Source organism: Ulvibacterium sp. (assembly GCF_965248315.1).
Classification (GTDB): domain Bacteria; phylum Bacteroidota; class Bacteroidia; order Flavobacteriales; family Flavobacteriaceae; genus Ulvibacterium.
In genome coordinates, this window is sequence record NZ_CBDFIX010000002.1 from 2615172 (window position 1) to 2845857 (window position 230686).

General features: G+C 41.0%; 171 protein-coding genes (2 of these 171 only partly in view). 56 read left to right on the forward strand and 115 right to left on the reverse strand.

The window, feature by feature from the left end; all coding sequences use genetic code 11:
- The 17 genes from ACP2AF_RS12990 to ACP2AF_RS13070 all read right to left on the reverse strand — a co-directional run.
- Positions 1-479, reverse strand: the 5' portion of a protein-coding gene (locus ACP2AF_RS12990) for an NAD-dependent epimerase/dehydratase family protein (protein WP_425236578.1). It extends 460 nt beyond the left edge of the window; only the first 479 of its 939 coding nucleotides appear in the window; the start codon lies at positions 477-479; its stop codon lies off the left edge, out of view.
- Between the two features lie 266 nt (positions 480-745).
- Positions 746-2695 carry a hypothetical protein gene (locus ACP2AF_RS12995; protein ID WP_425236579.1) on the reverse strand — a complete coding sequence of 650 codons (1950 nt, stop codon included), beginning with the start codon at positions 2693-2695 and terminating at the stop codon, positions 746-748.
- A 435-nt stretch (positions 2696-3130) separates the two neighbouring features.
- A complete protein-coding gene (locus ACP2AF_RS13000; RefSeq protein WP_425236580.1) occupies positions 3131-4189 on the reverse strand; it encodes an alpha/beta fold hydrolase in 1059 nt (352 codons plus the stop codon).
- A gap of 164 nt (positions 4190-4353) precedes the next feature.
- On the reverse strand, positions 4354-6609 hold the full coding sequence (locus ACP2AF_RS13005) for a DUF349 domain-containing protein (RefSeq protein ID WP_425236581.1): 2256 nt from the start codon (positions 6607-6609) through the stop codon (positions 4354-4356).
- Between the two features lie 247 nt (positions 6610-6856).
- The gene (locus ACP2AF_RS13010) at positions 6857-7609 is read right to left on the reverse strand and encodes a shikimate dehydrogenase family protein (RefSeq protein ID WP_425236582.1); all 753 of its coding nucleotides are present in this window, start codon (positions 7607-7609) and stop codon (positions 6857-6859) included.
- A complete protein-coding gene (locus tag ACP2AF_RS13015) occupies positions 7581-8600 on the reverse strand; it encodes a DUF368 domain-containing protein (protein WP_425236583.1) in 1020 nt (339 codons plus the stop codon). The genes ACP2AF_RS13010 and ACP2AF_RS13015 overlap by 29 nt, the downstream gene beginning before the upstream one ends.
- Positions 8601-8613: 13 nt before the next feature.
- The gene (locus tag ACP2AF_RS13020) at positions 8614-9528 is read right to left on the reverse strand and encodes a DUF368 domain-containing protein (RefSeq protein WP_425236584.1); all 915 of its coding nucleotides are present in this window, start codon (positions 9526-9528) and stop codon (positions 8614-8616) included.
- A gap of 28 nt (positions 9529-9556) precedes the next feature.
- Complete coding sequence (locus ACP2AF_RS13025) at positions 9557-10957, reverse strand: tetratricopeptide repeat protein (RefSeq protein WP_425236585.1); 1401 nt, start codon at positions 10955-10957, stop codon at positions 9557-9559.
- 97 nt (positions 10958-11054) lie between these two features.
- Complete coding sequence (locus ACP2AF_RS13030; protein ID WP_425236586.1) at positions 11055-12236, reverse strand: aspartate aminotransferase family protein; 1182 nt, start codon at positions 12234-12236, stop codon at positions 11055-11057.
- Positions 12237-12291: 55 nt separating this feature from the next.
- Positions 12292-13986 carry an OstA-like protein gene (locus ACP2AF_RS13035; protein WP_425238032.1) on the reverse strand — a complete coding sequence of 565 codons (1695 nt, stop codon included), beginning with the start codon at positions 13984-13986 and terminating at the stop codon, positions 12292-12294.
- A 190-nt stretch (positions 13987-14176) separates the two neighbouring features.
- Entirely contained in the window at positions 14177-15517 is a 1341-nt protein-coding gene (locus tag ACP2AF_RS13040) for a Gfo/Idh/MocA family protein (RefSeq protein ID WP_425236587.1), read from the reverse strand.
- A 27-nt stretch (positions 15518-15544) separates the two neighbouring features.
- Positions 15545-16216, reverse strand: coding sequence for a 3-keto-disaccharide hydrolase (locus ACP2AF_RS13045; RefSeq protein WP_425236588.1), 672 nt, complete (start codon positions 16214-16216; stop codon positions 15545-15547).
- Between the two features lie 29 nt (positions 16217-16245).
- Positions 16246-17517: an adenylosuccinate synthase gene (locus tag ACP2AF_RS13050; protein WP_425236589.1), complete on the reverse strand. Its 1272-nt coding sequence runs from the start codon at positions 17515-17517 to the stop codon at positions 16246-16248.
- Between the two features lie 12 nt (positions 17518-17529).
- The gene (locus tag ACP2AF_RS13055) at positions 17530-17985 is read right to left on the reverse strand and encodes a Fur family transcriptional regulator (RefSeq protein ID WP_120714144.1); all 456 of its coding nucleotides are present in this window, start codon (positions 17983-17985) and stop codon (positions 17530-17532) included.
- 44 nt (positions 17986-18029) lie between these two features.
- On the reverse strand, positions 18030-20234 hold the full coding sequence (locus tag ACP2AF_RS13060) for a RelA/SpoT family protein (protein ID WP_425236590.1): 2205 nt from the start codon (positions 20232-20234) through the stop codon (positions 18030-18032).
- Between the two features lie 44 nt (positions 20235-20278).
- Positions 20279-21505, reverse strand: coding sequence for a M48 family metallopeptidase (locus ACP2AF_RS13065; RefSeq protein ID WP_425236591.1), 1227 nt, complete (start codon positions 21503-21505; stop codon positions 20279-20281).
- A 61-nt stretch (positions 21506-21566) separates the two neighbouring features.
- Positions 21567-22376, reverse strand: a complete 810-nt coding sequence (locus ACP2AF_RS13070) for a TrmH family RNA methyltransferase (RefSeq protein WP_425236592.1) — start codon at positions 22374-22376, stop codon at positions 21567-21569.
- Between the two features lie 233 nt (positions 22377-22609).
- Between ACP2AF_RS13070 and ACP2AF_RS13075 the strand changes: the two genes are divergently transcribed.
- The 10 genes from ACP2AF_RS13075 (at position 22610) to ACP2AF_RS13120 (ending at position 31161) form a co-directional block, all read left to right on the forward strand.
- Entirely contained in the window at positions 22610-23074 is a 465-nt protein-coding gene (locus ACP2AF_RS13075) for a (2Fe-2S)-binding protein (RefSeq protein ID WP_425236593.1), read from the forward strand.
- 17 nt (positions 23075-23091) lie between these two features.
- Entirely contained in the window at positions 23092-25263 is a 2172-nt protein-coding gene (locus ACP2AF_RS13080) for a molybdopterin cofactor-binding domain-containing protein (protein ID WP_425236594.1), read from the forward strand.
- A 6-nt stretch (positions 25264-25269) separates the two neighbouring features.
- The gene (locus tag ACP2AF_RS13085) at positions 25270-25512 is read left to right on the forward strand and encodes a MoaD/ThiS family protein (RefSeq protein WP_425236595.1); all 243 of its coding nucleotides are present in this window, start codon (positions 25270-25272) and stop codon (positions 25510-25512) included.
- On the forward strand, positions 25512-25931 hold the full coding sequence (locus ACP2AF_RS13090; protein ID WP_425236596.1) for a molybdenum cofactor biosynthesis protein MoaE: 420 nt from the start codon (positions 25512-25514) through the stop codon (positions 25929-25931). Before ACP2AF_RS13085 ends, ACP2AF_RS13090 begins: the two co-directional genes overlap by 1 nt.
- 176 nt (positions 25932-26107) lie before the next feature.
- Positions 26108-27091 (forward strand): GTP 3',8-cyclase MoaA, encoded by a 984-nt coding sequence (gene moaA, locus ACP2AF_RS13095; protein WP_425236597.1) that lies wholly within the window; start codon positions 26108-26110, stop codon positions 27089-27091.
- The gene (moaC, locus tag ACP2AF_RS13100) at positions 27091-27564 is read left to right on the forward strand and encodes a cyclic pyranopterin monophosphate synthase MoaC (protein WP_425236598.1); all 474 of its coding nucleotides are present in this window, start codon (positions 27091-27093) and stop codon (positions 27562-27564) included. The genes moaA and moaC overlap by 1 nt, the downstream gene beginning before the upstream one ends.
- Positions 27548-28144: an NTP transferase domain-containing protein gene (locus ACP2AF_RS13105; RefSeq protein WP_425236599.1), complete on the forward strand. Its 597-nt coding sequence runs from the start codon at positions 27548-27550 to the stop codon at positions 28142-28144. Before moaC ends, ACP2AF_RS13105 begins: the two co-directional genes overlap by 17 nt.
- Complete coding sequence (locus ACP2AF_RS13110; protein WP_425236600.1) at positions 28141-29217, forward strand: ThiF family adenylyltransferase; 1077 nt, start codon at positions 28141-28143, stop codon at positions 29215-29217. The genes ACP2AF_RS13105 and ACP2AF_RS13110 overlap by 4 nt, the downstream gene beginning before the upstream one ends.
- Entirely contained in the window at positions 29201-29977 is a 777-nt protein-coding gene (locus tag ACP2AF_RS13115) for a sulfite exporter TauE/SafE family protein (protein WP_425236601.1), read from the forward strand. Before ACP2AF_RS13110 ends, ACP2AF_RS13115 begins: the two co-directional genes overlap by 17 nt.
- A complete protein-coding gene (locus ACP2AF_RS13120; RefSeq protein WP_425236602.1) occupies positions 29974-31161 on the forward strand; it encodes a molybdopterin molybdotransferase MoeA in 1188 nt (395 codons plus the stop codon). Before ACP2AF_RS13115 ends, ACP2AF_RS13120 begins: the two co-directional genes overlap by 4 nt.
- A 42-nt stretch (positions 31162-31203) precedes the next feature.
- On the opposite strand, the gene ACP2AF_RS13125 is transcribed toward ACP2AF_RS13120, so the two are convergent.
- Positions 31204-32418, reverse strand: a complete 1215-nt coding sequence (locus ACP2AF_RS13125; RefSeq protein ID WP_425236603.1) for a hypothetical protein — start codon at positions 32416-32418, stop codon at positions 31204-31206.
- Positions 32419-32782: 364 nt separating this feature from the next.
- Between ACP2AF_RS13125 and ACP2AF_RS13130 the strand changes: the two genes are divergently transcribed.
- Positions 32783-33316 (forward strand): hypothetical protein, encoded by a 534-nt coding sequence (locus ACP2AF_RS13130; protein WP_425236604.1) that lies wholly within the window; start codon positions 32783-32785, stop codon positions 33314-33316.
- Between the two features lie 175 nt (positions 33317-33491).
- On the opposite strand, the gene ACP2AF_RS13135 is transcribed toward ACP2AF_RS13130, so the two are convergent.
- From ACP2AF_RS13135 to ACP2AF_RS13275, 29 genes are all read right to left on the reverse strand, one after another.
- Entirely contained in the window at positions 33492-33797 is a 306-nt protein-coding gene (locus ACP2AF_RS13135) for a type II toxin-antitoxin system RelE/ParE family toxin (protein ID WP_425236605.1), read from the reverse strand.
- Positions 33782-34018, reverse strand: a complete 237-nt coding sequence (locus ACP2AF_RS13140; protein ID WP_425236606.1) for a hypothetical protein — start codon at positions 34016-34018, stop codon at positions 33782-33784. Before ACP2AF_RS13140 ends, ACP2AF_RS13135 begins: the two co-directional genes overlap by 16 nt.
- 58 nt (positions 34019-34076) lie before the next feature.
- Positions 34077-34232: a hypothetical protein gene (locus tag ACP2AF_RS13145; RefSeq protein ID WP_425236607.1), complete on the reverse strand. Its 156-nt coding sequence runs from the start codon at positions 34230-34232 to the stop codon at positions 34077-34079.
- 257 nt (positions 34233-34489) lie between these two features.
- Positions 34490-35041 carry a hypothetical protein gene (locus ACP2AF_RS13150; protein ID WP_425236608.1) on the reverse strand — a complete coding sequence of 184 codons (552 nt, stop codon included), beginning with the start codon at positions 35039-35041 and terminating at the stop codon, positions 34490-34492.
- Between the two features lie 372 nt (positions 35042-35413).
- Positions 35414-35926 (reverse strand): hypothetical protein, encoded by a 513-nt coding sequence (locus tag ACP2AF_RS13155; protein WP_425236609.1) that lies wholly within the window; start codon positions 35924-35926, stop codon positions 35414-35416.
- A gap of 9 nt (positions 35927-35935) precedes the next feature.
- Positions 35936-37381 carry a 3-coathanger stack domain-containing protein gene (locus ACP2AF_RS13160; RefSeq protein ID WP_425236610.1) on the reverse strand — a complete coding sequence of 482 codons (1446 nt, stop codon included), beginning with the start codon at positions 37379-37381 and terminating at the stop codon, positions 35936-35938.
- A gap of 331 nt (positions 37382-37712) precedes the next feature.
- Positions 37713-37961 carry a hypothetical protein gene (locus tag ACP2AF_RS13165; RefSeq protein ID WP_120714160.1) on the reverse strand — a complete coding sequence of 83 codons (249 nt, stop codon included), beginning with the start codon at positions 37959-37961 and terminating at the stop codon, positions 37713-37715.
- A gap of 2 nt (positions 37962-37963) precedes the next feature.
- Complete coding sequence (locus tag ACP2AF_RS13170) at positions 37964-48583, reverse strand: 3-coathanger stack domain-containing protein (RefSeq protein WP_425236611.1); 10620 nt, start codon at positions 48581-48583, stop codon at positions 37964-37966.
- A 28-nt stretch (positions 48584-48611) separates the two neighbouring features.
- Positions 48612-49346: a hypothetical protein gene (locus ACP2AF_RS13175; protein WP_425236612.1), complete on the reverse strand. Its 735-nt coding sequence runs from the start codon at positions 49344-49346 to the stop codon at positions 48612-48614.
- On the reverse strand, positions 49346-59245 hold the full coding sequence (locus ACP2AF_RS13180) for an immunoglobulin domain-containing protein (RefSeq protein WP_425236613.1): 9900 nt from the start codon (positions 59243-59245) through the stop codon (positions 49346-49348). Before ACP2AF_RS13180 ends, ACP2AF_RS13175 begins: the two co-directional genes overlap by 1 nt.
- A 119-nt stretch (positions 59246-59364) precedes the next feature.
- Positions 59365-65874: a thrombospondin type 3 repeat-containing protein gene (locus ACP2AF_RS13185; RefSeq protein ID WP_425236614.1), complete on the reverse strand. Its 6510-nt coding sequence runs from the start codon at positions 65872-65874 to the stop codon at positions 59365-59367.
- 12 nt (positions 65875-65886) lie between these two features.
- On the reverse strand, positions 65887-66480 hold the full coding sequence (locus tag ACP2AF_RS13190) for a hypothetical protein (protein ID WP_425236615.1): 594 nt from the start codon (positions 66478-66480) through the stop codon (positions 65887-65889).
- 35 nt (positions 66481-66515) lie between these two features.
- Complete coding sequence (locus tag ACP2AF_RS13195) at positions 66516-67460, reverse strand: hypothetical protein (RefSeq protein WP_425236616.1); 945 nt, start codon at positions 67458-67460, stop codon at positions 66516-66518.
- Positions 67461-67880: 420 nt separating this feature from the next.
- Positions 67881-68417, reverse strand: a complete 537-nt coding sequence (locus ACP2AF_RS13200) for an OmpH family outer membrane protein (protein ID WP_425236617.1) — start codon at positions 68415-68417, stop codon at positions 67881-67883.
- Positions 68418-68476: 59 nt separating this feature from the next.
- Complete coding sequence (locus ACP2AF_RS13205; protein ID WP_425236618.1) at positions 68477-68953, reverse strand: hypothetical protein; 477 nt, start codon at positions 68951-68953, stop codon at positions 68477-68479.
- Positions 68954-69913, reverse strand: a complete 960-nt coding sequence (locus ACP2AF_RS13210; RefSeq protein ID WP_425236619.1) for a hypothetical protein — start codon at positions 69911-69913, stop codon at positions 68954-68956. It lies immediately after the preceding gene.
- The gene (locus tag ACP2AF_RS13215; RefSeq protein WP_425236620.1) at positions 69897-70424 is read right to left on the reverse strand and encodes a hypothetical protein; all 528 of its coding nucleotides are present in this window, start codon (positions 70422-70424) and stop codon (positions 69897-69899) included. The genes ACP2AF_RS13210 and ACP2AF_RS13215 overlap by 17 nt, the downstream gene beginning before the upstream one ends.
- On the reverse strand, positions 70417-71520 hold the full coding sequence (locus tag ACP2AF_RS13220; RefSeq protein WP_425236621.1) for a PilN domain-containing protein: 1104 nt from the start codon (positions 71518-71520) through the stop codon (positions 70417-70419). The genes ACP2AF_RS13215 and ACP2AF_RS13220 overlap by 8 nt, the downstream gene beginning before the upstream one ends.
- 92 nt (positions 71521-71612) lie before the next feature.
- Positions 71613-73538, reverse strand: a complete 1926-nt coding sequence (locus ACP2AF_RS13225) for a type II secretion system protein GspD (RefSeq protein ID WP_425236622.1) — start codon at positions 73536-73538, stop codon at positions 71613-71615.
- Positions 73538-74956 carry a GspE/PulE family protein gene (locus ACP2AF_RS13230; protein WP_425236623.1) on the reverse strand — a complete coding sequence of 473 codons (1419 nt, stop codon included), beginning with the start codon at positions 74954-74956 and terminating at the stop codon, positions 73538-73540. The genes ACP2AF_RS13225 and ACP2AF_RS13230 overlap by 1 nt, the downstream gene beginning before the upstream one ends.
- Before the next feature lie 11 nt (positions 74957-74967).
- Positions 74968-75453: a hypothetical protein gene (locus ACP2AF_RS13235; protein ID WP_425236624.1), complete on the reverse strand. Its 486-nt coding sequence runs from the start codon at positions 75451-75453 to the stop codon at positions 74968-74970.
- Positions 75454-75457: 4 nt separating this feature from the next.
- Positions 75458-75898, reverse strand: a complete 441-nt coding sequence (locus ACP2AF_RS13240) for a type IV pilin protein (protein ID WP_425236625.1) — start codon at positions 75896-75898, stop codon at positions 75458-75460.
- Between the two features lie 44 nt (positions 75899-75942).
- Entirely contained in the window at positions 75943-77082 is a 1140-nt protein-coding gene (locus tag ACP2AF_RS13245) for a type II secretion system F family protein (RefSeq protein WP_425236626.1), read from the reverse strand.
- Positions 77072-77551: a PulJ/GspJ family protein gene (locus ACP2AF_RS13250; protein ID WP_425236627.1), complete on the reverse strand. Its 480-nt coding sequence runs from the start codon at positions 77549-77551 to the stop codon at positions 77072-77074. Before ACP2AF_RS13250 ends, ACP2AF_RS13245 begins: the two co-directional genes overlap by 11 nt.
- A complete protein-coding gene (locus ACP2AF_RS13255; RefSeq protein WP_425236628.1) occupies positions 77535-77906 on the reverse strand; it encodes a hypothetical protein in 372 nt (123 codons plus the stop codon). Before ACP2AF_RS13255 ends, ACP2AF_RS13250 begins: the two co-directional genes overlap by 17 nt.
- Complete coding sequence (locus tag ACP2AF_RS13260; RefSeq protein WP_425236629.1) at positions 77884-79059, reverse strand: hypothetical protein; 1176 nt, start codon at positions 79057-79059, stop codon at positions 77884-77886. The genes ACP2AF_RS13255 and ACP2AF_RS13260 overlap by 23 nt, the downstream gene beginning before the upstream one ends.
- 67 nt (positions 79060-79126) lie before the next feature.
- On the reverse strand, positions 79127-79816 hold the full coding sequence (locus ACP2AF_RS13265) for a toxin-antitoxin system YwqK family antitoxin (protein ID WP_425236630.1): 690 nt from the start codon (positions 79814-79816) through the stop codon (positions 79127-79129).
- Between the two features lie 301 nt (positions 79817-80117).
- A complete protein-coding gene (locus ACP2AF_RS13270; RefSeq protein ID WP_425236631.1) occupies positions 80118-80348 on the reverse strand; it encodes a PH domain-containing protein in 231 nt (76 codons plus the stop codon).
- Positions 80349-80467: 119 nt separating this feature from the next.
- A complete protein-coding gene (locus tag ACP2AF_RS13275; RefSeq protein WP_425236632.1) occupies positions 80468-81541 on the reverse strand; it encodes a DUF3810 domain-containing protein in 1074 nt (357 codons plus the stop codon).
- Between the two features lie 63 nt (positions 81542-81604).
- Between ACP2AF_RS13275 and ACP2AF_RS13280 the strand changes: the two genes are divergently transcribed.
- Positions 81605-83077, forward strand: a complete 1473-nt coding sequence (locus tag ACP2AF_RS13280) for an aminoacyl-histidine dipeptidase (protein ID WP_425236633.1) — start codon at positions 81605-81607, stop codon at positions 83075-83077.
- A gap of 102 nt (positions 83078-83179) precedes the next feature.
- Entirely contained in the window at positions 83180-83650 is a 471-nt protein-coding gene (locus tag ACP2AF_RS13285) for a CBS domain-containing protein (protein WP_425236634.1), read from the forward strand.
- Between the two features lie 70 nt (positions 83651-83720).
- Here ACP2AF_RS13285 and ACP2AF_RS13290 read toward each other — a convergent pair whose 3' ends face one another.
- From ACP2AF_RS13290 to ACP2AF_RS13300, 3 genes are all read right to left on the reverse strand, one after another.
- On the reverse strand, positions 83721-84833 hold the full coding sequence (locus tag ACP2AF_RS13290) for a peptidylprolyl isomerase (protein ID WP_425236635.1): 1113 nt from the start codon (positions 84831-84833) through the stop codon (positions 83721-83723).
- A gap of 243 nt (positions 84834-85076) precedes the next feature.
- On the reverse strand, positions 85077-85625 hold the full coding sequence (gene gldI / locus ACP2AF_RS13295; protein WP_425236636.1) for a gliding motility-associated peptidyl-prolyl isomerase GldI: 549 nt from the start codon (positions 85623-85625) through the stop codon (positions 85077-85079).
- Entirely contained in the window at positions 85622-86638 is a 1017-nt protein-coding gene (locus ACP2AF_RS13300) for a DHH family phosphoesterase (RefSeq protein ID WP_425236637.1), read from the reverse strand. Before ACP2AF_RS13300 ends, gldI begins: the two co-directional genes overlap by 4 nt.
- Positions 86639-86745: 107 nt before the next feature.
- Between ACP2AF_RS13300 and ACP2AF_RS13305 the strand changes: the two genes are divergently transcribed.
- Positions 86746-87165: a nucleoside-diphosphate kinase gene (locus ACP2AF_RS13305; protein ID WP_425236638.1), complete on the forward strand. Its 420-nt coding sequence runs from the start codon at positions 86746-86748 to the stop codon at positions 87163-87165.
- 42 nt (positions 87166-87207) lie between these two features.
- Here ACP2AF_RS13305 and ACP2AF_RS13310 read toward each other — a convergent pair whose 3' ends face one another.
- The 3 genes from ACP2AF_RS13310 to recF are packed head-to-tail and all read right to left on the reverse strand — an operon-like array spanning position 87208 to position 89004.
- Complete coding sequence (locus tag ACP2AF_RS13310; RefSeq protein ID WP_425236639.1) at positions 87208-87504, reverse strand: DUF721 domain-containing protein; 297 nt, start codon at positions 87502-87504, stop codon at positions 87208-87210.
- Positions 87504-87923 carry a hypothetical protein gene (locus tag ACP2AF_RS13315; protein ID WP_425236640.1) on the reverse strand — a complete coding sequence of 140 codons (420 nt, stop codon included), beginning with the start codon at positions 87921-87923 and terminating at the stop codon, positions 87504-87506. The genes ACP2AF_RS13310 and ACP2AF_RS13315 overlap by 1 nt, the downstream gene beginning before the upstream one ends.
- The gene (recF, locus tag ACP2AF_RS13320) at positions 87910-89004 is read right to left on the reverse strand and encodes a DNA replication/repair protein RecF (protein ID WP_425236641.1); all 1095 of its coding nucleotides are present in this window, start codon (positions 89002-89004) and stop codon (positions 87910-87912) included. Before recF ends, ACP2AF_RS13315 begins: the two co-directional genes overlap by 14 nt.
- Positions 89005-89132: 128 nt before the next feature.
- Between recF and ACP2AF_RS13325 the strand changes: the two genes are divergently transcribed.
- The 7 genes from ACP2AF_RS13325 to ACP2AF_RS13355 all read left to right on the forward strand — a co-directional run bounded on the left by ACP2AF_RS13325 (position 89133) and on the right by ACP2AF_RS13355 (position 95334).
- On the forward strand, positions 89133-89900 hold the full coding sequence (locus ACP2AF_RS13325; RefSeq protein ID WP_425236642.1) for a tetratricopeptide repeat protein: 768 nt from the start codon (positions 89133-89135) through the stop codon (positions 89898-89900).
- Positions 89900-90385: a 6,7-dimethyl-8-ribityllumazine synthase gene (gene ribH, locus ACP2AF_RS13330; RefSeq protein WP_425236643.1), complete on the forward strand. Its 486-nt coding sequence runs from the start codon at positions 89900-89902 to the stop codon at positions 90383-90385. The genes ACP2AF_RS13325 and ribH overlap by 1 nt, the downstream gene beginning before the upstream one ends.
- 132 nt (positions 90386-90517) lie before the next feature.
- Positions 90518-90817, forward strand: coding sequence for a riboflavin synthase subunit beta (locus ACP2AF_RS13335; RefSeq protein WP_425236644.1), 300 nt, complete (start codon positions 90518-90520; stop codon positions 90815-90817).
- Positions 90817-92676 (forward strand): DNA mismatch repair endonuclease MutL, encoded by a 1860-nt coding sequence (gene mutL, locus ACP2AF_RS13340; RefSeq protein WP_425236645.1) that lies wholly within the window; start codon positions 90817-90819, stop codon positions 92674-92676. The genes ACP2AF_RS13335 and mutL overlap by 1 nt, the downstream gene beginning before the upstream one ends.
- Positions 92677-93420 carry a rhomboid family intramembrane serine protease gene (locus ACP2AF_RS13345; protein ID WP_425236646.1) on the forward strand — a complete coding sequence of 248 codons (744 nt, stop codon included), beginning with the start codon at positions 92677-92679 and terminating at the stop codon, positions 93418-93420. It begins immediately after the preceding gene.
- A gap of 2 nt (positions 93421-93422) precedes the next feature.
- Positions 93423-94298 carry a rhomboid family intramembrane serine protease gene (locus tag ACP2AF_RS13350; protein ID WP_425236647.1) on the forward strand — a complete coding sequence of 292 codons (876 nt, stop codon included), beginning with the start codon at positions 93423-93425 and terminating at the stop codon, positions 94296-94298.
- Position 94299: 1 nt separating this feature from the next.
- Entirely contained in the window at positions 94300-95334 is a 1035-nt protein-coding gene (locus ACP2AF_RS13355) for an endonuclease/exonuclease/phosphatase family protein (RefSeq protein ID WP_425236648.1), read from the forward strand.
- Here the strand turns inward: ACP2AF_RS13355 and ACP2AF_RS13360 are convergent.
- The 11 genes from ACP2AF_RS13360 to udk all read right to left on the reverse strand — a co-directional run bounded on the left by ACP2AF_RS13360 (position 95308) and on the right by udk (position 105800).
- Positions 95308-95685 carry a DUF6122 family protein gene (locus ACP2AF_RS13360; RefSeq protein ID WP_425236649.1) on the reverse strand — a complete coding sequence of 126 codons (378 nt, stop codon included), beginning with the start codon at positions 95683-95685 and terminating at the stop codon, positions 95308-95310. The genes ACP2AF_RS13355 and ACP2AF_RS13360 overlap by 27 nt on opposite strands.
- Positions 95624-96274 carry a WbqC family protein gene (locus tag ACP2AF_RS13365; RefSeq protein ID WP_425236650.1) on the reverse strand — a complete coding sequence of 217 codons (651 nt, stop codon included), beginning with the start codon at positions 96272-96274 and terminating at the stop codon, positions 95624-95626. The genes ACP2AF_RS13360 and ACP2AF_RS13365 overlap by 62 nt, the downstream gene beginning before the upstream one ends.
- A gap of 61 nt (positions 96275-96335) precedes the next feature.
- Positions 96336-98033, reverse strand: a complete 1698-nt coding sequence (gene lepB / locus ACP2AF_RS13370) for a signal peptidase I (protein WP_425236651.1) — start codon at positions 98031-98033, stop codon at positions 96336-96338.
- A gap of 110 nt (positions 98034-98143) precedes the next feature.
- The gene (gene dapB / locus ACP2AF_RS13375) at positions 98144-98845 is read right to left on the reverse strand and encodes a 4-hydroxy-tetrahydrodipicolinate reductase (protein ID WP_425236652.1); all 702 of its coding nucleotides are present in this window, start codon (positions 98843-98845) and stop codon (positions 98144-98146) included.
- A gap of 3 nt (positions 98846-98848) precedes the next feature.
- Positions 98849-99505, reverse strand: coding sequence for a DUF5683 domain-containing protein (locus ACP2AF_RS13380; RefSeq protein WP_425236653.1), 657 nt, complete (start codon positions 99503-99505; stop codon positions 98849-98851).
- Positions 99495-100400, reverse strand: a complete 906-nt coding sequence (locus ACP2AF_RS13385) for a ParB/RepB/Spo0J family partition protein (RefSeq protein ID WP_425236654.1) — start codon at positions 100398-100400, stop codon at positions 99495-99497. The genes ACP2AF_RS13380 and ACP2AF_RS13385 overlap by 11 nt, the downstream gene beginning before the upstream one ends.
- Positions 100400-101173 (reverse strand): ParA family protein, encoded by a 774-nt coding sequence (locus ACP2AF_RS13390; RefSeq protein WP_425236655.1) that lies wholly within the window; start codon positions 101171-101173, stop codon positions 100400-100402. The genes ACP2AF_RS13385 and ACP2AF_RS13390 overlap by 1 nt, the downstream gene beginning before the upstream one ends.
- A gap of 160 nt (positions 101174-101333) precedes the next feature.
- Positions 101334-103484, reverse strand: a complete 2151-nt coding sequence (gene scpA / locus ACP2AF_RS13395; protein WP_425236656.1) for a methylmalonyl-CoA mutase — start codon at positions 103482-103484, stop codon at positions 101334-101336.
- Complete coding sequence (locus tag ACP2AF_RS13400) at positions 103477-104862, reverse strand: methylmalonyl-CoA mutase subunit beta (protein WP_425236657.1); 1386 nt, start codon at positions 104860-104862, stop codon at positions 103477-103479. The genes scpA and ACP2AF_RS13400 overlap by 8 nt, the downstream gene beginning before the upstream one ends.
- Positions 104855-105187 (reverse strand): FtsB family cell division protein, encoded by a 333-nt coding sequence (locus ACP2AF_RS13405; protein WP_425236658.1) that lies wholly within the window; start codon positions 105185-105187, stop codon positions 104855-104857. Before ACP2AF_RS13405 ends, ACP2AF_RS13400 begins: the two co-directional genes overlap by 8 nt.
- 4 nt (positions 105188-105191) lie before the next feature.
- On the reverse strand, positions 105192-105800 hold the full coding sequence (gene udk, locus ACP2AF_RS13410) for a uridine kinase (RefSeq protein ID WP_425236659.1): 609 nt from the start codon (positions 105798-105800) through the stop codon (positions 105192-105194).
- Between the two features lie 293 nt (positions 105801-106093).
- On the opposite strand from udk, the gene ACP2AF_RS13415 reads away from it, so the two are divergent.
- The 4 genes from ACP2AF_RS13415 to ACP2AF_RS13430 all read left to right on the forward strand — a co-directional run bounded on the left by ACP2AF_RS13415 (position 106094) and on the right by ACP2AF_RS13430 (position 110912).
- Positions 106094-106579: an acetyl-CoA carboxylase biotin carboxyl carrier protein subunit gene (locus ACP2AF_RS13415; protein ID WP_425236660.1), complete on the forward strand. Its 486-nt coding sequence runs from the start codon at positions 106094-106096 to the stop codon at positions 106577-106579.
- A 1-nt stretch (position 106580) separates the two neighbouring features.
- Entirely contained in the window at positions 106581-108023 is a 1443-nt protein-coding gene (gene accC, locus ACP2AF_RS13420) for an acetyl-CoA carboxylase biotin carboxylase subunit (protein ID WP_425236661.1), read from the forward strand.
- Positions 108024-108026: 3 nt separating this feature from the next.
- Positions 108027-109568 carry an acyl-CoA carboxylase subunit beta gene (locus ACP2AF_RS13425; RefSeq protein WP_425236662.1) on the forward strand — a complete coding sequence of 514 codons (1542 nt, stop codon included), beginning with the start codon at positions 108027-108029 and terminating at the stop codon, positions 109566-109568.
- A gap of 123 nt (positions 109569-109691) precedes the next feature.
- Positions 109692-110912 (forward strand): multidrug effflux MFS transporter, encoded by a 1221-nt coding sequence (locus tag ACP2AF_RS13430; protein WP_425236663.1) that lies wholly within the window; start codon positions 109692-109694, stop codon positions 110910-110912.
- Between the two features lie 103 nt (positions 110913-111015).
- Here ACP2AF_RS13430 and acs read toward each other — a convergent pair whose 3' ends face one another.
- The 9 genes from acs to nagB all read right to left on the reverse strand — a co-directional run bounded on the left by acs (position 111016) and on the right by nagB (position 123234).
- Positions 111016-112923 (reverse strand): acetate--CoA ligase, encoded by a 1908-nt coding sequence (acs, locus tag ACP2AF_RS13435; protein ID WP_425236664.1) that lies wholly within the window; start codon positions 112921-112923, stop codon positions 111016-111018.
- Between the two features lie 34 nt (positions 112924-112957).
- Positions 112958-114670, reverse strand: a complete 1713-nt coding sequence (locus ACP2AF_RS13440) for a sodium:solute symporter family protein (protein WP_425236665.1) — start codon at positions 114668-114670, stop codon at positions 112958-112960.
- A 27-nt stretch (positions 114671-114697) separates the two neighbouring features.
- The gene (locus tag ACP2AF_RS13445; protein ID WP_425236666.1) at positions 114698-114958 is read right to left on the reverse strand and encodes a DUF4212 domain-containing protein; all 261 of its coding nucleotides are present in this window, start codon (positions 114956-114958) and stop codon (positions 114698-114700) included.
- Positions 114959-115041: 83 nt separating this feature from the next.
- A complete protein-coding gene (locus ACP2AF_RS13450) occupies positions 115042-116124 on the reverse strand; it encodes an anhydro-N-acetylmuramic acid kinase (protein WP_425236667.1) in 1083 nt (360 codons plus the stop codon).
- Positions 116121-116789: a class I SAM-dependent methyltransferase gene (locus ACP2AF_RS13455; protein WP_425236668.1), complete on the reverse strand. Its 669-nt coding sequence runs from the start codon at positions 116787-116789 to the stop codon at positions 116121-116123. The genes ACP2AF_RS13450 and ACP2AF_RS13455 overlap by 4 nt, the downstream gene beginning before the upstream one ends.
- 9 nt (positions 116790-116798) lie before the next feature.
- Complete coding sequence (locus tag ACP2AF_RS13460) at positions 116799-118400, reverse strand: glycoside hydrolase family 3 protein (protein WP_425236669.1); 1602 nt, start codon at positions 118398-118400, stop codon at positions 116799-116801.
- Positions 118393-119664: an MFS transporter gene (locus ACP2AF_RS13465; protein ID WP_425236670.1), complete on the reverse strand. Its 1272-nt coding sequence runs from the start codon at positions 119662-119664 to the stop codon at positions 118393-118395. Before ACP2AF_RS13465 ends, ACP2AF_RS13460 begins: the two co-directional genes overlap by 8 nt.
- Positions 119648-121171 carry a glycoside hydrolase family 10 protein gene (locus ACP2AF_RS13470; RefSeq protein ID WP_425236671.1) on the reverse strand — a complete coding sequence of 508 codons (1524 nt, stop codon included), beginning with the start codon at positions 121169-121171 and terminating at the stop codon, positions 119648-119650. Before ACP2AF_RS13470 ends, ACP2AF_RS13465 begins: the two co-directional genes overlap by 17 nt.
- A 140-nt stretch (positions 121172-121311) precedes the next feature.
- Complete coding sequence (gene nagB / locus ACP2AF_RS13475) at positions 121312-123234, reverse strand: glucosamine-6-phosphate deaminase (RefSeq protein ID WP_425236672.1); 1923 nt, start codon at positions 123232-123234, stop codon at positions 121312-121314.
- A gap of 285 nt (positions 123235-123519) precedes the next feature.
- Between nagB and ACP2AF_RS13480 the strand changes: the two genes are divergently transcribed.
- Complete coding sequence (locus ACP2AF_RS13480) at positions 123520-124269, forward strand: DeoR/GlpR family DNA-binding transcription regulator (protein WP_425236673.1); 750 nt, start codon at positions 123520-123522, stop codon at positions 124267-124269.
- 3 nt (positions 124270-124272) lie between these two features.
- A complete protein-coding gene (murQ, locus tag ACP2AF_RS13485) occupies positions 124273-125082 on the forward strand; it encodes an N-acetylmuramic acid 6-phosphate etherase (RefSeq protein WP_425236674.1) in 810 nt (269 codons plus the stop codon).
- A 54-nt stretch (positions 125083-125136) separates the two neighbouring features.
- Here murQ and ACP2AF_RS13490 read toward each other — a convergent pair whose 3' ends face one another.
- Both ACP2AF_RS13490 and ACP2AF_RS13495 read right to left on the reverse strand, forming a co-directional pair.
- A complete protein-coding gene (locus tag ACP2AF_RS13490; protein WP_425236675.1) occupies positions 125137-125541 on the reverse strand; it encodes a c-type cytochrome in 405 nt (134 codons plus the stop codon).
- 59 nt (positions 125542-125600) lie between these two features.
- Complete coding sequence (locus ACP2AF_RS13495) at positions 125601-126725, reverse strand: PQQ-dependent sugar dehydrogenase (RefSeq protein ID WP_425236676.1); 1125 nt, start codon at positions 126723-126725, stop codon at positions 125601-125603.
- Positions 126726-126861: 136 nt separating this feature from the next.
- Between ACP2AF_RS13495 and ACP2AF_RS13500 the strand changes: the two genes are divergently transcribed.
- The 5 genes from ACP2AF_RS13500 to ACP2AF_RS13520 all read left to right on the forward strand — a co-directional run bounded on the left by ACP2AF_RS13500 (position 126862) and on the right by ACP2AF_RS13520 (position 142237).
- Positions 126862-135432, forward strand: a complete 8571-nt coding sequence (locus tag ACP2AF_RS13500; protein ID WP_425236677.1) for a T9SS type B sorting domain-containing protein — start codon at positions 126862-126864, stop codon at positions 135430-135432.
- A gap of 323 nt (positions 135433-135755) precedes the next feature.
- Complete coding sequence (locus ACP2AF_RS13505; RefSeq protein ID WP_425236678.1) at positions 135756-137915, forward strand: FG-GAP repeat domain-containing protein; 2160 nt, start codon at positions 135756-135758, stop codon at positions 137913-137915.
- A gap of 260 nt (positions 137916-138175) precedes the next feature.
- Positions 138176-138898, forward strand: coding sequence for a dienelactone hydrolase family protein (locus tag ACP2AF_RS13510; RefSeq protein ID WP_425236679.1), 723 nt, complete (start codon positions 138176-138178; stop codon positions 138896-138898).
- Between the two features lie 160 nt (positions 138899-139058).
- The gene (locus ACP2AF_RS13515) at positions 139059-140720 is read left to right on the forward strand and encodes a glycoside hydrolase family 9 protein (RefSeq protein ID WP_425236680.1); all 1662 of its coding nucleotides are present in this window, start codon (positions 139059-139061) and stop codon (positions 140718-140720) included.
- Between the two features lie 26 nt (positions 140721-140746).
- Complete coding sequence (locus ACP2AF_RS13520; RefSeq protein ID WP_425236681.1) at positions 140747-142237, forward strand: sulfatase family protein; 1491 nt, start codon at positions 140747-140749, stop codon at positions 142235-142237.
- A gap of 9 nt (positions 142238-142246) precedes the next feature.
- Here ACP2AF_RS13520 and ACP2AF_RS13525 read toward each other — a convergent pair whose 3' ends face one another.
- The 6 genes from ACP2AF_RS13525 to ACP2AF_RS13550 all read right to left on the reverse strand — a co-directional run bounded on the left by ACP2AF_RS13525 (position 142247) and on the right by ACP2AF_RS13550 (position 152333).
- Positions 142247-145828, reverse strand: a complete 3582-nt coding sequence (locus ACP2AF_RS13525; protein ID WP_425236682.1) for a VCBS repeat-containing protein — start codon at positions 145826-145828, stop codon at positions 142247-142249.
- Between the two features lie 170 nt (positions 145829-145998).
- Positions 145999-147291, reverse strand: coding sequence for an HlyD family secretion protein (locus ACP2AF_RS13530; RefSeq protein ID WP_425236683.1), 1293 nt, complete (start codon positions 147289-147291; stop codon positions 145999-146001).
- Entirely contained in the window at positions 147292-149502 is a 2211-nt protein-coding gene (locus ACP2AF_RS13535) for a peptidase domain-containing ABC transporter (protein WP_425236684.1), read from the reverse strand. It lies immediately after the preceding gene.
- A 37-nt stretch (positions 149503-149539) separates the two neighbouring features.
- Complete coding sequence (locus ACP2AF_RS13540; RefSeq protein WP_425236685.1) at positions 149540-150787, reverse strand: glycosyltransferase; 1248 nt, start codon at positions 150785-150787, stop codon at positions 149540-149542.
- A gap of 57 nt (positions 150788-150844) precedes the next feature.
- Entirely contained in the window at positions 150845-151024 is a 180-nt protein-coding gene (locus tag ACP2AF_RS13545; protein WP_425236686.1) for a hypothetical protein, read from the reverse strand.
- 1132 nt (positions 151025-152156) lie between these two features.
- Entirely contained in the window at positions 152157-152333 is a 177-nt protein-coding gene (locus ACP2AF_RS13550) for a hypothetical protein (protein WP_425236687.1), read from the reverse strand.
- A gap of 557 nt (positions 152334-152890) precedes the next feature.
- Here ACP2AF_RS13550 and ACP2AF_RS13555 point away from each other — a divergent pair.
- Entirely contained in the window at positions 152891-153193 is a 303-nt protein-coding gene (locus ACP2AF_RS13555) for a helix-turn-helix domain-containing protein (protein WP_425236688.1), read from the forward strand.
- Between the two features lie 121 nt (positions 153194-153314).
- Here the strand turns inward: ACP2AF_RS13555 and ACP2AF_RS13560 are convergent, their stop codons facing one another.
- The 5 genes from ACP2AF_RS13560 to ACP2AF_RS13580 form a co-directional block, all read right to left on the reverse strand.
- Positions 153315-155069 carry a RagB/SusD family nutrient uptake outer membrane protein gene (locus ACP2AF_RS13560; protein WP_425236689.1) on the reverse strand — a complete coding sequence of 585 codons (1755 nt, stop codon included), beginning with the start codon at positions 155067-155069 and terminating at the stop codon, positions 153315-153317.
- 64 nt (positions 155070-155133) lie between these two features.
- Positions 155134-158457, reverse strand: coding sequence for a SusC/RagA family TonB-linked outer membrane protein (locus tag ACP2AF_RS13565; protein ID WP_425236690.1), 3324 nt, complete (start codon positions 158455-158457; stop codon positions 155134-155136).
- Positions 158458-158933: 476 nt separating this feature from the next.
- On the reverse strand, positions 158934-160049 hold the full coding sequence (locus ACP2AF_RS13570) for a THUMP-like domain-containing protein (protein ID WP_425236691.1): 1116 nt from the start codon (positions 160047-160049) through the stop codon (positions 158934-158936).
- Positions 160050-160122: 73 nt separating this feature from the next.
- The gene (locus ACP2AF_RS13575; RefSeq protein ID WP_425236692.1) at positions 160123-161223 is read right to left on the reverse strand and encodes an AI-2E family transporter; all 1101 of its coding nucleotides are present in this window, start codon (positions 161221-161223) and stop codon (positions 160123-160125) included.
- An 81-nt stretch (positions 161224-161304) separates the two neighbouring features.
- Positions 161305-161955: a DUF4159 domain-containing protein gene (locus ACP2AF_RS13580; RefSeq protein ID WP_425236693.1), complete on the reverse strand. Its 651-nt coding sequence runs from the start codon at positions 161953-161955 to the stop codon at positions 161305-161307.
- A gap of 65 nt (positions 161956-162020) precedes the next feature.
- Between ACP2AF_RS13580 and ACP2AF_RS13585 the strand changes: the two genes are divergently transcribed.
- Positions 162021-162785, forward strand: a complete 765-nt coding sequence (locus tag ACP2AF_RS13585) for a DUF1223 domain-containing protein (protein ID WP_425236694.1) — start codon at positions 162021-162023, stop codon at positions 162783-162785.
- A gap of 67 nt (positions 162786-162852) precedes the next feature.
- Here ACP2AF_RS13585 and ACP2AF_RS13590 read toward each other — a convergent pair whose 3' ends face one another.
- Positions 162853-163560, reverse strand: a complete 708-nt coding sequence (locus tag ACP2AF_RS13590) for a 16S rRNA (uracil(1498)-N(3))-methyltransferase (RefSeq protein ID WP_425236695.1) — start codon at positions 163558-163560, stop codon at positions 162853-162855.
- A 104-nt stretch (positions 163561-163664) separates the two neighbouring features.
- Positions 163665-164687, reverse strand: a complete 1023-nt coding sequence (gene tsaD / locus ACP2AF_RS13595; protein ID WP_425236696.1) for a tRNA (adenosine(37)-N6)-threonylcarbamoyltransferase complex transferase subunit TsaD — start codon at positions 164685-164687, stop codon at positions 163665-163667.
- Between the two features lie 108 nt (positions 164688-164795).
- Between tsaD and ACP2AF_RS13600 the strand changes: the two genes are divergently transcribed.
- The 4 genes from ACP2AF_RS13600 to ACP2AF_RS13615 all read left to right on the forward strand — a co-directional run bounded on the left by ACP2AF_RS13600 (position 164796) and on the right by ACP2AF_RS13615 (position 172302).
- Entirely contained in the window at positions 164796-169202 is a 4407-nt protein-coding gene (locus ACP2AF_RS13600; RefSeq protein ID WP_425236697.1) for a translocation/assembly module TamB domain-containing protein, read from the forward strand.
- 156 nt (positions 169203-169358) lie between these two features.
- On the forward strand, positions 169359-170345 hold the full coding sequence (gene pfkA / locus ACP2AF_RS13605; RefSeq protein ID WP_425236698.1) for a 6-phosphofructokinase: 987 nt from the start codon (positions 169359-169361) through the stop codon (positions 170343-170345).
- Between the two features lie 23 nt (positions 170346-170368).
- The gene (gene gap / locus ACP2AF_RS13610) at positions 170369-171370 is read left to right on the forward strand and encodes a type I glyceraldehyde-3-phosphate dehydrogenase (RefSeq protein ID WP_425236699.1); all 1002 of its coding nucleotides are present in this window, start codon (positions 170369-170371) and stop codon (positions 171368-171370) included.
- 80 nt (positions 171371-171450) lie between these two features.
- On the forward strand, positions 171451-172302 hold the full coding sequence (locus ACP2AF_RS13615) for an N-acetylglucosamine kinase (protein ID WP_120714387.1): 852 nt from the start codon (positions 171451-171453) through the stop codon (positions 172300-172302).
- On the opposite strand, the gene ACP2AF_RS13620 is transcribed toward ACP2AF_RS13615, so the two are convergent.
- Together ACP2AF_RS13620 and ACP2AF_RS13625 are read right to left on the reverse strand one after the other, a co-directional pair.
- Positions 172295-172675, reverse strand: coding sequence for a RidA family protein (locus tag ACP2AF_RS13620; protein WP_425236700.1), 381 nt, complete (start codon positions 172673-172675; stop codon positions 172295-172297). The two genes, ACP2AF_RS13615 and ACP2AF_RS13620, sit on opposite strands and share 8 nt — an antisense overlap.
- Positions 172676-172712: 37 nt before the next feature.
- The gene (locus ACP2AF_RS13625) at positions 172713-175481 is read right to left on the reverse strand and encodes a putative LPS assembly protein LptD (RefSeq protein ID WP_425236701.1); all 2769 of its coding nucleotides are present in this window, start codon (positions 175479-175481) and stop codon (positions 172713-172715) included.
- 91 nt (positions 175482-175572) lie between these two features.
- On the opposite strand from ACP2AF_RS13625, the gene ACP2AF_RS13630 reads away from it, so the two are divergent.
- The 11 genes from ACP2AF_RS13630 (at position 175573) to ACP2AF_RS13680 (ending at position 188414) form a co-directional block, all read left to right on the forward strand.
- Positions 175573-176934 carry an N-acetylmuramoyl-L-alanine amidase family protein gene (locus tag ACP2AF_RS13630; RefSeq protein ID WP_425236702.1) on the forward strand — a complete coding sequence of 454 codons (1362 nt, stop codon included), beginning with the start codon at positions 175573-175575 and terminating at the stop codon, positions 176932-176934.
- A 54-nt stretch (positions 176935-176988) separates the two neighbouring features.
- Positions 176989-177957: an MlaD family protein gene (locus ACP2AF_RS13635; RefSeq protein ID WP_425236703.1), complete on the forward strand. Its 969-nt coding sequence runs from the start codon at positions 176989-176991 to the stop codon at positions 177955-177957.
- Positions 177958-179289 carry a 4Fe-4S dicluster domain-containing protein gene (locus ACP2AF_RS13640; protein WP_425236704.1) on the forward strand — a complete coding sequence of 444 codons (1332 nt, stop codon included), beginning with the start codon at positions 177958-177960 and terminating at the stop codon, positions 179287-179289. It abuts the gene before it with no gap.
- A 1-nt stretch (position 179290) separates the two neighbouring features.
- Positions 179291-180082: a (Fe-S)-binding protein gene (locus ACP2AF_RS13645; RefSeq protein ID WP_425236705.1), complete on the forward strand. Its 792-nt coding sequence runs from the start codon at positions 179291-179293 to the stop codon at positions 180080-180082.
- 73 nt (positions 180083-180155) lie between these two features.
- Positions 180156-180638, forward strand: a complete 483-nt coding sequence (locus ACP2AF_RS13650; RefSeq protein WP_425236706.1) for an ABC transporter ATPase — start codon at positions 180156-180158, stop codon at positions 180636-180638.
- Between the two features lie 110 nt (positions 180639-180748).
- Complete coding sequence (locus tag ACP2AF_RS13655) at positions 180749-183661, forward strand: glycoside hydrolase family 3 N-terminal domain-containing protein (RefSeq protein WP_425236707.1); 2913 nt, start codon at positions 180749-180751, stop codon at positions 183659-183661.
- Positions 183662-183777: 116 nt separating this feature from the next.
- The gene (gene bshA / locus ACP2AF_RS13660) at positions 183778-184923 is read left to right on the forward strand and encodes an N-acetyl-alpha-D-glucosaminyl L-malate synthase BshA (RefSeq protein ID WP_425236708.1); all 1146 of its coding nucleotides are present in this window, start codon (positions 183778-183780) and stop codon (positions 184921-184923) included.
- Between the two features lie 64 nt (positions 184924-184987).
- Entirely contained in the window at positions 184988-185386 is a 399-nt protein-coding gene (locus ACP2AF_RS13665) for a hypothetical protein (protein WP_425236709.1), read from the forward strand.
- A 113-nt stretch (positions 185387-185499) separates the two neighbouring features.
- Positions 185500-186681: an OmpA family protein gene (locus tag ACP2AF_RS13670; RefSeq protein ID WP_425236710.1), complete on the forward strand. Its 1182-nt coding sequence runs from the start codon at positions 185500-185502 to the stop codon at positions 186679-186681.
- A gap of 93 nt (positions 186682-186774) precedes the next feature.
- On the forward strand, positions 186775-187737 hold the full coding sequence (locus ACP2AF_RS13675) for an ATP-grasp domain-containing protein (RefSeq protein WP_425236711.1): 963 nt from the start codon (positions 186775-186777) through the stop codon (positions 187735-187737).
- The gene (locus tag ACP2AF_RS13680) at positions 187734-188414 is read left to right on the forward strand and encodes a metallophosphoesterase family protein (protein WP_425236712.1); all 681 of its coding nucleotides are present in this window, start codon (positions 187734-187736) and stop codon (positions 188412-188414) included. Before ACP2AF_RS13675 ends, ACP2AF_RS13680 begins: the two co-directional genes overlap by 4 nt.
- 60 nt (positions 188415-188474) lie before the next feature.
- Here ACP2AF_RS13680 and ACP2AF_RS13685 read toward each other — a convergent pair whose 3' ends face one another.
- The 17 genes from ACP2AF_RS13685 to ACP2AF_RS13765 all read right to left on the reverse strand — a co-directional run bounded on the left by ACP2AF_RS13685 (position 188475) and on the right by ACP2AF_RS13765 (position 211715).
- On the reverse strand, positions 188475-189134 hold the full coding sequence (locus ACP2AF_RS13685) for an acetyltransferase (RefSeq protein WP_425236713.1): 660 nt from the start codon (positions 189132-189134) through the stop codon (positions 188475-188477).
- 42 nt (positions 189135-189176) lie between these two features.
- Positions 189177-189392 carry an acyl carrier protein gene (locus ACP2AF_RS13690; RefSeq protein ID WP_425236714.1) on the reverse strand — a complete coding sequence of 72 codons (216 nt, stop codon included), beginning with the start codon at positions 189390-189392 and terminating at the stop codon, positions 189177-189179.
- Between the two features lie 3 nt (positions 189393-189395).
- Positions 189396-190466 (reverse strand): 3-oxoacyl-ACP synthase III family protein, encoded by a 1071-nt coding sequence (locus ACP2AF_RS13695; protein WP_425236715.1) that lies wholly within the window; start codon positions 190464-190466, stop codon positions 189396-189398.
- Between the two features lie 428 nt (positions 190467-190894).
- The gene (locus tag ACP2AF_RS13700; protein ID WP_425236716.1) at positions 190895-193378 is read right to left on the reverse strand and encodes an acyl-CoA reductase; all 2484 of its coding nucleotides are present in this window, start codon (positions 193376-193378) and stop codon (positions 190895-190897) included.
- The gene (locus ACP2AF_RS13705) at positions 193375-194511 is read right to left on the reverse strand and encodes an iron-containing alcohol dehydrogenase (RefSeq protein ID WP_425236717.1); all 1137 of its coding nucleotides are present in this window, start codon (positions 194509-194511) and stop codon (positions 193375-193377) included. The genes ACP2AF_RS13700 and ACP2AF_RS13705 overlap by 4 nt, the downstream gene beginning before the upstream one ends.
- Positions 194512-194514: 3 nt before the next feature.
- Entirely contained in the window at positions 194515-195966 is a 1452-nt protein-coding gene (locus ACP2AF_RS13710; RefSeq protein ID WP_425236718.1) for a class I adenylate-forming enzyme family protein, read from the reverse strand.
- Between the two features lie 11 nt (positions 195967-195977).
- Entirely contained in the window at positions 195978-196211 is a 234-nt protein-coding gene (locus tag ACP2AF_RS13715) for an acyl carrier protein (RefSeq protein WP_425236719.1), read from the reverse strand.
- Positions 196212-196639: 428 nt separating this feature from the next.
- Positions 196640-197851 carry a UDP-N-acetyl-D-mannosamine dehydrogenase gene (gene wecC / locus ACP2AF_RS13720; protein ID WP_425236720.1) on the reverse strand — a complete coding sequence of 404 codons (1212 nt, stop codon included), beginning with the start codon at positions 197849-197851 and terminating at the stop codon, positions 196640-196642.
- Positions 197851-198972, reverse strand: coding sequence for a non-hydrolyzing UDP-N-acetylglucosamine 2-epimerase (gene wecB / locus ACP2AF_RS13725; RefSeq protein ID WP_425236721.1), 1122 nt, complete (start codon positions 198970-198972; stop codon positions 197851-197853). The genes wecC and wecB overlap by 1 nt, the downstream gene beginning before the upstream one ends.
- Before the next feature lie 88 nt (positions 198973-199060).
- The gene (locus ACP2AF_RS13730; RefSeq protein ID WP_425236722.1) at positions 199061-200302 is read right to left on the reverse strand and encodes a glycosyltransferase family 4 protein; all 1242 of its coding nucleotides are present in this window, start codon (positions 200300-200302) and stop codon (positions 199061-199063) included.
- Complete coding sequence (locus ACP2AF_RS13735; protein ID WP_425236723.1) at positions 200299-201942, reverse strand: alginate lyase family protein; 1644 nt, start codon at positions 201940-201942, stop codon at positions 200299-200301. Before ACP2AF_RS13735 ends, ACP2AF_RS13730 begins: the two co-directional genes overlap by 4 nt.
- Before the next feature lie 280 nt (positions 201943-202222).
- A complete protein-coding gene (locus tag ACP2AF_RS13740; protein WP_425236724.1) occupies positions 202223-204343 on the reverse strand; it encodes a bi-domain-containing oxidoreductase in 2121 nt (706 codons plus the stop codon).
- 104 nt (positions 204344-204447) lie between these two features.
- Positions 204448-205572 carry a glycosyltransferase gene (locus tag ACP2AF_RS13745; RefSeq protein WP_425236725.1) on the reverse strand — a complete coding sequence of 375 codons (1125 nt, stop codon included), beginning with the start codon at positions 205570-205572 and terminating at the stop codon, positions 204448-204450.
- Between the two features lie 948 nt (positions 205573-206520).
- Entirely contained in the window at positions 206521-207798 is a 1278-nt protein-coding gene (locus ACP2AF_RS13750; RefSeq protein ID WP_425236726.1) for a nucleotide sugar dehydrogenase, read from the reverse strand.
- A gap of 46 nt (positions 207799-207844) precedes the next feature.
- A complete protein-coding gene (locus tag ACP2AF_RS13755; protein ID WP_425236727.1) occupies positions 207845-208843 on the reverse strand; it encodes an SDR family oxidoreductase in 999 nt (332 codons plus the stop codon).
- Positions 208844-209295: 452 nt separating this feature from the next.
- Positions 209296-210321, reverse strand: a complete 1026-nt coding sequence (locus ACP2AF_RS13760; protein WP_425236728.1) for an NAD-dependent epimerase — start codon at positions 210319-210321, stop codon at positions 209296-209298.
- Positions 210318-211715 (reverse strand): nucleotide sugar dehydrogenase, encoded by a 1398-nt coding sequence (locus tag ACP2AF_RS13765; RefSeq protein WP_425236729.1) that lies wholly within the window; start codon positions 211713-211715, stop codon positions 210318-210320. Before ACP2AF_RS13765 ends, ACP2AF_RS13760 begins: the two co-directional genes overlap by 4 nt.
- 259 nt (positions 211716-211974) lie before the next feature.
- On the opposite strand from ACP2AF_RS13765, the gene ACP2AF_RS13770 reads away from it, so the two are divergent.
- From ACP2AF_RS13770 to ACP2AF_RS13800, 7 genes are all read left to right on the forward strand, one after another.
- Positions 211975-213102, forward strand: a complete 1128-nt coding sequence (locus tag ACP2AF_RS13770; RefSeq protein ID WP_425236730.1) for a DegT/DnrJ/EryC1/StrS family aminotransferase — start codon at positions 211975-211977, stop codon at positions 213100-213102.
- Positions 213099-214043 carry a hypothetical protein gene (locus tag ACP2AF_RS13775; protein WP_425236731.1) on the forward strand — a complete coding sequence of 315 codons (945 nt, stop codon included), beginning with the start codon at positions 213099-213101 and terminating at the stop codon, positions 214041-214043. The genes ACP2AF_RS13770 and ACP2AF_RS13775 overlap by 4 nt, the downstream gene beginning before the upstream one ends.
- 55 nt (positions 214044-214098) lie before the next feature.
- The gene (locus ACP2AF_RS13780; RefSeq protein WP_425236732.1) at positions 214099-215037 is read left to right on the forward strand and encodes a UDP-N-acetylglucosamine 4,6-dehydratase family protein; all 939 of its coding nucleotides are present in this window, start codon (positions 214099-214101) and stop codon (positions 215035-215037) included.
- Positions 215038-215084: 47 nt separating this feature from the next.
- Positions 215085-215861 (forward strand): polysaccharide biosynthesis/export family protein, encoded by a 777-nt coding sequence (locus ACP2AF_RS13785; protein WP_425236733.1) that lies wholly within the window; start codon positions 215085-215087, stop codon positions 215859-215861.
- A 26-nt stretch (positions 215862-215887) separates the two neighbouring features.
- Complete coding sequence (locus ACP2AF_RS13790; RefSeq protein ID WP_425236734.1) at positions 215888-216802, forward strand: Wzz/FepE/Etk N-terminal domain-containing protein; 915 nt, start codon at positions 215888-215890, stop codon at positions 216800-216802.
- A 42-nt stretch (positions 216803-216844) separates the two neighbouring features.
- The gene (locus ACP2AF_RS13795; RefSeq protein ID WP_425236735.1) at positions 216845-218275 is read left to right on the forward strand and encodes a polysaccharide biosynthesis tyrosine autokinase; all 1431 of its coding nucleotides are present in this window, start codon (positions 216845-216847) and stop codon (positions 218273-218275) included.
- An 871-nt stretch (positions 218276-219146) separates the two neighbouring features.
- Complete coding sequence (locus ACP2AF_RS13800; RefSeq protein ID WP_425236736.1) at positions 219147-220733, forward strand: Ig-like domain-containing protein; 1587 nt, start codon at positions 219147-219149, stop codon at positions 220731-220733.
- Positions 220734-220756: 23 nt separating this feature from the next.
- Here the strand turns inward: ACP2AF_RS13800 and ACP2AF_RS13805 are convergent, their stop codons facing one another.
- The 8 genes from ACP2AF_RS13805 to ACP2AF_RS13840 all read right to left on the reverse strand — a co-directional run.
- Entirely contained in the window at positions 220757-221377 is a 621-nt protein-coding gene (locus tag ACP2AF_RS13805) for an acetyltransferase (RefSeq protein ID WP_425236737.1), read from the reverse strand.
- A complete protein-coding gene (locus tag ACP2AF_RS13810) occupies positions 221374-221985 on the reverse strand; it encodes a sugar transferase (protein WP_425236738.1) in 612 nt (203 codons plus the stop codon). Before ACP2AF_RS13810 ends, ACP2AF_RS13805 begins: the two co-directional genes overlap by 4 nt.
- Before the next feature lie 166 nt (positions 221986-222151).
- Positions 222152-223330 carry a hypothetical protein gene (locus ACP2AF_RS13815; RefSeq protein ID WP_425236739.1) on the reverse strand — a complete coding sequence of 393 codons (1179 nt, stop codon included), beginning with the start codon at positions 223328-223330 and terminating at the stop codon, positions 222152-222154.
- Positions 223293-224534, reverse strand: a complete 1242-nt coding sequence (locus ACP2AF_RS13820) for a hypothetical protein (protein ID WP_425236740.1) — start codon at positions 224532-224534, stop codon at positions 223293-223295. The genes ACP2AF_RS13815 and ACP2AF_RS13820 overlap by 38 nt, the downstream gene beginning before the upstream one ends.
- A 234-nt stretch (positions 224535-224768) precedes the next feature.
- Positions 224769-225875, reverse strand: a complete 1107-nt coding sequence (locus ACP2AF_RS13825) for a hypothetical protein (protein WP_425236741.1) — start codon at positions 225873-225875, stop codon at positions 224769-224771.
- A 59-nt stretch (positions 225876-225934) separates the two neighbouring features.
- Positions 225935-227647, reverse strand: coding sequence for an asparagine synthase-related protein (locus ACP2AF_RS13830; protein WP_425236742.1), 1713 nt, complete (start codon positions 227645-227647; stop codon positions 225935-225937).
- Between the two features lie 554 nt (positions 227648-228201).
- A complete protein-coding gene (locus tag ACP2AF_RS13835; protein ID WP_425236743.1) occupies positions 228202-229917 on the reverse strand; it encodes an asparagine synthase-related protein in 1716 nt (571 codons plus the stop codon).
- Between the two features lie 676 nt (positions 229918-230593).
- On the reverse strand, positions 230594-230686 hold the final stretch of the coding sequence (locus ACP2AF_RS13840; protein WP_425236744.1) for a class I SAM-dependent methyltransferase. It continues 594 nt past the right edge of the window; only the last 93 of its 687 coding nucleotides appear in the window; the start codon falls outside the window, past its right edge; it ends in the stop codon at positions 230594-230596.

The window sequence follows — 230686 nt, forward strand, 5'->3', positions numbered from 1 at the left end:
GCATAAGGATGACCTTCTTCACTCATAAACGGAGGATCTTCCTCAGAAATTTGGTCGCCTTCACTTTTGTGGGGAGGGAGGAGAGGAAAACTGGTATTGCATGCGGCAACCGAGGCTATAAAAACAACTTTTTCAAGTCCAGATGTTTTTTGAACCAGCTCCAAAAAGTTTTCAGTACCCTTGATGGTCGGATCAAATAATTCGGTTTTTGGGTCTTTTACGTCAAGTTGAAATGGAGTTCCACCATGTACTACGATAGAGCAACCTTCTAAAAAGTTTTCAAGCTGTGGTTTGTTTTTTACATCCAACTCAAAAATCACTAAATTTTCAGAGTTAGGCAATTGGTTTAAGTGATTATACTTGTCTTTTTTGGAAAGATCCGTGGTAGATACTTTTACTTTATAGCCTTCTTCCAAGAATTTCTTTACGTTGTAGCTTCCTATAAAACCGGAACCTCCAATAATACCTGCTATTTTCATAATGAAATGGTTTGGTAATGGTTAAAGGTCTATCCTAATTTAATTTAAGTATGACCTTGTTCGTAAAAATATCAGCTATGCTATCTCAATTATCGTATGGGTGATATAAGAGGGGAAGTGGAGGCACGGCCAATATTATGGAAATATAGCAAAATTATACCAATAGAACAATAAGCCATAACTTTTCAATTATGGCTTATCGCAATTTTTTCAAAGGTGAGAATGTTCAAAATGCTTAGGTCGTTTGTTGACAGTGAGTTGGGTCTTTAGCGAACTTGGTAGGAGGTCAATGCGGTACTTCCCGAGCGGTAATACACCTGACCTGTTATGTCATCTACGGCATAAATAGGCTCTCGATCCTTGCCCAGATTTATTTCGCCATCAATTTTGCCAGTCATTTTGCTTACTTTCAAAAGGACAATATTTTTTTCTCTTTTAGACATGATAAACATAAAATCCCGTCCTGTTTTGGTGGCCTTAAGCCTAGCGCTGGCCCTACTAAAAGCCGCTCCGGCATAACTGGAAGCCGCATCGCCCAATTGTCCGTAGGCATTGCCCATTTGGCTGACGATTTCTCCGGCCAATGCGTCTTCCCTACGTACCTCATCTTCCGCTGCAGCCATAGCACCTGAAACATAGTAAGAAACAGCACCGATATATGCTGCTCTGACGGACTCCGCGTATAACAGGGCACGTTTCCATCCAGGTTCCCTAGGTGCGGCATAATATTCCTGAAAGCTGAGGGTTCCATCAAAATTGAATTTGGCCACATTCTGATCGGAATGAATAAAAATACCATCTTCCATTATTTCAAGTTGCCTTGGGGATTCCTTGCCCTCAAATTTGAGTTCAGTTTGTGACAGATCTCGGATTTGTTCAGTAGATTTATCTACGACCTTTATCAAGCCCGATTTGTAGTCAAATACATAAATGGCACCATTGTGCTCGTCGGTTAGGCTAGGGCTGGTCTGTATACTTTTTTTCCATTTGAGTGTGCCCGTGTGTTGATCCAGGATATTCATCGAATTTGTGGTAATATATAGAATGGAATTGGTAAGTGGCACAATTCCGACCACGGTTCCGTCTACCTTTACAGGCTTCTCAAATGTTATGTTACCCGCAATCGGATCAAGAAAATTTAGAAAATCGTTATTGCTGGTCCGAGACACTAACAATATGCCGTCTCCGGAATCCAAGTAATCATAAACTCCTCCTTTAATGCCAATACCACGTCCTTTCTTTCCCCAAAGCCCTTCTTGAGTTTGGTAGTCGAATAGGTTAATTTTAGTGCGATTACCATTATCAGGTAGTACAAGTAGGCCTTGATCCAAGAAAGCAACTTGTCCCAGGGCTCCGTTTGTCTTTAAACCTTCTTCCCAAACCAGGCTTCCGTCCTTGATATTGTAAGCATTGTAGTGGTTTGTATAACTCACGGAATTGTTCCCTGAAGAGGTGGTCATTGCGGATTGCCGCTCTTGCTGTGATGCTAAATAGAAAACATCTCTGTCCTCGGGCTTATAGAAACGAAGTTCTATATCAGTATCTTTAGCCATGTTTTCGGCAGCGGTTTTTAACAAAGCTCCAAATGCTCCCATTTTATCTATCTGGGTGGCCTCTTTGGAATTTACTTCTTTCCATATAATGTCTCCCGTGCCAGCATTGAGTTTATAATTATGGAATAATGTTACGATAAGAAGTTCTTTGTTTCCAAGTTGGTTCGCCGCGATAATACGCCCAAATTTTTCATTCATGGACCAAGATAGGCTACCATCCGACATTTTAACGGAAACCATCAATGGTTCTCCATTTCGGTCGGTTCCGGCGACAAGAATAGCATCTGAATTATATAACAAAAAATAGTTTGCAATTTCCTGCAACCCTACACTTGCAGAATTAAAGACCTCATTTCCGGTGAACTGGTCTATCAGATAGAAAATGTTGTCAACGGTAACTGTAAAAAAAGGACTGTTGGGCAACTCTTCGTAGGAATTCCTGTTGAGATTGCCATGGGCACGACTGCTCCAAGAGATATCACCAGTTTCTGTATCCACACCGATGAGACCCTCTCGTGAGCTTACGATTAAGTTGCCCAATGCAGTAACTTCTTGCCATAAAATAGTGGTAGGTAGTTGTTTGTTCCATTTAATTTCCACTTGTGCAAAGTGCATCAGCGGACACAACATAAAGAATATCAAAAATGATTTAGAAAGGGTCATAGGAAGGTTTTTTATGTAGGTAGAACGCTGATTAGGCATTTTTAGTGTTGATGTATACAGAATTAGGAGTATACAAATCCTTTGTTTTCAGTAGTATAACTTAATAGGGAGAGATGCTCAAGATGATATTATTCAATCATTCAAACCATTTTACATCTCTCTTTTCATAGTATTACAGGACCTACACTACAACCTTGAAACCCTTTGAGCGGATTCATCAATGCAACCTTAGGATTCCACTAACCAAAAGTAATCGCCTACCCTTCTCAATCTCAAAGGGGTAACTTGAAAGAGGATACCCGTTATTTGGACTAAACCGTAGATTTGATAGCGGACATTTTAGAATTGCTTTCTTCTATCATGGTGGTAAAGTCGTTGCTATCGGTTATGTCCCTAATTGTAATTTACATAATGGGAACTGATATGGAAATGTATTCAGTTTTGGTCATTTAGTTTACCGGTTATACTCATTTTAACAACCTGGTATTGCTTTTCCACAACGGCTTGATTATGCCCATGTCCCGCATCAGGTATTACAAAGTAAGCCTTATCCGGAGCAACTATTTTGTCAAAATAAGGTTTATTGACTTCCATTGCAGTTAATATATCATTTTCGCCTTGAATAAGGTATACCGGTATTTTAAACTCTGTTCCACTCTTATTGAAATCAATATCAGACACCATAGATTCTATTCCCAGTATACCATGCCCAACAAAATGAACAAATGAATAATCATCTCCATCATATCTATGCGCACCATCTTTTTCATTGTCATATTCAGATGCTAGCTTAAACCACGTGGCTGGAGGAGGGGTAGAATTCTTCCGTTCATATTTTTTAACAATTCGTAACAGTTGGCCATAGTCTTTTGCGCTGGTATATGGAGGTTTTCCCAGGGATTCTAGTTTTTCTATTGATTCCAGGTCATTTGAATTTTTCACCATTTTGTACGTCGCTTGGTATGCATGGCCTATATTTTTGGAGAAGTTAACGAATTGGGCATGTCCCACATACGCATAAAAATGCTCTGGATTACTTAAGGCCATTTCGGTACCAAGAACAGAACCCCATGATGTGCCCACAAGTATAATTTTCTCCTGATTTAAATATTGGATCAAGTATTGGACAAGTTCAATGCCATCTTTGGTCATTTGTTTTACGGTCAATGGATTTTCTATAAAATACGCCTCATCAACTGTTGGTGGTACATTTCGTCCATATGTCCTTCCCGCACCCCTCTGATCCCAATTGACCAAGACAAAATCATTTTTCCATTCCCCATACATAGTGTCATCATACTGGCTCATGGTGCTGCCAGGCCCGCCATGGATAAAAAGGACCACAGGTTTAGATCGGTCTTTTCCCTGAATGGTAATCCACTGTTCTATTCCACCGATCGATATAAACTTTGATTCGTTTATGGGTGTGTTTTGGGCAATTGAAACGGTTGTGGATAGTAATAAAAACAGAATGATATAGGCCTCATTTTTCATTTGACAAAATAGGGTATAATTTAAGTATAGGACGGTTACTTACCTGAATTGTTACAAACGGTATAATACATGGGGTTATTTAAGGGTCAAAAAAAATACTGACAGGAGCTGAAGAAATTAATAAACTTGATTTTATTAAATTTAGTAAAACCCAATAAATAGCGCTATTCCTCTTCTGTAGAATTGCCCGGTTCATCAACACCTCGGTTCAGGTTATTTTCCATGATGTTCAGTTTTTTTAGCTTAGCTTTCCAAGTGGCCAAGGCCTCTTTCTGATGCTCCACTTTTTTAATGACTTCTTGAACAACCGGACTATCTCCCGATGCATTGGAAAAGAACAAAAGGTTATTTTCCAGTTGGCGTATCTCGTTTTTGCTATCGTCAATTTTTTTACGGATAAAGGAACGTTCATTGGAAATGGCGCGTCCATTGTCCCTATGGGCCAATTGCTGTATCTTGTTGCCATATTTCAGAAGCTCCGCTTCTTGGCGACTCACGTCCATTTTCCTTAGAATAGCGTCCAATATCTTATTAAATCGTTGGTTTATGTTCTTTTTATTGAAGGGTACCCGACCATAGGATTTCCATTCATTGATAAAGGACTTTAACGTACTAAGATTTTCTTCTCTATTCCCGGTAAGTTCAAAAGTTCTTAAGCGTTCGATACAGTCTTCTTTTTTGGACAAATTTTCAACTTCGTCCTTGTGAGCCTTGTTTTTTAAAGCGTGAAGGCGATCAAAATAATGGTTACAGGCATTTTTGAAGTCTTTCCAGATTTTATCGGAATACTTTCGGGGTACATGCCCAATTTTTTTCCATTCGCTCTGTATACGCTTCATTTCCTGAGTGGTGGTATTCCAATCCTCGCTGTCCTTTAAGGATAGAGCCAATTCCAGTAGTTTTCGTTTTTTTTCAAGATTTTCGTGCTGGTCTTTTTTAAGATTCTTATAGAAGGCATTTTTGTTTCTATTAAATTGCCGTACGGCATCCTTAAAGGAGGCCCAGGTTTCCTCATTTACCTGTTGTGGTACTTTGCCCGCCTTAAAAAAATCGTCCCGCAAACCCTCTATTTGCCGTATCTGCTGCTGTAGGCCTTTATGGTTATTGGCCACATCGGAGCTTATGGTCAATATGGAGGCGATAATCTCGTGTTTCTTCTCCAGGTTCTTTTCGTATTGTTTGTCCAGCTCCTTGTAGTGCTCCTGTCTTCTTTGGTGTAGTACTTTGGTGGCATTGCTGAATCGTTCCCAGATTTCTTCACGGCGCTCCCTTGCTACAGGACCAATATCTTCCTTCCATATTTTGTGGAGTGTTTGTAGCTCTTGGAATGCCTTGCCCAAATCTTTTTCCTGTGCCAGGGCCTCGGCACGTTCTGCAATTTTTTGCTTTTCCTCTAGATTATGCTTGAAGTCGAGGTCCCGTAATTCCCGATTCAGGTGCAGAAAATCATAAAAGATTTCCAAATGGTGGTGATAGGTGCGCCAGACATCGTTATAATGGGTACGGGGAATAGCTCCTGCATTGCGCCACTGTTCCTGGATAGTCTTAAAGGTCTTATACGTGGTGTTCATGTCCTCCTCCACATTCATGAGGCCCTTAAGTTCCTCTATTATGGCCAAGCGTGTTGCCAAGTTATCCTTTAAATTCTTTTCAAGGTTCTTGTAATAAAGATTTCTTTTCTCACGGTAATCCGCATAGACCTCATTGAACTGCCTTTTGGTTACCGAATTATATCTAAAATCTATTTCGTTTCCGCCATTGGCGATAAACTCTTCTTTTTTGTGCTCTAGAAATTCTTGAAATTTTAGATCAAACTCATATTTAATGCCATCAACATGTTTTTTTATGGCCTGTACCTTCTCATTACGAACCAATCTTTGTAGTTCGCCTACCAAGTTTTCCATGGACATGGAATGATAGTCCAATAGGGGAATATGATGACGATGATGATTGTCCTTGTCCTCTGCATCCTCCGCATTGGACTCTTCAATCTCTTCCAGGACATCTTCTTTCTTGGATTTCTTTGCCTCGAACGTTTCAGATGCCATAGCTTCCGAATTTGTATCTTCCTTGGATTCGGCCTCATTGATTTCATTGGCATTAGACTCCTCAATTTCTTTAGGAATATCTTCTGCCTTAGGTTTCTTTGCTTCGGACGGTTCGGATGCTATGGTTTCCGAATTTGTATCTTCCTTGGATTTTGCTTCGGTTGTTTCATCGGTATTGGACTCCTCAATTTCTTCAGGAATATCTTCACCGGACTTCTCGGATTCGGGTGTCTCCGACTTTACGATTTTCGCATTCGCTTCTTCTTCGGATTTGGTCTCAGTGCTTTTCTCCGGATCGGATGGTGTTCCGGTAGTTTCTGAGAAATCTTCCTCTACATTTTCCTGTAGTTCCTGGTCTTTCCCTTCCAACATGGTCATTAGTTTTGGGTTCTGCAAACAGTTGCTAAGGTTAAGATACTAACAACCTGTATAACCGCAAAAATTATAGAGGGTTTCTTTAGCGTGACGAACCCGGAAATCGGCTTAACCTTGGACACCATGTCGGTTATATAGTTTTTCCATTACATCTGTTTTCTCCAAAATCTTTATTATGAACCAACATATAACCTCAAGAAAACAAATTGGCTAAATGGGTAGGAATAGAAGAACGCCATTAAGACTAACTATTCCAAATTTCCCAGGCCTTTTCCGCCTGTAATTCCAACATACGAAGACCGTTGCATATGGTAGCACCACGTGATTCCCCTTCCAACAAAAAAGCGGTCTTGGACGGATTGTAGATAAGGTCGTACAACAAATGTTCTTTATTGAAAAAGGGGTAGGGTAGTGCTGGTTTTTGTGCTACATTAGGAAAAGTACCCAATGGGGTGCAGTTTATGATAATTTGATATTGTCGTAGAGTTTCTCCATTTACATCTGTATACCTGATTTGGTCGTGAGCAGGGTTTCGGGATACAAAGCGGTAGGTTATTCCCAATTCCCTTAATACAAAGGCAACCGCTTTGGAAGCTCCCCCTGTACCCAATATTAAGGCGTTGGTATGGTGTTTTGCCAAAAAGGGCTCCAAGGATTTTTGGAATCCGTATGCATCCGTATTGTACCCAATCAATTCTTCACCCCTCAGTTTAATGGTATTGACTGCACCAATCTGACCCGCTATATCATCCAATCCAGTTAAAAAGGGGAGCACCTCTTCCTTATAGGGAATGGTTACGTTCAAACCTTTTAGTCCTTTGGTATTGCGGACAAGTTCACGAAACTCATTAATATGTTGAAGGTCAAAATTTTCGTAGGAATGCTCGCTCAGTCCCATATCGGTGAACTTTTGGGTAAAATATCCCTTGGAGAATGAGTAGGAAATATTTTTTCCCACCAAACCAAATCTATTTTTCTTGTTTTCTATATTCCCCATACCATTCCAGTGCCAATAAAACAAAAATTCCGATGATCACAAAAAAAAGGGCCCACCAAGTTTCCGAATTTTTAAAATCCGGAAAATACCGCTCATAGTTCACAATAATCGCCTTTCCGTTTGAATCTAAAAACATTTCTCCCATGGCATCCGTCTTAAAGATGGTTCTCTTCCAAGGCCATACTACTCCAAGGGAACCTGTGATAAAACCGATAATGACCGCGGTGGTTATATGCTTGTAGTGTTTAAGTACATAACTAAGAATATGTGAGAGGGTTACTAAGCCCGCCGCAGAGCCTGTAGTAAAAACGGCCAAAATGGTAAGCGTATTTAGTCGCTCTTCGTTTTTCATGAAACTAAAGTCGCCCTTTAACACTTCGGCAAAGGTATCATATAGGGCATTTACAGAATCCACGAGCAACAGCACATAATTCCCTAATAATATGAGTATAAACGAACCAGATAGTCCGGGCAAGGTCATTCCGGAAACACTGATCATTCCGCAGAGAAAAATGAAAATTAAGTTGTCGTTTTCCCTGGCAGGGTTTAAAAAACTAATAGAAATGCCTACCAGGAGCCCCAATACACCGGCAGGGATGGTTCTTTTGTTCCAGTGTCCGAAATCTTTGGAAATATAGTAGATCGATCCCAAGATCATTCCAAAAAAAGCAGCCCAAACAAACAACTCCTTACGTTCCAAAAAATAATCCAGCAATTTGGAAACGCTAAAGTAGCTCACCAACATTCCAAATATGAGGAGGGATAAAAACTGCCCGTTTACATATTGATAAAAACTTTTAAATCTACCATTGAACAGGAGTTTAAAAGCCTTTCCGTTTATTTTTTGAAGTGAATAGATGAACTCTTCATAGAACCCCCCTACGAAGGCTACAATTCCCCCAGAAACACCGGGTACTTTGTTTGCAGCGCCCATAAAAAGCCCCTTTAGCACCAGAAATACCTTATCCATAAGTGTTCTAGGGTTGTACATAAGGAAGACGGCTTTATTTTTTCGAGGCTGTTTTTTCTAAGATAAAAATAAGTGAAAAACCAACGATGGCGGCTATTATGGCAGGGATAATTTGATTGTCCCCCTCAAACAGAAATGGAGAAATATTTTCATCAAGGGTTATGGTCTTACTACCTATCTGTTTTGTTTCCAGAACTTTTTTCCATGGCCATATTTTGTTTAAGGAGCCTAGGATAAAACCTGTTAAAATAGCCAAGGTAATGCTCCTGTAATGGTCGAACATCCATTTTAAAAGCCTGGCAAAGCTCAAAAGTCCGAAGATTACGCCCAAGGTAACGGTTATAAGAATCTTGAAGTTCTTATCGTCCACTGCATCCAAAACGGTTTTATAGGAGCCTAAAAGTACCAAAATAAAAGAACCCGAAATACCAGGCAAGATCATGGCACAAACCGCCAATGCTCCGGAAAAAAATAAATAGGGAAGGCTATCCGAGTTTTGCGAAGGCGGAAGAGTAGTTACAAAATAGGCTACAATAGCGCCAAATACCAATAATAAAATGGTAACCGGCCCCCATTTTTTTATAGCTTTTGCCACAAACACAACGCTGGCCAATACCAGTCCAAAGAAGAAGGACCATAAGGGAATAGGTTTGTTTTCCAATAGCCAAGTAATCAATTTGGAGAATGAAAAAATGCTTATCAACATTCCCACAAACAGCGCAATTAAAAAGTTACCGTTCAATTTTTGCCAAAAAGCCTTGAAACCTTCTTTTCGCCAAACACCGATCAGGCTAGGATGTACATTGTTAATGGAAGCGATAAGTTCTTCGTAAATGCCGGCAACAAAGGCTATGGTTCCTCCTGAAACTCCAGGAACAAGTTCGGCCACACCCATGGCCATTCCCTTTAACGCGATGATTAGATGTTGGAGGAGGTTTCTATTTTCCATAGGGATAAAAAAGGCAAAAATAGCTTTTTTATCTCGAAGCCTTTTTACAGTTGGAGATTATGGCATGTATCCATTCCAAATGCTGGAATTGTGCAAACTCCTTTTCGAACAGGTGTAATTTTTCAAAATCCGTATTTAATGCGTCCATTAGACATATACGGGCATTTACAGTGTCCTGGGCAGACAAGTACAACCCCACCATCTTGTATTGGATTTCTGCGCTCTCCGGATAAAACTCTTTGCCTTGTGCCAAAATTTGAATTCCGGCCGGGATGTCATCGTTTTTCAGCAATACATCCGCCCATTGCAACCAAGTCTCCAGCTCATAATTACCCAGCTCTACGGTTTGCTTAAAGGCGAAATCCGCTTGTTCATAGTTTTTAAGACAGGCATTGATTAGGGCACATTTTTTCCAATAGTGTGGGTTTTCCCCATCAATATTCAAGGCTTTGTTAATGTAGTATAAAGCCTTTTTGTAATTGTGTTGTTTTCTATAGAAATCTGTTATGGCCAACCAACCTTTATCCAATAACGGGTCTTCATGGACAGTCTGGTAATAATAATATTTTGCCATTTCGTCATTACCCAGTTTTTCATGACATTTGCCTATACGCAAATAAGCATGGGAGGTTGGATCTTCAATTTTTACGGTAATCTCGTAATTTTCAATGGCCTCTTTATACTTGCCCAATTTTTCCAATACCTTGCCCTTTTCAAAATAGGCGCCTATGAACGAATCGTCCGAAATTATGGCAAAATCGAATGCCGATAATGCTTCAGGGTACATTTCCTTGGTAAAATACTGTTTTCCCAGCTGATGCCAAGCCACTTCGCAATAGGGATTGCGTTCTAGATAATCATTAAGATAGTATATAGCACCATCGTAATCTTCCAAAAACTCAAAACAATAGATGACGTTGTACAGGGAGGAATAGTCTTGCTCATCAAAATTGACGCATTTCATAAAGCTTTTCTGTGCCAATTTAAAATCGTCCATAAAAAGATACTCCATGCCAAGGAGCGAATGGATATCGAAGCTGTTTTCGGCCAACTCCAAAGCTTTCTGAAGCAATAATACAGCTGCTTCGTGGTTGTCTTTTTTGGAATGGATATTGGCCCTTTGGATATAGATTTCCTCGTTGTGGGCATCCAAGAGCTGAAGTTCATCCAAAAGCTGTTCCGCCAATTCCAAATGATTTTCAAATACAAGAACCTCTACTTCCAGTAGTTTCAATTCAATGCTTCCCGGGTGCTGCCGCAGGCCTATTTTTATGGCCTTTTTGGCCAAGGCTATTTTGCCGTGGTTGAGATAGTGGTGTATGATTTCCTCAAAATCTTCCGCGTCAAAGAAGTAGATATCATCCGTTTTGAGCATGGACTCGAACTTGGCCACGGATTGGCCCGGTCTTTCGTTAGAATCTAACGCCATAGGAACGTTTTGGTTAAACTATGGAATTAAAAGTAATCTTTTGAAGATACTTTTCATTCTTCATTTGGGCTATATTATTAACAAATTAGTTAACAAATTATTGCTCGTATGCTGTCAAAACTTCGAGAATAACGGCACATCCTTTTTGTATTTCTTGCTCGGTTATGGTTAGGGGAGGCGAGATTCTGACTGCTTTAGGCTCGAACAAAAGCCAAAAAAGAATCAACCCTCGTTTGGCACATTCCAGCACAACATAATTGGCCAATTCCCCAGTTTCCATAATAAGGGCCAATAATAATCCTTTTCCTCTAATCTCTTGTATAAGATGATGTTTTAAGAGTTTCCTGAGCAATTTTTCTTTTACCAAAGTATCTAGCATAAACGTACTGTCGGTAATTTCCCGGAGTGTTGCCAAACAGGCCGAGGCAATTACAGCATTTCCACCAAAGGTGGTGATATGCCCTAATTTCGGATTGTTCTGTAATGTAGCCATCATTTCCCTTGACGCCGTAAAGCCGCCAACGGGTAATCCGGAGGCCATGGCCTTGCCCATTACTAAAATATCAGGGCTACAATTATAATGCTCAAAAGCGAACAATTTGCCTGTTCTTCCAAACCCAGGCTGTATCTCGTCCAATATAAATAAGCTACCTGTTTGATTACAACGCTCCCTTACTTTTTGCAGATAATCATCTTTGGGAACAATGAACCCTGCTCCACCCTGTATGGTCTCCAAAACCACCGCAGCGGTCTTTTCGGTAATTTTCTGTATATCGGTCAAGGAGTTGAAATGTATAAAACGAATATCGCTCAACAAGGGTCTAAAGGCACTTTTTCTATCCTCATAGCCCATAATACTTAAACTCCCCATGGTATTTCCATGATAGGCTCCATGAGCCGCTACAATTTGAGATCTCCCTGTAAAACGTCTTGCTAGCTTTAAGGCTCCTTCCATGGCTTCAGTTCCGGAATTTACCATATAGGTGGATTCTAATGGAGCTGGAAGTAACGAAGCGAGTAATTTGGTATAGGTCACTGCCGGTTTCTGGATATATTCTCCATAGACCATAACATGCATATATTTTTCTACCTGTTTCTGTATGGCATGAACTACTTTGGGATGACAATGCCCTAGTCCACAGGCGGATACCCCTGCCACGAAATCCAAATGGGCGTTGCCCTGGGAATCATAAATATAGCTTCCCTTGGCATATGATACCTCTAAACCTAAAGGGTTTGGGGTGGTCTGCGCTTGATATTTTAGAAAATCTTCTTTCATGCTTCGCCATAGAACCCGTCCGGTTTTCAAAACCTTCCAGGTCTCGTATGATGCGTTAATTTACCTTTACTTTTTGGACTTTTGGCCGGGGATTGGGTTCTGGGGCCTGATCATTTTGGCTGGGCGGAATCTCATTTACTGGATCTCCGGCATTATTGGTACGGTTTTCTTCCTCCGCATCAATATCGATCGGGTTGTTAACGCCTTGAATAGTTACCAGTTGAATATTGTTATCATCCTCGTCAAAGATATCGTCCTTGGTCATGATACGTTCATCACCGCGCCAAATAAATCCTTTTAGCTTTCTACTTTCCTTGGGCAGATCTTTTTCTGGAAAAATATCCCCATCCGGGTTCACAAAAAAAGTAAGATCTTCCACATCGTTGTTGACCATGGTCATCCGTATGGCGCTGCATATGGTCTTGTCGATTCCCAAGAGTTCATCATCATCATTGTACATATAGTAGATTACCTCAGTATTTTTAACTAAATCGATGATTTTGAGTTCATTGTCCTCAAACTGTCCGAATAGATCCTTTCCCTTGGCCTGATTGTAACCTTCCATACTAATGCTGTCCAAGGAAATGATAAAGGCATTGTTGATTACTTTTAGGGAATCCAATTTTTCGGTTTCCAAATCCGATATGAGATGGATGCTGTCCCCGGTCATCTGGTTTTCACCATTCCAGATTATGGGATCACGAATAAGCTGGGTAAGTCCCGTTCTTTCCTCGGTATGAATAGAATCACATTTTCCGCTCATATCGGTCTTATAGAATCTTGCATTTCGAAATGCCCTTGAAATACGATTTTCGGGTTTACCTGTAACCATTAAGGTATCACCATGAACATATAGGGAATCTTGTTCCAATAAAGAAATATACACCGCCCGCTTGGTAGCAAAAACCGAATCCTTGGCCTTGAATACCTCTGCATAATGCGCCCTAATGATACCATTGTTTACAGTGTCCGTTACTTTGATGTTGTTGGTGGCGGAAGCAAATTCCGTGGCTTTGTCAAAGAACACGCTATCTCCTTCAATGATACGATTGTTATAATCTATCCTAGTGTTCTTAATTCCGTAGCCGCTCTCGATCTTTGTATCATAGAACCCCCTTTCGCAATAGATTTTGTATTCTTCGCCCGTGATGGTAGAGGGTCCGTACATATAGGCATTTTTTGTGGTTTCGTAATAATCCAGCCGTTCAGAATCCATTATGTATTGGGGGTTCTTAATATGAACGCTATCCAGGAACTGGTATTTTTTTAGTTCCATAAAATAGCGACCTATTTCACTGGTCAAGGTGTTGGCCGAATCCACCACGGTACCAAAACTATCATAATAGGATTCCTGTTTTTCCCTATCAAAGTATAGGGTGTCCGTACGTAGGGTGGTTTGCTGATTTTCCTGTTTATTTTCCAGAACGACGTTGTCCCATGCCTTGGCCAATTTGTTCTCACCATCATAGTCTATTTTTCCGCTGGTCAATAATACCGAATCCCCCTGTTGTAAACGGATGTTGCCTATGGCTTTTAATCTGTTTTCTTTTTGATAGTGGATGGCAATATCACACCATAGGTCGGCACCTTCATGTTCAAACTGGACTTGCCTATTGTCCTTACTAAAAATAAAAGCACCAGGAAACTGTTCTTCATCCTTGGTGAAGTTAGCTCCATAAATGATGTTGATTTGCTTACTTTCAACTGAATCGCCTTGTTGCTCCTTTACCGCAGTTTGTGATAAGCCAATTGCAGTCCAAATACAGAATAGGCCGAAAAAAAAGTGTTCTTTCAATCGTCAGATTTTGCCCCAAAAATAGGACTTTTTCAATGAGGAGACCTAGGGATTAGGATAGATTTAATATGATTCGGTTTAAGCAATCAAGCATAGGTCCTACGATTAGAGTTGGACCTACAGTATATTATCTAAAAGGTAATACTTAAAAATCCCTATAAGCCGATTTCAAATATTTATTGGCTTTGTCTTTGGAAAATTTGGCCGTCTTAGCATCCCAATGCAAGGTTTTGTTTGGAAAACGTCCAGCGATTACCCCAAGAAGTATGGTTTCAGTCAATCGGGAGGCGTACGAAAATGGGGCACTACATGCTCCTGTTCCCAAACAGGCATCCACGAACTGGTGGTAGTGTTTTTTGCCTTCGGATTCGTAGTCCCTTACGGGAGCACCTAGATTAAAGGATTCAATGTCCATTTCTTTGTACTGGCCATCGACTATTAATTGGGGAAGCTTCTGAAAATGGGGAAGATACAATCTTCCTTTTTCTCCCATAAACATTGCCCCTTGATCGTGTAGTTGCTCACCATTGGGCAATTCTAGGTCTTTATGTTTTTCAGGCGCTCCGGGGCCATCATACCAAACCCATTTTAGCGTCTTGTCCGTATATTTTGTTCCTGGAAATTTGTAGGTGACCACATTATTCTGGGGGTAGGCAAACCCGTTGGGTTCCCTACATTCATTTTTTATGGTTTTGGGTACATCCAATTCCAAGGCATTGTACGGGGTATCAAAAATATGTACGCCCATATCCCCTAAGGTACCACACCCATAATCCATTAGTTTTCTCCAATTGACAGGATGGTAAAAGTCTTTCTTAAAGGATCTTTCCGCTGAGGTTCCCAACCATAGATTCCAATTCAAAGTTTCCGGAATTGGGTCTTCACCTTGGGGTGCAGATCCATCATATCCCCAGTTTTTAGGAGACCATGCTCGTACAGTATGCACTTTTCCAATGATTCCGGACTGAATTAACAAAGTTGCCAATTTGTAATCATAAAAAGAATGCACCTGAATGCCCATTTGGGTCACCAGATTCTTTTCTGCGGCCAACTTTTTCATGGCCCTGGCCTCGGACACATGGTGCGTTAAAGGTTTTTGGCAATAAACAGGCTTGTCCATACCCATAGCCAACATAGAGGCGGGCGCATGTGTATGGTCCGGAGTGGAAACGATTACGGCATCAATATCATTTGCCATTTCCCGGAGCATAAGCCTATAGTCAGCGTACGTCTTTGCATTGGGGTGCAGTTTAAGGGCAGCGGCCAATCGTGTAGAATCCACATCACATAAAGCGGTAACATCCACCAGTTTATGGGAAGATATGGCCTTGAGGTCTTCCATACCCATACCACCAACCCCAATGTGCGCGGTTCGTAAACGTCCATTGCTGCCAATTTTTCCAAGAAGGGAGGGAGCCAATGCCACACCCAAAATCCCTAAGCCGCTCTTCTTTACAAATTCCCTTCTATTTGTTTTATTGCCCATAATGCCTTAAAGTTTGGTTCTCTTCCTTTATTTTTTGGTTAGATCTTTGATACGAATATTCCGGAAACGGACAACATCACCATGTCCTAAAAAACCAATGTGTCCTTTGTTCCGTTCCAACCCTGGATGCTCTTTTTTGTCCATTGTGCCATTTTTGCTGGCTTCAAGAAAATCGGAATCGACAATAGTGGTTCCGTTCAAATTGATTTTTATAGAAGAACCCCGGACGATCACCTCCTGTTCGTTCCACTCGCCCACGGGCTTTAAAAAACCTTTTTTTGCTGGTATAATACCATATACCGATCCATGATATTGATAAGGCTGGAGTTCCGCATATTTTTCTGCCGTATTATCCAATATTTGCAGTTCCTTGCCCACATAGGCCGCATCCCCTTCCAATGGCGCATGGATACCCAATCCGTTATTTGCTCCCGGGGTCAATTGAAATTCAAACCGAAAGTTAAAATCACTATACTCGTCTGCGGTAAATAGGTTTCCGCCACTGCCTCCCCCGTTTGGATCTACTATGATCATACCGTCCTGGGCCCTATAGGATTCTTTGTTCCCGACCCAGCCATCTAGGTTTTTACCATTAAAAAGTTTAGTAAATCCGGCATCCATTGGTCTTTGGCCATTACCGGGAAGAAAAACAAAAATGCAGATTACCAAGGCAATTCCGGAAATATTGATTTTTTTCATAAAATGGGATTAAGCCTATTTATATTTATCTAGCGATGTATGGTTTGCGTCCTATCCGGCCCTACTGAAACAATTTTTATGGGTACTTGCAACTCTTCCTCCAAAAAGTAAATATACGTATGCAAGGTTTTGGGAAGTTGCTCGGCCTTTTCCATTTGGGTCAAATCCTTTTCCCAGCCTTCCATTTCAAAATAGATCGGTGTTACGTTTTCGCTTTCAATATTATAGGGTAAATGTTCAATTTCCTTGCCCTTGTAGTTGTAGGCCGTACAGACTTTTATCTTCTCAAAACCGCTTAGTACATCGGCCTTCATCATCATCAATTCGGTTACACCATTTATACGGACTGCATATTTAAGGGCTACAAGATCTAGCCAGCCACATCTTCTCGGTCTTCCCGTTGTAGCACCAAACTCATTGCCTACGCGTCCCATGGTCTCACCGTCCCCATCAAACAGTTCAGTAGGGAAGGGACCACTTCCTACCCTTGTGGTATACGCTTTAAAAATGCCCTTTACGTCGCCTATCTTATTTGGGGAAACACCCAATCCCGTACAGGCACCAGCCGCAGTAGTATTGGAAGAGGTGACATAGGGGTAGGTTCCAAAATCAATATCCAATAAGGATCCCTGGGCGCCCTCGGCCAATATTTTTTTTCCTTGGTTTTGTGCCTGGAAGAGATACTCCTCGCTATCTATAAACTGTAGTTGTTTTAATGTTTCAACGGCATCCAGGAATTCGGTTTCGAGTTCTTTCAGGTCATACTGGATGTCTACGTTGTAGAAATCGATCATGGCTTCGTGCTTATCGGCCAAGGCTCTGTATTTTTCTTTCCAGCCATCCAGTTCCAAATCTCCAATACGCATACCGTTACGCCCGGTTTTATCCATATAGGTAGGGCCAATTCCTTTTAATGTAGAACCGATTTTGGCCTTTCCCTTGGCGGCTTCGGAAGCGGCGTCCAAAAGTCTATGGGTGGGCAAAATGAGGTGCGCTTTTCGGGAAATCAAAAGTTTTGAATGGAAATCTATCTTAAATTTCCTAAGTGCGTCCAATTCCTTTTTGAAGATTATGGGGTCTATGACAACACCATTGCCAACGATATTAATGGCGTTTTTATGAAAAATTCCTGATGGAATGGTGTGAAGTACATGTTTTATCCCATCAAATTCCAGTGTATGCCCGGCGTTTGGCCCTCCTTGAAAGCGGGCTATGATATCATAATTTTTGGTCAGTACGTCTACAATTTTTCCTTTTCCTTCGTCACCCCACTGCAGGCCTAACAATAAATCTACCGCCATGTATACTTTTGGTTAGTTATTTGACTTTTCTTCTTGGTTTTTTGTGCCGTAAAAGTAAAGTGAATGCGTATTTATCTTGATATCGAAAACCTCTTCAATGGTTTTTTTAATAGATTGGATCCTGGGATCGCAGAATTCCATAACCTCACCTGTGTCCGTTAGGATAACATGATCATGTTGTCGATCAAAATAGGATTTTTCATATTGGGCCTGATTTTTTCCAAATTGATGTTTCCGCACCAATTTGCATTCTAATAGAAGTTCAATGGTATTGTACAAAGTGGCCCGGCTTACCCTATACTTTTTGTTCTTCATGTTGATGTAGAGGGATTCTATATCAAAATGATCATCGCTATCATAAATTTCTTGAAGTATGGCATATCTTTCCGGTGTCTTCCGATGTCCATTTTCCTCTAGAAAAGTGGTAAAAACGCTTTTTACTATTTCTTGGTTCTTATTGGCACTCATTCTATTTTTCCAACAATGCTAAACCACAAAGGTACGGTTAAAATTTAAATTCGGGATACTTTGTCAATGCCTTCTATACGCTTTAAATTGGCAATCAATTTTTTAAGGATACCATTGTTTTTTACCACTACGGTAATCCTTCCCGTAAATGTACCGCCTTCGGTACTAAAGTTAAGATTGCGCATATTTACATGCATATCATCGGAGATTACGTCCGTAATTTCGCTGACAAGCCCTAGGTTGTCGATCCCTGTAAGCTGAATTTCCGATTTGAACTCTTCTTGCGTGGAATCTATCCATTTGGCACTTATAATGCGATAGGCATAATTGGATTGAAGTGATATGGCATTGGGACAGTTTTTTTTATGAACTTTGATGCCTTCGTTAACACTGATAAAACCAAACACTTCGTCCCCGGGTATGGGATTACAGCATTTGGATAATTTGTAATCCAACTTCTCTTCGTCCTTGCCAAAAACGAGCATATCGTATTTGGAGGTTATCTCATCCTTGTCGATGTCTTCAGGTACAGAATGCCTGCGGATTTTATTTTTAAAGAAACTGATAAAAGCATTACTATAAGAAGAAGCAAACTCCTTGATCTTTTGGTTGTCAATGGCTCCGATGCCCACTCGATAAAACAAGTCCAAACTCGTTTTGAGCTTAAAATATATGACCATTTTGTTGACCACATCCTCGCTAAGGGTCACTTTTTGGGATTTCAGTTTTCTTCGCAAAATTTCCCTTCCTTCCTGGGCAACGGTTTTCTTTTCCTCCCGTAGGGATGATTTGATCTTGGCCCTTGCCCTCGCCGTAGTGGCATAGTCCAACCAATTCTGATTGGGTTTGGCTTGGTCCGAGGTAATTATCTCAACTTGATCCCCACTGTTTAAGGTTGTGTTTAGCGGAACCAATTTACCATTTACTTTGGCACCCCGGGTGCGCATCCCCACTTCGGTATGTATGTTAAAGGCAAAATCCAAAGGTGTGGCTCCTTTGGGAAGCGATTTAAGTTCTCCCTTTGGTGTAAACACGAAAATTTCCTTGGAGTAAAGATTCAATTTAAATTCCTCCACAAAATCTACGGCACTACCATTGGAATTTTCCAAAGCCTCCTGAAGACGGTTCAACCACACTTCTATGCCTTGTTCCTTTTGCTCCCCATGCTTATATTTAAAATGTGCGGCATATCCCTTTTCCGCAATTTCATGCATGCGTTCACTCCGTATCTGCACTTCTACCCAATTTCCTTTTGGCCCCATGACGGTTATATGAAGCGCCTCATAACCTGTAGATTTTGGTGAGGAGATCCAGTCGCGCAGTCTAACGGGATTGGGTGTAAAATGATCCGTTACAATAGAGTATATTTTCCAGGCCAGAAATTTTTCGTTCTGCTTATCGGATTTATAGATGATTCGGATGGCGAATTTGTCATAGATTTCGTCGAAGGAGACATTTTGCGTTTTCATCTTTTTCCGAATGGAAAAGATAGATTTCATCCTGCCTTTTATGTAATAGTTGAGGCCTTCCTTTTTAAGCGACTTGTCAATAATGCTCGAAAAGGAATCTATATAATCCTGTTGTTCAACCTTGGAATCCTCTATTTTCCCCAAAATATCTTGATAGACTTCCGGTTCGGTATATTTTAGGCTAAGGTCTTCCAGCTCGGTCTTAATGTTATAAAGTCCGATACGATGGGCCAAAGGTGCATAAATGTAAAGTGTCTCGGACGCCATTTTCACCTGCTTATGTTCCGGCATGGCGTCCAGGGTGAGCATATTGTGATATCGATCGGCAATTTTTATGATGATTACCCGTACATCATCATGTAGGGTCAATAGCATTTTTCTGAAGTTCTCCGCTTGTTGGGAGATGTTCATATCCTTTTTAAGGTGCGCTATTTTTGTGAGGCCGTCCACAATACGGGCAACGGTCTCCCCGAACATACGTTCTATGTCATCCAATGTATACTCGGTATCCTCAACAACGTCATGCAATAGGGCAGAGGCTATGGAAACCGCATCCAGACCTATTTCCGAGGCCACGATCTTCGCTACGGCAATGGGATGAAAGATATACGCTTCGCCAGATTTTCTTCGTTGATTTTTATGGGCGTCTACCGCTACCTCAAAAGCAGACCGTATCAGTTTCTTGTCATCACTGGACAAGGTCTGATAGCTTATGCGTAGCAACTCCTTGTATTGCTTGGCAATCTGTTTGTTCTCTTTTTCTATGGTAGCCTGAGTCATACTATATTAAAATTACCACAATCCTAACCAATACACAACAAAAACTATGCCTTTAAGTTGCGGATCCGGGCTATTAGAGGCGGATGGGAATAGTGGAAAAAAACATACGCAGGATGGGGTGTAAGGTTGCTGAGACTTTTCTTCGAAAGTTTTTTAAGGGAGCTGATCAACGGCATCGCCTCGAAAGTGTTTTTAGCATAATCATCCGCTTGAAACTCGAACTTTCGGGACAGATAGTTCATGACCAGACCGGTAATTTCAGAAATGGGGCTATACAGAATCCCAAAACCTATCAAGGCAGCATGAAAACTGGGTTTGGAAACGCCGATGGCCAGGGACATATTGGGATTATTAATAAAAAGCGAAAGGATGAACAAAGTAAGACCTGCCAAAAGTACCGAGGCGATAAGATTAAAGATAATATGCTTGCGTTTATAGTGTCCTACCTCATGGGCCAGGACCGCCACAATTTCATCTTCCTCCAGGTCATTGATCAAGGTATCGTATAGGGTGACCCTTTTTTCGTTTCCAAATCCCGAAAAATATGCATTGGCCTTTGTGGAACGCTTGGAACCATCGATCACAAAAATATTTTTAAGCTCAAAGCCTACTTTCTGTGCATAGGATTCTATCTTTTCCTTAAGGCTTCCCTGCGCCAAAAGCGTCTGTTTGTTAAACAAGGGAACAATCAATCTACTATAAAATAGGTTCATAAAAACTGTAAAAACCGCTATTACGATCCATGCATAAATCCAAAAATCCGTACCGGCCCATTGAAAGAACCAAATTACCACAGCTAGAATCCCCCCGCCTAAAAGGGCCAAGATTAACCACCCTTTTAGCTTATCCAGGACGAATGTTTTTTTGGTGGTCTTATTGAATCCAAATTTTTCCTCTATAACAAAAGTTTGGTAAAAGGAAAAAGGGGTAGTAATCAAATCACTGCCTATAAGAATTATACCAAAAAATAAAAGGGCCTGGAATATGCTATTATCGGTCAAGGACCGCGCAATGTAATCTATCCATTCAAATCCCCCGAACAGTAAAAAGCCCAATGTGAGTACAAGGGAAAAAGTGGAAGTCAGCAATCCAAAGGAATAATTGGTCTTTTTATAATCTTGGGATTTTTGATATTCTTCCGCATCAAACAGATTATCCAGTTCTTTTGGAACCGGATCGCCATATTTTTTGGCATTTAGATAATCCAAAATCGTCTCAACGAAATATTGAACAATTAAAATGCCAATGATAATGTAGAAAAGTATGTTCATATTGGTTTGGTATTGTTTTTACTTGGGCTTTATTTCTTATTGAGGATACAAAACGCAAACCTCATAGACCTCTTTGCCTCAAACCTTCAAAGATAAGTATTGCTGCGGACACCGAAACATTAAGGGAATCGATTTGCCCGGCCATGGGGATGATAATATTTTGATGGGAGTGCTCCAACCATTTCTCGGAAAGTCCCGTAGCCTCGGTTCCTACAACAAGTGCCGAGGGTCTGTTGAAATCTATATGGGTGTATATTTTGGAGGCGGTAAGGGCCGCGCAAAGGATGGATATATTCTTTTCCCTTAAGAAAGCAATGGTATCCGATGTACTGGCCATGGCAATTTGGTTGGTAAAAATAGACCCAACGCTAGAACGGATGATATTGGGATTGTAGAGATCGGTCTTTGGATCGGCTATAATCAAGGCATCCAAGTTGGCCGCATCCGCGGTACGCAACATAGCACCAATATTGCCCGGTTTCTCTGGAGCTTCAGCTACTAGGATAAATGGGTTTTCGGTATGGATCGCAAGATCCTCCAGCCTATGGGATTTAGCTTTGGCCATGGCTAAAATACCTTCTGTGGTCTCTCTATAGGCCAACTTTTTATAGATTTCATTGGAAACGTGGATCAATTCCGGTCGAGGTCTTAGATCCTCCAAGGATTTCAAGAAGTCTCTATCGTCACATACCTCGGGATAGATCAACAAGGTCTCCAGTTCAAATTTTCCTTTAATGGCGAGTTGCACTTCTTGCCGGCCCTCCAGTACAAAAAGTCCGGTTCTCTTTCGTTCACGGGATTTATCCTTAAGGGCTAAAACCTTTTTTACAAGTGGGTTCTGAAGACTATGTATTTGTTTAAACTGGTCCATCGGTATAAATGTAATGCAATCCGGGTTACCAATTCATAGGCTAATTGTAAATGTCATTTTTCAGGCCCTAAAAGGGAGCGAAAAGAGCGGGACCTTTAACATAAAAAAAGGTTAAAAATCCCGGTGGTAAAATTCACCTCGCCATATTTTGTTTAATTTAGGCGTAAAGGTAATCTTAGGGATTCCTCCTCATTCCTGATGCCATAACGGATTTTCAACCCAATACGAACAACATGCCAACGTACACCCTAAAAATTAACGGTGAAGACAGGTCCGTGGATGTTTCCTCGGATACTCCATTATTATGGGCCTTACGAGATCATTTGGATCTTGTGGGCGCCAAATATGGTTGTGGAATAGGCCAATGTGGTGCCTGTAATGTCCATGTGGACGGAAACGCTATTCAGAGCTGCCTCATACCGGTAGCACAAATGGAAGGAAAGGAAATTACTACCATTGAGGGCCTTTCAGAAAATGGGACCCATCCCGTACAAGAAGCCTGGAAAGAAGTAGATGTGCCCCAGTGCGGTTATTGCCAAGCCGGGCAAATAATGACGGCTTCCTCTTTTTTGGACAAGAATCCAAATCCTACCGAGGAAGAAATAAAAAGTGCTATGCACGGTAATATTTGTCGTTGCGCGGCTTACAATCGCATACAAAAGGCGGTTGCCCTTGCCGCCGAAAAAATGGGCGAGTAACCTTAAATTAGAACAACATGTCAACCACAATATCCAATTCATTTAGCAGAAGGGCCTTTTTACGCACCTCTTCCTTGGCCGGGGGAGGAATGCTTATAGGGTTCAATCTCTTTACCGCTTGCAAGAACGAAGTAAAAATGCCTGTAGACATTGCAAGCCTCAATTTCAACGATTTTAACGCCTTTATCAAAATTGCGGATAATGGAATGGTCACGATTTACTCGCCTAATCCGGAAATTGGACAAGGGGTGAAGACCTCCATGCCCATGATTATTGCCGAAGAACTCGATGTCCCTTGGGACGAGGTTCATGTAGAACAGGGCATATTGAATACGAAAGATTATACACGCCAAGTGGCTGGTGGAAGCCAGTCCATTCGTCATGGATGGGACGCCCTACGGCAAACAGGTGCTACTGCCAAGCAAATGCTAATCAATGCCGCTGCTGCAAAATGGGGTGTGGATGCCTCGGAATGTTCCGCTAGCGGTGGAGTGATTACCAATGGCAAAGGGGAGACCCTTGGCTATGGAGATGTAGTGAAGGAAGCCGCAATGCTAGATGTCCCGGAAGAAGTTGAACTCAAAGACCCTAAAGATTATACAATTATAGGTACGGATGCCCGCAATGTGGATATTGATAAGATAGTGACGGGAAAACCGTTATTTGGGCTGGATTATAAAACCGAAGGCATGGTAATTGCCTCCGTCTTGCGACCTCCGGCTTTTGGGAAAAAACTGGAATCTTTCGATGATAGTTCGGCCAAAAAAATGGAAGGCGTAATCGACGTAATACGTTTTGGAGATTTTAAGGGTGGAGGCGATAAAGTAGCCGTTCTGGCGAATACTACTTGGCAAGCTATGAAGGCGAAGGAAGTTTTAAGCGCTGAATGGAGTAATGGTACCCCGATGGAAAGTACATCCAATCACGATAAATTATTGACCGACTTACTGGATGGTAGCTCGTTTAATACACTCCGAAAAGACGGGGATGTGGAAAAAGCCTTTAGGGACGCAGATCAAGTTGTTGAGCGTACGTATGAGTCACCCTTCTTGCCCCATAATTGTATGGAGCCCATGAATTTTTATGCCAATGTCTCTACTAACAAGATTCATTTAGTAGGTCCGATACAGACTCCTGAGCGAACAGCAGCACGTGTGGCGGAGCTTCTAGAAAGAAATAGTGAGGAGGTTCATTTGGAAATGAGCCGTATGGGCGGTGGTTTCGGAAGAAGATTATACGGGGATTTTGTGTTAGAGGCTGCTGAAATATCCCATTTGGCCAAAAAACCGGTTAAAGTAGTGTATTCCAGAGAGGATGATATGTCTGCAGGAATTTATCGTCCGGCCATAAAGTATCGCATAAAGGCCGCCTTAAAGGACGGTAAAATTACGGGCTATCACTTAAAGGAAGCATCTGTCAATAGTAATATGTACGGTCTAATCCCGAACTTTTTCCCGGCAGGGGCCTTGGAAAACTATCAGGTGGATGTGGCAAAATACGATAGCAACATAACCACTGGTGCTTGGCGTGCACCTTACACCAATTTCCTTTCCTTTGCCGAACAGAGTTTTTTTGACGAGATTGCCGAAACATTGGAAATAGATCCGGTACAAATGCGTTTGGATATGCTACAAAAGGTGAAGGGTACAACGGATGAGCGCATCCAATATTCTGCAGAGCGTATGGAGGATGTTATTAACTTGGCCGTAGAGAAATCCGGATATCGTAACCCCAAGGATGGGGTTTATCAGGGCTTTTGTGCATATTATTGCCACAATACCCATGTAGCCGAGGTTGCGGACGTAGTAATCGAAAATAATGAGCCGGTAGTTAAGAAAGTGACCGCTGCCGTAGATTGTGGTATAGTGGTCAACCCGCTAGGCGCACTGAACCAAATTGAAGGTGGTGTCGTTGATGGAGTAGGGCATTCCATGTATGGTAATTTTACGTTTAAGGACGGTGCTCCGGAGATGAATAACTATGATAGGTATCGCCTCATTCGTATGAAAGAAGCTCCAAAGGTGGAGACACATTTTGTAAAAAACACCTTGAGCCCTACAGGGCTTGGGGAACCAACATTGCCCCCGGCCGGGGCTGCGGTTTCCATTGCTATGAAAAAGGCAACGGGCAACAGAATTTATAGGCAGCCTTTTGTGGACAATATGGTGGAAAAGGAAATTATAGGTTAATATTGGATGGAAGTATTGCTTTTTGGAATTGCCAAGGACATTGTGGGAAGTGCGCAAATGGATTTATCCGAATTAAAGCGGCCGCCGTCTTCGGTAGGTGAGCTCAAAGACTTTTTGTGTGGTTCTTTCCCTGAATTTGGTAAATTGTCCTCGTTAGCGGTAGCCGTAAATAGTGAATATGCCCAAGATGCGGTTGCTTTGGAAGCGGGTGATGAGATAGCCATAATTCCGCCGGTAAGCGGAGGTTGATGGAGAAACCGATTATTGAAATCGTAGATATAATAGATACCTCGCTGGTATATGGGGAACTTTCCCATGCCGGTAGCGGAGGTATCTGTGTTTTCGTAGGTTCTGTTCGGGAATTTACCAATAACGAGGAAGTGGTTTCTCTGGAATTCGAGACCTATGCAAAAATGGCGATCAAAGAAATGGAAAAAATCGCCATAGAGGCTTCCCGTAAATGGACACTTCATAAAGTAGTTGTACGGCACGCCATTGGCGTTAAGAATGTTAAGGAACCCGTAGTTGTGGTAGGAGCATCATCCGCCCATAGGGACGATTGTTTTGAAGCCTGTCGTTTTTTAATCGACACCTTAAAACAGAATGTACCAATTTGGAAGAAGGAGGTTTTTAAGAATAAATCGGTTTGGGTTTCCGCACATCCATAATAGGGGTTGTGACCAAACCCTAAAGCCGTATAGAAACTTATTAGTTTAGAGGTATTGGAAATCTAGTTTTGTGTGGATATTGAACTAAATTTTGAGCCATAAACCTTCAAAACTTTTAAACGGGTAAACATATCAATTTTTTATGGCTTAAATTTGGATTTGAACTTGAAAGGAAGATGCTCGTAGACAATCACAATAGAAGAATAAACTATTTGCGACTGGCGGTGACCGATCGATGCAATCTGCGCTGTAATTATTGCATGCCGTCAGAAGGCATCAACTTTGCAAAAAACGACAAACTTTTTACCCTGGATGAACTGGCACTTCTGGCTTCTATTTTGGTTTCGCAAGGTATCGATAAGATTCGCATTACCGGCGGGGAACCCTTTGTACGCAAAGACCTCATGGTGCTTTTACGCCACTTGGCGGCCTTAGAGGGATTGAATGAAATTTCGGTGACCACTAACGCTACGCTTATCGGACCTTATATAGAAGAACTCAAGCAATTGGGGATTACCAACATAAACGTGAGTTTGGATGCCATTAATAGAGATACCTTTGAGCGGATTACCCGTAGAAATCAATATGATGTGGTACATGATAATATGCTTAGGCTGATTACCGAAGGTTTTAATGTTCGTATCAATTTCATTGCGTTGGACGGTCAGAATACCCAGGATATTCTACCTATTTTGGAACTTACCAAACATTTTAATGTTGCTGTACGGTTTTTGGAAGAAATGCCATTTAATGGAGGGAGTCGCTCTTTTGACACCATTTCCTGGGATTACAAGCGTATTCTGGCCTATATCAAGGAGGCCCATCCAGAGTATTATCAATTGGAATCGCCAAGCACATCAACCTCAATTAACTATAAAATCCCGGGTTTTAAAGGAACTTTTGGGGTAATACCGTCATTTAGCCGTACGTTCTGTGGAACCTGTAATCGGCTTCGGATTTCGGCTATTGGTGATGTTATCACTTGCCTTTATGGTAAACCTAAAATGAACCTTAGGGATATTCTCCGTGGAGAGAATTCCGAAGAAAGGGTAAAGGAACATATCCGGTCCGCTATAGGGAGCCGGGCAAAAACCGGATTTGAAGCACAGCAGGAAAATAGGGGTGTCTTTAAAAGTTCAATGACTTCAATAGGTGGATAATGAAAGGGGAACTCTCACATGTGGACGATACCGGAAAGGCCAGGATGGTAGATGTATCCAACAAGGATACTTCAGTACGGTCAGCCACGGCTTCTGGAAAAGTAGAATTTCCCCCTGAGGTTTTTGAGATTTTATCAGGGAAGGATTTTTTAAGTAAGAAGGGTAGCATTATACAAACGGCGGTGATTGCAGGAATCCAGGCGGTAAAGAAGACCTGGGAGCTTATTCCGTTATGTCATCAGTTGAACCTTTCCAAGATAGACATTACCATTGTGCCTATTGAAAATACCCTGCAAATTCACTGTAAAGTGAAATGTACCGAACGTACGGGAGTGGAAATGGAGGCTTTAACCGGAGTTTCGGTTAGCGCATTGACCATTTATGATATGTGCAAGGCGTTGTCCCATGACATCAGAATTATGGATGTGCGATTGAATGAAAAAACAGGTGGGAAACATGATTTTAAAAGATAATCTCTATGGATTGGTCCTTTCCGGTGGCAAGAGTACACGGATGGGAAAAGACAAGGGGCAAATTACCTATCATGGAATGCCCCAACGTGAATACCTTTATCATTTATTGGATGGGGTCTGTGAGAGGACGTACATGAGTATCCGAAGGGAACAGGAAGGAGAAATTAAGGCGGAATTTAAAAGTATCCGAGATCAAGATAAATATAAAGGGCCTTTTAACGGTTTGTTATCGGCCCATAGCCAATTTCCTGACGTGGCCTGGCTCGTTTTGGCCTGTGATCTGCCCTTGATGGATGAACCGTCTTTACGACAATTAGTTTTGGCAAGAAATCCGAGCAAAATGGCAACGGCCTTTGCCCAAGAAGAAGACCCCTTGCCAGAACCACTATGTGCCATTTGGGAACCAGAGGCGCTTCGCTCTTCCATTACATACCTAGCACAAGGTAATGGAACCTGTCCCCGTAAATTTTTGATAAACAACGAAGTTAAGTTGGTATTTCCAACGAATCCCGATGTACTGCTCAATGCAAATTCCGAAGAGGAATATAAAGAGGCCCTTGGGAAATTGGAGACTATATGAACGGAGAACGCTACATAAGGCAGACCATTTTAAAGGATTTTGGTCCAAAGGCACAGGAACGCCTGTCCAAATCCAAGGTTCTTGTAATTGGAGCCGGAGGCCTGGGCATCCCGGTATTGACCTATCTTAACGCCATGGGTGTTGGTACTTTGGGTATTGTGGATGGTGATAGCGTTTCGGGTTCCAATCTACATCGGCAGGTGTTGTATGATGAAACGGATATTGGCCGATCCAAGGTTCAGATTGCTGTCCGAAAATTAAGAGCCCAAAATTCGAACACCCAATTGGTCTCCTTTGAACAGTTTTTAACTGTGGAAAATGCGCTGGGAATCATTACCGATTATGATCTTGTTGTGGATGCCTCGGATAATTTTCCCACCCGGTATTTGGTAAACGATGCCTGTGTTCTTTTGGGAAAGCCTTTTATTTATGGTGCCCTACATGGGTTTGAAGGTCAGGTGGGCGTTTTTAACTACAATAATGGACCTACCTATCGGTGTCTGTTTCCAAATATGCCCGGACCGGATGAGGTTCCGGATTGTAATGCAAATGGCGTTTTGGGGGTAATCCCCGGGATAGTTGGAAACCTTCAGGCCTTGGAGGCTGTAAAAGTATTGACCGGGGTAGGAGAGGTGCTATCCGGAAAATTATTATTATTCGATGGACTCTCTCAAAACTTTCAAAAAATTAAATTTTCGTTAGTTCCCGATAATCAGAAAATCAATGAACTAAAACCCACCTACGATTTTGAGTGTAGTGCTGAAATAAGATCCATTGAGACTCGGGAATTGGAACAACTGCTGGAAACGGATGCCGTTGTTCAGTTGATCGATGTACGTACGCCGAAGGAATTTCATGAATACCATTTGGAAAGTGCACATCATATTCCGTTATCCGAGTTGATCGAACGTAAATCGGAAATCGGTTTTGGGAGACCGGCCTACTTCATTTGTCAATCCGGTATACGAAGTCGGAAGGCCATTGAGAAACTTCAGGAATTGAATATAGAGGCGGAATTGATCAATGTAAAAGGTGGGATGAACAATCTAAGGGCGTATGTTGCTAAGTACTGAGAGCTTGGTGCTACTTTGCTTGGGTTTTTTTGTGATTGCCACTTTGTACTCCTCCGTTGGATTTGGAGGCGGGTCTAGCTATTTGGCATTATTGACCCTTTTTTTTGTTAGTTTCTTTGCTATCCGTTCCATAGCCCTTATCTGCAACTTGGTCGTAGTTTCAGGAAGTACGTATCTCTATTTTAAAAAAGGCCATATTCGTATAAGGAAGTTTATTCCATTTATCATCACCAGTATTCCCATGGCCTTTTTGGGGGCCTCCTTCCGGTTAAAGGAGCAGGTGTTTTTTATAATTTTAGGATGTTCGCTAATCATTTCCGCTATATTTTTGGCCTGGCAGACGTATACTATAATAAATGATACGGATAGAGTAAAAAACTATCCCGGTTATTTGGATTATAGTATTGGCGGTGCCATTGGGTTTTTATCAGGCCTAGTGGGTATTGGAGGAGGTATTTTCTTGGCGCCTGTACTCAATCACATGCGTTGGGACGCTCCTATAAAAATTGCGGCCTTGGCCAGTTTTTTCATTTTGGTGAATTCAATTTCTGGGATAGGTGGGCTTGCATTGGCCCACACTCTGGAACTTCCATGGAGGGAGACCTTAATTTTGGCCGGAAGCGTACTTTTAGGAGGACAACTGGGTATTCGAATAAGTTTAAAAAAAATGTCGCCCAACGGTATAAAGCGAGTTACCGCGATTTTAGTTTTTGTTGTTGGGATTCGGGTATTGTTAAAAAATGGGTTGGAACTGATATGATTTCATTTGACGAGGCTTTTAAAAAAGTAATGCAACATACCCAAGATTGGGGCGTACAGACTGTGGACTTACTCGAAAGTACTGGCCGTATTTTGGCCGAGCCTATTTTGGCTGATCGAGATTTTCCACCTTTTGACCGTTCGACCAAGGATGGAATAGCGATAAATTTCTCCGCTTTTGAAAATGGGAGGTCCACTTTTCAAATTGAAGGGGTATTGAGTGCGGGGATGCCGCAACAATCACTGAGTTCAGCAGATTATTGTTTTGAAATCATGACGGGGGCCGTTGTTCCGGAGAATACGGATACCGTTATCATGTACGAACAGGTAATCCTAGAAAATGGAAACGCTGCTATACAATCCATTCCCAAAAAAGGACAGAACATTCATAAAAAGGGTAGCGATGCCATTACTGGGACCGTATTATTACCGCCGGACCGTAGAATTACCCCAGCGGAAATCGGGGTTTTGGCAACGGTAGGAAAATCCCATGTATCCGTGAAAAAGCTGCCCAAGGTCTGTGTGATTTCTACGGGCAATGAATTGGTGGATGTTTCAGAAATCCCGCTTCCCCACCAGATTCGAAAATCGAATACCTTATCCTTGTATGCTGCTTTGTCCGGAGAAAATATAGTACCCGAGCTTTTACACTTAACGGATGACAAAGCGGTAATAGAAGAAAATATAGCTAGGGTATTGCAGGAAAATGATGTTATTCTATTGAGTGGTGGAGTCTCCAAAGGAAAGTTCGATTTTATCCCTGAGGTTATGGAATCCTTAGGTGTTGAAAAAGTCTTTCACAGGGTAGCACAAAGACCGGGCAAGCCATTTTGGTTTGGGACGCAAAAAGAATTCAACACGGTAGTATTTTCATTTCCTGGAAATCCGGTTTCTACCTTTGCCAATTACCATATCTATTTTGTGCCCTGGTTCTACCAATGTTTGGGGTTAGACTATCCAAAAAAAGAAGTGGTTTTAGACCAAGCTATTCACAATAATCTGCCATTGACCCGTTTTGTACAAGTCAAAACCTATTTTGAAGGAGGAAAGCTATTTGCCTCGCCTATAAAAGATGGGGGTTCCGGGGATTTGGCCAGCCTTTCCAAATCCGATGGATTTGTCTGCTTAAAACCTAGAGATCTAGAATACCAAAAAGGAGAATTGGTTCCTATATATGGTACATAATCTATACTGGTATTGGGTCTTGAATTTAAGAAATTTCTATTCTCAAAAATCCACCACGGTAAAAAACCAATCGCCCTCTATTGCCACACCGTTGTTATCGTAGATTTGAACTGTAAAGCCCCCGACTGTTTGCGAAATGACTTCAATAGAAGCGGCACCGGTGTTCAGCAAGCTTAGTTGTACCACATAGTCCTCGGAACTGGTATTGACTGTAAAAAAGATTCGATATTCACCAATACCCATAGCATTTGTTGTCAGCACATTAGCCCCATTGACAATAACACTTTCGTTCATTTTTCCGAGTGCATGAAATGGGCCGGTAGATACAATAGGCGAAACCCAATCCGTACCTGTATTTGTGGCGCTAAGGAGCTGGCCCGGAGTACCGCTGTCGCCATCTGAATCCAAAAGTTGGCCATCTATGCGCAGATCGCCGCCAATATGTAGTTTTGCCTGTGGTAAGGCCACGTTTACCCCTAGGTTTCCCGCTCCGGAAAACACCAAATTTTGATTGTTTAGGTCATAGGTACGGTTACCTCCGGTTTGGGTCAAATCGGTATTGGACAGGTTGTTAAAATCGGTCAGGGGTACGCTTAAAGTTCCTGCATCGTCCGTGATGTTGAGGTTGTCGCCATTGATCTCAAAAGTGGAGTTATCCCCGTTCGCCAAATTGCTAACATCTATGATTACCTGGTTCCCTATTCCCTCATTGATGATCAAATCGTTGCCTATGACGGTACCGTCAACAATTAATTCGTCGCTTGGGTCTCCGCCCCCCAAAATAGGGGCCAGGTCTATGGTATTGCCTCCCGTCAAAGGATTGGTCAGCATTAATTGCGTTCCCGATAATTCCAGATCCGTAAGTTCGTTTTGGGCATTGGTATCGCCGTCATCATAAAAGGCACCGCCGTTATCGGTAATGACATTTCCGAGGGCCGTACTTACGCCACCCGCCCCGCCCTGGGCACAAAGGTTGATCCATACCGTACCGTCATAGGCATGCACGCAACCTACCTCGGTATTATAGACCAAAGCCCCGGCCATAGGTGACAAACGGTTCATTTGTTGGGTAGTTACGCGGGTGATGACCAGTGCCAGTTCGTTGCTTTCCAGTTCCAAGAGCGAGCCGCTATCGATGTTTTGTGGATTGTCCCCTATTTTTATCTGTGAAAACAGTTCCGTACCTGACCAAAAGATCAGGCTTATTAAAAGGGGTAAAACCCTTAAAATAGGTATGTTGGAATGCCGGGGGGACATAGAGACAAAAATAGAATTATCTCTGTATAATCCTAGGGAATTTGCGGCGAAAATCAGTGGTATTTTGTAAAAACCGCTAGTCTTTTGTTCTTATTGAAACATTGTGCTGAAATCAGGGGCGAAAACACCCTTTTTTCCAAAATCTGGGAAGATTGTTACTTCTACTTGAATTGTTATTATCCCCGCCAATCGGCTACAGTACAAACTTTGATCATTGCGGCAATCCAAAAGGTGGTGGCTTTATAATCATGGCACTTTTCATGGTAGGCAGCCAAAACTAAAACGGTCATAGAGCATCAATACCTCTTTAGGATACTAAAACTTTTTCTTCTGCGTTAAGGAAGTAATAAAAGATTCCCCTCTTATGAACCTTCCAATTCCCCCGATCAGGCTTTTCTTGTCTATTTTTCTTATATGCAGTTTGTGTTCCTGTGGCACCTTGGTAAAGGCAAAAGTCAACAGATATGCCACTGTTGAAAAAGGGGCAATTCCCAAAGATTTTGGTAAGGACAGTACCACCCTACTTTGTGTTGTCCATAAAAATAGCTACAACAAATACCTGAAAAAGAATATTAAAAAATTCTACCAAGGCCCATATGCTTTGGTGGACATAAGCGAACTTGAATCCAGCAAATACCAGGATACCTTAAAATACCGTTATGTCCATGATTTTACGTACAAAAGCTATCGGTACTGGAGCAGCAACGAAACCATTTATGGCCCGGGAGGGGGCTATGGCACTGGCCATAAAAAATGTTTCTTTGTGTATGATCGAGTTGAAGATAAGGAATACCCTTTACAGGTAGCATCCAGCTATTGGAGTAAACTCCAAAAAGTGTACATTAAAAATTTAGAAGCGCAACGGGTTAAAAACCAAGGTAGAATGGTCATCAATTAAAGGTTTACGTCCACTTCTATGGCCTAACTATCCTAAAGAAAATAACTCTTGGGCTTGATACGGAAATTCGGCTTTATGGTAATCTAGTTTCCTGCAGTAAGGCGGAGGTTGCCGTTGGGCCCCATCGAGCGGTTTTAAATTCTATTTTTCGAACATTGCCCTTGTTTTGGGCAAACTATTTATATTCTAGAGGCTTTTTTCTAGCGTAACGTACTCGAATGATATATACAGCCTTATCTTCAATCAAATGGGATATCCTATAGGTATGCTTCTCATAGAACCTGATGTTTCCCTTATTGTCCTTTCTAAGCGGGTCTATCTTATACATTTCTGGATTTTTGGCCAATATCATGGCCGATTCGTAAACTTCCGCAATTACTCTAGTCGTAGTTTCGAGGGACTCCGATTGTTCCAACAACTCTAAAAAGACTTCTTTCAGTTCTGCATCGGCCCGATGTGTCCAAATTACTGCTTTCCCCATCGTTTAATGCGTTCCCCCATCTCCTCGTGGGTATAAAACTCCCCTCGAGCTATTTGGGAAATGGATTCATCGACTTCTTTATTGTATTGCTCGACATCGATACGTTCCGATGATACTTTTTTTCTATATTGCAACAGGTTTTTAAATGCCTCTATGAGTGTAGGATCCTTTACTTTTTTCAGTTCTTGTCGTATCCATTTGATGTCTGCCTTAATATCCATGACATTGGTTTTTGTATCTACAACAAAGATAATTTATATTTTATTGTAACTTTCTCAATTAAGGATAACAATCACTAAAGGTGCTCATGTTCCCGTTTACGGTATTGGCCACACTGATATACTCATAGGCCTCAAAGGCAACCTCCCTATCGATCAACATACTGCCGAAGTCCCAAAAATCCTGCAGGTTCCTATCGGGGTCCGCGGGCTCCACGGTGCCGTCGGAGCTGTTCTCGTATACGGCCAGGACGTTACCTTAGGCATCGCGTATGTAGAGGGTAGTGGTCTCCGTATCCACCTCGGTCTTGGCGATCCTGTTCCCCAGGCCGTCATATTGGAAGGTGATCACGCTGCCATCGTCCTTGGTCACCGAATATACCTTGCCGCCATTACATTAAAAAAGGTACGGCAAAAGCGGAGTGCTTGCTCTAGTTGGTTGATGTTTCGAGGGTCAGGTTTGCAACCGCATTTTCATTCAATAAATACCGTTGTACTGTCCGGCTTGTTATGAAATTCAACGAAATGGTAGGTCTCCTTAACCTCTTCGCTACCTTCTTCGGGCCAATGTGAACGCTTGGAACTTAGAATGACAAAGGTAGTGTCGTTTAGGACAAGACCTGATTTAACATATGTGTAGTTCTTACCACTGTGATACCATTTCTCAAACACGATGTTATTACCTTCTATTTGATAAACCCCCCAATTAAACTTAACGTTTGCATTCCGACTAATAAACTCTTTGGACAGAGTAGAGTCACGTATTTTATCCAATTGTTTTTTATCAAACGCTACCACACCGGTTGTAAAAAGTATACCGTTTCTGAACAGAAAAAAAAGATTATATATACAGTCTTGTTTTTTAGAATCACAACTTGGACGTATAAAGTAACCATCCAATCTCAGCTTTCTGGAGTCGTTTGGTACCCTATCCATAGTAAGTTTTTCATCTTTGCCTGTGACTAAAAAACAGGAAGAAAGCAATAACACAACGGCACAACCAATAAAACTTTTGATAACGTCCATGATTTAATCATTTAAGATTTCGAGGAATGGCTTGGGTTCTTTGTCAAGGACCTTAAAGCGGGGGCTTCCGATATTATCGTGGACGGTTTTGTTTTGTATGAAATCCCTTAGTCCCTCGGAATCTGAACCTACCTTGAACGGGCCAATCCCGAAATAACCGACTCCTAACCTGATGCTGTCCGGGTCGTTACCGGTACTCGGATTCAAGCTGTACGTTACAAATGAGCTTGCATCTGAGATGTAGAATGAATTTGCCACCCTTAAATCATTAACAAGATGCTGATTAATAAGAAGTTTAAGGCCTTCTTTAATAATAATATCCCTTCGCTTTGAAGTACAAAAAAGCCATTGTAAAAAGTAACTTTTAATTATTTATTTCGTGTAAGATCCATAACCTATATTTTTTTCTAACATCTTTACTGTTCCCGACCAAGTTAAAGGACCTATAAATATTGTTCTATTTAATTTTTCGTTTTTAATAGTCACCCTCCATAACGATATTTTTTCTATCGTTGTATCATATGCTAGGGTGGTCTCGCAGTTTGATTCTTCATTACACATGAAAAACTCATCTGTCAAAAAACAATTCCATCCTACACCTAACCTTCCCTGATAAAATTGACTAATTGCAACTTTTCGCGTTGATAGTAACCAAATAGAAAAACATAAAAACAAACATATATATTTCAATGATTTTCTTTTAATAAATAAAACAGCTGATAAAAATGTTAATAGTGCACCCAAACAATAAATCAAATTAATATTTGAAACATCAGTCATATATTCGGCACTTTCTGAAGTATAGAAAATTTTACCTAACCGACCATATCCTAAAAACGAAACAGAAACGAGAATAAACCAAATTACTATTAAAATTTTTTTCATTTTATTTTTTTATTCTTCTTTAGGAACTGATAAATTAACTCCCGCTGGCATAGAATTGTTTTTAACTCTATGAGGAGATGAAACTTCTTCGGAATCTATCAATAATGTTGCTGAATTTGAACCATCAAAGGCTAATACGTTATCATAGCCCATACTTACCATTGCATCCCTTATTTGATCTAAAGTATAACCATTGGAACCATCATGTTGGGAAACAATAGCCCAGGTTCCTTCTTTTGAATTATAACCTATAATAGATTTTCCTACTGTAGCTATATTTTGGCCTTCAAAACCACCACTGCTTTTTTGAAGTAAAAATTGTTTATTTTCTTCGCTGACTTTTCCTGTTTCTGCCAGACCTTTAGGTGCCCCCGCACCATAAATATTCTTTTCTCCGTATTTAAGACCATTAACAACTAAAGGTATTCCGCCTCCAACTGCAAATTTACTGTCTTTAGGAGGGTCACCTGCACCAAATGTCCAACCTAGGTCTTTAGTCGGGTCTCCTGCAAAATAAAATGTCCCACTTGAAGACCTCCCGGACAATTTATTTCCATCTTTAATATTGTAACCTTGACCTGGAAATAGCGTATTATCTCTAGGGAAAATAGAAGAATAATAATTAGCCTTACTTACCTTTCTGTCAAACAACTGAGTATTTATTGCAAAATCCTGAACTTTAGGAATATCCACTTTTTTCATAGCTTCAGTCAAACTTTCATCTGAGTTTCTTATAATAAAACTCCAATCTACATTCTTTAGTTTAATTAAATAGACACCATCGGTCATCTCTTTAATTTCTGCTTCTAATCCTTCTAACTCCATACCCGCAATTACAAAGTTTTCGGAAAAGGCATATGGGCTATTATAAGAAAATCTGCCAGCTAATGGATCTATTGCGAAAAACCTTCCCACCCTCGGGTCGTGCATCCTGAACCTGTAGTTTATAGAGTTCCCTTCCCCTTTGATCTCATCATCTTTTTCTTGACCTTGGAAACCGTAACGGTAGTCATCACTGTTCCCATGCCTTCCCGGTAAAAGAGAACCGAAGGGATAATAGTCATTATAAGCGACAACATCGGGGACAAAGCTACCACCGGTGTTGCTTACTTTTCTATCGGTAACAACGGAGAGTACGTTCCCCAGATGGTTGCTGAGTTCATAGCGTTTGTCGCCTACCTGGTTTTCAAAGAACGTCCTTTCCAAGATAGGCCCTTCCTTCAGGATTTCCAAATTTTTCCGTTCCATCCCCAGACGGGAACTGCCATAGATATGGTGCTCGGTCAGGAAGAGGCCCTCCCGGCCGCCGTTGCCCTCGCCCAGATCCCGGATCTCCGCCAAAAACTCCGAGCCGGGCTTGATATGGAAATTGGGTTTTAGGGTAATCTCGTTTCCTGCGGTAAGGCGGAGGTTGCCATTGGGCTCCACTACGTTCCCGTTTACGGTATTGGCCACACTGATATAGTCATAGGCCTCGAAGGCGATCTCCCGGTCGATCAGCATGGTACCGAAGTCCCAGAAGTCCTGTAGGTTCCTATCCGGGTCCACAGGCTCCACGATTCCGTCCGAGCTGTTCTCGTATACGGCCAGGACATTGCCCTGGGCATCGCGTACACAACATCAATAAAATTTTTAATGCACTTATACATGATACTAAGACCAAAAAAGAGTATGTGCCTTAAAAAAAGAGGGCGACCGATCGGCGGCCGTGGCTTTTCCCTTCATTTTTTCTTAATCTATGTCATGAATTGTACAACTTGCGTTAGCGAAGCAACTCTCCGCAAATCTATCGTACATCCTTGATACTAAGCCCGATTTTTTGACAGTAGCTTATCAATTCAGTTAAATCCGAACCAACTAGCTCGTCAAGTTCTTCATCTTTCTTAGTAATCAAACTCAGTTCATATGTAAAGCTCATCAACAATTCTGTTCCTGTAAATGAACTCTTTTTAATCTCAATCAACTCATTAGCCTTTTCCGAACTAACTGAATTAACCTTAATAATAATCTTATCTATTTTATCTAAATAATTCAAAGTCACTTCTTTTTTATAACATGAAAACTTTGTAATTCAACTGCTCCAGAAGGTGTGACAACTTCGATTCCACCTCCAGAATTTATAGCACTGCCAGGGGCTGCTGGTGCAGGTCTCGTAATAAAATTATTACCTTTATTCAAAGTTCCTATTTCTATGAAATCCGCATTTTCAATATTCTCAATTGGTATGCCATATTTCTTCGAAAATGCCTGTGGATTTTCCAATGGATTTTCTAATGCCCAAAATTGTGCCTCAGCAGCGTGACTTTTACCCAAGGTGCCTATTCTATAAAGACTTCCTCCATTTTCAACTATTACCCGAGCTTCTTGAGCCGATTTCGTTGAAGATTGAATAGCTGCACCATAGGGAGTATCAATGGAATTTACCTTTGTTAAATTCTTTAGCCGATTTACTTTTGCTACCTGAGCTGCACCATATGCCTCTAAAAGTGGTCCTCCAACTTCTAAGGCATCTTTAGAGATTCTATTAAATGCTGTAGAGTTATCCTCGGCATGCGTGTCTCTTCTATGAATTGCCCATAGTAATCCGAGCTTATGCAAAGGATCAAATCCTCTTTCTTCCATTTTTGCTGCCAGCCATGCCTCATCATCTGATTTTCTCTGCTTAATCGATTCAGGATCTACATAACTATAATTTGCTGCTGTTTTGAGACCACTTAAATGACCGTCATTATATGCTCTAGCCTGCGAGTATTTTTGTTTATTGATAAAGGTATTGTCCTTTACTTTATAATTGTAAACTTCAACAACAAAATCGCCTTCTCCATCATCAGATACTGCAGATATACTCCTCGAAACATACCAATCCCCATTCTGATGTTGATCCCAATAGTTTATAACTGTCTTAGCTTCTAATCCTTCTAGCTCGGCACCATCAATGACCCTATTTGAACTAAACACATATGGCGAGTTCCAGGCATATCTATCTTCTAACGGATCTCTTGCAAAGAACCTCCCGACCCTGGGGTCGTGCATCCTGTACTTATAGTTCAGGGAGTTTCCCTCCCCTTTAATTTCATTATCCATTTCTTGTCCCTGGAAGCCGTAGCGGTAGTCCCCGCTATTGCCGTGTCGGTTGGGCAGGAGTTGCCCGAAGGGAAAGTAATCGTTGTACGCCACCACGTCCTGTGAATAGCTACCCTCGGTACCCAGTTTCCTATCCGTAATGACCGAGAGTACGTTCCCCAGATGGTTGCTGAGTTCGTAGCGTTTGTCGCCTACCTTGTTTTCAAAGAACGTCCTTTCCAAGATAGGGCCTTCCTCCAGGATTTCCAAATTTTTCCGTTCCATCCCCAAACGGGAATTCCCATAGATATGGTGCTCGGTCAGGAAGAGGCCCTCCCGGCCGCCGTTGCCCTCGCCCAGGTCCCGGATCTCCGCCAAGAACTCCGAGCCGGGCTTGATATGGAAATTGGGTTGTATGGTTATCTCGTTTCCTGCGGTAAGGCGAAGGTTTCCGTTGCGTTCCACCACGTTCTCGTTTACGGTATTGGCCACGCTGATATAGTCGTAGGCCTCAAAGGCGATCTCCCGGTCGATCAGCATGGTACCGAAGTCCCAGAAGTCCTGTAGGTTCCTATCCGGGTCCACAGGCTCCACGGTGCCGTCCGAGCTGTTCTCGTATACGGCCAGGACATTGCCCTGGGCATCGCGTACGTAAAGGGTAGTGGTCTCCGTATCCACCTCGGTCTTGGCGATCCTGTTCCCCAGGCCGTCATATTGGAAGGTGATCACGCTCCCATCGTCCTTGGTTACGGAACGTACCTTGCCGTCAACCCGCCAGTCAATGGATAGGCCCTCGGCACGGTCCCGGATAAGCTGGCCTATGGCATCGTATTCATAGTTGCCCGCTGTCTGGACGCCCAGATCTCCAAGCCCTTGGTCTCCGATCGCATCGTTTACAAAGTCCAATCGGTTGGTCTGCTTGGCCTGCCCCGTTGCCGGATCCGTATCTACATACGTATACGCCAATTGGTCCATGGCCCCGCTAGGTGTACTACGGTCCAGGGTCTCTAGGTTCCCGTTTTTGTCATAGGCATAGCTGGCCGAGTAGGGGTCGGAAGGCCCCGCGGTCCTAAAGGCCTTGATGCGGTTCAACTGGTCGTAGCCGTATTTGTTCATCTGTACGGTAAGGGCATTTTCATCGGTATCCAGCAGACCGGTCACCATCTGCTTAATGTTCCCATTGTAGAGTTCCTCGCCCACGTTTACCCCTTCCTGTGTCTCCGTACCATTGTTGGCGGTACTAATTCCAAAGGTGTTGGTGCCCAGGGTACCGATCGGGGCATAGTCGCCGCTGTAATAACCCAAGGTATATCCCATAGCGTCCCGGGCCACCTGATCGCCGTCCCCGCCCATATCGTCGGCGGGGTCCAGATTCTCGGAGTTTACCCCCTTGAGCCAGCCCTGTAGGGTATAGGCATAGTCCATGCCCTGTACCTCCTTGTCCCCGAGAACGGTACGGGCCAAAGGCCCGTGCGCATAGTACGCATAGGTGGCGTCCTTCTCCCAAAGCATACCATCGCTACTGGTCTCTACCTGGGTAATCCGGTTGTCCGCATCATAGGTATAGCGGTGGGCGAACATATCCGTACGACCCTTTTGATAGGTCACCTGATTGACATTGCCACTGATCAGGTCATAGTCGTACTCCACATGTTTAAAGCCCGATGAGGGATCTTCGGGATTGATGATCATCAATTTGTTATGTTGTACCAGTTCCTTGACGTTCCCGTGGATGTCATAGTGGTAGAACAAGGCATTTTCATAACTGAGGTTGTTATCAAGGCCGTCCCATTCATCGTAATACCGGATGGCGGTGACCCGGTTTCGGGCATTACTGATGAATTCCGAGATATCGTCCACGGTATCGAACAATTGTACTTCATTGTTGGTGGCCGTGGTATAGTTGGTCCGGGTCACTTCGTAGCGCGTGTCGGCTATATTGGCGGGGTAAATATTGCCCTGCGGGTTATCCGGATCGGTAACGGGTACATAGGTCCCGTCTCCACTATATATAAGTTTCCCTGTGGTATCCTCGATGGTGATGGCCACATTAGGTGCTAGCTCCCCGGCCTCTATGATCCGGCCCAGGAAATCGTAGCTGGTATAGCTAAAACGACCTGTTCCGGCCTGTTTGGCATTCTGGGAAGCGATAATACGGCCCAGGCGATCGTAGGCAAAACGGGTGACGCCCCCATCCGGGGTCTCCTGCCAAACCAATTGGTTTAAGGAATTATAGCGGTATCGTGTAATCATATCATGGTCCGGTAACAGGCTTTCCCCTTCCCCCGACCCATTGGCCAGGCGATAGGCGTTGATGGCTTCGTTCTTGCCTTCCGCTTCCAGTTCCTGTTCGGTAAAGCGGTCCACCCCTTCCGGGGGAACCGTTTGTAACAGGTTCCCGGCCTGATCGTAATAGTAGAGTGTATATTGGTATTCCTTGTCCGCGTATTCCATGGTAAAGTTTTCCACGGGATCGGTCAGGGCGTGCTCCAAATAGGCATTTACAAATTCCTGGCGTTTGCGCTCCAGGATGGCCTCGTAAGTATCACTTTGATACGCTTGGGTTACGGCGGCCTTGAACTGCTCGCAATCGGTTTGTTCGGGTAGGTCAAAGATGAAATCGCTAAAGTCTGCGGGGAACGCCCTGGGTACGCAGATGCTTTCATTCCCGGGTTGGCTTAGATAATCGGACGTAAATTGGCCCCAGTCCATACGGTCAAATTCGTTGGCTGTATCCACATGTGCCTTATATAGCCCGATGATGGAGGCCATATCGGGATAGCCATAGTTGAACTCCGTAGCCCCAAAACGGGCAATGGACATGTACTCGATATCCTCGATACTGGTAATGCCAAAGGTGGTGAGGTAGTTTTGGTAGTCGGTCACCAAGTACTGGTAGGATTGGTTGCAAAAATCGGCCTCCGACACGATATACTGTTCATGTAGGCCCGTATCTAGTCCCGTCATGAGCCCGATTACGATTCCTTCATAGGTGCCGTACATGTCAGTACAGCTCAATGGTGCCGGTACCGGCGGGATACAAATGTCGGGGCCGCAGGTGGTCCGGGGTTCCTGGGGAATGGATTTGGAGGATAAGACAACATCTTTTGAATTGGATAAGCTAATCTTATTGCTTGAGGATAAGTCGGTAAAGAGTCTACACCAGTCATCGTAATACACTCCTAAACCACTTGCGCCACTGACACCAAATTGGAATATCCCTCCGAATTCTTCCAAAGTTTCATCTTGGTTTGTTTTGTATGTGATTGAGTATGTGTTCGCATCGAGAATATCAAAATCCACAATTTCCATGATATTCTCGACTGATACATTTTTAAAAGTTGTAAATAGTCCAACATATTGATGGGCCGGATTGGAGAGAAATATATCATTGGCATTTAAATTGGGCGCGTCCGTTAGGATTATGTTTATGGAATTCCTTCGACTTTCAAAATCCCATCTAGATAATGTAGTATTTTCTGGAACAACAATTGCATAGTTATAACTTGTCCCGGCCGAAAAATAATTATCCGTTGGATCCAAGCGGGCCGCTCTTTCACCCGCTTGAAAATCTTGTTTAAAGTTATTTAATAAGGCTGAATTAAAGGCATAAGCACTATCTTTACCAAAGCTTTGGTCTATTACATTGTTCAATATCGATCTTACCTGATTTTCATAGTACTCTTCAGCATCAATATTGGATGGACAGGCAATCATTTCTGAATTCTGTCCGTTATTTGGTAGTAATTCGCATAAGTCAATATCAAATCGTTGACTCCTATTTTGACCTGTAATTTTCTCGTTTCTATAGAAATCAAATAAGACATTCTTACCTACACGGGTATTACCGGTAGAATCTAGATATGAAACCGTACAATAAATGTAATTGTCGGCATCTATCGATTTTCTTTGCATTTTTATATCCAAGATTTCGTATACATCATTGAAATCCTCTTCAAAAGTGATTCGAACAAAACTACCCGACCTTAAGTTGCCTGACATTGCTTGGATAAACAAACGAGAATTACTAAAATCGTCCACATAATCGTCTGCCTCTCCAAAGGCTTGGAAAAATGAAACGAAAAAATCAGGTTCATACACTCCAGGATTCTGATTGTAAATAGGGGTCAATACGGTCTGAAATTTTTCATTAAGGTTAAATCCACCCGCAAATAATTTGTTTCTATAAATGTTTTCTGCTTCGGTCCGAGTGATTATTCCCCGCGTTTGAAACAGTCTTGCATTAAATGCCTCTTTTAAAGCATCTTCAAATTGATTTTCCTGTTCATTACTTTCAGGACAAACAGTAGAATCCTCATTGTCTACTATATTGGGATCCAGTTCCAACGTATATTCCGAGTAGTCTGAATATAAATCGCATCCAAAATTCAATTTAGATCGTTGAGCAAAGGACGATCCAATACCTAATCTAAGTTGATTAATCGAAATATCCTTTGACAACGTTTGGTTTTGATCATCTACATAAGTCAAGGTAAAGTAATCTTCAGCAATGATTGGTTGGCTCAGCTTGTGCTCCATACTTATTACATCCCTAATAGTCCTAAAATCAATATCACTTTGAAAAGCTCTTACGATTCTTATTCTATGGGTATCGGAAAACCGTATTTGAATGTTTTGCAAGTTAATTGCAACGCTTACTTGCGAGGTATTTGAAAAATCAACCGCCGTATTGCATAAGTCAGGAAATTGTGTGCAATAATAGTAGCTGTTAATTGTTAAAAACTCCTGGAGAAAATCATTAAAAGAAACAACGTCCTGTAATGAAACTTCTTGACCAAGATTTGTTCCCAAGATATCCTTTTGCGTAATGAGTTCGTTTAAGACATTAACAAAATTTACACTGAATTCAGGTGCGTGAACAAAATCGTCATCACAGATATCTTCCCCCACCAACTCATTAATATCCTCTCCAGGGCAGCATAAAAAGTTGATCAGGGGTCGGTCCGGATCGTCCAAGGCCTGGGTCAAGGTACCCTTTACTTGCATTTCCACCGTAGGGGTCTGGTAGGCCACACGGGCGACCTGCGATGTAATCTGTCCGGAGTTATTGTAGGTATAGGTCAACCCCAGACCCGTAAAGTTGGTGATGCCTGAGCTGGGGAGGTCGTCCTCCAGTTCCAGAACCGCCACATCAAGGCCGCCCACATTTAGATAATAGGTATTGATCGGTAGATCCGCGGTCCAGGTAGCCGTACCCGGGTCAAAGAACTGGGACAGATAGCTATCGCGGTATTCGGGAAGTCCGTTGAGTACTACTCCGGAACCGTTGATCGTTCCCTGGGCATACAATGCATTGAGCAAACGTACAAAGGCCTCGGAAAAGCGACGTTCCTTATTACATTCGCCCAGGGGCCCAATGGAACCGCCATCGCTCAAATATTGACCCACACTGTTGGCATCCGGGTAGACGGTACATTCCGCGATACGGGCACGGGTGGTCCCTGTAATGACCTCTTCTTTAAAGCCTGCTTCCTTAGTGGTATCGGGAATTCGTATGACCGCACTAAAGGTAAATTGTTCGTTGGGCCCGTCATAAGTGCCGACTAGCTGATTAACCTGGGTAATGGTAAAGGAAGGGGAGCCATAGCTGTTCCAACTATATCCGGGGGGAAGGGTAACCGTAATGGGGGTGGTTGCTTCCCCGATTTTCAGAGTAAGTACATTTCCGTTGATTCCATTGTCCCATTGCAATGGATCGAGAGACTCCAGGGGCAGGATGCCCCCAAGATCGGCGTATAGCTCCCTGGACAGGTAATTGGCATCAAAAACACCTTGACGAGGAATTCCCTGGCCCACAAAGTCGGCAAAGGCAAACTCCAGGAAGACCCGTAGGTCCCTGGCCAACGGACAGACCCCGGTCTGTATAAAATACTCATAGGCGGTATATTCGTTCAGTTCGGCTATGACGTCTTCGGCACTTTTTCCGGAATCGTATAAGGCATCCGAAGGCGGAAAGCGTTTTTCCTTGGTCAGGTATTCGTTGCGTTCGGTAAGTTCGCAGACCTTATTGGTAGCCCCTTGGATAGCGGTCTCTAAGTCCCTTTTTCCCGAAAAGTCATACTCCCCAATAACGGATAGCAGATCCACGGGCGGATTTTCCTCCCCAATACACCCGTTATAGGCATTCCGTGTCTTGGCGTAGACATTGGCCAATAGTTTTTGCACCGTCTGCTTAAGATTGATATAGTTGGTCTTTAAGGTAGCCCAGTAGGCCTCTTGTTGCGAAGCGGAAAGGCTCTCTACGCCGGTATCCGGGCAGTCGTCGGAAATACTGTTACAGGTTACAATGGCCGCCGCATATTCTTCCAGGGTTTTCCCTGTGGCGTTGTAGTTCTCCATCATGGCCGACATCAAAGCCTCCCTTTGGTTAAAGGCGGTCATGAACCTATTGTTTCCATTGGCTGCCAAAGGGTTAGGGGAGGGTAGGTTGCCTTTAAAGAAGGGATCGTTGGCGATGAGCCCGTTGGCTGAACGCAAGTTAGATGGAACTTGCCCATAGGTGTCCAGATTACGGAGGTGCTGGTCGTATCCATCCGGGTTCATTAGCCCGGCACTATTGTTAAAGGTCATGCCACAAATGGCCTCGGCATATTCCAGGTATCGGTATTCCGGATGGTATACGATCAGGGATTCGGCCCATTCCTCTTGCCAAATCCCGGATGCGACAAAATCAGCGGCATGGGCCAGGTATTGGGGTTCTATATAGTACTCCGCATTGTCCGGACTATCGGTAGCCTTGATCAGCACTTCATTGAGATTGGCCGTTGGGTCTATGGGTGGTTCGTAGGTGATGGTCGTTGTCCCATCCGTCTCGTCCACAGTTAATATTTCATTTACCCGGATGTAACTTATGGTGCCATCGGCATTGTAATAATGGCCTTCCGTATAGAGATCATTGCCTGTATCCCGCCCATCGTATAGGGGATGCCTGGGATTTCGCCAGGTGTTGTATTCGCCTCCTTCGGTGGTTTCGGCACCCGTAATACGATTAGTCTCCGTAAAGATGGAAAGGCTTCCCTGTGGGTCCAATACAATTCTTCCGTTACTCAAGGTCCTAGGGGATGCCCCGTATTGCCCGGTAGGTTTCATATCGTTGAGCAGGGCAGTACGACCTACCTGGCAACTAACGGAATTGGCGATGATCGTTTCATTGGACTGGCCGGCAAGATCGGTACCATCCGTACAGGGTGCATGGCAAGCGGCAATGAGTTCCGGCCATTGTAGGCGAAAGGCCCGTTCCAGTCTTAGGGTTTCCTCCTCAACTTCATCAGGGGTTAAAATGGCTTCCAGTTCGCTAAAATCGTACGCCGCTATCTGTATGGCGGCATAGATGGTTTCGTCGGAATTTCCGGAACCGTCACTGTATTGGGCACGTAATGCATTTTCACAGTCCGCGCAGGTGGTAAAGCATCCATCCTCCGCGATATTGGGAAAGGGAAGGGCCAGTTCGGAATCAATATAGCATTCTTTCGTCGGGTCTTGTAGGTCCAGAATGTACTGATCGGCATACTCCTGGAGCATATCAGGGTTTACGATCAGGTTTTTAACGATACTGAAACTCCCCCGTTCCAGGGACACCTCAAAATTGGCGGCATCGAAGGTATTACGATCTAGAATTCTGCTTTGACCGTCGGCGTCGATGATATCCAAAAAAAGATCGTAGGCGATGGCGTCGTCAAAACACTCATAGACAAAATCGGTCGTTTCCAGATTATAGGAAAAAATCCTGTTCTCATTAAAGGGAACCACTTTGGTACTCGTATATACCAGGGCGTCGTCAACGGCACCAAAGGTCTGTGTGGCGCTTCGTCGGTTGTTGTCGTTGGGCGTGTCCGGGTCGTTAGGTGCTACCTTACCCAATAAGTCGGTGGTTATGCGAAGGTGGTCCCCATTTTTTTCTTCGTCCAGGCCATCGAGGCCGGCAGGCGCATCGCCCAGCAAGGCCGTGGCTATGGTACGTCCCTGGGGATCTATATAGCTAACGCTACGCTGGCCGTTGGGATCAATGACCGTATTCTTTTTATAGTGCTGGTTATACCCTACGCTATAGCCGAACAAACGGTTGAGTTCTTTTTGTTCAGGCGTAGCATAATAATATTCCATCTGGTGTCCATTGCCCAATTGGTGGGTTACCCCAACACCACCTTTTCGGCGAATACGGCCCGTATTGTCCGGAGTATATTCAATTTGGGAAAAAGGGTGCTGTTCCGCATCCGGTATCCGTGCCTTAAACGGGTCGTCAACATCATTGTCCACGGAATAGTACCTACTGGCACCACTTTCCGTGGCCATGGCCTTTTCCAAGGCATAACTGTCCAATTGGTTTACGTCGTCCGGGTCAAAATCCTGATAGCTGTACGCCAGGCCGGCCGAATTTTGGGTAAAGGCACCGTTTTGGGGATCTATATAATCCCCTACAAAGTTGATTGCCGGTGCAAGTGCACGGTTTACGGGTACGGGCAATACCTCTATGGCCGGTCTTCCCTGGGCATCATAGATGACCTCCCCGACGATAATGTTTTCATCCGAATTGATTTTGGTCACGGTTTGGCGGTTTCTGAGGGTCCCATCAAAATAGCTCACTACCTCTTTCTTTTTGCCATCCTCGGCGTAGGAAGCCTGAAACTGCCAGTTTTTGTGTACCTGATGGTCTTCATCAATGATGTACACCCTGTTCCAGTCGCTTAAAAATTGGGCCTGATCGTCTTCGGCATCGCTCCAAGGTCCAAATTGGTACCTATCCGGGTAAGCCTCGTTTTTGCCTACCGCCCGCACCCGGTACACAAAGTAGCCCTTGGCATAGATCAGGGGTACGGTATAGGAAAGCCCGTTGGCCTGTACCCGAGTACTGTTCAATTCAAAATCCCGCTTGGTAAAGGGGATGGTATTTTGTGCCCGTATGGGGTCGTCATAGTTTTCAAGATTCCCATCGTATCCATCGATCCAGGTCCATTCCACATCATAGGAAATCGCTCCGTCCACGGCGGACCAATTAATTTCCAACTCTTTTCCCGAAGCATTGGGTGCGGCTACCCCAACGTTGGGCGGAAAGGAAGTGTCTAAGGTTTCGAACCGGTCCGAGGTAAATCCAATGTCCAAATACACATTGGGGGGGACCGTGGTGGTGGTGGATCCATTGGGTAATAAGGTATATGAGGTACCCACGATCTGTACTAGGGCCCCGAAGGACCCTGGTAATATATGCTTGTTGATATCCACCGAAGTATTGTCCGCTCCAGGGGTGGTATTGTTCTCAACGGTTAAGGTAACATCGGATGCAGCTTCGTCAAAGTTTCCCGAAGACGAGGCGGGAACAATGCTCAACTGCACTTCAAAGGAATACCGGTCGCTTACCGGAACGGTCTTGTCCAATCCAAGACTTACGTAGGCCATGGGGGAGTGGTTTACCCGTTCCGGGGAATCCAGGTTCGGGGTCACATATTGGAGCGTGGCATCGGTGGTGATCTGACTGGCATCAAAGCTGGCCTTTTCCTGGGCCAAGGCATGGGTAAGGCATAACAGCATGGCGCTTAGGCATCCCAGGGTCATTTTTTTGGTGGTTCTCGTAAACATTCGTCTTTACGTATTTACTTGGTTATGTTTATTGTATTGTTTGATCAATCAATCGATAGTTGGCATAGTCCCTCTGTAGCCGTAGCTTTTTAGGGTCGGATACCACTATAAAATCATTGAGCTTACGGGTTTCCACGGTTACGTTCTTATGGTGGACCAGATCGATGACCAGTCTTCCAAAATCCTGTTCCGTACCGCTACCGTTTTTGCTCTTAAAGGGGACCCTTTGAGAAAAAAAGAGTTCTTGCCGTGTAATATGGTAGTCCTCTTTGCTAATGTGCAACACCACTTTTCCATAGGGCATCGTACCGATGTTCTTCTGCTCCGCAATCATTTCGCATACCCATTCATTTCCCTGGTCCAATACCTGCGATTGTTGGTAATATTCTAGAAAAACCCCCAGATCAATAGGTGTTTTCGGGGTTTGTTCTGTATCCATCGGGGTGTAGGTAAGGGTCTTCCCTTCCTCATCGACAATTATCTTGACTTTTGGAAATTGATATACCTGGGTATTCAGTATGGTGTTTTTTATAAAATCCCCCTTTTTTTGCATGGTCCCTTGGTAACGTTCCGTAACATTTTCACCGTAGAACCCACGATACATCGTAAAGGTCATGTCTACCTTGAACTGGGGCTGTTCCGTATAGAATTTACCGGCCCTATCCAGAATATCCTTGATATCTTTTTCTTGGGCGCACACGGAGGTAGCTTTGAGAAACCCTAAAAGAAGCACGATGATGATATGGCTGTTTTGGATCGTCATTATTGGCTACTGCTTAATTTTGTATTTCCCGAACGTGTTTCCTGAATGGTATAGATTCCCCTTTCGGTCTCCTTCTTTACACGTACCAGGCCCCCTTCCGTATCGTACTCATAGAAAGTGGCATAGTTGTTTTCATCCAACTCGGCCTGAAGGCGTTGGGTCATGGGGTCATACACAAAGGATTTCATGTTTCCATTGACGGGCAGCATCCGTACATCATCGAAATAGGCGTTCACTCCATCCAGATTCGTTTTGAGGTTTATCCGCATATAGGCTGCATCCGCGGGTATGGGAAATACGCTGGAGATTCGTTGCCAACCATCGATGACGGCTCCTTTCGGGCTAAAGACGCGAGCATTTTCGGGCACGGGAATAGGGGCACCGGCCGTATCCTTGAAATCAAGTTCAATAAACGTATCCTCGTAGTTTATAGCTTCAAGGTCAGGGTTTTCCAGGTAATCGAAAATCTCCGTTGTCCCTTCTATGCCAGAACTGGGAGGGCCATCGGTATCGTAACCATTGTACTCCGATTTTAGATGGGAACCTTCGGTAGGGGTAAGTATAAAATCCGAATTTACCCGCAGTCTGTCCCCCGAAATAATGGAGACGCTGTTATGCCTTATTTCCAAGTTGTCATAATTTCGCAATGGGAAATGTCTACCTAGATTAAATTCCAGATTGATACCAATAAATTCGGGAAAGGCCAAAACAACTTCCGGAGTCCGATATTCCAATCTGTTGTCGCTTCCTGGATCTAGGGAAAAGGAATAACCGATGTTCTGTTCTAGGCCATCCACATTCTCTATTTCGAATTTAAAATCGTGGACAGTCACCTTGTTGCCAGAGAAATCCTTTAGATATGGGAGCACCGCACTCATGTCCAAATCCGGGAAGAGAGATTTTACAACGAATTGTTGGGGCACTTCTAGTTTATCCTGTACAATGGTCTTGGTAAGCGCGTTAAATAGATCCAACACGGCTTCCTTTGCGGCCTCGTCCTGATTAAAATCAATGGTTCCTGCGGATTGGGGCGTTAAGGCTTCTTCCCGGACCCAACCGCTGATTACATACTGTTGTCCAGGTTGTGGAATGAATTTGATACAACTTACCAATTCCGGTGCGATATTCTCATCTAAATTCACCGTTATGGCCAATACCTTAAGACCCGCACAAAGACCTTCCCCGATCCTGGCATAATAGATATTGCCGTCTTCCAGGTTGTTCGTATCAAAATACGCGGTTCCCCCAAAGGCCTCATTGTACCATTGGGTGTCACTATCCAAGCGATAGAAACTAGTGATATCTGCGACTGTGCTGTTGAGGGGGAACAATACATCCTGTTCGTAATTCCGAGCCTGCCCTTCTACATCAATGACCGAGACCCGAACTGGAAATCGATCTTCACCCGTAAGGGTCCCATTAGTCTGTACGGCATAATATACCGTGTCGTCCACCAATGCATCATCCGGGCCATATTCCGTGCCCCCCGTGCTTGCCGAGTACCAGGCAATGGTAAAACCCGGATTGGTCGGTTGCATGATCAGATCGCCGACTTTTGGGCTATTGGAACTACAGAATTCCTGGTACCCGTCACCATTCAGTTCGGGAATACCCAGGTTTATACTCACGGCCAGACGACAAGTGTTTCCATCCTGAGCGGCATAATATACTCCTTCATCCACAAGCACGGTGCTCAAAGGCAATTCCGTGGCATTGGAAAACGAATCGTGCCAGGTAATATTGGTACCTTCCACTACTACATTGGCAAGTGTTGGATTTTCGCCTAGATCGAACGACTGGTATTCAGGGCCTTGAGGAGCACCCAGATCAAAAATAACCTCCAGGGCCGTTCGGGTCCCGGAACCATCATCGGCCCAGAGCAATGAGGGCAATTGTAACAATTCATCGGCTTCAAAATATCGTGTTCCCACAACCGGATCGCTATACCAAGTAACATTTACTGCCTGTGGGGCCACTAAATCGGCAATTGTGGGCGAATTGGCGTCATCGGTATTGCAGAATACCTGTGTGGCAATATCGTAGCAGGTAGTGGTATAAGGATTGGTAGGTTTCCGATACACCCGGATACCATCGATCAATACATATACCGGATATGAATTCGATGCATCGGTAGTTGTCGATGCTGCCCTAAATTGTAAAATCTCCTGAACATTGGCCGCTACGAATTCCAAGCGCTCCCTTTGCCATCTTGTAGCACTGACCTTTGAAACCATACGAGTAGAATTTTTAACCTCAGAACCTATGGCCAACTCCCAATACCCATAGGCCTCATCTATCATACGTGTATCCAATAGACGCGTCGCATTGGCTTGGTAAAATTCTACGATATAGGTGGCACCTTGTGTTAGGCCCGTTACGCTTGTGGAGAAGGACTCCGTAGTACTGCCAGCACGTAAGGCGCCCACACAGGCACCACCATCGGGGGAATTATTAAAGTTGGTCTTTAAATAAGGATCACCGTTATTGGTAAAAGGAGGTGAGAAGGTATCCGGGGTACCCTCTTCGACCGTCCATCCAAAGGCATCCAGATTTCCGTTTCTGGACTGTGGATCGGCACTGGTAGCCGTTTCGAAACTTCCGTCCGCTAGACCATCCAATATATTTGTACATACGGTTTGAGGGTCACAAAGACTACCGTTCGACGTCACCTCTGCACTTTGCTCCAAACCGTCCGAGTCCAACCAAATGATCTGTACCGTATTGTCCCCGACCTCTGTATTTGTTGAAAACATCGTGATTCCCGGCAAAGCGACTACCGTTCCCGATTGCGAAGTGCCCAAAACTTGCCAATTTACCGATACATTTTCGGCATTCGAGTTTTGAATCCTCCACTCCCTATTAACACTGGGTTCCCCCGAACAGAGAGCCGTTAGCACCAAAGGCTGTAAGGGAGGAATTATGAGCTCCACCAGAGTGATTCTTCTTCGGGTAAGCTCCAATACAGGAATGACATTATTAGAAGCCACAAACCAGTAATCGCCACTATCCTGGAGAGGATCAAAATCGGGAATGGTGTAGCTACTTCCTGTAACATCCGGTATCACCTCCCCGTCCTTGTACCAGATATAGCTATTATTGGGGCTCGATAAATCTATCGTTTTCAAGGTTATTGAATCATTTTCCAGCACGGAAATAGTTTCCCTACGGTCTACATCGGCTTGCGGATTATAGGTGAAATTATTCCCCAAAGTACTGTATGCCGGATATTCATCCTCAAAATCACTGAATACAAAGGCGTTGTTTTCTAGGGCTATCTCGGCCCCTGGAACGGTCAGATCTGGGATTAAAACGGGGATATCTCCACTGAAGGCATTATCGTTTAGCCGTACACTTCTCAGAACCGGGAGGTTGGTTATGGTAGTGGGTATGGTTCCAGAAAAGTTGTTGTTGTTCAGCCAGAACTCCTCCAATACCGTTAGATTGCCCAGGTCGGGCGAAATACTTCCCGAGAGTTCATTGTTGGAAACCTGTATCCTTGTTAGGGTACCTATGGTCCAAAGACCGACAGGGATACTTTGTCTTAACTTATTATCATTAAGGTCCAAGGTCTGTAGTTGCTGGAGATTGCCAATGGATGACGGAATCGGGCCCGAAAATCTATTGAATCCCAGATTTAATGTTACCAATGCGGAAGCACTTCCTAAGGACTCGGGAATCTGACCAACCAGGATATTGTTGTTCAAGACCAACGATTGTAATACTGAAAGATCACCTATGGCGGCTGGGATTTCACCAATAACGTTGTTACTACTTAGATTTAAGTTGATCAAATGCATCAATTGCCCAATGGTCGTGGGAATTTCTCCGCGTAATCCATTATCGGGCAGATCAACACCTATAACATGGGCCTCGTCATCCGTGGTTATTCCAAACCAATCGCAGACCGGGGCATCGGTATTCCATCCTGTGTTGGTTGTCCAGTTGGTGCCGCCCATGGCCTCAAATAGGTCTATCAAGGCCTGTCTTTCCAAGTCGGAGACCCCGCAGGCATCATCGGCATTGTTTAGCTGTACTGTAATCATTTCCCTTTCCAAGGTGAGTCCGGTGACGATACTGTTGGTTACTGAAAAATGATATACCGCTTCATCATCGGCAGTAAGATCGGGCAAAACCAGCTCTTTGGAAGTAGCCTCCGGAATGATCAATCCATCCTTATACCATTGGTAGCTATTATTGGTGCTTGTTGGTACATCACTGGTCAGGGTTATGGAGGATCCCGGTTCTGAATTCAAGGTTTCCGACGTGTCGATCTTAGCTTGGGGTTGAAAGGAAAATCCGGTATCGAGTTGTGAGGTCAAAGCGGCAAAATCCGCTTCCATATCCTCAAAAAGATAGGCATTGTTCTCCAATGCCAAGGACTGCAGTTCGGTATTGGCCGTAAAAATAGTTGAGATATCCCCGCTCAGGGCGTTTTCTGAAACTATAACCGTTTCCAGGGAAGGCAAGGCTGAAAAAACATTGGGCAGGGCACCCTGCAATCCATTGTTGGGCAATATGATTTCCGTTACTGTATTATCGGTTACGGTAACACCGAACCAATCGCACACTAGCGAATTGGCATCATTGATTGCCCAAGGTTGTAGAGATTGTGTCGTATTGCTCCAGTTAGGTCCGTTCGTGGCCGTATACAGGGCAATCAATGCCTGACGCTCCGTGGGAGATACGTCGCAGGAGGCGATCACATTTAGGGTTATGGGATGACGTTCCAATTCCAAACCGGGAATGTCCGTGTTCGTTACGGTAAAATGATAGGTTCCGGCATCATCTTCCGCAGCATTTTCAATGAGAAGTTCATGTGTTATCGCATCATCAATAGGTACATCGTCCTTAAGCCATGTGAAGCTATTTTCCGGGACGGAGGACAATTCGGTGGTCAAGGTAATGTTATTGCCCAGGGTAACTGATTTTGAAACTATTTCGTCCGTCTTTGCCTGTGGTGTATAGGTATAGCCCAAATCAAGAAATTGGGAGTACCCATTGTGTTTTGTTTGAAAGTCCGAAAAGACATAATGGTTGTTTTCAAAATTAAACCGTTCCAAGGCACCGTTCAGGGTTGCGGTGATAAACATAGGGCCCTTCAGTTGATTATCGTTTATGATAACTTCCTGCAAGTTGCGCAGACCAACTATGCTCGAGGGCAATTCACCACTAAGGGTGTTGTGGCTCAAATTTAAACGTACCAAGCTGCCCATCAATTCTATTTCCCGGGGAACCTCACCGAACAGTCCATTGAAGGAAAGATTTAAATCGGTCAAGTTGGTTAAATTACAGAACGAAATGGGAATCTGGCTTTGCAGGTTATTATTGCTTAAATCCATTATAACCAGATTGGACAAGCTTCCTAAGGAGGTTGGGAGGAGTCCGGTAAGATTGTTATTGGGTAGTAATAGGTTTTCCAGTTCCAATATGGAGCCCAAGGAAGCCGGTATTTGGCCCAAAAGAGCATTATCACTTAGGTCCAATAGTTTCATGTTGGGCAGATTGCCCATAGTTTCGGGTAATGTCCCGTTTACACCATTGGCCTGTAACTGCAAGGCGATTACCGTACCATTTTCCACGGTGACCCCAAACCAATCACAAACGGGAATATTGCTATCCCAGGGCCGGTCGCCAGCCAAGGTATTGGTCCAGTTATCACCTTCGGTTGCGTTGTACAGGTCCAAGAGGGCCTGCTTTTCGGTTTCGGAGACCCCACAGGTATCGATTGGGGGGTCAATGGTCAGGGTAATATCGTTTCGCGTTAGGGTCAGGCCTGTGACAACGCTGTTGGTGGTTTCAAAATAATAGGTCCCCGCATCGTTCGGGGTAGCATTTTCAATTTCATAATCCTTTGCCATGGCTCCAGGAATGGCCACTCCATCCTTAAACCATTGGTAGCTGTTATTGGGGCTGGAAAGGGTTGAACCAGTCAATGTGATACTCTCGTTTTCGGGGACTGAAAGGGTTTCTTCGGAATCTACCTTGGCTTGGGGGGAATACAGGTATTCCCCAAAACTTAGATAATCATTGTGCGCTGTTTCAAAATGGGAAAAAATAAAGTTGTTTGAGGAAATGTTAAAAACAGATAGGCCCAATTGACTAAAGACAGATGGAATTTCTCCGGATAAATTATTGTTTTGAATTTGTAATCTATCCAAATTGGTAAGTGAGCTCAGTGATATTGGTAGATTTCCTGAAATTTGATTATCATTTAAATAAAGATTCAGCACTCCATTTAGCTGGCCTAATTCATCGGGAATAGCTCCTGAAAGTTGATTATTATTTAGGCTTAATCTCTGGAGGTTTGTCAACTGGCCCAATTCTGGTGGAATGTTTCCTGACAACTGATTCCCCGAGAGAAATAAGTTGACCAGATTATTAAGCTGCCCCAACTGAGCGGGAATATTCCCCGTAATCTGGTTGTTACCGAGATAGAGTAACCTTAGACTGGATAATTGTCCCAACGCCACGGGTATAGGTCCCGATAACTGATTAGAGGTGAGTCTTAATTCCCTAAGATTCTGAAGCAGTCCCAATTCAGTCGGGATATCTCCTGCAAGCTCATTTCTTTCAATTCCCAAGTACTCAAGATTTTGTAATTGGGAAAGACTTGTGGGTATGGTTCCCGTAAAATTGTTATTATTTAATGAAAGATGGGTTAGATTGGTCAAAGACCCCAGTTCTTGAGGTAGGGTGCCCAAGAGCTCGTTATTCCCTACATATATTCCCCTCAGGTTCACCAATTGCTCAATTTGTGTGGGAATTACACCGGTTAAATTATTATTGGACAGGCTTACTTGTGTCACCTGGCCATCTTGCACAGTCACCCCAAACCATTCACAAACGGGTATGTTAGTATCCCAAGGTTGGTCGCCCGCCAAGGTGTTGGTCCAGTTATCTCCGTTGGCGCTATTGTATAGGTCCAAGAGTGCCTGTTTTTCGATTTCAGACACACCGCAGGTATCGATGGGAGGGTCGATGGTCAGGGCAATATCGTTACGGGTCAGGGTCAGGCCCGTGACAACGCTGTTGGTCGCCTCAAAATAATAGGTGCCCGCATCGTCCGGGGTGGCATTTTCAATTTCGTAATCCTTTGCCGTGGCTCCGGGGATGGCCACTCCATCCTTAAACCATTGGTAGCTGTTGTTAGGGCTGGAAAGAGAGGTTGTGGTTAATGTAATGCTCTCGTTTTCGGGGACTGAAAGGGTTTCTTCAGAATCTACCTTGGCTTGGGGGGAGTATATGAATTCCCCTAAATTGGTTTCGTAGATTGGATAGCCGGATTCAAAATCTGAATATACAAACCTGTTGTCACCTATGTAAAATCTATCCAATTCCGTTAAAAGCGATATACTTGTAGGAACGGGCCCGGAAAGATCGTTGTTGGATAATAATAATTGGGAAATGCCTAAAATATTACCAATCTCACTTGGAATATTGCCTTCAAGTTGGTTGTTCTGTACATATAAACGAGTGAGATTACTTAACAATCCCAATTCGATGGGTATATTTCCGGATAGTTGATTGTTATATAAAAATAATGTGCCGAGATTGGCCAAATTACCAAGTTCGGTAGGTATGGTTCCGGACAGTTCATTATTTTCAAGATTTAATGAGGTGAGATTTGACAACTGCCCTAATTCCCTAGGAATACTACCGGTTAACCGGTTAGTGTATAACCAAAGTTGTGATAGGTTTTCCAATGCTCCTATTTCGGCCGGTATTTCACCATTTAGATTATTAGCATGTAGATGAAGGGCTTGTAGAAAGGTCAATATCCCTATGGATGATGGGATGTTCCCCGTTAAGTTGTTCGCATCCAAATCAATTCTAAATATCCGATTGTTTGAAACGGTCACTCCAAACCATTCGCAAACGGGGATATTGGTATCCCAAGGCCGGTTCCCTTCCAAGGTATTGGTCCAGTTATCACCGTCGGTGTTGTTGTACAGGTCCAAAAGGGCTTGTTTTTCGGTTTCGGATACACCACAGGGCGCCAGTTCCGAGGTAAGGGTCCAATTTCCCGAAGGCTCATTACATTGCTGTAGGGTTTCCGCTCCGGCATCCGCAAAACCATCATTATTATCGTCCTGGTACCAAACCGTATCCGGATTATATAGAGCACCATCAGCACCAGGATCATCATTGCAATCGTTTAAAGGCAATGCGGTATTTACGTATTCCGCTCCTGGGGAACCGCAATTGGAAATTGTTGAAATGGCGTACCCGTCCCCATCCGCATCCAGATACCAATCTTCCGGGGTGTCAATTTCCGCTACTACTGCAGTCCTACTACTGGCATTACATTGGGTATTGGTATTATAACTTTCTGCATAATAGGTGGTCGTGGTGGATATACTCGGTGTTGTATAGTCTATGCCGGTCGCCAAAAGGGTTCCTCCCGTTGCCGAAGTATACCATCTTACAGTATTACCGTTGGTACCTGGCGAGGCCGTTAGCGTAAGTGTACCGTCGCCACAACGGGCTGAACCAGAGCCTGAAGCGATGCCCACAGTTGGGGATATGGTAGCGGTAATCGCCCTACGGGTCGATGCACCGCATCCCGTACTGCTATTATAACTTTGCGCATAGTAGGTGGTCGTTGCCGAAAGGGTAGGGGTCGTAAAGTTGTTGCCTGTAGAGAGCAAGGTGCCTCCACTGGCCGCGGAGTACCATCTTATGGTATTGCCATTGGTGCCTGGTGAGGCCGTCAACGTGAACGTACCGTTACCGCAACGGGCGGAACCGGAGCCGGAAGCGGTACCCACAGTAGAGGAAATGGTGGCAGTGACTGCCCTACGGGTCGATGCACCGCATCCCGTACCACTATTGTAGCTTTGCGCGTAGTAGGTGGTCGTCGCCGAAAGGGTGGGGGTAGTATAACTATTACCTGTATGGAGCAGGGTACCTCCACTGGCGGCGGAGTACCATCGGACGGTATTTCCGTTGGAACCTGGCGAGGCCGTCAATGTAAGCCTCCCGTTGCCACAACGGTTTTTGTTGGATCCGGATGCCGTACCTGGCCTCGGATTTACGGTAATGGCAATTTTATTACTGAACAATTGTTGCGAACCACAAGAGATAACCCTTCGCCGATACCATCTGGTAGCGGTCAGGACCGGAGGGTTGTACGTGAGTCCCGTGGCTCCGGGTATATCGGAATAGGAACCATTTTGAGAGGTGGCAATCTGCCATTGATAGCTATAGCTTGTACCTCCACTGGCCGAGGCCGTACTTCCAATAGTGCTTGGGTTGCCACCGGAACAGATGGTCTGGGCCCCTGAAATAGAACCTGATTTAAATGAGGATATTGAAGATACGGTTCTTGAGGAAGAGGATGAACTCCATACTCCCGTGGCATTGTTTCGGGCACGGAGGTAATACCTACCTGGGGAGGTAACCAAATAATCCGAGTCTCGATTGTTTCTGCTGGTACCATTGGGATTGGTACCTTGCCAATACCATGATATGCCATTTGGAGCATTTGCCCGTAGGGTTACGGTGCCACAGTTGTTGGAACTGATCGTTGGTGTAGAAGGGGTTGGTGGCGGGGTAGGACCTTCCTGAGTTATCCTAAAACCACTTACCGTACCCCCATTTACCCGAATTTGAAAACTTGCGCTTCTGGAGACCGTAGTCCTTCCTACGGTAATCCTAAAGGATGTTGAGCTAGCTTTTGAGGTAGTTACCCAACTTTGTGCTGTAACTATACTAAGGCTACCACTACAATTTGAAGGTTTGTTGATGAATATCACCTGGGAACCTCCGTTTATGGGAAATGAAGTGTCCCCTGAAACGGTCAATCCAAAACATGTTGAGCCTTGTGCCCGTATAGAATCAACTTTGCCAAAGATTATTCCCAGGGCAAGTATTATAAAAAAGAAGTGCTTTTTTCTCATAGTATTCTCCGTTTAGGGAACGTGTTGTATTTTTGTCATGACCAGCGGAAATGGCCTGCCGTTCAATTTTTGAGCCGTATTTTGGACTACGCTCCCTGTTGAATATCCACCCATCTTCATTACTTCCTGGGCGTTTGGGGTACGTAATTGTTATAGTCCGTAAAAACGCCCTCGTTTTTGGTGTTTTGACACTTGTGCGAATCTACCTTTACATCGATATAGATATTTGGATAAGGCCCATTTCCAAGTGGGTTGCCCGTTACTCTGTTGATCAGTTTAAACTCGGCGGCGATCGTATAGGCGGACTGGCCGTTCTTTCTGGTCTTGTTTCTTCCGCCGACATCAAAGGCAACCAGTTTGGTGCCACTGGCATCCAGGGTAATCTCCCCGACATATTCACGGGGGGAGTTGATGTCCATGACGATTTCTCTATCGACCAGAACGGCCCAGTTAATACTTCTTTCCCCAGCTTGATAGTCCCTTTTGATTTCGATACGATAGGGGACGACTGCATGGGGTTTTCCACGCACTATGAAGCGCGATTGGACCCCCTGACAGTATTCCAATCGATTCCCGGGTTCATCGGCAGGTTGGTAGTCGAATCCCGTATGGTCGTTTTGGGTAATTACGGCATCGGTAAGAACCGGATAAAAATCATCGTCACAGGCATCGCCTACACCATCCCCGTCGTAGTCCAATTGGGGAAGTGGATTTGGAGTAAAGCGACAATTGTCAAAGGTGTCGTAAACCCCATCATTATCGGCGTCATTGTCCATTGGAGGTTCCCCAAGCAATTGTCGTTCCAGATATACCTCATCGCCCTTTCGTAGCACCAAGCTATTGCGTCCGGTATGGGAACGTGCGTCCGAAATGAACGCATTATCGCCTTGGTTGTCATCCAGGGTTTCCTGAAAATTGAAGTGGCCGTTCAGGGTATTTATCATATTGTAGTCATAATCCTCGAAGTTGTCCACACCCATATCCTGGTACTTGCTATTTGAGGCCACGGCGGTCGGTAAGGTATAGGCATAACCATATTGGGCAGAGGAATGCCTATTTAATGCATCGCGATTCTCCAACTCAACTCCAAAAGGACTATACTGCGTCACCTCACTGGCGAATGTCCATTTTTGTTCCTCTTCAATATGTTGTTCGGTTACCGTACGTTCCCAAGTATCCCCGTTTAAACTGTAAAAGGGTTCGAATTCTTTGAAATAGCCTTCCTTCCTGGTATTGATCTTGTCCGAAATAGCGTTGGAAGCTTCTGTACGCTCAGTTAAATAGGCAAAGGACCTTTTGGCCCTCCATTCTCCTTTTACATTGTACAAAAACGGGTTAAAGCCTAGGCTCTCCAGCGGAATAGCAGCTAATTCCTCGGATGATGTGACGCTTTTGGGCAATACACTAAAGGGTCCTTCGCATTGACAATTCCACAGATCATCGTACTCTACGGCACTGGCATTGACAATTCTTAGATTGTCATCCCCATTGGTCGTAGCTTGTAGAATTAGGGTGGTATTTAGAAAATCGGTATAGGAATCACCGTTCTTTATTGGATTTTTCATTAAAGTGACGGACGCCATATTGGCCATGTGTTGATTGCGATATCCTGAACGAACCACCTTAAATTCTACCGTTTCCGGAATGGTGAGATTATCTCTGGACGTACTTTCCCTATCCATAAGACGTACGTTGTTTCCACTAAACCCAATGACCCATAACCGCATTGGTTCGGATTCATCATTGCTGACCAAAAGCTCATCCCCAGGATGGAGATAGTCTTGCACGTTACCCCCAACAAGTGTAAAAGCCTCCCCGTTTTTTTGTAGGGTGCCGGTGAAACCGCTGTTTTTGGAAGCTTGTCCCATACCGGGATATGCCCAATAAGCAGGGAAGTTGAAATTGTAATAGGCATCATTAAATTCGTTAACGGTACGCGTCAACAGGACCTGTCCCGTTTCCGCGTCCCAGGCCTCGTTGATCGTGGAAACTTGGGAACCCAAGTCGGTCGCAATTTTTTTCCTTAACTGTGCCGTAGTGTGAATCACTTTAGTGGTTATGGCGGAATGGGCCACGTTTTCAATTTTTGAAAGTGACGGCGGGGCGGTAGGGACAACAACAGGGAAAGGCCCAATGAACAAGGTGACCACATTTAACTTTACCCCATTGGTTTCGGCCCTGGAGTAGCTTTCCCTAAAATCGGTGACCACATCGTAATCAACGCCGATATGTAGATTTGTTGTTACCTCACCTTTTCGATCAATTGTGGGCAATTTGTTATCCAAGCGGCTTTTGTTTTTCTCATCAACGCTGTATTCATATTCCAATGAGGAGATGAGTAGTTTTTCATTTTCGCTATCCGTTTCTGGCTCGTTTTTATCCGGTTCCCCAAAAACTTTTTGCATACGTACCTTCCCGTTCATATCATTGGTATGCACAACAAAGCCTTGGGATAGAGCATATTCACTTTTAATATTCACGGGAGCACCCAGCAGGCCCTTTACCAAATTCCTTAGAAATTCACCCTGATTGGTCGCATAGTTATTGGGGCTATCCAAGACCGTATGGTCCACCTGGGTAGGGAAATCCTTTGAGGTATAATGTTCGGTAACGACCTTGCCAGTAGCATGTCTATGGATATCCTCTTGATCACGTTCCAGATTCTGAACGGTTACACGGCTATAGGTAACCGTAGCGGATGGGAAAAATTGTTCGCCAAAAGGCTTTTCAATATAACTTACTTCCTTTGGTGCGACCAGACGATCCCCTTTATCAGTATTGTAAAAAGGTTCCACGAATGGATTTTCCTTGCTCATGTTGGGTTCATAGGTAGCCACCCCACTGGAAGAACCATCTTTAAGTGTGTATTCATAGGTTTGGCCGTACTCCTTATCATAGCGTTCATCCCCCTCGGGTGCACCCACCATACGATGCCATTGATCCTTCATCACCAATTTTCTCACTCGGCTTCCGCCGCCCATTTTGTATTCCTTAGGAGTGGATAAACGAATCCATGATTTTTCGGGAATGAATTTTTGCCCGTTCAGATAGTTCAACTGTCTAAGCTTGGCATTTGGCCCCTTGAAGATATCCGAGATGGCTCCAAAAGAACTTATGATCTCTTTCGCTATATCGGCAATGTTCTGGGTGCCCGCATCACGGTTAAGCCCGTATACGTAGCCGTTTAAATGTCTTCTTCCAAAATACCAACTGGCCAAGGATATTGGGTTTACCTTTGGTTTGGCCAAACCAAAGAGCACGCCCTCCATATCCCAAAACTTCATGGGGATGGCCGCATACACAGGTTGGTTATTCCCTCCGCCGAAAATGGTTATCTCCCTATCATTGCCACTCTCATCAATTTCAAAATAGCCGGTTACATAATCATAGTCCTTACTAGATGTGGAGATGGCACCCCTTTTGGTCATGTTCACCAAAAATCTAAAATAGATGGGCTTTTCCAATTGATTTTTTAAGTACTTCGCTTTAAACTCCTCCTGTGTAATCAGGGCTTGTTCATCGGGCAATTTTATGTAGAGGTACCTGGCTTCATCGGAAAAAGAACCATCGTCATTTCTTTGCAAGGATAGCCCAGTATATAATTTGTTATTTTGTTCCCCTTCTGGATCTGCTGATGAACTAGCCTTTCCCGCACCGACAACTTTGAACATTTGCATGGCATTGCGATTTTGAACGTACTGATAATCATCGGTTTCATAGGTCAATTCAATTTTACCCCCGGAAGGCAAATCGATCGAAGAAAGAGACCAGGCGGAGGCATACCTGTCTTGCTGTGCACGGTCTTCCTGTTGAACAAAGGGAAACTCGGGCGCCGTAATGGGATCCTGGGTTCCACAGCCTGCATCCGTATTGGGTTTGTAGTTTCCCCAAATATCATAGGACTTCAAATTGTATGGGGGATTAAACGTATCGTAGTTGAACGTATATGGGGTAAATTTTCCCATATCCGAACCCCTATAGGTAAAGTATGCTTTTTTCAAGGTCAATTTACCTAGGTTGTTAGAGGTATCGACTTCAAAATCCCTGTGATTGGGAATCCCGGGACAAAGGGAATAGTCGTATATAAAATGGGCAGTTTTGATTGGTGTAATGAATTTATCATTCCCTGGATCATCATCGAGTATTAGGGCAGCCTCCGCTTCTGGTTTCGAATAGAGCCGTATCCGTTCAATTTTGTATTGCTCCTGCCCTAATTGTCCATTCGAGGGTAGCCCTCCATCGCCATTTGCGGTACCTAACCCATCGTCGCGCGGGGTTAAATCAAAAAGAGCGACATGAGTCTTGGTGATGATTCTATCAATGTACTTGATTTCTTTTCTTCCGTAGATATAATTTGCCTTCTGATCGTTAGGATGGGTATTGAGACCGGCATCATACGCTGCCTCCATAGGTCTCTCACCATAGGGAATTCGCCAATTGTAAAGTAGCTCCTGCTGAGTCTCTTCCTCTCCATTCTCCTTTCTAAGTTTGTTGAAGAGTTCTGTCTGGGTGTTGTATTCAAACAAGGTATACGCTCCTAAATCGTCATCGGTCGGACCATTTCCGGTAATATCCTCGTAGTCCGATGAAAGCACAGACGAAAGGAGATACGTATGTGCATATTCAGGTGTCTTGATATTGCTGAAAAACTCATCTATGCCTGAGCGGTTTGATCTGGAATTTTCACCGGTATCATACCGAACAATTCCCGTAGCACAGTTTCCAAAATTTTTGGTGGCAAAAGTAACCTCCTGCTTTTCCAGGTTATAAGCGGTTTCCCCAAACACATACGTGGCCCCATCCCCTTTTAAAATCTGTATTTCCGCGGTATGGTGATCTTTGGCATTTTTATTTACCCGATTATGGCCTGGGTATAGGTTTCTTATTTCGGAGACCGTGAATTTTTGAACGTTCTGGTTGCGTACTTCCCTAAATTGTCTTTTAAACTTTTTTGAAATAGGAAGAAGTGCACTTTGATCGGGGTTGTCCGAGTCTACTTCAGTGGGATAAAAAGGCACCCCGTTATCTTGATATCTCTTTACTCGAAACTGATTTTCCGCCTGTTTGTCGAAACTCTTTTTTAGAAATTCGTTCAAGGCATTTTTAGGTCCGGGAATTTCCAGGGCTATCGGGCTGTAGCCCCCTAAGTCATTGAATAGTTGATAATCCCTATCCACCCGGGGTTCCCCAATATATTTAAAGTATACAGGTTCATAGTCCGGGCTTTCACCATTGGGTCCGGTACTGGTGTTTCGTATATCTTCTCTGGTTTGTTTAAAGTTGGCCAGTGCTGTCGTATTCCATATACCAGTTCTGCTATAGGTTGGGGCGGCGGTTAAATTTACACCGACGTGAACGGACGAAGTGGTCTCGACTTCTACCCCCAACTGGAAACTATCGCTCTCATCCTCGACCAATTCATCATTTATCTGTCCTACTTGACTTCGAAAAGGACGAAACATTCCTGCGATTCCTTGTCCATTGACGGAATATAAATCATACGTATAATTAGCCGTGGGCAATACTAATGTACTTTTACTGATTGCCGCATCTTTTTCACGGTTGTAATCCAGGATATCAGCGGCGGTCGCGTGGCCGGTGAATTCATAGCCATACGCTTTTTCGTTTCTTTCTGGATTCTTGATCTGTTGTACCGTACCCATTGCCGAAATCTCCGCTTCTGCGTCAAAACCCCAAACAGAGGGCCCAACAGAAAGGGATGCCGTACCACTAATAGTTCTCAGAGCTGTTCTTTTTCTTGGGGTTATCGTCGTATTTTCAAAGGACACCAAACCTGTTCCACCAAGGTCAAATCTTGAATTCACATCTTCTGAACCGGAATTACTACCTCCTCCGGCAACGGGACGTTCCCCAACCTTGAATTCTTTGGCAAGGGAGGCATTTAGACTAAAACTGGTCAAGCCGCGATTGGAATTATAGGAAATACCGGCATTTAAATTCCCGTCTATTCCTTTATAAATATTATCAAGTGTTTTGCTCCCACCGATACTAGGTGAAACGGATACGCCTTCCGTAGCGGAAGTTTGTACATTTATACCTACGGAGACATTATCCGAAAGACCAAAGGAAAGCCCCAAGGAGGGTGAAAAGGAAAGCCCCGTGTAGTTGTTATACTGAAGGTTGACCCCAATGGATGCAGGGATTAGGCTTTTGATATTATCCGGTGTTTCAAATCCAAATACCTGGGGATCAACGGCAGCTTCAACCCCTACGGTTACATTGTCCTTTAGATTCTCTTCGTATTTCATTTCGTCTCCCTTGAAATCGTCAGGGATACCCCGTACCTGTCGGTTTATCTGCCCTACGTTTAAATTCCAACCAAGCCCCACCCATGAGGCCTCTTGATCCATGGTAACACCGGAGTCATAGGCCAAATTCAAGGGATATCCGCCTACGTCCATAATAGGAATGTTATAATTGAAATTCCCTGAGGCCAGATTCACCATATCCGAGGTACCGATCGGGGTAAACGAATTGAACTCGGGTTGTGAAGGGCCACTCGTCAACGCCCATAGGTTTGATGCTTGGGTCATTTGAAGGATCAATTGTATGGCCAGATAACTGGCTATGCCCTTGGAAAACTTGCTGGTTCTAATTTTTTGTATCATTCTATAGCAGGGTTATAACTTCAATGGGGTTTCTTTAAACTTAAATTTTATGATTCCGTTCCCGAAAAGCCCGTCTTGATAGACCAGTTGCAATTGCTCGTTCTCAGGAATATTTCCAAAATGCAGTAGCAATCTTTTAAAGGGCGCTAGTTTAAAATTTCGCTCAAATGTGACCCCGGAACAATTGATCGAGTCTCCTGACCGGGTAACGGCCATGAAATCCTTTTCTATGGAAAAGGCCATATACTTTACCGCGGATTCATAATCCAAATTGGAATACTGGGATTTAAAAAGATCATCCTTTGATTCATGACGAAATTCCATTTCTATTACCCGTTGGGTTTTATGGGCCTGATACATGGAATCGATTCTGTAAGGATCCTCCGGGCCTTCATTTTTAACCATGTAATATTGAATAGGAACCAAAGTGGCCGTATAGGAGATATTGGAAAAACTCTGGGAAATGGACATGGATTTCCATCCGGCACGTTCCAAATTGAAGAATTTGTACGATTCATAGGTTTTGCCCAAGTCTGTATCTGTCTTACAACCATTGGAAATAAGCACTACTAGAATAATCAGAAGTATAGTCGGGGAACTCTTCATCAAAGTGTTTTTAACTTTATTTAGTATGTTAAAAACTATTCTTGGTATAGAATCGATTCCATCTTTTTCAACCGTTTATGGAGTTCCCGGTTCGTCTTTCCCTGCAATTCCAAAGTCTGGTTTAGCTCAATAACGTAGAGGGTGAGTTCTTCAATTTTCTCAAGAAGTTTCATTTCCATATTTCCCAGTTCCACGCCGTGCCTTTCCATATCTTCCGCCGAAGGTATATTGGGCAGGTGTCCATTTTCCCTAATGAAATTCTCGACTTCGCGTAGGGTGTTCAGTCTATATTCTTTATGAAAGACGTAGTCCGGTGCGGGAACGGAGAGATCTACTTTCACTTCTTCGGCATGTATTCTTCCTTTAATGGTAAGCGGAGCATCCGGAGTACTGGTCCCAACACCGACATTCCCAGAATTAAAGTGGATATCATTGCCGTTTACGATCCATGCGGTGGGTTGTGAAGTTGGCTCGACTCCGTTTTCAAATAACCTAATATTGCGATAGAAGCTTTGTTGCGTATCGGGATCGTTATCCTTATTCGCCACGAAAACCAAGTAGGTAAAATCACCGGTAAAAAAATCCCCGACTGGAATCCGAAAGGAAACCCAATCCGTACCCGTATAATTTTGAAAATCAGATAACCCCCAATTCTGGCTACCTGCTACTTGAAACATACGGGTCCGGTCAAAATTCCCTATAGCATTGTCATTGTCAAACAAAATACCGTGTATTTCGCCTAGTCCAACGATTCTAACATCAAATTCCAGAATGGTATTCTCGGTCACGCTGTAGTTTAGCTCCGTCTTTTTCCAGGCGTCCCCGTCGATCTTGATCGTGTTGCCATTATCCTGAATCTCAAAAGACCCGGCATCCTGTGCATGGGAAATAACCGTTACCGGTGTTCCATTGATCAACAAATCATCTTGTCCGAATGAAATGCCGGTGACAAGAAAAAATAATACAAGTAGTGTTCTCATAATTAGGTGTTCAGGTTATTTAGTTTATAGGTTTTCAAAGTATCGGTTGCACATCATTTTTTATGCTTTTTTTAGGTGTTTCCAAAAGGTCGTGTTCTTTTTTCGTTGTAAAATATAGTGGGCGGGTTCTTCCATTTTTTCAAGCAACCCTGCAACTTATTGAGATTATATTCCGAATTTTTTGGAATTACATCCAAGTCGACCGGAAAGTTGGTATTATTTAAAATTCTGGAAACTTCCCCTAAATTGGGGATGCTGTTCCGGGTATTTTCAATACAATAGGAGATTGTACGGAAAAGTACGTGTGAAGTCTGTATTTTTGGCATAGTCGGGGGAACTAAAAATTAAAAAATTAAGAGTATTACAATTATATGATGCGTATAAAAATTTGATTAAATTGTTATCATTGTTTTGTACGTCCTACTGCTCTCCTTCATAGCGGCTATTGGAATAGTTCAATACCTGATCCGTGATATCTTTTTCTTTTTGGGCATACATCACATTACCGTTACCCTGAGTACCCAATACTATTTTATAGTCATTTGCCGTGCTATATTCGTCTACATAGGTGTTTAAGCGGTTCCATACGGTCTGACTTATCTCATTGGAAAAGCGTTTGTTCATAGCATTCAATACTTGATCTTCGTTTCTCAATTGTGTGCCTAATGCTTCTAGTTTATCCGTTTGGTCGTTATCCCGGAAAATATCATAGATTATATATAGACTATCCAATTTTTTTTTCTGTTTCTTTATTTTATCGCCATTGATTTTGTTCAGGTCCTTTGTCATATTAAAACCGTTGAACAGTCTTATATTATCTATATATACTATTTCTCTTTTTTCGTGGGAAAACTTGACCCATATAAAGGCCACTAGAGCAAGAAGGATTACCGTATTGCAAATAGTAATACTAAAAATAAATCTATAGTTCACTACTATGGGGAGTTGGGGAAACATTCAAATATATCGGATATTTTTCTTTTATAAAAGAAAAATATCGATTATTTACTAATAGTTCAATTCTTCTTAAAATGTCGTTCTTCTTTTCCGTTCAAGATGATCATTACATCGTTGGCAATTTTCTTTATCCTAAGGCCGTTTACTTCCGTGTTTGTATTTACACGATACAATTTCCCGTCTATCCGTACCAACCCCAACCGGCTCTTGTTATTACTGGATTTTACAAATCCCAAATACTCTATTTTGGGCCATAGAACAGGTTTTGAAATCGTTCTGGGCCTTTTTTTCAGCTTTTTTTTTACAGGCGTTTTTGTTTTGGTAACTGTTTTTCCCAGAAAGGGATCCCGTTCGGGAAAACTTAGGGCTACCGTATCTTTTTTTCTAATTTTTGCAACTTGAAGTTTTGTGGGAACTTCCGCAATGAATGGAATTTCGGTCTTTGTAAAATATGGAGCGATAAACCTGTATAGTACAATACCCCAGATGCAGGAAACTGCAATAATCAATAGCGTGTTTAGTTTCTTTTTGTCCATCTAATTCACAATGAAGGAGCCTGTTGCACTATTTTCCCCAGTATTACCTGCGGCATCGGTGCCCCTAACTCTCCAGTAATAGGTGTCCGCAGAGGAAAAGGTACTTGAAAATTCCCCGTTGCCATTGGTGTCGGTCAACGAAATGGTACTAAAATTCTCATCTGATGAGATTTCTATGGTTCCCGTAATTGCGGATTGCACTTCTCCAGTGTCCATAAAACTCCAGGTAAAGCTCACTTCATCGGTAGTGGCGAACATTTGATCTGTGGTTGGCGTACTTAAGGTAGGGACCGGAGGGTCTTGGGTGTCCAGGAAAAAGGTTCTACGAAAAAAACGGGTCATACTACTACTATTCATGGCTTTTACCTGCCAAATGTATTCAGCATCCGCGGTGACTATCCCTTCTCCTATAGTGATGGAAGATTCGACCAGATTTGCATCTTTAAATACCGATGTTTCGCCCGATTCGTTTGCTTGAAGTATTTCAAATTCATAGGTGTCCGCGGTGCTGATGAGTTGCCACGAAAAGTTCATCGCCGCATTGTTCACATACCTATTATCTTCAGGGGACTCCAAAGTGATTATCTGATTGGTAAGATCCAAGGAAGCTACCACGGAAAAGGCCGATTCAAAGGTATAGGGTGTAAAGTAGGCAAAGTTTTCTCCGCGAACCCGCCACCTATACGTTCCCGGTTCTATTTGATAGTTGAACAATGTTCTATTGATCAAGGAATCCAGTATAATAAACTGGCCATTACCGGTCATAACCTGCAGGCGATAGTCATCGGCACCATCCAAAGCTCTCCACCGTAGTTGTACAACATTTCCCTCAATTGCTGCTCCATCCATCGGGGCAATAATGGAAATAATGTCGTCAGAAATGTCTTCTTCCAAAATATCGTCGCACTGAAAGCAAAATAAGGCAAGGACAAGGTAAAGCCCTTTATTTGATTTTTTCATAATTCTGAAATATTAGCTGTTCGAACAATTTTTTTCTTCCGCTCCTGGGTTCTTTTTCCACAAAGAACTTTAGGCTCACTACGCGGGAATAATCGAATTCCTTTTCGTATTGGTACGTGGCTTCCAATAAATCCTTGTATCCTCCAGAAAGGATCAACTGATTGGTATAGATGTTAAAATAATCGTTATTGGCTATGTGGATTTCCTCCAATTTTACCAGATCTGATTCATTTTCAATCCGATTGAACGTATTCAGGATTTCTTGTTGTACCACATCGGCGTTTGCCGCCTCTTTTCCGATGACCTGATCCAAATAGGCCACTTCGTTCTTTAAAGCGGCAATTTTTTGTCGGGAGTTGCTTACCTCGGCCAGTTTTAATCGGGAAGACTGCAGGTTGTCATAGGCGTCAATAGTCAATGAGAAGGATCTCTTGTAGCCGGTAATCGCCAAAACGATCAATAACACGATCAACACGAGAAACTTTTTCTTATACGTGATGTTTTCAAACATTGAACTTCAGTTTTAATCGTATTTCGAAACTACTGCTCGCACCCTCTTTCCGAAAATCTACAATCTCCAGGTTCTCGATCCAGTGATATTTTTTAATGGCCTTGATCCAGTCGGCAAAGGCATTATTGGAAGAGGTAACCCCCTTAATTTCTACCCGATCGTTGATGAAATTGATTCGTTGGCCGGGTTTAATTTTGGACTTAGGGGCAAAAATATCCAGTTCGTTCAGGTATATTTCTGGGGGGATATCTTTGGTGATTTCCGATAGATAAAAACTTAAGAAGTTACTATCGTTCAAACCCGATTCGTTTAACATTGCTTCTTTATTGTCCCTATCGTTTTCGAGCAATACCAATTTTTTGTAGGCAATGTTTTTTTCCTCAAGTTCCACTTGGAGGTTGATATAAGCTTGTTGGTAGTGGCCCAATAGTAGGTAACTAGCCAAAAGGACCAGCAGAAAACTGGGCAGAGCCACAACACCGAGGCCATTGAATGCTTTTCTAAACCTGAATTCCTCTGTATTGCCCTTAAGAAATCCCTTCTCAAATTCGATGTCCGAATGGGGAAAAAGATGGTTTAAAAGCGTGGCAAACGGAACAGTGTCCTTTGACCGAATTTTATCCCCATCAATTTCATAAAAGGTCTGATCATCGGTATTCCCATGTTTGGTAAAGCCACATATCCTATCATTTTGAAAATCGAGTATAAAATACCGGGTGCGCAAGGAATTCACAATAGGCAACAAAGGCTTCATTACGGAAACAACCAGGGGTCCTATACTGATATCCACAATAAAAACCCCTAGTTTCCTAAACGTTTCGATTTTATCATCGATTACCGATTTGCGCACTACGGAGACATAGATATGCATTGAATGACGCAGTTCATACCAATAAAAATCGTTATCACTGGCATTAAACAATAATTTGGAACGGTAATTCTCGGTATTCTCTACTTTTTTGGAAATAATTCCTTGTCCCGTAAAGGATAACAAAGTTGGCCTATTCCTAGGGACGTTTTCCAAAAGCTCATCAAAACTGGTATAGGTTTTCGTAGAATCAATGGATAAAGCGTTGCCCTTTCGCAATACTTCCATGACATTATATTGTGATCTATCTTCCTGGAGAAAGACTTCGATGCAAAGAAATCGGTTACCAGTGATTATCCTATGTAATATCTTTTCAACCATCAATACACTAAGGTTGGCTTAATGAATACATGTAGTTTTGATTTTTCCCTTGCTCTTCGTTTACTACTAAAAAACCATTTGATTACAGGGATTCTTGATAAGAACGGAGTTCCGGTTCCCGAGTTTTCTTTTTCCAGTTCATCCAGCCCCCCTAACAAGATCATTTCATTATTCTTGACCCGAATTAGGGACTCGAACTTTTGGGTAGATTTTCCGGGAGGAGCGTTTTCGCCGGCCCTCCCCAGAAAGGCACTTTTTTCCACGACAATGTTCAAGGTAATATGTTCGTCCTTGGAAACATAGGGTAGAATATCTACACTAAGGTTGGCCTCTGTAGGCTTCCATTGACCGGATTGCAGGATGTTATCGTTGATACCCGAATTGATCAATCGATTGGTCTGTTCAAAATAATAGTTGGTCTCTCCGATGGATACGTTGGCTTTATGACCGCTCAGCGTCGCAATCTTAGGAGTGGATTTAAGTTGAATGATCGAGTTGTTTTCCAGTGCACTAAGGTTGGCATAAAAGTTTTCAGCTACCTTCCCTATATTAATGATACCCAAACCGTTAAAGGCATCGATGAGCTTGTTAAGCGATGTAGAATTTACCGTTGCATCCACCGTTGGGAACAATACACCTTCGGTCTGCACAGTACTTCCCTCTTCATTCAAGATGCCTTGTATGCCCGTCTGAATATCATATCCTTTTTGATACTGTACGATGAGCACCTCTATTTGTACCAAGGGTACTACCTTATCCAATTGTCGAATTACCTGTTTCAGTTCCTCTAAAATAGGTTTTGACCCGGATACTAAAATTCCGTTGAGCTCTACAAACTCCTGCATCTCCACGTCTTGCACGTATGCTTTGGGCAGGGTATTCAAAACGGTTTCAATAGTCCGGTTCTCCAACTGTATCAGTTCCGTTTCCCTAAGCCCCTCTGTCGTTTGGAGCCCTATGAGGTACAGGTCCTTTAGTTTTTTGGAGGTATATCTTGATCCTTTAAAAACATGGTCCAATAGACTATCAAAATCGATACTGTCCGAATAAAAGGTGGTTATTACCTCGTCGGGTTTGTCATACAGAAAGTAATTAATGTTCAACAAATCCGAAGCCTTGGAGATAATTGTGGTAACATCTATTTCATAGGCCCTTATGGTTAAAAAGCCTTGCTCGTTCAAATCTATCTGTAGTTCACCGGCAGAAAAATTGGTGGCTTGGCCATTTCTGGTGGACCCTCTACGACTTGATGGGATTCTCTGCCCTGGATTGGCTGCAGCATTCACTTCCAAATCCTTGGATAAAAAATAAAAGCCATTATCATCTATGGAAGCAACCAATTGATTGGAGCGGGCAATCATCTCAATTACTTGGTCAAATGGTCTATTGATGATATAGGCCGATACTTTCATGGCTTTCACTTCCGGTGCCAAAACGATATTCTTATTGGAAAGTTCGGTAATCCGTTCCGCGACCAAAGGCAGGGAATCATTCTTTAGCTTTACCGATAAAAAATCATTGGCTTGATTGAAGGATATATCGATTGGCTTTTTTGGTTTTTCCTTGGGAACCTCTTTTGTCACTTCCCGCTTTTTGAACGTTATGATTTCATTCATGTATCCAACATCGAGATGGTGTTTTTTAGAGAGGAAAATATAAACGTCCTTTACCTTTACATCGAAGAAATTGCTCACGACCATTTCCGAAAGGCCTGGATCGGCACTTACGTTCAACCGATGTTCCTCTGCCAGGGAAGTGATAATTTCGAAAAGGGTCAGTCCCGAGACATCCAATTCCGTTAGTTCTTCTAGTCCCGGTCTTTCTTTGGCTATTTCATCGAATAACTCTTCCAATGTTTGGGTCTGGTCCTGGGGGAACGCTAAGCCCACAAACAACATACAGATTATGCCTATCTTTTTTTTCATTATTGGGCTTCAATTATAATGGAGTACACTTCCTCTATTGAGGTCGTTCCGTTTTCTACCAATTGCAGGGCCTTATCGGGCAGTCTTGAAATATTATTTTTGGATACGAAAGACTCCAGGGAAGAGGTGTTTTTCTTGATTTCCTGTGAAAGTGCCAAATCTACTGGGATTACCTCGTAAATGGCGGTGCGACCACTATATCCGGTATAGTAACACTTTTCGCAGCCCTTGGGGCTCCAATGTCTTGAAAGGTGTTTGAAAGCGTCGTTATCATATTCCTCCTCTATCGTTTCATGGGATATCTTGCAGGTGTTGCAAAGTTTGCGTACCAGACGCTGGGCCACGGATATCTTTAAGGTTTCTGCAATTAAAAATGAAGGAACCCCCATATCCACAAGCCTTGAGATGGTTCCCAAGGCAGAATTGGTATGGATAGTGGACAGTACCAAATGCCCTGTTAAACTGGCCCTTATTGCCATTTCTGCGGTAGTGCCGTCCCTAATTTCCCCAAGCATTATGATATCCGGATCTTGTCTTAGAAAAGTCCTAAGGGCACTGGTAAACGTTAAACCGATATCCTCCCGAAGTTGAACCTGATTGATACCCTTTAAGGTGTATTCGATGGGATCCTCAACGGTCACAATATTCGTTTTGATATCGTTCAATAGTTTTAGACTGGAATATAAGGTGGTTGTTTTACCGGAACCTGTGGGCCCACTGATCAAAATGATTCCCTTGGACGCTTTAAGTGCTTGTAGATATAATTTTTTCTCCATAGCGGTCATTCCAAGCTTATCGATACTCAGGTGGTCCGTGTCCCTTCCCAGAATACGCATTACGATTTTTTCGCCATGTAGTATGGGAAGAATGGATACTCGTATATCAAAATCATCATAGTTGATCCTACCGTCCTGCGGCAATCTTTTTTCCGTGATATCAAGATTTGATTTGATTTTTACCTTATTGACCAGTTCCAGGTAATTCTCCTTCTCTATCTTGTATTTTTCAATAAGCTTTCCGTCTATTCTGTATCGTATGCGGGCATCAGATTTAAAGACTTCAAAATGAATATCACTACTTCCTATGGCTTTTGCTTCAAAAATGAGGTCCTGTAAAAAGTCTTGGGAGGAAACCTTAAAATTTTGATCGGCTTCTGTATCGGCAGAGGAATCCCTTGCCCTTCTGTAGTATTGTGACAAGGCCTTGGTAATGGTTTCCGATGGTGTAGGATGGAGTTTTACCTTTTTACCGAGAATCAATTCCAATTCATCGGATAACGTATCGAATAACTTTGACCGGTCTACAAAAAAATCAATTGCGGATTCATCCATTTCTTTAGGGATAATCCCATAATTATGGGCAAGATCTGAATTGATCACTTGCTGTTCTTCAACGGTCAATGCTATTTCTGATGTCATCAGTGGGTTTGTCAAACAAGGTTGGTTTCAAAAAAATCGAGATCGGTGATATGGGCAATACACTTCAACAATACCATATATAAGGCCAGAAGCCCCGCCAAAGGCACCAGATTTGTTTTGGTAATTGCCCTGATTATGAAGAATGCGAACATTGAAAAGAGCATTCCCGTAATGAAAAACAGGATATAATTGGAAGTGGAAAAAAAGGGTATGACCGCAAAAAATAGAAGAAAATCCCCTTCTCCAATGGATATGAAGGGATTTACAAGTTTTTTTGCTTTGAACGAGAGGTATACATAGAGCCCCGAGCAGGTCAGTACCAGGAACAAAAAGGTATGCCATAGAATCCATACGGGATAGTTTTTTATGAAAAAGAGAACCATCCCTAATAGAGCTATCACCAATGGTAAGGCCACATGTATGGCCCTGTACCTCATGTCTTGAAAAAAAACAAGAAGTAACAGGACAAAAAGAACCATTTCTAGAAAAACCTCCATCCATTTAGTCTTTTACGGTTTCCCTCAATGACTTTTTGTTGTCAATTTCCCAGGTATTAAAACTGCCATCGTCATCGAAATCGGATAACGAGGTAGCCGTTGCCCTGAACGAATTTGTAGAGGCCTCAATAATCTCAATTTTGTAGACTGCTTGCCCTCCTTCGTTTATGGTAGGTGCGGGCTCGAAACCTATTTCCTCAAAATCGTCCGAATATCGAGAGTAGCGGTAAAAATGATTTTTTTGTAATCCATAAAGATGGTTGAGCATGCTTTGGGCCTCAATGGATTTGGCCTGTGAAATAACAGAGGTCTGACTCGGCAGTACCATCAGCAATAAAATTCCGATGATACATAATACAATCAAGATTTCTGTCATGGAATAAGCTTTGGCAAAATACCTGCCTTTCTTATTTATAGGTCGAAAATTTCTCATCTTTTGACTCATGATGATTTTTTTTGGTTTAATAACTATACTATTTCCTATGAGGTTTATCCTCCGTTGATAATTTTACTTAAATCGAACATGGGGGCGTACATAGCCACCATGATTACCCCAACGATTAGACCGATAAAAATGATGATTATGGGTTCCAATACCACTCCGATCATTTTGGTCCTATGCTCTACTTCCTCGTCATATTCGTTGGCCAACCTTGAAAACATGGTATCCAACTCGTTAATATTTTCGGCCACCTCTATCATAGAGATTAATTTGTACCCATAAATGGGATGTTTGGACATGGCCTGTGAAAAGGAAGACCCTTTGACAATGTCTTTTCTAATAGGCTCTATAGAGCTTTCGATTGGATAAAAACCTATGATTTTTTTTACCATATCCAGGGAATCGGTGAGCGGGGTTTTAGAGGTGAGCAATAAATCCAAAAATTGGCAGAATCTGGCCAGGAAAATTAGTTTTGCCAATTTCCCGAAGTAGGGTATTCTTAAAAGAATCTTGGATTTGTAGGAGCGAAACGTTTTATTTTTTCCATAAACTTTAAAAATGGCGACAAACAGCAAGACCATTCCAATGAACACCAAAAAGATGGTAGGGAATTTTTCGGATAGGGCGATGATATATTCAGTTAATTTGGGTAATTCGGCATCAAACTGATTAAAAACCGATTTAAACATGGGTACTACATAGGTAAGCATAAAATAGAGGACGCCCACCGTTAGTGTCAGTATAAAAACGGGATATGTAATGGCCGAAATAATTTGCTTACGAAGCTTTAATTGCCTATTAAAATATTTATGCAGTTCGATCAGGACCAAAGGAAGCTTTTTGGTCTCTTCGCCAATTTTTATACTGAAACATTCATAAGCGGAAAAATGTCCTGTATCCCGCAATGCTTCATGGAAACTTCGCCCGTTGATAATTTGGGCCTTGATTTCTAGAATCAATACTTTAATGGTTTTCTTTCTTTGCTGATTGGACAAAATATCTAATGCACTGCTAAAGTCCACCCCAGCATTAAGCAAGGTATAGAAGTCTTTGTACAATGCTTCCCGTTGCTTGGCCCCAATTTTTTTGGACCAACTAAATTCCTTGTTGAGAACGTCAAAGGAAAAAGTATTTGAAGGTTTTTCTACCTCTGCCTTGGCATTTATTTTGCTGATATCAATTCCCATAATCCGTCTTATATTCTAGTATGCTTGGATACCCTTTGGCGAACGTTAACTCTAGAGGCGTTTCAAAAAGTATAGTGGTGAGCCGCACTTTTTCTATTAATTTTTCTTGGGTCTCGCGATATGGTTTGGAAGAAACATCCAATTTTTTGATTTTTAGGCTGTCCCGATTACCATTCTGTATTCGATATAGATAGCCCTTTTCAACTTTATAAAAGATTTTGGTGTTATCATACATTATGGCTTCAAAAGACTTGGTGGAGCCGATGATTTTATCGGTCTGGAAAAAATCGGTTTTTAAGCGCAGGTAAAAACTGTTTAGTGCGTTTTCTTCCGCAACATCCATTCGATAGAAAGAAATCTGTTTGGAAAATGAGGAATAGACAAAATATACCATACCGATGATAATCGACATGATCACGATGTTCATCAATACCTCCAAGATGGTGAATGCGTTAAGGTTGGTTTTCATCCTCTTTTAATATTAAATAGTGATAAGTAATAGTGTCCGATTGCCCTTGTATGGCATAGCTTACCCTTTTTAAGGCCTCCCGGCTATTGTGGGCGGTTACGGATTTTCGTATGGTATAGGTTTGAAAATCATGGATTTCCGAATAAAAACTGGGGTCTAATTTCATTTCCGAAACCAATTGGTCTACTTGGAATTTAAGTCGATGATCATTTGTGGTCGGTCGGCCCTCTAAAACAGTGATATACAGCTGTAGTGCAACCAACAGGCAAGTGGTAATTATGGCAATGGCTATGACCGATTCAATCAATGAACTAGCCTTTAGGTACCCTTTCTTATAGCGTCTTAATGATTCCATAGGTATTTTTTTCCTGTTGTTTGAAAAGTGGTAGATGTATAAATCCCTTAGGCACATTTAGGGCATCGATCGAAACATTGAGCAAGACATCGTCATACGTGCCGCTTTTGGTTTCCAGTTGGAGTTTATGGGCATAAACGGTTCCCAATACATGGCCTTCCAACTGCAATTTACCATTACAGTAAAGTGTTCCCATGACCAACGCATTTTCGTGGACAATCATTTTATTTTTTTCCTTTTCATCGAATGTAGCGGCATGTATTGCAATTCCTCCGTAGACCCTGCTATCCTCTGACAAGGTGATTTTTTTTTCAGATAAGACATCGCCCGATGTTACGACTAGACTGGATGGATATGCCAATAGCACCTCCTCTTCTACAAAAATTTCGTTTGCCGCAAAGAACTGGGCACGACCCTCAAAACCGTTTCCTATAATTATTTTAGGAGCTTGAACGATAACATCTTCTATCTTCGTTGAACTACTTATGTACAGTGTATCGACAGATTTAATGACTATGTTTCCTTTGAACGACAAGCTGTTCAGTTGTTCGCCTTTTTCAAGTTCGATGATTAAAGGTCTTTTGCCAAAACCATTATAAACGAGGTGCCTTTTGTCAATTTTGGAAAGGCCTGTTCTTGTACCTGTCTTATCCATGCCTTCGGGAATTGGCATTGAGATTTCCGGGAGCAATTGGGAAGACCTCGCGATACTCCCTTTAAGAATGGGTTTGTTCAATTGGTTGTTCCCGAGGATATTTACGATTTTGTATCCCGTTGCCGGGATTTTCATATTTCCTTTAATAATAGTGGAGCCAGATACCTTTAGCGGTTTGTCCCAGTCGCATACCACAAGTGCCTGCATATCCTTGTCTCCCCGGGGTCCAACAAATGCGCTTTTTTGAATGGTATCTTTCTTGAAGAAAGCCTTTACCGTTAATTTGGTGTAGGAGCCCCATCTTTTTTTGGAAAATTCACAAATGAGGCCATTATCAAATAGATCTTGTTTTTCGGACTTAAAATCGACAAAGTTTTCGGAATCCGAAAGGTAGAAGTCAATACAGGACTCACAGAGATCGATAAGGTCGGATTGAACCGCCTGTCGTGCAGAAATCTCCAGATTACAATTAAAAATGAAGATGAGCGCAGCGCTCAAGACAGAAATTAGCAAGCACACGTATACCGCATATAATAAAGACCCAGCCTGTACCATTATCTATGAATTACAGTTGATCTTTTACCTTTCCTTGCTTTTGCGTTTTGTCCTTTTTACCCTTTAGGGCTTTCTTTTTTTTCGGTTTTGGGGGCTTGAATTTTTTCTGTGTCGGTTCTTGATGGTTTTGTAGGCTATCTTTTTCTTTTTTGCCGAATACGCCCCTAAAGAATCCCCCGACCTTTTTTAAAAGGGTCTTTTTTGGACTCTCTAGTTTTGTGCCCTTTTTATAGTGTAAGGTGTCCCGTGTTGGTACATTGATCCAAGTACCATGTTTCCTATCATTCTTATATTGACCTTGGATGGATACTTGGCCATTTTCTGAAAATTGCAGATAATCTCCTGAACGCAAACCATTCTTCCAATAAGCAATTTCATAAAGTTGCCCATTTTTAAACCATCTTTTCCAAACACTGTTTTTAAGCCCGTTTCTGAAGCTTCCTTTTTCTGCAAGATTATTGTTCTTATAGCTCTTGGTAAATTCGCCATGCAACAAATTTCCCGAACTGCCCCCTTGGGAAGAATGAATTTCACCGGACTTGTACCAATAGTAATGTCTTGAATTTTTAACATTGGTTTCCTTAGGGGAAACATAAAATGTGTAGCTGAATTCGCTGTCGGAGATTATTTTGCGCTGCGGGTTCTTATTCGGATATAGCAAAATAAACGACACAACAAGTGTGTGAAAATAAAATTTCATAAGAGTGGTTTCGAGGGATTGAATGCTAATGTAGCAAAAAATAAAAGTAATACCAGAATCTTTTTCGTCAATTCTATTTTTGGATGTCCAGTCTTCAGTTCGTTTTAAAGGTGGAAAAATTCAAATTTTAAACAGACTTATACAAAAAAGGGCAAAAGAGACCTTTAGATTTTCACTCTTGACTCAGATGTTAAGAAAATGTCAGGGCTTTTTGAATTCGATTTGGACATTTAATCGAATGAGATGGTCTACAAAATTCTGCTTCTCCATGGGTGAAACCAAAACCGACTTATTTTGACTATCAAAAAAGTTCAAGTCTGTCCAAGGAAGCGGCCGGAGCACTTACAGGATTATGGCTTTCAGATATTTTGTAAATGGTATCAATGGCGATAGTTTTGTTGAAAAAGAAACCACACCTGATTTTTAGGACTTTATGGTAAATAATGTAGTGTGTGGACTTAAAAGTGTATGCAACCAATGCCAGTATTAAAAAATGGATATCCAATCCTATCCATTCCTTAGCGTTAACCATTAATATAGAAGTCCCCAAAAGAACCGACAAAATGAAAACAATTAAACCAATGCCTATCTTTGATGGGTATTTACGCACATTTAAATTCTATTTTTCAACTTTTAAAAGTTGAACTGACCCTAGTTTTTCAAAGGGTTTTCCTTATGGTAATTTACCAGCAACGCCACCACGGCATTGTAACTTTTAATACCTTCTACTTGACTATTCGCCTTAAGAAAGGAATCAAAAATGGATTTAAAAATGGGTTCCAAGGGGTTCTCAAATTGTTGCCAGAATTCGGCCATTTCACGAAAATTTCCTTGAACACCGGGATGCAATTGCGTATAAAACTTTTCAAAAATGGCTTCGTCCCTTCTTTTGAGTTCGGATAGACAATACCCCAGTGCGTAGGCCGAAGCGGAATATTGAAAATAAAGGTCGTCGTTGGATGCCGTAACTAAGTATCCAATAAAGTTGGTGTCGTTCTCGGCAGAGTATCCAACCTGATGGCCAATTTCATGCCCGGCCACCACGGGAAACCTAAAATTAGGCAGTCTACCATTTACCTGACCTTCGTTCGTAAATGGATTTAGGTACCCCCCGTAACCCATATAGGTCAATCCCGTGCTGAACAAAGAGGTTTTGATACTAGGGCTGTTATAGGATAAAAAAGGTAAGGATTTTTCTAATTTTTGATACCCTGTAATAGTTTTTTCAAAAATCTCCTGCTTTGTATACGGAATCTCTACCCGCTGTGTGGAGTCCTTGGTGATGGTTAATTGTAGTGCATTGGTCTGGACGGTAAGCTCCTCTATTAGAGTAACAAGTTCTTTTTTGGTATGGGATTCCGGTAAGCCTAACTTCTCTACTATGGGTTGCCGGTAATAGTTGAATCCCCATAGTAGGTGAAACGTGAAATAGGCCGTGGAAAGTACCATGATCACATCCCGAAAAAAGGATTTTAGATTCTTCCTGATATGCTTTCGTTTGACGATAAGATAACGAACAGCAAAAAAAATCAATGAAAAATAGAGAAGATCTCCGACCGAGAAAGGAACCCAACCAAACATCCATCTAAAGAATTTGGAAATCCGGGGATAGAGGCCTTCGCTGTAATAGGTTTCTATGAACTCAGGATAAGCGCCTAATACCTTTACCATAATGATTTGGGGAATCAAAGCAATGGCAATACCATTTTTTAACCTATTCTTCATCACTCCAAAAGTAGCGAATTCCTTTTTCTATCCGTACTTTTGAGGGCTAAACAGTTTTACCCCATGAACGAAGCGATACAAGAATTGGAGCCTCTTTCCATTTGGAATAATTTTACCGATTTGAATGCAGTACCCCGACCTTCCAAAAAAGAGGATAGAGTCATACAATTTATGATGGATTTTGGAAATTCCCTGGGGCTGGAAACCTTTGCGGATAAGGTAGGCAATGTAATCATTCGGAAACCAGCTACAAAGGGAATGGAAAACCGAAAAACCGTGACCCTACAATCCCATTTGGATATGGTCCATCAAAAAAATGCTGACGTCGATTTTGATTTTGATAGCCAGGGCATTCAAATGTTTGTAGATAGGGATTGGGTCCGGGCAAAAGGTACTACCCTAGGCGCGGATAACGGTATTGGAGTAGCGACCATAATGGCTTTAATGGAAAGTACGGATATTCCCCATCCGCGCCTGGAAGCCCTTTTTACCATAGATGAGGAAACCGGGATGACAGGAGCTATGGCTTTGGAGGGCGATGTTCTCCAAGGAGAAATATTATTGAATTTGGATACGGAGGATGATGATGAAATTGATATTGGTTGTGCAGGAGGTATCGATGTAACGGCAACAAGGGAGTACAACGAAAAACCGATTCCAAGAGGGGTGGTAACCTACAGAATTGAGGTAAATGGCCTACTGGGCGGCCACAGTGGAATGGATATACATAAAGGTCTTGGAAATGCCAACAAGATTATGAATCGATTGCTTTACCATTGTTCGGAGCAATATCATATACGCATTTCGGAGATAGATGGTGGAGGGCTTCGGAATGCAATTCCAAGGGAAAGTTTTGCAAAAGTGGTCGTAGATAAGTCACAGGCCAAAGATTTGGAAATCACATTTAAGGAACTAAAACGGGATATTATACAGGAATTCCAAATTACGGAACCAAATTTACAAATAGAGCTAAAAGAACTAAAGACCTCTCCTAAAAAGGTCATGGGACTGGGGGCGCAAGAAAAGCTTTTGAAAGGCATGTATGCCGCCCATAACGGAGTTTATACCATGAACGCAACATTTGAGGGTTTAACGGAGACTTCTAACAATATTGCCAAGGTTGAAGTGAAAAAGGGACGTATTCTTATCGGGTGTCTTACCCGATCCTCGATAGATTCCTCCAAAATGGATTTGGCCCATATGTTGAAGGCCACTTTTGAACTTGCGGGATGTAAGGTCGATTTTAAAGGGAATTATCCGGGTTGGCAGCCCGATCCGAATTCCGAAATTTTAAAGGTATTGGTTAAAAACTACAAAAACCTCTTCAATGAAGAACCTAAGGTAGTGGCCTGCCATGCGGGATTGGAATGTGGTATCCTTGGGCAGAACTATCCAGAGATGGATATGATAAGCTATGGACCTACAATAAAGGGAGCACATTCACCGGATGAACGAGTAAGTGTTTCGTCCGTTGAAAAATTTTGGAATTTCACAAAGGAGATATTGAAGGATATTCCCCTAAAAAGCAACCGTTAACATTCTTTTTCCAAGAATCTAAGCTTAGGACTACATTTAACTATTTGTTGATTAATTCATTGAAATTCAGTAACTTTAGGTAAATCCAAAAAAACGAATATCATGGGAATCAAAAGCTTTCGAGGTGCTAGAAAACATCAGAAATTGGAAGAGAACGTTCCACTAAAGGTTAGTGATTACATGACAAGAAAGTTGATAACCTTTAGGCCGGAACAGTCGGTGGAGGAAGTCATAGATGCCCTGATAAAGAACCGAATATCTGGGGGTCCCGTTGTTAATGAAAAGGACGAACTAGTGGGCATTATCTCAGAGGGCGACTGTATAAAACACATAAGCGAAAGCCGGTATTACAATATGCCTTTGGAAAAGAACAGGGTAGAGCACAGTATGGTCAAGGGAGTGAAGACAATAGACGGGAACATGAATATTTTTGATGCTGCCCAGAAGTTCCTCAACGAGAAAAGGAGACGGTTTCCCATTGTCCAAGATGGTAAATTGGTAGGCCAGATTTCCCAAAAGGATATTTTGAAGGCTACCATAAGGTTGAAATCACAAAACTGGGGTAAGCAATAAGTCTTTTGAAGTTAGTTGAAAGTACCTGCGCATTGAGGCACTTTCAACTGTTTACTATTGCTATTTGAAATTATTGTACTATTCCCGTAATCTCCAGATCAAAAACCAAATCCGCGTTAGGAGGAATTACACCTCCAGCCCCAGCTGCTCCGTAACCTAAATGGGGAGGGATGAACACACGTATCTTATCCCCTACTTTCATAGTCATTAGGCCTTCTTTAAAACCTGGGATTAATCTTGCTTCGGGGCTATAATCCATGGGTATGGCCTCATATCCCCTACCTAGTTTTCTTTGTTGATCGAACTTATTGAACTTTATGGCAACGTCTTCATAATTGCTATCGAAAAGGTCGCCATTTTGCAAGTGGCCCGCATAGAAGACATTTACTTTTTGTCCTATCTTGGGTTTCTCGCCCTCACCTTCTTTTAGAATTATAACCTTAAGACCGGAAGGCAATTCCTTGGCTTGTTCCCTTTGTGTAGCCAATTCCGTTGCAAAATCGGTTTTCATCTTTTCAAATGCCGCAATTTTTGCTTCCTCCTCCTCAAAATAATCTGTCATTACTTGTACGGCATCAAAATCTTTGGCATCCCTACCGTTTCTGATAATCTCTATGGTTTTCATAACCACATCCTCAACGGGTTTGTCTTTTTGTGGGACCGTGGCGGTCTTAACATTGGCAATGGAATCCACTACGTCCATTCCTACGGCAACCTCACCGAAAACCGTATGCCTTCCGTCCAAAAAAGGAGTTTCCTTATGGGTGATGAAAAATTGGCTACCATTGGTTCCGGGCCCTGCATTGGCCATGGAAAGGATTCCGGCTTTATAATGACGTAAGGAATCGTGAATTTCATTCTTAAATTTGTATCCGGGACTACCACTACCTAGGCCTGTGGGATCTCCACCTTGAATCATAAAATCCTTAATGACCCTGTGAAAAATAACCCCATCATAATACTTTTTCCCTTTGAAAGAATCGTTTACAAAAGGACTGGTGCCTTCGGCCAAGGAGACAAAATTAGCAACGGTTACCGGCGTTTTCTCATATTCCAACTCCACTATGATATCGCCCTTGTTTGTTTTGATATCGGCAAAAAGACCATCGCCCAAATCGGCGTATTGACTTTTGCAACTTGCAAGAAGTAAGGCCAAGGTTATTAAAAAATTGACTTTTTTCATTTTTCAGATTTTGGTTATTTTCAGTAATCAGTAATCAGTAATCAGTAATCAGTAATCAGTAATCAGTAATCAGTAATCAGTAATCAGTAATCAGTAATCAGTAATCAGTAATCAGTAATCAGTAATCAGTAATCAGTAATCGGTTGACCGTTGTTAGTTGTCAGTGTTCGGTAATCGGCATTTGTAATTATATACTTAAAACTTCATACCTTATTTCGTATTTCTAATTTTTTGCTTCGTTTTTTATTCCAAGCTATCTTTCTGTCTCTCAATTTTTAGTATGGATAGGGTGGATTTTAAGGGCACATTGACCCCTATCTTATCATTGTCGCCGTGATAACCATAGGCCAAGGAAGAAGGATATAGAAATGTAGCCGTTTCTTTTTCCTTCAACAATTTTACACTGTTTCGGAGCCCAGGAAAAAGTCCCTGTTTGTCCACTTTATATTTTACCACACCAATTTCCTCTGCTGAATAAATGGTGTCATTGGTTAAACTTAGAACATTGTAGGTCATGGTGACCAGATCGTCCGGCTGCGGTTTATATTCGGAATTTTCATTTAATGCTTCATAAAAATACCAGGAACCACTGGCACTCTGATTATAATCATGAAAGCTGTCCTTGACGACAATGTTGGCGATTAACTTTTCTTCGGCCGCTAAAAGTTCCTTACTACGTTCAATGGACTCTTTAAAGAAACTGCCCGTTTTGGCTTGGACAGGTCTTCGGGGTTCGGGACCTCCACAACCCAGGATAACGGACGCTATTAATACAAACGACAAGTACTTCATGGATTAAGTTTGTTCTTGTAGTTTTTGAGCAGGGATTTGAAGCGGGAAACCGTATCCTGCATAGAAAGATCGCTTCTTCCTCCAGCCGCATTGTTGTGCCCTCCACCGCTAAAATGACTGCTGGCAAATTCGTTCACTAAAAAGTCACCCTCGGAACGAAATGAAATCTTGATGATACCTTCTTCCTTATTCTCAATGAAAATAACGGCGAATACAATTTCATCCAGTGTCAATCCGTAATTGACAAACCCTTCCGTATCCCCTTTTTTAAAGTTGTTACTATCCAATTCCTCTTGGCTCAATGTTATATATACGGTATTGAATTCCTCCAGGATGACCAAATTTTTAAGTGCGCAACCCAACAAATGAAGTCTACTCGGGGTATTTGTATTAAAAACTTCATTGTGTATATTACTATTCTCGGCACCCTTATCAATGAGGTTGGCAACAATTCTATGGGTCCGGCTTGTGGTAGGAGGGAATGCGAAAGACCCAGTGTCCGTCATGATGCCGGTATACAAACAGTTGGCGATTTCAGTTGTAATATCAGAGGTGTCCCCTAAAGACTCTATAAAGTTATACACCATCTCACAAGTAGAGCTCATGGAGACGTCGGAATACGTGATATTCGCATAATCCGATGGTTCTTGATGATGATCGATCATAATGAACTCTGCATTTGAGTTTTCCAAGGGCTCTTCCAATTGGCCTACTCTGCCCAAATGGTTAAAATCCAGGGTAAAGATTATGGAAGCTTCATTTAATTTCCTTTTGGCCTGGCGATTTTCTTTTTCGTAGTTAAGGATATATTCGTTTCCCGGCATCCATTTTAAAAATTTCGGATAATCGTTGGGAGAGATTACGGTGGCCTGTTGCCCTTTGTTTTGTAGATAATGCCATAGGGCCAAGGTAGATCCTATAGCATCGCCATCGGGGTTTTTGTGGGGAACGATAACGATTTTTTGAGGTACGGACAGCAATTTCTTGATGGCATTAATATCCTCTAAATTCATGCGCGCAAAGATACGATAATATTGATGAAACCCCACTTGTATGGTAATGAAAACCTAAAAAGTTGTAGGTTGGTGGGAAAAGCGTATTTTTGCGCAAAATTTTACAAATGATTTCGAATAGAACCTTTACAATGCTAAAACCGGATGCGGTGGAAAATGGCCATATCGGCGCAATACTTGAAAAGATTACCTCCGCTGGTTTTAAGATTGTGGCCATGAAATATACGCAAATGAGCAGACGGGACGCCCAAGAATTTTATGCCATTCATAAGGAACGGCCTTTTTTTGGGGAGCTGGTAAACTTCATGACCCGCGGTCCTATTGTTTCCGCCATATTGGAGAAGGAAAATGCGGTCGAGGATTTTAGGGCACTTATTGGGGCAACAAACCCGGCAGAGGCGGCAGAGGGCACTATTCGTAAATTATATGCTACGGACATTGCGGAGAATGCGGTGCACGGTTCGGATAGCGATGAAAATGCGGCAATAGAAAGTGCATTTCATTTTTCGGGAAGAGAGATATACTAATTTTAGGACCCTACTACTGGCCGAGCAATATAAATCGGGCTTCTACCTTAGTACTAATTTCTTTATAACTTCTTTTCCCAATTCTTCATTGAGCATTACTATAATCTTTGATTTTCCAAGACTCAATTCCTCTCGGAGTACAGAAGACGATAGCGATACGAAGAGTGTTTCGTTACGTAGTTCAATTGCGTTGGTATAATTGTTTACGCCTTTGCCCATTACACTTTTCCAAGCTTCTCTGGCACTTACCCGGTCCATCCCCTTTTCAAGACGGTTCTCCTTTATGAATTCCCTTAACGCCTCACCCATGGGAAGCCCCGTATTATTTCGTTTTGCCATTACTTTTTCACATTAATCGGATTAAACCGCTTATACGCATACGTTATGCCTGCTTCGTTGGATACCGAAAAGTTATCTCTCGAAACTTCAAGAATTGTCTCCTTCCATTCACTCAAATCATTTTTGTAATGAAGAATAAACTCTCCGTTTTGTTCTTTGATCAGAAAAAATTCGGCATCGTTGGAGGTATCAAAAGTACCGTCAAATTTGGGCTGTACCTTTTTGCGATAACCTTTTAAACTGTCAATTTTAATGAAATCGATACTGGTACTCACTTTATATTCCTTTGTGTTTCCATCGCTAAAGGAAACTTTCGCAATTTCCCAGTAACCATTTAGTTGGTTTAAATCTTCTTTGGACAACGTATCGGAACATCCAATTATCAGATAAACAAATGTCAGAATACTAACTACCCTCATCCTTCAATTTAAAGATTTTATACGTCTGGTGTATATTTTTAACAACTTCTTCGGTACGTTCGGCATGGGTATCACTAATGAATATCTGCCTAAAATTTTCATTGTCCACTAAGGCTACGATATGGGCTACCCGAGTTTCATCCAATTTGTCAAAAATATCGTCCAATAGCAAAATTGGTGTTGTTTTAGCTTGTTCTTTAATAAAATGAAATTGGGCGAACTTTAAAGCGATCAAAAATGACTTTTGCTGCCCCTGGCTCCCAAATTTCTTGACCGGGTATTCGGCAATCTTAAAACCGAGATCATCTTTATGGGCGCCTACGCTCGTGTATTGCAACATCCGGTCCCGCTCTAGATTGCGCTGCAGAAGTTCTAACAGGCTATTTCCATGTAATTTACTTTCATATATAAGGTTCACCATTTCCACTCCTCCAGAAATCTCTTTGTACTGCTCTTGGAATATGGGGATGAACGCCTCCATAAAGGCCTGCCTTTTTTCAAAAATCCCTGTCCCTAGGGCATGCAGTTGCTCATTATAAATTTGAAGTGTTCCGGGATCAAAGGTCTGATTCGCGGTAAAATATTTCAACAATGAATTGCGCTGCAAAAGAACCTTGTTGTATTTTAAGAGTTGATGTAGGTATTCCTTATCGGATTGGGAAATGACCCCGTCCATAAATTTTCTACGTGTGTCGCTGCCCTCAAGTATGAGGTCCCTATCCGCTGGAGATATTATCACCAAGGGCAATAAACCAATATGATCGGATAGGCGATCGTAAATTTTGCCGTTGCGCTTTATGATTTTTTTGGTCCCTTTCTTAAAACTACAGACAATTTTTTCCGCTCTTTGATTTTTCTCAAATTCACCATCAATCACAAAAAAATCCTCATTGTGCCTTATATTCTGCGTGGTTATGGGATTGAAATAGCTTTTCCCAAAAGAAAGATGGTAAATTGCATCCAGAATATTGGTCTTTCCAACTCCATTGCTACCAACAAAACAGTTGATTTTGGTATCGAACTCGAAATTCCTGGATTCAAAGTTTTTATAGTTTATAAGTGATAACTTTTTCAAAAACATAGGGAAAACTCGTGGATATTTTTGACCCCGAACATTAGGGAACCTGCAAAATATCGAAAATTAACGAATAAATACCCCCTAGGGTTTCAATAAAAACTTTATTTTTGCGCGACCAATTAAAATGAGGGATGGCTACATATAAAAGGCGGGGTTTCAAACCCAAAAACAAGGCGGAAGAGAAACAACTCGATACCCAGGAAAGTACTACGGCCGAGGTTTTTAGCACCTTGGATGAAGGTGCTTCCAGGACAGAGGCCTGGGTCTCCAAGAACCAGAATTATATTTTGGGCATTATTGGGGTTATCGCAGTAGGGGTTTTAGGCTATCTGGCTTATACCCAATTTGTACAAAAACCCAAGGAGGCCAGTGCCGCAAATGAAATGTATTATCCGCAGCAATACTTTGATCAAGCCCTAAGTAGCGAAACCGCAAAGGACTCCTTGTACAACTTGGCTTTGAACGGTGCAGAGGGGAAATATGGTTTTTTGGATATCGTAGATGAATATCCTGGCACCAAGGCGGCCAATTTAGCCAATTATTCGGCTGGGATGGCCTATTTGAACACTCAAAAATATCAAGAGGCTATTGATCATTTGGAAGAATTTAAGTCGGACGATGATATTTTGGGTGCCCTGGCCAAAGGAGGTCTTGGGGATGCGTTTATGCAATTGGGACAGCCTGCAGAAGCATTGGGATATTATGAAAAGGCACTGACCCATAGTATCAATGATTATACTACGCCAAAATTTTTGTTCAAGTCCGGTGTTACCGCCATGGAGCTGGATCAGAATGAAAAAGCGCTCCAGTATTTTGAGCGTATAAAAAACGAATTTCCAGATTCCGATGAGGCAAAATCCATAGATGCATTTATTGGAATGGCCAAAAGTGGAAAGTAATGGCCACGGCAAATAAGAACTTATCCGTTTATAAAAAGGAAACCATCCCAAATGCCAAGAACCTCAGGTTTGGCATAGTTGTTTCCGAATGGAATTCCGAGATTACCGAAGGACTTTTTAGCGGGTCAAAAGAGGCTTTGTTGGACTGTGGTGCGCTACCGGAAAAGATAACAAGATGGAACGTACCAGGTAGTTTCGAATTGATTTTTGGCTGTAAAAAAATGGCCAAGGAAATGCAGGTAGATGCCATTATTGCCATTGGCAGTGTAATTAGGGGCGAGACCATGCATTTTGATTTTGTTTGTAGTGCCGCCGCCCAGGGCATAAAAGACCTTAACTTACAATTATCGGTACCTGTTATTTTCTGTGTACTCACCGATGATACTTTGCAGCAAGCCAGGGAGCGTAGCGGAGGTAAGCACGGAAATAAAGGCACTGAGGCCGCTATAGCTGCAATAAAAATGGCGACCCTAGGAAATAACTAAGTCTCTTTGGAAAAGCCATAACTTTCAGATTTCAAATTCCTTTTCCAACTTCCTACCTTTAAATAAGGCTGTTAACAAATTTTGGGAATCCCTTTACGGCATATTTTTTGATTTTAAGTAACTTTGAAAATCATGGGTTTTATAAGCAAATTCACGAAATTACGCAAGAACAAGGAGTTCGGTTACCAACCCCGTTACTACAATGACAAGGGGGAGGGGAGTCCATTTAAATTGGAAAATCGTTTTGACAAATACCGTACTACAGTTAACACTCCCAGGGGCCTAAAAGGTAAATTTCGGAGCGTGAAAGAAGATATGCAAAGATCTGGTGATCGTCATATTAAAACCCGAATGGCCATTATCATTGCCGTTTTAGTCCTTATTTTTCTTTACATCATAGATTTTGATCTCTCTATATTCTTTGGGCGATAATGGCGGATATCATTAAACTATTGCCCGACCATGTGGCCAACCAGATTGCCGCAGGTGAAGTTGTACAGCGTCCTGCTTCCGTGGTAAAAGAACTCTTGGAGAATGCCATAGATGCCCAATCCAGTAGCATAAAGCTTATTGTTAAGGATGGGGGCAAAAGTCTTATCCAGGTTGTAGACGATGGTATGGGCATGAGTACTACCGATGCACGTTTGAGTTTTGAAAGACATGCCACATCCAAAATAAAAAGGGCGGAGGACCTTTTTAATTTACATACCAAGGGTTTCCGTGGGGAGGCCTTGGCCTCTATAGCTGCCATTGCCCATGTGGAAATGCAGACCCGTTCCGAAGGGGAAGAGGTGGGTACCCGTTTGAAGATAGAAGGAAGTGAGGTTGTATCCCAAGAAGTCTGCGTAACGCCCAAAGGCACTTCATTGTCCGTAAAAAACTTATTTTTTAATATCCCTGCACGCCGTAACTTTTTGAAGTCGAATCAAGTGGAACTTCGGCATATTACGGACGAATTTCACAGGGTAGCCTTGGCACACCCTAATATCATGTTTCACTTTTACAATAATGGAAGTGAACTCTTCAATTTGCCAAAGAGTACCTATCGCCAGCGAATCGTCCATATTTTTGGGACAAGGGCCAATGCAAAATTGGTACCTGTTGAGGAGGAGACCAACGTTGTAAAAATTCAGGGATTTATACATAAACCGGAGTTTGCAAAAAAGAGTAGGGGCGAGCAGTTTTTTTTTATAAATCACAGATTCATCAAAAGCCCCTACCTACATCATGCGGTTGTCTCGGCTTTTGAAGGACTCATTAAAACGGACACCTATCCTGGATATTTTTTGTATTTGGAAGTAGATCCCTCTTCTATTGATATAAACATCCACCCTACTAAGACCGAGGTTAAGTTTGATGATGAGCACACCTTGTATGCGATTTTGAAATCTACTATAAAGCACAGCCTTGGGCAATTCAACATTATTCCCGCATTGGATTTTGAACACGATCAAAATTTGGACACTCCTTATACGTACAAAAACAAGGAGGCGAAACAACCACAAGTTACGGTAGATGCGGGATTTAATCCATTTTTGGACGCTCCAAGAAAGCCATCCCCGGCAACTCGTGGAAATATTTCAGCACGAAAAACGCAAGGTGAATGGGAGAGTATGTATGTAGGATTGGATCAACCCATGGGAGACAATACCAGTTTTAGTAGCGTACATTTGGAATCGGATACCATTACGGGTTCGGTTTTTGAAGGTAAAGTCGAGGTAGGGCACTCCGTTGCCACTACGTTTCAACTTCGAAGAAAATACATTGTTGCCTCCATTAAATCCGGAATGGTGGTTATTGATCAGAATAGGGCGCATCAACGTGTGCTCTATGAAAAACTACTTAAAAACGCAACGGTAAAGCAATCCGTAAGTCAGCAACTTTTGTTCCCGCTAACCCTTTCTTTTACAAAATCGGATAGGGCAATTCTGGATGAAATAAGAACGAATCTCACCCATATTGGTTTTATCTTTGAAACTTTGGATGACGAATCTTTAAAAATAACTGGAGTACCAATCCTAATTCCTGAGAATGAAGTAGGGATGGTCTTGGATCAATTGATTTCGGATTACAGACAGGAGATTATTGGCGAGAGCTTTTCACAGGCCGATATATTGTCAAAAACCTTGGCCAGGTCATTGGCGGTTAAGACCGGCGAGATTTTGGATAGCGACTCGCAACTTGCCTTGGTGAATGATTTGTTCGCTTGTAAGGAATCCAGGATAAGTCCGTTCAATAGACCAATATATATTATGCTTACCGAACAGGATATCGAAAAAAAATTTATATAGATGGGAAGATTGACCGAGGCTATTAAGCATTTGCTTATTATCAATATTTTATTTTTTGTTGCAACCGCTATTTACGGGGACCAGATGTATCAATGGTTTTCATTATGGTTTCCTAAAAATGAAAATTTTGGTTTTTGGCAGGTTGTCTCGCACATGTTCATGCATGGCGGTTTTATGCATATTGCCTTTAATATGTATGCATTGTGGGCCTTTGGGACGCCTTTGGAACGGATGTGGGGCCGTAATAAATTTTTGTTTTTTTATTTTTCGGCCGGTTTGGGTGCTGCATTGATACATACGGGGGTTAACTATTATTACTTCAACGAAGGAATTGATGCCATCGTTAATTCAGGTATTTCAAAAAGTCAGATTATTGATATTGTTTCTGAAGGGAAATATAGCCCGGATTGGTATAATTTGGCCTCAAAAAGTACCATAGACAACTTCCTTTCAGCCTATAATACTCCAGCTGTTGGTGCCTCTGGTGCTATTTATGGTGTTTTGGTGGCCTTTGGTATGTCTTATCCCAATAGTGAACTTTTTATCATATTCTTGCCCATTCCGATTAAGGCAAAATTCTTTATTCCCGTGTTGATTGCAATGGATCTTTTCTCAGGAGTTACCGGGGTATCTATTTTTGGTCAAGGAATAGCACATTTTGCCCATATCGGTGGAGCGTTATTTGGATTTATCATGATGTGGTACTGGAAAAAAAACCAGTTTAACAAAAATCGCTGGGATTAAATATGAATGGGGGAAATTTAAAATATCAATATGCGAGGCTTAGTATAGCTGAAAAGCTTATTGCAATCAATGTTGTAGTATTTATTATAAATGGGTTGTTTCCTTTTTTGCTTGGTCTACAAAAGAACAGCATTGTACAATGGTTTCAACTTCCCAAAGACTTTTTTGATTTCCTTTCCCAACCTTGGTCCATAATAACCTATTCCTTTTTTCATGGGGGATTGGGACATATCTTTTGGAATATGTTAGTACTCTACTTTGCCGGCCGTATTTTCCTGAATCTTTTTGATGGAAAGCGCTTTTTGAACGTCTATTTACTCGGTGTAATATTAGGCGGCTTATTTTTTCTGTTGAGCTATAATCTCTTTCCAGCTTTCTTTGGGGTAAATGCCGTGCTCATAGGTGCTTCGGCCGGGGTACGTGCCGTGTTGATCTTTATCTGTGCCTACATACCAAATCAAGAAGTTCGGCTTATTTTTTTCAATATTAAGCTCTGGTACATCGGCGTCTTTGTGGTGGTGATGGATTTAGTTTCAATGCCTTACACCGGTAATGCGGGAGGACATTTGGCACATTTAGGAGGGGCATTGTTGGGTTATGTATATGCCAGGCAATTGCTAAACGGTAGGGATATTGGGGAAGGTTTTTCAAAATTCATGGATGGTATGGCCAATCTTTTTAAGAAAAAGGAGAAAAAAGCCCCCTTAAAAACGGTGTATCGTAAGACCAAAGCGAAGGAAAAATCAAAAAAAGAATATGGCAAGGAAGCGCATCAGCGCAAAATAGATGCTATTTTAGATAAAATAAGTAAGTCGGGATACGAAAGCCTATCCAAGGCAGAGAAGGATTTTTTGTTCAAAGCGGGTAAAGAAGACTAGTTTGATCAAGCGTTTATCCCTCTTCAATAAAGCGATTTTTGTTTTTAATGCAATTTTTGCGCTCGCACTGATACTTGTTTATCTTGATTTCTATGGACTTTTGGGGAGACTTTCCCTCGTGTCGTTTTTAAATCTATTGGTCCCATTCCTGGTAGGTGCCAATGTCTTGTTTTTAACTTATTGGTTAATCCTGAAGAAAAGAGCATTTCTTTTATCTGCCATCATTCTTATTCCCGGGTATTTTATGTTCGGGGCATTCATAAAGTTATTTGATTCAAATGCTATCATTGATACTCAAGGCATTAGTGTTTTGACTTTTAATGTCCATAACTTTAATGGATTAACGTGGGCAAAAGATTCAGCATTCGGTAACAAAATCTTGGATTTTCTGTTGGAGCAGGATGCCGACATCATTAATTTTCAGGAGTTTGGTCATATAAAAAGGAACGCCCTGGATAAGTATCCCTATGGTTATGTCAACTTCAATTCTCCAAACGGTGAAGAACGGGTAAACCAGGCCATTTTTTCAAAATATCCGATTATTGCCAAGGGCTCATTGGATTTTCCAGAAAGCCGGAATAACGCCATATATGCTGATATTGTGATATCGTCCGATACTATTCGAATCTATAATGTGCATCTACAATCCCTGCAATTCCGATTAGGTTCCGTAAAAAGGGAAGAGCCGCAACGGCTGTATAAAAGATTGGGCAGGGCACTTGCCAAGCAAGAAGACCAGGCCATGATATTGGTGGACCATTTTGAAGGCACTAGGCATAAAAAGATTGTCTCTGGCGATTTCAATAACACCCAATTTTCGCGCATTTATAATACTTTAAAAGGTGATTTTAAAGATACCTTTCAAGAAAAAGGCATTGGATTCGGTAGTACTTACAATTTAAGATTTCTACCCTTTCGTATTGATTTTATCCTGGTTGATCCAAGTTTTGAAGTGACCGCCCACAGGAACTACGATGTACAACTTTCGGACCATTTGCCCGTAATGGCATCATTCCGACTGAAGGATGATGAATAAACAGTCTGTGGCATCGGCTAGCATATGTATCAATGCGGCAATCCCGAAAATTCTAATCTTTTCAAAAAATAATAACATCAAATAGAACGCAATTGCCCAATAACTATGCAAGGGATGAAAATTGATGCTGCACCGATTTGGATCAAAAATAGGATCTGCCCATAAATGATCTATATCTATAAGAATTCCTGCCAAAAGTATCAGGACTATTTGCCATTTATTGTTTTTAAAAAAAAGTAGCCCCACCGCTACGGGAACCAAAAAGTGTATTCCGTAATGTAGCGCAAACCTAAGCATAGATGAAATCCAAATTCTGATTTTGTAAGAAAGAAACGGTACGGGGACCCTCATTGAACAAGAGATCTAGCACACTTAAATTTTTGATAAATCCATGACGCCCCCCAAAAACCTGAGTATATGTTTCCTGAACCAACTGGATTTCCTTTTTGGCATTCACCAAAAAACGGGCATCAACGGTTTTGAATCCTTGTCCTGGCATTTCTATACTTTTTTGATAAGCCGAGGTTTTTTTCGAAGACATTTTTATTTGGAGACAATCACAAATAGTTTCAATGGTCTTAAGATTGAAATCCAACAAAAACCGATGTTCCTTTTCAAACAACGGGGCAATATGATCTTCGTAGTACTCAAAAAACGGTGAGGTTCTATAAGCTGTTTGTAACGTACGCCAATGTTGTCGTTGCCATGAATATGAATTATCTAATCGAACCTCCTTGCACTTTTGCCGACCTTCTTTGCCACCTACATGCTTTATGGGGATTGTAAGCATATGTTTTCCCTGATCGGTGGAAATATAGCAGCGATTACGGTAGGTCTGTTTTTGATAGTTATCTTCCATCTCCCAGATAACCTTATCCCCAATTATAATGGCAAAGGCCGCTATATTCGGAAAGTAAGTTGGGTGGAGTAGGGTGTACATCTAGGAATTGATTAAAACCAATCGGTAAAAGTAAATAAACCATCGACCGACCATTGGTGATTTACGCTGTGCCTTTCTTTCTTCTTTTTCGAACAAAATCAAAAACAAACCAGGCCGCTAAGGCTATCAAAAACCATTTGAAATAGGATTTGGGTTCACCCTCTCCATGTACCGTAGTAAATACCCTGTCCCAACGTATTTCCCAATTACCAAGCCCATCGGTAAAATTCTCGATACTCATCCATATAAAAATCGGCGTACCCACAATGTGGTCCTCAGGTACATAACCCCAGGCCCTACTATCTTCAGAATGATCTCTATTATCTCCCATCATCCAATAATAGTCCTGTTTAAAGGTATAGGAATCGGCCACCTCACCATTAATTCTTATCTGATTCCCGGACACTTCTATGGTATTATGTTCGTAGTCCCTAATAATTTTTTTGTAAAGGGGTAGACTCTTTAAATTCAAAGGTACGGTACTACCCTTTTCGGGAATGTAAATAGCCCCCATATTATCATAGTTCCATGGATAATCCGGATTTTGGGGAAATAGATTTATTCCCTGCCTTCCTTTAGGTTCAATGACTTTTACAACGGAATCAATTGCAGAATTGTTTCTTAACGTGGCAGCCATTGCATCCGTTAAGGTCACTACCCTTTGTCTATCGGCAATTTCCTTTAAGGCCAATCGCTGTTGTCTTATGAGATTGGGATCAATGCCTTTGTTATCCGTTAAGATTTGAATAGGTTGGGACTCGTAAACCCGATAGCCCGCCAATTGTAAGGCCCTTTTCTGAACTTGGGTCAAAGTCTGGGCAACATACAACCTGTTGAATTCGTTTACTCCCAATTCCGCAAGCAATCTGGAAGAAACACCTTTTTGGCCATAGGCCATATAATCATATTGGGGTTTGGCCCGATCGGAAAGTTGCAGTTGTTTCCCATTAATGTAAACAAAACCATCTATTACAGCCAAGGAATCCCCAGGAACTCCCACACATCGTTTTACGTAATTTGATTTTTTATCAATGGGCTTTTTAACTCCTTTTTCCTTTTTAAAGAAAACTCGGACCGTATCCGCAGGCCAGCTGAACACTACAATATCATTGCGTTTTACTTTTGTAAAGCCAGGTAATCTAAAATAAGGCAGTTGGGGCTTGTTCAAATAGGAACGTGTCCCGATTAATGGAAGCGTATCATGAACCATGGGGGCAGCAACCGTTGTCATTGGTGTTCTAGCACCGTAATGGTATTTACTAACGAACAGGAAATCCCCAACGCGTAGGGTTCTCTCCAAAGACCCCGTCGGTATTACATAAGGCTGAATAAAATAGGTGTGTACCAAAGTTGCCGCTACAATGGCAAAAACTATGGAACTTACCCATTCGCCCAGTGCGGTTTTGGGATGAAGACTACGGTCATCCACATATTGAACATCCAAGGCATAATTCACATAGTAAATATAAAACCCAAGGGTAAGGATGACCAGCCAGGTCTCCAAGAGATTATTTCTTCCAAAACTTCGGATGGTCTCCACCCAGATGACAGGAAACATCAACAAATTAATTATGGGAATGAACAATAAAATAACCCACCATTTAGGCCTATTGATGATTTGCATCAAGATTATGGCATTGTATACGGGAATGGCCGCTTCCCAAGCTTTTCTACCTGCCTTTACGTATAGTTTCCAAGTGCCCAGGAAATGTATTATCTGTACAAGAAGAATAAAAATAATCCATTGTGATCCGTTCATAGAAAATCGTGTTAGTTGCTATTGGCTGGCTTTAAATCAATTTTTAAATAAAGGTTTTTGTAAAAGTGTACACGAGGATACGTACTTTATACTTCGAAAAGTTACACATCTTAACCTAGATTTAACACATCTTTCATGGAAAATATGCCTTTCTTTCCCAAAATCCATTCCGCTGCAATTACGGCTCCAAGGGCAAAGCCTTCCCTATTATGCGCGGTATGCTGTATTTCAATGCTATCCACTTCGCTATGGTATGAAACGGTGTGTGTGCCGGGAACGGCATCGATTCTTTTTGAGGTTATGGGTACGGTCTTTTCTCCATTACCATCTAGCTTCCAATCTAAATAATCTGTATTTTCTATGACCCCTTGGGCCAAGGTAATGGCCGTACCACTGGGAGCATCCAATTTTTGGGTGTGATGGGTTTCCTCCAATGCTATTTTGTATTCATTCACATTTCGCATCATTTTGGCCAGATAGGTATTTAGTTCAAAAAAAATGTTTACACCTAAACTGAAATTAGATGCATAAATAAAGGCTCCATTTTTTTCATGACATAGATCCAGCACTTTATCATAATCCTTTAACCAACCCGTGGTACCCGAAATAATAGGAATATCATGTTCCAAACAACTACTTATATTGCCTAGGGCAGAATCTGGTGTGCTAAAGTCTATAGCCACATCCATATCGGAAAAGTCGATATTGGTAGTTCCTATATCCACCTTGGTACTGATGACATGCCCTCTTCCAAGAGCAGTGCGTTCTATCATCTTGCCCATTTTTCCATACCCAAACAAAGCAATTTTCATGCGCTAAAACTTAATAGTTAATGCCAACCCATAGTTGGGATCTGTGGTAATAGGATTTAAGTCGATATAAGGCTGTATATTTAAATCAAAACTTAAATCATCGTCGATATTATACTGCTTTAAATGTGCATCCACATTGGCATCCACAACATTGAGGGCGTACAAGAGAATAGTGATTAAAAGAGCCAGATCCCGGTCCCGTTGAAATCTCTCCTGAGCATCCTCAAGGGCATCATCTGAAAAATCAGGATTTCCCGGATCTATCCCACTTCCATCCAGATCGTAAAACTCATCATCCGTGAAACCGGCCCTTCTTCTTTTGAAAGCAGCCCTGAAACGATCGTACCGCCCGTCATTAAAGGTGTAGGCATAAATACCAGTTCCAATAGCAGCGTATACGATAGGAACCTTCCAGTACCTTTTGTTGTAGATTTGTCCAAGACCCGGTAATACGGCTGAGTAAAATGCCGCTTTACTTGGGGCCAAGGGGTTTATGCGTTTTTTTTTAGCGACTAAAGTGTCTACAACCATTACCCCTTCCTCTTCCAGATCCATTTTTAGGGAATCCACTTCTTGATCCTGGGGTTTCTTTTCCTGTGCAGAACCTATTGTAGCTGCAAGAGTAAAAAATGTGACTATGATGAGGGTTCTATTCAACAAGAATCAATTTTTTAAGCCGATCAAGTTCTTCTTTGGTATGAAAGGGAATGATAATTTTTCCCTTGCCGGATTTTGATGCATTGATAACCACTTTTGTGGATAGGTGACTGGTGAGCTCCTCGGTGAGATTTTTGGCGAAGTCTGGTTCTTCCCTAAGCTTTTTAACCAGTTCTTTACCAACGCTATTGCCTTCATGATAAGCTTTTACGGCCTTCTCGGTATCCCTTACCGATAGGTTTTTGGAAACTATTTTTTCATACAAGGAAATCTGATCTTCCTTTAGATCTATATTCACCAATGCCCTACCATGGCCCATACTCACAAACCCATCACGAATTCCAGTCTGGATTATAGGATCAAGTCGTAAGAGGCGTAAATAATTGGTAATGGTGGAACGTTTTTTTCCTACCCTGTCACTTAATCTTTCTTGGGTCAATTCAATCTCATCGATCAATCTTTGATAGGAAAGGGCAATCTCAATAGGGTCCAGGTCTTGGCGTTGTATATTCTCAACCAAGGCCATTTCCAGGGATTCTTGATCGTTTGCAATACGGATATATGCCGGAATGGTAGCGAGACCTATCATTTTAGACGCCCTCAATCGTCGCTCCCCGGAAACCAATTGATAGGAATTGAATCCTGATTTACGGACGGTAATGGGTTGTATAACTCCCAATTCCTTTATGGACGTGGCCAGCTCGTTTAATGAATTATCATTAAAATTAGATCGTGGCTGAAAAGGATTTACTGCAATGGCATCCACATCCAGTTCCACAATATTCCCAACAACCTTATCCGCATTTTTATCGGATGCCGATTGTATATCATTTTCAGGATCTTTGAGCAGGGCGGACAACCCCCTTCCAAGAGCTTGTTTTTTTGTTGCTTTCGCCATTATACAGTCTCCATATTTTTCTTCACCAGTTCATTGGCCATATTAAGGTAGTTGGCCGCACCTTTGCTACTGGCATCGTATTTAATAATACTCTCACCATAGCTAGGTGCCTCACTGAGCCTAACATTGCGTTGTATAATGGTATCAAAGACCATGTCCGCAAAATGTTTTCTTACTTCCTCCACTACTTGATTGGATAGGCGCAATCTGGAGTCGTACATGGTAAGCAGCATCCCTTCGATATCCAAATCAGGATTGTGTATTCTTTGTACGCTTTTAATGGTATTGAGCAATTTACCAAGACCTTCCAATGCAAAATATTCACATTGAATTGGAATGATTACGGAATCGGCAGCCGTTAAAGCATTTAGAGTCAATAAGCCCAAGGATGGGGCACAATCTATTAGAATATAATCATAGGCATTTCTGAGTTCGGAAATTGCTTTTTTGAGCATGTATTCCCGATCTTCCTTGTCGACCAATTCAATTTCAATAGCTACCAAATCGATATGGGCAGGAATTAAATCCACATTGGGCGAGGAAGTCTCCAAAATGGTTTCAGTAGCATTTTTGGTATGTTCCAAAAGTTGGTATGTGCCTAAATCCACTGATTCTACCTCAATTCCCAAACCGGATGTGGCATTGGCCTGTGGATCCGCATCTATAAGCAATACCTTTTTCTCCAGAACCCCCAACGAAGCCGCTAAATTGACCGTGGTAGTGGTTTTCCCAACCCCACCTTTCTGATTGGCAATAGCAATAATCTTCCCCATTATATCATCATAAGTTAGGGGTTAAAAATACGATTATTTAATCGACCAGAAAATGTATTTTGTTAACACAAGGTGAATAACTAGGGCACTTTGCGTTAAAGTTGGTTAAATAGGGCCAATCCTGTTAATTTACGTGTCAGACCTTATTCGATTTTTGCATTTAGTCGAGCAGTATCTCCAGAATCTGTATGGCCGCATCACTAATTTTGGTGCCTGGGCCAAAAACGGCTACTGCCCCGGCATCGAACAGGAATTCGTAATCCTGATGTGGAATTACTCCGCCCACGATGACCATAATATCTTCCCTACCATGGTTTTTGAGCTCTTCCAAAACCTGTGGTACCAAGGTTTTATGACCTGCCGCCAAGGAGGAAACACCTAAAACATGCACGTCATTCTCAACAGCTTGCTTGGCCGCTTCCATCGGAGTTTGAAAAAGAGGGCCAATATCCACATCAAAACCTAGATCGGCATAACCTGTAGCAACGACCTTAGCACCCCGGTCATGGCCGTCCTGCCCCATCTTGGCTATCATTATACGTGGTCTTCTGCCATCTTTTTCAGCAAACGTATCGGCCATTTCCCTGGCCTTTTTGAAACTTTCATCGTCCTTTATCTCTTTTGAATACACCCCGGTAAATGTTTGAATTTTCGCTTTATATCGTCCGAATGCCGTTTCCAGGGCATCACTGATCTCTCCCAACGTGGCCCTGGCCCTTGCAGCCTCTACCGCCAAAGCCAACAAATTGTCTTCCTTGGAAGTTTCTTGGGCATCGGATTTTCCTTGGGCTACTTCCGTTAATTTCTCAAGTGCCTTTTTCACCGCCTGGGCATCCCTATCTTTTTTGAGTAATTCCAAACGCTCTATTTGCTGCCGTCTTACCTCTGCATTGTCAACTTCCAAAATCTGTAAGGGATCTTCTTCTTCAAGTTGATACTTGTTGGTACCTACTATGATATCCTGTCCTCCATCAATACGTGCTTGTTTTCTGGCAGCAGCCTGCTCTATACGCATTTTTGGAATACCTGCTTCAATGGCTTTGGTCATTCCGCCCAATTCCTCTATTTCTTCGATCAACTTCCACGCCTTATGTGCCAGATCATTGGTAAGACTTTCAACATAATAGCTTCCACCCCAAGGATCTACGGTCTTTGTAATTTTTGTTTCTTCCTGTAAAAAGATTTGGGTATTCCTGGCAATACGTGCGGAAAAATCCGTGGGTAGGGCAATGGCTTCATCCAAGGCATTGGTATGTAGACTTTGGGTACCCCCAAATGCAGCTGCGGCGGCCTCAATAGCTGTACGAGCTACATTGTTGAAGGGGTCTTGTTCCGTAAGGCTCCATCCGCTGGTCTGACAGTGTGTACGCAATGCCAAGGATTTTACGCTCTGGGGATTGAACTGCTTTACCAGTTTGGCCCACAGCATTCGACCGGCCCTCATTTTGGCGATTTCCATAAAATGGTTCATGCCTATGGCCCAAAAGAACGAAAGCCTTGGGGCAAATTGATCAATGCCCAGACCGGCTTTTAATCCGGTCCTAATATATTCCAAGCCATCAGCCAAAGTATAGGCCAATTCAATATCCGCCGTGGCTCCGGCTTCCTGCATATGATAGCCGGAAATACTTATGCTATTGAATCGTGGCATGTGTTTACTTGTATACTCAAAAATATCCGCTATAATCTGCATGGAAGGAGTAGGAGGGTAAATATAGGTGTTCCGCACCATGAACTCCTTTAGAATATCATTTTGGATGGTGCCCGCCAATTGTTCCGGTGCGGCACCTTGCTCTTCCGCAGCTACAATGTAAAAGGCCATAATGGGTAGTACCGCTCCGTTCATGGTCATAGAGACAGACATCTTATCCAATGGAATACCATCAAAAAGAATTTTCATATCCTCTACCGAATCTATGGCCACACCAGCTTTACCCACGTCGCCAACAACGCGTTCGTGGTCACTATCATAACCCCTGTGGGTGGGAAGGTCAAAGGCTACGGATAATCCTTTTTGGCCCGCGGCCAAATTCCTTCTATAAAAGGCATTGCTCTCCTCTGCAGTGGAAAATCCGGCATATTGCCGTATGGTCCAAGGTCTTCTAACATACATGGTAGAATAGGGCCCTCTTAGATTAGGGGCAATACCTGCTACAAAATCAAGGTGTTGTAAGTTTTCAATTTCCTTTTTATCATATACAGGTTTTAAAGGAATATGTTCCGCTGTTTCAAAAACATTTCTATTTTCTATCTTCTTTTCCAGGGTTGGATTTTGCCTCAACTCCAAGTGCCCTACTTCTTTTCTATTCATCACCTAATCTTTTTTGTTCAAGAGATTCCGCTAGCCGTTTTTCCAAAATAGGTTCTATCAAAGTTTTTCGTTTGTCCTTTTTTAAAAAGGGGTAGAGTTCCAAGGCCTCTTTCATGCGGTCTTGATCGTTCTGATACTTGTTGGTGCCTAAAAGCACCTCCTTTCCTTCGTCAAAGAGCGATTGTTCTTTTTCCGCGCTTTCCTTGACCTTTTTTTGAATTATATGTTCTTTTAGTTGTTTAAGAAACCCTCCTCCGGCCTCGATGGATTTAAAGAGCTCCAAAGCTTTTTCCGCCAATTGATGGGTTAAGCTTTCAATGTAATAGGCACCATCAGCGGGGTTGGCTACTTTCTCAAAATAGCTTTCACCCTTTAGGATCAATAATTGATTCCTGGCTATCCGTTCTCCAAATTCATTATCCTTATGGAAAATGGCGTCGTAGGAAAGGTTACATATCGAATCGGAACCTCCTAAAATGGCCGACATACTTTCCGTAGTAGTACGAAGCATATTTACATTGTAGTCGTACAGCGTTTTGTTTCTTTTAGTGGGAAGTGTCAGAATGTGGCAATCGGTTTCTACTCCATACTCTTGTGCCAAAGTTTCCCAAAGCAATCTAAGCGCTCGTAATTTGGCTATTTCAAAGAAATAATTGGTGCCTATAGTGACCTTGAAAACAATGGTGGTTACCTCTTTATCCAACTCCTTGAAAAAATTAAGGTACTCGTTGGCCTGTGCAAGGGCATAGGCCAATTGTTGCACTTTATTGGCCCCGGCATTTTGATATAAGGAAACGTCGGTTCCTAGGATACCGATGGAGGGATTCCCTTGGGTGTAATCATGGATTTCCTTTACTATCTGGTAATCCTTGTCCATAGAATGATACCAATTTCCAGTTCTTGCCAGATTCCCCACAATATCCAAGTTAAGAAAGACTTCTGTCTTTTTATCACCGATATAGTCCACAAGGGACTTTAAATACTTGGATGATAGAAAAGTAAACTCAAAATAAACAGGAACTGATTCTAGATCAATATTGGTAAGTAGATCATTAATGGAAATAGTTTCCGAGGGTATGATCATCAAAAGACTTTCCGCACCCCTTTCCAGGGCTTCAATTGCTTTCTTGTTCGCACGTTTGGAATCTTGGACATAAAGACTTTGGGTCACATACCATTTTTTGGGAGATTTCGAGATATTGGGGAGGACCCCTTCAACATCCTCGGAATGGTAAAACGGTTTTACATCAACTCCCTCGGGAGATTTCCAAATCAAAGCTTCGTTGTAATCCGCGCCTTTAAGATCCACTTGGATTTTTTGTTTCCAAGCCTTGGCCGATACTGGGTCAAACTCATCGAACAAATTTACGCTACTCATCTTTATTGGTTTTAAGGCTATCTTCATACTCTATGAGATAGATTTCTTCATTTTTCTTTTTGAGATAATATTGCTCACGTGCAAATTTTTCCAACTCTTTAGGGTCGGACAGTTTCTCTATAATCTTTTTGTCCTTCGCAATCTCCTCGCGCAAAAAATCCTGTTGTTTTTCCAATTTTTTGATTTCTTTTTTCAGCTCCATATGAATTAAGAGCGAATTGGTATCAAAGAACAACATCCATATCACGAATACTGTAAGCACTAAAACGTATATGTTGGTTAGCACCCCGAACCATTTTTTCTTTTTCAGTTCCTTTAGACCCATGACGCTAAGCTAGTTTTTCGTTAATGATGGTGCGAACAATATCCACGGCCACCGTATTATAGGTGTTATTGGGTATAATAATATCTGCATATTCCTTTGTGGGTTCTATAAACTGATCGTGCATCGGTTTTATGGTAGTCTGATAATTGTTCAAGGTCTCGTTAAGGTCCCATCCCCGTTCGTTAACGTCCCGCTTCAACCTGCGGATCAACCTTTCGTCGGAATCGGCATGTACAAAAATCTTTATATCGAACATCTCTCGTATCAATGCATTTGTCAATATTAAAATGCCCTCTACAATGAGCACCTCACTGGGGTTTACCGTTACCGTATCCTTTGTTCTGTTGCATTCCAAGAAAGAGTATACGGGCTGCTCAATGGAATGTCCTGCACTTAATAACTGAAGATGTTCCTCCAATAGCTCGAAATCTATGGATTGCGGGTGGTCAAAATTAGTTTTCTTCCTTTCTTCGATATCCAAATGTGAAAGGTCTCGATAATAGGAGTCCTGGGAAATTATACCCACTTCTCCCGGAGGAAGTTCATCAACTATTTGATTTACCACCGTAGTCTTACCACAGCCGGTACCCCCAGCAATTCCAATAATCAACATACGCTTTGGTTTTAATCCAAAAATACGGATTTGACGCTAAAGCAACTATTCCACATGGTCTTTTACAGGTACAAGATTAGTACCTTCTTTTGTATAAAAACATGATAAATTTCATATTCCCAAGTGTTTTTTCAAGATACTTTTGTGCTAGAATGTTAAGTGCCGACTGGGCGTTATGGGAATCCAATGGGAATTATTGATAGCTGGGAAAGAAAAAAAAGAATTGGTTAACTTAAGAATTTTTGATTTGAAACATAAATTAACGGAAAATTAAACTTTAAATGACCATGCCTATGGACAATGTATTTAAGGTAACGGTAAACGAGAATCTTACGTTTGACCTAACCGATGGGGATATCCAAAAAGTAGATGCCCTACGTACCACTGGGACCCAGTATCATATTCTTCAGGGGAACAAACCTTTTTCAGTCGAAATTGTAAACTCCGACTTCAATCAAAAAACATATGAAATAAAAGTGAACAACAATTCATATGCTGTCAACATAGCTGATGCATTGGATCTTTTGATCAATGACATGGGGTTTTCCTTATCGTCTGCCAAGGATATCGGTTCTATTGAGGCACCTATGCCCGGTTTAATCTTGGAAATAAGTGTAAAGGAAGGTCAGGAAGTAAATGAGGACGACCAGCTTTTAATTTTGGAAGCAATGAAAATGGAGAATGTGATTACCTCTCCTAGGAACGGTGTAATCAAATCCATAGGGGTTAAACAAGGAGATGCGGTAGAGAAGAAACATTTACTTATTGAATTTGAATGATATGAAAAAAATATTAGTAGCAAATAGAGGAGAGATTGCGATTAGGGTCATGAAAACGGCCCAGAAAATGGGTATCAAGACCGTGGCCGTTTATTCCGTAGTGGACCGCAACGCGCCTCATGTCCGGTTTGCCGATGAGGCCGTCTGTATTGGGGAAGCACCTTCTAATCAGTCTTATCTCAGAGGCGACAAGATTATCGAGGTGGCAAAAAGTTTGGGTGTAGATGGTATTCATCCCGGGTATGGATTTTTGAGTGAAAATGCTGATTTTGCCGAGGCTGTAGAGAAGAACAATCTTGTTTTCATTGGCCCCAAATCCAAGGCCATTCGGGTTATGGGAAGCAAGTTGGCCGCCAAAGAAGCGGTAAAGCAGTATAATATTCCCATGGTCCCAGGTATAGACGAGGCTATTACCGATGTACAAAAGGCCAAGGAAATTGCAAAGGAAATCGGTTTTCCTATTTTAATTAAGGCATCCGCCGGGGGAGGCGGAAAAGGTATGCGTATTGTAGAAAAGGAAAAAGACTTGGAATCGCAGATGAACCGGGCCATTAGTGAAGCCACTTCAGCTTTTGGGGACGGTTCCGTATTTATTGAAAAATATGTAACCTCTCCTAGACACGTGGAAATTCAAGTGATGGCGGACAGCCATGGCAATATTCTACATTTCTTTGAAAGGGAATGTAGTATACAGCGTAGGCATCAGAAAGTGGTAGAGGAAGCTCCTTCATCCATCTTAACTCCAGAACTACGGGCAGAAATGGGAGATGCTGCCGTTAAGGTAGCCAAAGCATGTGATTATCTGGGTGCCGGGACCGTTGAATTCCTCATGGACGCCGATCACAACTTTTACTTTCTGGAAATGAATACACGGCTACAGGTAGAGCATCCCGTAAGTGAAATTATTGCAGGTGTGGATTTGGTAGAGTTGCAGATCAATATTGCCCGGGGCGAAGCGCTTCAAATAAAACAAGAAGACCTAAAGATACATGGACATGCCTTGGAACTTAGGGTATATGCCGAAGACCCATTAAACGACTTCTTGCCTAGCGTAGGTACCTTGGAAACCTATAAATTACCTACGGGAGAAGGAGTTCGCGTGGATAATGGTTTTGAGGAAGGAATGGATGTTCCCATTTATTATGATCCTATGCTTTCCAAATTGATAACCTATGGCAAAAATCGAGAAGAGGCCATTCAGCTTATGATCAAAGCCATTGAAGACTACCATATTGAAGGCGTCCAGACCACTTTACCTTTCGGGAAATATGTTTGTGAACATGAAGCCTTCCGCTCAGGAAACTTCGATACACACTTTGTAAAGAACTACTATTCGCCAGAGGCATTGAAAGAAAGTACTGAGGAAGAGGCCAAGATCGCCGCGATCATGGCATTGAAACAGTACAAGGAAGATCAAAAACTACTAAGAACACCAATAAACTAGAATATGGATCCAAAATTGGAAAAGTTGCAAGAAAGAGTGGCCCTCGCACATTTAGGTGGTGGTCAAAAACGGATAGATAAACAACACCAAAAGAAAAAGCTTACCGCAAGGGAGCGGATAAACTATCTATTGGACGAAGGGTCGTTCGAGGAGACTGGGGTTTTGGTAACACACCGTACCACAGATTTCGGAATGGACAAGGAGATTTATTTTGGCGATGGGGTAGTTACTGGATATGGAACCATTAATGGACGATTGGTGTACGTTTATGCTCAGGATTTTACTGTTTTCGGCGGAGCTTTGTCCGAGACCCACGCTGAAAAAATATGCAAGGTAATGGACCTGGCCATGAAAGTAGGGGCTCCCGTTATAGGACTTAATGATTCCGGTGGGGCCCGGATTCAGGAAGGTGTAAAATCCTTAGGCGGATATGCGGATATTTTCTTTAGGAATGTGCAAGCTTCAGGGGTGGTACCACAGATTTCCGCAATTATGGGTCCCTGTGCTGGAGGTGCTGTATATTCACCGGCCATGACAGACTTTACGATTATGGTAGAACAGACAAGTTATATGTTTGTTACCGGGCCCAATGTGGTAAAAACGGTGACAAACGAAGAGGTGACCGCAGAGGAACTCGGAGGGGCTACCACCCATGCCATGAAATCCGGAGTGGCCCATAAGACCTCCACTAATGATGTGGCCTGTTTGGAGGATGTTAAGAAGTTGTTGAGCTATTTACCACAAAGCAATAAGGAAACTCCGGAAAAATTACCGTTCCATTTGAAGGATGAAGTTCGTGATGTGCTCACGGACATTATTCCGGACAATCCCAACAAACCTTATGACATGCACGATGTGATCAATGGTATTATCGACGAGGATTCGTTCTATGAAATCCATAAGGATTACGCGGAGAACATCATTGTAGGTTTTGCCAGATTGGGTGGTCGTAGTATCGGAATCATCGCGAATCAGCCGATGTTCCTTGCCGGTGTTCTAGGCGTTAAGAGTTCTCGAAAGGCATCGCGTTTTGTTCGCTTCTGCGACTCTTTCAATATTCCGATGTTGGTGTTGGAAGATGTTCCGGGATTCTTACCGGGAACCGATCAGGAATGGAACGGGATTATTGTCCATGGAGCAAAATTGCTCTACGCCTTTAGCGAGGCCACTGTACCGAGGGTTACGGTTATAACCCGAAAGGCATATGGCGGAGCCTATGACGTAATGAACTCCAAGCATATAGGAGCCGATTTCAACTATGCCTGGCCTACCGCCGAAATTGCGGTAATGGGTGCCAAGGGTGCCAGTGAGATTATTTTTAGAAGGGAAATCATGGCCGCGGATGATCCTGCCAAAAAATTGGCGGAGAAAGAAGCGGAATATGCGGATAAGTTTGCTAACCCTTATAGGGCGGCCAGACGAGGCTTTATCGATGAGGTTATCCTTCCCAAAAATACTCGACGAAAATTGATAAAAACCTTTGCAATGTTAGAAAAAAAGGTTGTGGAATCACCTAAGAAAAAACATGGGAATATTCCCTTGTAATCATGGTTTATTTCGAGATTTGAGGCCCCGGAGGTAATAAACCTTCGGGGCCTTTTTTCAATTTAACAGAAAATTCAAATGCTTTTTAAGCTTCAATAAAAGGCATATACCTACTTTTGCCCAATGCAAAATAAACCCGAAAAACCTGATTTTGAGTTTTTGGTCCTAATGGCTTCTTTGATGTCCATTGTGGCCTTGGCCATCGATGCGTTGTTACCGGCTATTTCGGAAATTGGAGAGTCCATTAAGAGCTTTAATGCGACGGACAACCAGTTGCTCATCACCATGATATTTTTAGGCCTGGGGGTTGGTCAATTGTTTTTTGGTCCATTGTCGGATTGTTATGGTCGTAAGCCTGTAGTTTATATCGGTTTTACCCTCTTCGCCATTGCGAGTGTGGTCTGCGTTATGGCTCCTTCGTTGGAAATTATGGTTTTGGGTCGAATCTTGCAAGGTGTTGGACTTTCAGCACCTAGAACAATCGCTATATCCATTATCCGTGACACCTATAAAGGGGATTATATGGCAAGGGTGATGTCCTTTGTCACCGCCTTTTTTATTTTAGTGCCCATAGTAGCACCGGCCATTGGAAAGTGGATACTGGATGCGTTTGGGTGGGAAGCTATCTTCTATATACAGCTGTTTTTCGCGCTGGTTGTAGCCATATGGTTTTGGAAACGTCAACCGGAAACTCTAAAACCGGAATATAAAATCCCTTTCTCCAATCATGTTTTTGTTGATGGCTTAAGGGAGTTTTTAAAATTTCGGGAAACCATTGCCTTTACGTTTACTTCAGGTTTGGTTACCGGTGCGTTTTTGGTATACCTAAGTGCGTCCCAACAAATATTTGAGTCACAATATGGCCTAAAGGATGCCTTTCCTTATATTTTTGCCGGTTTGGCCATTTCCATAGGTTTGGCTACATTCCTAAACGGGGCCTTGGTGGTTCGATTCGGCATGCGAAAATTAGCACTTATGGCCCTTATGGCATTTTGTGCAATTGCCCTGCTTTATGTCTTTATTTTTTGGAACAAACCAAATCCAGGAGTTTTCGTCCTGGTCGCTTTTTTATCCTTTCAATTTTTCTGTTTAGGATTTTTATGGGGGAATTTCCGTTCCATAGCCATGGAACCGGTTGGACATATTGCTGGAATAGCTGCAGCAATCAATGGTTTTGTTTCAACACTCTTGGCCATACCTATTGCCACCTATATAGGCGGCTTTGTTGTGGATTCGGTTTGGCCGCTATTCGCAGGTTTGGGAATTTGTGGATTGGTCTCACTTGGGATTATGCTTTGGGTACGAAAACCCCGGGGCATAGTTGCCCGGGGATTGAGCCGATGAACCTACACTTGGTTATCCGTCTGAACACCCGCCTGAATGACTTTGTCGGGCAGGCAGTCGAAGATATTTCATCTTGTGTTCCTAGTCGTTTATGGCTTTTTGATCAAAGCACATTCTCCATAATCTCGTCCACTACCTCAGGATTCAAAAGTGTACTGGTATCTCCCAAATTAGAGGTCTCCTTGCTGGCTATCTTGCGCAGTATTCGCCGCATAATTTTACCACTTCGCGTTTTGGGAAGGCCGGATACAAATTGAATTTTATCCAGTTTTGCAATAGGACCAATCTGTTCCGTAATCTGTTGATTGATTTCCTTACGTACATTGTCCTTGTCTCTACTTTCCCCGGTCTCTTTAAGCATTACATATCCATAGAGGGCGTTCCCTTTTACATCATGGGGGAAGCCCACAATTGCAGATTCTGCCACCGCTGGGTGTTCGTTAATGGAATCTTCTATGGGGGCTGTTCCCAAGTTATGGCCCGAAACAATGATAACATCATCTACCCGACCGGTGATACGATAATACCCCACAGCGTCCCTATGGGCACCATCGCCCGTAAAGTATTTGTTTTCATAAGCAGAAAAATAGGTATCCCGATAGCGGTCATGATTTCCCCAAATGGTACGGGCCATGGAAGGCCATGGGAATTTGATACACAGCCTACCATCAACCTGATTGCCCTGGATTTCTTTCCCCTCCTCATCCATTAATGCGGGTTGTATCCCTATGAAAGGTAGTGTTGCATATGTGGGGGTAGTGGGCGTAACATATGGAATGGGAGAAATCATGATTCCTCCGGTTTCCGTTTGCCACCAGGTATCCACGATGGGACTATGTTTTTTGCCCACATTGTTGTTATACCAGTGCCAAGCTTCCTCGTTAATGGGTTCACCAACGGAACCCAATACTTTTAGACTACTTAAGTCGTATTTTTCCACGAAGTCCAGATTTTCCTTGGCCAAGGCTCTTATGGCCGTTGGTGCGGTATAAAACTGGTTCACTTTGTGTTTTTGTACAATTTCCCAAAAGCGGCCAAAATCCGGGTAGGAGGGAACCCCCTCAAACATAACCGTAGTAGCACCATTGGCCAAGGGCCCATAAAGAATGTAGGAGTGACCGGTAATCCATCCAATATCCGCCGTGCACCAGAATACATCGTCCTCTTTGTATTGAAAGATATTTTTAAAGGTATACGCGGTATATACCATATAACCACCACAGGTGTGTACCATTCCTTTGGGTTTTCCAGTGGAGCCGGAAGTATAAAGGATAAACAAAGGGTCTTCCGCATCCATAATTTCGGCTACCAAATCGCCATAGGCTTCATCCAAAAGGGGTTGTATCCAATAATCCCGATTTTTTTTCATAGGAATTTCACTCTCTATCCGCTTCACCACCAAAACCGTTTCTACACTTGGGCAATCCTCCAAAGCCTTATCCACAATACCCTTTAGATCTATCGTCTTGGCCCCGCGGTAAGAACCATCCGAAGTAATGACCATTTTACAATCCGAGTCGTTGATTCTGGTGGAAAGGGCGTTGGCCGAGAATCCGGCAAATACTACGGAATGAATTGCGCCAATGCGCGCGCAGGCCAGGAGCGCTATGGCCAATTCTGGTATCATAGGGAGATAAATACAGACTCGATCTCCTTTTTGAATACCCTTTTCCTTGAGTACATAGGCCATTTTACTGACCCTTTTGTGCAGTTGCCGATAGGTTATATGTTCGGCTTCTTCATTAGGATCGTTAGGTTCAAAAAGGATAGCGGTCTTGTCACCTCGCGTTGGCAAATGTCTATCGATACAGTTTTCCGTAATGTTCAATTTGGCGCCATCAAACCATTTAACCTCGGGCTTTTTAAAATCCCAATGCAATACATTGTCCCATTTTTTTCGCCACACAAAATGTTCTTCTGCAATCTCTTCCCAAAACCCTTCTGGGTTACGTGTGGATTTTCGATATACTTGATAATATTCCTCTAAATGCTTAATGTGATAATTGCTCATGCGTACTTTAGATTTCTTTTAAAAATAACAAAATTTAGTGACTGGAAGCTTCTCCGGCACCACTAGGTATCCTAATATCCTCAACAATTTCTTGGACCTCCTGTGGGGGTTCGGGTGTAAACTTATTGATAACTATAGAGACGATAAAGTTGACCACCATGGCCACACTTCCAAAACCTTCCGGAGAAATGCCGAACCACCAATCTTTTTCAAGACCGGGTACTGCAGCTTTTCCCCCGTCAAAAATCCCAAACTTGAATTTGAGCATATAGAACAACATTAAGGAAATACCGACCACCATACCTGCGATTGCACCTTCTTTATTCATCTTTTTATAAAATATGCCCAAAACAATGGCAGGGAAGAAAGAGGCGGCTGCCAGCCCAAAGGCCAAGGCCACTACGGCGGCAACAAATCCGGGTGGATTAATACCAAAATAACCGGCGATTACCACAGCAATCGTTGCGGCGCCACGGGCGGCCCAAAGCTCCCCTTTATCCGAGATATTAGGGAGAAACACTTTTTTAATCAGATCATGGGAAACAGAGGATGAAATCACCAAAAGCAGTCCAGCTGCCGTAGAAAGTGCCGCTGCCAAACCTCCGGCTGCAACAAGGGCGATTACCCAAGCGGGGAGATCTGCTATTTCCGGATTGGCCAATACCATAATATCGTTGTCAATGACCAATTCGTTGATTTCTTTATCGGCAACATACTGAATTCTTCCATCCTGGTTTTTATCGTTGAACGTCAATAATCCCGTTCCTTCCCAATTCTTGAACCAAACCGGCATGTTCTGGTACGCTTCCTCATTCACCGTATTTATAAGGTTGGTTTTGGCGAATACCGATACGGCGGGAGCAGTAGTATATAGGATTGCAATAAGAAGTAATGCCAATCCCGCGGATTTTCGTGCATCCTTTACGCGTTTTACAGTGAAGAAGCGTACAATAACATGGGGAAGCCCGGCAGTGCCTACCATCAAAGCCAGTGTGATCATAAACACATCAGTAATTGATTTTTTACCTTCAGTATATTCAGCAAACCCTAATTCCGTGGAGAGTCCATTCAATTTTTCCAAGAGATATAGTCCGGAGCCATCATTCAATTTAGATCCCATACCCAATTGGGGAATGGGGTTTCCCGTCATTTGAATGGAAATAAAAATGGCAGGCACCATAAAGGCAAAAATTAGTACGCAATATTGCGCGACTTGGGTATAGGTAATGCCCTTCATTCCACCTAAAACGGCATAAAAGAGTACAATCACCATACCTATAACCACTCCCGTATTGATATCCACTTCCAAAAAACGGGAAAAGACAACACCTACACCTCGCATTTGTCCCGCCACATACGTAAAGGAGACGATAAGGGCGCAAATAACCGCCACGATACGGGCGGTCTTTGAATAGTATCGATCTCCAATAAAGTCGGGGACGGTGAATTTTCCAAACTTCCGTAAATATGGAGCTAGCAGCAACGCAAGAAGTACGTAACCGCCTGTCCATCCCATAAGGTAAACCGAGCCGTCATACCCTGCAAAGGCAATAATCCCGGCCATGGAAATGAAAGATGCCGCGGACATCCAATCCGCTGCGGTGGCCATTCCGTTCGCAAGAGGGGATACTCCGCCCCCGGCAACATAAAAATCCTTGGTAGATCCCGCCCGGGACCAAATGGCAATACCAATATACAAGGCAAATGTGATTCCCACTAAAACATACGTCCATACTTGAACACTCATAATTTTTAAAGTTTAGGTTGGTTAGGATCAGGTATCGTATCCGTATTTTTTATCCAATTTATTCATCAATCGTACATAGACGAAAATGAGGATGACAAAGATGTAAATGGATCCTTGCTGTGCGAACCAAAAACCGAGTTTAAATCCTCCGATTTGAATGTTATCGAGCACATCTTTAAATAAAATTCCTGCGCCATAGGAAACCAGAAACCAAATGGACAGTAGAATAAAGAGATATTTTACATTTTCTTTCCAATAAGCTGAAGCCTTTTGCTGTTTTTTGGTCATAGTCAATTCTATTTAATATGGCGCATCAATATAAGAATTTGCGAATAAATTCATGAGTCTATTTGGTTTGTATGTTTCATATGCTAACAAGGTAGGTAAACTACACCGCTTGAAGAGTCCTGTATGGCTCCAGTAACCGAACCCAATACATTCGTTTCGTTTCTTAATCGCAACACACCCATCAACGCAAATACCAGGGCTTCCTTGAACTCTACCAGTTTTTTTGAAGGTATAACTACTTCGATGTCATTGCCCAACTGAGCTTGCAATTCTTCAATAAAAAAGGTATTTAGGGCACCGCCTCCGGTTACAAAAAGGGTATTGTCTTTTTTGGTTTTATTCAAATGAATCTGGTTTGCAATTTGATGGCAGTTATGATGAATGGCCGTGTGCAAAAGATTTTCAATACTATCTTCAGTTGCATCCACTATAGGGACAATTTTTTCTATAAACCATTCATAACCCGTAGATTTAGGATGTGGTAGCCCATAGTACTCCAACGCATTAAGCTCTTGGAGCATCTTAGGGTTTAATGCGCCTTTACGTGCCAGTTCCCCTCCGGCATCATAATTCAATCCAATTTTCTGTGTAATGTGGTTTAAAACCATGTTTGCCTGGCCGATATCATAAGCTATGCGCTTTCCATTTTTTTCAAAGGAGACATTGCTGATACCCCCCAAGTTCAGGCAAAAGTCATATTGCCCAAAAAAAAGCCGGTCGCCAATTGGAACAAGGGGAGCTCCCTGACCGCCAATGGACACATCATTGGTCCTAAAATCGCAAATCACCTGATGGCCACAGGCATTGGCCAAATGTTGCCCAGAGCCAATTTGAAAGGTAAGTTCCATTTCTGGTTTATGATGGGTAGTGTGTCCATGACTGGCAATTGCATCAACATCCAGATTAAACTCATTGATAAAAGATTGGGCCTGTTCTCCCAACCAAGTGCCATACGCATTGTGTAATACCAAGAGTTCCTCAGCTGAAAGATGAATGGAATCCTTTAGTTTGGATTTCATTTCCACGGTATAGGAAATACTTTGGGTTTCCCTGACTTCAAATTTCCAATGGCCTCCTTGTTCATACATATGGCAAAAGGCCAAGTCAAGTCCGTCCAATGAGGTTCCGGACATGAGACCTATGATCCTGTACATCGTATTTTTCATTTCTGAAGTGTTAAAATCATGGATATTGGTTTTTTGTTTTGATCGGTTACCTCGGTCAGTCCAATAACTTTCATCCCGCACTTATTAATGACCAGCATCCAATCTTCCAGTGTACGGGCGTACCAGGCGTGTCCATTTGTAAAATTACCTGGAAGCCCTTCCCACGCATTCTCTATCCACTGGCTTTTATATTCCAACCCTTGTTGAAGCAAATAAAAAGGGTGCAGAGTTTGTATGACCATCTTTCCACTTTCCTCCAATATTTTCCTTGATTGACTTAAAAGAGGGACCAATCCGTCTTTCCCATACAGACAAAAATTAAAAATAAGGACATCAAAAGGCATTTCCGGAACTGGTTTTTTGGCTATGATTTCTTCATAACTCATACAATGATAAGTGCCTGGGCCCTTCTTGCGGGCATTTTCCAATAATGCCGGTATGGCGTCTATTCCAATTGCGGTTTTGCCCATTCCTGAAATCTCCCTGGTCAACCATCCTTCACCACAACCCACATCCAAAAATTTCGACGCATTAATGTTACGGAGAGTTTGGACAATAGCTTGGTTGGTAAATCTGCGCGACTGAATTTTTGATTCGTCAATAACCCTTATCCATTCTTCTGCATTTTCATTCCAGGATATTATGACTCCTTTATTTTTACCCATATACCAAAATCACTTTTTAACGGATATGGGGAGTTTCCCCTTTGCTTTGATTTTGCTCAGAAAATGTTCCGCAGCCACGTTCTGAAACAACTCAAAATCTTGATAAACCATTACTACGGCACTTGCATTTTCGTAGTCTATATGATTTAAAACATATGGATTGCCAAATAAATACAGTACAGTGTTTTTTGTGGTTATTAGCCTGTTTACGATTTGAAGTTCTTTCTCCGTAAACCCGAATTTGTTAACAGGCTTAATTTGAGGCGGAAACAGGGCCAAAAGGATATTCTTTTCGGTTTCCATAAATTCCGAACTGTCCATCCAGTCGGCTTTGGAGAAAGTTCGGGAATCAAATGGTTTACTTTTATGAATAGTCTTAAAAAATGAATTATCCGTCGAACGGGATATTCCAATACCCAAAAAACTTTCCTTCTTGAATTTTGATATTTTAGTTCTTGTTCCTTTGAAAAGAGTCAGGCTTTGCTTGGCTAATTTTATGTTGAGTTCATTGCTGTCTTCAAGTTCTGAATTTGAACCCATTTCTTGGACTGCGAAAACCTTCTTTTTAAGCTCCCAGATACGTTCAAAACTTTCTTCAATTTGATGGGGAGCAGCATTTTTCAGGATGGTTTCGATTCCCTCTTTGGGATGTTCGGCAAAACAAAGGACGTCATTGCCGGCATCGAAGGCTAACCACTCCAATTCTCCTTTTTTAGTATAGTTTTTGGAAACGGCATGCATATTCAACGCATCCGAAATAATAATACCATCAAATCCCATTTCTTCCCGAAGCAATCCTTTAATGATGTCTTTGGATATGCTTGACGAAATGCGTTTGCCATTTGCCAAAGCCGGAATGGATAGGTGACCCACCATCACCGAATCAACTCCTTCATCAATTAATTTTTGAAAGGGATATAATTCATTTTCAAGAAGTTCTTGCTTCGACTTGTCGATTAATGGCAGTCCCAAATGGGAATCAACAGCAGTATCCCCATGGCCTGGAAAATGTTTTATACTGGTCAGCACACCCTCACTCTGTGAGCCTTTTATAAAAGCAAGAGCCTTTTGTAGGACCGAATCCTTGTTTTCCCCAAACGAACGATACCCAATTACCGGATTGTCCGGATTGTTGTTTATGTCCGTTACAGGGGCCAAATTCCAGTGAATGCCCGCTGCCTTACAGTCCTGAGCTATATTTCGCCCGACTTCATATATGAGATCGTTATTATCCTGAATGGCGCCAAGGGTAATGGCATAGGGGTATTGTGGAGTATCCTCGATTCGCATGGCAAGCCCCCATTCGGCGTCGATAGCAATAAGCAAGGGATATTTTGCTATCTTTTGATACCGATCAATAAGCCCCTTCAGGGTGTCAAAGCTACGTTTGTTGTAGATTACTTCCTTTTTGCCTTCGTAATTGGTAGCTGCGCTGGCCCGGCTGTGGAAAAAACAAAGTCCACCGATAGCATGCTCTTTAATCAGCTTTTCCAATTTTTGAATTTCGACTTCCGAATCGTTGATGAAAGCCGCAGGCATAAACAACTGAGCGATTTTTTCGGCCTGTGAGAGTGGAGTGGAACCCCATTTTTGGATACTTGTCTTACTCATTTCCGGCCGTTTTTTTGCCATAGTCAGCAGGGTATTTGATATAGCGTAATAGAAATAATGCGGGCAATGCAGCGAGGACCACCCAGATAAAGAACCCACCATACCCTAACCAACTCTGCATGTAGCCACTAAGCATTCCTGGAAGCATCATTCCCAATGCCATAAATCCCGTGGCGATGGCATAATGGGAAGTCTTGGATTTTCCTTCGGCTATATAGATGAGATACATGAGGAAGGCTGCAAAACCAAATCCATAACCAAATTTCTCAAACACCACAGTGGCCGTTACGGCAACAATATGATCGGTTTGGGTCAGGGCCAAAATGGCGTACAGTATATTTGGAACGTTTAACGAAAGTACCATGGGAAGCATCCATTTTTTTAAGCCATCCCGTGAAATAAGGATTCCGCCTAAAATTCCACCTATGGAAAGCATTATTACGCCAACCGTTCCGAAAATGGTACCCAGTAACTCGGTTGAATATCCCAGACCTCCCTTTTCCGGAGGGTCCAGTAAGAAGGGAGCGGCCATTTTTACTAATTGTGACTCTCCTAATCGATAGGTGAGTATAAAAGCCAAAGCAATGCCGATATTCGGTTTTTTAAAAAAAGATATGAATACTTCCAAAAACCCTTTGGGTTTATCAAGGGTTATGGAAGAAGAGGATTCATATTTAGGAGTAACAAAAAAATTGGAAGCGGTCAGTGCCAGCATTAAGAAAGCAGTTGCTGTCATGGTAATGCTCCATGCCTTGGTATTGTCTCCATAATGGTTTTCCAAAAAACCGGCCAGAATCACTATAAGTCCTTCGCCAGTAACCATGGCCAGCCGATAAAAAGTACTACGTATACCTACAAAAAAGGACTGTTTTTTTTCGCTAAGTCCAATCATATAATAACCGTCCGAGGCAATATCATTGGTGGCCGAGGCAAAGGCCGCCATCCAAAAACAGGCTAAGGTGGTTACAAAGAACAAATTGGTCGGTAAACTGAGGCCTACACCAAAAAGGGCCAATGCGATGACCAATTGCATGGCCAAAAACCAATTCCGTTTGGTACTCTTTAGATCAACAAACGGGCTCCACAAAGGCTTTAGCACCCAGGGTAAATACAACAAACTGGTATACAGACCAATATCATCATTGCTAATGCCCAGTTTCTTATACATGATTACTGATACCGTTACCACAATGACATAGGGAAGGCCTTGAGTGAAGTATAAAAAGGGCACCCAGGCCCAGGCCCTTTTATCTTTTTGAATCATATGGGTCAGTTTGGTTTAAATGTATGACAATCGGTTCGCTTTCCCTACCAAATTTATCAAGAAAGGTGAGTGCGATGTGCTTTCTGCCTTGTACCAGTTTCTTTCCGATTTCTATTTGATCTTTAGTGCCTAGATAAATCTTGGCCAACAACTTTTTTATCGGATAATCCGATTTTACTTTTTTTCCAGATGCATAACACAAAGCATATGGATATACTTCAGGGTTATTTAAGCGTATCCGTATGACATCCTTCTCATTATGAACAGAAACCATATTTACTTCATCCGGGGGAGTACTATCTGCCCATGGTGAAATTGGAGTAAGTGCATCCAAGTTATAATATTTCTTTTTGAGATATTCTACTACGTCAGAGTTATTTTGCATCAGGCTTTTAGCACTGAAAAACACGTTTCCTTCAACAGCCTCATTTATACGTGCCAATTTCAACTGATCGGGTAGTTCTTTCTTTCGATCCCAAGAGGAATCACTATTATTTCGGATTTTGTATGCTCCATTTCCGATGTAGAGATTTGTATTTCTGGTATTATGGGACCACCAATCTACGATCTTGTGATGTGATGCTACCGGAAGATTCATGCTCCAATACACCTGGGGGACCAAATAGTCTAGCCAACCTTTTTCCATCCAAAGTAATGGATCCGCGTATAAATCTTCATAAGTGGTTTGTCCCGCCTTGGTATCCGAGCCTTTAGGGTCGGTCGAATTGTTTTTCCATACCCCAAAAGGACTTATACCAAATTGCACCCAAGGCTTTTTGGATTTTATGGACCGGTGAACATTTTTAACGAGGGAATCTACATTACTTCGTCGCCAATCTTCCAGTGATTGGTTGGCAAGGTGATTGGAGGCATATGAAAGTGAATCGTCAAAAACTTCATCTTTAACTTTGTAGGGATAAAAATAATCGTCAAAATGGATTGCATCAATTTCGTAGTTTGTGATTAGTTCTTCCATAATAGACACCAAATGTTTGCGTACTTGCGGCAAACCTGGATCATAATAAAACTTTTTGCCATACCCAATCATCCATTCTGGATGCAAATAATAGTCATGAATGGGACTCAGGATTTCAGTATTAAGATCAAAAGTGGCACGGTATGGGTTGAGCCAAGCGTGAAACTCCATTCCCCGTTTATGGGTTTCGTCTATCATCCATTCCAATACATCAATGCCGGGGGCTTTGCCCTCCTGGCCTGTTAAAAAACGAGACCAGGGCGCGTGCTCTGAATCATAAAAGGCATCACCGGCTGCCCTAATTTGTACAATTGCGGCATTGAAGGACATATTCTGGTAAAATTCCAAAATGTCCAAGTAGTCTGCCTTTTGTTTTTCCAAGGAATCCTTACCGCTTTTGGGCCAGTCTATATTGACCACGGTTGCGACCCAAAAACCTCGGAACTCCCTTTTAGGTTGAGGGATGGGTTTGAAGATACTACAGGAGGTCGCCAATACTAGAATTAGAAGAAAATATGGTTTTCCTGGCATTATGGTTTTTCGAAAGATTTAGTAAACGAAATTGTCATTCCGAATATAGTCGGGAATTTTTACACATGGCTAAACACGTAAAAGAATCCCTCTTTACCCGGAATGACAAAAAACAATTTTAGGCTTAACGCCTAGAGGCCCTATTCTAACTTATATCGGACAAAGGCCTCCATGGCTGCATAATCCGCTAGACCCAAGGCATTATATTTTGCAGCGGTATCTTTATTGCGCTCTTCCGCACGCATCCAAAACTCTCTGGAGTCCTCGCCTTGGAACATAACACCATCCTTCTGCGATTGATGACAAAATATGGCGTTACGTTTCCGGAGCACTTGATCAGGACTCAGAGGAACGGCCATTTCAATTTGGTCCACATCCCATTCATGCCAAGCACCCCGATACAGCCATAACCAGCAATTCTCCATGAAAGACTCTGATTTTAGTCTTGCCATAGCCTCGAAAACCGCATCCAAACAGACTTTATGAGTACCGTGTGGGTCGGCCAAGTCCCCTGCCGCATACATCTGGTGCGGCTCCACAGTCTTAATGATATCCATCATAATTTTAATATCCTCTTCGGATAAACTATTTTTTTTGATGGTTCCCGTCTCATAGAACGGTAAATCTAAAAAATGGACATTCGAGTCCTCCAAGCCTAAATAACGCGTAGCAGCATAGGATTCGCCCCTTCTGATATTACCTTTCAATTTTCTCACCTCCAAAGAGTCGATGCTACTTTCTTTTTTGGACTTGATGGTGTCGATAATGGTCTGTGCCTCATGGGAGGGTGATATTCTTTTGGAAATCTCGGCATATCGTAAGGCATCCTTGTCAGAAACTGCAATGTTGCCGGAGGTCTGGTACGCTACATGTACCTCATGGCCTTGGTCAACCAATCGATCAAAGGTCCCACCCATGGAAATAACATCGTCATCGGGGTGCGGACTAAAGATGATGACCCTTTTTTTAGCCGGCTTGGCCCGCTCTGGCCTTTTGGTATCATCAGCATCAGGTTTGCCCCCTGGCCATCCGGTAATAGTATGTTGAAGCCGGTTGAACATGCGTATGTTTAGGTCATAGGAGTCCTCTTGGGCCAATAGGCCAGACATGCCGTTATCATTGTAGTCCTTATCCGTAAGGTGAAGGATTGACTTGTCTACAGTACTACACAACCAGACTACGGCCTTGGCGGTGAGGTCATCTGTCCAATCCAGTGACTCATCCACTAGCCAAGGTGTCTTATTCCTAGTGAGCTCGCTACCCGCAGCTTTATCCAAAACAAACGTGCAGTTCTCGTGTTCTTGTAAATAGGTTGCCGGAACTTGAGGAGATATTTCTCCTTCAATGGTTTTTTTTATAATACCAGCTTTGTTTTGACCCCATGCCAAGAGCACAATTCTTCGTGCGCTTCTAACAGTGGCAATTCCCATGGTAATGGCCTTACGTGGTACATTATCGATACCCAGAAATGCGGGAGCCGCATCGACACGTGTAATATGGTCTAGTGTAATTACTCGGGTCCCGGAATTATAGTGTGACCCCGGTTCGTTAAAACCTACATGACCTGTTCTACCAATGCCGAGCAATTGAAAATCGATGCCTCCGGCCTCTCTTATTTTCTGTTCATAGGCCAAACAATATTCCTTGGTTCTTTCGGAGGATATCATTCCATCAGGAATGTTGATGTTCTCGGGCAATATGTCTATATGGTCAAACAGTTGTTCGTGCATGAAATGGAAATAGCTCTGCCTATTTTCCTTATCCATCGGCAAATACTCGTCCAAATTAAAGGTAATCACGTTTTTAAAGCTTAAGCCTTCTTCTCGATGCATCCGGACCAGTTCATCATAAACGCGGATTGGGGAAGACCCCGTTGCGAGTCCTAAGACACAGGCTTTTCCTTTAGATTGTTTTTTCCGGATCAACTCGGCAATTTCCTCCGCTACCTTTACGGAAGCTTCGTCGGAGCTTTCAAAAATCACATTATGAATCTTTTCAAAACGTGTTTCCTCGAACTGACCCGCTGGTTTATAGGTTATGTTCTTTTTTTTGACTTCTATCATGGTAGTAATTAATTTTTTAAGTCTGTTTATTTGCAATTTTTTTGCTTGCTGCCTTCAATAGGACATCTCACATTTCCCGGCGATTTTGATTTTGTCGCAAAGGTAGTAAATAAAAAATATCTCTGCGGTATTTTGCTCTTTTTTTTGCTGTTTTTTGCTATAGTTAGCATTATTTAATACTTATTTTACGATATATTAACCTTAAAAGTTTCTAAAAACAGTAAAAAACAGCATGTCGTTTTATTTCTTATCTTTGCAAATGAAATGTAATCGCACCTGTTTTTTATGCTAAAAGAGGAAAGACAACGGACTATATTGAACGAAGTGGAATTGCACAACAGAGTGCAATTGACCGATATAGCTGAAATTTTGGATGTCTCCATCGATACCGTACGAAGAGATGTTAAGGAACTTGACGCGGATAATAAACTAAGAAAAGTCCATGGTGGGGCTGTTTCCTTGGGATTTATTGGTAGCAGTACTCGAAGCGGAAACGTCTATGCACTTGATCGTAAAATCAAAATTGCAGAGAAAGCGGTCACCCTGCTGAAGGATGGAGGTGTAATTTTCATCGATGGCGGGACCACTTGTATGGAATTGGCCCGATTGATACCGGCGAAGCTGCAGTTAACCTGTTTTACCTTTAGTCTGCCTGTTGCTATGGAATTGATTTCCAAACCTAGTATTACCGTTATTTTCATAGGTGGTGAAATCTCCAAGGATGGTCAAATTTCAGTGGGGTCCAGTACAATTCATAATTTATCGGAGATCCGGGTGGATTATAGCTTCATTGGGACTGGCTATGTTGATTCCCTTTATGGGTTGACCGAATTTGATTGGGACATTGTCCAAGTTAAAAAAGCAGTGATCAAATCCTCGAAAAAAACGGTACTTTTGTCCATTTCCGAAAAGCTAAATTCCCAACATCGTTATAAAACATGTGATATCAACGCCATTGATACCATGATTACGGAACTGAACCCGGAAAACAATCTTTTGAACCTTTTTAGAAACCACGATTTACGCATACTTTAACCTATGGAATACAAAAAAATTACGGAGACTCCTTCAAATTATGACCACTTGGAACAAATGGATACGACATCCATCCTGACCAATATGAACAAAGAGGACCAAAAAGTGGCCGAAGCGGTTGCTTTGGCCATTCCACAGATTACAAAGTTGGTAGACGAACTGGCTGCTAGATTTTTAAAAGGGGGCAGACTCTTTTACATTGGTGCCGGGACAAGTGGTAGATTGGGTGTTTTGGACGCTTCTGAGATTCCTCCTACCTATGGAATGCCACATACACGGGTCATTGGTCTAATTGCCGGGGGCGATGTGGCCATTAGAAAATCAGTCGAACATGCCGAAGATGATACCCAACAGGCCTGGAAAGACCTCTTGGACTTTGATATTGACAAGAATGATGTTGTAGTTGGTATCGCCGCATCGGGCACCACGCCCTATGTAATCGGTGGTTTACAGGACGCGAAGTCCAATGGTATTTTAACGGCAGGAATAACGAACAATCCAGGTTCTCCTTTGGCCGTGGAAGCGGATATTCCAATTGAAATGAATGTGGGTCCTGAATTTGTAACTGGAAGTACACGAATGAAAAGTGGTACATCCCAAAAATTGGCCTTGAACATGATTTCAACTGCCTTGATGATAAAAATTGGAAGGGTGAAGGGAAACAAGATGGTAAATATGCAACTCAGTAATAACAAGTTGGTGGATCGAGGCACCAGATACGTTTCTGAAGGATTGGGTGTCGACTACGACAAGGCTAAAGAATTATTGGAAAAATATGGTTCTGTAAAAAAGGCGCTGGAGGAGGAGAGCTAAAAGAAAGGCCTTTTTAAGATATGGATCGTTGTAGGCCTTATTTGCCGTGTTACATTAATCCTCTGAAATCAGCTCAACTTCTGTTGGGGTAACCATTTCATCGGAAGCATTGCCCCATGAATTGAGTATAAAATTCATGACATCGGCAATTTCTTCATCTTCCAGTCCCATGGGTGGCATGGTATTGTTGTACGTAATACCATTGACCATAAGTTCACCCTGTTGTCCATATTTAATTCCACGAATACTTTCTTCCCGGTAGGTCAACAAGTAATCCGAACCGGCCAAGGGAGGGAAAGTGCTGGCAACACCTTCACCTGCTCCTTGGTGGCAGGTAATACAAAAGTCCTGATATATTTCGCCTCCCCGCTGTATACTTTCTTTCAAGTCCTTATCTTGAAACAAAAAGATTGAGAGGCCTGCAATGCTGGCAAAATACATGAAAAGAAGGAATTTCACGAAAACAAAGTTATGGCTTTAAACATCCAAAAAGTATTATCTGAAAAATAAGAATAAGATCAACTACCCTTGGGTACCAGTTTGTAAATTCCTTTGCCTTCAACAGAGACATATATCAACCCGTCCGGTCCTTGTTTTACGTTCCGAACACGGCCTATATCCGCCATTAATTTTTCTCGATTTACCACCTTATTGCCATTGAGTTCCAAACGCTCCAAATATTGAAAGGCTAAGGAACCTACCAAAAGACTTCCTTTCCAACCTCCATAGTTATCCGTGGTAACAAAAGCCATACCACTGGGACCTATACTGGGTACCCAATAATGTATGGGCTGTTCCATGCCCTCCATTTCAGTTTTATCCGTAATTGGAGTACCGCTATAGTTTATACCGTAGGTTATTACCGGCCATCCGAAGTTGGCTCCTTTTTTGAGGGTATTGATTTCATCGCCTCCTTTAGGTCCATGCTCATTATCCCAAATTTGCCCCGTTTCCGGATGCTTAGTGAGGCCCTGCGGGTTTCTATGACCGTAGCTGAAAACTGCAGTTTTGGCACCATCTGTGTTTACAAAAGGGTTGTCGTTAGGTATACTTCCATCATCGTTTAGGCGGTAGATTTTACCTCCATCCCGCTTAATATCCTGTGGGTTTTCATCGCGATTGCCACGGTCACCTACCGAAAAATAAAGATATCCCTCATTATCGAAAGCAATACGGGAGCCAAAATGTTGCCCCTTGGTAGTATTTGGACCTGCCTTGTACAACAGGTCAATATCAGTCAATGCATTGTTGCCCAATTTGGCCCTGATCAATGCAGTATTGCCTCCCTTATCTTCACCTTCTTCAGAGGAATAGGTGATATACAGCCATCCATTATTTTCATAATCGGGATGAAGTTCTATGTCCAATAGTCCGCCTTGGCCCCTTTGATATACCTCTGGAACGTTTTTAATCTCCGTCTTTTTTCCATCTTTAAAATGAATTATTTCCCCGGATTTTTCAGTAATCAACATGCTGTTGTCGGGAAGAAAGGCCATGCCCCATGGAATCTGTAGTCCATCGATTAAAAGTTCGGCCGTGAAGGGAACTTCAGAAGGGTCATTTACCTGATTTTCAGCATCCTGAGCGCAAGAAAAATTGAGCGTTACAACGATTAAATACAGGTATATAATACTATTTTTCATAATTTGACGTTAAAAGAAATATTATAAGGTATCAATTTTGTCTAAAGATAAATAGAAAATATAAGTTTAAACAATTACACCAAAGAATATTCTGATCCCAAATCACGCATATTCTTGCCAAAACTGTACTTAACCTATGCTCCCAAGAAAACCACGGCATACCTTGTATGCCCTACTATTGATAGCACTGTCAATAGTATGTACATCGGCCATAGCAAATACAAAAGTTTATAGTTTTATAAGTGAAGTTGTGTCCGTTTTGGAAAAACCTGCTCCAGAGACAGGGAATTCCAAGATAGAAACCTCTACACTTAAGACTTCCGGCTCCTACAATGCCAAGAATACCAATTCCGGGGAATTAGTTGCTCCTCCCATGTTTATGACTATTATCCAAGGGGCGGATGAGGAAGTAGGCTGTAGTACTAATGGATTAACCGTAGCAAGGTTCAATCTTTGCGGGGATTCGGATGATAGAATAATTTCACTGTCCGGAAGTCCGGGCTCTGTTTCCTGGCAAATCCTCAACGGTGGATGTTCACCAGATATTAATGAGGATTGCCCAAATACCAATACGGGTTGTTATACTCAAGTAGGTACAGGTGCTACTTTCAATTTGGCGGCAAGTAGTATTCCGGCAACAACAGGGGCAGAGTTTAGGGTGGTTGCCGATGGTACCAGTTATTATTTCAAGGTAAAGAAAAGTACCATTACCCAAGCCTTTGTAAAAAACGACTTTATCTGCGGTGTACCGGGAAGAATTCAAGTTACCAATCTTTCCAGTGCCTATGAATTCAGTATAGACAACGGGAGTGGGTTTGGACCATGGCAAGGGCCTATTTTTGATAACTTAACCCCAGGGACCTACATTGTAAAGGCTCGATTAAGAAATACTCCAAATACGTGTGAATATCCATATCAGCCCATCACTATTGATCAATTGGATATTGATATCGACGTGACCTTTACCGATGCCCTTTGTGCAGGGGATACCGGGACCATAACGGTAACGGCCAACAATGTTCCGGGCCCCTTCAAGTATACCTTGCTCAATTCGAGTGGTGTAGCTCAGGAGTTTACGGCCTTTATACCGGATAATCCCTATACGTTTTCTGCTGTAGGTTTTGGTACCTACATCGTACAGGTAGAAACCCAGCAATGTACAGGCGATCCGTTAAATGGTATTGATCCACCAAGACAGAGTTTGGACACAGGAGGTAATCCTATAGTTATTGGTAATGGACTTACGCCATTGGATGCTTCCACCGAGGTAAATGAAAGTTTTAATACGGACCCTAGCTGTAGCCCTGCGGATATCCCTATTATTGTCCGTACAACCGGAGGCTCCCCTCCATATACCTTTACGGTGAATGGAATTGCACCAGTACCAACCCCGGTACCCTATCCTTACAATTCCCAAACTGAATTTAGGGTAAGTACCGCGGGTACTTACGATTTTGTTATTACAGATAGTAATGGATGTACAATAAATGCTTCCGCCAATGTTGCAGAATTAGACCCTCCAGATATTACGGCCGCTGGAGTGGATGGTGACTGTACCAATGGGGGAAACCGAATAAATATAAACGTTATTGATGCCAATGGGTATAATCTTTCCTTTAGAGCCGATCCGGGCGATCCTTGGGATACAAATCCGGTTTTACCGGTTCCGGACGGGACGTACAGTCCTCAAGTACGTTATCAACAGGGTACATTTGATTGCATTTTGGACATTGATTCCGATGATGATGGTACACCGGATAGCATAACAGTAACAGGTGTAGGACCTATTGTGGGTTCCGCAACAAAAATTTCGGATCGTACATGTGACGGTTCCGGGGGTACAAATGGTGGACAAATAGATTTTGTTGGCCCATTTTCCGGAGGTTCTGGAAGCGGTTATGTATTCAGTATAGATGGATTGAATTTTTCAGCTACACTTTCCTATCCGGGTCTGGTACCTGGTACCTATACCCCTATTATTGAAGATGGGGGAGGATGCCGTTTGCCACTTCCTCCAATAACTATTTTGGATGTAGATCCTCCTACAGACCTGGATTTTGTACAAAGTAATAGTAACTGTACCACCAGCACTTCGGACGTTCAATTGGTTCCCACAAGCAACGCTCCCATAGTAAATTATTCCATAGTAAGCCCCATAACATTGGATAATGGGGCGAGCGATACCTTTGTTGGTTTAAGTACAACAACTTCATACATCTTTCAAATTACGGATGCCAATAATTGTATTTATCAGGAAGGATTTAGTCCTGCCTTGATAAGTTCTATTCGGGCCCGAGTAAAATCTGGAGGAGACTTAAGGGTATGTAATGGCGCAACAGATGGTTCAGGAACTTTCTTGATAGACGGCTTTACCAACAACTATACCTATGATATCAATGGGGGACTCTTTACTGGAGGACCACAGAACGATGGGGAGGTTATTTTACCGCCTTCCGGTGCAGGAACCTATGCGATTACCGTAACCGATGTGGATACGGGTTGTACCGATACGGCCTCCTTTGATATACAGGAATCTAGCTTGTTGACCTTGACGGGTACCATTACACCCATGAGCTGCGCTAACAATAACTTGGGGCGGGTAGTGGCCAACCCTTCAGGTGGATGGGGTAGTAATCGTTACACCTTGATATATCCGGGCGGGGCTACCACAATAGGACCAAAATCTGGACCGACTTTTGGAAATCTTAGCCAAGGTACAGATGCTTTGGACCCACTGGATGTTTATACTTTAATTGTAGAAGATTCCGAAGGCTGCACGGCTACCTTTGAATTTGACCTAACCCCGATAGATGCGCCAACATTGGCATTAGACCCTGCTGCTTCAGATTTTTGCTATGTGCCGGGTCCGGGAGCTACGGTTGCCGTTACCTCTACTGCAGGTACCGCGCCATTAGCGAGTCACCAATATAGAATCAACAGTGGCCCATTGCAGGCAAGTCCTGTATTTACAGGAATAGCACCTGGTAATTATACCGTGGAGGTAATAGATGGTAACAATTGTAGCGATACCGTTAGTATGACCATCAATCCGCAATTAAGAGTAAATGCGAGCATTGAAACAGAAATTCCTTGTGGAGGGGCACCAGGTCAAATTAGGGTAGTGGTTACGGGAGGTTACACTTCTGGAGCCGGTCCGAAACAATATGAAGTCAGTTCGGATAATGGGGTAAGTTTTGGCGCTCCTATTCCATTGGCATCCAATAATTTCCTGTACGATACCACAATACCTGGGACCTATGTATTTCGTATATCCGATAACAATACAACAAATAGTGCATGTACTGCCTCATCTGTACCTGTTATACTTGACCCGCCGGTTTCCATTGACCCACCTACCGTTAATGTTACCCCGGCAAGTTGTGGGCAGAACAATAATGGCATTGTGACTATAATTCCGGATGCTACTAGTGGCATTCCCCCTTATGAAATTAGTTTTAATGGAGGGCCTTTTGGATCTCAAACTACCTTCTCAAACCTTATCGCCGGAAATACGTATCCTTATGTGGTAAGGGACGCCAGAGGGTGTGAAACGCTTCCTGCATCGGTTCTTATTCCCTTGGACGGTACTCCACCACCAGATGCTGCAGTATCACCTGTATTGGCAACATGTTCCACTGGAGTGGTTGAAGGTAGTATTCAAGTTACCAATGTAACAGGAGGTACCCCAGATTTTACTTATATTTTACAGGATCAATTTGGGGTTGAACTATCCAGAATCGGCCCAACCTCAAGTACTAGTGAAACTTTTAGCAATTTGGCACCGGGAATCTATACCGTTGTAACCATAGATGCCCTAGGTTGTAGGGATACGGATACGGTAACAGTTATCCAAACCAGTTTGGATGTGGTACCGGATCCCGTTGTTCCAGTTTGTAACGTTAGTGGTTTTAGCAATACGGTCGAAATTATTGGAGGTATAGGACCTAATTTTCTAATTCGTTTGGAGAATGATCCCAATCCACCCGTAACCCCCAATTCTCCTCCAAGAAGGCATACTTTCTCTGGATTACAGTATGGGGTTACCTATACGGTGGAGGTTACTGATTTAGGGACCAATTGTGTGTATTTGGTTGAAATACCCCCTGTTGATGGTCCAACTCTCTTGGATGTTTCGGCAACCTCTACACCAGGATTTTGTGATGTAAACCGTAATGGTGAAATTATTTATACGGTAACCGGGTTTGCCATTGGGGACGATTTGCGAATCGAGTTGTTGAATAACGGTGATGGTACTCGGATAGATCTCCACAACCCTGTGACCACAGTTGCTGATCCTTTTGTGGACAACACTTTACAACTTCCGGGCGACTATCAGATTATAGTGACCAATTTAACGGACAATTGTACGGATGCTACAGCTGTTATAATTGACCAAAATTTGCCGTCCATTGATATTTTAAACCTTACCCCTGCCAACTGTAATGCGGATGGGGCAATCACGGTACAAGGAAGTGGTGGGGCCGGAGGTCCGTACACATTTGCCTTTATGCCGGTCTCGGTTGCACCGACCCCAGGTGATTTTGACACGGCTACAACATTTACAGGACCTGCAGGAAATTACGATGTTTACGTTATGGACTCCAGTGGATGTACTTCTTTTGCCATTGCAGAGATTATCCCTTTATCACCGGCATTGCCAACACCTACATTTATAGTAGAAAATCAATGTGACGTTACTTCCACCTCATTTGATATTGTTGTACAAGTATCATCTACAGTAGACACTCCGAGATTTACCCTTGGGGGAGATACCCAATTTGGGGTATTGAACGGGGCAGGTACATTATTTGAATATACCTTCAATGTGAGTACCCCTGGGGATTATATTGTGGATGTTGTGGACGCGGATGGCTGTTCAAGTCAAGGCACTGCAACCGTTTATGAATTCCTCTCGGCTTCGGGTGGGTTTTCAACGCTTTCCACATGTAATGCCGCAGATGGCGTAATTACCATTTCCACAATTGGGGGAAGTGGAGATTTTGATTTCGACCTTACGGGAACAGATTATCTAGGGGGCGGAGTCAATATCTCTCAGACCAACAACCCGGTTTTTACAAATATGCTACCCGGTAGCTATCAGGTTACCGTAACGGATAATATCGTATTTGATGGTTCCATCTTCTGTTTCTTTACCGTGAACAATATTAATCTGGACCAAGCTATAGTGCCTGCAATAGGGGCGGTTTTGGAAAATGATATATCCTGTAACGGAGCCGATGATGGAAGTATTGATATCATATTGGCACCTGGAACCGATGCCGATGGCCCCATAGAGTATACTTTATATAATGCAGGTACAACAACACCCATTATACAACAAAACGGTTCAGGGTCCTTCACCGGACTTGCTCCGGGAACTTACGACGTGGTAGTCCGTTCCGACCGAAATTGTACGGTTACTGCTCCTAACATTCAAATAGACGAACCTCCCGTTTTTTCCATTACGGCCAGTGCTCCGGACTTTGCCTGTGAACCAGGTGCAAATCGGTTCAGTTCCACTACCATAACGGCTACAGTGGTTGATCCGGGAACAGTTGGTAGTGGTTATCAGTACAGTATTACCGGGTACTCCAATTATCAATCCTCAAATACTTTTGAGATAGTAGATAATGGTTCGGTTCAGAATATTACGGTATATGCCATTGATGGGAATGGATGTAGGCACGAGTTTACGCTGCCGCCCATTAATCCCCCTACAGGGGTAGTCCCTTCTATAATTCAAATTGACCCCTTAAACTGTAGGGATGATGAACGCGTAAGGATTCAGGTAATTGGGACCACCGATTTCACGGTAAGTGCAATTTCGGCTGTTGCTGCCGGCCCATGGACAAATACGCCCGGCAATGATTACGTGGATGTATTCTTGCCTGCAACCGGAGATTATTTATTTGAGGTTCAGGATAATGTAGGCGGTTGTGCTTACCCTATGCCTGTGCATACTGTAAACGAACCTATTGAGCCCACTGCGCTTATCGCGGAGGCGAAACCCATCAGCTGTTTTGGTGCGAGTGATGGAGAACTTTCCATTGAAGTGACAGACTACACAGGACAATACACCTATAATGTATATAGTGGAAGTGATCCGGGCAAGACTACCATATTGGCTACAGGAACTTTGGATACGACCAATAACCCTGAAATCATTGGGGGACTTCCCGGTGGAAATTTCTTTGTAGAAGTAATTTCAATAGCCATGCCTTTCTGTTCTTCGGATAGCAATTCGGCCACAATACGCACACCAAACGGTGCTTTGGATGTAACCGCCCTAGAAATTGGCAACGTGAGTTGTAATGATAATACCGGTAGAATAGAAGCTACAGGGACCGGTGGCTGGGATTCTTCTCCTTACCAATACCGCTTATTACGGGATGATGGTTCTGGCTACCAAGAGGTAGAGCCTTTTTCTGCCAATAGTGATTTTCAGAACTTGTCCAGTGGCAATTATAGGGTAGAAATACAAGACGTTGAAAATTGTACGGATACTTTCGATATCAATCTACCTATAGTTCCGCAGATAGATGCTGGTATTCGAGAACCTCAGGCCTTGGTCTGTCCTAACGGTAATAATGCCATTTTGGAAGCTTTCGACCCTAGCACCGGAGATGCTTCTACCGCAATTGCAGGTGCAACCGGTGGGGTAGCTGGTGCTGGATATAACTATAGATTGTTGTATTTGAATAGTAATGATAATACAGATATAGTTTCCACAAGTGGTTTGCAAAGCTCACCAACTTTCATTGGGGCTAGTGGCGGTTTCATTAGTGGCGGTTGGTACGCTATCGAGGTATCTTCCAGTTACGATTGTATTTTTGTGACACCTCCCTATTTCGTAAGCCCACCCCCACCCGTGGAACCTAGGTTGGTACAGACCAGAGTACCGGGTTGTGGTGGTCAAGGAGAAATAGAATTAAGAATAGAAAATCCTGACCCCCTATTTATATACGAATTTCAACCTGTTGAAAATGGTGTCGTCGTTGGTCCTTATCAAGATATGACGGGTACTTCGCAGCGTTTTCCCGGAGATGCCGGAATCACCTATCAATTTGATGTCCGTAAAAAGAATGCGGCCAATACTTGTTTGGCCGTCCGCTCCAATGGGATTACCATGACCGATGCTACGGGAATTACCTTATTACCCAATCTACCGGACGATATTTCCTGTGCTTCTGAATTGGATGGTAGGATAGAATCGTTTGTCAACGGCGGAGTGGGTAACGACTTGTTCTATTTGTATAATGGTGATCCACAGGATGCCTTTAGTCCGGCAGCTACGGCAACTTTATTTAGAGGACCACAGGCAAACGGTACTTTTGAAGGTCTGCCGGAAGGTACGGATTATTATATTGCTGTAACCAGTGGAGCTAGTTGTAGCGACATAGCCGGTCCGTTTGAAATTGTTAGACCGGAACCTATACTATTTACGGCAGATTCTACACCGGTTACCTGTAGCGGTGAGGAAGATGGAACAGTTACTATTGAGGTGACTAGCGGTGGAGTAGGCTTGATACAATTTGCTATAGAACCGAATTTTAATGAATTCTTTAGTGATCCAGCGACTCCGGGCATATATACATTCGATGAATTGGCAGTTGGGGATTATGAGATTTTAATTCAGGACGAAAATGGTTGTTTTGAAAAGGATGTCATATCCGTAATGGAACCACCTACTTTGCAGATAAGTAATTTGCAGACCACACCTGAACTTTGTATCGGAGCCAATGACGGTACCGTGGTGTTCAACATTGTTGGAGGAACACCCTTTAATGATCCTTTAATAAGTCCTACGCCCTATTTTGAATACAAGATTGAAATGATAGACCCTGTAAATGAAACGGGTACCGGGGTATTTGCACCATATGATGGAGGAATTATCCAAAACCTTCAAGGCGGTGCTTCGTATGCCTTATACATTCAGGATGCTAATGGATGTGATACTTCGGACGTATTTACTATTGGTATTGGAGTAGATCTTACTGCGGAACCGATAGTGCAATATGGCTGTGAGGGAATTTTTCCCAATAGTACCGCCACGGTTGAAATGCAGGATAGCAGTTTGTTGCCAAGGTTATTGTTTGCTTTGGATGTGGATGATATCACTCAAGCTGATGCCACAAGAACATGGGGCGATTTACCTCCTGGAGATCATACCGTCTACATCTACCACGAGAATGGCTGTACCAATTTTGTGGAGTTTAGTATCGATGCCTATAATCCATTGACGCTTACTGCAGTAAAAACTGGACCTGATGAAATTACCGCCACCGCGGAAGGAGGTTTTGGCGGATATGAATTCTTTTTCGATGGTGAATCCTACGGAACAGAAAACATCTACACCACTAATGTAAGCGGTACCGTAGAAGTACGTGTCGTAGATCAAAATGGTTGTGTGGCCGTAGTTCCTATTCCATTCTTGTTTACTGGGATGTTGGAAATCCCGAACTTCTTTACCCCGGATGGGGATAACAATAACGACCTCTGGGTAATCAATGGGCGGGAATTCTTCCCTAATATTGAAGTTAAGATTTATGATAGATATGGCCGTGTTGTAGCTATTCTGGATCAAGTAAAGAACTGGGACGGCACCTATGAAGGTAGTGAACTTCCAACTGGGGATTACTGGTATGTGGTAAATCAAAATGATGCCAGAAGTACACGTTACGTAGGACACTTCACGCTATACAGATAGCACCCTTCGGTAAACGCACGAAAACCGAATCTAAGACGGGCACTTTAAGGTACCCGTCTTTTTTATTCTTATTTTTCTGTATCTTAATTTGATAAAATGATATCAAGCTTCCAAGGTAGTTTTTAGTATTTTCATTTTTTGAACTTTCAGAATAGTTTAAAAAATGATAAGGCGTATTTGGCCGTGTCCCTGAACTTGTTCAATTAGGATATTGCTATACTATGTTTTTTCAAATACCTTCTATGAGCAAGGAAGTTCCCACCAGTTATGGGAGAATATAGATTAAACGGTATTCAAGACACAACATTATTAGAATCCATCCAATGAAAATCAAAAAATACATTTTAATCCTTTGTACTTTCGTTAGCGCTACGAGCTCCTTGGCCCAGCAAGATATTCTCGATGGATGGACGTATATCCAAATAGATAGCACAAAACAGATGTGGGGCGATTGGAACGAACCCAATTGGCTGCGGTACTTCGGATTGGATGCTGGGGATGTAAACAATGACGGTAATCTTGATATTGTATCCGGAAGGTATATATATCACAATCCTGGAAAGGGAATGGAAGGGCATTGGAAACGGACAGTTTTGGATGACAATGTAGATGCCATTCTTTATATGGACGTGGACGGCGACCCCTACGGCGATATCATAGCAATGGCTTTACCGAATTTATATTGGTATGAAGCCCTTAACACCGAGGGAACACGATTTAAAAGACAGTTGATTGGGCAGGTACCGGCTACGAGCCACGTAAATAGTCAAGGTTTTGAAAAAGCAAATCTAGTTACTACTGGACGCTCAGAATTTGTTATTGCCGGGAATGGAAATATTTATGCCATTTCAATACTAGAGGCCAACGCCAGTACCGTAGATTGGAAAGTGAAGATGATTTGTGAAAACACTTCGGATGAAGGGATTGGAGTAGGAGATATAGATGGGGATGGCGATTTGGATATTGCCGCTGGCAGAAGACCGGATGGTGAAGATGAGCCAAAAATTTTGGTTTGGTATGAAAATCCGGGAAATATTGAAACACTGTGGAAAGAGACCATAGTGGGTCGGAGTGAACATCCCATAGATAGAGTGGAAATAGCTGACCTAAATGGGGATGGGAAGACGGACATCGCTGTAACGGAGGAACGCTATCCCGGATTGGAACCAGACGCTAATTTTTGGTGGTTCGCCCAACAGAATTTAAAGAATTGGGAACGTAACAGGATTGTTACCCAATACTCCATCAACAATTTGGATATTACGGACCTAGATCAAGATGGGGATATTGATTTGCTTACTGCTGAACACAAGGGAGAGAATCTGGAACTGCAATTGTGGAAAAATGATGGCAAAGGAAATTTCTCACAGACCGTAATAGATACTGGAAAGGAAAATCATTTGGGTACCCAATTTGTGGACTTGGACAATGATGGCGATTTGGATATCATAGGTGCAGGTTGGGACCAACATAAATATATGCATGTTTGGAGAAATGAAGCCATAAAGTCCTCTAAGTTGGACATGTTACCCAAGGAACATCAAAGGTTTCCAGATAGCGTTGGAGATTACGGGAAATTGCAGCGTGCTGATGGAGAATTGGATCATTCCAGTAATGAGGACTCCTTCCATAAAGATGGTCAAAAGGACAACTACAATCTCCTAAATCAAGCGAAGAACAATGTTAGTATATCACATAGTATGTATGAAGGTAGGCCACACTATGTTGTGCATACCAATGGGGCCACCTATTATTTTGATAAAGCTGGTGGAGGGTTTTCCAGAATATTGGATAAATATGGGAATGACTGGGTGGGCTACAAGACCGAACCTTGGGATCAATACCCTGCTTCCGCAGCATCCGCCTTCAGGGGATTGCCCAATCTGGTGTTCAAATCGGATAAAGATAAAGGGGCAGGTCACCCGGGACATGACAAATGTGTCTCGGAGATAGTATCTGAAAATAAAATCAGGACAAGGACAAAAAGTGGGTTCTGGGAATGGGAATGGACTTTTTTTGAGAACTACGCCTTTTTGGAGGTTTTAAAAACGGATAACACACCCTATTGGTTTTTGTACGAAGGAACGCCAGGAGGATTATTTAAACCGGAAGTTTCCACCTATGGAACGGATGTTTCCGGTCCAAGCTCCGGAATACCGGACTTTTATAAAGGCGAGATCGATTTTAACAACTTTCGTTGGGCATATTTTAATAAAAAAGGATTGGAAACCACTTTTTTTGTGACGCAGATTGATCAGGACGAGCATATGGATATGATGTCGTATCTTGGCAATACTGAACGGGGTGCGGAGAGTAAGGATGGGATGACAGTCTTTGGATTTGGTCGAGGTGAAAATACTACACCTTTATTGGAGGGAAAAAATTCATTCATCGTTGGAATGACAAATTTTGCAATTACTGACAAAGGAAGGCATCAACGGATCTCAAAACACATCAATGAATTGATCAACAACCATAAATAGAAACATAGTGAAAAAAAATGGCTGTGTTCTCAGTAATAATAGGAAGGGAAAAAGGAGGAGGTGGTTTTTGAGTCCAAAATAAAAGAACCAGCACTTATGCCGCCTAAAGTTGTGCCCCGTTCCGAAAACTGGTGGGCATATATAAGTTTTGACGTATCTAGGGATGATGATACAGACATTTTTCGATATCGGGATTATTCGCCCTATGGACTTTTTTGTCTTAAAGAATCGGATAAATTAAACTTGGTGAAAAAAATATTTTGAAAAAAAGTGTTTACCTAATTTTGAGCCTGTTATGCTTACAGGGTTGTAGGGCCCAGTCCAAATCGTTGCTGATAGATGCGGAGCAGGAGACAGTTACCAAGGAAAAATTAAGCTACTATCTCTATTACCCTGAAGGTTATGAATCCAATCCCAATAAAGAGTTTCCATTGTTGTTATTTCTTCATGGTGGTGGTGAATCCGGGGATAGCCTGCAGACCTTAAAAAAGAATGGACCTCCGAAGCTAATTGTGGAAGGAAAACAGTTTCCGTTTTTAATATTGGCCCCCCAAAATCCTCATAAAAGAAAATGGTGGAACGTCCGGGCCGTAAATCAATTGTTGGACTCTATAGTACTCAACAACCGAGTTGATAAGAATAGAATTTATTTGACCGGCCTCAGTCGAGGTGGAGGTGCGGTTTGGGAAATGGCGGTACAATATCCCGAGAAATTTGCCGCTATGGCCGTTGTATGTGGAATGACCCCGGTACCCTATGCCTCTTGGATAGATAAAAAAATGCCCATATGGGTATTCCATGGTGAGGAAGATAAATCCATTCCTATATCGGAATCGGAGGACATGGTCAATGCCTTGAAGAAAATGGGACACGATATCCGGTTTACCCGTTATCCAGGGGTAGGCCATAATTCATGGATTCAGGCGTATAGTACCGAAGAGTTGTACGAATGGTTTATAGAACAAGATAGAAACGACCAATAACATTGAAAAAGTATTTCTGCCATTAGTGATTTTTAGTTTTGAATATTTTTGCTTTGATTGTTTTGAACTTTTTTCATCTAGTATTGATATGAACGATAACCGATTTAGAAAGACCCTTGTTTTTTTATCATCAGTACTATTGTTTCTTGCTTTTTCATGTATGGATTCTATAACTCCCTTCGCTCATACGTATACTCCAAATATCCGATTGAACCAGGTAGGTTATTATCCTGCAGCATTAAAAAGGGCCACTGTTCTCAGTGAAGAAGGGAAAGAGGAATTCAAGATAGTGGACAAGGATAAGATGGAGGTAATCTTTACCGGAAAGCTTTCGCAAACCAAGGATTGGAAATTGGCGGGGGAAACCGTTCGTATTGCCGATTTTAGTGATATTGAAGATGAAGGAACCTATATGGTACTCGTTGAAGGAGTAGGATATTCGTACCCTTTTGAAATACGTAAGAATGTTTTGGACAGCGTCTTTTTAGGCTCTATAAAAGGACTCTATTACCAGAGGGCAGGCATACCGCTGAGAGAAGAACATGCCGATAAATGGCATAGACCCATGGCACACCCTGACGACAGTTTGCTTTTTCATCCCTCAAGTGGAAGGACAAAAGGCTTTTTGTATTCACCAAGAGGGTGGTATGATGCCGGGGACTACAATAAATATGTAGTTAACGGCAGTTTTCCCCTAGGACAGTTGTTTCTTTTGGAGGAGCAATATCCCAACACCATAAAGGATCAAGAGCTTAATATTCCTGAGAGCGGAAATGGTATCAGCGATTATCTGGATGAATTAAAATATGAAATGGATTGGCTCTTAACAATGCAGGATGCCGACGGTGGATTGTTCCACAAACTTACGACGAAGAAGTTTGAGCCTATGGTAATGCCCCATGAAGCTATCAGCCAGCGCTACATTGTTGGCAAGGGAACCGCAGCTACTTTGGATTTTTCTGCATGTGCTGCACAGGCCTATCGCATTTTCAAGGAAATGGATGCCGAATACGCAAAAACATGTTTAGAGGCCGCAAAGCGGGCCTATGCTTGGGCCTTGAACAATCCTGGAATTGAATTTGCAAATCCTGAAGACATATCCACCGGACAATATGGCGATACCAACTTTGATGATGAATGGTTTTGGGCGGTTGCGGAACTTTTCATTTCCACACAAGATTCTTCCTACCTTGATCATTTAAGGACAGATTCGATTGATTTTGAATTCAGGCCAGGAGAAAGTTGGACCGCATATATGCGTTTTTTAGGGATGTTCTCGCTTTTGGAGAATCAGGAAGTGGCTCCGCAGGATTTGTATCAAAGATTAGAAAATGGAATTACCAAGTCTGCCGATGGGTTGGTTGAAAAAGCAAAAAAAATGGATTATTTTCAACCTGTTGATGATTTTCATTGGGGGTCCAATAGCGATGTGCTAAACGCTGCTATGATAATGGCCCAAGCCTATAGATTGGAAAAGAAGGATGATTATTTGGTCGGGGTACAACAGGCCATGGACTATGTTCTTGGTAATAATGCCATGGGAGTAAGTTACCTTACAGGTTTTGGGGACAAAACTCCAATGTTCATCCATCATCGGCAAAGTGCTGCCGATGGTGTGGCAGAGCCGGTACCGGGTCTGTTGTCGGGTGGCCCCAATAGTCGTTTGCAGGATGTGGTTGGAGGAACGATTTATCCTGAAAATCCTGCACCAATGAAGAGCTGGGTGGATCAAGAACCCAGTTATGCCAGCAATGAGATCTGCCTAAATTGGAATGCGCCTATGACCTATGTACTGGGTTTCCTAGAACAGGAATCGAAATAGAAGACTAAATTGATAGATTTGAACACATGAAAAAAACAATTTGTTTTAGCAGCTTTTTCTTGACCTTGATATTGAATAATGCAATTTCCTTCGCTAATATCGACCCTAAAAAACCAATTAAAAAGAAACCTCGCAACGTAATCTTTATTCTTACGGATGACCATAGGTATGATTATATGGGTTTTACAGGAAAAGTACCTTGGTTGGAAACACCCAACATGGATAAATTGGCCGCCGAGGGCGCCTATTTGCCCAACGCATTTGTAACTACCTCATTGTGTTCTCCAAGTAGAGCGTCCATTTTAACGGGACAGTTTTCACACTCCCATACCATTGTTGATAACCAAGCACCAGATCCGGGAAACCTTACCTATTTTCCACAACACTTACAAAAAGCGGGCTATCAGACCGGATTTTTTGGAAAATGGCATATGGGAGATCATGGAGATGAGCCGCAGCCCGGATTTTCGCATTGGGAGAGCTTTCCCGGACAAGGTGTATACTATAACCCTACCTTGAATATCAACGGGAATAGAGTAGCCTATAAGGACTCAACGTATATTACTGATTTGTTGACCGAACATGCCGTGGATTGGCTAGAGAAACGCGATAAAAAGAAACCGTTTTTTCTATATCTATCCCATAAAGCGGTACATGCGGGTTTTCAACCGGCTAGACGTCATAAGGGAAAGTATAAGGGAAAGAAAATTGCCTTGCCCAAAACCTATGACCAGACCAAGACCGGAGCATATAGAGATCTCAAGTGGCCACAATGGGTCGCGGATCAACGTATAAGCTGGCATGGTGTGGACTTTATGTATCATGACAACCGAGATTTACACGAAATGGTGGTGGACTATTGCGAAACGCTTCTGGGAGTTGATGAAAGTGTTGGCACTGTCATGGAATACTTGAAAAAAGAAGGCCTGGATGAGTCCACCCTTGTAATCTACATGGGTGATAATGGTTTTAGCTGGGGCGAGCATGGTTTGATCGATAAGCGTCATTTTTATGAAGAATCTGTTAAAGTTCCATTGTTGGTACGTTGTCCGGAATTATTCGAAGGGGGGAAAACTCCCAAGCAAATGGTACAAAATATTGATGTGGCACCGACGATTTTTGATGTTGCCGGAGTAAAAAAACCAGACTATATGCCAGGTGTTTCCTTTGTCCCCATTTTAACCGGAAATACGGATGCGTCTTCCCGAAAGGAAGTTTTTTACGAATATTATTGGGAATATGACTTTCCGATGACCCCAACGGTATTTGGGATGCGCACCGATAAATATAAGTACATAAAATATCAAGGAATATGGGATAGGAATGAACTTTACGATTTGGAAAATGATCCAGACGAAATGTATAATCTCATAGCGGATCCGGACAAGCAGGAAATTGTAAAATCCATGGCCTCGGCCATCTATGATTGGCAAGAGCAAACAGGCGGGATGAATATACCTTTAAAACGAACCGTTAAGTATCGGTACGGGGATTATAAGCATGAAAATGAATACTAGGGGAAACCTTTAAAAAGCAATTTTCCGTGTTTCCTTTCCTTGGGCATCGAAAATACGGATTTCTGTGGCATTGGCATTGATTGTTAAAGTTCTGCTGGATTGTGATTGGAAGGTATCGCCCCAATAGAATTCTTGAACATTTTGGGAACCATCCTTGAACTTAATTTGAGACCTTACCTCGTTGGGCTCTAGCCGTAATAACCTCTTGAACAACCTTTGCTTGGGCTCAAAAACTCGCAGGGAATCATTGTTTTGGGAAGCTACCACAAGCATTTTCTCGTTGTTGATATTAAGGGTAACCAAACTTTTTCCATCACCAGGTACAAGGAAATGACTTTTCTCCAAGGCAATGGGCCTAAAATTTCCTTTTCCGGTGTTTCTAAGAGCTAAACCAACAAGGGCATCAGCAGGACCTTGCTGTACTTCCATCCCATAATCGTTACCCACTAACAATAGATCGACAAAATTATCATCATCTAGGTGTTTTGGTACTATTCCAAAGATAGGAGCCAATTGTGCGGCGGTAGGCAGTGGGTGGATTTCAAACTTTCCGTTCCCAAGGTTTTCTACCCAGGAGGATTGCATATAGTTAAAGGATAAAACTGTGGCATCATCCAAAAGTCCATCCGAAAACATTTCAGGAAGCGTAGATTCCCCAAAAGCCCCAAATGAATTAAATTTTTTACGAATACCTACAAATTGTTTGGTAACATCTTGCCAGGGATGGTATAAGTACTCTTTTCTTGTACCTATGCTATCCCTAAGGTAATAGGAAATTAGGGGATCTATAGTGCCATTATCATCCAAGTCCTTGGCATATACTCGAACAGGCTCCTCGACACTGCCCTTGAAATATATGTTTTTCCCGGAATTTCCGGCAATATAATCCATATCGCCATCATTGTCCAGGTCAGCTGACGCAAGGCTGTTCCACCAGCCCAGGTTGTTAGCTATGCCTGTATCCTGTGTGACTTCTACCAGTTTTCCATTTTCATTTTTAAAAAAACGAAGGGACATCCATTCTCCTGCTAAAATCAGGTCTGGCCAGAAATCACCATTGAAATCTGTCCAAAGGGCGTCACTTATTAATCCTGGATTAGTTTCAGGGAAAACATCCTTGGTGGCATCAACAAATTTTGGATTACCCTTTGTACTCTCATTTCGCAAAATGTAAGAACGATCTGCCATGGGATAGGAAAAAGGTAAAACCCTACTCCCTACAAATAAATCCAAGTCACCGTCCCTATCATAATCCGCGGCTTTAACTGCAGAGGAATTTGCAGTAATATTCGGTAGCGACTCTTCACTTTCCGTAAAGTTGCCCTTTCCATCATTTAATAATAGTACATCTTTATAAAATTCATGCCCGGTAGGGTATTGTCCGCATCCTCTGGCGATGTATAGATCTAGGTCACCATCGTTATCAACGTCAAAAAGTAATGTCCCTGCATCTTCCTCCTGCAATTCAGCATCTTTTTTATAAGTTACTTCGCTCTGTTTGAACGTACCATCCTTCTGTTGCAAAAACCATTTCTGTTTGAATTTTCTACTTGCAGCCACGAACATATCTTCCAAACCATCATTGTTGACATCACCAATGGCCAGTGAAGGTCCATATTGTGAAAATTTATGGGGAAGGGTCCGCTGAAAATTAAAATCAATAAAATCATGATCCTCACTTAAATGATCAAGATTATAGTTTTTGGACACTTCTTGAAAATCAATCTTTCCAATTTTTTCTTTTGTATCACCTACTTGCAAAGCGGAAGTATTATAAGTTACTTGTAGAAGTGTATCGACCTTAATATTTGTTAACTTTTGCTTACCTCCTCCGGGCCAATGAATAATGATACTATCGGCTACCGAAGCATTGCCTAATCCAAAGTGCAGTATGTTTTCCGGTTGCGAAAGATAACCGCGTCCCGAGAGGACGGACTTCTTTTGAATTGCATCATTCGCATAAAGTTCCACTATAGCACCTATGGCTGCTGGATTTTCTTTTTTTCCGATCAACTGCGTACGAAGGTAATTAAGGTCTGAAGCTATCTGATCTAGATTGTTTCTCAACAATAGGGCCGGTTCGTTAATATTGTTGATGATTAAATCCAGATCGCCATCCTTATCCAAATCACCATAGGCCGCTCCACTGGAATATGTACCGAAGTTTAGGCCCCATTCCTGGGTTACATCCTTGAAACCTAAATCTCCTTGGTTTTTAAAAACAAAATTTGGAATTTTTATCTCCGGAATAGCAGCAATCAAGGCTTCCTTACTTACCAAACGACTGGCCGTTACCCTAAAATCCCCAAAATCCCGATCGGTTACATCCTTTGGAAAACCGTTGGTAACAAATAGGTCTTGCCAACCATCATTGTCCAAATCGGCGAAAAGGGGCGCCCAACTCCAATCTGTTTCCTGGACGCCGGCATACATTCCCATATCCCCAAAAATAGGAACCCCGGTTTCTGGATTGATACCCAAGTTCAATTGCATTGTATTACGTGCATATTGGCTTTCATATCCATACTTTCTTGTAAAGATTTCCTTTTGGTAACTACTAGGGCCTTGAAATAATTTTTTGCGTTTATTATAATAAGGTTGCATTTCCGTGGTATAAATGTCCATGCGCCCATCATTATCAATATCCGCCACATCACTGCCCATGGAGGAAAGGCTAAAATGCTGAAAGACCTCTCCAGCGCGGTTGGTAAATGTGCCATCCTGATTATTGATATACATCAGGTCATTGCTCAAAAAATCATTGGCGACATAAATATCCAACCAGCCATCTTCGTTGAAATCGTTGATTAAAGTACTGTGACTATGACCATGGTAACGGATACCCGCTTTTTCGGAAACATCAACAAAATACGGGCGCTGTAGACTGTCGTTCCATTGGTTTTCATAAAGTTTGTCCCTACTCAACGAAGTACCATCGTCTTCCAAAGGACGAAATTCAGTAGGGTCGATACCTTCAATCCGATTTACGCCAATAAACAAATCCAAATCGCCATCATTATCATAATCAAAAAATTGTGCATGGGATGAATAGGTATGATCCGCAATGCCATAGGCTTTACCCATTTCCTTAAATATGGGCATACCCTTGTCGTTGGTTCCTTGATGGATATAGAGCAGATTTCTTCGGCGCAACGAATCTTTATAAAAGGTGTTGCAAACATAGATATCCTTTTTGCCATCTGCATTAACATCTACTATGGATACCCCAGAGGACCAGAAAAGTGAATCCGGCTTCCCTATTTGGGCTTTTTGGGAAATGTCCTCAAATTTTAGATTGCCCTTATTTAGGAACAGTTTGTTGTCCACTTGATTTCCGGCAAGAAAAATGTCATCCAGCCCATCTCCATTTAAATCCCCCAAAGCCACTCCGGCACCGTTGTATACGAATTCGTTATCAATGATATTTATAGAATCGTTCTCAACAAGTTGATTATTGAAATGAAGCCCTGATTGCACAGGTTCAATTTTTGTAAAAAGGGTAGGGGAAGAATCCTTTTGTCCGCAGGAGGTAAGAAGTATAAGGAGTACAATTCCAGAAAATATGGAATTACTAGAAATTAAATTCTTCATTATATTTATTGTTCAGGTCTAAAGCGGTCAGCATACAAAGATGCAAGAAGACGACGAAAGAAACAAAAAAAGGATGCCCTTAAATTTAGAAGGCACTTTTACGAGTGCAGCAGCCATTTGATTCTTTGTAAATGGAAAAACTTAGGTTAAGAGTGGAATTTAGAAGTAGATTATCTTTCGAAGGCCTCTTTCAACTGATAAAAAAACCGTTCCAGAAGCCTTAGATCTTCTGTAATAATCTCGGCAACCCCTCGCATTTCCTGTTTAAACTCGATTTCCTTACCATAGCTGGTAATCATTTCCTGTGGCAGGGAAACATCCACTAAATAAAAGCCGTCCTTGTCCGGTGTTAAGGAAATATTTTCAACTTTTCCATTTAAAATGCCAAATTCGGTTTCGGGATAGTTTTCGAGTTTCACGTTTACGTATTGACCAAGTTTAATTTTGCCAGAATTTTGTGAAGGTGTTTTTAATTTTGCCACATAGTCCAAATTGTCGGAAGGTATAATGGTGAAAACAAGATCCCCCTGGAATACGGACTGGTTTTGATCCCAATAGTTCATAAAGGAAACCTTGCCATCAATTTCCGATTTGAAGACAAAAGTGTTTTCCCAATTCTTAATGGCCTGTTTTAACTGGTTAAAAGCTTGAATGGTAGTCTTCAACAATTGAATTTCCTCTCGAGTCCTAGAAATCTCGGTTTCTTTTGATGTTTTTTTGGCCCCTCCGATTGCTTCCCTGATTTGGGAGATGGAAGCACCGAGAGTTTTTGTATTCCGCTCTGAGGATAATACTTCCAATTTTTTATTTTCATATTCTTGTTGGGAAATTACCCCCTTTTCGTACAGGCCTTTATGGCGTTCCAAATCACTTTTCTTAAAGGCCAGTTCGGATTTACTTAATGCATATTGATCCCCCAGACTCGATAACCTTTTTCTTAACTCGGACAAGGAAATCTTGTTGGCAATTGCCTCGTTGGAAAAAGGTTCTAATCGCTTGTTCAATTTATATTGAAAATAGCTGTTTTCGAACAGTGCAAAACTTTGGTTGATATCCCCTAAAAAAAGAATTGGAAGACTGTCAAAGGGAAACTCAATTGATTTATCCGATAGTCTGATGGTATCAATTATCGATTGTAGGTACAAGACGTCTTCTGTGTTCGCTGTGTTCTCTAAGACCGCAAGAACCGTATTCTTTGTAACTTCTTGTGATTCAACCACGTGAATCGAGTCAAATTTGGCAGAAACCATGGCAAATTCCTTTTGGGGAGGGGTTTTGGTCGTAATAATAGCTTGGGATACTATTAAATCTGGGTACTTAATGAACCAGGAAATGGCCAGTACCAAAATGATAAGCGATAGGAACAAGGTATTGCCCCAGCGTATCATCCAATGAGGAACCCGTGTAAGTATCTCCTGAACTTCTTCGCTCCGTAATTTTATATTGTCCAAAGTATCTCCCATTTATTTGCCCAATTCCAATTGATTTTTCACTAAATTGAAGTATGCCCCTTGTTGTTGTATCAAATCCTGGTGATTTCCAATCTCAACAATCTTGGAATTGTCCAATACCACAATTTGATGGGCATTTTTTACCGTACTTAACCTATGGGCGATTACAATAACCGTTTTGTTCCTAAAGAACCGTTCTAATTTTTCCATAATCACCTTTTCGTTGTTCGCATCAAGTGCTGAGGTTGCCTCATCAAAAAACAGATAATCCGGATTTTTATATACTGCCCTTGCTATAAGTAACCTTTGCTTTTGTCCCGTGCTTAGCCCAACACCTTCCATTCCTATTTTTGTATTGTAGGACAACGGCAGTTCTTCTATGTACTCCTCAATGTTTGCCACTTCAACTGCGTATTTTAAACGTTTTTTATCTATATGGTCTACTCCTATGGCAATGTTATTGGCTATGGTGTCATTAAAGATATAGTCCTCTTGCATGACCACACCACACTTATCTCTCCAGACTTTTTGAGATATATTTTTGGTATCATAAGTACCTAAACTAATTGTTCCTTTTGAGGGTTCATAAAATCGTAATAGGAGTTTCATCAAAGTGGTTTTTCCACTACCACTGGCCCCTACAATTGCAGTAATTTTGTTGGCTGGAATATGTAATTTTAACTCCTGAAGAACAAATTTATCAGAACCCCGGTATCTAAAGGATAGGTCTTTGATATGAAAGTCCAGATTATCAGGAATATCATTGATTTTATCCAGAATGTCGCTCCCTTCATCCTTCTTGTTGTGTATTTCTCCAAGACGTTCCAATGATATTTTGGCATCCTGAACTTCTTTAATAAAATTAATCAACTGGGAAATAGGTGAATTCAACTGACCCACAATATAGGAAATGGCCAACATCATCCCTAGAGTGATTTCCCCATCAATAACCAATTTGGCGGAAAGGACAGTAATTAGAATGTTCTTTAGCTCGTTAATGAAGCCGGAACCTACACTTTGGTATTGTTCCAGAGCTAAGCTTTCAATAGAAATTTTGAACAGGCGGGCCTGCAGGAATTCCCATCCCCAGCGCTTCTTTTTCTCCGCATTATGTAGTTTTATGGTCTGCATTCCATTGATTAGCTCTATTACCCTACTTTGTTCCTGGCTAATTTGTGAAAACCGTTTATAGTCCAAATCCCTACGTTTTTTTAAGAAAACAATGATCCAACCGAAGTATAGAACACTGCCTATGAGAAATATACCAAAAATCAAGAGGCTATAATAAGCTAAGACCAGCCCAAATACCACTACATTTATCATAGAGAACAGGACATTTAGAGAGGAGGTGGTAAGTATTCGTTCAATACGACTATGGTCATTGATACGTTGAAGTATATCTCCAGTCATTCTAGTATCGAAAAATGATATGGGGAGTTTCATTAGTTTGATAAAAAAATCGGATACCAAGGAAATATTTATACGTGTACTTAAGTGTAACAGTATCCAGCTACGGATTACCTCAACCCCTGTCCTTCCTAGAAACAGGGCCAACTGTGCAAAAAGAATAAGATAGACAAAATTAATATCTTGGTTTTTGATTCCTACATCTACTACGCTTTGGGTCAAAAATGGGAAGATAACCTGTAATAAGCTACCGGCCAGAAGACCAATAACAAGCTGCCAGATAAATCTTTTGTATTTGATCAAGTAACTTGTTAAGAATGTTAACCCCAAAGGCTTTACTTGCTCATCGGCATATTCACTTTCATAAAACTTAGGGGTAGGTTCCAGGAGTAATGCTACACCTTCTTCTGTATTTTCTTCAGCATTATTGCCTATCCACGATTTTAACAATTCTTCTTTCGAATGGTTCAATAGTCCGTAACCCGGGTCGGAGATTTTTAGGGTATCTCCATTTTTTTTACTTCTTTCCGCTCCGTACAGCACCACAAAGTGTACCTTGTTCCAGTGAAGGATACAAGGCAGGGGTGCTTTTAAAAGTTCTTTATAGGAAAGTTTTACACCAAGACTCTTAAAGCCCAAGTGCTCAGCGGCATCACTTAGGTCCAATAGGCTGCTTCCAGATCGCGTGGTTTCACTTATTTCCCGGATGTGGGGTAAGGAAACGGTTTTGCCATAGTGCTTTGCAATAATCTTAAGACAGGTAGGGCCACAGTCCTTGCTATCAGGTTGGGTATAGTGTGGAAACTTTTTTAGCATAGACCGCTTTGGAAATTTTGTATTTTAAACTTTGCTTTTAAATGGCAACTTGTAATTTATGGCCGGGTAACAATACTTTTATTTTTTCCTTTACTTCCGCTTTCGAATACGCATCAATATTCAGAAAATCCCCCAGTCCATTAGCTCTTACTCTAGCAGCATTACCATTCTGATCTATGAACTTATTCATGGGAACAACAAGCATGGGTACATTGTTGTGGAAGGCCTCTTTCACAGAGCCCAATCCGCCATGAGTGATGAACAAATCTGTATGTTGCAATACATCCAGTTGTGGAAGATAATCAAAGGTGAATACGTTTTCAGCTTCTTTTAACTCCATTGTATGATTTCCTTTTGAAATTATTAGTATGGTTCCAGAAAGTTCTTCTATCATTGAAATTACCGAATTGAAGAAGTCGGTCACCTTTGGGCCTTGTGCCAGGGTACCAAAAGCCATATAAATTACTTTAAAATCGGTTCCAAGGAGATACTCCTTTTTTAGGTTAGAATATGTTGAAGTATAATAGGCACTTTCATCTTTAGGAGATAATTTTTCAAAAAAGCGTATATGTTTAGGTTTCTTAAATTGAGGAAATTCCAATTCGCGAGGTAGAAGCACAAGGTTGTCTACATTTTTGATGCCTCTGTTTAGGGAATGTTTTAAATCAATCTCTTTTCTCCAGTCCATTCCATATTTTTCACAGTGTTTCTTCCATAAAAAGGTTTCGTCTTTTCCAAGAAAAGCGATTTTTAAGATTAGTTCACGAAACCGTTGTTTAAACAGTTCTTTCAACCATAAGTACTCTATTTTTATTTTTGATAATAGGCTGGTTGCTGGAATAACCTTCGAGTTCATGGGGGGAATGCCTTTTGTCTTACCTGAGTATACCTTGGTATGCACTATGGTGATATTTGGGACAAAAGGTTTAAAGAAAAAATAGTATTCAGCCAGACTCTGGTCTATAAATACTTGAGCTGGCTTGTGTTCCTCTATAAGTCTCTGGGTACGCCGAAATGCATTTTCGAACTCAGTTTTTCGTTCCTTATAAAACGCTTTTGAAACCGAACTTTTTAAGAACAAGCCGAGGAAGGATTTATAGTTTTTAATAATGTATTCAGATAGGTAACCAAATTCCTTATATTCGAAACCTTCACTTTTTAAGATTCCAATGAGCTGGGGAGTGGTGGTAAATACCACTTTTTTACCTTGACCCTCAAACTTGTGGGCCAACCCAAATACTGGATACAAGTGACTTTGAAAGGGTTGTATTATGAATAGGTTCATAGGCTTTTTGTATTTGGCCCTGCCAAATACAGGGCCAAATGCAAAATTTAGTTAGAATCAATAACCGCAACCTCCTTGACCAGGCTGTAACACGGTACCAAAGGGTACCCCAGGTGGGCAATTTACCGGAGTATGCGGATTAAGGCAAAAACAATAAGGAGTAGCTCCCCCCTTTACGGTTTTTAATTGTTGTTTGGACAACAATTTGTCCGAAAACTTTGAAATGATTTTTTTCATTTTTAAAACTTTAAGATTAATAAATACTATATCGAACGATTTGCAAATCCACTTTAATTATATTGATTATCAATGATTTATAATTGTAATGGCACAAAGCATACACATAAACCAACGTCAATCCTACCCTAGGTGATTTTTGAAAAAATTTCATATTCGCCTTCATTACTTTTCATTAAGTATGGAAAGGAATCGCGTAAATATGATGTAAAGCCTTTTTTAGGCATAGATAATTAGTAATACTTTACTTATATAAAGTAATGAATAATAGTATTTATTTGTAATTAAAATTATGTTAAATAATACTTATAATATGTACTTCATTCGATAAAACATTTGTGGACCTTGGATTTAAAGCAAAATTCGCAACACGTTTCATAATCCTACCTTATGGGGGTGCCATGAAAACAACGATTCTTCCAGTTTTTAGAATAGCGACCCAAGAATACCTAAAGAACTCTGGCATAGTAGCTAGAAGGGACTAATCCAGAAATAGTTTAACTTAGAACTCAAATCAAAGAATGGTAATGTGTAAGTTTTACGTTGATATAACTATCTATGTCCATGGGTAACAGATTATGAGTAGTAGTACGAATACTGTGGTAGTCAGTAATGTTGCATACCATATTTCCTGGCCTTGTTCAAAAGGCCAGGAAATGAAAGTGCCTGAAGCGTAGTAACATAGTATATTTCAACCATCATTCATCACGCATCAAATGGTGCTTCATACTAAGGTGATATCCAAAGTCGGATATCCACAGGAACACCGCTAATACCCCCTTTACCATTTTAATTGTTCTTGGAATGACAATTTATTGGAGAGCTTTGAAGTGATTTTTTCATCTTTCCAATTTTAAAGGGTACTAAATAATTGACGCGAACCGATTTTAAAATTCAAAACATGAACATATTTATCTCACGAAATCAATGTCTGGTGTATTGCTAAGGCTTTGATTTGAAGTTCTTGAGAGCAAAAGCTTCAAAGTCCGGGGGATACAAAATGTTACGGAAACAGTTTTGCTTAATCTGATTCCTCATTTCGATAAGGCCTTAATTATCAAAATCATTGGAAATAGAGAAATAAAAAGATTTTCATGTTTTGGCATAAACCGAGCTAACGGTCCTGTATTTGCTAGTGACAATCGCCTACTCCTGGAGGTACTTGACTTCCAGGTCCATAACCGAATGGACAATTAATAAAGGCACCACTACCGATACAGAAGCAATATGGAGTGGCCCCTCCCTTGACTGTTTTTAACCGCTCCTTGGACAACAATTTGTCCGAAAACTTTGAAATGATTTTTTTCATTTTTTTAAATTTTAGGATTAATACTTCATTTATAATAAGTGATTTGCAAATCCATATTCAAGATTCGTTAGTTCCATATTTCCTAAGAAGATAGATAAGTATTGTATTTTAACAATTCTTGATATTGCGCTCTGCTTTCATTTAAAAAGTAATCAAGGAGAACGGTAATCTAAATAGGTCTTCCAGTGTAATTCTAACGTTTGACTATTTTGACAAAGTAATTTTAATGTATGCACAAGATTATTTTTAATAATCCTTACCCATCTGTTTTGATTCAATTGATTTGACACATGCCATAACCAATTAATTGCAATTAACAATTTATAAGATTCAATTTTAGGATAACTGGATTTCATTTATGAAGCCTATAACCTTCTTTATGAATGGCATAAACTTTTCGTGAGTAAAGAAGCGTTTGAAGACCATATGTTTTCGATTGATTGTAGCGGACAGATAGTTGAAGTTATTATTTTCTTATATTATTAATAAGTTTATTACTACATACTTATATTTTTCTTATATTAACATGGGATATTCTTCTTTTAAATTATTCCGATATGCCCCAAGGAGAGATAGATATTTCAATTTTAAAATACAGGAAAGAAAAAAGAATCAGTCAAGCTGACTTCGGGAAATTGGTTGGTGTAAAACAAGCTACGGTTTCCAATTGGGAGTCAAAAAAAGTAAACCCTTCTGGGAAGCATCTCGAGCGGATCAAGGAATTGATGAATTCGCAAATTGCAGAAACAAAATCCATCCCGAATCCGGATGAATTGGCCTTGCTCAAAGAACTATTATCGGCCAAGGAAGAAATAATAGGATACCTAAAGACGACGATTGATCGTATCAAGGAAGGGTGATGGTGATACCGTAATTCTTCTGCGTTTTCTCAACGCAACATGGTAGAAACTAAGCATAAGAAAAGGGCCTCACTTTAAAGTGAGGCCCTTTTCTCTAAATACTATTTTATACTTCCTAACCCTAGTAGCCAGGATTCTGTGTTAACACATCAGAACCTTGAATATCAATTTGTGCCTGTGGAATAGGATAGAACTCATTTTTTCCAGCGGTAAAGCTAGCTCCTCCAAACTTGGTAATCAAGTATTGGGATTCGTAGGCCAAATAGTCGTTCAAGACATCGGCAGCTACACCCCATCGAACCAAATCAAAGAAACGGTGACCTTCCCCGGAAAGCTCCAATTTTCTTTCAAAACGAACAGCGGTACGTGCATCCTCTTGCGAAGCAAATTGAGAAGGTGGATATTCCGCAATTACATAGTTGGCCGCATCATCACCAGAATCGTATTCCTTAACCCAATGTTCTGAGTTGGCGGCTCGCGCCCTAACCTGGTTTACATAAGTTCTGGCTTGCTCCAATGAACCCGCCTCGATTTCCGCTTCTGCAGCCATCAGCAATACATCCGCATAGCGAATAATCGTATAGTTCATTAAGGCATATCCTCTAGTCCACGAACTACCATCTGTAAAGCTATTTTCCTGGGATCTGTAGTAAATGTACTTTTTAGGAGAATATGGACCTGCGTATGGAAAACTACGAATCCAAGCAGAACCAGGATGATCTATCCAGTCTAAATAAGGGATACCCATACGGCCTATAGAATGATCGATACGGGGATCGAGTGGACCAGCATCCTCAACAAAATCCTCTTCAGCATTTCCGTCTGTCACTACCCATTTAAAGTTGTTGGCAACCTCGTTGGCAGGGTCATTGTAAGAACCGTCTAATAAAGGTAGACCTTCCGGTGTAGTTCTAAACGAATTTCCTAATTCTATACTGGGCTGAAAGAAACCGCAACAGTTTCCAGGACCATCCGGACCTGTATTATAAGGGTAGTTTAAGTCATCAAAATAGTTGGCGTTTTGTGTACTTCCCGTATTGTTGGCCGATTCCACATCCATAACCGCTTCCGCATGATTATCGTTCTCCGCATTGTATATTTGTGCATAATCATCAAGCAGAGCATACTTAAGGCCGTTTGAAGTAACACCATTGGCAATAACATCGTCAAACGAAGCCTTGGCTTCGGCAAATTTCCCTTGGAACAGTTGTGCCTTTCCAAGATACGCTCGTGCGGCCCATTTGTTAACGCGCCCTGCACCAGTTTCACCGGCAAGATTGTCATAGGCAAATTGGAAATCTGCCTCAATCTTATCCCAAACATCAGGAGTATTTGGAACGGCAACAACATCGGTAGGAGCTACCGTTTCGTCAAAATAAGGAATGCTGTTATGATGTTTCTTCAAATCAAAATAGAAATGACCTCTCAACATTCTTGCTTCGGCAATAATCCGTGTAGCTTCTGCTGGCACAATGTTATCCCCGGCCGCTTGTACCGTGGCTATTACATTGTTACAACGAACCACACCTTCAAAACGGCCATTCCAAAAATTATTGATATCCCCACTAGTAGGGTCAATCTCATAACGCTGAACAGGATTAATAGCCGAGTAATCCCCGGCATCCGTTCCTTTGTTCGCCTCACCGCCACAAATAGACCCGGTAATCCAATGATTAGGGCCTTCGAAGCGGTTACCGAATACACCGTTTAAAGCGGAGTAGGCTCCAACCAACAAACCTTCAGCACCCGCTTGGTTTTCCAGCTGGGCGGCCCCTAACGAACCTGTTGGCAGCACTTCTAAAAACTCGTCATTACAGGACACCCCTATCATAAGGATAGCCGCTATAAAAACAGGTAATTTTCTTAATCTGTACATAGTTTTCATAGTTAATTTTTGCTTAAATATATAAATAATTTTTCTTTTAAATATCACAAAGCTATCACAAGCCTAAATTTACGTTAAGTAGGTATTGAGGTGTTGCAGGGTAGTTTCCGACATCGATACCAAAACGAGTGTCCACATCACCACCTACCACAGGATCTAGACCGCTATAATCGGTAATCGTCCAAATGTTGTTTGCAGAGATGCCTACCTCAAATTTACTTAACCCAAGAGCATCCTTTACTTTATCATCAAAAGAATATACAAAAGCCAAACGTTGTAATCTTGCGTAAGAACCATCTTCCACATACCAAGAGTTGGAAGCACCACTAGTACTCAGGTTGGAAACACTTTCCCAAATTGGAGCAGCGGCGTTGTTCCCCAGTTCAGGGGTCCAAGAGTTAAAGGCGGCTACACCTTTTGCGGATCCCTCAAATGTTCCGAAGAAATCCCTAAACCATTTGGATTGGTTGAATATCTCGTTTCCAATGGACCAGTTCCAGAACATTTCCATTTTGAGTTGCTTGTAGTTTAACTCAAATACGGCACCACCTGTATAGGAAGGTACCGGATCTCCCAAATAGGTTCTATCATCCGGGGTAATGGCACCATCTCCGTTAACATCCTCATAGCGGAAGCGGCCCAATCCTTTACCATCCTGCGCTGGAGAATTGTCTACCTCTGCTTGAGAGTTGAAGTAGCCTATTACATTATACCCAAAAAAGGATGAAAGCGGTCTTCCGATCTGGTTTCGGGTAGGGGTAATTCCCCTAAAGCCAATACCATCCAAGAATTCAATACCTGGAGCAAAAGCTACGACTTCGTTCTTCAGGAAGGAATGGTTAGTCGTAATTTGGAAGGAAAGATCTTCGGTAAAATTACCACGACCTATGATTTGAAAATCGACCCCTTGATTGAGCATGGATCCCACGTTTACAGAAGGAGCACTAGCAAAATTTCCAGTAACCCCGGCCAAAGGAACCTGGAACAACAGATCCTCGGTATCCTTTTTCCACCAGTCGAACTGTACTTCTATTTTGTTGTCTAGAAGCGAAAGATCGAAACCAATGTTTAAAGTAGTACTGGTCTCCCATTTAGCATCAGCATTTCCGATTCGGCTAGTGGCAAACCCTTCGTCCGCACCACTATTTTGTCCGCCGATTGGATAAAATGTTCTGGCCAAATTAGCGGCGGCCAAGGAAAATTGATTACTTGGATCCACGTTGTTGGAGTTACCCATTTCACCCCAACCAGCACGAATTCTCAAATCGGAAATAAAATTCTGGTTTTGCATAAAAGATTCTCCGCTAACCGTCCATGCGCCCGATACTGCTGGGAATACCCCGTATCGATTATTTTCACCGAATACAGAGGATCCATCTCGTCGAACAACTCCGGAAATGTAGTATTTTTCATCAAAATTATAATCCAGTTTTCCGAATAGGGAACTGAAGTTAACCCCGGTAAAGATATTACCCTGTACCACGGGACTCTGAACAGTGGACATAGTAATGAAGTCAATATCCGTGGAGAAAGGATTGATACCGGAACCAAAAATGGACCTACCTCGGGAGGGTGTCCTTGGGGAACGGGCACCATTAATGGCCTCAATACCGGCCAATACTTTAATTCCATGCTTTCCATAGGTCTTATCAAAATTCACCGTGTTAGTGAAAATCCATTGAAAGCCGTAGCCCCAGGTCTCACTAAAGGAATTACTGGCCTCGGGCTCCGAATCCCCTAAGTACCGGAAGCCGTAATTTTGTTGGGTAAAATTGTTATATTGCCCGCCGATATTCGTTCTTACGGAAAGCCCATCAGCCAGTTTTACGTTGGCATATAAATTTCCAAAAACCTCTACTTGAAAGGCCACATCGTCTCCATTGTTCCGGACCAATCGTCGTACGGGGTTCCGTGGATTATTAAATCCGGATGCCCGTGTACTGGCATAGCTTCCAAATTCATCAAACACAGGAATTATGGTTGGCATTCGATACGCGGAAAGTACCTCGGATTCTTCATCGGCGATACCAGCACCTCCATTTGCACCTTGCTGTCCAACTACCGATCGGTATGTACCTTGGAAATTTTGCCCAATGGACAACCAAGGCGTAACGTCCCACTCGGAATTAAAACGTAGCGTATATCGTTTAAACTCATTGGACAACAGAATACCGGATTGGGTCTGTGCGCCGAGCCCTAAATAGTAACGGCCGTCCTCGGTGCCGCCATCAAAGCCCAAACTGATACGGCTAATCGGTGCAATCCGAGTAATTTCCTTATACCAGTTGGTCCCAGCCAAATTAGGACGGATCAAGAACACATCTTCAGGATTGGCCTCAAAGTTGGCCCGGATTTGTGCTAAATCGATTTCTGACTCAAAAACCCCATTTTGACCATCGGCATGCAAATAATCCGGAAAACGTGGGGTAGGATTCGATCCATACTGTGGATGCGTGTATTGAGGGGCTGTTCCGGTGGCCGCCGCGTTATTTTCATAGGCTATGTGCGTATATCTCGCCATATCCTGTGGATTCAACATTTCCGGGGAACCACTGACGTTGGGGTCGGTAACCCCGCTTTGGATGCTAAGGGTTACATTGGTCTTCCTTTTTCCTTTTTTTCCTTGTTTTGTAGTATAAACAATTACCCCGTTTGCTGCCCTGGCTCCATATATGGAGGCCGCAGCTGCATCTTTTAGTACCGTGGTAGTTTCAATATCATCCGGGTTTAGGAAATCAATGTTTAGGATAGGTACCCCATCCACTACATATAAAGGCTCGTTACCCCCAAAGGCTCCAAAACCACGTACCCGAATCTGAGACGTAGTACCAGGCTGACCGTTGGTCACAACGGTAACCCCCGCGACCCTACCGGCCAACTGCTGTTCTACGTTACCAGAAGGAACGGCTGCCAATTCTTCTGCCTTTACTATGGAAACGGCTGCGGTAGTCTCTCGCTTACTTTCCGTTTGGTAACCTGTTACGATAACCTCGTCCAGTGCGGCTGCATCCTCTGCCAAGGTTACATTAACCGTAGATTGCCCGTTAACAGCTACCTCTTGGGTTTGAAAACCTAGATAACTAATTACCAATGTGGCGTTAGCATCCACATTTAAGGTATAATTCCCATCAAAATCTGTTTGGGTTCCGTTAGTTGTACCTTTTTCAACAACGTTGGCCCCAGGAAGTGGAACTCCCCCGGAATCCGTAATTGTACCCGAAATGGCGGTTTGGAAAATAGTTTCCGTTTCAATTGTAATTTCATCATTTGCTTGGGCCAATTGCGTTCCCAAACAAATCAACATCGACAAAAACCCAATGGTTAAGAAAGAGAACTTTCCTTTGGGCCTTAACGAATTGTAATCTCGTTTTTGATTCATAATCCTTGTTGTTTGTTAGTTTAAATTAATCTTGATTTTTCAGGTTTTTCAACGCTTGACGGCACACCAAACTGTTAAGGAAAACCCAAATTTCGGGTAATAATAACAAAATTATGTGAATTATAAACATCCAATTTGTAATAATTTCCCCGAGCCCTCCATATTCTTAAATGTTAAATTTTAGGGACTATTGCGATTAGCCCCCCGTTTTATTTGGCAATATGACAATTTGAGGATGTAATTTTTTCAGGATTCAGAATTTTCAGGAATCACAAACAAAATCCAATTTGTTAGGTATTTTCTCTCATTTTTTTCCAAACACAAGTCGTCTATAACGTTGGAGAAGGCCATTATTTTTAGGGTTTGTTAACTTAAAAAGCGTTAAATTTCCCTAAAATTTTGCTAAAAGAAACCCGATGTTATTTTTCATTTATAAACAAAACAATCGAGATTTTGAATTATTAGGTAAGGGAGGATTAAACCTTTTTACAGCTTATGATGATTTTTATTTGATCCTTGGAAGTGGTAAAGAATAGGTAATGCTCGCCACCATTTAAAATCCGGTATCTTTTTCTTAAGGAATCTACGCGTTCAGGAAAATTTCGAACTGTGATATGGGCTCTTTTAAAATCTAGGATTTTCATGGTCTTTTTTGAATAGGGCCATACTTTTTCAATCCTGAATTTTCTTCCGGGAAAGTTTTTTAATTCGTTTGAAGTGTATAAATGGGAATGTCCGCTGAGCTTGCCTAATGAATACCGTACTGCTAAAAGTGAGAACGCCCCGGACTTTAAAATGGCCGAATTAGGTTCATAAAGGAAATTTTGAGGTTCGATGAAGTTTGGCAGCGCGCTTTTTTCTTCTTCAAGTGTAAAGTTGAAAGTATCTATTTTTTGTTCATTGGCAAAGTTGACAGCCTTCACCACGATTTCTCCGTTGAAATTGGCCTGTAATACCCATAATAATTCCTTTACTTCGTTTTTTAGGCTCACAATATGAATTTCCCTTACGAACCTTAGCTCCTTGATTCCAACCGATAGATCCAAAATGGGGGAGGTCTTTATCATAATATTATTGGATTTTTGAAAGAGTAAATCCAAATGTTTGGTAACATTGGGGGAACAATCCGATAAAAAGAAGACCTTGCTATTTTGATTATCCCTGCGGGAAGGGTCTAAGTATATCCAATCAAACTTTAATTTGGATTCTTTTAAAAACCTCAATCCATCTCCTGAAATAACCTCAATGTTTTTTCTCCCAAGGACTTTAAAATTATGTGTAGCTATTTTAGATAGGTCCCTATTCGTTTCACAATGATAGATAACACCTATTTTAAGAGCGAAGAAATTAGTGTCTACGCCGAATCCACCGGTAACATCTACAAGAGTTTTTCCATTAACAATTTTGGCTTTGTACCGGGCGGTGGTCTCTGAAGAAACTTGTTCAATATGTAACTTATCCGGGAAATAAATCTTGGGTGTTTTATACCAGGTAGGGAGTTTTGTTTTTGATTTTTTTTTGGAAATTATCTGTTGTGCCAATTCTTTGTTGGAAACTTCTTCGAAAAAAGGGTTTTTTAATAAAAATGACACAATGTCAGTATCAATTTTATCTAAAATAAATTCCTGTATACCAGTTTTTAATAAATTCTCATTCAAAGTATAACTATAAATTACCGGTCAAGGATTTTACAATCTTATTTTCGGACAAAAATTCTTTTAAAATTACCTTGATAGCGGTATAACCAGGGACTGCCACGATCATGCCTACTACCCCGAAAAGAAGACCGGCAATGATGATGATCAAAAAGATTTCCAGGGGATGGGATTTCACACTGTTGGAAAAAATAAAAGGCTGGGAAAAAAAGTTATCTATTAACTGACCGATTACCAAGCCAATTAAGACGTAACCTGCCTTGGGCAATATTACCGTACTAAAATCCATTCCCAAATTACTGGTCATGGTAAGTAGTATCATAATGACTCCACCAATAATAGGACCGATATATGGAATAATGTTGAAAAGGGCGCATAAAAATGCAATCACAATGGCATTTTCTATACCTACAATAAGTAGAACAATTGTATAGATAACAAAAAGAATGAATATTTGTAGGAGTAGCCCAACAAAGTATCTGGACAATAGATTGTTTATTTTATCTATGGATTTTACCATGCCACTTTCCTTATCGTCCGGAACAAAGGTTAATAACCCTTTTTGGAAAAGCTTACTATCCTTAAGAAAGAAAAAGGAAATAAACAAAACGGAAAACAACCCTATACTAAATGTGCTGAGCACACCGACAAAAGAATTTAGGAAATTGGGGATAAAACCAATGTCAAAACCTTCCAAAAGGTTTTTCTCCAGTTCACTCTCCTCAATAATTTCGGTTACGACCTCTGGGGAAGCTCCAAAATATTGTGTGATTTCTTTGTAAAGGGAATTCAAATTACTTTGCAATTGGTCAATATCCAACAAGGATAAGTTTTTGCCTTGTTCGGTGATCAATGGAATAAACAATGCAATTATGCCTCCCAGCAAACCAATCATTAAGAGCATTGTCAGAATAACGGCCAAGGTATTCGGGAATTTGATCTTTCTTCTAAGGAAAAGCACAATAGGCCTGCCGATAAGAGCTATAACCGCTGCAAAAGCCAAATAGACCAGTACGGATTGTATTTTATACAAAAAGTATAGAACCAGTATAATGCCGGTTAAGATACCAATGGCCCTGAGAATACCTTGTGATATAGTCTTCGAGTTCATGTTTCCATCTTTGTTAGATTCTTCCCCTTCGTCACATTACTTCTTTCATTAATAAGGACAATACCTCATATTGGATTAGTATCAATTTCCGAATGCGTAAGAAACGATATTTGCTCCCATCCGAAGTGCCTTTTGACGAACCTCCTCGGGATCGTTATGCACGGCGGGATCTTCCCAGCCATCTCCAAGGTCACTTTCAAAAGTGAACAAAAGAACAAGCCTATTTTCATTGAAAATACCCAAGGCCTGCGGTCGTTTTCTATCATGCTCATGTATTTTTGGGAGTCCTTCGGGAAAATCATATTCTTGCTCAAAAATTGGGTGATCTTTGCTTAGCTCCTCCAACTTCTTATTCGGAAAAACTTTGTCCAATTCTTTTCTAAGATAGGGTTCCATACCGTAATTGTCATCAATGTGTAAAAACCCTCCAGACAATAGGTACGTTCTCAAATTCTGTGCATCCTCCTCAGAAAAAACTACATTACCATGCCCTGTCATGTGTAAAAAAGGGTATTGGAAAATATTGCTACTACCTGCATCTACGGTCGCCGGCTTTTCATTAATTGCCGTTCCTATGTTTTCATTGCAAAAACGAATAAGATTGGGCAAAGCGGTTGGATTGGAGTACCAGTCCCCACCACCATTATACTTTAGGACTGCAATCTCTTGCCCTGTCAACGGGAATACCACGAAAAGCAAAAAAGTAGATAATAACGGTGTAAGTAACTTCATCAACTATCGAACTAAGACTCAGATTGCATCAAATTTAAGTATAATCCATGTTGAAAAAAACCTTGTTGTCGATATTAGTTTTAGGTAGTCTTGTTTTTGCGGCATTTACAAAGACCAATTCTGTTGAAAATACAATTTCTGATAACTCCTTAATTACGAATGAGACCTTTGAACCGGTTGTGGTTTTGGAATTGTTTACGTCTCAAGGGTGTTCTAGCTGTCCACCTGCCGATGTTCTTTTGGACAAGGTTAAAAGGCAATATGCAGATGAGGTGTATGCCCTTTCTTATCATGTGGACTATTGGAATTATATAGGTTGGGAAGATCCTTTTAGCAAGCCTGAGTATGCAAAAAAACAAAGAGATTACAATATCCAATTTCGTAACAGGAGTAACTATACCCCTCAGCTGGTTATCAATGGAAAGGAACACATAGTAGGGTCCAACACCAATTTGCTGTACAACAAGATCAAGGCCTACAAAGAGCAAAAAGCAGAGAATAAAATTGGATTGTCCAAAATTGATAATAGTGGGCGAGGGGTTTCTTTTGAGTACGAGATTTATGGCAATTTAAGGGATAAAGAACTTAGGGCATTACTGGTGTTGGATCAGCGCCAAACACTGGTCAGAAGAGGTGAAAATAGAAACAGGACCCTAACAAACAGCAACATCGTTGTAGCTGAAAAGTTGATAAAACCTTCGGAATCAAAAGGGAAGGGAGTTTTGCCTATTCCTAAAATCGTTGAGCCAAACGAAAAAAAGTACTTGATATTGCTTGTGCAAGATGTGAATTATAAAATATCCGGAGCCGTTAAAAGCACTGTTTTATGAACTAAGATGTTGTTTGTTTCTAAAGCCCCGTGAGGAGAACCATATATTCATGCGGGGCTTTTTGTTGCTAGCCGTTGTTAATTGTGGCAACTATGGTACAGGCCACTAAGGCCGCGGTTTCGGTACGCAAACGGTTCTTTCCCAAGGAAACGGGCCAAAAACCTTTTTCGTTGGCTTGTTTGATTTCAGAAGGAGAAAAATCCCCTTCCGGGCCTATTAAAATGGTGATGTCCTTGTCTGGAGCTACTCTTCTTTTTAAATCCATTTTTTCACCCTTTTCGCAATGTGCCATAAACAGAAGCCCTTCAGGAGTATTTTTAATGAAATTTTCATAAGAAATAGTATCGTTTAGTTTTGGAAGATAGGTCTGTAAAGATTGCTTCATAGCAGAAAGGATTATTCTTTCCAATCGTTCTCGTTTGATTACTTTTCGTTCGGAGCGCTCACAGATAATCGGCGTAATTTGATCTACGCCAATTTCAGTGGCTTTCTCTAAAAACCATTCAAATCGGTCTATATTTTTGGTTGGTGCAACAGCCATATGCAAGGAATGCATTTTGGGATGCGTTTTTATAGTAGAAACAATTTCTGCCTTGCACTTTTTTATGTCTGCAGTTAGTATTTTGGCCTGGAATAAATAACCTCTACCATTGGTGATTTTTAAAAGGTCGCCTTCCTTTTTCCGAAGTACTTTAATTATATGGCGACTCTCTTCCGGGCCGAAGACAAACTGGGAAACGCTATTGTCTAAAGTTGGATTATAAAAAAGTTGCATAGTTTCTAAGATAAGGTTATTGGAAACTGGATGTCCTGTTCATAAAATGTTGCGGTCTAAAGTTTTGAAAATGTTTGATTTTCAAAACTTTAAATACTTTAAATTTATATTTTGTATCTCGCTTTAGCAGATATATTTTGACCCGTAAGTTTGTTTTGTATAAACTTGAAATATCCGGTTATTCCAATCATTGCAGCATTGTCCGTACAATACTCCAGTTTTGGCAAATATACATGCCAACCATACTTTTTTTCCGCGGCTTTCAAGGCAGCTCGTATACCCGAATTGGCCGAAACACCTCCGCCTATTGCAACATGTTTCACCCCGGTTCGCTTAACGGCCTCTACTATTTTATCCATTAGAATATGAACTATGGTATGTTGTATGGAAGCACAAATGTCATTTCGATTTTCCAATACAAAATTCGGATTTGACTTTACCTCCTTTTGGATAAAGTATAAAATACTGGTTTTTAAACCGCTAAAACTAAAATTAAGTCCGGCCACCTTAGGCTTGGGAAAAGGAAAGGCCTTAGGGTTTCCCAATTGGGCATATGTATCGATCAAAGGACCTCCGGGATAGGGCAGGCCCAATATTTTTGCACTTTTATCAAAAGCCTCACCAACGGCATCGTCCAAAGTCTCACCCAATATTTCCATGTTAAGATAATCCTTGACCAGAACAATTTGGGTATGCCCGCCACTTAGGGTCAATGCCAGAAAAGGAAAGCTTGGGGCCTGGTAATCTTGCTCTTCTATAAAATGGGCCAAAATGTGGGCTTGCATATGATTTACTTCAATAAGAGGAATATGCAATCCCAAAGCTAGGGACTTGGCGAAGGAAGTACCCACCAATAATGATCCCAATAGTCCAGGTCCACGTGTAAATGCTATGGCCGATAGTAGTTTTTTATCGATATTTGCTCTCGTTAATGCTTGGTGCACAACAGGAACAATGTTTTGCTGGTGTGCCCGCGAGGCAAGCTCAGGAACAACGCCCCCGTATTCCTGATGTATTTTTTGGGTGGCCACTACATTGCTGAGCACTTTTTTGTTCAGTAATACCGCTGCCGAGGTATCGTCACAAGAAGATTCAATGGCTAGAATATAAATAGTTTTGTTTTCCACCCGGTTTGGAACAAAAATTGGATATACAAAGGTAAAACATAAAGCCCTATCAAAAAACTAAGGAAAATACTGATAAGAACTCTCTTAGTGTTCCTTTTAATATGCATTTTGGGTACCATAATCCTTTCCTTGCCCGCAGTTCAAACCCGTTTTGCCAAGTACGCCACAACTACCATAAATAATGAATTTGGGACTCATATTAATATTGACAGGCTGAGGGTTTCCCTAATCTCATGGGATACCTCACTGAAGAATGTTTATGTTGAAGACTATAAAAAAGATACTCTATTTTTCATTGATGAGCTTACCACATCAATCTTAAGTATTAGAAATTTGGCCAATGGAAAGTTAGAATTTGGAGAAATTGATATTGAACGATTAAATTTTAAGCTAAAGACTTACAAGGAAAACAAAAATACCAACTTGGAAGTTTTTATCGATAAACTGGATGATGGCAAACCCAGAAAACCAGGAACTCCACCGTTTTTTTTCTCTTCCTCCGATATAGAAATTTCCCAAAGTAATTTTAGGCTTATAGATGAAAATAGGGAAACGGAGAATATCCTTGATTTTAGGGATTTGGATATTTCAGCTTCCGATTTTCAAATTCTCGGCCCTGAAGTTTCCACGGAAGTACAGGAGCTTTCCTTTAAGAGCAAGAGGGATTTGGAAGTGGAAAAATTGGCCACGGTATTTAAATATACCAAACAGCAAATGCGATTTGATTCCCTTAGAATAAAGACTCCCGGATCCGATTTAAAGGGTAACTTGGTCTTTAATTATGATAGAAAGGATTTCGCCGATTTTACGGACAAAGTAAAAGTTGTGGCTAACTTTCAGGACTCCAAAGTAGCCTTTAACGAAATTAATCATTTGTACGATCAATTTGGAAAAGAAAAAGAGGTTGTTTTTTCCTCTTCCTTAAGCGGGGTTCTTAACGATTTGAATGCGGAACAGCTCTTCCTGCAATCAGATAATACGGGCATTCGAGGGGATTTCAATTTTAAGAACCTTTTTAGTAAGTCGGAGCCTTTTTCCATGTCGGCAAATATGAAGAACGTTACAACCAGCTATTATGAACTCCGATCGTTAATGCCCAATATCTTAGGCAAATCAATACCTTCCTTATTTCAAAAACTCGGACAATTTACGATTCGCGGGGATGCTGATATTACCGAGACTTCTATTGATGCCAAAGTAAACATTAATACGGCCATTGGAAGTAGCTATACAGACTTGGAATTGACCAATGTAAACAACATTGATAACGCCACCTATGAGGGTTTTGTATCCCTAATTGATTTTGATTTGGGCGACTTTTTGGATAATAAGAGGTTGGGCAAGACAACCTTGGATTTTAATGTGGAAGGGCAGGGCTTTGTTCAGGATATAAACACCGAAGTAATAGGCCAGATTTATTCCGTGAATTTTAACGATTATGATTACAAAGACATTAAGGTTTCTGGAATTTTAAAGGAGCAATTGTTCGATGGTAGTTTGGTAAGCAATGATGAGAATCTACAATTCAACTTTAAGGGGTTGGCAGATTTTGGAGAAGACAGTAATAATTTCAATTTTATTGCCTCCGTGGATCATGCGGATCTTAAAAAGTTGAACTTCATAAATGATAGTATATCAATCTTTAAGGGCAACGTAAACATGGACGTTACCGGGAACACCTTGGATAATTTAGTGGGCGACGTCAAGTTCACCAAGACCATTTTTCAAAATAAGAACGATACCTATTACTTTGATGATTTTAAGGTCTCATCCACCTTTGAAAATGACTCCATTAGAGTAATCGATATAAACTCGCCGGACATTATTACGGGTTATATGAAAGGTAATTTCAGGGTCAACGAACTGGGTAAATTGGTACAGAATTCCATAGGAAGCATTTATACCAATTATCGGCCTTTTGAAATTTCAGAAGGACAGACCATGTCCTTTAATTTTAAGATATACAACAAAATAGTAGATGTTTTTTTTCCTGAAGTCCAATTTGATCCAAATACATTTATCAGAGGGAATATAATTGCCGATAAAGGAGACTTTAAGTTGAATTTCAAGTCACCTAAAATACAGGCATATGGGAATGTGGCTGATAGTATTGACATAAAGATCGATAACAAGAATCCTTTGTTCAATACCTATGTCTCGGTAGCCGATCTTTCAACAAGTTATTATGACGTAAAGGATTTCAGTCTCATCAATACGACTTTAAAAGACACGCTGTTTTTCCGTACGGAATTTAAAGGGGGTAGTGAATTTGATGATAGCTACAACCTGAATTTTTATCACACATTCAATCAAGAAAATAAATCTGTCATTGGCCTAAAGAGATCGGACGTTAGTTTCAAGGGGAACCAATGGATTTTAAATAAGGAAGGAAATCGGCAAAACAAAGTTATTCTCAACAGGACCTTAGATAGTATTTGGATCGAGGAAATCGTTATGAACAACGAAGAGCAGGAGCAAATACGCCTTAAAGGCCAGTTGGCGGATTCTACTTATAAGGATTTGGAACTTCAATTTAAAATTGTTTCCCTTAATAAAATAACCCCTTCAATAGATAGTCTAAAACTTCAAGGGGAAGTAAATGGAACGTTAAATGTACTACAAAAGGACGATGTCTATTTGCCTTCCTCCAATTTGGCCATTGCCGATTTTGCTGTTAATGATATGAGAATGGGAGACCTTACCATAGGGATAGTGGGCAATAGGGATTTGACCGACTTTGTTGTCAATTCCCAGATTACGGATAGGGGTGTGGAGAAAATGGGAGTTGTCGGTAATATTAAAAATGATGGGGAGATTCCCCTGGCCAATCTTTTGATAAACTTCAATGAGTTGGACCTTGAACCCTTTAGCCCCTTGGGAGAGGATGTCATCACCAATATCAGAGGCGATTTAAGTGGTAGTGCTAGGATAAGGGGGCCTGTGGACAATCCGGAATTCAGCGGTATTTTAACTTTGGATAACGCAGGTTTGGCCATTCCCTACCTAAACGTGGACTATAGCTTTGCTCCCAATTCCCGGGTAGACTTACGGGACCAGACTTTTGATTTTGACCAAATAAGGATTACCGATGTCGCAAAAAGAACAAAAGCAGTTTTAGATGGAACTATTACCCACAGATACTTTGAGGATTGGTTTTTAGACTTGGATATTGATACCAACAATAATCGTTTTTTGATTTTGGATACTGCATTTGAGGAGGAGGTACTCTACTATGGCACTGGTTTTATAAACGGACAGGGTAGAATTTTTGGCCCAACAAATGCACTGACCATTAAAGTAGACGCAGAAACAGCAGAGGGCACTTCCCTTAAAATACCTCTGAGCGATGTAGCCTCGGTTGGAGATTACTCCTTTATAAATTTTATAGAACGCAATAGCATAAAGACTATTGAAGAACAACGTATCCTTGAGGATTTTGAAGGATTGGAGCTAGAATTTGATCTTGTGGTTACCCCGGATGCCGAAGTCGAAATTGTAACCGACCGTAAAACAGGAAGTTCACTTAAAGGAACCGGGGAAGGTATTTTATTAATACGTATCAATACCCGGGGAAAATTTGAAATGTTCGGGGATTTTGTAGTGGTAACCGGAGAATACAACTATCGGTTTGGCGGTATAATAGACAAAACCTTTACGGTTAGGCCTGGTGGAACCATCATATGGGACAGGGAACCTTTAGAGGCGCAATTGCAACTTGAAGCGGTATATTCCTTAAATGCCAATCCTGCCCCGTTATTGGACGATCCGGGATACACTAGACGTATTCCAACACAGGTAGTTACCAAATTGACAGGGGAATTGGAAAGCCCGGATATTGAGTTTAATGTAGAGTTCCCAGGGACCAATACCATAGTCCAATCAGAATTGGAATATCGATTGCAGGACCCTACCGTAGAAGAAAGAAACGCTCTGTTTTTGTTGGCCCAAGGCTCTTTTGTTAGCGACCAAAGTGGGATAAATAGGCAGGCAGTAACGGGTAATTTATTACAATCTGCCTCAGGATTATTAAACCAGGTATTGGGAGGTGAAAATGATAAATTTAATTTGGGACTTTCCTATGAGCAAGGAGTATTGGATAGGAATGCGGATGTACAAACGGAGAATAGAATAGGCGTAACGGTTTCTACCCAGATAAGCGATAGAATATTGTTCAATGGTAGGGTAGGGGTGCCTGTAGGTGGAGCCAGCGAAACAGTGGTTGCCGGGGATTTTGAGATACAATTATTGCTTAATGAAGAAGGGACCCTAAGCGCCAAATTCTTTAACAGGGAGAATGAAATCCAAGAGTTTTTCGCACAGAGACAAGGCTATACGCAAGGCGCGGGCCTCTCGTACGAAGTGGATTTCAATAGTTTTAAGGAACTCTTTAGAAGAGTGGTAGGCAAAACGGAAACACAAGAAAATAGATTACCCGAGACCGAAGAATTGCCCAGTTCGGTGATGGGAAAAGATAGCTTGCTGAGATTCTACCCAAAGACAAAAGGACGTCGTTAAATACCCCACAGGAGAAAACCCTTGTGTTATATTTTTGGCATAGAAAATACCAAGGGTCTACGAAAACGATATAGCTGGTTGTATTGCCTAAATTAAGGACTTCAACAATTCCTAAATTGAAATAAGTTTGCTAATTTTGCTAGCTTAAAATTTTCGATGGTTTCCGAAATAAAGAAAATCGGTGTTTTTACCTCAGGTGGGGATTCACCGGGAATGAATGCAGCTATTCGGTCGGTAGTACGTACTTGTGCTTTCTTGAAGGTAGACTGTGTGGGTATCTATAGGGGTTATGAAGGCATGATCGAGGGCGATTTTAAACCCATGGATGCCCGTAGCGTAAACAACATCATCAACAAGGGGGGTACCATTCTAAAATCTGCCAGGTGCGAACCATTTCGTACCAAGGAAGGTAGAAAAAAAGCTTACGAACAACTTAGGGCCGAAGGAATCGATGCCTTTGTTGTTATTGGTGGTGATGGTAGTTTTACCGGGGCCATGATTTTCAATCAAGAATTTGATTTTCCGGTCATAGGGATTCCTGGTACCATAGATAATGATATTTTCGGTACCACCTTTACTCTAGGTTTTGATACCGCCTTGAATACTGTTGTAGAAGCCATAGATAAAATACGGGATACGGCCAGTTCCCACAATCGTCTCTTTTTTGTTGAGGTAATGGGAAGGGATGTCGGTCATATTGCCTTAAATGCGGGAGTGGGTGCAGGTGCCGAGGAAATTTTAATTCCCGAGGAGAACCTGGGCCTAGATCGTCTTTTGGAATCCTTGAAACGGAGTAAGGAATCCGGTAAATCTTCCAGCATAGTGATAGTTGCAGAAGGAGATAAAACCGGGAAAAATGTGTTTGAGCTCAAGGAATATGTGGAGGAACATCTACCGATCTATGATGTAAGGGTATCGGTATTAGGTCATATGCAACGTGGAGGACCACCGTCCTGTTATGATAGGGTGTTAGCTAGTAGAATGGGGGTTAAGGCGGTGGAATCTTTATTGGAGGGCAAAACCAGCCTTATGGTAGGTGTACAGGATAATAGGCTTATATTGACACCGATAAACAAGGCAATAAAAGGGCATACTAAAATAGACAAGGAACTCATTCGGGTTTCCGAAATAATGACAACATAATTTTTAATCTAAAAACAGATAAAATGTCAAACTTGAAAATAGGAATTAACGGATTTGGTAGAATAGGGAGGTTGGTTTTCCGATCAACCGTAAAAAGGGATAATGTTGATGTGGTTGCCATAAATGATCTTTTGGATGTGGAACACCTTGCCTATTTATTGGAATATGATTCCGTACACGGAAGATTTGATGGAACCGTAGAGGTAAAGGACGGTAACTTGGTAGTCAACGGCAAAACCGTTCGAATTACTGCGGAAAGGGATCCCAAAAATTTGAAGTGGGACGAAGTAGGGGCAGATATCGTGGCAGAATGCACAGGTATTTTCACAACTTTGGAAACCGCACAATATCACATTGAGGGTGGTGCCAAAAAAGTAGTTATTTCAGCACCCTCCAAAGATGCTCCAATGTTTGTAATGGGGGTAAATCATAAAGATGTAAAAGCATCTGATACCATCGTATCCAATGCTTCCTGTACGACCAACTGTTTGGCACCTTTGGCAAAAGTCTTGAATGATAATTTCGGGATAGAGGAAGCGCTCATGACCACTGTTCATGCCACAACGGCTACGCAAATGACCGTTGATGGTCCATCCAAAAAGGATTATCGAGGTGGTAGAAGTGCTTTGTTGAATATTATTCCCGCTTCCACTGGAGCCGCCAAAGCGGTCACCAAGGTAATACCTGAGTTGCAAGGGAAGTTGACGGGAATGGCTTTTAGGGTACCCACAGCTGATGTGTCCGTAGTTGATTTAACGGCACGACTGGAAAAGGAGACTTCCTACGAGGAAATAAAGAAAGCATTTAAAGCTGCTGCCGATGGAGAGCTCAAGGGAATCTTGGGCTATACCGATGAAGCGGTGGTTTCCCAAGATTTTGTTGGTGATGCACGTACCAGTATTTTTGATGCAGGTGCAGGAATTGAATTGAATTCCAAATTCTTCAAACTGGTTTCATGGTACGATAATGAAGCTGGGTATTCCAATAAATTGATAGATTTGGCTGAATACGTTCACAGTCTTTAAGTTTTTGATGTAAGAAAAGTTTTCCTGAAAATATACCGTTTTTTGTGTATTTTCAGGATTCTTTTTTTAAAAGGAAATATATGGTAGTAATAGTAGATAGTGGGGCTACCAAAGCAGATTGGATAGCTTTGGACGATAAGGGTGAACAGGTATTTTTCACACAAACTTTGGGACTTAGTCCCGAAGTGTTGACACGCGAGGTAATAGAGGACAGACTGGCCAATAATTTTGAGCTCTCCAAGAATAGCAATAAGGTTAAGCAACTCTTTTTTTATGGCGCAGGATGTGGAACCGAACGAATGAGACGGTTTCTAAAGAAAATTTTTAAAGCTTTTTTTCCAAAGGCCAAGGCAGAGGTTAGAGAAGATACCTTTGCCGCAATCTATTCCACTACCCAAGTAGGGCATCAGGGCATTGTATGTATTTTAGGTACGGGATCTAATTGTAGCTATTATGATGGGCACCAAATGTTTCAAAAAGTGGTTTCCCTTGGTTACATCCCCATGGATGATGGAAGCGGGAATTTTTTTGGCAGAAAATTGATACGCGATTATTACTATCATAAAATGCCCCAGGATTTGGCCATGAAGTTTTCTACGGAGTATAACCTGGATGCGGATGTCATCAAGGAAAATTTGTATAAGCAACCCAATCCCAATACGTATCTAGCCACTTTTGCGCGGTTTTTAGTTGAAAATAAGGATCATCCCTATTGTAAAGGTGTAATAGACAAAGGGTTTCAACAGTTTATAAATAATCATGTAATGCAATTTGAACTGGCTACTAAGGTTCCGGTTCATTTTGTGGGCAGCATTGCCCATTATTTAAAGGATGAACTCCAGGCAGTGGTTGAAAGGAACGACTTGGTATTGGGTGTTATTCGGCAACGCCCCATTGATGGTCTTGTTGAATTTCACAAGCAAACTATCTAACGGCTACCATAGAAATTTCAACGTTTACAAACTTGGGAAGGTTGGCAACTTCTACAGTTTCACGGGCAGGAGCAGTATCGGCATTGAAGTAAGACCCATAAACCGTATTGACTTCATTGAATTGATGCATATCCTTTAAAAAAATGGTGGTCTTTACCACATTTTCAAAAGTCATTTGGGCCTCATCCAAAATTGCACTTAGATTCTTCATGGACTGATGAGTCTCCTTTGTGATATTACCTTCAACCAATTTCCCAGTACTTGGGTCAATCGGGATTTGGCCGGAAATATACAAGGTGTCACCACTTAATATCGCCTGATTATACGGGCCAATTGGTGCAGGTGCTTCGGAAGTATTTATAATTTTTTTCATAATGGAATGATTTAAAGGTATTTAAATGGAATTCACTTTATCTTCTGGTTGGCTGACTTCTGTTCTCCCATTTTAGGTCACTGAGTATGGAACTTTTTATTCCTATAAAGAAATACCAGCGTTCAAAATTCCCAAAGGGGGTCCAATTAAAACGGAGAACGAAACTCTTTAAATCCCGTTCAAAACGGAGCTGGGTGAGCGTAAACCCTTTATTTTTAAAGTCATATCCTGAAGACCCTCCCACCTTCCACCTTGGAGAAAGCTCAATATCCCCGGAAAACATAAGCGAATGACTGCTAAACTCATTCTGCCTTTGATTATTGCTATAAGTGGCGGAATAGGCCAACCTAAAATTCCAAGGAATTTTAGTACCATAAATTGGATTTTCCACATCTTCGGAGTCCCTATCGTCCCCTCCTCTAGGAGGTTCATTGAATCGGTCTGCACGCCCAAAAAGGTCATCGTCCCGGCCACCGCTCTGGGCAACATAATCATAGGGGTTTTCATCTTCGTCTTCGCCTTCTTCATCCTCCTTTTTGCCAAAGGTTTTGCTGTCAATGGAATACCCAACATTAACGTTAGCCCTGGTCAATCTAAAAAGACTACCTCCGTTATCTATGTTAAAGGTGTTTATCCGGCGTCCATTGTTATCTATGGCATAGGGATCCAGACCTGCCGAGAAATTGATGGCCATCTTATTGTCAAGGATATTGGTGCCACCATTGATGCTCAAAGGACTTATGCGCAACGAATCCGCTTCAAAATTGTAGCCCGTGGACAAGTTTAAATTACTCAACAAAGGAATCTTTTTGGGTTCTGTTGCTGTAGAATCCTTGTCCTTTACCTTGGCTTCAAAAACGTTGGCCAATGAAAAACCTAAACTGTTGGATTTACCCAAACTTGGCGCCCCGTTTAAAGTTCCTTGAAATCTGCTGAATTGTACCACTTCCCCGTCTCCATCAATATACTCATCATAGAATTGTTCAAAGGATGGGGCGAATCCATAGCTTAAGGAAGGTCTCATAACATGGCGTATAGCCTGTATTTTTTTGTCCTCACCAAAATTGAAGGTTCCATAAAGTGTGGTACCTATACTTGCACTAAAATTGTAAGTGTTGTAGCGATCAAAGCCACTGATCGTATCCCGTACCACCTGATTCTCCTCGGCATCAAAACGCTGATTAAAGGTTTCAAGGGTCCATACGTCCTCATAATTCCCTCCTACACTTACGCTAAAAAACTTGGCCACTTTAAAGTTGGTACTAATGGGAATCCGGTGCCGGGCCCCGACCCTGGCATTGTCGAACATTCTACCCGTCAAAAAATCATCATCATTGGTGGTTAGACTGTTGCGCGCATTAACATCGTACTGAAAATTCACATTCTGGATGATACCCTTTTTAATTCCATCGCGTTTGGCAAAAGGAAATATTCGTTCTAAACTGGCCTGAAAAGTGGGTAAGGTCATCTGGATATTATCCTCTGGGGCATTGGCACTAGTATTCTGGCTATGTGTAGCCGTAACACTCATATTTACCATAGGATATTCCGGAAAGGTCTTGGAATATGAAATGGATGAATTCAAGCTGTTGTTCTGCGTATTGGGTAGGTTTTGTTGCAATAAGGAATTCTGAAAATAGGTACTACTACCCAAGTTGACGGATGCTGAAAACCGTGAATTGGGATTGGCCTTGGCATCTTGGGAATGGCGCATCTGGATATTGTAAATTGTTGTCCTACTATAATCACTGAATCCCCTTTGGCTGGTAACCAGGTTTTCATACCTGAAGTTAATGTTTCCTTGGTATCTATAACGCTTGGAATATGCGGATTGTCCTCTAAACCCATAACTTCCATTGGTATAAAAGTCGCCAGTAAGGGTCAGGTCCAGGTAGTCACTTATGGGAAAATAATATCCTCCTCCTTGAAGAAAATACCCGCGATCCGGATCATTTCCAAAGGTGGGCATTATTAATCCTGCAGTACGCCCAACGGTAAGGGGAAAATAGGCAAAAGGCAATGCAATAGGTGTAGGCACATCTGCTATGTACAGATTGCTAAACCCCGCGATCACCTTTTTTTTGGGTACAAATTTGGCCTTTCTAACTCGAATGTAATAATCGGGGTCTATGGTGTCCTTGGATGTGGTCAACTTACCTTCGTGCAAAAAGTAAACGGAGTCATTTTCCTTTTTGGTAATGTCCGCATATACCTTCATAGCATCGCTCCCTAATTGCCCTAAACCGGCCTGTTGTTCCGTTCGTGAATTCCATATCAATGCCTTTTGGGTATCAAAATTAAATCGGATGGAATCCGGTATTACCTCATTGCTGCCCTGCTTAAAGAAAGGGATTTGTGTGTAGTTGCCCAAGGAATCTTTGATACGACCGGCATACACCTCATTCTTTATATAGTCCAAGATGATGATGCCTGCCTTTAATTCCGTATCCTGATAGTATATTTCAGCCTCGTTGTACAAATATATTTTTTGATCTTTTTGGCTCAATTTCACATAATCCTTGGCTTTGTATTTAATCTTATCCAATAAAATTGATTCCTTTTTATTTAGGGAGTCCGTTTGGGTGGAATCATTGGGAATACTATTGGGTAGAGCAGAAATAGGAAAGAGGGGGGCAATTATGGTATCCTTCTCCGCCTTTATGGGTAGTGGAATTATTTGGTCTTCTTGGGCATTTACCCAAATTGAACCAACCAAAAGCAGCAATAGGAAAAGAAAATGTTTATTTGATTGCAAGGCTATATATCCTATTTTTGTAAAGGTTTGGCTTTCCCCTAGCGTTGGCATTGGAGATCAAACTTACATATATTTTTTGTTCCCCTTATAGCGTATTACCATAAATTTAACCAAGAGGGGAGCATTAAAACGCTGTTATATTATGAATTTGAAACGGTTTTTTCCTATCATTTTTTTCTTGTCTGTTCTAGTTCTTAGTGCCTTCAACAAAAATAATACCGAATTAACAAATAACGATCCCTTTGTTGTTGTTTTGGATGCGGGCCACGGCGGTCATGATCCCGGAAATCTTGGAAATGGATACTTGGAAAAAAATATTGCGTTAAAAATTGTCCTTAAGGTGGGGGAGATGCTGGAAAGTTACCCGGAGATTAAGGTGGTTTATACGCGCAAGGATGATACGTTTGTTGATTTATTCGTACGGGGCGAGATAGCCAATAAGGCCAATGCGGATCTTTTCGTATCCGTTCATTGTGATTCCCATTCTTCCGATGCTCACGGAGCCGGTACATTCGTACTTGGCCTCCATGCCAATAAACAAAACTTCGAAATAGCCAAAAAGGAAAATTCCGTGATTTATTTGGAGGACAATTATGAAACCCGATATGCGGACTATGATATCAACTCCCCGGAATCCATTATCGGATTGACCATTATGCAGGAAGAATTTCTAGATCAAAGCATTATGCTCGCCAAAATAATGCAAGATAAATTTTCCGAGAAGTTGAAAAGAAACGATAGAAAGGTAAAACAAGCAGGATTCATAGTACTTCATCAGACATTTATGCCTAGTGTTTTGGTAGAGACCGGATTTCTTACCAATAGATCAGAGGGGGCTTATTTAAATTCTCAAAAAGGGCAAACCGAAATGGGTACTGCTATTGCGGAAGCCATCTTAAAATATAAGAACGGCGTTCAGGCCAATACAGCGGCCGTTCCTATACAATCTACACCAGAAGTGCCATTGCCGACGAAGGATGAGACCTTAAATTCAGAGAAAACAGTTCAGACCGAAACCGAGGAGCCGAATAAAAAACCATTGGATTCTTCAGTGAATGAAGTGGAAAAAGTTACCAAAGCTGAAAAAGTAGATAATTCATCATCTGGTACATTGGAAAATGCTCCCAAAGGTATTGATATTGTCAAAAAAGAAACTCCAAAACAAAATAGCGACCCTATTAAAAACCAAGAAACAGCTGCACCCTCTAAAGATAAAGAGGCTTCCCCCAAACCTTCGGCCAATATCGTTTTTAAGATACAATTGCTCGCCAGTTCCAAGGATTTAAGCCCTACATCTAGTAATTTCAAAGGTTTAAGTAGGATTTCCAAGGAACCTTACAACAATCTTTTTAGGTATTTCTATGGCAGCACCAGTTCGTACCGGGAAGCCGGAATGTTAAAACGGAATGCGGATTTAAAAGGGTACACCACATCCTTTATCGTAGCTTATAAGGATGGAAAACGCATTTCCATTCCTGAGGCTTTAAAATACGTTTCCGAATAGCACCGGTCTTAAAAATTTATTTCTAATTTTGTTAGCAATAGAAAAACCATCCTCTTGAAGTTATCTAGGGAAATTAAGACAGGAATCATTGTTATTGGCGGAATCCTGTTGTTCGTTTTGGGATTTAGTTACTTAAAATCAACCCCTCTTTTTGATGATAACATAACGCTCTATGCCGTTTATGATAATGTGGGCGGGTTACAACCTGGAACCCCAGTTTCCATTAATGGGTATAATGTTGGGACGGTTAATGATATTCGATTTAATGATGATTCGGGCAGGTTATTGGTCACTTTCTCGGTCAAAAGTGATTTTGGATTCTCAAAAAATAGCTCGGTAGAACTCTATGATACCGGCATCATAGGTGGCAAGGGATTGCAAATAAATCCGATATTTGATGGTGCCCCAATGGTTTCCAAATATGATACACTATCCACGAAAACCAGGCCAGGGCTAACCGAGTTGGCACAACAAAAACTTACCCCATTGTTCAAGAAATTCGAATCTGCGGTTACAGATGCGGATTCTTTGCTGGTTAATGTCAATGATGTACTGGATGATAGGGCAAGGGGTGACTTAAGGGATGCCATCCATGGTTTGAACGGTTTGGTAAGTAGCCTTCAAGGTAGTGCCGAGGTGCTGAACAAGTTATTGAAGAACAATGAAGGTAAGTTGGATAGCTCGTTGACCAATTTCAAGGAACTTACCCATAATTTTTCAAAACTTTCAGATTCCCTGAATAACGCAGGTTTAGGCAGAACCTTGGCCAATCTGGAATCCACAATGGCCAGTTTAAATCGGGTAATGTCCAAAATAGATCAAGGTGACGGGACCTTAGGCAAACTTATGAACAACGAAGAGCTGTATAATAACTTGAGCAATGCCTCAAGGGAACTGGATTTGCTCTTACAGGATTTCCGATTGAATCCCAAACGTTATGTAAATGTTTCCGTATTCGGTAAAAAACAAAAGGAATATACCGTTCCAGAGGATGACCCCGCTGAGAAAACAGATGAACAATAAATGCAATATCTTCCCAACATTTTATTTGTAGCTGCCTTGATAGCAGGTATTGGATTTTTTATCCGAAATGTGAAGAAATTGGCCCGTAACATAAAATTGGGCAAAAAGGTTGATGTAACGGACAACACTTCACTCCGATGGAGAAATATGTTCAAGATAGCATTAGGGCAGACCAAAATGGTGGTTAGGCCAATTCCGGGATTGCTTCATATAATCGTTTATCTAGGATTTATAATTATCAATATAGAAGTACTGGAAATCATCATTGATGGTATTTTGGGGACCCATCGTGTTTTTTCACCATTGGGATCAGCTTACAACTTCCTTATCGCCTCTTTTGAAATATTGGCCTTGTTGGTCATTATTGCAGTAGTTGTCTTTTGGATACGAAGAAACCTTATGCGACTTGGCCGTTTTGTAAAACCAGAAATGAAAGGATGGCCAAAGACCGATGCGAATTGGATTCTATACATCGAGTTGATCCTTATGGTACTTTTTTTAACCATGAACGGAGCGGATTATCAATTACAGCAGATGGATGCTGCCCATTATACAAAGGCAGGAGATTTTCCCATAAGTCAATTTTTAGCACCTTTTTTTAATGGCATGTCCATATCTTCGTTGATTTTGATTGAACGTTTGGCCTGGTGGCTTCATATTTTAGGCATCCTTTTCTTCTTGAATTATCTGTATTATTCAAAACATCTTCATATCCTATTGGCCTTTCCCAACACCTATTTTGGCAAATTAGGCCCAAAGGGTAAACTCAACAATTTGGAATCAGTCACCAAGGAAGTAAGGTTGATGATGGATCCGTCGGCAGACCCTTATGCCGCTACTCCGGAAGTTGAAAATGGGGAGGAAGTCTCTAAGTTTGGTGCATCCGATGTAAAGGACTTGAGTTGGGTACAGTTGTTGAATGCCTACACCTGTACTGAATGTGGCCGTTGTACCAACGAATGTCCAGCCAATCAGACCGGGAAAAAGTTATCGCCAAGAAAAATCATGATGGATACTCGTGATAGATTGGAAGAGGTGGGAAAAAATCTGGATATCAATAAAGGGATATTCAAAGATGACGGAAAGCAACTGTTGGATGATTATATTACCCGGGAAGAACTTTGGGCCTGTACTTCTTGTAACGCATGTGTCGAGGCCTGTCCCGTAAGTATACATCCTTTATCCATTATTATGGATATGCGCCAATATCTGGTGATGGAACAATCCGCAGCACCTTCCGAGCTGAACAATATGATGGGAAATATAGAGAACAACGGAGCTCCTTGGCCATTTAACCAAATGGATAGGCTTAATTGGGCAAAAGAGAACTAATATGGAAAGTGAACTAAAAGTACCCACCATGGCCGAACTGTCCGCAGCGGGACAACAGCCTGAAGTCCTGTTTTGGGTGGGCTGTGCAGGAAGTTTTGATGACCGGGCCAAAAGAATCACCAAGGCATTTGCAAAGATTCTCAATAGGGCCAAAGTTTCCTTTGCGGTTTTGGGTACCGAGGAAAGCTGCTCCGGAGATCCTGCGAAAAGGGCGGGTAATGAGTTTTTGTTTCAAATGCAGGCGGTTTCCAATATTGAGGTACTTAATGCCTACGAAATTAAAAAAGTAGTTACAGCCTGTCCGCATTGTTTTAACACCATGAGGAATGAGTATCCCGACCTTGGAGGGAAATATGAGGTAATGCACCATACCCAATTTTTAGGACAGCTTGTAGAGGAAGGCAAAATTACCCTTGAAGGTGGTAAATTCAAGGGAAAGCGAATTACATATCACGACCCATGTTATTTGGGTAGGGCCAACAATGTTTATGAGGCCCCTAGGGATTTGATAAAAAAGCTGGATGCCGAATTGGTAGAAATGAAGAATTGCAAAAAAAAGGGACTATGTTGCGGTGCCGGGGGGGCACAAATGTTTAAGGAGCCGGAAAAAGGAGATAAGGATGTAAATATTGAGCGAACAGAACAGGCCTTAGAAACAAAACCGGATATTATCGCTGCCGCTTGTCCTTTTTGCAATACCATGATGACGGATGGTGTTAAGAATAAGGAAAAGGAAGCGACTATTACCGTGAGGGACATAGCAGAGTTAATTGCCAATGCGGAGGAAATATAACCATTTAGTTTACCAGAATTGGTTTGTTATTCAATCTTTGAAGTTTATTTTTTAATTCGTAATTCAACTAAAAATGTTAGTGCATTTTGACGATTTGCCGGATACATCTAGAATCTGGATATATCAAGCCAATAGGAGTTTTAATCAAGAAGAGTTGGTTAATTTACAGTGTGAATTGGACGATTTTATCCAAAATTGGACGGCCCACGGCGGTGAATTAAAAGCGGGATATGAGATTCCCTATAGTAGATTTATTGTAATCGGTCTGGATCAGGCCCAAAATGCCGCGTCAGGTTGTTCCATAGATGCGTCAGTTCATTTTATCCAACACTTGGAAAAAAAATATGATGTGGTGTTATTGGACAAAATGAACGTGTCCTACAAACAAGGAGAATATGTTGCCTATAAACCCTTGATAGATTTTAAGAAAATGGCCAAGCAAAGGGCCGTGTCCGAAAAGACTATTGTTTTCAATAATTTGGTGACCAATAAGGCAGAGTACAAAGAACATTGGGAAGTACCGGCATCGGAAAGCTGGCATTCCCGATTTATGTGATTACGGGTTGGTGTTAAAGTTATGGCCAGCTTAAAACACTTGTTTTCCATTAAATCAATAAAATGCAATAATCATTTGGATTTTTAGTTGTTTCCCCTAGATACTTTTATATGCGATTCTCCTTAACCGTTTCTTTGTTGTTTCTTATTGTTTTAGGCATTGAAGCACAGGAAGGTCCGTTGATGGCAGAAGATAGTTTGGCACAATCTTCTTGGGTCAATGAACGGTATAGCGCAATGACCTTAGAGGAAAAGATCGGTCAATTGTTTATGATAAGTGTTGCTTCCAGCCAAGGTAAAGGAAGCACGGATAAATTAAAGGACCTTATAAAGGAACACGGAATTGGTGGGGTTATTTTTTCTACCGGAGGTCCTCAAAGGCAGGCCAAGCTCACCAACGAATATCAAGCCATTTCCAAACTCCCCTTATTGGTTGGCATGGATGCGGAATGGGGTTTATCCATGCGATTGGATTCCACCTTCGCCTTTCCCTGGAATATGACCTTGGGTGCCATTAAGGACAGTACTATTTTGGAAAAGGTTGGTTATAGGATAGGGTTGCACGCCAAGCGTTTGGGAGTTCATATAAACTTTGCACCTGATATTGATATAAACATAGACCCACAAAATCCGATTATTGGCAATCGCTCTTTTGGAGAGGATAGGGATAACGTGGCCCAAAAGGGTATAATGTTTATGAAAGGCATGCACCGCGCCGGCGTACTCTCCAGTGGCAAACATTTTCCTGGGCATGGGGATACTGCAACCGACTCACACCATGCCTTGCCTGTAATTAATGTCACTAGACAAAGATTGGATAGCGTTGAGTTGTATCCCTTTCAAAAATTAATAAATGAAGGTTTAAGTAGTGTAATGGTAGCCCATTTGAATGTTCCGGCCTTGGAAATAAAGGAAAACCTCCCATCATCATTGTCAGAACAGATTATATCCGGCCTTCTAAAGGAAGAAATGGGATTTAACGGATTAGTTTTTACCGACGCGCTGAATATGAAAGGAGTAACTGATAAACGCGAGGAAGGCGATGTGGAATTGGCCGCATTTTTGGCTGGAAACGATATATTGTTGATGCCCGGTAATATCAATAAGGCCAAAGAGAAGCTTTTAGCTGCGTATGAAAGGGGCCGTATAACTGAAAGACGACTTTCGGCATCCGTCAAAAAAATCCTGATGGCCAAATACAAAGTGGGACTAAGCGATTATAAACCTGTCCAGTTACAGAACCTTTATAAAGACCTGAATTCCCTACAGGATGACCTGGTCTATGACGAAGCTATTGAAAATGCCATCACCGTGGTAAAGAACAATTTTCAACTTATGGGTATCAAGAAATTGGAAAATAAAAAGATAGCCTATGTCAAATTTGGTGATGCCAACAGCAATTCCTTTGTGGAAGAACTGAATAAATATGCCAAGGTTACACAGGTTAACGGTAAGGATATTGCAACCTTAAAAAGAGAACTTTCAGACTATAATTTGGTTATCATTGGTTATCATAAGAGCAATAGTAGTCCGTGGAAGCCCTATAAATTTTCAAAAAACGAACTCTTGTGGTTATCGGAAATAGCAAAACAACGAACTTCAAATACCATTTTATCCGTTTTTGCCAAACCTTATGCGTTGATGGATGTTGCGTCCTTTAAGAGTATAGATGGGGTAGTGGTTGCCTACCAGAACAGTGACCAGGCCCAAAGAAAAACGGCACAGCTCATTTTTGGCGCCATTCCCGCGAAAGGGGTTTTACCTGTAACGGCACATCCGGACTTTCCTGTGAATACCTCTTTCCGACTTGAGTCATTGAAACGATTAGGCTATAGTTTGCCCGAGAGTGTCGGTATGAGTTCAACAAAATTGACCGAAGTGGATAGATTGGTAAATGATGGACTGGATTCTTTGATGTACCCCGGTGCTCAAGTTTTGATAGCAAGAAAAGGAAAGGTTATTTACAACGAGGGATTTGGGAAACCAACCTATAAATCCACAGAAAAGATAACACCTGGTCATATTTATGACTTGGCATCGATCACCAAAATATTGGCTACTTTGCCATTGGTGATGAAAATGGAGGAAAATGGTGATATTACTTTGAACAATACCTTTCAAGAGCTAGTACCTGAATATTCGGATACTGAGCTGAAGAATGTAACTGTTTTAAAAGCTTTATCACATTATGGTCGACTTCCAGCCTGGATAGCATTTTATGTTAGTACCTTGGATAAGGATAGAAAGCCTTCCAAGGATTTTTATAGAAATGAGCCCTCCCAGGGTTTTTCCTATAAGGTTTCGGACAATCTTTATTTAACGGATGCCTATCAGGATTCCATTTACAATAGAATAGGTAGACAAAGACTAAAGTCCAATAGATATCGCTATAGTGATGTTGCCTACTTTGTAATGAAAAAGTATATAGAAGAAACCTACCAAACCCCATTGGACAAACTCGCCAATGATTTTTTGTATAAACCTATAGGAGCTTTCAATACAAGTTTTAATCCCTTGGACAAATTCCCTAGAAATAAGGTTGTACCTTCGGAAGTGGATAAATATTTTCGGTATCAAATTGTACATGGATATGTTCATGATATGGGAGCGGCCATGCAAGGCGGTGTTGGGGGGCATGCGGGACTTTTTAGTAATGCCAATGACGTTGCCAAGATAATGCAGATGTACTTGCAAGACGGATTTTATGGGGGAACCAGGTTTTTGGACTCCAGGACGGTCAAAAAATTCAATACATGTTATTTTTGCGATAAGGATGTGCGCAGGGGAGTAGGCTTTGACAAACCCCAATTAAAGGAGAAGGGACCTACTTGCGGATGCGTTTCCAGAAAAAGCTTTGGCCATAGTGGTTTTACGGGAACATATACGTGGGCAGATCCCGAAGAAGAAATCGTATATGTGTTTTTATCCAACAGGACCTACCCCACCGCCTCCAATACGCTTTTGGTGAAATCTGGACTTAGAACAAGAATTCAGCGCGCCATATATGATGCAATCATCGATTAATAGAAGTCTCTAATCCACCTGCCACGTCAACCTACGGCGATTACCAAATTCATAAACTTTCCTTAATTACTCCCTGTCATACAAACCGACAATTTCGTTTTCGTTACATTTGAAAAATGAAAATCGCTATAGTATGTTACCCCACTTTTGGAGGTAGTGGTGTTGTAGCCACGGAATTGGGAATAGCCTTGGCCGAAAGAGGTCATGAAGTACATTTTGTTACTTACAGACAACCCGTTCGCTTGGAACTATTGGGCAATAGGATTCACTTTCATGAAGTCCATGTTCCAGAATATCCCTTATTTCATTACCAACCTTATGAATTGGCTCTATCGAGTAAACTGGTGGATACCATAAAACTCTATGGTATAGAGTTATTGCACGTACATTACGCCATTCCCCATGCCTATGCCGGATATATGGCAAAAAAGATGTTGGAAGAGGAAGGTATTTTTATTCCTATGATTACCACCTTGCACGGGACGGATATCACACTGGTAGGCAATCATCCATTTTACAAACCAGCGGTAACTTTTAGTATTAACCAATCCGACGTGGTTACTTCGGTTTCTGAAAATTTAAAGCAGCGTACGCTCAAGTTTTTCGATATTCGAAAGGAAATAGAGGTGGTTCCCAACTTTATCGACAAAACCAAGTACAGTGTTTCTTTTAAGGATTGCCAAAGATCATTGATGGCTAAGGATGACGAGAAAATCATTACCCATATTAGTAACTTTAGAAAGGTAAAGCATATCCCTGACGTCATCCATATTTTTCATAGGATACAAGAACAAATGCCCGCGAAGTTGATTATGGTAGGAGAGGGACCAGAAAAAGAGAATGCCGAATTGCTCTGTGATCGTCTCGGAATAAGTGAAAAGGTAATCTTTTTAGGTAATAGCCATGAAATAGATAGAATTCTTTGTTTTTCGGACCTTTTCCTTTTACCTTCAAAATCGGAGAGTTTTGGTTTGGCTGCTTTGGAGGCAATGATAAACAGGGTAGCCATAATTTCCAGTAATACCGGTGGAATTCCTGAAGTAAATAGACATGGCGTTACCGGTTTTTTGAGTGATGTGGGTGATGTTGAGGATATGGCGAATAATGCCATAAAAATTCTTGAAGATGAAAAAAGACTTGAAGATTTTAAACAAAATGCGTACAATGCAGCACTCAAATTCGATATTTTAAGGGTATTACCCCTCTATGAGGCCATCTATGAAAAAGCCTATAAAAGCAGATATAAGAATTCCTTTATGTAGAAAAGGAACTATCCATATGGTTATTTTGGCTTTACTCATTTCTTGTAATGGAAATAAAAGAGCATTGAGGAAAAATCAGGATAAGACGAATCCAGAGTATACGTTGACCTTATTGCTGCGAGATGATTACAGTGGTTTGCCAGATGGGGAAACACGTATTATCACTACTGCCAAAGGACTGCAACAGTTTTTTTTAAAAGTAAATAGAACAAGAAAACCGGGCCTTCCGCTGCCAATTGTTGATTTTTCCAGGGAAACCGTGCTAATCTATTGCAGTGGGGAAGAAAAACGACAAGTTCTGCCGAAATTGTCGGTTAAGAATGTAACGGATCAAGAGATTGTTATTGCGCCTACTTTGGAAGAGAAACAGGAAAAATCTACTTTTGATGCTGTCATAAGTCCATTTAGCATTTACAAAATACCATCTACCCAAAAGAAGATTATCTTCCAAAAAAATCGATGAACGAAAATTCTTATGTAGTCCATCGAAAAAAATCACCTTTCATAGCTAAGGCTTCCGGCAAATAACTGTTTGCCATACCTTTACCTTAGTATTAGTCCTAAATTTTTGAACCTATGAAATGCTATGCCCTACATTTGTTTGCTGCTATCCTATTCATTACCAGCACCGTTTCTTCCCAAGAGGAGGAACTTCAACTCACATCCAAAGACAGTGTTGTCGTTAGTTCTTGGGTGGTAGGTCTTGGCCTTAATATTGTGGATGATTCCGCGACACCCTTTGGAGAGGGTATTTTGGATATTGAAGACACCTGGCATACAGTTCCTTATCCTTCCAGAATAAGTATTGGTAGATTTTTTAGAAATGGAATTGGTGTAGAAGCAATTGGTACTTACAATAGATATAAGGAAGGGAAGATCGTTGATGGTGCTATAAATAACAGTCTTAGGGAATACTTCGCTATTGATGGAAAGATTAGTTATGACGTAAACAAGATTATCGGAGAAACTGGATGGTTTGACCCCTATCTGCATGTTGGTGCCGGCTATAGCTCGATAGGTTCTGTTGGAAGAAGTACGGCAAATGCCGGTTTTGGCTTCAATACATGGTTCAGTGATCGATGGGGTTTAAATTTTAATACCATGGGCAAATGGGGAATTCCAGAAGGGTCTACAAAACAATTACAGCATTCGGCGGCGGTGGTTTATAGATTTGGAATAAAAAAGGAATTGTCCAAAAAAGGTTTGGAAAAACTAGCTCTAATTGAAGCGATGGAAAAAGAGAAACAGCGTGTAAATGATTCCATAGCCGCTGCGAATCGGGCAAAGGAGGAAGCAGCATTGGCCAGGCGATTGGCTGAAGAAAAAGAGAGGGCCCTTGCTGAAAAGGCAAGAATTGAAGCCGAGAAAAGGCGGAGGCAACTCCTAGAAGATAAAATAAAGGAACTTGGGCACGTATATTTCAATTTTGATTCCCACTCCCTAAACAACGAATCTAAAAAGGTCCTTGATGGGTTGGCAGATATACTAAACGAAAATCCTGACCTTACAATCAAAATCGCCTCGGGTACGGATTCAAGAGGACCATCTCCCTACAATTTAGGACTTTCCCTGAGGCGTGTAGAGAGTACCAAGGACTATCTATTGAGTTTGGGAATAGATGCTACCAAACTTTCTGTAGAAGCTTATGGTGAGAGCAATCTATTAAATGAGTGCGATGATAACACGTATTGTCCCGAAGCAAAGCATAGAATCAATAGGAGGTCCGAGTTTATTCTGATATTTATTAATAATCGGTAGACCTCGGTTTTATGATGTATGGTCAGTTTTCTATAGACTATAACGTGTGTATGTCATGTTTATAAATAAATTTGTAAATCGAATGAATTATACATGGCCAATATTTGGGTAACAGGTGCGAGTTCACTTATAGGATATGGAATTTTAAAATCAATTAGGAGTATAAAAAAACCGCACAAATTAATCGGTACTACAATTCATAAAGACTCCATTGCACCAGCTTTTACGGATATTTGCATTAAAGCACCTTTTAGTGGTACGGATGGCTATATCGACTGGATTATTTCAGTAATTAAAGACCATAATATAGATTTGGTAATTCCCAGTTTTGAAGAAGATGTTTTTTTTCTAACTGACCATCGAGAACAAATAGAGTCAACTGGTGCCAAATTAGTTCTGAATACTTATGACTTGGTTTGTTTATGTCAGGACAAATGGGAATTTTACCAAGTATTGGAAAATAGCGCTTGTCCCCATGTTATACCTAGTTCGCTTTCTTCTGAGTTTAGTGAATTGGAGAGTAAATATGGTCTGCCACTACTATTAAAACCAAGAAGGGGCAATGCTTCCAAAGGGATTGTTAGGGTTTTGAAGGAAGAGGATTTTGAACTGCACAAAGCGGAGATCGGTCAGAATTTAATGGCTCAACCGCTAATTGGCAAGGATGATGAAGAGTTCACGACCAGCGCATTTTGTGATGGAAAAGGCGGATATTATGCGATAATTACCCTAAAGAGAGAATTGTCCCAGGGAGGGTACACCAATTTAGCAGAGGTTATTGATAACAATCAGATTAAAGCAGCTGTTCGTAACATCTGCAAGATTTTGAAACCCATTGGTCCCACAAACTTTCAGTTTAGGATACACAATGGAGCGGTTTATCTATTAGAGATCAATCCGCGTTTTTCCTCGTCAACATCAATGCGATATGCCTTTGGGTATAATGACGCCTTAATGTCAATCAAATATTTTTTGGATGGAAAAATTCCGGGACAACCAAAAATTAGAAACGGGAAGGCAATTAGATATATTGAAGACTATATAGTTTACTCATGAAAATAGGAGTTATATCGGACATACATGGGAATTACGAAGCCCTTAAATCTGTATTGTGGGAATTGGACAAGATGGGCGTATCGGAAGTTTATAGTTTGGGGGATGTAGTGGGCTATTTTTCCCAAGTCAATGAGTGTTGTGAAGAACTCATTGAACGTAAAATCCCAAATTTAATGGGTAATCATGACTGGTATTTGTGCAGTGGTGGCTATTGTTCGAGAAGTAGAAGTGTGAATGATTGCCTAGAGTATCAGAAGACGATAATCACCAAGGCTAATATGGATTGGTTGAGAAAAAGTAAGATTCAGAGGTTTGTTGGAAACATTCATATGGTACATGGAGGTTGGTCCAACCCAATTGATGAATATATCTGGGAACCTTCAGAGGATTATTTCTCAAAAATTGTCGGTAAAATATTTATGTCCGGCCATACGCATATTCAAGTGTTAAAACAATACCGAGACAAAATATACTGTAATCCCGGGTCGGTTGGACAACCACGGGATAATAATCCCAAAGCGGCATTTGCTGTTGTCAAAGATGATATTATCTCATTGCATCGCGTTGAGTATGATATGGAAAAAGTATTTCAACTGATGAAAAGGGCCGGTTTTAGTGATTACTATTACGGTAGCCTAAAGACAGGAGCAAAACATCTACATAGCCTTGAGGGGTAGTAGTAACCTTGCAATAATCAAAATAGGATTTGTGGAAGACGAAACCAATTTTAAAGACTATCACACCTTGGGAATAGCCATAATTTTTTCTTTGAAACGATAAAAAACAGTGGTGTCATCCTTAACTGACTTATTAACCACCATTCCAGCCATAATAATGTTGTTGTTTCCTATCGTTACATGGGGTATTACAACCGATCCAAGCCCAAAGTAATTATTACTACCCACCTCGGTGTGTCCGGCTATTCCAGCTTTTGAAAAGAAATTCCCACTGCCAACAATGCTATCATGACTAATAAAACTGTAAGGAGTTAAAATATTACAATCGCCGACCTGACTGTTTGGTTCAATTTCGCAAAATGGCATAACAATATTGCCAAAACCTATAGTTTGGGATTTGGAAATGATAACTGTTGAATGAATAAAACTACCAATTTTGGCATTTTTTTTAACCAAAATCTCAATCATTTTATTTCTGAATTTAACATCGGAAATTCCCAATAAAACCTCTTCGTCTTCGGGAACATACGAATCAATATCACATAATACAGGGGCTTTAAAATTATATCTTTTCCAATGCTTTTCGATATTCTCTTCGTAATCGATATATCCTAATATATTGAGTTTTTCATCATTTTCTACTTTGGAATTATTGTCTTCAATATAAAATGTCAATTGGGCCGCTAGTCCACCACTGCCTAAAATAATTACATTTTTCATACTATAGTTGATTAATTAGTTTTAAATTCGAAATATAAGGGTTTACATTTTACTTTCAATAAGCTCTTTCAGACCCAAAACGGTACCTGATTCATCGATTTCCTCAGCAGATAAAGGTACATTATATTCAGAGTCGCAAAACGCTATTATTGACAAAATAGTTAATGAGTCCCAGGCATCAAAGGAGTGGAGCTCATCACTTAACTCAATTGATTCCTCTTCCAAGAGTTCGGCAATGGACGATTGAAAATTTTCCATAGTTTAAATCTTATAATCTTTTATTTCACAAAAGTCCAAATTCCCTATTTCCAATAATAAGGAAGACCAACTTAATCCGGCACCAAACCCGGCCAGGCAGATCAGCAGCGATTCCTTGGTCAGTTTGTTTCCTAAATTGAAGGTAATATTTGTGGGAGTGGATACGCTATTGGCATTTCCGAAATTTTCGACAACATTGTTCGGCATTCTCTCATAGGATACCTCCATTTTGTCGGCCAACTTTTTCAGCATAAATTTATTGGGCTGATGAAACATAAAGTAGTCCACATCCTCCTTTTTCCTTCCCGCTTTGTCCAAAAGGTTATTGATCATTGGGGGTACTACTTTTTGTACGAAGTTAAATACATCATCGCCCTTCATGACCAAATGATCCAGAGATCGGGTGTTTCCTTTGCTATCCGTCTTTAATTCCGCCGTTTCCGGACTAGAGGGGGTTTTAAAACCTCCAGCTGGAATGATGAGGGCATCCGCTCCCTTCCCATCGGTATTGATAGAACCGTAAATGGTATTGTCCGATGTGTCATTTTCAACAATAGTTATGGATGCCGCATCGCCCGTCAACGGTCTACTTCCCCTGTCCTGCTTCGAGACTTTTCGGCTAAATATATCCGCATTGAGCACCACAACCTTGTTGATTTCTTCCTGCTCTAATAGCATAAAGGCTTGGATAAGACCAATGGGATATCCGGCACAAGCCTGGCTCAATTCCTCGCATATCATGTCGGTCTTTAAACCTAGGCGACCATGGATTACTTGGCTTGTATTAGGAATTATGTAATCCGGAGATTGGGTTACCAATATCATGGCGTCTATTTCATCCCTACCAAGTAGTTTTTGATTGAAAAGATGCTCTAGGCCGAACACGCATAAATCCGAGATGCTGGTCTCCTCATTTACAACCCGTCGTTTATTGTATCCCATGATCAGCTTAAGTTTCATGGTCTGACTTCTGGAAAAGGCGTAATTGTCTACCTCATCCTCAAATTTTATTTCGTTATCCGGCAAAACGGTAAGGATTCCGGTTATCTTTTTATTCCTAAATTTTAAGTTCATAGGTTGAAATCAATTTTACTGTACAAATTTGAAAGTTACCATAGGGGTAAGATTAATGATTATATAAACAATTCTTCTAAAAATTGTCGATAGGACTTTTTTAAACGTACTTCTTAATTAGTAGAAAACTCTTTTTGGATTAAAAAATTGTCTCTTGTCCGACCATTTTCCAAACATCATCGGAATATAAAGCTACTTTTTTTCTATATAAATTTTGGTTTTTTATGAAGTTTTCAGTCCTGTACAATAAAAAACCCGTTGTAATGCTTTTAATGTTTGTCTATATGCCAAATCCCTTAAACAATAGGTTCTTTAGACATATCTTTGAATGGCCATTTTTTTCGTTCAAATGAGAAGCAGTACTACTTATTACAAATCTCTGCTAAGTAGTTTTCCTACCACTTTTAGGGGATGTTTACGATTTTACCTTAGACTAAAGGCCCTCCAAAAGTACTCCATCTGACCATCCGCTCCATTAAAAAAATGCCATCCCAGGGGGATTCAAAATTTAACATTCTTCCCATTTCTGGACAACGCATAACCCCTTTCTCAACTGCCTTTTCTGCAAAGTTCAAGGCTTTTTCGCCAATGGAGGCCAATCCAATAGTCTGAATGTTATCATCTATGTGCTCCAATGTTTCCTCAATGTGGTCTACAGGATGAACCATTACAACCCTGGAATAAACAGGCGGCTTTAGATTTTTGTCTTCGGCATATACAACGGTCCAGGTCGTATCATCACTGGCCCAGACCTCTCCTTTAAAATCATATAAACCTCTTATAGAGTGTACGGCAGAAATTTGTTCAACTGAAGTTTCTCCTTTTGGAATTTGGACCGAGGCCTTTTCCATGCCCTCTGCCAGAAGTTTACAAAAGTCTTTAGGTGATACTGCCCCGCCTCTTTCAATATATAGGTTATGTGGGGATGCGCAACCGGTCTGGTCAAAGACACTGGAATCTACCGCAACCTTTCGGGCCAATTTTTTGGCCCTTCTTTCCGAAACCAAAACTTCCTTCGAAATTGCCGAAAAGGATATTTTTGGACCGAATATGATATCTTCCGTATCATACAGGGAAGGATAATTTGCGACAGTTTCCACAGCTTCGCGACCTCCCCATGCAATCCGTACATTCGCGGATTTTGACATTAATTCACCAAGTTCCCTATCCTTACTGGAAAAATAAACTACGGCTACGGTTTGCAAAATATCATCACCTTTTATGGTGTATCCGCCCGGTGTAGTATAGCTTAGTCCCTCAAATGTCTTAAGGAGATTAGCGAACACACCGCCATCTTTAGAGGATATTTTAAGCAGATTAACATTTTTGGTCATTATGGCCTGTAACAAAGCGAACATTCCCAATACCTGTACATTACCTGCCAGCCAATGGCAAACCAGGCCTCGCTGATTTGCTTTCAAAAACTGTTTTCGCGAGTGGTTCAAGGGAACAAACCCATCTATATGCTGTCTATTGTTCCTTAAGCCTATGGTCGCAATCCTATTCAGATGAATTGGTTTGGCCCAGTTGGCAAGAAATGCAAGGCCTTTTTCTTTCATTGATGCCAACTCTCCTTCTGCCGACAACCAAACTTTGGATGCTTCTCCTATTAAACCGATCAATGCGTCTATAGGTTGACTTTTCAACCATTCTTTTTTGCCGTTAAGTTCAGCAATGAGTTCATTTAACTGTTCTTCCGGCGATAAGGAATCGTTCAACTTTTTGCCTTTCCAATAATGGAGTTCGAGTTTGGAACTTTCAATTTTTCCTACTTCGGTTTCAGCGCCTGAAAACTTTAGTTTGCTCCCTAATATATCGCCACAACCCCTTACCTCGGCCTTTTTCAATCGGCCTAGGATTTTAAATCGGGTTCCGTTCCTACCATAGGGACAAGGTTCCGGGTTTATAACTCCTAAATCATCCGTAAGGACTACATTCCCAGGGTAGGAGTGTGGTATCGGTGACAAAAATTCCAGTACACCTACCTCGCCATGAGGCAATGGCTCCCGTGTAATGGGGTCACGGACTATTACTTCTGAATATGCTGGAGCGTGTTTCCAACCACATTCGCAATCCGGATAATTTAAACCCATCTGTTCCGTAAAGCCATAGATATCTATAACATGCTCTTCTTTAACGGAAAACAAGCGCGACATGGCCGCGTTGAACTGTTGTTTGCCTATCTTTTCGCTTTCCAATTTTTTCCACCCTCCGATATGTATTATTTTGGAACCTTCCGGAAGTTCGAACCTGACCCCCTTGTCCAGAAGTGGTTTTACCACTTGGGCATATAACATATAAGTGAACCCGAAAACGACCATCGGCACGTCTTTGTCCACTGAATCGATAAACTTCTTTGTATTTTCAATATTAAATGAAACCTTTTCGTCATTTTCCTTTTCAAGTGCATAATTCACATCACTGGCGAAGTTTAGATAACCACCAATAGCTGCATATCTAGCTCCTAAAAATCGTATATTCTCTGGATTTGGACTTACATCAACAATGATAAACGGTTTTCTTTCGGCCCCGATGAAGTCCTTGACCACTTTGACCATAACCTTGGCCTGCCGCTTTGCTGTTATCTTGTCGAGAACAACGGTACTAGGGATACCTGAAGTTGCCGAAGATTGCAAGGATAATTTAACTTCGTTATCGGGAATGGACTTTAAATCCTTCCCCAAATCCTTGAATACACTTACCGCAATTGGCGGAATTTGTTCCAAACTTCCATGGAACTTATGCGGGTCGAAACCTTTGTTTTGGCAAAAGTGTCGATACTGGTCATTATTCTCATAATGGAACCTAATTTCTTCCAATAATGCCTCTAAAAGCAGGGTATTCTTATGTTCTGAATCCAATACATAAGGATCTATGCTAATAAGTTTATCTGTTAGTGTACTATTTTTCATGAGGACGCCGCATTAAATACTTCTACTAAAAATTCTTTGTCCATTGGCACTGGGTTTCCCTGCCCGCCCTTATCATTTAGGGCTTGTTCAAAGAAATAATCATCAGAAATAATGTTCTTTCTATTTTTTTTGAGCGTGTCTTTTTCCTTTGTTAAATCAACTTCGGCAATGAAATCTTCAACGAAGGACAACAAATCCGAGCCCCCTGCGAATCCGGAATGTTTCGCTAGCTGATCAAACCGAGCTTTTGGTTGGGGCGAACCAATATTTTTTTTGATTACGGCGGGCAGGAATAGTGCAATGGCCCCGGCATGGGACAGACCATAGGATGACATCTGATGTGCCAGCGCGTGGGTAGCACCTACAATACAGTGATTTTGGACCAAGCCTGCAAATAGGGACGCTAATTGCAATTTGTTGATGAATTCCTTTTCTACACCTTCTGTAATAACATGACGGTATTGGGATATAATTTGAATGGCCTTTTCCGCATAACTGTCCACCAGAAGATTGTCTATAGTAGACATATACCCTTCAATGGCATGTGATAGCGCATCTACCATAGAGGCCAATAATACTCTTTTAGGGGCATTTTCAATGAGGCTAGCGTCAAGTACAATAATCTCAGGGATAAATTGATGACTGATTACGAATTCTTTCGTTTTTTCATTTTCATTGTACATGACCGAAGCCGAGGAAATCTCCGCCCCACTGCCAATGGTAGTGGGAATGGCAACAAAAGTAGTTTTCCAATTAAGCATGGAAAAACTGGTTTCCCTGGCATCAAAAAAAGGAAACTCATAGTAGGTTCTCACCATTTTTGCCCCATCAATTACGCTGCCACCACCAATGGCGATTATAAGATCCGGTTGAAATTCCTCAATTTTTTTTATGGTCGTATTAAGTGTTTCCAAAGTGGGTTCGCCGAGCCATGTCTTTTTTACAAAAGAGACCTCGAAAGACGATAGAGCATTCGCCAACTTTTGCTTATACCCGTCATCTATACTGGAACCGAATATTACGGAAACTCTTGCACTGGCATATGTCTTAAGTCCCATTAAAGCATTTTCGCCAAAAAGAATGGTAGGCTGCTTTAACAAAAACTTGGAATACATTCCTTGTGGTTCCCACATAATCTATGCTAATTTTTGTCGTTGTATTTTACCTGATTTTGTTTTGGGTATTTCCTTTATCCACTCAAAAACGACAGGTACCTTATAGGACTCCAAATGTGCCTTAAGGTATTCCTTGATTTCTTCAAATGTTCGCATTGAGCCGTTTTTTACCACAAATACCTTGACTACCTCCCCAAGCACTCCCTCTGGGTCCTTAATACCTATACAGGCAGATTCCAAAGCAGGATCCAACTCCTTTATCTTGGTTTCTACTTCAAAGGGGGATAGTTTTTTACCTCCAACATTTATGATTTCCTTGTAGCGCCCCTTTAGATAAACATAGCCTTCGGAATCCATACTGCCAATATCACCTGTCCGAAAATGTTTACCATAAAAGAAATCTGCTTTTGGCAAATCGAGATAGCCTTTGGTTACATGTTCTCCCCGCACACATATTTCTCCCTCCTTTTGAAGGTCTACCTTTTTTCCAGATTCATCGATAATGGTGATTTCAACGTTCGGGCTTGCCTTACCTACGGATTGTAAGTGGGTCCTGTCCACCGAAAATTCCAAAAAAGTAGACCTTGAAGCCTCTGTTAGACCATAGTGCATACATATTCTCGTTTCCGGGAAAAGCTCCAACATGGCCTTTTTGTCCTCTGGGGACATATAAGCGCTGCCCAACTCGATGTACTTTAATTGTGGGGCAAAATCGGCCAATCTATTACCACTCATTTTTTGGATATATTCCCAACTTGCGGGTACCATACCAAAGCCGGTGATCTTATGTTCCTCAAAAGCCCTGAACATTCTTTTCATATTCACTATGCTTCCCAATAAAACCAAGGTACCACCTACCGATAAAACGCATTTGATGCGCCCTAGGCCAAAAGAATGGCTAATTGGTAGAGCCAATAATTCAATGTCCCTATTATTGTTTTGTATAAAAGTATTTATATTGGATGCACTAGAGGCAATATTGCCATGGGTGAGGACCACACCTTTCGAGTCACCCGTAGTTCCAGTGGTAAACAAAATATCCGCGGGAGAATCAGCCTCTGGGAATGCTATATTTTCAGGTACTTCCGTCAGCTCAATTTCTTCAAAGACACTAAAATCAAAACACTTGGAATCATTTTCCAACCTAAGGCCAACAATCAATTTGGGGCTCGTTTTTTGTATTATGGCCCTGAGCTTTTCGGCCTGTATTTGTTCATCTAAAGGAACTACCTTGGCACCGATGAGATGAGTTGCGAAATAGGTGTAAATGAAATGAACATTTTTGTTTGCCGCCAATAAAATACAGTCCCCTTTATCTAAAGAAAACTCTTTTTCCAATCTTTCTTTGGTGGACCAAACATTATGGGCCAATTCTTGATAGGAAATCGTTTTTTTCTTATCGATTAAGGCGACTTTTTCTGGAGTTCTTAATGCCCAGTCAAATATTTTTTCTTCCAGTGAAACAAAAGGCATATCCAAGTTTGTTATGAAACCCGTTCCTCTACCGCTTCTATCATATCCCCAACATCTTCCAAATCCATAATTACTTCTGGATCGAACTTAATTTCAAATTCCTTTTCCAATGCTGAAATAATGATTACCTGACCCATGGAGTCCCACTTAGGAAAATCACCAATTGCCGTATCCTCCTCTATTTGGGATACTTGTACTTCAATTGCTTCCGCTATAATTTCTTTTACTTTATCTTCCGTATTCATTTAAAATAAATTACTTGATACCTAATTATTTAAAGGGCTACTCTCTTTTCCATGAAAATGCATGATAGTCCTCAATTTTTTGCAAAAGAAAACAATTTCGATTTCTAAACAATAATTTTTGGGTTTAAAACCTAAAAACTCTCGATGATGGATAAAAATCTTGTTTTCAAAATGAAAATTCAAAGCCTTGGTCAATATTAATACAAGGGTTTTAATAGAATGCTTCAAAAAATAGCTCCAATGACGCTTTTTCCTTCAAAGTTATATCCCTTAACATAAATACAAATCATTAATCATTGTTTTATCAGATACAAAACGGACAGCCCTTAACCAAAATTGTGCACTTAAGCATCCCAGGCAGTTACAATTATTGAATTAATTATTATTTCGTATTTAATTGAAACAAATGAGATGGATGAAATATTACATTACTTGTAAATGCCGCAAAAGTCCAATATATTTTTATCTGAATCCTTAGGTAAGGATTTAAACTCATCATGGGCAACTAGGAAAACTACAATATCAGCTTTTTTAAATGCTGATTCATAGTCCGTAAGTTTAAATACATTATGCTCGTTTATATTAGGTTCCACTATATAGTATTCTTCATTATTGGCATTTTGTAATACACGTTGTACAATGTATTTCGCAGGGGACTCCCTCAAATCGTCGATATTGGGTTTAAAAGCCAAGCCCATTAAGGCAATTTTGGGCTTTCTCCCATGTTGCAATTCAAATTGTAGCTTGGTATTTTGGACCTTTTCAGCACACCAAAATGATTTATAGTTATTCACTTCCCTGGCCGTACCGATTATTTTTGACTCCATTGGATAGTCCGAAACGATGAAGTAAGGGTCTACTGCGATACAATGGCCGCCCACACCACATCCGGGTTGCAAGATATTTACTCTTGGGTGCTTGTTGGCCAAGTTTATCAATTCCCAGACATTAATATCGGCCTTGTCTGAAATTAATGATAACTCGTTGGCAAAAGCGATTTGTACATCCCTAGAAGAATTTTCCACCAATTTACACATTTCGGCGGTCCGCGCATTGGTCTTGTGCAATTCACCTTTTACGTATTTGGCATAAAAAGCTATGGCCTTCTCAGTTGAGGCCTCATCGACCCCACCAATTACCCTGTCATTATGTACTAATTCATACATTACATTTCCCGGTAATACACGTTCTGGACAATATGCAATATGCAACTTTCCCTTTAGTTCCGGACGTTCTTCATAAATGTGCTGCATCATCTTCTCTGTGGTTCCAACAGGCGAGGTAGATTCAATAATATATAGATCACCTTCCTTAAGTAAGGGTAGTATCGCTTTCGTTGCGGCATGGACGAAAGAAATATCGGGTTCATTTTTGTCCTTAAAGGGCGTGGGCACTACTATCAGGTAGTTATCCGCCGCTACAGGAGTTGTATCGGCTTTTAAAAAACCTCCGCCCACAGCTTTTGAAACCGCAGTATCCAAAGAAGGTTCTACAATATGAATTTCACCTCGGTTTATGGTGTCCACAACTTTCTGGTTAATGTCCACGCCATGGACATAGGTCCCCCCTTCCGCAATCAATGCTGCTGTAGGTAGGCCAATATAGCCTAGGCCTATCATTACTACTTCTGGATTGTTCATTAATCTAAGTTTTCTATAAATTTCACAATTCGTTGACATGCTTTTCCATCCCCATAGGGGTTATGCAATTTGCTCATTTTCCCATAACGTTCAGGGTTCCCCATTAAATCTATGGTTTCGTTTACAATTTTCGTTTTGTCGGTACCAACAAGTATAACCGTACCGGCATCAACGGCCTCCGGTCTTTCGGTCGTATCCCGCATTACCAATACCGGTTTACCAAGACTGGGAGCTTCTTCCTGAACGCCCCCGCTATCGGTAATTACAAGCTCACATTTATTCATTAACCAAACGAATGCAGGATAGGCCAGGGGAGCAATCAGTTTAACACTTTTTTGTTCTCCTAGAATATCGTATACTGGTTTTTGTACTTTCGGATTCAAATGCACGGGATATACGATTTGCACATTTTCAACTACTTCCCCTATTTTCTTTAGTGCTTCACAAATATTGATAAACCCTTGTCCATGATTTTCCCTTCGATGACCCGTAACCAAAACAATTCGTTTTGTGAAATCGAGCTCGCTCTGTAGCTGTCTTATTTCGAGATCTTCAATGGTATCCACTCTAGAAACACTCTCAAACAGAGCATCAATTACGGTATTGCCAGTAATTAAAATGTTATCGATTGGAATCCCTTCGTTCCGCAAATTATCGAACGAAGTCTGTGTAGGGGCAAAATGATAGTCGGCAATATGGCCTGTAATGGTTCGGTTTATTTCTTCCGGGAAAGGGGCCAGTTTATTAAAGGTCCGTAATCCTGCTTCAACATGACATATCTTTGCACCGGAATAAAATCCCGCGATACTGGATCCCATTGTAGTGGTGGTATCTCCATGTACATAAACATAATCTGGTTTGAATTCCTCGAGAACAGGTTGTAACCCTGTAATGATAGCGGCTGTCAATCCGTATAAATTTTGCCCCGGTTTCATAAGGTTCAGGTCGTAATCCGGGGTAATTTCGAAAAAATCCAATACCTGATCCAACATTTCACGGTGCTGTGCGGTAACACATACCTTGGTTTCAAAGGTTTCATTTTTTAAAAACGCTTTGACTAATGGCGCCATTTTTATCGCTTCAGGACGTGTTCCGAATATGATTAGGTTCTTCTTTTTCATTCTATGATTTTGTTGAATTGTTATATGGAAATATTACATGAAACCAAATTATCAAAATACAATTGGGTCCAATTACAATGAATTAAAATTAAACTAAAACTTTTTTCATTTCTTCTAAATACTTATGTCCCAATTTTTCTCTATCAAAATGTTCCTTAGCATATCTATAACCATTTTCGCCTTGTTCTTTCAAGTCAAAATCCCCGCGGATATACTGTTTGACTTTTTCCGCGATATCGTCAGCATTCTCTGGTTCTGCAAAAACTCCACATTTTGCCTCTTCAACCACCAATTGTCTGGAAATACCGTCTATGGCCAACAAGATTGGTTTTTTACAGGACATATAGTCAAAAGTTTTGTTGGAATATATTGTTTTAAAAGTATCTACTTTTTTCAAGACCGCGGTTCCAAGATCTGATGCAAGAATATACTTAAATGCCTTTGTTTTGGATACGGAATCTACGAATCGAATGTTTTTAAGCTTTCTGGCCTTAGCCTCTGCCACCAAATCTTCCTTTTTCATTCCGCCTCCTATCAACTGGAAAAGGACGTTGGTGTCCTGTAGCTTTTCCGCCGCGTCAATTAATTGTACAAGATGATTGGCAATTCCATGAGCGCCAATATAGGTTATAACGAATTTATCATCAATCCTTTCTTCCCTTCGGAATTGTTCAGCGTCAAAATTTTCAGCCACTTCCTCGGCCAAAGCAAAATCGGCCGCGTTGGGAATATAAGTGATTTTGTCGGCGGGGATGTTCTTGTTATGTATTAGCTTTTCCCTAAATGCAGGCGTGAGTACATTGATTCGTTTTGCCTTTTTATAGATGGTCTTTTCAAACCAATATGAAAATTTTATAAGCCACGGATTGCTGATAACCCCAGTATCTATGGCGGATTCTGGCCAAAGATCTCTCACCTCGAACATCAATGGCAATCTTTTGAACACGGATAGGACATAGGCAGAAATACCCACAAACAAAGGTGGGGAGGTCACAACAAGCACATCGTATTTTCCTTTTACTTTGAAAAGGCCTGCCCAAATACTGGAAAAGACAAAAGTGAAATAGGCCCAGAACCTACCTAGGAAGTTTACGTCGTAAGCTTCAGACACATGGCAGCGAAAAACTTCTATGTTTTTATAATAATCCTTTTCATGAAAAACATATTTCCCTTCATAAAGTGGATTTTTTTTGCCTCCGATACTTGGCCAGCTTGCTATCACGGTTACTTCATGGCCCTGATGCGACCATATTTTTGTCATCTCGTTAAAACGTGATCCACCTCCTTGATTTTTACCTAAAAAATATTGATGGATTAATAGGATTTTCACACTTGTTTTATTTTAATTATGGTTTTAAATCCGGTTTTCGAAGAATAGGTATATCTAATGGAAGGTTCAATTTCTCCATAATAATTGGAACACCATTTTTCCTCTATTTTTGGATTTAATGTTTTCCCATTCCCATCTTCACAATGGACATGGATTTGTTCATACGTTTTTGGATTAAAATGCCAATATTGTTGTGAGACACGGTTATCGGTATTTTTTAAGGTGTCGCAAATCACCCACTCGTTTTTCTTCTTTGTCTTAATCACCCTTCTATTATGCACAATTTTGTTTCCTAGTTCCGGAAAACCCGTATACTCCCCATCAAATTCAAAATCATCTTCTTTTTCGGTTAACGTTGCATTTGCTTTTTTAGTCCAATAATTCCAAATAAATCTGGATCCCCTTAACATTTGATCCTTGCTACCAACAGAAACGGTATTATGTCCAAAACATTGTTCAAAAAAACCACCATACTCTTCTGTGGTATTATATTTATAAGACCCAGTGTCCCAGAGGTAATTATTGCCATTTAACCATATATCCAAATGTAAATTGTCCGCATGTCCGGGCCTGTCCTTGTATTTAGCGCACTTGACAAAAGTTTTTGCAGAATCGTCATTTATAACGTAATGACCGCCAATGGGAAATGATGCCAACCTATCTTGGACCAGGGACTTTATTCGGCAATTGTCAATTCCATACCACAACTGGCTTTCATCATGCTTGGAAACTTCATGATGTAATACGGCATTTAAATCATTGATTTGGGAAGTATATATGCGATAGTCGTCATCAGTTAGTTTAAAAAAAAGTGCGCCGTCATTGGCCCCATAATTTGGTAGCCTCCCACTTTTTTGGTCATGGCATGTACATAAATAGTGTAACGACTTTTTGGCTCTATCATAGACGGTTAAATCAAAGCGTTCTTTATGGATTTCTGCAAGTCTTATACCCCATGTAAGTAATTGAATAGCGACCCGGTGATAGTTCATTGAGAATTGCAGAAACGTACCATCCTTGTAAATTTGATAAGCGATTTCTTCCTCGAACCATTTTTTGCCCTTTTTAGACCATTTGCTCGCGTTTGGTAGAAAAGGAAATAACAAACCGCTTAAGAAAAGCATAAGGGTTTCGGTTAAGGCATGATTATTCCGTACGGCTATCCTCGAAAAATGGATATTGTGATATACGTGGTGAAGTTGCCAATAAATGCAGTTCATAATCTTATTAAACCGCTCTTCGGACAACTCTTCGGAATTTCGATAGTAGTATAATGCAAACGTCCAATTCAATATTCTTAAACTTATTTCTTGGCTACACTTGTAGTTTGGTCCCAGATTAATCGGATTATGGTCTATGAAGGAGTCGATTTCCTTGAATACGAGAGAAGCACAATCTTCTTCAAAATGATAATCATAACGAATTAGGTCATACAAGAATGAAAACCGCGCTTTCTCCCAAACATATTTTATGTCACCGGCCTCTTTTGACAGGTCCTTGATCTTTGACCAATGTTCCAGTCGATATCTATAGTCCGTTGATGGATTGGTCAACCAATCGTAATTTTCTCCTAATGAGATTTTTGTTTTACTAAAATATGTATAGGTATTATCCTTAATTTCATTAAAAGACTTTTTCAAAACGGAATTTCTACTTTTGGGAATAACCAATGATTCCTTAGAATCAAAAAAGAATAACGGAGCCTCTTTACGCCATTGATTCCTTGTCATCGAAATTTTCACAGCACTCGGATTACTGGGAAACTTGACTATCAAAAACCCGAGCTTTGCAGCTATTTCGTGAAATAGACGAAATCGAGTATAACGTATACCCATATTTCGAATAGTATTAAGTAGCCTAAAGATTTTCAATTGATACTTATATGTATATTATTAAATGCCTTTTAACTAGAGTTAGGGCTTAAATAGAGATCCAACCTTTTGTTTTTAAACTCTCGATTGCCGCAATAGAAGCTCTGGAAGTATTCATTATGGATTCAAAATCTATTAACGAACCGTTTCCTTCGGTAACACTGGTGATGTAATTTTCAAACTGAGAATAATGTCCTTTGTTCATTTTAGTCTTAAGCTTACTAAAGCCCTTGAATCCGTAGCCTTTTGTGGATATAAAGTTATCCATAATGAGTGTGCGTTCCTGGGAATATACCTCTAGCCTTTCCTTTGAATAACTCTTCGAGCCGTTTGCAAAATAGTTGATAACTGCATTTGAGCCATTTTCAAATCTCAAAAGTATACTTGCATTATCAGTATTTTCTTTGGGGTGCTTACCCATGGAGTTTAGACATACAGATGTCACTTTTGACCCGGTTAGATAGCCAAGAAGGTCAATGTAATGGCACGCTTCACCTATTATTCTTCCTCCACCAATTTCCATATCATGTACCCAAACATTTTCGGGAATAAAACCTGCATTCATAGTAGCGATTACATTAATAGGTGTTTCAGATGAACCTAACAAAGATTTCATTTTACTGATATGAGGTGAAAACCTACGATTAAATCCAACCATCAAGCTTCCCTGTGAGTTTTTGTATACCTTTTCTATTAAATCTAATTGACTATGATTTATTGCCAATGGTTTTTCAACAAAAACATGCTTATTGGCCTTGAGACCCTCTATGACCATTTCGCTATGCAGGTTATGTTGGGTGGTAATGACAATAACATCCAATTCAGAATCTTCCAAAACATCCGAGTAACTGGTTGTGCTTCTAGGTATCCCATATTTTTTAGCCAAACCTGTACCACTTACACCTGAAGAGCTTACAATGTATTTTATTTTTGCATTCGCCTTTTTAAGCATTGGCAATAAGGTCATACGTGTAAAATTTCCTGCACCTACAACTCCTATTACTCCCTTTGAATTCTGAAAATCCCTTTGCTCGGATACAATAACAGTTGTTGCACTTTCAGGAGATGAGCTATACTCCAGAATGCTCGCTATAGCATCCTTGGATTTCAAATTATCATAGATTTCAGAAAAATTGTTGATGGGAACTCTTTGGGTTATTAATGACCTAACGTCAACGGATTTATTTGAAATTGCTTTTAGTATTGCTTCAAAATTCCGTTTTTCAGTCCACCTAACATATGCTAGGGGATAGTCTTGACCTTTATTTTCATAATTAGTATCGTAACGCCCCGGGCCATAGGAACAAGAAACCTGAAAATCTAGCTCTTTTTCATAGAAATCTGATCTTGAAAGATTAAGCCCGATTACGCCAACCAATACTATTTTACCCTTTTTTCGGCTCATTTTGGCAGCATCGGAAATAACAACATCAGATTTTGTCGATGCTGTTATTACTACACCATCGCATCCAACACCATTCGTTTTGTCCATCACGAATTTCACAGGTTCTGAACCTTCACCGGGATTAAATGCGGTGATACCAAAAGAAGATGCCAAATTCACCTTATCCTTATCCAAATCATATCCAATTACCTCGCAGCCATTGGCCTTTAGCAATTGCGCAGTTATGAGTCCAATAAGACCCAGACCAATTACAACAACTGTTTCCCCAAAAGTTGGTTTCAATAATCTAATTCCTTGCAGCCCAATAGATCCTATAACCGTAAAACAAGCTTCCTCGTCGGTAACATTCTTAGGAATGGGTACCACCAAATTTTTTGGGATGCAAACAAATTCGGCATGCGCCCCGTTCGATGCTACCCTATCACCAATTTTGAACTCGCTGACTCCTTTTCCAATCTCTTCTACAATCCCCGCATTACAATAGCCCAGTGCAAGAGGTTCACTTAATTTGTTGAAAACGGCATTGACGGTTGGCATTAAACCATCCGACTTCACTTTATTTAGAACCTCCTTAACTTTGTCTGGTTGTTGTTTGGCTTTTTGCAGAAGGTTAGCTTTTCCGAATTCGACCAACATTTTTTCCGTGCCCAACGAGACCAAGGTTTTAGTGGTTCTAACTAAAACATGACCGGGTTTCACTTGTGGTTTTGGTACATCTTCCAGGATGGTTTCTCCTGTTTTGAATGATTGGATAATTTGTTTCATGATTTTTGTCGGCCTATTTTAAATGTACACGTACGAATTTTTCTATTTAATCGATACTTTCTTTACGTAAAAATCTAGTATTACGTTTTTACTTTTTAACATTATCACTTAAAAATGCTATCAATAAGATTTACCTGAAAATTAGGATTATAGTACTCATCCATTATCTTATAGCAATCCTTTCTCATTTGTAAATTTGATTTAGCCTTAATAAGTTTTATCATATTTTTTATTTGTTCTTTTAAATCATCAGCGTTGCCGTATTCAAAAAGGACCCCATTGACGTTCGGCAAAATTGCCTCAAACTCTGGCATTTGCCTATTCATGTCGCTATGGGAAATGACAGGAACGCCGAACATTAATGAATGCATTGCGGTTAAACCTATTTCCCCAGGTGCAACACAGCAATCACTTGATGAGAGCAATTTGTAATTTTGCGTTTCATCGTAGGAGGCGCCATAAAAACAAATTTGATTAGCAATTTTATACTGGTCTATTTGAGACTGTAGTTCTTTTTTTTGATCCCCATCTCCTACAAATAGCAGATTCACATAAATATTTTCGTCTTTAAGTAATTTAATAGCCTCTACAAGTAAATTTAATTTCTTTTGGACCGTTAGGCGGCCAATGAAAACAAGTTGGTCATTGTTAGGGCTATCAAACAAACTAGCCCTTATGTGCTGTCTTTCGTTCTCACTTAGTGTTTCCCTTAATTTAATTTGCTCTTTGTAATCTAAAGAATTATAAATGACCTTTATTTTTTCTTTGTTAAGTCCTAAATTAATTAGATTTTGTTTGGCTAAATTTCCATAGAGCAATAATCCATTAAAGAGATATTTATAAAAAACGAAATAAATCCTATTCTTTAGATTTTTATGATTTGTGAGAATTCCATGCGTCCAATTAAAAACTTTTACCCCTTTTATTCTCAGTATAAAAGCAGCAATAATAATGGAAATCCAATTGGGAGGAGAATGAACGATGGCACCATCAGGTTTTTGGGAAATCACATAACGGACTAATCCTTTACTAAAATAAAAGGGACCAATTTTATACGACGGAAAATCCTTGAAATCGGCTGAATCCTTAAAGTTATATGGCTTTACATTATTATAACCTTTTTTATCCCCGAAAAACATGTAATGGTTACGAGTCGAATTCATAAGAGCTTCTATAATACCAACTCTATAATGTGGAAATCCTGGGTATATGACTAATATTTTATTCATTGACTACAAAATAGTTGTACGAAACATTAAATTCAATTCTATACGGATGATACATACAACAAATTAAAGCTGCTATTGTTGTGCAAATTGTGGGTATTTTTTAAACTTGATTTTTTTCATTTTAGTGTCTTAGGCTAAAACATGTTGAATTTGGGCTTGTTGCACCGATTTCTTTTTCAAGGATATAGTCTGCCATTGGGGCCTAATTAATTTCAGCGGATTTTATTTTGTTTCTCTTCTGTTCTATATCACAAAATCCATTAAGACATCACAATTATCTAACTATTTTATAAATAATGCTACTTAAATTTGATGGCAATATTAGCCTATTTTGTGTAATGGAAATAAAAAACCGAATACTTTGTACATAAATTCGATAAACGATATGATTTGTCCCAAAAAATCAGCATAATAGACTAATTCGGCGGAAAAAACTTTTTATTCTAGGGTAAGATTAATTTGCCGTATGTTATGGAAAATATATAGAATTTGAGCACGGATTATATGTACGGTAAATTTGGGCCGGTCTACCCATCATTTCAATAGCAATTTTTTTCGGCCATTATTATTTGAGCTTAAATAAACCCTGGTGAGAACCTATACTTTTTTAGTCGCTGTACTGAATGCGGCGTAAAAAGTTATTCCTGGGCCTAAGAGGATAGTATTTATGTAAGGGGGTTGAGATCCATTCGTCCCGTTCAAACTGTCAGTTGAAATCATTTCGGCAAATATCAGGCAGAAGATTCGATTCGAGCGACCGGGGTATTTAACGTATTTGTATTCCTGAAAGGCTAAGTTTTGAAGTCAAAAACCCCACTTTCAGATTTAGAGGGCCAGGCAACTGAAACACACGGTAAATTCGTAAATACGTAGTGCAAAGAATTATAAGGAAAATAGTTTAGGTTGATTTCTAGTGCTTTAACTTATATTTATTCTTTGAGTAACTAACTAAAGCCTGGCATCCACATGCTCCTTTAAAACTCCTTTAACATCATAGAGTACCCCATTTGCTGAAAGCATATCCCTTAGCTTCATTTGCAGGAACTCATTGTGGGCAACTGTCAACACCAAGGCATCATAAGTATCACTAGGAATTTTGGCCATAGTTTCCAAACCATATTCTCGTTTTACTTCATCCCGCGAGGCCCAGGGGTCAAAAATCGCTATATCAATGCCATAGCTTTTTAAATTGTTGATAACGTCTACGGACTTGCTATTCCGAACATCAGGACAGTTTGCTTTAAAAGTGATTCCTAAAACCAAAATTTTAGCCCCCTTTATTTTAATATCCTTTTGGACCATTAATTTCACAACTTCAGAAGCTACGTATTTTCCCATTCCGTCATTCATACGTCTACCGGTCAGAATAATTTCAGGGTGATACCCATATTGTTGTGCTTTTTGTGCCAAATAGTAGGGATCCACTCCAACACAATGACCACCTACCAATCCGGGTTTAAATGGCAAAAAGTTCCATTTGGTGCCTGCTGCCTCCAAAACAGCATGGGTATCAATTTTCATAAGATTGAATATTTTAGCCAATTCGTTCACAAAGGCAATATTGATATCCCGTTGCGAGTTTTCAATGACCTTAGCGGCTTCTGCCACTTTTATAGTAGGTGCCAAATGCGTTCCTGCAGTAATTACTGAGGCATAGAGCTCATCAACTTTTTTCGCTATTTCAGGAGTTGAGCCAGAGGTGACCTTTAATATTTTATCGATGGTATGTTCCTTGTCCCCCGGATTTACACGTTCTGGGGAATATCCTACAAAAAAATCGGTATTAAATGTTAAACCACTACTATTTTCCAACACTGGGACGCATTCTTCTTCGGTAACTCCGGGGTATACCGTGGATTCATAAATTACGATATCCCCTTTTTTCAACACGCGCCCCACCGTTTCACTTGCCATATACAAAGGAGTCAAAATAGGTCGGTTGGTGTGATCAACAGGCGTGGGTACTGTAATGATATAATAGTTGCAGTCCGCAATTTCACTCAATTGATTCGTACAATACAATCCCATTTCCATTTTGGGATCAGTCACCATAACTTCCTGAAGGATAGTATCGTCTAGCTCTAAGGTACTATCATGGCCGGCCATCAAGTCTTTGACGCGGGCGTTGTTGATATCAAATCCTACTACAGGATATTTGGTGGCAAATAGACGCGCCAACGGCAAGCCTACGTAGCCCAATCCTATTATAGCAATTTTTGTATTCATGTTTTCCAATTATTTTTCATTGGACCATAGAAATGACCAAAGAGAACTACCTTAAATTTTCCCAATACCAACCTACCGCTTCCTTCAAACCTGTTTTAATGTCAAATTGAGGATCATACCCCAAAAGCCGCTTGGCTTTGGTTATGGAAGCTAGGGAATGTGGGACATCACCCTGCCGTTTAGGACCATATATGGCAGGTATTTCTGCTATTTTAGTATCGAATTCACTGAGGTATTCTTTCAACAGGGCTACTAGCTCATTTAGATCCGTACGCTCGCCATAAGCTACATTGTAAACCGTGTTCACCGCTTCTTTTTTATCCACAAGCATCGAACGGATATTCATTTCCAACACATTATCTATATAGGTGAAATCCCTGGAGTAGCTGCCATCTCCATTGATTGTTGGAGATTCATGTTTCATCAATTGCATTACAAATTTAGGAATCACTGCGGCATAGGCACCATTAGGATCTTGTTTCCTACCAAAAACATTGAAATAGCGAAGACCTATAGTTTCTAGGCCATAGGTTTTACTAAAAATATCGGCATATAGTTCATTGACGTATTTGGTTATAGCATATGGTGATAGTGGCTTACCGATAACATCCTCGATTTTAGGCATATTTTTGGAATCCCCATAAGTTGATGAGCTCGCGGCATAAGTAAAACGTTTAACTTTTGCATCCCGCGCCGCTAACAACATATTCAAAAAACCTGATACATTTACAGCATTACTCGTTAAGGGATCATGTATTGAACGAGGGACAGACCCCAAGGCGGCTTGATGTAGCACATAATCCACACCGGTACATCCTTTTTGACAATCTTCCAAATTTCGAATGTCCCCTTCAAATAAATTAAAGTTGGGATTGGACAGTAATTGCGCAATATTCTCTCTTTTACCGGTAGTAAAATTGTCAAGACATCGCACCTGATTGCCATTTTCCAAGAGGGCATCACAAAGGTTGGATCCTATAAATCCGGCGCCTCCAGTCACTAAAATAAGAGTTTTGGGATTAAGACTAAGATGTTTTAAGTTCATAGGTAAGCTTCATTGAATATCCTTAACGGTACAAGTAATCCATTTTCCTGTTATATAAAGCACAGTCGAGATGTTTTGTTAACCTTTAGACTGCGCTCAAGGAGACAAAAACTTGGATTTTAGCCCGCACTTTCAAATTATGAAACAATGAGAAATCAAATAATCTCATGAGTACAAGGTAACAAAGATGTAAAATGCTCTCATAAACACCTAATAATCAGCGAAAAAATAGGTTCATGTGTTCTTTGGAGGATTTTCTTACACCTAAAGCTATCCCGTTCTACTGATTTGAACACCTATTTCTTTTGTTTCTCAATTTACTTAAATTGAAAGATAAGCTCATTTTTTTAAAAGATTGGTTTTATGAAATCCATTTAAAACAAGTTTGGTCAATGTTGCTAGGGATAAGTAGAAATGTCTCAAATCTTCATGATGCCCAAAAAATATATCTTTTATTTGTTATAATAACCCTTGTACCAATCTACAAATTTTTTGACACCTTCTTTAATTGGTGTATTAGGCTTATAATCGTAGTCGGCAATAAGTGTATCTACACTGGCCCAGGTAGCGGTAACATCCCCGGGTTGCATGGGAAGCATTTCTTTTTTAGCGGTAATGCCCAAATTTGATTCTATGGCCTCAATAAAATCCAATAGTTTTACCGATTTGTTGTTTCCAATATTATAGAGCTTGTATTGTTCATTATTCATAGTTCTTTCTTCAGTGTCTTTTTCAATGATACGCACAACTCCCTCAACGATATCGTCAACATAAGTAAAGTCACGTTCCATATTACCATTGTTGAATACCTTAATAGGATTGCCTTTTAGCATAGCATCCGTAAAAAGAAATATAGCCATATCCGGTCTGCCCCAAGGACCGTAAACGGTAAAAAAACGGAGGCCCGTAGTGGCAAGACCATATAAATGGCTATAGGTGTGGGCCATCAGTTCATTGCTCTTTTTGGTAGCGGCATACAGACTGATGGGATTATCCACAGAATCGGAAGTTTCGAAAGGAATCTTATCGCTTAGACCATAAACACTAGAACTACTGGCATACACCAAGTGATTTACCTTATAATGCCTACAATTCTCTAAAATAGTAAGGAAGCCCACAATATTGCTATCAACGTATGCCCTAGGATTCTGAATACTGTATCGCACCCCAGCTTGGGCCGCTAAATTACAAACGACATCAAATGCTTCTTTTTTAAAAAGAAAGGGCAGGTTTTCAAAATCTTCTAAAGTTAAACGTATAAAGGAAAACGATGGGTGGATTTTACTTCGTATCTTCTGGTCGTACTTCTCTGCGGATTGTTGGTCAATGCCTAGCTGTGCCAGGCGGTCATATTTCAACTGTACATCGTAATAATCGTTGATATTGTCTAGTCCAACAACTCTATGGTTGTTTTCAAGGAGCTTCTGGCAAACATGATAGCCGATAAACCCGGCTGCCCCAGTCACCAATATGTTCATGATTGCCCTATTTTATAGTATTTGAAACCGATTGCTTTCATCTTACTTGCATCCAATATACGTCTTCCGTCAAAGACAAAAGCAGGTTTCAACATATTATTGAAAATCTTATTCCAATCATAGGTCTTAAATTCATCCCATTCTGTTAAAATAGCAATGGCATGTGCCTCCTTGGTCGTTTCGATGGGTTCCTGTATTACTTTTAACAAGCGCCTATTTTCATTAGGTTTGCGAGTCTTTAAATTGTCGAGGTCCTTATAAATTTGGTCCTCGGTCACCTTTGGGTCATAAACTAATAATTCGGCTTTTTCTTCCAATAAGGCATCTGCCACATAGATGGCAGCGGATTCCCTTGTATCATTAGTGTCCTTTTTGAAAGCCCAACCATAGAATATGATTTTCTTTCCAGAGACAGTATTATACAGAGTAGTAACGATATTATCGGCAAAACGTCGCTTTTGATAATCGTTCATTAGGATTACCTGTTCCCAGTAATTCGCTACTTCATGTAGTCCGTAATTGCGAGCGATGTAAACCAGATTGAGAATATCCTTTTGAAAACAGGAACCGCCAAATCCAACGGATGATTGTAAAAACTTGGGGCCTATCCTACTATCAAAGCCAATTGCTTTGGCCACTTCTTGAACATTGGCATCCGTTTTCTCACATAGGGCCGATATAGAATTAATGGATGATACGCGTTGTGCCAGAAAAGCATTGGCGACCAATTTAGACAGTTCAGAGGACCAGACATTGGTCTGTAATATCCGCTCCTTCGGTAGCCAATGTTCATAAATCGCACTTAACGCATCCTTGGCCATTTGGCCAGAGGGAGTGTCATCGCCACCAATTAGAACTCTATCTGCATTCAGTAGGTCATTGATAGCGGTACCTTCTGCCAAAAACTCAGGATTCGAAAGAATTTCAAAGTTTACCTCATTACCCATATTCTGAAGTATATTCTTAATGGCCTGGGCGGTCCGTACAGGGAGTGTTGATTTTTCTACAACTATTTTGTCATCTTTTGCTACTCTGGCAATATTTCTGGCGCAAAGTTCAATGTACTTTAAATCTGCTGCCTGTCCCTTTCCTTTTCCATATGTTTTGGTTGGGGTATTTACCGAGATGAAAATCATTTGTGCCCGGTCTATGGCCTTATCAACTTTTGTGGAAAAGAAAAGGTTTTTTCCCCGAGTTTGGGCAACTATTTCCTTGAGTCCAGGTTCGTATATGGGAAGATTCTCTAAATTGGCTTGGTTCCATTTATCAATCCGGTCCTGATCAATATCCACCACCGTGATGTTAATCTCTGGGCATCTGCTTGCAATGACAGACATGGTTGGCCCACCAACATAACCTGCTCCGATACAACAAATTTCAGTAATTTTTTTCATTGATGTTTATAACTTTTGACTGCAAAGATTAGTAAATAACTCTATATTCAATAATAATTTATATATGAAAGGTATTTTTTTGGGCACGATGGGAAAGTTATGGATTAAGGTGTGAAAAATTAGGATTTGAACACCAAAAAAGTCTTTTAGCCGATGTTTTTCAATTCTTAAACGAATTATAACCCGTTTTTGATTGTATAAATGAAACTATGGTTACTTTTGATGATGAAATTGTAGTTGAACTATAACCTAACTGTTTTTGGAAACACTGACTAAGATTTGGCTTTCTTCACCTCATATTGGAAGTAGTGAGCAATACTACGTTGATGAGGCATTTAGAACCAATTGGATTGCCCCATTGGGTCCAAATGTGATGGGTTTTGAAGGCGATTTGGAAGATTACCTCCAAGAAGAAGTTCATGTTGCGGCTTTGAGCTCCGGGACAGCTGCAATCCATCTTGGACTTAAATTATTAGGCGTTGGCAAGGGTGATGAGGTGCTTTGCCAAAGTTTTACCTTTTCGGCATCCGCCAATCCGATTACCTATTTAGGTTCCCGGCCTATTTTTGTTGATAGTGAAAGCAAGACATGGAACATATGTCCTGAACTTCTGGAAGAAGCAATTAAGGAGAGAATTCGTAGGGGTAAGAAACCTAAGGCCATCGTGGCGGTACATCTTTATGGAATGCCCTATAAAGTTCACGAAATTCACACTTTGGCCGAAAAGTATCAAATTCCTATCTTAGAGGATAGTGCCGAGGCTCTTGGCAGTATCTACAAGGGTCGCAAATGCGGAACTTTTGGTGATATCTCAATACTTTCTTTTAATGGCAATAAGATAATAACTACCTCAGGAGGAGGGGCTTTGGTTTCTAAAACCAAAGAGTATAGGGATAAGGCCATTTTCTTGGCGACCCAAGCACGAGATAATGCGGTTCATTATCAGCATTCGGAAATTGGTCACAACTATCGAATGAGTAATGTGTTGGCAGGTATTGGCAGAGGGCAAATGCAAGTTTTGAACGAAAGAGTCAGCGCGAGACGAAGAAATTATGAATACTATTTAGAAGCTTTGCAAGATTTGGACGAGATTTCATTTCTCAAGGAACCGGATGGAATGTTTTCCAATAGATGGCTAAGTTGTATACTAACACCGTCATACGGGGTGCGCGAGAGAATTCGTTTGGCTTTGGAAAATGAGAACATCGAATCTAGACCGCTATGGAAACCGATGCATTTGCAACCGGTTTTTAAAGGAGAACCTAACTTTACGAATGGTATTTCTGAAAGCCTTTTTCAAACAGGACTATGTCTACCTAGTGGTTCCAATCTGCTTTTTGAGGATTTGGAGCGAATAGTTGAAATCGTTAAACTTGCCCTGAAATGATACAAAACTATCTTACCAGTACGGTCGAAAGATATGCTTCCAAATGGTTGGTATTGGGAATTGATATTGCCATAGTGGTAATTTCATTTGTTCTGTCTTATTTTATTCGTTTTAATCTCACCTTTGATTTTGATGTGGATAAATTATTTGTACAACTACCGTGGGTTTCGCTAATTGCATTATTTTCATTTTTAATAGTAGGTTCATATAAGGGTGTAGTTAGGCATACCGGAGTACGTGACGTTTATAACATTTTTAACGCCATTTGCCTTGCCAGTATTTTGTCAATTTTCTTGATTCTAGCAAACGGAAAATTTCGACTAATGGATGATTTCACCATCCCAATATCAATTATAATATATAATAGCCTATTAAGCTTTATTGCATTGGTTACCTCTAGGTATGTTTTTAAATCACTCTTCCATAACTATCTCAATGAGAAACGGTTCAATTCATCCAAAAACGTTTTGATTTATGGTGCGGGAGAATCTGGAATACTTACTTATGGTGCTATCACCAACCACTCCAAAAGTAATGTTAAGGTTATCGGTTATATTGATAGGGATAAAAAGAAGATTGGCAAACTCATCAATGGCGTCAGTGTTTATGCTCCGGAAGTTTTAACAGAGGCCTTTATTCGTAAGAAAGGCATTGCTGAGATAATCTTTTGTATACAGAATATAGATCACAAAAAACTGAAGAGTTTGGTCGAGGGGTTGGTAGATTTTCCAGTGTTGGTAAAAATAGTCCCTCCGGTTGAAGATTGGATAAATGGTGAATTAAAAGCCTCTCAAATCAAAAAAGTCCAGATCGAGGATTTATTGAATAGGGCACCTATTGATATTGCAAACTCTAAGATACGCGAGGAAGTGAAAGACAAAGTAATATTTGTCACTGGCGGTGCGGGTTCCATAGGCAGCGAAATAGTTAGACTAATGTAATTATAATTATAGTTCTCTTATAATTATTGACCAAGCGGAATCAGCACTTTATGATTTGCAACAGGAGTTAAAGCAAAAAGGGCATCATAATTTTGTTCCACTGGTAGGAGATGTACGGGATAAAAATAGGATGAACAGTATTTTTCAAGAATACCAACCTGATATCGTTTTTCATGCTGCCGCTTATAAACACGTGCCTTTGATGGAATATAATTCTTATGAGGCCATAAAAATCAATATAGCGGGTACAAAGACTATTGCTGATCTTGCGCTGAGCCATAATGTTGAAAAATTTGTGCTCATATCAACGGATAAAGCGGTTAATCCCACCAATGTCATGGGGGCGAGTAAGCGAATAGCTGAAATTTATGTGAGTTGTTTGCAAAAAGAGAACAATACCAAATTTATTACAACGCGTTTTGGAAATGTTTTGGGTTCCAATGGTTCTGTAATTCCCTTGTTTCGGAAACAAATTGAAAATGGAGGTCCAATAACCCTTACCCATAAGGAGATTACTCGATATTTCATGACAATTCCGGAAGCTTCTCAATTGGTATTGGAAGCAGGGGCCATGGGCGAGGGCGGCGAAATTTTTATTTTTGATATGGGAGAGTCGGTTAGAATCTATGATTTGGCAAAAAATATGATTAAGTTATCTGGATTGAGTTACCCTGAGGATATTGACATAAAAGTTACGGGACTAAGACCAGGCGAAAAACTGTACGAGGAATTATTGGCCAATGGCGAGAACACACTTCCTACATATCATAAGAAAATTAAAATAAGTAAAACACGAGAATTGGATTACACTGATCTTAAGTCCAAAATAGATGAACTTTGTATTACCAATATGTTCTTCAGTAAAAATACGGTGAAACTTATGAAAAGCATTGTGCCGGAATATATTTCCAAAAATTCCAAGCTTTGTGAATTGGACGAAAACGGGAAGCCGGAGGTTGGGAACACTATAGCCTTAAAAGTCGTAGAATCCTAAATAAATCCTTTAACTTGCGAACCTTTAACCAATAATTATGTAATCCAATGCTAAAGATAGGTATTTCCATCAGAGTCATTTCCCTTTTTTGTGTAATTGCAATAATCGTTGCCTCCTGCGCCTCCCGGAAGGAGGTGGTGTATTTTCAGGATACTGGGGACTTTGAGACTTTGGTAAACAACAGTGGATTTATATCAAAGTTCAAGGTCGATGATCTCATAGATATTCATGTTTCTTCCTTAAACCCTGAAGCCAGTGGCCCTTTTAATTTGTTTAGAGGTATGCCGGGAATGGGTGGCCAACCGGAACAAGTAAATTACTTGGTGGATCAGGCAGGGGAGATTGATTTTCCGGTTATCGGAAAATTAAAAGTGGAGGGGCTGTCCCCAGATGAACTGCGAATACTTCTAAGGGAACGATTATCGGAGTATCTGAAGGATCCTATAATAAATATAAGATTGAGGAACTATACGGTTACTGTTTTAGGAGAAGTGAATAGGCCAGGAACCTACCCAGTTAACGGAGAGCAGATTACCATATTGGAAGCATTGGGATTTGCAGGTGATTTAACAATTAGAGGTGTTAGAACTAATGTTTTGGTCATACGGGATTTTAACGGTACCAAAGTTTATACACGTGTTGATCTTACTTCAAAGAACGTAGTAAAGTCCCCGGTATATTACCTTACCCAAAATGATGTGGTGTATGTAGAACCTAATAAATCAGGAATTTCTGCTACTAGTCTTGATCAAAGGACTACTATTGCCATTTCCATCGCATCCATTTTGATAACTTCTTCTATTATTTTGATTACCCGTTCATAAGAAATTGATTCATAAATGAATATTAAATGAGTTCGAAGCCCTCAAATCATTCTCAAGAAGGTCCTGATTATAGAGAAATTCTGAAACCGTACCTAAAAAGTTGGAAATGGTTTGTCATATCGGGAATAACGGCCTTAATAATTGGATTCATTTATATCCGTTATGCTGTTCCTCACTACGCGGTAGAAGCTAAGATTCAAATATTAGACAACAAACAAGGATCTTCCCAACTCAGTGTTTTTGAGGATTTGGGTATGTTAGGCGAAGGAGGTATCGAAATAGAGGATGAAATTGAGATTATAAAATCAAGATCTAATCTAATTGCCTTAGTCAAGGAATTAGGGCTCAATATCAATATTACCGCTTTGGGTAATATTAAAAACTCACCTATTTATCGCAATCCAGACCCTCCGTTCAACATAAATTTTATCGCACCTGATTCTCTAGTCCATAATTCAAGGGCGGGTTTTTTTATCACGCTGTCATCGAAAACAACCTTTGAGTATGCCGAAAACGATAAGGGTCCTACCACATTGTATTCATACGGAAAAACAATTTCTTCGCCGGTTGGAGAAATAATTGTAACCCCAAATAATGTGGATTCCCATAAGTTTGGGACAAATTACGTAGTATCAGTTAATCCTTTATCCACTGTTGCTGCGAATTATCAAAAAGCTCTGGAAATTTCAGTCGAAAATCATAGATCGAAGATACTTACACTCTCCTTAAACGATGCCATCGTTCCAAGGGCCCAAGATGTCATTAACACCTTAATAGCAATTTATAATCAGAATGCCATTGATGACAAAAAAGCCCTTGCCGATAGGACATCCGAATTTATAGATGATAGAATATCACAAATTTCATCTAGTTTGACTAGTGCGGATGAATCGGCAGTAGAATTTAAATCGGACAGAGGTTTAACCGATATTGCCACCTAGACAAACCTCAATCTAAATCTTGGGGCTCAAAATCAACAACAGTTGCAGGATGCATCCATACAATTGGATATTGCCTCTTCAATGAAGAACATTATTGATACCGATGACGGTTATGATTTACTTCCTTCGAATATTGGATTGGAAGACCGTTCTATAGCCACCACCACCCAGAGATATAATGAGTTGGCTTTGGAACGAAAACGTTTATTGGAGAGTTCCAATGACAAAAATCCGATTATTGTAAATTTGGATCAACAACTCGACGGACTTAAACGTAGCATGCGGACAAGTTTGGAAGGGATGACAAATAGTTTGGGCCTCCAAGTTAATGATCTTAGTAGTCGGCTATCCAGAATCAATTCAAGAATTTACTCGGCTCCAAAAAATGAACGTGCTTTAAGGGATATATCAAGACAGCAAGAAACTACTGAATCCTTGTATTTATATTTGTTACAAAAAAGAGAGGAATCCCAGATAGCTTTTGCGTCTTCCGAACCAAAATCCAACATACTTGATGATGCCTATGCAGTAAGTGATTTTCCGATTTCCCCCAAGAAAAAACTTGTATTTTTGGCTTCCTTACTTCTTGGATTATTGGTGCCATTTTCTATTATCTACATAAATTCTCTATTGGACAATAAAGTTCATAATAAGATTGGTTTGGAAAAATTGACAGAAGACATTCCTGTATTGGCTGAGCTTCCTAAAATTTCTAAAAAGGAAAATAAACTGGTGAGACCAGGGGAACGAACAGTATTGGCGGAGTCTTTACGTATCCTAAGGACCAATCTCGACTATCTGCTAAAATCCAAAAATAAAAAAGAGAATAGAGCCAACATTATCTATGTAACTTCCAGTGTTTCAGGTGAAGGCAAAACGTTGGTAGCCTCTAATTTAGCTATGATTTTTGCGAATACAGATAAAAAGGTATTGTTGATAGGAGGCGATATTAGAAATCCAAAAATATATCAGTTTTATTCCGGGAAAAATGTTGACAAATTAGGTAGGGCTACAAGGAACAAAGAAGGCCAAGGACTTACCGAATACTTGGTAAATCAAAATTTGGAGGGGAAAGATATCATTTCTCCCATGTTGGCTTATGATCAAACAGTTGATGTAATCTATTCTGGAAAAATTCCGCCAAATCCTGCAGAACTATTGATGAACGGCCGAATGAAAGAGTTATTGGAATGTATGTCCTTACGGTATGATTATATTATTGTAGACACAGCGCCATTAATGGTAGTGACCGACACATTATTGATCAGTGAATACGCAGACCGGATTTTATATGTGACCAGAGCGGGGGTGACAGAAATGAAAGTATTGGAATATCCTCTTGGACTTTATAAAGAGGGTAAACTTAATGGATTATCCTTTATTGTAAATGGAGTGAACGATTCCAATTTGGGCTACGGAGGAAAATATGGTTACGGCTACAATAAGTCCATAAAAAAATGGTGGAAGTTCTAAGGCTATCGATTCCAGATCTTTGCATCAGTTATCTTTAAGCAATTAAAAATTCAAAAACCAACCCCCAAATTAAAAGAAGTGCAAGAATAGAATTTAGGAAGTTACTCCCTCTGAAATTAGTTGAGGCTACATGTTTTTGAAATGAGGAGCTTTGTAAGTTAGTAATTTCAATGGCTGTTTTGGAAAGATACTTGTTCAACACTGGATTTAAAATGACTTTCCGTGCTATATTCCTAAATTTCCTTTTCTACACTAATATCTAGTCTAGCCAGTGTGAACAAAGAAGAATAATATAATTCACAGTTAATCAGTTCGGTATTGCCAGTCCTGAAATTCCACCTAATACTGTTACTTTTCCTAAATTGTGAAAATATTTTAAGAAAACGCTCTATCAAGCAATTTGTTTGGCTTACTTAAAATGTTGTTTCAACGATTCTTTTGTTGAACTTGAACGGCTATATCAAAAAGTAGTTTTTTTATTTAGATCATGAATTGAATTACTTCAATTCAGAAAAAAGTTGTCATGGACCAAGCGAATGTCCGAATGGACAGATGGAAAATTGGCATAGACTACATATTTTGTAAAACAAATGTTAAAAAAAAGTACAGTTCATCGAATATAGAATGTTTGCACATCCAAAATAACGGATTCAATCGTAAAGTATTAAGAAAAAAATGCAGTTCATCGAAAAAAAAATGAATTTTATCGAGGACATAGAATTTTTAAATAAATTTACCTAACCCAAATTAAAAATTAAACCTACAAAATTCTTAACCTATCATGATATTGGACACTAACTCCCCACTGAAAGTGTTACCTCTTCTTATTATTTTATTGTCAAGTTTATCTTGCTCCAAAGACTCCGATTTGTTGGCAGAGTACGTAGTTGCTGATACCCAGATTCAGGGTCGTTTTGTTGTTGACGACTTCTTTTTTGTTTCCCTTAGCGGAAGTACTACGTTGGATGTTCTAGCCAACGATGGTATAGATGAAGAGGATTCTGCCACAATAACCAATGTAACCCAACCCGACAATGGTACGGTAACCCTCAATGACAATAGTACAATTACCTATACGCCAGATACTCCAAATTCCCTAGATACCAGCAATGATACTGAGGAAACCGCGGAAACCGCCGATACTTTTACGTATACGGTAGAGGTGGATAATGGAGATGGTACTGCAACAATGTCAGAGGGTGATGTAATTGTTAATTCCTTTAGGCAAAACCCTGAAGCAGCGAGCCTGCAATCATATGGTGCAGTGGGGGATGGGATAACCGATGATACGGCTGCAATACAGAATGCCTTCGATAACGAAACGGACATTACCTCGGACCCTAATAAGACCTATTTGATAAGCAGCAGTCTTGTCTTAGATCAAAACATGGCGCAAATCATCGATTTAAATGGTTCCACTATCACGAGGAATGGGCACGTTCATTGGATGCTTTTCATTGATAAAAGAGAATATAGCAATTCATTGACCACTATAAGAAATCTAAAAATAGATGGTAACGATAAATCCGGTAGTACAATAGACATTAAGTCGAGAGTGCATTTTGAAAACATTGAGATATACGATGTTATCCATGATAACGCCAATGGAATAAGGATGCTTATATACGATGAGCCGGGTATCTATGGTCAATCAGTGTTCGATAATGTTGACATACATGATCTTGTTAGTCTTAACAGCAACGGAAGTTCTGGGGATAACCCTGGAATGGTGCATGGTTTTTTGGTAAGTGCTCAGGACACCCCAAGCCAAAGTACGCAAATTGTATATAAAAATTCAGAACTTTTTAGGCTTTGGGGCGAGGATGCAGGTGGTATAACCCTTAATTCCCCAGGTTTTGATACCAGTAACTCACCCCTATCATTTTGGTTCGAGAACATTTCCGTAAGGGATGCGCAAAGAAGGACTGTAAAGAATTTTATAGGGAATACTACTTGGATAAATTCAACATTTGTGTCTGCCGCAAATGACAACCCGCAACTGGTTCCTGCCTCTAAAGGAGGTTTAAATCCAGCAGGATTGTTCGTAATTGCGTCAAGCAGTAGTGCAACCGGTTCTACAAACAATTTGGTCTGCGGATGCAGCTTTGAAGGCCACCCTGACGACCCATTTGATTCATGGTATACCCAAGTTGTTGTCCAAGGAGAGAATGGCCCTGCCGGGGCAGAGATACGAAATAGCACGTTCACAGGTGGACATGGTGGAAGATGGAGCACAAACGGCCTTACTTTAATTGGTATTTTGGACGACATTGGCATTGCCAATACAACTTTTGGCACAACCAATTCAATTAGGGGAGGTGGTTCTCAGCAGCGGGGAACAATTGTGATAGATTCCAATAATGATTATGCCGATGGTAAATCAACAGCGCTCTCTCGTTTAAGTTTAAACTATTCCGAATCAGCAATGTCCTTTTCTCCTTGTCCGACCATAGAATAGATCAAATTGTAGAACAATTACCCTTATAGGTTGTCCTTGTTGTTACTTGTAACGTATTTTATTAGTTTTCCCGGATTACCTACAACCACTGCGTAATCTGGAACATCTCTCAGAATAACAGCTCCAGCGCCCACAACCGCCCACCTTCCGATATTTATGCCGGGAATAACCACGGCATTGGACCCTATATGGGTGCCTTCACCTACGCTTACACCACCTGCCAAGGTAGCGTTTGGGGAGAGGTGCACAAAGTTTCCTAATTCACAATCATGCTCTATAATAGACGAAGTATTAAGGATACAGTTTTCACCTATTTTTGCTGAATTGTTAATAACCACATTGGCCATTACAACAGTGCCTTTATCTAAAAAGACAGCACCACCGATTTGTGCGGAAGGATGTATTAAACAGGCCGCCAAAGTAATGTCTTTATCCAATGCTATCTTTTTCCTTATGGCATTGTCTCCTATGGCAATTATGGCATTTGAAATTCTCACCCCTTTTTGGGGTTGTTGAATTCGGAAACCAGAAATCTGGTGAAGGGAGGCGTCATCATCATAGACTCCAGCTACGGATAAATCTATGGATTTAGCAATATCGAGTATCACTTTGGCATGCCCACTTGCTGCATAAATATTGATCATAAGTTTCCTTTAAAAGGTGTGGCCGTTGCTTCCCCCATTTGGTTTACTCCTTCTCTCATAAACACCTTTTTAATGGTTAATAAAAGTATTTTCAAATCCAAAGTAAATGATTGGTTTTCTACATACCAAACATCAAAATCAAACTTTTCTTCCCAGCTTATGGCATTTCTACCATTTACCTGGGCCCAACCGGTAATACCGGGCCGTACATCATGGCGTCTTGCCTGATTTTTAGTATAAAGGGGCAGATACTCCGGCAGCAAAGGTCTAGGGCCAACAACGCTCATATCACTTTTAAGCACGTTGAGCAACTGCGGAAGTTCGTCCAAAGAAGATTTACGAACCAATTTTCCTAAACGGGTAAGCCGTTCTGAATCAGGCAGGAGCTTTCCTTGGGCATCTCGTTCGTCCGTCATAGTTTTAAACTTGATGATGCTAAAAAGCTTTCCGTTTTGCCCTGGACGGAGTTGGAAAAAAAACGGAGACCCGTTGTTAGCAAAATATAACCCGATAGTCAAAATAATCAGGATAGGACTGAATATGGATAAGAGCAAAAATGCTACTAAAACGTCCAATACTACTTTTACGTGATTTGTATAGGAAATCATAGGCTTAAGCTGTGTCTATACCATCAAGATATTCTTTTGATGACATTTTGTAATATAAGTTATTCATTGAATGCACTTTTTCCCGCACCCATATATTTTATACGTTCTGCCCATATTACCAAATTCTTATATAGATTCCCGGCGTACAAGTCAAAATTTTAGGCAATTAGCTTTGCTCAGTCAACCAATTTTCTTGCTTAGCCGAGTGCATTTTATCTATCACACCCGAATACAAATCAATTAATTTGTTCTTTTCTTTAGTAAGAAGGCTTTCTTTGGAGGTGTCTTCAATTACCAGGGTATTCAATTGATTAAAAAATTCCACGTCCGGATTTGTCATATAGTCTTCAATAAATGCTCCTGCTTTATAATCGATTATAAAACTATGTAATACCGGGTTATCCCTATTCACTATAATCGGAAGACCCAGAAAATAGGATAAGTACATCCTATTGGGCGCACAAAGTCTATTGTTCGTGTATGTGGGCAGGTACATTACAATGCTGGCACAACCTTTTTTCCAGAATAAAGGTAATACTTCGTAGTTAACCTGACCTATAAAAAGGAATTTATCATTTTGTAGCCCATATTCCTCTTTAAATTTAATAAAGTCCGTTTCCGTTCCTCCCAATAAGAGGATTACATAAGGTTTGGGCAGTTTTTTGCAAAATTCAGCCAATTTTTGTCTTCCCCTTTCAATTTTTAAGGGCCCCTGATGAATTATAAAACGGGTACCCGCTTTTTTTAGTTGTTCTAGTTCCTCCAATTTTGATTCCAATGATGACGATGCGACTATGTCGGGACTATAATCAAAATAGGGTAGGTTCAAAAAATATGAAAGACTATTTGTTAGTTGTAACCTTTCTTTTAAATAGACCATTCTCTCCTTGTTTGCCATTATGACCGCATCAGAATTTCGTATCAAAAAATTTTCCAACGCATCCACGATTTTTTTAGAGTAGGATTCGTTTTCGTTTGGCACCTCATGATCATCATAAATTAAATATAGATTTTTGGGATATAACAATTTGTACAATAGTACCGGAAGAATTATTGCAGAATCTTGGGCATGAATAATACTAGGCTTCAATTTTCTTAATAATCTAAAAGCCTTATAAGTAAATTCAAGTACGGTAAAAAGCCTTAAAAACTTATTATGTCTTAGCCTGTTGTTAATTTGATGTAACCTAATGGAATCGTCAAAAGTAATGGTAACCTTTTTATCGGGCAACACAATGAGATCAAATTCAAGATTTCTATTCCATTCTCTTAAGACCCTTAATTCATTTAAAATTCTGCCGTCCGTATTAATATTGGTCTTTGCTATGAATACTATCTTGTTCATTAATTTTGGCTTTTGTTATCAGAAATATGAGTGCGAGAAATAAAGTTGTGTTTAATCGCAATAAAAGATCAAGGTTTAAAGACCCGATTAGGATTAAGATGAGAATAGTTTTAAAGAACAAATTATTTGAAAGCGAATAGAGTTGTTTTAATATTATCGATATCAATAGCAAAGGTATAATGCCATATCTTAGGATAATTGTAAAGATAGAGGTGTCGGTAACTGTCATATGCCTATCATCTTGAAATGACCAGCGTGCGATCCAGGTAAAAATTGGGGTTTTGTAAGGCAATCCCATAAGGTAATATCCAGCAGTCAGTTTTTCTTCCACCGCATTGTATATTACTTCTCTATTGCCATCCACGGTACTTTCGGTAATGGATTGTTGCCCCTCAAGTATTGAAAAGATTCTCTTATCGATTTGATTTCTCATTGTTTGGTTATTCGCATAGGCCCCAAAAAAGACCGCCAGAGCCAATACACCGTACGATGCTATTCTCATAATCTTTTTGAAATCGAATTTGTTCCAAAGTAAATAGGCGGCCTCGAGAGACATCAGTGCCAACAAGGTTCTATTAAAACTCAAAATAATGGCGAAAACACTTAGAATAGCAGTAATCTTAACCAATTTACCCTGACTGTACCACTTATCACTTTCTTGAATCAAAAGATACATACCAATTAAACCAAAATGAAAATTGGCATTACCTAATCTACCACCTTGTTGCCTTAATATGTCGGCACCGTCATCGAAATTGGGGTAAATAGGTAGACTGACAAACACGGAAAGGATTGCTATGAGCACCGAAGCACTAACTGCGAGTAATATTGTTTTCCATACGATTGTAATATCGGCCCTTATCCCTTGGGTTATAAGAACTAAGGAGGAAAATAAAGGTAATCCCACGCGTATGGCCTTAATGGCATCTCCCAACGATTGACCGTACATAAATTTTTTGACTACAACTTCGGTAAAAACAACCACTATGATCAAAAGAATAATATTCCTTTTTAGGCTAGAATTTTTAAAAATCGCACCGGAGGGTGAATAACAAAACAAATTGATGACGGGCAATACAAAAAAGGCGAATTCGTTTATTCTTAATTGCACTCCGGGCAGTGGTAAATAGAAAGTACTATTCGATGGTAAAAAGAAACCAAGGAATAGCACCAAATAAAACAATCGATTAAAGAGTGTATGCATCTAAGAATTGAACTTTAACTATAAAACGAGCGATTAAACTTGTTAAGTATTTTCACCCCATAAAAATACTGCCAAATTAGTTTTATTCTTGAATCAATTGCAAAATGAATAGTTTCGACTATTGTGGAGGTGATTTCCAACGGAAAAATTAAACGTACCATCTTTCAATTTAGTTGACTATGAATATGTCAATTATAAAAACTTCATCTGAATTCATAAATTATTAGAAAGGTATTATTCGTTCAGCAATTCGCGCACCTGAAATATAAATTCGCTTTTGGTCTTCCCTTCCTTAAGCTTTTTTAAACCCTTAAGATTGTGTTCAATTTCACTTTTCGCCAAGTATATCTGTCCGGTTTCCAAATCGTTTTCAAGAGCCTCCATATTAAAGATGTACAGCCCTTCTCTTTTAAGCCACTGATAGGTAGGGTTTTCGCTGTTTAGATATACTTTGACGCCTTTATGCAAAGCCATAAAAACATTACCAAGCGCTATCTGTCTATAACTATTGATTATAAAAGCAGCTACGGGCCCATAAAAACCTATAAATTCATTGGGATCGATGAAAGAATCTATTAATTCGACCTTGACCAATTTTGCTTTTTCACGTACGGCGGACGTATATTTATTTTCCGCTCCATAATTGAACAAAACTTTTATATTCAACTTCCGAACAGATTTACTATGTTCTACTAATTCCAAACTATCCAAATGATTGTTATAAAATGCCCTGCTGTTACCAATAATCACTATATTTTCCTTGGGATATTCCAACTTAAAATCAATTTCGTTGGAATAATTCCGATGATGTTCTAAAGAAAGCGGGATAAACCTAGGGAGATTATTCCAATGTCTGGTTAAATACTCGTACTCCTCCTTGAAAACACAGGTAATTGCATCGGAACGCTTTATTGCCCTATAAAACGACTTTTCATACGGGAAAAATGATCGAAAAATCGATTTTATGCTACCTTTTATTATTTTGGAAACAAAAAAAGGCTTGGACTTTGTACTTAGAAATAAATGCGGTTTACGAGAATACAATTCAGTACCAAAAAATCGCCAGATAACCTTAACTCCTTTATCTATACGATTCACAATTTGGCTTTTAAAAAAGTCCAGATTGTAAATGACCAAGGCGTCCGCCGAATTAGCGACTGCTAAAATTTTGGTTAAGTTACCCGGATTGGGTTCAAAGAAAAGGGCTTTGTTATGATATTCTTTATTTGAGGCATTTTTACTGTCCAAAACCATTATCTCGTTATCAAAAAATTCATTTGCATACCTTTCGGAATCATGTATGAATTTATTGTCTGAATGGACATGAATAATTTTTTTCATAGGAACTAATAATGTTCGATTTACTATTTATAGGTAGAGTTCGAAGTTCAAAATTGTATTTAAAAATTAAGCCTTATTGCAGAAAGAAGGGTCAGGGCCTGATTCCTTTCTACCCCGTTTCCAGAATAATAAAGTCTTTTACAATCGGATTTCAGATTTCCATCGATTATTCGATCAATATTCTCTTTGAAGTAGGTATCCTGGAACGTCCTAAGATCATTATTGGTATTGTACCAATACCCTAAAGGATTCATATGGTTCTTTGTTAGTTTAGGAGACGATTTCAAACCCAATTTTTGGAAGGTAACCGAAGGAAGTTTTTTTATTGGAATCTCCCTTCCTTTGTAATTTAATGTAAAACGGTTGACAGACGGTTTTGCCTTGATTTTTTCCCATTTATAGTTTGCGGCTTTTGGATATTTTGACAGGACCCATTTTAGATAAATTCGATGATTCATCCTATTTTTTAAGGGTATTGACCGGCAATATTCCCAAAAATCAACATTGTAAAATGGAGACATGGTTTCTGAATTGATTTGCCCGATTTTAAGCCCTTCATTGGCACCATTAAATCCTCTTTGATAGAGCATGGCCAGCTCAAGATCCTCAAAGGATTTAAAATGTGTCCTTGTGGGATTCTTATTTTCCATTGTGTTGGAATATCTTCCGCCCAGGGTTTTCAAATCTTTTTTTTCTAGACGGGTAATATTACTGCCTATTACAACTTCACCTAATTGTCCCGAATGGGTCATTCCCAAGATGTCGGAATTAATGTACTTATAAACACTACGGCTATGGGCAAGGCCATGATACAGTGCATGCCCGCCAGATATCTCAGTGATTTCATCAATATCCTTTAGAAAATTACCATTATCGAGTGCCTTAAAAATCCACTCATGCTTTAAATCGGCTGCAATCTTTTTTGCGATGCTCTCATCCAAATAGTCACTTTGGGAAAACGTCAGGTTTATTTGATCGGTATAACCCATTTCATGTGCGACCCAAGAGACCATTCTAGAATCCAACCCCCCACTCAATGTAACCAAATGCTTATAAGAATATTCCCTGTCCTTGTCAAATTGTAGGCGAATAGCTTCCCTAAACTTAAAGTCCAAGGTCTCAATTATTTCATCTTCGTTCACCTTCTCTTCAAATTTCGAATTGGGCAGTTTATAATAATTTGTCGTTTCAACGCTGCCATCTTGAATACAAAGGTAATTTCCCGGTAAAATTTTACGAATATCACCACATAAAGTTCCATCATCGAGCATGTAACCATAAATCAACAGATTATAGGCGGACAGCATATCTAAACTATATGCCAGCTTATTTTCCTTTAGGAAAGAATATATTTCGCTTATTTTACTTGAAATAAAAAAGATTTCGTCCTTTTTGTAATAGTAGAGTGCCTTTGACCCAATGTGGTCGGTAAACACAATCCACTTGCCCTCCTTTTTATCATAAAATGCACCACAAAAACTTCCCCTGAATTTTTTGAAGAATCCATTTCCTTCTTTCCGATATGATTCTATGACTGTTTTCTCCCAATCCAAGGATGGGCCTAATAGATCTTTTTTATTTAAAATAACCCCTTTTAGAACTATAATGTAATCTGGGGTTTCCAGAAATAGATTGTCATTTTCAAATTTACCATTGGAAAGATTCTTGAGTGTGATATCCTCGTATTCTATAAAGTCATGCTCACTGATTTGAGTTTCCCCTGACTTGATAGTTTTACCATTCAAACCTATTGAAATACTGAATCCGTTCATGAGTCAATTCTAAAAATTCTTCAAAAGGACGCTAAGTTAAATCTTTCGGGCATATTTTAACTATTTTCTTGATTAACAACCGATAACTGCTATGTATAGGCAACAGGTTTGCTTAAGCTAGTGCAAAAGCCACCGATATATCGCCAAAAAACTATCCATAATAACAGGTAAAGGTGAAGCTAAAGAGGTAAAAATGTTCCATTTAAATCCAAATTATTTGTTGTAAAGCCCAAATAATTGGAAGCTAGGATAGGTAAAAAGAGCTTTTTAAACCCGACTCGTGGAATCGTATCAAGGCTGAAATTCGATGTACTACTTTAGTGTCCAAAGTTATCCTCCTTAATGGCTTCCGTTTCTACAATACGATCTATTTACGCGCTACTACCCAAGGTTTTCCTCATACCATTCGATGGATTTTAAAAAAACTCACCTGCGTATCGTTTGGGGTTATTTGTGAATTTAGGGTCCGAATGGATGTGAATACTTTTCCTATAGGAGTTACTAAAGTGCAAATTGTTATTTGTTGAAACCCAATTGAGGATGTTAAGCTGCGATTAAAAATTAAGTTTCAATGCGGAAAGTAGGGTCAATACCTGATTCTTTTCAATGGCATTCTCGGAATTATATAGATTCTGACAATCGGATTTCAGATTTCCATCGATTACACGATCAATATTCTCCTTGAAGTAGGTATCCTGGAACTTCCTCAGGTCGCTATTTGTGGTATACCAGTATTCCAATGGATTCATATGATTTTTGGTAGTTCTGGCAGAAGACTTTAAACCTAACTTATGCAATGCGGCGGACGTGGCACTTTTTAAAGGCATCTGCCTGCCCTTGTAATTTATTGAAATTTGATTGGCAGAAGGTTTGCTATTTGTTTTTTCCCATTTATAGCTGGCTGCTTCCGGGTATTTAGATAAAAGCCATTTTAAATAGATACCGTGATTCATCCTGTTTTTAATCGGTATGTCCAAACAAAATTCCATAAATTCTACATCGTAGAAAGGAGACATGGTTTCTGAATTGATTTGACCGATTTTTAGCCCCTCATTGATGCCATTCAACCCTCTTTGATACAACATGGCCAATTCAAGATCTTCGAAGGAATCGAAGGATGTGCTTGCAGAACTTTTATTCTCGATGCTCTTGGAAAATTTCCCTCCCAAGGTTTCCAAATCCTTTTTGTTCAGACGACTTATATAGCTGCCGATTACAACGTCACCCAATTGCCCCGAATGGGTCATTCCCAAGATATCGGAATCAATATATTTATAAATACTATGGCTATGGGCAAGGCCATAATACAGCACATGCCCTCCGGATATCTTAGTGATTTCATCAATATCCTTTAAGAAATTACCATTGTCGAGTGCCTTAAAGACCCACTCGTGTTTTAGATCAGCGGCAATCTTTTTTGCAATGGTCTCATCCAGGTAGTCGCTTTGGGAAAACGTCAGGTTTATTTGATCGGTATAGCCCATTTCATGTGCTACCCAAGCGACCATTCTAGAATCCAATCCCCCACTTAAGGTGACGAGATGCTTGTATGAATATTCCCTGTCCTTGTCAAATTGAAGACGAATGGCTTCCCTAAATTTAGTGTCCAGTGTTTCAATTACTTCATTTTCATCTATATCTCCCTCCAGTTTCGATTTTGGTAGTTGGTAATAATTTGTCGTACTAGAGCTGCCATTTTCAATATGGAGGTAATTTCCGGACAATATCTTATGAACATCCTCACACAAAGTTTTATTTTCCAACATATATCCGTAGCTCAACAAATCATACGCGGCCTCAATATTAAAACCGTACGAAAGATTATTGGCTTTAAGAAAATTATATATTTCATTTATTTCACTTGAAATAAAATAAGTATCTCCCTTTTTATAATAATAAAGATTTCTAGAGCCGATATGATCTGTAAAAACAAGCAATTTTTCTTTCTTCTTATCATACAGCGCACCACAAAAACTGCCCCTAAATTTTTTAAAAAATTCATTTCCCTCCTTTAGGTATAGATCTATAAGGGTCTGTTCCCAATTCAAGGAGTGTTTTAAAAGGGCTTTTTGATTTAAAATCACGCCTTTTATCACAACAATATAATCGGTTGTTTCTGTGAATAAGCTGTCATTCTCAAATTTATTGGTAGAAAAATTTTCGAGATAAATATCCTTATAGGTGATGGAATTATGTGGAGCAATTTGAGTTTCCCTAGGCGGATTAATTTCTTTATTGGTTGAACCTATTGCAATATTGAATCCTCTCATAAATTATTATTAATAAGTACCTAAAAGAGCGCTAAATTAAACTCTTTCAAGTGTAGTTCACCTATTTTATTGATTAATAACGGATAATGTAGTTCATGTGGTATCAAAGTTATGATTAATCTTGTATTTACAGTTCTTATTTTGCAACTAACCCTGCCAAAGGCTCATTTATGAATCATAGAGGTTGTTGCGATGAGCATCCGTTCCAGGCACTTTTAAACAGTCCTATTTTCTTGATTTCCCAAAGGATAGAAGTGCTCAAACTCGGAATTTATCAACTACATTTAGTTGCAGTCAAACGAAGAAAGACACAAGTCTGGTGATAATTATTTTATTAGGGCTTCAATGGAAACCAAAAAAGTCGCAATGCCACAGTGGTTGCTAGCGAACCGTGTTTTGAACTTTGAACCTATCAAAAGTGACTGCGACAAATTTATAGATTTGCGCTAATTGCCGGTTGAATGTAGTCGGACCAGGTGTTTTAACCTATATTTTTGAAAAAAGGTGAGTTTCAATTTAGCCCCTTTGCATAAATCATTGACAATGGCTTTGCAGTTCCGTCCGCAATTACCATCCTTACAGGCAATTATTAGTAAAAGCACTATAGGTCGTGAATTGTCAAACGATGCAAATGTTTGTTATCAGCAACCCCGATAGTACCGAAACCAAGTAATTTTCATGCCTGTTTGTTATCAGCAATATGCCTAATAGCAAAGCTGGGACTATTATTCAGTTCAGCTGTCAGGAATATTATTTCCCAGTTAAACTT

Excerpts from the sequence above, each read along its gene's own strand:
- ACP2AF_RS13350 (WP_425236647.1), top strand. The coding sequence starts at position 93,423 with ATGAATGGGGGAAATTTAAAATATCAATATGCGAGGCTTAGTATAGCT.
- gldI (WP_425236636.1), bottom strand. The coding sequence starts at position 85,625 with ATGAAGTACTTGTCGTTTGTATTAATAGCGTCCGTTATCCTGGGTTGT.
- ACP2AF_RS13620 (WP_425236700.1), bottom strand. The coding sequence starts at position 172,675 with ATGAAAAAAATTATAAATACTTCCGAAGCACCTGCACCAATTGGCCCG.
- ACP2AF_RS13120 (WP_425236602.1), top strand. The coding sequence starts at position 29,974 with ATGATTTCATTTGACGAGGCTTTTAAAAAAGTAATGCAACATACCCAA.
- ACP2AF_RS13180 (WP_425236613.1), bottom strand. The coding sequence starts at position 59,245 with ATGAGAAAAAAGCACTTCTTTTTTATAATACTTGCCCTGGGAATAATC.
- moaC (WP_425236598.1), top strand. The coding sequence starts at position 27,091 with ATGAAAGGGGAACTCTCACATGTGGACGATACCGGAAAGGCCAGGATG.
- ACP2AF_RS13440 (WP_425236665.1), bottom strand. The coding sequence starts at position 114,670 with ATGAGTGTTCAAGTATGGACGTATGTTTTAGTGGGAATCACATTTGCC.
- ACP2AF_RS13020 (WP_425236584.1), bottom strand. The coding sequence starts at position 9,528 with ATGGAAAATAGAAACCTCCTCCAACATCTAATCATCGCGTTAAAGGGA.
- ACP2AF_RS13170 (WP_425236611.1), bottom strand. The coding sequence starts at position 48,583 with ATGTTTACGAGAACCACCAAAAAAATGACCCTGGGATGCCTAAGCGCC.
- ACP2AF_RS13175 (WP_425236612.1), bottom strand. The coding sequence starts at position 49,346 with ATGACGATCCAAAACAGCCATATCATCATCGTGCTTCTTTTAGGGTTT.
- ACP2AF_RS13250 (WP_425236627.1), bottom strand. The coding sequence starts at position 77,551 with ATGAAAACCAACCTTAACGCATTCACCATCTTGGAGGTATTGATGAAC.
- ACP2AF_RS13280 (WP_425236633.1), top strand. The coding sequence starts at position 81,605 with ATGAACGAAGCGATACAAGAATTGGAGCCTCTTTCCATTTGGAATAAT.
- ACP2AF_RS13300 (WP_425236637.1), bottom strand. The coding sequence starts at position 86,638 with ATGAATTTAGAGGATATTAATGCCATCAAGAAATTGCTGTCCGTACCT.
- ACP2AF_RS13430 (WP_425236663.1), top strand. The coding sequence starts at position 109,692 with ATGCAAAATAAACCCGAAAAACCTGATTTTGAGTTTTTGGTCCTAATG.
- ACP2AF_RS13115 (WP_425236601.1), top strand. The coding sequence starts at position 29,201 with ATGTTGCTAAGTACTGAGAGCTTGGTGCTACTTTGCTTGGGTTTTTTT.
- ACP2AF_RS13365 (WP_425236650.1), bottom strand. The coding sequence starts at position 96,274 with ATGTACACCCTACTCCACCCAACTTACTTTCCGAATATAGCGGCCTTT.
- ACP2AF_RS12995 (WP_425236579.1), bottom strand. The coding sequence starts at position 2,695 with ATGACCCTTTCTAAATCATTTTTGATATTCTTTATGTTGTGTCCGCTG.
- ACP2AF_RS13685 (WP_425236713.1), bottom strand. The coding sequence starts at position 189,134 with ATGAAAAATGTAATTATTTTAGGCAGTGGTGGACTAGCGGCCCAATTG.
- ACP2AF_RS13645 (WP_425236705.1), top strand. The coding sequence starts at position 179,291 with ATGGAAAGTGAACTAAAAGTACCCACCATGGCCGAACTGTCCGCAGCG.
- ACP2AF_RS13385 (WP_425236654.1), bottom strand. The coding sequence starts at position 100,400 with ATGGCGAAAGCAACAAAAAAACAAGCTCTTGGAAGGGGGTTGTCCGCC.
- ACP2AF_RS13815 (WP_425236739.1), bottom strand. The coding sequence starts at position 223,330 with ATGAACAAGATAGTATTCATAGCAAAGACCAATATTAATACGGACGGC.
- ACP2AF_RS13650 (WP_425236706.1), top strand. The coding sequence starts at position 180,156 with ATGTTAGTGCATTTTGACGATTTGCCGGATACATCTAGAATCTGGATA.
- wecB (WP_425236721.1), bottom strand. The coding sequence starts at position 198,972 with ATGAAAAAGAAGAACCTAATCATATTCGGAACACGTCCTGAAGCGATA.
- bshA (WP_425236708.1), top strand. The coding sequence starts at position 183,778 with ATGAAAATCGCTATAGTATGTTACCCCACTTTTGGAGGTAGTGGTGTT.
- ACP2AF_RS13225 (WP_425236622.1), bottom strand. The coding sequence starts at position 73,538 with ATGAAAAAAAAGATAGGCATAATCTGTATGTTGTTTGTGGGCTTAGCG.
- ACP2AF_RS13530 (WP_425236683.1), bottom strand. The coding sequence starts at position 147,291 with ATGGGAGATACTTTGGACAATATAAAATTACGGAGCGAAGAAGTTCAG.
- ACP2AF_RS13450 (WP_425236667.1), bottom strand. The coding sequence starts at position 116,124 with ATGAAAAATACGATGTACAGGATCATAGGTCTCATGTCCGGAACCTCA.
- ribH (WP_425236643.1), top strand. The coding sequence starts at position 89,900 with ATGGCCACGGCAAATAAGAACTTATCCGTTTATAAAAAGGAAACCATC.
- ACP2AF_RS13555 (WP_425236688.1), top strand. The coding sequence starts at position 152,891 with ATGCCCCAAGGAGAGATAGATATTTCAATTTTAAAATACAGGAAAGAA.
- ACP2AF_RS13055 (WP_120714144.1), bottom strand. The coding sequence starts at position 17,985 with ATGAGTGCCAATAAGAACCAAGAAATAGTAAAAAGCGTTTTTACCACT.
- ACP2AF_RS13710 (WP_425236718.1), bottom strand. The coding sequence starts at position 195,966 with ATGCCTTTTGTTTCACTGGAAGAAAAAATATTTGACTGGGCATTAAGA.
- ACP2AF_RS13525 (WP_425236682.1), bottom strand. The coding sequence starts at position 145,828 with ATGAAGAATTTAATTTCTAGTAATTCCATATTTTCTGGAATTGTACTC.
- ACP2AF_RS13305 (WP_425236638.1), top strand. The coding sequence starts at position 86,746 with ATGATTTCGAATAGAACCTTTACAATGCTAAAACCGGATGCGGTGGAA.
- ACP2AF_RS13700 (WP_425236716.1), bottom strand. The coding sequence starts at position 193,378 with ATGAAAAATAGTACACTAACAGATAAACTTATTAGCATAGATCCTTAT.
- ACP2AF_RS13245 (WP_425236626.1), bottom strand. The coding sequence starts at position 77,082 with ATGGGAATTGATATCAGCAAAATAAATGCCAAGGCAGAGGTAGAAAAA.
- ACP2AF_RS13755 (WP_425236727.1), bottom strand. The coding sequence starts at position 208,843 with ATGAACTTAAAACATCTTAGTCTTAATCCCAAAACTCTTATTTTAGTG.
- ACP2AF_RS13200 (WP_425236617.1), bottom strand. The coding sequence starts at position 68,417 with ATGTTTCCCCAACTCCCCATAGTAGTGAACTATAGATTTATTTTTAGT.
- murQ (WP_425236674.1), top strand. The coding sequence starts at position 124,273 with ATGGAATACAAAAAAATTACGGAGACTCCTTCAAATTATGACCACTTG.
- ACP2AF_RS13785 (WP_425236733.1), top strand. The coding sequence starts at position 215,085 with ATGCTAAAGATAGGTATTTCCATCAGAGTCATTTCCCTTTTTTGTGTA.
- ACP2AF_RS13140 (WP_425236606.1), bottom strand. The coding sequence starts at position 34,018 with ATGGATATTAAGGCAGACATCAAATGGATACGACAAGAACTGAAAAAA.
- ACP2AF_RS13190 (WP_425236615.1), bottom strand. The coding sequence starts at position 66,480 with ATGAAGAGTTCCCCGACTATACTTCTGATTATTCTAGTAGTGCTTATT.
- acs (WP_425236664.1), bottom strand. The coding sequence starts at position 112,923 with ATGAGCAATTATCACATTAAGCATTTAGAGGAATATTATCAAGTATAT.
- ACP2AF_RS13070 (WP_425236592.1), bottom strand. The coding sequence starts at position 22,376 with ATGGACCAGTTTAAACAAATACATAGTCTTCAGAACCCACTTGTAAAA.
- ACP2AF_RS13825 (WP_425236741.1), bottom strand. The coding sequence starts at position 225,875 with ATGAAAAAAATTATTCATGTCCATTCAGACAATAAATTCATACATGAT.
- ACP2AF_RS13030 (WP_425236586.1), bottom strand. The coding sequence starts at position 12,236 with ATGAAAGAAGATTTTCTAAAATATCAAGCGCAGACCACCCCAAACCCT.
- ACP2AF_RS13235 (WP_425236624.1), bottom strand. The coding sequence starts at position 75,453 with ATGGAGGTTTTTCTAGAAATGGTTCTTTTTGTCCTGTTACTTCTTGTT.
- ACP2AF_RS13500 (WP_425236677.1), top strand. The coding sequence starts at position 126,862 with ATGCTCCCAAGAAAACCACGGCATACCTTGTATGCCCTACTATTGATA.
- ACP2AF_RS13740 (WP_425236724.1), bottom strand. The coding sequence starts at position 204,343 with ATGAAACAAATTATCCAATCATTCAAAACAGGAGAAACCATCCTGGAA.
- ACP2AF_RS13550 (WP_425236687.1), bottom strand. The coding sequence starts at position 152,333 with ATGAAAAAAATCATTTCAAAGTTTTCGGACAAATTGTTGTCCAAGGAG.
- ACP2AF_RS13315 (WP_425236640.1), bottom strand. The coding sequence starts at position 87,923 with ATGAGGGTAGTTAGTATTCTGACATTTGTTTATCTGATAATTGGATGT.
- ACP2AF_RS13285 (WP_425236634.1), top strand. The coding sequence starts at position 83,180 with ATGGGAATCAAAAGCTTTCGAGGTGCTAGAAAACATCAGAAATTGGAA.
- ACP2AF_RS13630 (WP_425236702.1), top strand. The coding sequence starts at position 175,573 with ATGAATTTGAAACGGTTTTTTCCTATCATTTTTTTCTTGTCTGTTCTA.
- ACP2AF_RS13830 (WP_425236742.1), bottom strand. The coding sequence starts at position 227,647 with ATGAACGGATTCAGTATTTCAATAGGTTTGAATGGTAAAACTATCAAG.
- lepB (WP_425236651.1), bottom strand. The coding sequence starts at position 98,033 with ATGAACGGATCACAATGGATTATTTTTATTCTTCTTGTACAGATAATA.
- ACP2AF_RS13470 (WP_425236671.1), bottom strand. The coding sequence starts at position 121,171 with ATGCCAGGAAAACCATATTTTCTTCTAATTCTAGTATTGGCGACCTCC.
- ACP2AF_RS13040 (WP_425236587.1), bottom strand. The coding sequence starts at position 15,517 with ATGGGCAATAAAACAAATAGAAGGGAATTTGTAAAGAAGAGCGGCTTA.
- pfkA (WP_425236698.1), top strand. The coding sequence starts at position 169,359 with ATGGTTTCCGAAATAAAGAAAATCGGTGTTTTTACCTCAGGTGGGGAT.
- ACP2AF_RS13775 (WP_425236731.1), top strand. The coding sequence starts at position 213,099 with ATGATACAAAACTATCTTACCAGTACGGTCGAAAGATATGCTTCCAAA.
- ACP2AF_RS13560 (WP_425236689.1), bottom strand. The coding sequence starts at position 155,069 with ATGTACAGATTAAGAAAATTACCTGTTTTTATAGCGGCTATCCTTATG.
- ACP2AF_RS13690 (WP_425236714.1), bottom strand. The coding sequence starts at position 189,392 with ATGGAAAATTTTCAATCGTCCATTGCCGAACTCTTGGAAGAGGAATCA.
- ACP2AF_RS13075 (WP_425236593.1), top strand. The coding sequence starts at position 22,610 with ATGCCAACGTACACCCTAAAAATTAACGGTGAAGACAGGTCCGTGGAT.
- ACP2AF_RS13360 (WP_425236649.1), bottom strand. The coding sequence starts at position 95,685 with ATGAGGGTCCCCGTACCGTTTCTTTCTTACAAAATCAGAATTTGGATT.
- ACP2AF_RS13705 (WP_425236717.1), bottom strand. The coding sequence starts at position 194,511 with ATGTGGGAACCACAAGGAATGTATTCCAAGTTTTTGTTAAAGCAGCCT.
- ACP2AF_RS13670 (WP_425236710.1), top strand. The coding sequence starts at position 185,500 with ATGAAATGCTATGCCCTACATTTGTTTGCTGCTATCCTATTCATTACC.
- ACP2AF_RS13445 (WP_425236666.1), bottom strand. The coding sequence starts at position 114,958 with ATGACCAAAAAACAGCAAAAGGCTTCAGCTTATTGGAAAGAAAATGTA.
- accC (WP_425236661.1), top strand. The coding sequence starts at position 106,581 with ATGAAAAAAATATTAGTAGCAAATAGAGGAGAGATTGCGATTAGGGTC.
- ACP2AF_RS13345 (WP_425236646.1), top strand. The coding sequence starts at position 92,677 with ATGGGAAGATTGACCGAGGCTATTAAGCATTTGCTTATTATCAATATT.
- ACP2AF_RS13050 (WP_425236589.1), bottom strand. The coding sequence starts at position 17,517 with ATGGCGGTAGATTTATTGTTAGGCCTGCAGTGGGGTGACGAAGGAAAA.
- ACP2AF_RS13080 (WP_425236594.1), top strand. The coding sequence starts at position 23,092 with ATGTCAACCACAATATCCAATTCATTTAGCAGAAGGGCCTTTTTACGC.
- ACP2AF_RS13455 (WP_425236668.1), bottom strand. The coding sequence starts at position 116,789 with ATGGGTAAAAATAAAGGAGTCATAATATCCTGGAATGAAAATGCAGAA.
- ACP2AF_RS13835 (WP_425236743.1), bottom strand. The coding sequence starts at position 229,917 with ATGAGAGGATTCAATATTGCAATAGGTTCAACCAATAAAGAAATTAAT.
- ACP2AF_RS13195 (WP_425236616.1), bottom strand. The coding sequence starts at position 67,460 with ATGAGAACACTACTTGTATTATTTTTTCTTGTCACCGGCATTTCATTC.
- mutL (WP_425236645.1), top strand. The coding sequence starts at position 90,817 with ATGGCGGATATCATTAAACTATTGCCCGACCATGTGGCCAACCAGATT.
- ACP2AF_RS13015 (WP_425236583.1), bottom strand. The coding sequence starts at position 8,600 with ATGTACAACCCTAGAACACTTATGGATAAGGTATTTCTGGTGCTAAAG.
- ACP2AF_RS13715 (WP_425236719.1), bottom strand. The coding sequence starts at position 196,211 with ATGAATACGGAAGATAAAGTAAAAGAAATTATAGCGGAAGCAATTGAA.
- ACP2AF_RS13480 (WP_425236673.1), top strand. The coding sequence starts at position 123,520 with ATGCTAAAAGAGGAAAGACAACGGACTATATTGAACGAAGTGGAATTG.
- nagB (WP_425236672.1), bottom strand. The coding sequence starts at position 123,234 with ATGATAGAAGTCAAAAAAAAGAACATAACCTATAAACCAGCGGGTCAG.
- ACP2AF_RS13505 (WP_425236678.1), top strand. The coding sequence starts at position 135,756 with ATGAAAATCAAAAAATACATTTTAATCCTTTGTACTTTCGTTAGCGCT.
- ACP2AF_RS13680 (WP_425236712.1), top strand. The coding sequence starts at position 187,734 with ATGAAAATAGGAGTTATATCGGACATACATGGGAATTACGAAGCCCTT.
- ACP2AF_RS13765 (WP_425236729.1), bottom strand. The coding sequence starts at position 211,715 with ATGAAAAAAATTACTGAAATTTGTTGTATCGGAGCAGGTTATGTTGGT.
- ACP2AF_RS13545 (WP_425236686.1), bottom strand. The coding sequence starts at position 151,024 with ATGAAAAAAATCATTTCAAAGTTTTCGGACAAATTGTTGTCCAAACAA.
- ACP2AF_RS13590 (WP_425236695.1), bottom strand. The coding sequence starts at position 163,560 with ATGCAACTTTTTTATAATCCAACTTTAGACAATAGCGTTTCCCAGTTT.
- ACP2AF_RS13540 (WP_425236685.1), bottom strand. The coding sequence starts at position 150,787 with ATGAACCTATTCATAATACAACCCTTTCAAAGTCACTTGTATCCAGTA.
- scpA (WP_425236656.1), bottom strand. The coding sequence starts at position 103,484 with ATGAATAGAAAAGAAGTAGGGCACTTGGAGTTGAGGCAAAATCCAACC.
- ACP2AF_RS13210 (WP_425236619.1), bottom strand. The coding sequence starts at position 69,913 with ATGAAAAAATCAAATAAAGGGCTTTACCTTGTCCTTGCCTTATTTTGC.
- gap (WP_425236699.1), top strand. The coding sequence starts at position 170,369 with ATGTCAAACTTGAAAATAGGAATTAACGGATTTGGTAGAATAGGGAGG.
- udk (WP_425236659.1), bottom strand. The coding sequence starts at position 105,800 with ATGTTGATTATTGGAATTGCTGGGGGTACCGGCTGTGGTAAGACTACG.
- ACP2AF_RS13695 (WP_425236715.1), bottom strand. The coding sequence starts at position 190,466 with ATGAACTTAAAATTTAGGAATAAAAAGATAACCGGAATCCTTACCGTT.
- ACP2AF_RS13405 (WP_425236658.1), bottom strand. The coding sequence starts at position 105,187 with ATGGGTCTAAAGGAACTGAAAAAGAAAAAATGGTTCGGGGTGCTAACC.
- ACP2AF_RS13640 (WP_425236704.1), top strand. The coding sequence starts at position 177,958 with ATGCAATATCTTCCCAACATTTTATTTGTAGCTGCCTTGATAGCAGGT.
- ACP2AF_RS13025 (WP_425236585.1), bottom strand. The coding sequence starts at position 10,957 with ATGGCGTTAGATTCTAACGAAAGACCGGGCCAATCCGTGGCCAAGTTC.
- ACP2AF_RS13335 (WP_425236644.1), top strand. The coding sequence starts at position 90,518 with ATGGGTTTTATAAGCAAATTCACGAAATTACGCAAGAACAAGGAGTTC.
- ACP2AF_RS13615 (WP_120714387.1), top strand. The coding sequence starts at position 171,451 with ATGGTAGTAATAGTAGATAGTGGGGCTACCAAAGCAGATTGGATAGCT.
- ACP2AF_RS13400 (WP_425236657.1), bottom strand. The coding sequence starts at position 104,862 with ATGAGTAGCGTAAATTTGTTCGATGAGTTTGACCCAGTATCGGCCAAG.
- ACP2AF_RS13045 (WP_425236588.1), bottom strand. The coding sequence starts at position 16,216 with ATGAAAAAAATCAATATTTCCGGAATTGCCTTGGTAATCTGCATTTTT.
- ACP2AF_RS13310 (WP_425236639.1), bottom strand. The coding sequence starts at position 87,504 with ATGGCAAAACGAAATAATACGGGGCTTCCCATGGGTGAGGCGTTAAGG.
- ACP2AF_RS13820 (WP_425236740.1), bottom strand. The coding sequence starts at position 224,534 with ATGCATACACTCTTTAATCGATTGTTTTATTTGGTGCTATTCCTTGGT.
- ACP2AF_RS13760 (WP_425236728.1), bottom strand. The coding sequence starts at position 210,321 with ATGAACATATTGGTGACTGGGGCAGCCGGGTTTATCGGCTATCATGTT.
- ACP2AF_RS13390 (WP_425236655.1), bottom strand. The coding sequence starts at position 101,173 with ATGGGGAAGATTATTGCTATTGCCAATCAGAAAGGTGGGGTTGGGAAA.
- ACP2AF_RS13005 (WP_425236581.1), bottom strand. The coding sequence starts at position 6,609 with ATGTTGGAAGGGAAAGACCAGGAACTACAGGAAAATGTAGAGGAAGAT.
- ACP2AF_RS13580 (WP_425236693.1), bottom strand. The coding sequence starts at position 161,955 with ATGAAGTTACTTACACCGTTATTATCTACTTTTTTGCTTTTCGTGGTA.
- ACP2AF_RS13220 (WP_425236621.1), bottom strand. The coding sequence starts at position 71,520 with ATGGAAGTATTGCGAAAGGGCAACGCTTTATCCATTGATTCTACGAAA.
- wecC (WP_425236720.1), bottom strand. The coding sequence starts at position 197,851 with ATGAACAATCCAGAAGTAGTAATGATAGGCCTAGGCTATATTGGCCTA.
- dapB (WP_425236652.1), bottom strand. The coding sequence starts at position 98,845 with ATGAAAATTGCTTTGTTTGGGTATGGAAAAATGGGCAAGATGATAGAA.
- ACP2AF_RS13520 (WP_425236681.1), top strand. The coding sequence starts at position 140,747 with ATGAAAAAAACAATTTGTTTTAGCAGCTTTTTCTTGACCTTGATATTG.
- recF (WP_425236641.1), bottom strand. The coding sequence starts at position 89,004 with ATGTTTTTGAAAAAGTTATCACTTATAAACTATAAAAACTTTGAATCC.
- ACP2AF_RS13465 (WP_425236670.1), bottom strand. The coding sequence starts at position 119,664 with ATGATTCAAAAAGATAAAAGGGCCTGGGCCTGGGTGCCCTTTTTATAC.
- ACP2AF_RS13240 (WP_425236625.1), bottom strand. The coding sequence starts at position 75,898 with ATGAGTCAAAAGATGAGAAATTTTCGACCTATAAATAAGAAAGGCAGG.
- ACP2AF_RS13515 (WP_425236680.1), top strand. The coding sequence starts at position 139,059 with ATGGATTCTATAACTCCCTTCGCTCATACGTATACTCCAAATATCCGA.
- ACP2AF_RS13460 (WP_425236669.1), bottom strand. The coding sequence starts at position 118,400 with ATGAGTAAGACAAGTATCCAAAAATGGGGTTCCACTCCACTCTCACAG.
- ACP2AF_RS13000 (WP_425236580.1), bottom strand. The coding sequence starts at position 4,189 with ATGAAAAATGAGGCCTATATCATTCTGTTTTTATTACTATCCACAACC.
- ACP2AF_RS13060 (WP_425236590.1), bottom strand. The coding sequence starts at position 20,234 with ATGACTCAGGCTACCATAGAAAAAGAGAACAAACAGATTGCCAAGCAA.
- ACP2AF_RS13010 (WP_425236582.1), bottom strand. The coding sequence starts at position 7,609 with ATGGGGAATATAGAAAACAAGAAAAATAGATTTGGTTTGGTGGGAAAA.
- ACP2AF_RS13675 (WP_425236711.1), top strand. The coding sequence starts at position 186,775 with ATGGCCAATATTTGGGTAACAGGTGCGAGTTCACTTATAGGATATGGA.
- ACP2AF_RS13205 (WP_425236618.1), bottom strand. The coding sequence starts at position 68,953 with ATGGACAAAAAGAAACTAAACACGCTATTGATTATTGCAGTTTCCTGC.
- ACP2AF_RS13110 (WP_425236600.1), top strand. The coding sequence starts at position 28,141 with ATGAACGGAGAACGCTACATAAGGCAGACCATTTTAAAGGATTTTGGT.
- ACP2AF_RS13290 (WP_425236635.1), bottom strand. The coding sequence starts at position 84,833 with ATGAAAAAAGTCAATTTTTTAATAACCTTGGCCTTACTTCTTGCAAGT.
- ACP2AF_RS13745 (WP_425236725.1), bottom strand. The coding sequence starts at position 205,572 with ATGAATAAAATATTAGTCATATACCCAGGATTTCCACATTATAGAGTT.
- ACP2AF_RS13090 (WP_425236596.1), top strand. The coding sequence starts at position 25,512 with ATGGAGAAACCGATTATTGAAATCGTAGATATAATAGATACCTCGCTG.
- ACP2AF_RS13575 (WP_425236692.1), bottom strand. The coding sequence starts at position 161,223 with ATGAACTCGAAGACTATATCACAAGGTATTCTCAGGGCCATTGGTATC.
- ACP2AF_RS13535 (WP_425236684.1), bottom strand. The coding sequence starts at position 149,502 with ATGCTAAAAAAGTTTCCACACTATACCCAACCTGATAGCAAGGACTGT.
- ACP2AF_RS13065 (WP_425236591.1), bottom strand. The coding sequence starts at position 21,505 with ATGAACATACTTTTCTACATTATCATTGGCATTTTAATTGTTCAATAT.
- ACP2AF_RS13255 (WP_425236628.1), bottom strand. The coding sequence starts at position 77,906 with ATGGAATCATTAAGACGCTATAAGAAAGGGTACCTAAAGGCTAGTTCA.
- ACP2AF_RS13125 (WP_425236603.1), bottom strand. The coding sequence starts at position 32,418 with ATGTCCCCCCGGCATTCCAACATACCTATTTTAAGGGTTTTACCCCTT.
- ACP2AF_RS13625 (WP_425236701.1), bottom strand. The coding sequence starts at position 175,481 with ATGCCAACGCTAGGGGAAAGCCAAACCTTTACAAAAATAGGATATATA.
- ACP2AF_RS13150 (WP_425236608.1), bottom strand. The coding sequence starts at position 35,041 with ATGGACGTTATCAAAAGTTTTATTGGTTGTGCCGTTGTGTTATTGCTT.
- ACP2AF_RS13230 (WP_425236623.1), bottom strand. The coding sequence starts at position 74,956 with ATGACATCAGAAATAGCATTGACCGTTGAAGAACAGCAAGTGATCAAT.
- ACP2AF_RS13215 (WP_425236620.1), bottom strand. The coding sequence starts at position 70,424 with ATGTTTGAAAACATCACGTATAAGAAAAAGTTTCTCGTGTTGATCGTG.
- moaA (WP_425236597.1), top strand. The coding sequence starts at position 26,108 with ATGCTCGTAGACAATCACAATAGAAGAATAAACTATTTGCGACTGGCG.
- ACP2AF_RS13565 (WP_425236690.1), bottom strand. The coding sequence starts at position 158,457 with ATGAATCAAAAACGAGATTACAATTCGTTAAGGCCCAAAGGAAAGTTC.
- ACP2AF_RS13135 (WP_425236605.1), bottom strand. The coding sequence starts at position 33,797 with ATGGGGAAAGCAGTAATTTGGACACATCGGGCCGATGCAGAACTGAAA.
- ACP2AF_RS13790 (WP_425236734.1), top strand. The coding sequence starts at position 215,888 with ATGAGTTCGAAGCCCTCAAATCATTCTCAAGAAGGTCCTGATTATAGA.
- ACP2AF_RS13750 (WP_425236726.1), bottom strand. The coding sequence starts at position 207,798 with ATGAATACAAAAATTGCTATAATAGGATTGGGCTACGTAGGCTTGCCG.
- ACP2AF_RS13265 (WP_425236630.1), bottom strand. The coding sequence starts at position 79,816 with ATGAAATTTTATTTTCACACACTTGTTGTGTCGTTTATTTTGCTATAT.
- ACP2AF_RS13495 (WP_425236676.1), bottom strand. The coding sequence starts at position 126,725 with ATGAAAAATAGTATTATATACCTGTATTTAATCGTTGTAACGCTCAAT.
- ACP2AF_RS13655 (WP_425236707.1), top strand. The coding sequence starts at position 180,749 with ATGCGATTCTCCTTAACCGTTTCTTTGTTGTTTCTTATTGTTTTAGGC.
- ACP2AF_RS13105 (WP_425236599.1), top strand. The coding sequence starts at position 27,548 with ATGATTTTAAAAGATAATCTCTATGGATTGGTCCTTTCCGGTGGCAAG.
- ACP2AF_RS13275 (WP_425236632.1), bottom strand. The coding sequence starts at position 81,541 with ATGAAGAATAGGTTAAAAAATGGTATTGCCATTGCTTTGATTCCCCAA.
- ACP2AF_RS13085 (WP_425236595.1), top strand. The coding sequence starts at position 25,270 with ATGGAAGTATTGCTTTTTGGAATTGCCAAGGACATTGTGGGAAGTGCG.
- ACP2AF_RS13805 (WP_425236737.1), bottom strand. The coding sequence starts at position 221,377 with ATGATCAATATTTATGCAGCAAGTGGGCATGCCAAAGTGATACTCGAT.
- ACP2AF_RS13270 (WP_425236631.1), bottom strand. The coding sequence starts at position 80,348 with ATGGTTAACGCTAAGGAATGGATAGGATTGGATATCCATTTTTTAATA.
- ACP2AF_RS13325 (WP_425236642.1), top strand. The coding sequence starts at position 89,133 with ATGGCTACATATAAAAGGCGGGGTTTCAAACCCAAAAACAAGGCGGAA.
- ACP2AF_RS13155 (WP_425236609.1), bottom strand. The coding sequence starts at position 35,926 with ATGAAAAAAATTTTAATAGTAATTTGGTTTATTCTCGTTTCTGTTTCG.
- ACP2AF_RS13810 (WP_425236738.1), bottom strand. The coding sequence starts at position 221,985 with ATGATTTCCTATACAAATCACGTAAAAGTAGTATTGGACGTTTTAGTA.
- ACP2AF_RS13415 (WP_425236660.1), top strand. The coding sequence starts at position 106,094 with ATGGACAATGTATTTAAGGTAACGGTAAACGAGAATCTTACGTTTGAC.
- ACP2AF_RS13130 (WP_425236604.1), top strand. The coding sequence starts at position 32,783 with ATGAACCTTCCAATTCCCCCGATCAGGCTTTTCTTGTCTATTTTTCTT.
- ACP2AF_RS13425 (WP_425236662.1), top strand. The coding sequence starts at position 108,027 with ATGGATCCAAAATTGGAAAAGTTGCAAGAAAGAGTGGCCCTCGCACAT.
- ACP2AF_RS13185 (WP_425236614.1), bottom strand. The coding sequence starts at position 65,874 with ATGATACAAAAAATTAGAACCAGCAAGTTTTCCAAGGGCATAGCCAGT.